Genomic DNA, 228257 nt, shown 5'->3' with positions numbered 1-228257 from the left:
AGGTTGATACGGGCGGTCGCCTGCCCGATGCTGCGGAGCTGCTTACGGGACAGGGGCAGGCGGTCGAGGTCGAGCACCACGGCTCACCCCCCGGCGTCGCCCCCGTCGTCGTGGGCCTGGTCGTCGTTGGCGGCCTGTGTCAGGGCCTCGCCGAGGGTGCCGAGCATCGAACGCACCTGCTCGGCGTTCTCTCCGCCCTCGACTGGGGCGAGGCGTAGCGAGGTGCCGACGGCGGTCTGTACTGAGGCGACAATCGCCCGTTGGTCGCCGAACCGCGGTTGCGGTAGGTGGGCCTCGTGCCACTCGCCCTCGCGGCCGGCGAACTCGCCGTGCACGGTGGGCGCCCAAAGCTGGGTGCGTAGGCGCTCGGCATCGCCCTGTAGGTCGAGGGCGAGGGTGGCGCGGCGTGCGGCGAGGTCGGCTGTGCGGGCGCGGGTGGCGGCCTCGACCTGCGGGGCGCGGTCGAACGACAGGGGCGGCTCGAACTGTCTGACGATCTTCGACACGGTCGAGGGGCTGCGCTTGATGGCGCGGGCGATCTCGTTGCGGCTCTGGCCCTGGGCGTGGAGGCTGCGCACTTGCTCGCGGTCGCGGTCGTCGACGAGGCGAGTCATGTCTCACCTCGATCACAGACTTGCTCTCGGGGACCCGGCGGTAGACCCGGGGGCCCAACATGGCGGGGTGGAAGTTGCAGAACTGGTCTTGAAGTACGTAGAGGCGCTTGCGTGGCCTGCCGTGACGGTCACCCTGGTGTGGCGATTGCGCAACCACATTCAAGCGGCCTTTACTCGCATGACTCGGCTGGAAACCCCGGCTGGGGCAATCGAGTTCGCTGTGGAAGCTCGTGAGATGCGGCAGGAAGCGGAGGAGCTAACCGAGGTGGTGGCTGAGCCGAGCGAGGAATCGGGCCAAGCTGGGGGTGATGGACAGACGCTGGGAGCTTTCCAGGCGGCGTGGGACGCGGCGGCTGTCTCGCCTCTTGGTGCGATCATGACGTCTTGGCTTGTTCTGGAGCAGGTGTGCCTCGAAACTCTTCGGCAGAAGGACGCTATGCCGGAACCCAGGTTTAGGAATAGAGACGGTAAGGCTCCGAACCCTTTGCCGCACCAACTTATCGCCCCCTTGGAAAGGCTCGGCCTCAGGCCACCCACGGTGGCACTCTTCAGCGAGGTGCGACGCTTGCGGAATGAGGCAGCGCATGGGGGGCCAGTAACCGCGCAAGCGGCGCGCGACTTCGTTGAAACGTGCCGGTTTGTCGCACGTGAGGTCTACCAACTGCGCTAGGTGGCACCGATCCACAGATACTCGGTGCTGATGCAGGCAAGCCGGGCGTGCAGAACGCCCCGCCGCGGGGGGTGCGGCGGGGCGTTCGGGATGGGCGTCTGTTTCTGGGCACGCCGAAGACGGGCCCAACTCTAGGTCACGAAACGATAACGGCGCAAGTCTGTTCGGGCGCCCTCACGCGCGGGTGGGGCGCGCGGTGTCCGGTCGCGGCGGCTGGCCTGTCGGACGGCCGAGCAGGGTCCTGGCGTACTGCGGGCGCAGGTGGGGTCCGGGCGGCGGACCGGGCAACATGCGGTCCGTCGGTCGTGGCGCGGGGGCGGCGGACGCGTCATACGCCTCGGTCGCGGCCGTGGGAGCCGGGCGCCTGCCGAGTTGGTAGGCGAGCAGGTTCGGCGCCGTGCCGGGCGGGCACACACCGTTCGCCCACGCGGTGCGGTATATGTCAGCGAGCTGTCCTACGGCCTGTCGGACGACGTCAGAGAAGTTGTCGCCCGCGCTCATCACGACGGCGAGGTCGGCCGCGAGAGTCTCGTCGATGCGTACCGAGGGCCGGGTGCCGGCCTTGGGCGGGGCTTGCTTCTTGGGCTGGTTAGGGTGGGCGTTAGCCACGGGGGTTGCTCCCGTCGGTGAGTCGGGCCCGTAAGGCGGTGAGGTCGCCGGACCGGGCCCGCGTTGCTGTGTGAACTATTCGGTAGCTGACTGCTCCCGCAATCGGCGGTAGACGTAAGACTCGGTGACGTCGAGCATCGCGGCGATGCGCTCGACGCTCCACCCGCTCTCGTGGGCCTCAGCCATAAGTGCGGGCAAGGCTTCTTCGGTCTGTTTCCACTGGCCTCGTACGTAACCTGCCGTCTGCATGCGGCGGTCGAGAGACTCAGCGTCCTTGCGCACGACCTCGCGTACGGTCTTGATCTTTTCGGCCAGGTCGAGCAGCTGCTCGATGTAGACCTCGGTGGCCTTCTCCTCGATCTGTTCGGGCCTGAATGGCTCGCGGCTCATGTCTTGCGACTCCTGTCGAGGCGGGCCGCGCGAATAGCGTGTCCTGTGGTGAGAGAGAGCAGGGTGTCGCCCTCGGCTGCGGCCTGTTTGCGGGCGTGCCCGGCGAGCTCAACCCACTTCTGTGCGGCGGTGCGCTCGGCGCGGGTGGCGTCGTCTGCCGTGAGCAGGCTCTCGGCGTACTCGCTGATCACGTTGAGGACGTCGATGGACTGGGGCTTGATGATCAAGGTGCGGCCTCGGCCGCGGCGCCCGGCGTCGAGGGCCTCGCGGGTGGCCTTGCTGGTGGGGTCGTGGTCGTCGGAGCCGGTGGCGAGGTTGGTGTGTGCGAGGTGGTCGGCGAGGGCGCCGGGAATCGTGACTTCACCGGAGCGCCGGGCGGCGGGGGCGGTCGGGGCGGTCTGCTCGACCTCGGCGGGCTCCCCTTCCTCGACGGGCTGTGCGGGAGTGGCCTCGTACCGCAGGCCGTAGGGGTTGGTGCTGCGGGGTGCCTTGACGGCCTTGGCGTAGTCGGCCTGGGCGCTGTACCCAATGTGTACGAGGCCCTTGCCAAGGTCGATCCACGTGAACCACTGGATCGGCTTGCCGCCCTTCTCGGCGGTGACCGTTCCGCCAGTTTCGGGGTGCTTGGTGGTGTAGGTGGTCTTGGTGCTGGCCATGGGGGTTGCTCCCGTGGTGGTTGGTGCCGGGTGAGGTCCGGCGGCCGAGTGAGGTTCGGCGTGGACTCACTGTACAGAGTTCACAACTGAGTACACAAGAACTGTTCGCCCTCGAACTCCGCCTGAAAGCAGCTACCTTGGAGAAGTCTCCTCAGGCCTCCACGGGGAGTGGCCCGCACGACAAGACGTGCGTGCTCCTGAAAAGGAGGAGGAGATATGGCCGACAAGCCGTCGTCCATGAGGGCAAAGGTGGCGCGCGAACTTGCTACGCGCATTGCGGCTGGCCTGGGTATCCGTGCCCTGTGGGCTGTGATCGTGGAACTGTTCGGCCGCGACCTTTGAGCCACTGGCGGCGAAGCCACGCAACGACTTCGCCGCCACGTCGGCCTACGGGCTTGCCCCCTCGCGTTCTGCGAGCAGTGCTGACCACAGACCGACCAGGTCGGCGCCCCGCCACGCTCGGCGGTCCCGCTCGTCGAGAGGGGCAGGGGCTGAACAGGTCGCCCCAGTGCGGCATATGACAACCGGCTCGCCGCCAGCCTGAGTGTGGCCCTGAAGCTGCCCGGCGCACCATGGGCACGGCTGTTCAAGCTCGGTAGTGCGCCCGTCGCGTCCGAGGGCGCACTCGACCGTACGACGGGTACGCCGAGCAACCGCGGCGACGCGGTCGAGCAGGCGGGCGGGCATCGGCTCGAACAGGCCCTCGCCGACGGTCTCGCCGAGGGCGCGTCCCTCGATCCACACGGCTGCCCAGTGGAGTCCGTACGTGCGCGATCCGGGCGAGGTGGCGGCCTGGTAGTGCCACCGGGCCGGGTCGTCACGGTCGGCGGAGGCACGCCGGATCGGCCGCTGTACCTGCTCGGCGACCTGGTCGGCGAGGTCGAATAGGTCCCGCTCGACGTCGAGGGCGGCGTCGAGGGCGTCGAGGTTCAGCGGGGCGGGGTGTTCTCGGATGGTGAGCGGGAGGCGGCCGAGGACGGGCTCGCCGGGCTGCTCGTCGTCGTCGGCCTGGTCGTCGGTGGCGAGCTGTTCGAGGAATCCGCGGGCCTCGCGCGGTGGCCACTCGGCGGCCGGCGGGTGGGCGATGGCGGCGAGCAGGTCGCCCCACTGCTCGCGTACGGCGAGCAGATCGTCGGCGGCGCGCTGACTGGGGGCGGTGGTCATCAGCGCTGCTCCTGGTGCTCGTCGGCGAGGGCCTGCTCGATGCGGTCGGCGTAGATGGCGGCGGTTCCCTGCGGTGATCCGGCGCGCATGCGGGCGGCGAGGGCGCGCACGCGGTCGACGGCTTGGGCGAGGGGCAACTCGGCGGCCATGGCGACACGGTCGGCGTAGCGGTCGCGGCGGGCGGCCACCCATGCGATCCGGTACCGGCCAGCCTGGCGTTCGGCTTCGCGGGCGTGCTCCTTCCATCCCTCGGTGCGGCGGCGCTCGGTGGCGAGGGCGATGTCGTGCCCGCGGTGCTGCTCGGCGAGGCGGGCGTCGGTCGAGTCGGCGCGGTCGAGGATGCGGGCGTGTATGTGGGCGAGGGTGGGTGAGAGGCCGTCGTGTTCGGCGACGGCGGCGAGGACGTGGCCGAGCGTTTCGGCGTTGCGGACGCGGGCGAGGACGGCGCGCACCTGGTCAAGGTCTATGCCCGCCACGCGGTAGAGGCGGCGTACCTCGGCGACGGCGGCCTCGACGGGGGCGAGCTGCTTCTCGGCGGCCTCGGCGCGCTGCTCTGCCTCGACGATCGCGGCGTCGGCGGCCTCGCGGTGGCGTTCGAGGGTCTGCGTCGTGCCTGCCATGGCGCGGCGGCTCTCGTCGGCGAGTCGCTGCTCCTCGCGTACGTGCTCGCTGAGTAGGGCGGCCTCGGCCGGGCACAGAACCCCTCGTCGGGCGCGGGAGAGCAGGACGTCGACGACGGCCCGCCGGTCGGTGCGGTCGCGGTAGTGGCCCTTGGGGGCGCGCTGCTGAGGGCGGGTGCTCATGCGGGTTGCTGCTCCTGGGCGTCGTCGAGGGTGGGGTGTTCGGGCGGGGCGGGGCGCGGCTGCCGGGCGAGGGCGTACAGGTCGCCCCCGTGGGCCCGGACGTCGGGCGGCTGGTGCTTGCGTCGGCACTTGGGCCCGTATCCGTCGGGCGAGGGTGCGCGGAGTGGGCGGCGGCACGCCCGACACGTCCGGGCGGGGGTCACTGGTCGCCCTGGTGGACGCGGCCGGGCTCGCCGGACAGTCCCCATGCGATCAGCCGTACGGCGGTGGCGAGCAGGACGACGGCAACGGCGAGGTTCGCGGCGGTGGCGGTGGCCGGGGTCACGGCTCGACCTGCTCGTTTGCTGCGCCCTCGGCGAGGGCCTGCTCGTCGGCGAGGCGGTCGGCGTACGCGCGGATGGCGCGGCGGGCGTTGCTGAATCCGGTGAGCAGGCCACGGGTTCCGCGGTTGAGTCCCCATCGGCTCTGCGTGTTGGTGTGCTCGCGCTCGACCAGGGCGGCGAGGTGATGGGCGTGGGCAATGAGCAGGATGCGGGCGGCGGCGAGGGCCTGCTCGGGGGTCGGTTCGGCGGCGTCGAGCAGGATGTCGCGGAGCGTGGCGAGGCCGGGGTCGCGGTCGGCGCTGTTGAACGCGAGTGCGTCGCGTATGTCCTCGGCCGTGAGTTCGTCGCGGTGGAAGACGCGGGCGGCGGCGGTCATGGTGGGGCGCTCCTGTCGTGCGGTGGTCACTGCTGTGCCTGGGCGTGTGCGGTGGTGCGGGCGCGGTGCACGTCGTGGCGGCGCTGGCGGGTGCCGCTGTGCGAGGTGCACAGGACGTTGGGCTGCGCTCCGCATGCGGGGCACTCGACGCGGAGCGCAGGGAGGTGCAGTGCGGGGGCGTCGTCGACGACCGGGGCGGCGGGCGGGTGAGGCGTCATGGCGGGGTGGCTCCGGGTGTCAGTGGTGGGCGGTATCGCGTGCGGGCCCGCGCGTGGGCGGGCCCGCGTCCGGTCGCGGCGAGTGGTCTAGAACGGGGGCTCGTCGCCGTATCCCTGGCGGGGCTGCTGTGTCGCCCACGGGTCGCCCTGGGGGGCTCCGTAGCCCTGTTGGGGGGCCTGTTGGCCGTATCCCTGGGCGCGTGGCTGCTGGCCGTTCTGGGCGCTGTTCTTGGCGACTTGGGCGGTTGCGTTCTTGAGCGCGGGCCCGACGTCGTCGGCCTGTACTTCGTACGAGGACTTACGTTCGCCGTCCTTCTCGTACTGGCGCTGTCCGAGTCGGCCCACGACGATCACGCGGTCGCCGCGCTTGATGGACTCGGCGACGTTCTCGGCCTGTTGGCGCCACACGCTGACGGACAGAAAGAGGGTGTCGGCGTCTTTCCACTCGTTCGTGACGCGGTCGAGCGTGCGGGGCGTGGAGGCGATACGGAAGTTCGCCACGGCGGCGCCGCCGGGGGTGAATCGCAACTCGGGGTCAGCAACGACGTTGCCGACGACGGTGATCGGGGTTTCTCCAGCCATTAGGCGGCGGTCCTCTCGGGGGTGGTGCGGGTGGGAAGGGTGGCGACGGGGGCGAGTTGGGGCTCGCGGATGCGGCGGGCGCGGTCGCGGTTGCACGCGCGGCACTTGCGCATGCCGTTGGGGTGCGATGGGGGGTAGCTCACGCGGACGTTGTCCGGGTCGGTGAGGTCGTGGTCGTTCGTGCACCGGGTGCGGCGGGCGTTGATCGCTGAGGGGCCGCTCGACCGCAGGACGTTGGTGCGGTGGTCGACGGCGTCGAGGTGGTCGTCGGCGACGCATCGGCGGACGGTGCACAGGTGGTCGAGTTCGAGGCCGGCGGGTATGGGCCCGCGGCTCTGCTCGTACGACCAGCGGTGGGCGGGGACGACGCGGCCCTCGACCCAGAAGCGGCCGTATCCGTCGCGGTCGAGGCTGCCCTCGGGCCACAAGAGGCACGGGGTGTCGAGGTTGGCGGGCACGGGTCCCGGGGTCGTCTTGGCGGCGAAGCGCTCGGCCGGGGTGGTGCGAGCCATCGGGACGTACCTCCGGGGGATGTGCGGCGGTCTGCGGGATGTGGGGGTGTGCTGCCGAGGTGGAAAGTATTTCTACCGAGATAGAAAGCTAGCAGGTAGGGGGGCGCCACGTCGCGGGGGATGCGCCCCCCTGTTCTGCGGTCTATGCGGCCTTGCGGTGGGCCTGGTCGAGCCGGGTGATGGTCCACCCCTGGTCGCGTAGCTCGGCCACGATGCGGGCGGCGGCGGCCTCGGCCTGGTCGTGCTCGCGCTGCGCGTCCTCGACGGCGGCCCGGACAACGGCAAGAGCGGCCGGGGTCATCGCTGCGCCCCGGTGATGTGCCGGGCGCGCTGCCGGTTCTCGGGCCGGACGATCGCGGGCGCACTCATCAGGGCGCGTGCGTCGCGGGTGGCCTCTGCGGCGAGGCGGCGCCGCCGGGCTGCTCCCTCGGCGGCCTGGCACACGGCGTCGAGGCGGGCCTGTTCGCGGGCCTGCTCGGCGGCGGCCCACCAGGCCAGCCACGAACGGTGACGGTCGTCCACCTCGGGCCGGTAGTAGGGCGGGGTCGGCGGGTGCCCGGCGGCGGCGAGCTGCTGCTCGGCCTTGCGCTCGGCGAGCAGGGCGGCCCCGTCGACCTCGCGCACCGTGTCCCACCGGTCCCACCCCGCGTGCTCCTGGTAGATCACGTAGGCGCCCTTGTCGACCAGGCCGCGGAAAGCCTTCTGGGCGTGCTTGCGGTCCGACGTGCGGACGATGACCGGGGCGTCGGGGCGGTGGTCCCAACTGGCCTCGATGCGCCACGCCTTGACGTTCTTCGTCCGGTCGCCGGTCGCGGCCTTGCGGCGGTGGGTGCGCGCTCGCTTGGGGGTGGGGCTCATGCTGCGGTCTCCTGCTCCTGACGGTGGGCGTGGTGGGCGTGTGCGTCCTCGACGCGGCATGGGTGCGGCGCCTTCTTGGCGCGGTGGCCGACGGCGTTGGTCGTGGGGTTGATGCGGCGGGCGCGGCACGGTTTGCCCGCGGGCGCCTGGCAGTACGTGCACGCGACGTCGAGGGCGTCGGGCAGACCAGCGGCGGCCAGACGCTCGCGCTGGGCACGGTGCGGCCGGTGGGCGGCGAGGGTCTGGGCGACGGTGGGCGGCAGGTAGGTGCCCAACTCGGCGAGGCGGCGCTGAACTTGCACGGCCGCCGGTCCCGCGGTGATGACGCGGTGCGTCACAGGCGCCTGCTGCCCGGAAGCGACGGCGGAGCGCTCGGCACGCAGGGCGGCGACAAAGGCATCGCCGGTCTCGTCGTCGGGGCTGATCTCGGGATGTGCGGTGGGCTCGAACGTGCCGACGTGGCGGCGCATCGTGTCGGCCTTGTGGGCGTGCCACGGGCGGGACACGTCCGAGGGCTGAATGCGGTAGGGGCTGCGGGCGATGTGGTCGCGGGCGACGCGGGCGGCGTCCCATCCGGGGATGGTGGCGGGGACGTCGGACAGCAGGTCGCACCACTGGGCGAGGCGGTCGGCGGCGGCGGCCTGGTCGTCGAGGGCGAGGCGGGGGTCGAGCTTGACGACGTAGGCGAGCAGGGCGGCGACTTCACGGGGGGTCACTGCTGGGCCTCCATGGCGGCGAGGGCGGCGGCGAGGTGGTCGGCGGACTGGGCGACGCGTCCGCGGGGCTGGGCGCGGTCGAGGGGGATCACGTTCGAGGCGGGCGCGGCCGGGGCGGCGGCGGGGACGGTGCCGGGCGCCGGGGCGGGCGGCAGGGACTGCCACGTCCGCAGGAAGTACCGGGCATGCGACACGCCTCGCCGGTTGCGGGCGGCGGCCTGCACGGCGGCGGTGGCGAGCATGTCCAGGCCCGACCGCTTCATCAGGGCGTCGACGATGAACCACTCGGCAGAGGCGAGGTTCCAGGCGACCAAGACCCCGGCGGCGGTGATCTGGTCGACCAGGGGTCGGGCGAACTCCGGGATCACTGCGACGTCGCGCCCGCGCTCCCTCACTCCTTCACTCATTCCTTCTATGGGTGAGTGATGGGGGCCGGAATCCGGTCCCCAAAGGGGCCGAGATTCGGCCCGGTAAGGGGATTCCGGAGTCTCAGCGGGGGGACCGGACTTCGGCCCGGTAAGGGGGCCGAGATTCGGCCCGGTAGCGGATAGGGGGCCGGATTCCGGCCCGGGTGCCTTCTGGGCTTTGGGGCCGGATTTCGGCCCGGTAGAGCGGGCGGTGCGCACGTAACTGGCGGCTCCGGGGAGCTTGTAGAGGGTCGCGCGGCTGCCCTTGGCGGGCTCGTCCTCGGTCAGTTCGCCACTGGCGAGGGCGGCGTCGACGGCGGCCCGCGCGGTCGAGCGGGAGGCGGCCAGACGGCGCATGAACTCGGCCGTGCCCATACGCGCGGTGGCCTCGGGGCCGGTCGTGGCGTCGGCGACGGCGAGCAGGACCAGGCGGGCGTTCCCGCGCGCCTTCGCGCGGGTCCACACCCAATCCATGGCGTCGAGGGTCACGGGGTGTTGCTCCTGTCATGCTGGGGGCGCCCGGGGCGAGGGTGCGTGGACTCCTCGCCCCGGGGCCGATCACGGGGTCGTGCGGTGGTAGGCGCGGGCGGGCTGGTGCTCGTCGCATCGCCAGCCGCACGGGTAGAGCCGGGCGGGCTGGGCGTGGCACCGGGTGCGGCCGTGCTCGCACGACGGCGGTGGCTTGTCCTCGTCCCGCGGTGCGCTCACTGCTCGCCCTCGGCGGCGGCCGGCGGACTGGGCGCGAGCGCGGGCAGATGGTCGGCGAGGGTGCCCGTGCGCCACGCGGCGGTGACCAACTCGCGGCCCGCGGCCGGTTGCGCCTTGCTGCCTCGGGTGTAGGTGAGGCGGTGCGAGGCGGCCCGCGAGGGGCGTATCTCGACTCCGGGCACGTCGTGTACCACTCCGGACGCTTCGTCGAGGTACCGGGCGGCACCGGCCGCGGTCGCCTCGGACAGGACCCGCCCGGAGAATCCGGGGCGCACGCTGGTGACGACCTGTGCGGGGATGAACTCGACGACGTGCTCGGTGGGGAAGTGGTCGCGCACCCACCCGCGGAACGCGTCGGCGTCGGTGACCGTCGCCTCGCGCTCGCCACCCTGTCGGGAGACAGAACCGACCTTGGTTCCGTCGGGCAAGGTGGCGTCGATCTTCGTGGTGCCGCTGGCCTTGTACTGCCGTTCGAGCAGGTCGTCGGCTTCGCTCTTGGCGCCCGTGTAGGCGTCTTTGACGTGGTCGAGCAGGGCGCCGAGGACGGCCTGTCGTGTGACGGCATCGCGTACGGCGGTCGGTTCCGGCACGGCGGGGCCCGCGACGGCGGGCGCCTGGTCCGCAGGGTCGAGCGGGTCCTCGCTACGGGCGGCGCGTTCCTCGGCCTCCATCCGGGCGAGCCCTATGCGCTCGGTGATCGTGTCGAGGTGGTGCTGATCGACCTCGGTCAGCGGCTGCTCAGTCGTGGTCACTTCACGCCCCCGGCGTTCTCGATCATGGCGCGGAACTGGTCGAGCTGGGCGGCGGCGGCCTGCTCGATCGGCAGTCCGTAGGCGCGCTCGAAATCGGCGTCGAGGGTGGGCAGGTTGGCGCGCGAGGCGGCGAGCCTGAGCACGTTCTCGGCGTCCGCGGCGGCTGCCTCCGGGCTCTTGGGCGAGTTCGGCGGCGGAGTCTGCTGCTGCCCCTGCTCGGCGGTCTTGCGAGCGGCGACGGCGTCGAGCTTGGCGAGGTAGTCGGCGGGCGCGCGGTCGGCGACGGCGGCGGCTCGGATCTTGGCGAACTGATCGCGGGTCGTGGCACGCTCGGCATGCGCGAGGTAATCGCTCCGCGGGCCCGTCTGTTCCTGGCCCTGTGCGGCCGACTGCTCCCACGGTCCGGGCTCGGCGCGGTTACCGCGGCGCGGCTGCTGGCGCTGCTGCCCGCGCTGCTGGCGCCCCTGCTGCCGCTGCTGGCGCTGCTGTTGCTCGGCGCGCTGCTCGGGGGTGGGCTCCGGGTGGTGGCGATCACCGTCGTCGATGCTGCGGCTGTCCACAGGCAGCATGAACAGAGCGAAAAGGAAGTACTTCAGGGCGGCGGACTGGGCCTTGTTCATCGACTTGTCCGCGTAGTCGAACGCCTCGCCCGGGACGTCCGCGACCAGGCAGTCACCCGCGGGCCCGTAGACGCGGTACCGCATCGTGATCAGCGTCCGGGTCATCTTCCCGTCACGCGACTGCGTGTGGCTGGCGATCGTCGGCAGGATGAAGACGCCGTGCGCCCGCATCGGACCAGCCATGGCCGACATGACGTCGTCGATGCCGCGGAAGTTGTAGTTCTGCTGCTCGTTGCGCTGGTTCTTCCCGACGGGCATCGCGTCGCACATCACTGCGTTGATGGCGGCGAACACGCGGGGCGAGTCAGCCGGGGCACCCTCGGGGGCCGGGACGTACACGACGTCGGCGGCGGGAACGGCGGCGAGCGTGGGCGTGGTGGTCCGCTGCTCGGGGCGGGCGGTGGGAAGCGTGGTCACGGTCACGGGCGTGCGTTCCTGTTCTGTGCGGTGCGGTGGCGGATGTGGGCGGCGGCCCGGGTGATGCGTCCGGCGAGGGTGATCGCGTCGTCGGGGTCGAGCAGGGGGTCGAGGGCGACGGCGGCCGGGCAGTCGTCGACCAGGGCCTCGCGGGTGGCGTCGGCCTGGGCGGCGCGCATGGCGCGGCCGTAGTCGGTGGCGTCCTCGCTGCACAGCGCAAAGTCGAGGGCGAGGACGCTCGCGGCGTGCGCGGCGAGCAGGCGGCCGACGATCTCGGGGTCCTGGGCGTAGGCGAGGGCGAGTTCGTCGAGCAGCGGGTCGACGTGCTCGGCGAGGGGGAAGCGGATGGCGCGGCCGTCGGCGCTGAGCTGGGGGCGGATCACTGGTGCAGCTCCTCGGGCATGGTCGGCTCGTCGACGGTGAGGGCGCCCGTGATGGCGTCGTAGATGTGCGGGCGTCTCCAGTCGGCGGCGGGGAATGCCCGGCGCAGCAAGTTGCGGGCGGCGCGATGCGCGGCGCGGTCGGCGTGGAGGGGGAGGCCGAGGGCGTCGTCGAGGGTGACGGCCGTTGCGAGGCGCTGGTCGCCGTCGAGGTGCCGCGATACGGGGACGGTCCGCACGCGGGCGGTACCGGGCGCGATGGCGTCCAACTGCCGGGCGAGCAGGGCAACGGGGTGGGCGAGGTCGGCGCGGGCCTGGCGGGCGCCCTGCATGGCCTCTGCGGCACGGAGGCGGCGGGTAATCTCCGGGGTGTTCACGATCGGTACCTCTCGGGGTTCGGTCGGGAGGGCCGTCCGGGGGCAACCGGGCGGCCCTTCGTCTGTTCAGGCGGCGGTGCGGCGGGGGACCTGCTCGGCGGCGCGGCGCTGTTCGCGTTCGAGGCGGCGGAGTACGAGTTCGACCTCGGGGGCCAGGCGGCCCGCGGCGCGGTCGCGGTCGCGGCGGTGACGAGCGGCGTCCAGAACCCGGCGCGCGTTGGCGAGGGCCTGCTCGCGGGGGATGACGGCGGCGCTCATGCGGCGGCCCCGGCGTCGGCACGGGTGTAGAGGTGCGAGGCGGAGATACCGACGGTGTCGGCGACGCGGTCGGCGTGGTCGCCGCGGGGGGCGCCTACGCCGTTCCAAATGCGCCACGCGGTGGGCACGGAGAGACCGGTCTCGCGGGCGAGCTGGGACGGGTTCCTGATGCCCCGCATGTGGGCGGCGGTGTGCAAGAGGGCGCGGTCGTACAACGGAAGGCACCGTTCCTTTCTGTCTCGGTAGTTACCTGCCGAGACAGAAAGTAGCAGCTTTCTTTCAAGTTCGAAACTTAGAGGTCAAGTCACTGATCATGAAGGCGCGTTGACGCGGGGTGATCGAACTGGCATATTCGCTCATGTGTACGAACCAGAAGGGGACGGTTCGCCACTAAGTCGTACGCTGAGGGGGGCGTCATGAGGCAAAGTGCCGTGTCCAAAACGTGGCGTGTCCATTCAGAGACACACGCGCTACATTTCAACCATGAAAAACAGCAAGCGCCGTACAACCTCCGCGCCCGCTCATGCGTCACCCAATCCCGCCGACTTCGGCACATGGCTGACGGGACGCCTCGAAGCACTGGACTACAACCTGTCCGGCCCTCGCAGCGGAGGACGCACAGCATTCGCTGACGACTCGGGGCTCAGTCCATCCACGGTCACCCGCCTACTCAGGGGCGAGATGCCAACCGATACCCGACTCCTGCGGACCCTCGCCGAGGCCATCCGCGTGCCCTACCCCGAGGTCCTCGTACGCGCCGGCGTCCTGACCCCCGACGAACTCGCTTCAGTACAGCGGCCCGTGACCGAGCACCAGATCACGCCCGAGCAAGCCGCCGACGAACTCGGCATCACAGACCCCGCGGAACGCAAGGTGTTCGTCAACATGACGCGCACCCTCAGCCGCACCACGCCCAACGAAGGCGAGCAACAACTCGCCGACTGAACGATCAGCACGGAGGACACCCGCACATGCCCCGACTCGCACGCGCCCTTTACGTCCCGTCGGTTGCCTTATCTGCTCTCGGCACCGTTACCGCGACGCTCGGAGTCCTCCACGATCAGCCCGACGTGTTCCGCCTCGGCATGATCGCCCTGGTCGCTGCTATTCCTGCCCTTTGTTACTGCCTTACGCACCGCGCCACCCGCGTGAGCGACTACCAGCTCACTGAAACGCACAGCGCCGGATACCGGCTCGCGCTGCAACACGTATCCCTGGGACTTCTCGGCTCACCGGCGGCGCCGCCGGACGGAGGCGAGGGCGTCGAGGAGGAAGAGGCGCAAGGAATCGTCACCATCCCTCGCGGCGACCTCCCCGACAACGTGCGGCCGATCCGGTCGCACGACGACGAAGAGGACACGAGGAAACGGAAGGCACAGTGATAGCGCAACTCAGCCTTCCGACCCAGAGTTTGCATAGTCCGCGCAACCTTTGGGTCGGGTACATACGGGTCTCTACCTGGAAAGAGGAGAAGATCTCTCCCGAACTCCAGCGAACAGCCATCCTCGACTGGGCACGTCGCAACGATGCCGAAATCAGCGAGTGGGTAGAAGACCTCGACATGACCGGCCGCAACTTCAAACGCAAGATCATGGGCGCCATCAAGCGCGTCGAACAGGGCGAGGCCCGCGGCATAGCCGTCTGGAAGTACTCACGGTTCGGCCGTAGCCGCGACGGTGTCGCCCTCAATCTCAAGCGTCTCGAAGACGCGAACGGCCAGCTCGAATCCGCCACGGAAGCGGCAGACGCCCGGACCGCCACCGGAAGGCTCCAGAGAGGAATCCTCTTCGAGTTCGCTGCCTACGAATCAGACGTACGCGGTGAACAGTGGAAGGAAACCCACGATCACCGCCGCTACAAACTCCAGTTACCAGCCACAGGGCGCCCGCGGTTCGGCTATGTCTGGCACCCTCGCCGCATCCCTGACGGCCGTGGCGGCTGGACCGTCCAAGACGAGCGCTACACAGCCGACGAGATCACCGGCCCAGTCATGGCCGACAGATACCGGCAGTACACCGGCGGGGACCCCTTCTATGGCCTGGTCGCCGAACTCAACGCGGCCGGACACCGCACAGTCCGCGGCGGCCTGTGGTCGGAACAGAGCCTCATCCGGTACATGGACTCCGGATTCAGCGCCGCCCTTCTCCGAGTCCACAACCCGGAATGCCACTGCCCACAGGAAACCCGCGGCAACTGCCAAGACGCTCTGTTCGTCCCCGGAGCGCAAGAGAACCTGATCGACGACGAGCTGTGGCAGCTATACCGCGAGCGACGCCAGGTGGTACGCGACACCGCGCCACGTGCCCGGCGCGCGACCTACCCACTCACAGGCCTCCCACGTTGCGGCGGATGCAGAGGCACCACGCCCGCCAATTCGGCCGTGCGCAAGGTCGACGGAGAAGACTGCAACATCCCCGGCTATTCCTACTCGTGTGGCCGGCGGGGCGTCACCGCCACCCACGGATGCGAGGGCGTTTGGATCAAGCGCGAAGATGCAGAAGCCGAGGTGCTCAAGTGGCTCACCAAAGAGGCCGCCCCCGGCATCGATGCCGCACCGTCCACACCAGGGCCACCACCCAAGCAAGACCCCCGCATCAACGCAGCCCGCGACCGAGCCCGCCTACAAGAGGAGCTGGACCGGTACGGAACCGCGCTGGTGAACCTCCGAACACAGCGCGCCATGGACCCCGACGAATTCGAGCCCGGCGAGTACGAGCAGGCTCGCGACCGTATCCGCAAGCAGCAGGCCGCCACGAAATCCGCGCTTGAACGAGTCGCAGCAGTCGAGAGCACACCTCATCGCGCCGATTACCAGGTACTCATCATCGGCACCGTCGAGGAGTGGCCGACGCTTGACGTGAGGGAGAAAAACGGACTGCTCAAGCAGCTCGCACGCCGTGTCGTGTTCATCCGTGGCGCCAAGGGCGTCACAGTGCAGGTGCACCCGGTGTGGGAGCCTGACCCCTGGCCCAAGGGTGAAGAGGCCACGAAAGGCACGAAGGGGTTAGGCGAGGGTTTTGTACACAGTGACCAGCGTGAATGTGAACGGCCTGCGCGCCGCCGCCAAGAAGGGCTTCGTGGAGTGGCTCGCCGAGACCGAGGCCGACGTGCTCTGCCTGCAAGAGGTGCGGGCCGAGGCGCAGCAGCTGCCGGTCGAGGTGCGGGAGCCCGAGGGGTGGCATGTCACACATGCGCCGGCCGCCGCCAAGGGGCGCGCGGGCGTCTCCCTCTATACGCGCCGTGAGCCGGAGCGGGTGCAGATCGGGTTCGGGTCGCAGGAGTTCGACGGCAGTGGGCGGTACATCGAGGCCGATCTGCCCGGGGTCACGGTCGCCAGTCTGTATCTGCCCTCCGGTGAGGTCGGTACGGAGCGGCAGGACGAGAAGATCCGCTTCATGGGGGAGTTCCTCGCGTATCTGCGCGACCTCAAGGTGCGGGCCGCCGCCGAGGGGCGTCATGTCCTGGTGTGCGGTGACTGGAACATCGCGCACCATGAGGCCGACCTGAAGAACTGGAAGGGCAACAAGAAGAACTCGGGCTTCCTGCCCGAGGAGCGTGCCTGGCTGAGTGAGGTCTTCGAGGCCGATGGCTACGTCGATGTGGTGCGGGCGTTGCATCCCGATGTGGAGGGGCCCTACTCCTGGTGGTCCTACCGGGGGCGCGCCTTCGACAACGACACCGGCTGGCGGATCGACTACCACGTGGCGACGCCGGGGCTCGCGGAGCGCGCGGTCAAGGGTTTTGTGGAGCGGGCCGCCAGTCATGGCGAGCGGTGGTCGGACCATGCACCCGTCACGGTGGTCTACGACATGTGAGACCGCGTGGCGGCATGGCTTGTTGCGGGTGCTTACCTGACAATGGGTCAATTGTCCGCCGTGTGGGGAGACTTCATGTCCGGGAAGCCTGTGCCGTCTCGTCGGGGTGTGCTGCTGGGGGCTCTGGGGACTCTCGGGGCCGGGATCGGGGCGGGGCTGCCGATCGCCGCCGCGTCGCCGGCAGCTGCAGCCTCACCAGCCGCTGCCGCCGCCTCGCCCGCTGTCGGCGCCTCGCCCGGCGGCGCCCCAAGCGAAGTGCCCGCGAAAACTCCGCCCGTGCTCCTCACCGAGCAGGCGTCCCAGCGGATCCTCGTGCTCGATCCGCGGCGCAGACACTGGGACCCGGAGTCCCGGCCCTCCGTGGTGCGGTGGCAGTTCTCGCCGCTGGGGGACCGGCGGTACAAGGATCTGCGGCCCGGTGACAGCTGGGTGTATCCGAGCGAGTCGAAGGTGCGGCGGCACAAGGGGCGTACGTACGTCCTGACCACCGCGTCCTTCGGGTTCGCCGCCGTCGTCGACTACCCCTCGGGCAAGCGCTACTGGGGTGCGGCGATCGGCCCCGGCGACGACCACTTCAATCCGCACAGCGCGGAGATCCTGCCGGACGGCAACGTCGCGGTGGCGTGCAGCACGGGTGCGCAGGTCAGGCTGTACGCGGCGTCGCGGGGGCCGCGCGCATCGCGGTTCGCCGACGCCGAGCTCAAGGGCGCGCACGGGCTGCACTGGGACGGTGCGCGCGAGGTGCTGTGGGCCATCGGCGACGACGAGCTGGTCACGTATGCCGTGGGCGGCACGCGCGCCCGGCCCACGCTGAAGCGCCGGTTCTCGGTCGGCCTGCCTGTGGGTACGCCGGGCAAGACTCCCGGAGGCCACGATCTCTTCCCCGTGGCCGGGCGTCCTGGGCGGCTGTGGGTGACGACGAACGCGTCCGTCTTCCAGTACGACATCGGTGGCGAGGTCTTCGTGCAGGACTTCGCCGGGGCCGAGGCGATCGCCCGTAAGTCGGTCAAGGCCGTCGGTGACGATCCGCGCACGGGGCAGGTCGTGAGCACCGTCCCGGAGAGCGGGCTCGAGGAGACCTGGTGGACGACGAAGGTCAGCGTGCACCGGCCGCGGGGCGAGTATGAGCTGGTCAACGGCGGTATTTACAAGGCGCGTTGGTTCCTGCCGCGGTAGCTGGGCGCCCCGGGCGGGCTGAGACTCAGTCTTCTTCCGGCTTCTCCGAAGCCATGCGGCGGTCAAGCGCCATCGACAGTTCCGCCTCCACCACGCTCTTGGCCAGCGGGCGCAGGCGCGCGATGTTCACGTCGCCCGCCTCGGCGGGCGTATGCGCGCGGATGATCGTGACGAACAACTCGGCCAAAGCGTCGGCGTGTTCGCGTACCCGCTGGCCCGCCTCAAGGACCGCGGCCAGCGGGATGCCCTCGCGGACCAGGGCCGATGAGACGTCCAGGAGGCGGCGGCTGACGTGGACGATCTCTTCGCCGTCGGTGCCGAGGTAGCCGAGGTCCAGGGCGGCGGCGAGGTTCTCCGGGGTGACCTCGCCCGCGAAGCGGTCGGCGAGTTCCTCGGGGGTGAGGCGGACCGGGGTCTCCTCGGTGGGTTCGCCGATGCCCAGGAGTTCGCCCACGTCGCGGCCGTTCTCGAAGGCCTCGGCGAGTTCCGCGATGCCGCTCAGCGTGTGGCCGCGGTCCAGGAGCGCGGCGATGGTGCGCAGCCTGGCCAGGTGATGGTCGTCGTACCAGGCGATTCGGCCCTCGCGGCGGGGCGGCGGGATCAGGCCGCGCTCACGGTAGAAGCGCACGGTGCGCACCGTGATGCCGGCCGCCTTGGCCAGCTCCTCCATGCGGTACTCGCGTGTCTCTGCCACGGAAGCAGCCTATGCGGTGCCGGATCGTGCGGGTGTTCTACCGACAGTGTTCTACCGGCGGTAACTCGAAGCGCCCGACCCCTACCCATCAGTACGCAGCTGTTCTACTCTCCCAATTGCGCCAGTAGTCACTGGCAGAGTCGTGGAGCAGTTCGGGAGGCGGCGGCATGGCCGAGGACGAGCGCCGGCAGGAGCGCGAGCAGGGTCGCGAGGAAAGTCGCGAACAGACGCACGGACAGACGCGCGAACACGTACGGGTGGCAGTGATCGGTTCCGGCTTCGGCGGGCTCGGTGCCGCCGTCCGGCTGCGCCGGGAAGGCATCACCGACTTCGTCGTCCTGGAGCGGGCGGGCGCGGTCGGCGGCACCTGGCGGGACAACAGCTACCCGGGCTGCGCGTGCGACGTGCCCTCACACCTGTACTCGTTCTCCTTCGCGCCCAACCCGGACTGGCCGCGCACCTTCTCGGGCCAGGAGAAGATCCATGAGTACCTGGAGCGGGTCGCCGACACCTTCCGACTCCGGCCGCACATCCGCCTCAACACCGAGGTGAAGCTGATGAGCTGGGACGCGGACCAGCTGCGGTGGGAGATCGAGACCAGCGAGGGCGCCCTCACCGCCGATGTCGTCGTCTCCGCCACCGGGCCGCTCTCCGACCCCAAGCTCCCGGACATCCCCGGCCTCGACACCTTCGAGGGCAAGGTCTTCCACTCCGCGCGCTGGGACCACGACTACGACCTGCGCGGCAAGCGCGTCGCGATGATCGGCACCGGCGCCTCCGCCATCCAGATCGTGCCCGCCATCCAGCGCGAGGTCGGCAAGCTGACGCTCTTCCAGCGCACCCCGCCCTGGGTGATGCCGCGCATGGACCGCGCCATCAGCAAGGCCGAGCGCTGGCTGCACCGCCAGCTGCCGTTCACGACGCAGGCCAGGCGCGGAATCCTGTGGGGCATCCGGGAGTTGCAGGTCCAGGCGTTCACCAAGCGGCCCAACGAGCTCGGCGCGGTCGAGCAGCTCGCCAAGCGGAACATCGCCCGCGCCATCAAGGACCCGGAACTGCGGGCCAAGCTGACGCCCTCGTACCGCATCGGCTGCAAGCGGATCCTGCTCTCCAACACGTACTACCCGGCGCTCGCCCAGCCCAATGTCGACGTCGTCGCCAGCGGGCTCAGCGAGGTGCGGGGCAACACCGTGGTCGCCGCCGACGGCACCGAGACCGAGGTCGACGCGATCATCTTCGGTACGGGATTCCATGTGACGGACATGCCGATCGCCGACCGCGTGGTGGGCGCCGACGGTGGGACGCTGATGGAGTCCTGGAAGGACGGGATGAAGTCGCTGCGCGGCGCGACCGCCGCGGGCTTCCCCAACTTCATGACGGTCATCGGCCCCAACACCGGCCTCGGCAACTCCTCGATGATCCTGATGATCGAGTCCCAGCTGAACTACCTCGCCGACTACATGCGGCAGTTGACCCTGCTTGCTCCCCCTGAGCGCGGCGACCGCGCCGCGCTCGCCGTGCGGACGAACGCCGTGCACGCCTGGAACGACAAGGTGCAGGAGCGCATGAAGCGCACCGTGTGGAACACCGGCGGCTGCAACAGCTGGTACCTCGACGAGAACGGCGTGAACACGACGATCTGGCCGGGCACGACGAGCGAGTTCCGGAGTGCCACGCGGCGGGTGGATCTCGCCGAGTACGAGGTGGTGCGGCCACCGAAGCCGGACGCGGCGCCGGAATCCCGTACGGCCGCGAAGAAGAGCAAGCCGCGTACGACGAAGAAGGCCGAGGCACAGGCATGAGCAGGCTGACGCATGTGACGAGCGGGCCGTTCGCGCCGCCTCTCGCGGCGCGGGAGATGACCGTCGAGTCGGCGGACGGCGCGACCCTCCACGTCGAGCTGCACGGGCCCGAGGGCGCGCCCGCGGTGGTGCTCGCGCACGGCTGGACCTGCTCGACCGCCTTCTGGGCGGCGCAGATACGTGACCTGTCCCTCGACCACCGGGTGATCGTGTACGACCAGCGGGGGCACGGCCGCAGCGCCGCGCCCGCCGGCGTCGAGGGCTACAGCACCACCGCCCTCGCCGACGACCTGGAGGCGGTGCTCGCGGCGACTCTCGCGCCGGGGGAGCGGGCCGTGCTGGCCGGGCACTCCATGGGCGGCATGACGATCATGGCCGCGAGTACGCGTCCGGGGTTCCGGGAGCACGCGGCCGCCGCCCTGCTGTGCAGCACGGGCAGCGACCGGCTCGTCGCCGAGTCGACCGTGGTGCCGATGCGGGCCGGGCGGCTGCGGACGCGGATTACACGGTCGGTGCTCGGGGCGAAGGCGCCCCTCGGTCCTGTGACGCCGATGGCCCGCCGGGTCCTCAAGTACGCCACGATGGGCGCGGGTGCGCCGCCGGAGCGGGTCGAGGTGTGCGCGCGGATCGTGCACGGATGCCCGCGGGTGGTGCGCTACCGCTGGTCGCACGTCCTGGACGAGGTCGCGCTCGACGCGGGCGTACTGGAGTTGAACGTGCCGACCGCGGTCGTCGCGGGCACGTCCGACCGGATGACGCCCATCGCGCACGCGCGGCGCCTGGCGGGGATGCTGCCGGACTCGCTCGGTCTGACCGAGCTGCCCGGGGTCGGCCACATGACGCCGGTCGAGGCACCGGAGACGGTCACCGAGGGGATCAGGAACCTCGTGAAGAAGTACGTACGGGCGGACGGGCAGCAGGTTCAGGGGCTTGAAGCGTCTGAGGGGCTCGAGGGGAGCAGCGCATGAGCAAGGTCAGCCTTGAGGGTCAGGTCGCGGTCGTCACCGGGGCGGCGCGGGGCGTGGGGGAGCTGCTCGCGCGCAAGCTGTCGGCGCGGGGCGCCAAGATCGCGCTCGTCGGCCTGGAGCCGGACGAGTTGAAGCAGGTCGCGGGGCGGCTGCACACCGAGGCGGAGGCCTGGCACGCGGACGTCACGGATCATGTCGCGATGGCCCGGGTCGCGAGGGAGGTCAAGGAGCGCTTCGGGAAGGTCGACATCGTCGTCGCCAACGCGGGCGTCGCCAACGGGGGGCCGTTCGTCGAGTCCGACCCCGAGGCGTGGCGGCGGGTGATCGAGGTCAACCTCATCGGCAGCGCGGTGACGGGCCGGGCGTTCCTGCCCGTGCTCATGGAGAGCCGGGGGTATCTGCTGCAGATCGCCTCGCTGGCGGCGATCACGCCGGCGCCGATGATGACGGCGTACTGCGCCTCGAAGTCGGGCGTCGAGGCGTACGCGCACTGTCTGCGGGCCGAGGTCGGCTACAAGGGCGTGAAGGTGGGCGTCGGTTACCTGTCCTGGACGGACACGGACATGGTGCGGGGCGCGGACCAGGACGACGTCATGCGGGAGCTCCGCCAGCGGCTGCCGTGGCCGTCGAACAAGACGTACCCGCTGGGCCCGGCGGTGGACCGAATCGTCGCCGGGATCGAGCGCCGGTCGAGCCACGTCTACGCGCAGTGGTGGCTGCGGGGGATGCAGGGCATCCGGGGCTACCTGCCGGGGATCATCGGCTCGGTCGGCCAGCGCGAGATGCGGCGCTTCGAGCCGCGGCTCGGGACGGTGTCCACGGGGCTTGTGGGGGCGGGGGGCTCCGCCGACGAACAGGCCCGTACCGGGCGGTAGTTCTTACCTGAGTTCCCACGTGCGCGAGTGAGGCCCGCCCGGCGTCCCGGGCGGGCCTCTCCTCTGCTCAAGTCGAGCGCGGTGTCACGTCAGGCGTCATAGTCCTGGTCGAACCTGTCCCGCTCGTCCTGCGTCATGCGCTGGGTCTCGTCCTGGGACTGCGAGCGTCGCTCGCTCGCCTCGTCACGGCTCTGCGAAGAACGCTCGCTCGCCTCGTCCTTGGCGTTGCCCCGGGCCTTCTTGGCCTGGTTGGAAAGGTTCTCGGCCTTGTCCTGGAACTGGTCCTTGATACCCATGCGGGTTCACTCCTAGAGGGTGAGGTTGGAAGGGCCTCGACCAGATTTACACGGTCGGACATTCCGCGCATTTCGATCATGGGGAGGCCTCACGAGCGCGGCGGAAGCTTCGGCCGCCGCCGGTCCGGCACGTCCTCGTGGAGGGGAGGTGTCGCCGCGGGCGTGCGCTCCAGGAGGTCGAGCGCCACCCTTACCGCGTCGTCGAGTTGGGCGTGCCGCCCCTCCGCCCAGTCAAGGGGCGTACGCAGGATTTCGAGGTCCGGCGTCACGCCGTGGTTCTCCACGGACCAGCCGTACTCGTCGAACCAGCCCGCGTTCATCGGCACCGTGATGACTGTCCCGTCACCGAGCACGTGCCGCCCGGTCATCCCCACCACGCCGCCCCACGTGCGCTGGCCCACCACGGGCCCAAGGCCCAGGAGTTTGAAGACCGCCGTGATCATGTCGCCGTCCGACGAGGTCGCCTCGTCGGCAAGCGCCACCACAGGGCCCCGGGGCGCGTTCGACGCGTACGACACCGGCTCGGCGTTCCGCGTCAGGTCCCACCCCAGGATCTTCCGCGTCAGCTTCTCCACCACCAACTCGCTGATGTGGCCGCCCGCGTTGCCGCGTACGTCCACCAGCAGCGCCGGACGCGAGACCTCGAGCCGCAGGTCGCGGTTGAACTGCGCCCATCCCGAGCCTCCCATGTCGGGGATGTGCAGGTAGCCGCACTTGCCGTCGCTCAACTCCCGTACGACCTCACGGCGTTTGGCCACCCAGTCCTGGTAGCGCAACGGCCGCTCGTTGACGAGCGGGACGATCGCCACCCGCCGCGGCCCGCCCTCGCCCTCCGCGGGCTGGAACGTCAGCTCCACCGTCGTGCCGCCCGCCGCCGCGAGCAGGGGGTAGGGGCCCGTCACCACGTCCACCGGGCGGCCGTCGATGTGGGTGAGGATCGCGCCCTCGCGGATGCCCGCGCCCGCAAGGGGAGAGCGCGCCTTGGAGTCGGACGAGTCGCCGGGCAGGATCCGCTTGACCGTCCAATGGCCGTCCCTGCACACGAGGTTGGCGCCAAGGAGGCCCATGGCCCGCTGATAGTGCGGCGGCCCCTCGTTGCGGCGAGCGGCGGTGACGTACGCGTGAGAGGTGCCGAGCTCGCCGAGGACCTCGCGGAGCAGGTCCGCGAACTCGTCGGGGGACGCGACCCGCTCCACCAGCGGCCGGTACTGGTCGAGGACCGCGGACCAGTCGATGCCGCACATGTCCGGGTCCCAGAAGTAGGCGCGGATGAGGCGGCCCGCCTCGTCGTAGGACTGGCGCCACTCGGCCGCCGGGTCGGCCTCGTGCAGGATGCGGCGCAGGTCGATCCAGACGGTCGTGTCGATGTCGCCGGTCTCCGTGGAGGGGACCGCGCTCAGCTCGCCGTCGTCGACCACCACGAGCCGCGTGCCGTCGCCGCTGAGCGCGAACCAGTCGAGGTGGTCGACCAGGGCTGCCTTCTTGCCCTTGCTGATGTTGAAGTACTCCAGGGTGGGGCGGCCCGAGGTGTCCGCCGGGTTGGCGAACGTCTCGCCGAGCGCGCCCGAGATCGGCCAGCGCAGCCAGACGAGGCCGCCGCCGCTGACGGGGCGCAGGGCCGAGTACTTCGAAGCCGAGACCGGGAACGGCGTGACTCTGCTCTCCAGGCCCTCCACCTCCACGGTGACGGAGCCGGCCGGCGAGAGGCCGTCGGCCGGGTCGAGCCCGCCCGCGGCGGGGCGGCCGTCGGGCAGGAGGGCGAAGGGGGACGGGGTCGCCGAGGAGAGGGGGACCAGGTAGGGGCGGCAGCCGAGCGGGAAGGAGAGGTCGCCGGTGTGCACGTCGTAGACGGGGTCGAAGCCACGCCAGGAGAGGAAGGCGAGGTAGCGGCCGTCGCTGGTGAAGACCGGGTTCTCGTCCTCGAAGCGGCCGTTGGTGACGTCCACGATGATGCGGGAGCCCGGCCCCTCGATCCGGGCCATCTTGATGTGGCGCAGGGACCGCCCGATGCCGGGGTGGGACCAGGTCAGCCACGCTCCGTCCGGCGAGAACGCCAGGTCCTGCACCGGGCCGTTGACGGAGCGGATCAGCTCCGTCACCTCGCCGTCGGACTCCTCGGTGGCGTCGAGCAGGAGGAGGCGCCCGTCGTTCGAGGAGATCGCGAGCCGCTCGCCGCCCGGGTCGGAGAGCAGTTCGAGTACCCGCCCCAGCTTTCCCTGCGCGAGGCGCCGCGGTGCGCGCTCGCCGCTGGCGCGCGGCAGATAGGCGATCTCGACGGCGTCCTCGCCCTCGGCGTCGGTGATGTACGCGACCTGCCCGCCCTTGCCGAGCATCTCCGGGAGCCGCACGCGCACACCCGGGGTGTCCGTGATGGTGCGGGCGGGTCCGTCGCGGTGGGTGAGCCAGTACAGGCTGCCGCGTACGACGACGGCGCTGGCCCGGCCCGTCGTGTCCACGGAGATCGAGTCGAGGTGCTGCGATGCCGGCACCTGGTAGATCCGCCGCCCGGCGCGCGGCCCGCCGAGCCGTACGTCGAGCCTGCGCGGCACGGAGTCGGCGGACAGGTCGTCCACCAGCCAGATGTCGCCCGCGCACTGGTAGACGACGCGGGTGCCGTCGCTGGACGCGTGCCGGGCGTAGAACGCGTCGTGATCGGTGTGCCGCCGCAGGTCGGAGCCGTTGGGCAGGCAGGAGTAGAGATTGCCGACGCCTTCGTGGTCGGAGAGGAAGGCGATGCGGCCGGCCACGAACATCGGGGCGTCCAGATGCCCGTCGAGGTCGGGCAGGATCTGCTCGCCGTGCATCCACAGGCGGCCCATCGCCCCGCCCCGGTAGCGCTTCCAGGCGGCGGGTTCGTGCGGCGGCTTTCCGGTGAGCAGCAGCGTCTTGCGGTCACCGTCGACGCCCGTCACCGCGATGTCGTACACAGGACCCCAGGGCAGTTTGCCGCCGGGCGAGCCGTCCGTGGGCACGCTGTAGGCCCAGCAGAAGTAGGAGAAGGGCTGGCCGTGCGAGGAGACGGCGAGGATGTCGCCGTCGGGGGACCAGCCGCAGACCCGGGTGTCCGTGCTGCCCCAGTAGGTCAGGCGCCGGGAGGGGCCGCCGTCGACCGGGGCCAGATGGATCTCCGGGTCGAGGCTGCGCCATGTCGTGTACGCGATGTACCGGCCGTCCGGCGAGAAGCGCGGGTGGCTCACCTTGGTCCGGTCGACGGTCACCCGCCAGGCCCGGCCCGCGGGGGCGCCGTCCGGGCTCAGCGGGGCCACCCAGAGATCGTCCTCGGCCGCGAAACAGAGGCGGTCGCCGCTGAGGTGCGGAAATCGCAGGTAGGCGTGGTCAGCGTGGTCAGCAGGGGCTTCATCGCGCGCGTCGGTCACTTCACCATGCTTTTCCGGTGCGGGGGGCCCGGCAACTCGTACGAAGCGAGTGACCCAGCACACGTACGAAACGGTTTCGTTTCGTTAAGTCGCCGGGTACAGTCATGACGTACGCAACAGTCGTACGACGAGTGACGCCGACGAGGGGTGGAGGGATCATGGCTGAGGCGGCAACGGCGCGGCGCAGCCGGATCACACCCGAGCGCCAGGCCGATCTGTACGCGGCCGTGCTCGATCTGCTCCGCGAGGTCGGCTACGAAGCGCTCACGATGGACGCCATCGCGGCCCGCACGAGGTCCAGCAAGGCCACCCTCTACCGCCAGTGGGGGAGCAAGCCGGAGCTGATCGCCAGGGCGCTGCGGCACAACAAGCCGGTGTCCATCGAGGATATCGACACGGGGTCCCTGCGCGGTGACCTGTACGAGTCGGTGGAGCGCTCGGACGACTGCCAGATGGAGCGGGACGCCGCGCTGATGCGGGGTCTGTTCCACGCCATCCACAGCAACCCCGAACTCCACCACGCGCTGCGGCAGTTGCTCATCGAGCCGGAGATCACCGGCTTGAACGCACTGCTGCGCAGGGCTGTGGAGCGCGGCGAAGTGGACGCGGACAACCCCGCGCTCGGCTTCGTCGTCCACATGATGATCGGCGGCTTCGTCGCCCGTGACCTGATCGAGGACCGCACGGTCGACCGTGAGTTCCTTCGTTCCTACATCGACGCCGTGATCCTCCCCGCTCTCGGCGTCTGACCCGAACTCCCCACCAAAGACCTCCCCTTCCACCTGACGCGAACCGCTCACGTCGTCGGGCTGATCCCCCCTGCCCTGTAGACACCACGACCTGACCGGGAGTACGCCCTCGTGGCCACTTTCCTCTACAAACTCGGCCGACTCGCCTTCAGGCGACGGCACTTCGTCGCCCTGATATGGGTGGCCCTCCTCACGCTCGCCGGAGTGGGCGCCGCCTCCGCGCCCACCGCCGCCTCCAGCTCCTTCTCCATTCCGGGGACGGAGGCCCAGAAGGCCTTCGACCTGCTCGAAGAGCGCGTGCCCGAGGCCAGCGCCGACGGTGCGAGCGCCCGGGTCGTCTTCAAGGCGCCGGACGGCGAGAAGGTCACGGACCCGGCCGCCAAGGCGGAGATCCAAAAGACCGTCTCGGCCCTCAAGTCCGGTTCGGACGAGGTCGCTTCGGCCGCCGATCCCTTCCAGGCCAAGACGGTCAGCAAGGACGGCTCCACGGCGTACTCCTCGGTCTCCTACAAGGTCAGCTCGATGGAGCTGACCGAGGAGAGCCGTGACGCCCTGGAGAAGACGACCGACGACGCGCGGGAGTCCGGCCTCACGGTCGAGGTCGGCGGCGACGCGCTGCAGGCCATGCCCGAGACCGGGGCCACCGAGGTCATCGGTATCGCCATCGCGGCCGTCGTCCTCATCATCACCTTCGGCTCGCTGATCGCGGCGGGACTTCCGCTGCTCACCGCGCTGATCGGCGTGGGCATCGGTGTCTCCTCGATCACCGCGCTCGCCAGCGCGCTCGACCTGGGGACCACGACCTCCACGCTCGCCATGATGATCGGCCTCGCGGTCGGCATCGACTACGCGCTCTTCATCGTCTCCCGCTACCGCGGCGAACTCGCCGACGGACGGGACCGCGAGGACGCGGCGGGCCGTGCCGTGGGGACCGCAGGGTCGGCCGTGGTCTTCGCCGGGCTCACCGTGGTCATCGCGCTGGTCGGCCTCGCCGTGGTGAACATCCCGATGCTCACCAAGATGGGCTTCGCGGCGGCGGGCACGGTGGTCATCGCCGTACTCATCGCGCTCACGCTGATACCGGCGCTGCTCGGTTACGCGGGCAAGAAGGTCAAGCCGATGGGCGAGAAGAGCAAGCTGCTCGGGGGCGGGAAGAAGAAGGCGGCCGGCGCGGAGGCCGGTGCCGAGCAGGCGAAGCCGAAGGACAACCTCGGCACCCGCTGGGCCCGCTTCGTCGTCCGCCGTCCGCTCACCGTCCTGCTGATCGGTGTCATCGGCCTCGGCGCCGCGGCGCTGCCTGTCTCCTCCCTCGAACTGGGTCTGCCGGACGACGGCTCGCAGCCGACGTCCACGACCCAGCGCAAGGCGTACGACCTGGTCTCCGACGGGTTCGGCCCCGGCTTCAACGGCCCGCTGATGACGGTCGCCGATCTCAAGGACTCCGACGACCCGAAGGCCGCGGCCGGTGAGATCAGGACGACGATCTCCAAGCTCGACGACGTCCTCACGGTCGCCCCGCCGATGATCAACAAGGCGGGCGACACGGCGATCATCAGCGTCGTCCCGTCATCGAAGCCCAGCGGCATCGAGACCGAGAACCTCGTGCACTCGATCCGCGACGCGGGTGGCGAGATCAAGTCCGACACGGGCGCGAGCGTCATGGTCACCGGCGCGACGGCCATGAACATCGACGTATCCGAGAAGCTGAACGACGCCCTGGTGCCCTACCTGGCACTCGTCGTCGGCCTCGCCTTCCTCCTCCTGATCGTCGTCTTCCGCTCGATCCTGGTCCCGCTCAAGGCGGCACTCGGCTTCCTGCTCTCGGTCCTCGCGGCCCTGGGCGCGGTCGTCGCGGTCTTCCAGTGGGGCTGGCTCGGCTCGCTCTTCGGCGTGGAGCAGACGGGCCCGATCATGTCGATGATGCCGATCTTCATGGTGGGCGTCGTCTTCGGCCTCGCGATGGACTACGAGGTGTTCCTCGTGACGCGCATGCGAGAGGCGTACGTCCACGGGGAGCGGCCAGGCCAGGCGATCGTGACCGGCTTCCGGCACGGGGCCCGCGTGGTCTCGGCAGCCGCGGTGATCATGATGGCGGTCTTCGCGGGATTCATCGGGTCCAGCGAGCAGATGGTCAAGATGATCGGCTTCGGCCTGGCGATCGCGGTCTTCTTCGACGCGTTCATCGTGCGCATGGCCCTTGTTCCCGCGGTGCTCGCGCTGCTTGGCAAGAAGGCCTGGTGGCTGCCGACGTGGCTGGATCGCGCGCTGCCGAACGTGGATGTCGAGGGGGAGGGGCTGCGGGACGCCGAGAAGGCGGCCTCGCGGGACCAGGACGGCGACCGGGAGTTCGCGCGCACCTGAGTGCACCTGAGCGTCGCAAGGCCTGGGAGGCCCGGGAGTCCTGGCGGTAACGGGACCCCGGGCCTCCTGGGTTTCAGTGGGTGACCGGGGTGGCGGCCGCGTAGGTCCGGCGCAGGAAGCGGATCAGCGCCGATGAGTCGAACTGGACGACCGTCACCCCGTCCCGCGTGTGGAACTCCATGACGATCTGGACCCGGCCGCACGGCCAGACGCGTATGTCACCGCTGGTGGCGGGGGCGCGCAGGCCCTGCTCGAGGAGGTCCCTCGCGAAGGACCACTCGTTCGGTATCGCGCCGGGCAGGGCGACCGTGACGGTGCGGGGGTCGGCTTCCGGGTCGTACCGCAGGGCCACCGGAATCGTGCGGTGTCCCTCCGCCGAATCCGTGACGAGATGGGCCTGTGCGTACTGCTCGACGGAGGACATCGTTGTACCTCTCACATCCGCTGCGCTTTATCTCGTAATGCCTACCAATGTCCCATATTTTCCGGGATCAGGGGCCCTCGTGTGAGCCGATGGAGGCCGTGCGGGGGCGCACATTTCTGGGTAGGCCACGCTCTTGCAAACCGTTCGCAACAAGGCACTATCATTGAACGGTTCACGAGCGATCCGCTCTGTCTTTTTCCTGCTGTCCTTTTTCCTGTCCTGCCCAGGAGCGCGCGCATGCATGTCCCCGACGGATTCATCAACGCACCCGTCTCCGCCGTCACAGGGGTCATCGCCGCCGGAGCGGTCGCGGTCAGCCTCCGCGGCGCCCGGCGTGAGCTGGACGAACGGACGGCGCCGCTCGCGGGGCTCGTGGCCGCGTTCATCTTCGCCGTGCAGATGCTGAACTTCCCGGTCGCGGCCGGTACCAGCGGACATCTCCTCGGCGGCGCGCTCGCCGCGATACTCGTCGGCCCCTATACGGGCGTCCTCTGCGTCTCCGTCGTACTCCTCATGCAGGGCGTTCTCTTCGCCGACGGCGGTCTGACCGCCCTCGGCGTGAACATCACGGACATGGCGATCGTCACGACCGTCGTGGCCTATCTCACCTTCCGCGGCCTGGTGAAGGTGCTGCCGCGCACCCGCCGCTCGATCACCGCGTCGTCCTTCGTCGCCGCGTTGATCTCCGTGCCGGCCGCCGCGGTCGCGTTCACCTTCATCTACGCCATCGGCGGCACGACCGACGTCTCCATCGGCAAGGTCGCCACGGCGATGATCGGCGTGCACGTCCTCATCGGCATCGGCGAGGCCGCCATCACCGCGCTCACGGTCGGCGCCGTCATCGCCGTACGCCCCGACCTCGTGTACGGCGCCCGCGGCCTGACCCAGAAGCTCAAGCTCCGTGTCGGCGGCGAGCTGGTCGACGCTCCTGCCGCCGAGGCCCCCGTCGCCGTAGCCGCGGGCTCGCATCGCAAGGTGTGGATCGTCGGCCTGGTCGCCTCCCTCGTGCTCGCGGGCTTCGTCAGCTTCTACGCCTCCGCGAACCCCGACGGCCTGGAGAAGGTCGCGCACGACAAGGGCATCGACAAGAAGGCCGAGGAGCACGCCTCCTCCGATTCCCCCCTCGCCGACTACGGCGTCAAGGACATCACCGACTCCCGGCTCTCCGGCGGCCTCGCCGGCGTGATCGGCGTCGGCGTCACCGTCGTCGCGGGCTCGGCGGTCTTCTGGGCGCTGCGCCGCCGCCGTACGACGGACGTGGACCCCGCGTCCACGGCCTCCGCCTCCGCCTCTGCCTCCGAGAACGCCTGACATGGGTGCGGGCCACGCCCACCGGCTCTACCGGCACGGCCACTCACCCGTGCACGCCCTGCCCCCGCACACCAAGCTCGCGGCGGTCTTCGCCTTCGTGGTCGTCGTGGTCTCCACGCCGCGCGAGGCGATGTGGGCGTTCGGCGTGTACGCGGTGCTGCTCGGCGCCGTGGCCTACGCGGCCCGCGTCCCCGTCCCCTTCCTCCTGAAGCGGCTGCTCATCGAGGTGCCGTTCGTGGCGTTCGCGGTGCTCATGCCGTTCGTGGCGGAGGGCGAGCGGGTCGGCGTACTCGGCATGTCCCTGAGCGTGAACGGGCTCTGGGGCGCCTGGAACGTCCTCGCCAAGGGGACGCTGGGCGTCGCCGCGTCCGTGCTCCTCGCCTCGACGACCGAACTGCGCGAGCTGCTCCTCGGCCTCCAGCGGCTGAAGCTGCCGCCGCTGCTCGTCCAGATCGCCTCGTTCATGATCCGCTACGGCGATGTGATCACGGACGAGATGCGCCGCATGAAGATCGCCCGGGAGTCGCGCGGCTTCGAGGCGCGGGGCGTCAGCCAATGGGGCGTCCTCGCGAAGTCCGCGGGCGCGCTCTTCATCCGCTCCTACGAGAGGGGGGAGCGGGTGCACCTGGCCATGGTCAGCCGGGGGTACGCCGGTTCGATACCGGTCATCGACGAGGTGACGGCCTCGCGCACGCAGTGGACGTACGCATTGGCCCTCCCGTCCGCCGCTCTCGTCGTATGCCTGCTGGGATGGACCCTGTGACGTCTGTTGAGATGGACCCCGTGACTATGAGTACTGCCCCTGCCGCTTCTCTCGACGTCTCCGGCCTCGCCTTCGCCTACCCCGACGGGCACCAGGCGCTCTTCGGCGTCGACATGACCATCGGCCGCGGCGAGCGGGTCGCGCTGCTCGGCCCGAACGGCGCGGGCAAGACCACCCTCGTCCTGCACCTGAACGGCATCCTGACGGGCGGCGCGGGCACGGTCACCGTCGCCGGTCTGCCGGTCGGCAAGAAGCACATGGCGGAGATCAGGCGCCGGGTCGGCATCGTCTTCCAGGACCCGGACGACCAGCTGTTCATGCCGACGGTCCGGGAGGACGTGGCGTTCGGCCCCGCGGCGGCGGGCATGCGCGGCCCCGAGCTGGAGGCGAGGGTGGCGAAGGCCCTCTCCCAGGTCGGCATGGCGGAGTTCGCGGACCGCCCCCCGCACCACCTCTCCTTCGGGCAGCGCAGGCGCGTCGCGGTGGCGACGGTCCTGGCGATGGAGCCGGAGATCCTGGTCCTGGACGAGCCGTCCTCGAACCTGGACCCTGCCTCGCGCCGTGAACTGGCCGACATCCTGCGGTCGTTGGACGTGACGGTCCTGATGGTCACGCACGACCTTCCGTACGCCCTCGAACTCTGCCCCCGGGCCCTGATTCTGAGCGAGGGTGTCATCGCGGCGGACGGCCCGACGGGCGAGCTGCTGGGGGACGAGGACCTGATGGGCGCACACCGCCTTGAGCTGCCGTTCGGCTTCGATCCGAAGACGGTGAAGGTTCACGGGTAGGGAATCCATGGCCGCGGGTGGCTGTTGGGCTTGTCATGGACGTTGATGTGCGCGGGACAGTGGCCGCGGGGTTCGAACCGGTCCGGGAGGCCTTCCTCCGCAACTTCCGCGAACTTGGTGAGCGGGGCGCGGCGGTCACCGTCTACCGCGACGGGCGGCCGGTCGTGGACCTGTGGGGCGGTACGGAGTCGTTCGACGGGGGCGGGGCCTGGGAGCGGGAGACCGCGCAGATCATCCGCTCGGCCACGAAGGGCGTGGCCGCCGCTGTCCTGCTCCTCCTCCATCAGCGCGGCGAGCTGGACCTGGACGCGCCCGTCGGCTCGTACTGGCCGGAGTTCAAGGCGCAGGGCAAGGAGGGGGCGCGGGTCCGCGACGTGCTCGCGCACCGGGCGGGGGTGCCCGCGCTCGACCGTCCGCTGACGCCTGCCGAGGCGGCGGACCCCGATTTCGCCGCCGCCGCGGTCGCCGCACAGGCTCCCGCGTGGGAGCCCGGCACGGACCACGGCTACCACGCGCAGACGTACAGCTGGCTCACCGGGGAGCTGGTGCGGCGGGTCACGGGGGTGTCCCTCGGGGAGTGGGTCGCGCGGGAGGTGGCAAGGCCGCTCGGCCTCGACCTGTGGATCGGGCTCCCCGGGGCCGAGGCGGGCCGGGTCGGGCGGATCGGCCCCATCGCGACGCCTGAGACCCCCGGGGGCCTCAGGACCCGCCCCCGCCGGAACGTGGCCGAGGCCTACGCGAACCCCGATTCCCTCACCCAGCGGGCCTTCGGCGCGATCACCCCGGCACCGGACGAGAACGACCCCGCGTACCGGGCAGCGGTCCTCCCCGCGTCGAACGGCATCGCGACGGCCTCGTCACTGGCACGGTTCTACGCCTCGCTGATGGGCGAGGTCGAGGGCGGGGCACGGCTGTTCACTCCCTCGACGGTGGCGCTGGCGCGGGGCGAGGTTTCGGCGGGCCCCGACCGCGTCCTGGTCGTCAACACCCGCTTCGGCCTCGGCTACATGCTGCACGGCGGGGCCTCGCCGCTCCTGGGCCCCGGCTCGTTCGGCCACCCCGGGCGCGGCGGAGCGCTGGGCTTCGCGGATCCGGAATCGGGGGTGGGCTTTGGGTACGTGACCAACGGGATGACGAAGGGCGTCACGGCGGACCCGCGGGCGCAGGCATTGGTACGTGCGGTGCGCTCCACGCTATGAGGCCCGCCCCGGCCCCGGACGGCCTGCGAGGCTGAGCCAATTGCAAGAAAGTTCCGCCGACTTGCGGTGACCGTGGCGTTGCGGTGGAACTTTTCTGCAACTCACCCCGGGCACTCACCCCAGCCACCTCTCACCCCGCGTGCAGCATCAACCCGATGCCCGCCACCATCAGCCCCGCGGCCACCAGCCTCGGCGCCCCGAACCGCTCCTTGAAGAACACCGCCCCGATCCCCGCCCCCACGATGATCGACGACTCCCGGAGTGCCGAGATCGGGGCGAGGTCCGCCTTCGTCTGGGCCCACAGGACCAGGCCGTACGCCGATACCGACAGCGCCGCGCCCAGCAGGCCCACCGTCGCGAACGGGCGGAGCCTCCCCACCAGTTCGCCCCGCCAGCGGTAGGCCGCGTACACCGGGATGGCGCATCCCTCCAGGATCATCAGCCACGCGATGTACCCAAGCGAGGAGCCGGAGGCCCGGACGCCCAATCCGTCCACCACCGTGTACGCCGCGATCGAGACGCCCGTCGCCAGCGCCGCGCCGATCGCCGCCCAGTCGGGGCGCCGGCCCGAACCGCGGATGCCCCACAGGGCCAGGCCCGTCAGGCCCGCGCAGGAGACCGCGACCCCGGCCGCCTGCCAGCCGTCGGGGACCTCGCCCGCGAAGATCGCCGCGAGGACGGTGACGACCAGCGGGGCCGTGCCGCGCGCGATCGGGTAGGCCTGGCCGAAGTCGCCCAACTTGAACGACTTCATGAGCAGGGCGTAGTAGCCGATGTGGATCACTGCGGAGAGGATCAGGTACGGCCATGCGGCCGCCGCCGGGATCGCCGCGAACGGGGCTATGAGTACGCCGATCAGCAGGCCGCCGCCGGAGATGAGCGTGAAGCCGACCAGCTTGTCCGTGATGTGGTGGGCTATCGCGTTCCAGCACGCGTGCGTGACGGCGGCCAGCAGGACCGCCGCCGCGACCAGCGGCGTCACTTGGCGCGCTCGCGCACGTCCACCAGGGTGCCGCCCGCGTGGGCGATCAGCGTCTTGGGTGCCATCGGGAAGACCGCGTACGGAGTGCCCGCCGCAGCCCACACCACGTCGTGGTCGAGGAGGGAGCGGTCCGCCAGGACGCGGGTCTTCGTCGCGTGACCGAAGGGCGGTACGCCGCCGATCGCGTAACCGGTGGTCTCCCGGACGACGTCCGCCTTGGCGCGCGTCACCTTCGCCGCGCACAGCTCCCACCGTACGAGTTCAAGGTCCACCCGCGAGGCGCCGTCCATCAGGACCAGGACCGGGACGCCGTCCGCCGCGAAGATCAGGGACTTGCAGATCTGGCTCAGCTCGCAGCCGATGGCCGCGGCGGCCTCCTGGGCGGTGCGCGTCGCCTCCGGGAAGCGGCGGACCTCGCTCACCAGTTCAGCGAGGCCCAGCTCGTTCAGGGCCGCCGCGAAACGGGGGTGGGCGGGGGACGCGGGGGATTCCGTAGCGCTCATGCCCGGCACGCTAGCGGTCCGTGTACGGGGCACGCGAGCAGGTATCCGTGGAGCGGACGGCGGTCGCCCAAGAGACCCGCTACTGCCCCGCCAAGAACATCGCCCGCACCAGCGGTCCCGCCGAGTCGCCGCCGTGTCCGCCCTGCTGCACCACGGCCCCGGCGGCCAGATCGCCGCGGTACGCCGTGAACCAGCCGTTGGGCTTCTTCTGGCCGTCGACCTCCGCGGAGCCCGTCTTCGCGCCCATGTCGGAGCCGAGCCCCGACATCGGCTCGACCGCCGTACCGGCCACCGCCGTGTAGTGCATCAGGTCCCGCAGCGCCGACGCCGTACCGCCCGACATCTTGCGGGAAGCCGTCGCGAGCGTGCGCTTGTCGACGTCCGGTGAGACCAGGTACGGCTGCTTGAAGGTGCCCGACTTCACCGTGGCCGACACCGACGCCATGTTCAGCGGGCTCATCCGCACCCCGCCCTGTCCGATCAGCGAGGCGGCCATCTGCGCGTCGCTCTGCACCGGGATCGCGCCGTCGAAGGACGGGACACCGATCGACCAGTTGTCGCGGCCCAGGCCGAAGACCTCCTGCGCCTGCTTGGTCAGGGAGTCGTTCTGCAGCTTCTTGGCCTGGCTGATGAAGGCCGTGTTGCAGGAGCGGGCGAAGCTCGCCCGGAACGTGCCGTCCTTGATCTGGAACTTGTCGTCGTTCTGGAACTTCCAGCCGCCGTACGTCACGTACTTCGGGCACGGGTGCTTCTTGTCGACGCCCGCGAGCTTCTTCTCAAGGAGCAGGGATGAAGTGATGACCTTCATCGTCGAGCCGGGGGCCAGCGAGCCCTGGAACGCCGTGTTGAAGCCGCCCGGCTTCGAGTTGGCCGCCGCAAGGATCTCGCCCGTGCTGGGCTTCACCAGGACCACCGCCGCCTGCTCGCGCTTGGCCGTCTCCTTCTCCGCCGTCGCCTGGAGCGAGGCGTCGAAGGTGGTCTTCAGGGTGCCGGGGGTTCCGGGGGAGAGAGTGAGCAGCGTCTTGTCGGGCGTCGCCTTGGCGTCGTCCTTCGTCGACGGCGACTTCTCGGCCGCCTTCGCGCTGTTCTTGCGGACGACGCGCAGCTCCACGCCCGCCTTGCCGCCCGCCTTGTCGCCGAACTTCTCCCGCAGGCTGTCGAGGACCGTGCCGAGCGAGGGGTACTTCGCCGCGGTCAGCTCTCCGCCGTCCCGGTCCACCGCCTTGATCGGCGGGTCCCCGGCCTCGCCGGTGACCAGGCGGTCGCCGTCCTTCAGCTCGGGGTGGACGACCGAGGGCTGCCAGCCGACGAGCGTCTTGCCGTCGTGCTTTCTTCGTACGACGGTCAGCTCGGACTCGTACGCGTACGGCTTGGTCGTTCCCTCGTACGAGACCGTCGACGTGACCGAGAACGGCACCTTCGCGCCCGTCCGCCTGCCCGGCGTCAGCTTCACCTTGGTGAGGTGGGAGTCCTTCGCGTACGCGGTCAGCGCGGTCTTCGCCGTCGCCCGGTCGTCCGTGAGCGCCGCCGCTCCCGCCGCGTCGCCCTTCTCCCACGCCGCGAGGAAGTCCCGCGTCGTGGCGCGGACCTCGGCGGCCGTCGGCGGGCCCGCCGCCACCGGCTTCTCGTCGACCGTCGGGCCATCGCCGTCGCCGGAGGAACCGCCGATCAGGCTGTACGCGGCGATGCCCACGCCGCACACGACCACGGCGGCGGCGCCACCGAGCACGCCGGGGTGCACCTTGGTGCTCTTCGCACCCGTGCCGCCCTTCGCGCCCGTGGTGCCCGTACCGCCCGTGATGTTCTTGATGCCCTTGCGCTCGCTGGCGCGTCCTCGCTTGCCCACTGACCCTCCGCAGTTCCCCGGAGCCCCCGAGCTCCGCACCGGAAGGCCCCACACTAGGGGGCTTTCATGAAGCCCCCGACCACACGTCTCAATTGCCTGCGGCAAGCACCGCCGACACGATAGGGCCGGCCGTGTCGCCTCCGTGGCCGCCCTCCTGGGCCACCGCGGCGGCCGCCACGTCACCTCGGTAGCCGGTGAACCAGCTGTTGGGCTTCGCCTGGCCGTCGACCTCCGCCGAGCCGGTCTTCGCGCCGATGCTCCCTTGAAGGGAGGACATGGCCGGGGCTCCGGTGCCGCTGACCGCGGTGCGGTTCATCATCTGGCGCAGCTGCTGCACGGTGGACGCGGGCAGGCTCTCGCTCGCCCGGGCCAGTTCACGGTCGTCAAGGCCCGGGGCGACGATGACCGGCTGCCGGAAGGATCCCGTCATCGCGGTCGCCGTCACCGACGCCATGTTGAGCGGGTTCATCTGCACCTGGCCCTGGCCGATCGCGTTCAGCGCGCGGTCGCTGCCGGCGGACGCGGGGACCGAACCGTCGTACGTCCGGATGCCCGCCTTCCAGTCGAGACCGATGCCGAAGCGGTTCTGCGCCTCCTCGGTGAGGGACTCGTCCGTGACGCCGTCCTCGTCGATCAGCTTCACGAACGCCGTGTTGCAGGAGCGCGCGAAGCTGTCCGCCAGGGTGGCATTCTCGTTCGGGGCCAGGCCCGGCAGGTTCACCACGGGCACGCTCTGCCAGACCGCCCGGTCCGGACAGGGCGCTGGACCGCTCGCCTTGGTCACGCCCTTGTCGATGAGCATCGCCGCCGAGACGATCTTCATCGTCGAACCGGGGGCCAGCTTGCCCTCGAAGGCCGCGTTGAACTCGTCGTTCCGGTGATTGGCGACCGCGAGGACCTCGCCGGAGCTGGGCCGCACGGCGACCACGGACGACTGGGCGTACTTCGACACCGCCGTCTCCGCGGCCTTCTGCGCGGGAGCGCTGAGCGTCGTCTTCAGCTGCCCCGGCTTGCCCTTGGTCAGGGTGAGGAGGGTCTTCGTGCCGTCGCCCTCGTTCTCGGGCTGGACGTAGAGCTCGACGCCTGGGGTGCCGCCCGCCTTGTCGCCGTACCGCGTGCGCAGCTGTTCGATGACCGGGCCGAGCGAGGGATAGTGCTTCTTGTCCAGGACCCGGCCCGCGCGGTCGACCGCCTCGATGGGAGGCGCCGCGCCCTCGCCGGTCTGGAGGGTGTCGCCCTTCTTCAGGGCGGGATGGACGACCGACGCCTCCCAGTCGACCAGCGCCCGGCCCGAGGTGACACCGCGGACGACGGTGAGCTCGGAGTCGTACGCGAAGGGCTTGCTCTTTCCCTTGTACGAGACCGTGGCCTCGACGGAGAACGGGACGCGGGCGCCCGCCGCCTTGCCCGGCGTGAGCCTCACCTTCGTCAGGTGGGCGTCGGAGCGGTAACCGGCCAGCAGGATCGAGGCCTCTTCCGCGTTGTTCGTGTACTCGGCGGCCTGATCGGCGTCGCCCTTGGCCCACGCCGTGAGGAACTTGTCCGCGGCCTCGCCGACCTCGCCCGCCGTCGGCGGACCCGTCTTCACCGCCGGCGCCGAGCCGGACGGACCGCCGACCCCGGTCACCCCGTTCACCAGGTTGTACGCCCCGTACCCCGCGCCCCCCAGCACGACGGCGAAGACCCCGCCGACCAGAGTGACCTTTACCCCTCTGTGCATCTCGCGTTCCCCTCCCCAGGAGCCCTCCTGAATGCATTCAAGAGGGTCGCTCGCCCGAACTTTAAGCCGAGGAGGGGACGTACGAGGGTGCTGTTATCCGAAGGTGTCCAAGGTGCGCGCTACACGTGGGTGGCACGGATATGTGGCTATACCCATGTATCCAGGATCATTCTGGCCCGCCAGGAATCAATGGGAATCGCCTGCCCCGTATAGATCGGCCAGAACCAGATGAAGTTCCAAAGGATCAGCAGCACAAGGACGCCCGACGCCGCCGCGCCCACCACCCGACGCCGCTCACTCGACCCCGGCGGGCCGAGAATCGCGCCGATCATCATCGCCACGGCCAGGCACAGGAACGGCACGAAGACGACGGCGTAGAAGAAGAAGATCGTCCGCTCCTGGTACATGAACCACGGCAGATAACCCGCCGCGATCCCGCACACGATCGCCCCCGCCCGCCAGTCCCTGCGGAAGACCCACCGCCACAGCACGTAGAGCAGCGCGAAGCCGCCCGCCCACCACAGCATCGGCGTGCCGAGCGCGAGCACTTCGCGGGCGCACTTCTCCGCCGTGCCCGCGGGGCAGCCGTCCTTGCCGGGCAGCGGTGACTCGTAGAAGTAGGAGACGGGGCGGCCGTCGACGATCCAGCTCCACGGGTTCGACTGGTAGGTGTGCGGCGAGGAGAGCCCCACATGGAAGTCGTAGACCGCGTGTTCGTAGTGCCAGAGGCTGCGCAGCCAGTCCGGCAGGAGCGTCCAGCTGCCGCCCTTGCCGTCCGTCGCCGCCCAGTTGCGGTAGTAGCCGCCCGTGCCGTCGGTCGGGGAGAGGATCCAGCCGAGCCACGACAGGACGTACGTGCCGATCGCGACCGGCACCGTCGACACGAACGCCGGGAACACGTCCCGCTTCAAAACCGCGCGGTAGGGGCGCGCCGCACCGGCGACGCGGCGGCTGCCGACGTCCCACAAGACGGTCATCAGGCAGAAGAAGACCATGATGTACAGGCCGTTCCATTTGGTCCCGAACGCGAGCCCCAGGCAGAGCCCGGCCGCCCACCGCCACGGCCGCCACCCGATCCGCAGTGTCTCGGCGACGTACGCGTCAGGGCGGACCAGGCCGTCCTCGTCCTTCGGCAACCCGGCCGCGAGTCTCGCCCGCGCCTTGTCCCGGTCGATGAGGAGGCAGCCGAACGCGGCAAGCACGAAGAACATGAGCACCTGGTCGAGCAGCGCGGTGCGGCTCATCACGAAGTGCAGCCCGTCCACCGCGAGCAGCCCGCCCGCCAGACAGCCAAGGAACGTCGAGCGGAAGAGGCGCCGCCCGATCCGGCACAGCATCAGGACCGACAGGGTGCCGAGCACCGCCGTCATGAAGCGCCAGCCGAAGGGGTCGAAGCCGAACAGCCACTCGCCGACGCCGATGACATACTTGCCGACCGGCGGATGCACGACATACGCGGCGTCGGTGGGGATCGTGATGCCCGACCCCTGCTCAAGGACGCTCTCGTTGACCTTGTCCGGCCAGTTGACCTCGAAGCCGCGGTGGATCAGCGCCCAGGCGTCCTTGGCGTAGTACGTCTCGTCGAATATCACGGCCTTCGGGCTGCCGAGATTCCAGAACCGGGTGATGCCCGCGACGAGCGTGATCAGCAGCGGACCGATCCAGCCGGACCACTTGACCAGCAGATCGCCGTACCACTGGGGCAGCCCGATGGATGTCCACAGCCGGGGGCTCGGTTCGTTGTACGCCGGCACGAGCCGGGCCCGGACATCAGCTCTGGGCCGCGCCACATGGCCGAAGCGGCGCAGCCTGTGCTGCCACGACGGCTGCTGCTCCTCGGCTGCCTGGCCCTTGCGGGTATCCGGGGAAGACGCGGTACTGGTCACCGCGCCATCGTAGGGAACCCGACTGTGTGAGTCCCGTCCCCGGGCCCTACCTGGCCCCTGCGAGGATGGAACCGTGACAGGAAGCGCAGATTCCCCCGGAAACCCGCCCCCCAAGAACCCGTCCCCCGGAACCCTCGTCCTCGCGGGCACGCCCATCGGCGACGTCGCGGACGCCCCGCCGCGGCTCGCCACCGAACTGGAGTCGGCCGATGTCGTGGCCGCCGAGGACACGCGGCGCCTTCGCAGGCTCACCCAGGCGCTCGGTGTGCAGGTCGGCGGGCGGGTCGTCTCGTACTTCGAGGGCAACGAGACCGCGCGGACGCCCGAGCTCGTTCAGGCGCTGACCGGCGGCGCGCGGGTGCTCCTGGTGACGGACGCCGGGATGCCGTCGGTCTCCGACCCCGGCTACCGCCTCGTCGCCGCCGCCGTGGAGAAGGACATCCGGGTCACGGCCGTGCCGGGCCCTTCCGCCGTGCTCACCGCGCTCGCGCTGTCCGGCCTTCCGGTGGACCGTTTCTGCTTCGAGGGCTTCCTGCCGCGCAAGGCGGGCGAGCGCCTGTCGCGGCTGCGCGAGGTCGCGGAGGACCGCCGCACCCTCGTCTACTTCGAGGCCCCGCACCGCATCGACGACACCCTCGTCGCGATGGCAGAGGCGTTCGGCGACGAGCGCAGGGCCGCGGTCTGCCGCGAGCTGACCAAGACGTACGAAGAGGTCAAGCGAGGCTCGCTGAAGGAACTCGCCGAGTGGGCGGCCGATGGCGTACGCGGGGAAATCACCGTCGTCGTCGAGGGCGCACCGGAGAAAAGCCCTGGTGAACTGGGCCCTGACGAGCTGGTGCGCAGGGTGCGGGTGCGCGAGGAGGCGGGGGAGCGACGCAAGGAGGCGATCGCCGCCGTCGCGGCCGATGCCGGGCTACCCAAACGCGATGTATTCGATGCCGTCGTGGCGGCAAAGAATGCGGCTCGGAGCGCCCCATCGGACGGCAAAGGACTATCGTAAAAAGCAAAGTGCGGGCCGCGCACCAGGCCTGAAGGCTATGGAAAGGCCAAATCGGCTTCAACTGTCGACAGGTCTGATGCGCTCGCTCCGGGAAAGGCGTCCACTGGTCAAAGGGGACGCACCCGTCCCCACGCTTCCGGCCGGGAGGGAATCCCCGGCCCGGCAGCGCTTGTCCAGCGGACAAGAGGAGCTGGCATGAGTGAGATCGCCGACACGGGTCACCACACCACGGCGTCCACCGCGATAAACGCGACGAACACCGTTCATGAGTCTTACGCCTTCGCCTGTATGCGGTGCGGGCACGGCTGGGAGCAGTCGTACGAGATAGAGCACCACGTGGACGGCAAGGGCAAGGAATTCGTGACGTACGTGGCGGACGGCCAACACGTGCCGTCGCCCCTGACCCGGCCGACGTGTCTGAACTGCGGCGGACATGTCGTGCGGATCATGCGGGCAGGGCAGGTGTCGTCGGTGCTCGACCTGATGCACAGCCAGCACGCGCCGCGAGCCGTGACGGCGGACGCACCGGACTCCGGGGCCACGGCGGCGAAACCTCGTGAGCCCAAGCACCACCACTGGAACCTGTCGGCGCTGCTGCACCCCTTCCACCACCACAAGGCGGGATGACGCCCCGCTCGTAAGAAGCGGGATGACGCCCCCGTCGTGAGAATCGGTGGGTTCGTAGGATCGGGGGCATGCCTTCGACATCCAAAGACGCCGACGCCAAGAACGCCGCACCGCCGCCGCCCGAACCCCTTCGGGTACCGGTCGCCGACTCCCACACCCACCTCGACATGCAGTCGGGGACGGTGGACGAGGGGCTCGCCAAGGCCGCGGCGGTGGGCGTGACGACGGTCGTCCAGGTGGGCTGCGACGTGGCGGGTTCACGCTGGGCCGCGCGGACGGCCGCCGAGCACGAGAGCGTGCACGCCACCGTGGCCCTGCATCCCAACGAGGCGCCCCGCATCGTGCACGGCGACCCCGACGGCTGGTCCCGGCAGGGGGCGCGCGAGGCGGGTGGTGACGGCGCGCTGGACGCCGCGCTCGCCGAGATCGACGGGCTCGCCGCGTTGCCGCACGTCAAGGGCGTGGGCGAGACGGGCCTCGACTACTTCCGCACCGGGCCCGAGGGCAAGGCCGCCCAGGAGCGGTCCTTCCGCGCGCACATCGAGATCGCCAAACGGCACGGCAAGGCGCTGGTCATCCACGATCGCGAGGCCCACGAAGATGTGCTGCGCATCCTGAAGGAGGAGGGCGCCCCGGAGCGCACCGTCTTCCACTGCTACTCGGGCGACGCCGCGATGGCCCAAGTCTGCGCGGAACACGGCTACTTCATGTCCTTCGCGGGCAACGTCACGTTCAAGAACGCACAGCATCTGCGGGACGCGCTGGCCGTCGCCCCGCTCGAACTGGTCCTCGTGGAGACGGACGCGCCCTTCCTCACGCCCGCTCCGTACCGCGGACGGCCTAACGCGCCGTATCTCATTCCGGTCACATTGCGGGCGATGGCCGAGGTGCGGGGCATCGGTGAGGACGCCATGGCCGAGGCGATCGCGGTCAATACGGCGCGCGCGTTTGATTACTGACCGATAACGCTCATACCCCCGCGATCCGGTGCGGTTCGGCGTGGTTCAGGGCGGCACCGCGACACTGCGTAGTCGTGCTGCTTTGGAGAGTGACGGTTGCTCCGCTAGGTTCTGGTCCGCCTCGCCCGATCCGGACCGGAACGAGAACGCTGGAGCGTCGTCGTGAGTCATGCGCCGCAGTACGAGACGTCTTATGGGGGCGGCACGATCCATGAGCCCGAGGTCGGGCTTGATGCCGAGTTCGGGCTTGAGCCCGGTGCCGGTGAGTGTTTCCCCCGGCAGTCCACCGGGCCCGACCCGACGGTGGTCGTACGCCCCGACGGAGGGCGGGCCGAGGCGCGGCGGGCCGCCCGGCGGAAGAAGACGAAGGGGTCGTCCGAACGGCCCGACTCGCTGCGTCGGCTGCTGCCGCAAGCGCTGGTCGTCGCCTTCCTCGCCGGCGGCACCTCCGCCTTCGTCGCCGACGACAAGGTCGTCCAGCTGAGCGTCGACGGCGAGACGCGCACCCTGCACACCTTCGCGGACGACGTGGGCGAGCTGCTCGCCGACGAAGGCGTGGACTTCGGCGCCCACGACATCGTGGCGCCGACCGCGGGCACGGCCCTGGCCAGCGGCGACGAGATCGCCGTCCGCTACGGGCGGCCCGTCAAGCTCACCCTCGACGGGCAGCGGCGCGAGGTGTGGACGACCGCGCGCACGGTGGACGGCGCGCTGCGGCAGCTCGGGGTGCGGGCCGAGGGCGCCTATCTGTCGGCCTCCCGGAGCAGGCGGATCGAGCGGGGCGGTCTTGACCTCGACGTACGGACCGAGCGCACCGTGACGATCATGGCGGACGGGCGTGAGCGGACCATCCGTACGAACGCCGCGACCGTGGGCGAGGCGGTCGAGGAGGCCGGGATCAGCCTGCACGGCCAGGACACGACCTCGGTCCCGCCCGACAGCTTCCCGCGCGACGGCCAGACCGTCACCGTCATGCGGATCTCCGGGCGCAAGGAGGTGCGGGACGAGCCGATCCCGTTCGACGTGCGGCGGACGCAGGACCCGACGCTGTTCGCCGGCACGGAGGTGGTCGAGCGGCCGGGGCACCAGGGCACTTTGCGGGTGACGTACGCGCTGCGCACGGTCAACGGCGTCAAGCAGAGGCCGCGGCGCCTGCGGTCGGAGGTGGTGCGGGCGCCGCAGGCGCGGATCGTGAAGGTGGGGACGAAGCAGACGCCGAATTCGGTGTCCGGGGCGGACGGGCTGAACTGGGGTTCGCTGGCGCACTGCGAGTCGGGCGGCCGACCGAGCGCGGTGGACGCGTCCGGGACGTACGGGGGCCTCTACCAGTTCGATACGCGGACGTGGCAGGCGTTGGGCGGATCGGGACGCCCGCAGGACGCGCCGCCGGAGGAGCAGACGTTCCGCGCCAAGAAGCTTTACGTACAGCGGGGGGCGAGTCCTTGGCCGCATTGCGGGGGGCGGTTGTAGTTGCCGACGCTCGGCGCGTGGGGGTGCGGTGTCGCTCCGTCGTGGGGGCGGGGGTGCTGCGGCACCGGAGCGCCGCGAACCGCGTCCCGGGCGGAAATACCGACACGCTGCCGGGCAATCGGGCGGGTGGGCGGGAAAGCTCGTTCGTCCAGAGGGAGACGCGGGGTAATCGGGTGGGTGGGCGGGAGAGCTTGTTCGTCCAGGGGTGACCGCGGGGTGCAGGCAGGTCCGGGCGGTGCGGGCGCGGGGTGAGGAGGCACAGGGGAGAGGCAGGGCCCCGTAACCTAGGAGAGTGAGCACCACTGAGCCCAACGCACTCCTCGGCGCCGCCGACATCCGAGAGCTGGCCGCTGCCCTGGGCGTACGCCCGACCAAGCAGCGCGGTCAGAACTTCGTCATCGACGCCAACACCGTCCGCCGCATCGTCCGCACCGCGCAGGTCGGTCCACAGGACGTCGTGGTCGAGGTGGGCCCGGGGCTCGGCTCGCTGACCCTGGCGCTGCTGGAGACCGCGGACCACGTGACCGCGGTCGAGATCGACGATGTGCTCGCGGGCGCCCTGCCCGCCACCATCGAGGCCCGGCTCCCCGCGAGGACCGGCTCCTTCGACCTGGTGCACAGTGACGCCATGCTCGTGCGGGAACTGCCGGGCCCCGCCCCGACCGCGCTCGTCGCCAACCTCCCGTACAACGTCGCCGTACCCGTCCTGCTGCACATGCTCGACACCTTCCCGACCATCGAGCGCACCCTCGTGATGGTGCAGGCCGAGGTCGCCGACCGCCTCGCCGCCGCGCCCGGCTCGAAGGTGTACGGCGTGCCGTCCGTGAAGGCCAACTGGTACGCCGACGTCAAGCGCGCGGGATCCATCGGGCGCAACGTCTTCTGGCCCGCGCCGAACGTCGACTCGGGCCTCGTCGCGCTCGTGCGGCGGGCCGAGCCGGTGAAGACCACCGCGTCGAAGCGGGAGGTCTTCGCCGTGGTCGACGCGGCCTTCGCCCAGCGGCGCAAGACCCTGCGGGCCGCGCTCGCCGGATGGGCGGGCTCCGCCGCCGCCGCGGAGGCGGCGCTCGTCGCCGCCGGGGTCTCGCCGCAGGCGCGCGGCGAGGCGCTGACCGTGGAGGAGTTCGCGCGGATCGCCGAGAACAAGGGAGCGGGCGCGTGAGCGCGAGTGTCACCGTGCGGGTGCCCGCGAAGGTCAACGTCCAGCTCGCTGTCGGCGCCGCGCGCCCGGACGGCTTCCATGACCTCGCCAACGTGTTCCTCGCCGTAGGGCTCTACGACGAGGTCACGGTGGAGCCCGCCGAGCAGCTGCGGGTGACCTGCTCCGGGCCCGATGCCGCCCAAGTGCCCCTGGATCGTACGAACTTGGCGGCGCGGGCGGCGGAGCTCCTTGCCGAGCGGCATGGACGTACGGCCGATGTGCACATCCACATCGCCAAGGACATTCCCGTCGCGGGCGGCATGGCCGGCGGCAGCGCGGACGGCGCCGGTGCGCTCGTGGCGTGCGACGCGTTGTGGGGGACCGGGGCCTCGCGCGATGAACTCCTCGACATCTGCGCCGAGTTGGGCAGCGATGTGCCGTTCAGTCTGGTGGGCGGGGCGGCGCTCGGCACGGGACGCGGCGAGAAGTTGGAGCCGCTGAAGGTCGGCGGGGAGTTCCACTGGGTGTTCGCCGTCGCCGACGGAGGGCTTTCCACGCCTGCGGTGTACCGCGAGTTCGACCGCCTCACCCCGGCCGCCCCCGCCCCCGAGGCGTCCCCCGCGCTGCTCGACGCCCTGCGTGAGGGTGACGCCCAGGCCCTCGCGGCGGCCGTCACGAACGACCTTCAGCCCGCCGCTCTTTCGCTGTTCCCCTCGCTCGCCGACACCCTCGCCGCGGGTACCGAGGCGGGTGCCCTGGCCGCGCTGGTCTCGGGGTCCGGGCCGACGACGGCGTTCCTGGCGGCGGACGCCGCGTCCGCGAGGCGGGTTGCCGAGGCGCTGTCGGCCTCCGGGACCTGCCGTGCGGCGCGGGTGGCGGACTCGCCCGCTCAGGGCGCGACCGTGCTCTAGGGGTGCGTTCCGGTACTACTCAGACGCGGATCTGAGTACGTGCGCGCTGACGCGGGGCGTGCGGCGCGCGCGACCGTGTCCGCATGGGATCAAGCGTTCGCGAACTGGCCGAGAAGACGCCCGCCGGGCGTGACCGGTACATCGACCTGCTGCGGGTCGCCTCGCTCGGCACGGTCGTCATCGGGCACTGGCTGATGGCGGCGGTGACGGTCGGGGACGACGGCCGGACCGAGGTCGGCAACCTCCTCGCCGTCGTACCCGCCCTCCAACCGCTCACCTGGCTGCTGCAGATCATGCCGGTGTTCTTCTTCGTCGGCGGCTTCTCGCACGCACTGTCCTACCGCTCGCTGAGCCGCAAGGCCCCCGAGGGCGGCGGCTCTGTCTACTCGGCGTTCCTGCGGGCGCGGCTCCAGCGGCTGCTGCGGCCGACCATGGTGTTCATAGGAGTGTGGGGCGTCGCCGCCCTGCTGCTCCAACTCGTCGGCGAGGGCGGCGCGTTGCTGGACGTGACGCTGCGGCTTGTCGCCCAGCCGCTGTGGTTCATCGGCATCTACCTGGCGATGGTCGCGTTCACGCCGCCGCTCCTGAAGCTCCATGAGTGGTACGGGTGGGGCGCGTTCGGCGGTCTGGTGCTGGCCGCGGGCGCGGTGGACGCGGCGCGCTTCGCCTTCGGCGTGCCGTACGTGGAGTTCCTCAACTTCGCCTTCGTGTGGCTCGCGGTGCATCAGCTCGGCTTCCTGCGGGCGGACGGCAGGCTGCGGGCGCGGGTGCCCGCGGCCATGGCGGTGGCGGGACTCGCGGGGGCCGCGGCGCTGGTGGCCTTCGGCCCGTATCCCCTCTCGATGGTGGGCATGCCCGGAGAGCGCGTCTCGAACATGGCACCGCCGACCTTCGCGCTGCTCTGCCACGGGATATGGCTGGTGGGGGCGGTGGAACTGCTGCGGGGGCCCGCGCTGCGGTGGCTCGCGCGGCCTCGGGTGTGGCGGGGCGTGGTGGCCGCCAACGGGGTCTCGATGACGGCGTTCCTGTGGCACCTGACGGCGATGCTCGGGGTGTACGGGGTGCTGATCGCCGCGGACGTGCCGTTGCCGGAACCCGCGTCGGGGGCGTGGTGGGTGCAGGTTCCCCTGCGGATGGCGGCGGCGACGGTGGTCACCGGTGTGCTGGTCGCGGCATTCCGCCGCTTCGAGAAGCCGGGCGTGGCAAGGGAGTTGACGAGAGCGCCAAGCACAGTCGCGGGCCCGGCAGCCGCCGTGGGCGTCACGCTCTGCCTCTTCGGCGTACTCGGCCTCTCGATGGTTGGCTTCGGGGGCCTGCTCGAAGGGCGTACGGCGATGCTGATCGCGGTACGGGTGACGGCGCCGGTGGCGGTGGGGATGGCGCTGATCGGGTGGCTGCTTGTGGAGCGGGCGCCTACAGCTCGTCGATGGCGGTGAGGTCGATGTCGATGCTGTAGGGAACGGTGATCTTGACGCGGTCGTGATGGATACCGGTCAGGGCGTACGTTCCGGTGACATGGCCGAGCTCATAGACCTGGACCACTGGGTGGTTCTCCTCGCCCGTCATCTCGACGAGCCAGAAGTGGGGGATTCCCGCCGCGGCGTACTTTCCGGGCTTGCTCTTGCGGTCGCGGGCCTCGGATTCGGGGGAGATGACCTCCACGGCGAGCAAGACGTCAGCGGCCTCGTAGCGCGTCTGGAATCGGCTGGTGACAGCCTCGGAGCGAACGACACAGACGTCGGGTTCTGGGCCGTTTCGCTTGTCGAGTACTACGGTCATTTCGCGTCTGACCTTCAGCTCTCGCGGCGAGGTACGGCGCAGCCCGTTGACCAAGAGGTCGATGGCGATGGTGTGGAAATCCCGCTGCGGACTCCCGAAGACCAGGCTCCCGTCGATCAGCTCTGTGTGCGGCGGGAGATCAGGCAGCGTGAACAGGTCGTCCACGGTGTAGCCGTCCGGCGGTGGCACAGGCCAGCGGCACCCATCGTGCAGGGACTCGGCGGTCATGGTTCCTCCCATGGACGGGATTCTTCGGCCTGTCCCATAACCGTAGCCGCCGTTTCCGCAGAACGTCATCACAAAGGGTGATCAGCCGGGTACCCCGGAGCAGGCGAAGGCCGCCCCAGCCAGGCGACTACCCTGGAGAGTCGATCGATCCCCTTCCCTGGAGCGTTAATGGCCGTCAACCTGGTCAATGTCGAGGCAGTCAGCAAGGTGTACGGCACACGTGCCCTGCTCGACGGTGTCTCCCTCGGCGTGTCCGAGGGGGACCGGATCGGCGTCGTGGGGCGCAACGGAGACGGCAAGACGACCCTCATCCGGATGCTCGCCAAGCTGGAGGAAGCCGACACCGGACGGGTCACGCACAACGGCGGGCTGCAGCTCGGTGTGCTGACCCAGCACGACTCCCTCGACCCCGAGGCCACCGTCAGGCACGAGGTCATCGGTGACCTCGCCGACCACGAGTGGGCCGGCAGCGCCAAGATCCGTGACGTCCTGACCGGCCTCTTCGGCGGACTCGACATGCCGGGGTTCCCGCAGGGACTCGACACCGTCATCGCGCCGCTCTCCGGCGGCGAGCGGCGCCGTATCGCGCTGGCGAAGCTGCTCATCGGCGAGCCCGACCTGATCGTGCTCGACGAGCCGACCAACCACCTGGACGTCGAGGGCATCGCCTGGCTCGCCGAACACCTGCGGACCCGCCGCTCGGCGCTCGTCTGCGTCACGCACGACCGCTGGTTCCTGGACCAGGTGTGCACGCGCATGTGGGACGTACAGAGTGGGTCCGTTTTCGAGTACGAGGGTGGGTACTCCGATTACGTCTTCGCCCGCGCCGAGCGCGAGCGCATCGCGTCCACCGAGGAGACCAAGCGCAAGAACCTGATGCGCAAGGAGCTCGCCTGGCTGCGGCGCGGCGCCCCCGCCCGCACCAGCAAGCCGCGCTACCGCATCGAGGCCGCCAACGAACTCATCGCCGACGTGCCGCCGCCCCGCGACAGCAGCGAGCTGATGAAGTTCGCGACGACCCGGCTCGGCAAGACCGTCTTCGACCTTGAGGACGTATCCGTACAGGCCGGCCCCAAGCTGCTCCTGAAGCATCTGACGTGGCAGCTCGGCCCGGGCGACCGCATCGGTCTGGTCGGCGTCAACGGCGCGGGCAAGACCTCGCTCCTGCGGGCGATGGCCGAGGCGCAGCGCTCCGACGGCGACGTACAGCCCGAGGCGGGGCGCGTCGTGGTCGGCAAGACCGTGAAGCTGGCCTATCTGTCGCAGGAAGTGGCCGAACTCTCCCCGACGCTGCGGGTGTTGCAGGCCGTGCAGCAGGTGCGCGAGCGCGTCGACCTCGGCAAGGGCCGGGAGATGACCGCAGGGCAGCTCTGCGAGACGTTCGGGTTCAACAAGGAGAAGCAGTGGACGCCCGTAGGCGATCTGTCCGGTGGCGAGCGGCGGCGCCTCCAGCTGCTGCGGCTCCTGATGGACGAGCCGAACGTCCTCTTCCTCGATGAGCCGACGAACGACCTGGACATCGAGACGCTGACGCAGCTTGAGGATGTTCTCGACAGCTGGCCCGGGTCGATGGTCGTGATCTCCCACGACCGGTTCTTCCTTGAGCGCACCACCGACAAGGTGTTCGCGCTGCTCGGCGACGCCACGATGCGGATGCTGCCGCGCGGCATCGACGAGTATCTGGAGCGGCGCAAGCGGATGGCGGCGGCCGGTGTCCCCGCGGCCCCCCTCGCCGACGCGTCCGCCACGGCCTCCGCCGCACCCGCAGCCGCGCAGAAGGCGGTCTCGTCCGCCGACGCGCGCGCCGCGAAGAAGGAACTCCAGAAGATCGAGCGGCAGCTGGACAAGATGTCCACGAAGGAAACCTGGCTGCACGCCCAAATCGCCGATAACGCCACCGACTTCGGAAAGGTGGCGAAACTGGACGCCGAGTTGCGTGAACTCGTGAGTGAGCGCGACGAGTTGGAGATGCGCTGGCTGGAGCTCGCGGAGAGCGCGTAGAGGTCTAGTAACGGACGCATCACGGGCCGGTCCTCCCTTGGGAACAGGGGACGGACCGGTCAGGTGTGCTAGGGGGTCAGGGTGATAGAAAGGTCGGCCTGAGCACCACTTGGCGTGCCGAAAAATCAGTGAAGGGGGAAGCGCTGATGACTCAGCCGCCCAACCAGCCGCCGCCCGGCGGTTTCGGAGCTCCGCAGGATCCGCAGCAGGGAGCCGCTCCGCAGCCACCGGGCCAGCCACCGCAGCCACCGGCCCAGCCGCCGCAGGCGCCCGGCCAGCCGCCGCAGGTCCCGCCGACCGGCGCCCCGCAGGCCCCGCCGACCGCGCCCCAGCCCGGCTACGGCTACCCGCAGACTCCGCCCGCGCCCCAGCCTGGCTACGGATACCCGCAGCAGCCCGGACCGTACAACCAGCCCGGACCTTACGGCCAGCCCACGCAGCCGGGTCAGGCAGGCCCCTACGGCCAGCCCACGCAGCCCGGTCAGCCGGGTCCTTACGGCCAGCCCACGCAGCCGGGCCCTTACGGCCAGCAGCCCCAGTACGGGTACCCGCAGCAGCAGTTCCCGCCCCCCGGTGTGCCGGGCACCCATCCGCCCGGCGTCGGCGGTGGCGGCGGCAAGAACCCCTTCAAGGGCAAGCCCGGTCTGATCGTCGCCGCCGTGGCGGCCGCGGCGCTCGTCATCGGCGGTGTCGCCTGGGCGGTCGTCGGCGGCGATGACGACGGCAAGAAGAAGCCGGTCGCGGAGAAGAGCGACGACCCCAAGGCCAGCGGCTCCGCCCCGGTCAACCCGGGTGACGGCGACGGCGACAGCGAGGGCGAGAAGGAAGACCTCAACGCGGGCCGGCAGCCCGGCGAGTCGAAGGTGCTCTGGTACAAGGAGGCGCCCAAGGTGCCCGGTTCCGGCGCCGACGCCAAGGGCATGTGGGTCAAGGACGGCATCGCGGCCAAGGCGGCGTACAAGGAGATCACGGCCTACAAGGTCGCAACGGGCGACCGCGCCTGGCCGACGATCACGTTCCCGCAGAAGATCTGTGGCACGACCCCGCAGATGACGGACGACAGCAAGATCGTCGTCGCGTACAAGGACGGGCTCAAGGACGACGCCAAGTGCAACCAGATCCAGATCGTCGACCTGAAGACGGGCAAAAAGGGCTGGGTCAAGCCGGTGAAGGAGGAGGGACTGTTCGACATGTCCCTCAGCACCGACCTCTCCATCACCGGTGACACGGTGATGGTCGGCCGCTCCCAGTCCGGTACGGCGCTGCGGATCAGCGACGGCAAGCAGCTCTTCGTCGCCGACAAGAAGGAAGAGGGCACCTGCTTCCCCAGCGGCTTCGCGGGCGGCAAGAAGATGCTCGTCGCCTTCTCGTGCGGCGCGAGTTCGCCCACCGAGCACGACGAGCTGCAGCAGGTCGACCCCAAGACGGGCAAGGCCGCGTGGACGAAGAAGTTCCCCAAGGGCTGGAAGATCGGCCGGATCTACTCCGAGAGCCCGACGATCGTGTACCTCAACAACGAGGACAAGAAGCAGTGGAACATCACCACGCTGAAGCCCAACAGCAGCGAGACCCGCTCTGAGGTCGGCGTGGACGAGAAGTTCGCGCCGGAGTGCGACGGCTCGGCGTTCCTCGGCGGCAGCCTGCAAGGCTGCCTGGGCGCGACGACCGACGACAAGAACCTCTACCTGCCGACCGACGCGACCTCAGGCGCCAACGAGATCGTGGCGATCAGCCTTGCCGACGGCAAGGAGGCCTGGCGCACGAAGTCGCCGCTTGATGAGTCCATGCTGCCGATGAAGGTCGAGGGCGGCGAGCTGATCGCCTACGTCAACCCGTCGTACGACTCCGGCGGCCAGGTCGTCTCGATCCCGCTGTCGGGCGGACACAAGCCGAAGAAGCTCCTGCAGAACCCGGCAGGGACCTCGGAGATCGAGAGCGGCTTCTTCTCCAAGGCGGTCGACTATGTGGACGGTCGCTTCTACCTCTCCACCACGCGGCTCTCGGGCAGCGCGAAGGGCCAGGAGAAGCTGATGCTGGCCTACGGCAAGTGATGCCGGCTCACGGCGCATGATGCCGGCTAACGGCGCATGATGCCGGATTACGGCAAGCGCCCTTCTCCGCCGCCCCGTTCACCTCTCGTCCCCAAGGAATCGACGTCATGACGCAGCCGCCCCAGCCGCCCAACGAGCCCCCGCAGGGCGGGTTCGGCGCCCCCCAGGACCCCCCGCCGAATGGTTTCGGCGCTCCCCAGGACCCCCCGCCGGGAGGCTTCGGCAAGGCTCCCGAGCCGAACCCCTCCTACGGCTACCCGCAGGCCCCCGGCACTCCGCCGCCCGCGCCCGGCACTCCGCCGCCCGCCCAGCCGCCGACGCCCCCCGCGGGCCAGCCCAACTACGGCTACCCGCAGGCGCCGCAGGCCCCCGGCACCCCGCCCCCCGGCCAGCCGCAGGGCTACGGCTACCCGGGGCAGCCGACGCAGCCGTACAACCAGCCGACGCAGCCGTACGGCCAGCAGGCTCCGTACGGGGCCTACCAGCAGCCCGGCACGATGCCGATGGCGCCGCAGTCCGGTGCCCCCGGCGGCTCGGGCGGCTCGAAGATCAGCGGCCAGATGAAGATCATCATCGGCGCGGTCGTCGCGATCGCCCTGATCGTCGGCGGCGGTGTCTTCTACGCCTCGACGCAGAAGGACGACGACCCCAATGTGAGCTCCGCGGGCGCTTCGGGCGGCAACGAAGGCAAGGGCGGCGAGGACAAGAAGGGCGGCGACGAGCAGGGCCCGAGCGGCCCCGGCCAGGAGAAGGTACCGGCCAACACCGCCGCCACGGTCTCCATGCAGCTCCCGCAGCCCGAGGTGCCCGAGAAGGAAGTCTGGAGCACCAAGGGATCCTGGCTTACCGACGATGTATATGCCAAGGCGGGGGTAAACAAAATTGTCGGCTATGACCCTGCTACTGGCGACGAGCTGTGGACGCTGCCGCTCGCGGGCCAGACTTGTGCCGGCTCCCGCGAGGTCACCAGGGACGGCATCGTCGCGGTTGCGTATGAAGAGGGTAAGAGGACGAAGAAGGATAAATATCAGACCTGTTCCCAGATCTCCGCGATTGACCTGAAAGACGGAAGGAAGCTCTGGACGGAGACTATCGACGAGGGCAGCTCGGCCGCCCGTGTCGAAGAGGTCACCATCAGCGGTAGCACCGTCGCGGCCGGCTCTAGCGCGGGCGGCGCGGCCTTCGAGATCATGTCGGGCGATCACCTCTGGGAGCCCACCGCGGGCGACGAGTGCCAGGACGAGGGCTACGCGGGCGGCGAGCAGCTCGTCGCCGTGCGCAAGTGCGGTGACTACGACGAACCAAAGCTCAAGATCGAGTTGCTCGACCCAAAGTCGGGCAAAGCTCAATGGACCTTCCCCCTCGCAGGCGGTATCAAGTACGCCAACGTGATCTCCACCAAGCCCGTCGTCTTTGGCCAGCAGACAGGGGCGGACGCAACGAACGTGACGGATGTCTTTTCGCTCGATGGCAAGGGTGAGTTGCGCGCCAAGGTTTCCCTTGGGAAAGACAAGTACGACCACGATTGTGAGTTCGATGTGGTCGACGCCTGCAGTTCCATTGCTGTCGGTAATGACAAGCTGTACATCCCGACCCGCCAGCACGACGGCGGCGGCTATAGCCAGACTAACGAGATCATTGCCTTCTCCTTGGCCACCGGAAAGACGACCGGTGACCGCGCCGACGCAGGCGAGGACGGCGAGATGTTCCCCATCCGCATGGACGGCGGCAACATCTTGGCGTACAAGGACGGCGGCTACAACAAGGGCGCCCAGGTCGTCTCCATCAACGGCAAGACGATGAAGGAGACCAAGCTCCTGGAGACTCCCGCGGCCGAGTCCGTTGGCAGCGCGATCAGTAGCATGGTCCCGAAATCGAATGAACTGCTGTACTCCGACGGCAAGTTGTTTCTCGGTAAGAAGTTGGTGAGTAAGCCGTACTCGGAGGACGAAAAAGAGTACCTAGCTATGGGCTTCGCAGCTTCCTAGGGTCGTGACTTTTAGTACTCTGCCCACCCCTGTAAGGGTGGGCAGACTACTAGTGGGGGGCGTGCAGGCGATTAGGCGATCACTACGTGGCCGCCGTAGACCCAACCGTAAGGGTAATTGGTAGTACGCTTGACGTGGTACCACTTGTTTCCATGGCTGTTCTTGCACCACTTGTCATACGCCGCGTAGACATGCATGCGCACGTGACCGACAATAGTTCCGCCCTCAGAGTATGTGCTTCTCACCGGTGCGGATCGCTTGGTGTAAACTCTTCCGTTCCCTGTTTCGCAAACGATTGCGCCCCTTGCGGAAGCGGAAGTTCCCTCTACTGCAGAAGCCGGCCCTGTGCCAAGCGTGACTAGCCCAGCTCCTAGGGCTAGTGCTGCCAGTGCTCCTACTGCACGGTTTCGCATCCGTCTCCTCGTTTCCTCGGTGCTCATGGGTAGATGGATACCGAACACAGTACTGAGAGTGTCAACTCGCTCTACACGGCCCACGCATGGCGGTGACGTGGACTCAACCCGGAGCGGTTATGACAGCTGGGCACCCGGAACGGAGTTCTTCACGTCGCGCCCTCCTTGAGTGGCGCATCGGAGATCGCATCGCACGGCTACGCAAGCAGCGAGGTCTGGTGTAGCAGGGGGCCTTGCGATGTGTACGAACGTTTCGAAGACCCTGTGTTTCAAGGCGGAGTGAGGGCAGCTGCCGGCGTTGCTGGCACTTTCGCTGCGTGCGTTTGTGCGTTCAATGCGTCGACGTCCAACTTGCTTGGCCAGCCGTACACCGACGAGCTACGCCGCGATGACTTAAGGGCGTGCAGATCTTTAACTCGTGGCTTTGCGCTCGGTGGTTCGTTGGTCTGGCATGAGCGCGCCGGAGGGAAAACGGGCCGGGCTGGCAGCCAAGTTCAGGGCGATTCTGCCGCACCTCGACGAGCGGCAGCGTCGCCTGTAAATAGGGGCGGAAGCCGAGTCTCTCGGTCACGGTGGGATTAGGGCGGTCGTCCGTGCAGCCCGTGTCCGTGAAGGCGCGGTGCCTATGGCAAGCGGGAACTCGACTCCGTAGTCCCCCGTTGGGACGCATCCGGCGGTCCGGCGGCGGCCGCAAACGCGTCGTCTACCTAAACCCTGCCATTCGGGAGGCACTCCTCACGCTCGTAGGGCCCGACGTCCGCGGAGGTCCCACGTCACCGCTGCGCTGGATCACCAAATCCATCCGCAAGCTCGCCGAGCAGCTAACCCACCAAGGCCACAAGATCTCTGCGGACACGGTGGGCGACCTCCTGCGCGAGGAGGGATTCAGCCTGCAGAGCAATGCCAAGACCCTGGAAGGCAAGCAACACCCCGACAGAGACGCACAGTTCCACTACCTCAACGGGCAAGCCCGCAACCATCAGGACAGCGGGGCTCCGGTGATCAGTGTGGACACGGAGAAGAAGGAACTGGTCGGTCCCTTCAAGAACAACGGCCGGGAATGGGAGCCGAGAGGCAATCCGGTGCGGGCCGACACCCACGACTTCCCCGACCGAGAGCTGGGCAGAGCGGTGCCCTACGGCATCTACGATGTCGTCGCAAACACCGGCTGGGCCAACGTAGGCACCGATCACGACACCGCCGCGTTCGCCGTCGAATCCATCCGCCGCTGGTGGAACGGCGCCAGGCGGGCCGCCTATCCAACCGCGTCCGACTGCTGATCACCGCCGATGCGGGCGGCTCCAACGGCTACCGCACCCGCACCTGGAAGACCGAACTCGCACGGTTCGCCGCCGAGGCCGGCTTGGCGATCACCGTCTGCCACCTGCCTCCCGGAACATCGAAGTGGAACCGGATCGAGCACCGGTTGTTCTCCCACACCACCATGAACTGGCATGGAAGGCCCCTGACCATCCACGAAGTCATCATCGAGAGCATCGCCTCGACCACCACCAAGGCCGGCCTGACCGTGCACGCCGAACTCGACACCAACCCATACCCCACCGGCATTAAGGTCAGCGACGACGAGATCGACGCCCTGCCGAACACCAGGCACCGCTTCCACGGCGACTGGAACTACGGCCTCCACCCCCAGCATCCACCGGACGTGACAGCAACCACAGCACGTCAGACGAGACGCCAGCGAACACTCCGCATCGCCTCACGCTACATTCACTGCAGGATCGGGATGACCCGCCAACACTTCAGCGAGCTCATCGAAGCGCTGACTCCCGCACTGCAGGTTCAACGCGTGCGGATGCTCCGCACACGCCGCGGTCACGAGCGCCTTGTTGCCCCAGGGACAGGCGCCAAAGCCAAGCTCACCCCAGCTGACCGGAGCCTGGCCACCGTGCTCCACCCGCGCAAACTCGCCACCATAGGCCTCCTCGGCCAACTCTTCGGCGTCACCGCCATGACTATCTGCCGCGCGAAACAGGAGGTCCGCCCACTCCTGGAAGCATGCGGCCACCACATCAACGCCTCAACCGCCCGCCTCCGTACGCCAGCCGATGTCGCGACGTTCCTCACTTCCGACCCCACCCAAACCAAGGTCAAAACAGACGAGTTAAAGATCTGCACGCCCTAAATGCCTTGACCCAACCAGTCCGTGAAGGCATGGAGAGCTGAGGTACCCCTCTTGACTGGGAGACAGCCACTGGTCCGATCGCCCTCATCGGGGCAGATGCGCAGCGTGCGATGGTGCAGCGATGTGAGGCTGAGTACGAGGACATGATCAGCGACCTGCCTGGACTCGACGATGGGCGCGTCCACGCAGCTCACACCAGCTCGGGTGAGGAGCACCTCCAGGCGTACGCGTGCCTAGCGGGCGCATTCCGCTGTGTGTTCACGGGGCATGGGAGTTCGGGTTCCTCGACCTGGCCACCTGACGGCACCGCGCACCGATGAGTCAGGCCTGGACGCCACGTACGCCTTCCAGCATGCGCAGGCCACACTGGCTTCAGGGCGCTACGACATTGGCATGCGTGCCGTTGTTCTAGCTCTGCGAAACCCGGACTGGCAGGATACCGGTCACCGTCCGCTATCGAGGCGATGCGCGGCATGGTGCACCTGCGGGCTCGGTCCGCACACTATGTGCCTGGTGCCCTGGACGGGGCCAGGAGGTAGACCGTACTACCTCAGCACGGACAGTGATGGTGGATACCTGTCCAACGTCGCCGACCAGGTTGGGGATGTCCAGCTCTGTGCGGCCTCCGAACTTCTGCCCCACGCGGAGGGCCTGCTGGCAGGTACCTTCCGCACAGTCGCTGGACTGCGCTTCCTGCCCGCTCGTTTGCCCGGATCCCCCTGCGATATGTGACATGTTGCCGAAAGCATTGGGGCCCGTCTCCCCGCGTCGGATAACGCGGGCGGCTGAGCACGCTGATGGGGGAGGACAGAGCGGGGCCGTCCTGTCTCCGCGCATGCGCCATTCCGCACGCACGCACTCCCTTTCACGCGAATATGGCCGTGATTTCGGCATTCCGGGCCGCTTATCACCGGTAGGGGGCGCGCAACGTCGAACAAGCGTGTAGCTTCCGGGGGATGAGTGGGTGTGGGGCCGGGGGGCCCTCGATCCGTGGGGGATCAGTGGGGAAATGTGGGGGGATGCTCTATGGGTGTGCGGCTCATGGTGGTCGACGACCACCGACTGCTCGCCGAGGCACTCGCCTCGGCCTTGAAACTGCGCGGGCACCGGGTGCTCGCCGCGGCCGCGCCCGCGGCCGGGGCGGCGGAGCTGGTCATCAGCCGCGCCCCTGAGGTCTGCCTGCTCGGCACGGCGACGCCGGCGGAGGCCGGGATGTTCGATCCGGTCGTCAGGATCAAGCGGGAGCGCCCGCAGATCGCCGTGGTCGTGCTCGGCCCGGTGCCCAACCCGCGCGGCATCGCCGCGGCCTTCGCCGCGGGGGCCTCCGGCTACGTACGGCATGACGAGCGCATCGAGGGTGTGGAGCGCGCCATCATGAAGGCGAGAGCGGGCGAGGCGGCCATCGCCCCGCAGTTGCTCCAGGGCGCCTTCAGCGAACTGCTCAATCCGGCCGCGCAGCCCGACGACGAGGGCCAGCGGCTCCTGCAGATGCTCACGCCGCGCGAGGTCGAGGTGCTGGTGCGGGTGGCGGACGGCGAGGACACCCGGCTTATCGCCGCCGGGATGGGGATCGCGCCGAGTACGGCGCGTACGCATGTGCAGCGCGTCCTGATGAAACTGGGCGTCACCTCCCGCCTGGAGGCGGCGGCGCTGGCGGCGCGCACGGGGTTACTCGACCGCGCGGGCCCGCTCCCCGGCCCGACGTCCGCTCCGGAGGGGGACGAATAGCCCCGGCTTACGGGAGCGCCACGGTGTCGGCCGGGTGGCCCTTGAGGGTGCGTATCAGGCAGGCCAACTGGGTTGCTGGGAGCGCCAGTTCGATGGCAGGGGTGTCGCTTTCGCGGAGGCGGATGTGGTTGCCCGCGGAGGCGACTTCCACACAGGTGTTGCCCTCGCCGCCCCCGGAGAACGACGACTTCTGCCAGTGCAAGGGCCGGATCATGCTCCGTTCACAGCTCCTTCGAGAGGCGGTGAATGAAGTCCCGTGACGCGGTGGGGTCCAGGGACGCACTCTCCACCTTACGGAACAGTGTTCGAAAGTGGGTTGGGCGTACTACCTGGCGTATCTGTACGCGAAGTACGGGATCGAGCCGGTGCTGATCGTCCTGACCCAGAGCCGGTCCACGGCCCGCTGGGCTGCGCAGCCGATCCGGCTCGGCCTGAAGCAATGGCCGTCGCTCATGGTCCGGCCCCTCGTCCTCGGGCCGGACAACGTCCCGAGGATCATCGACGAGAACCAGGCCATGGAGGACCATCGAGAGCGACAGCGCGGGGATGCTCGCGCAGTTCGTGGACACGGGCCTGGTCAATCCCCAGGCGAAGGAGATCTGGAGGGACCTGATGACGCAGGTGAGCTACTTCTTCCGCCACCCCGTTGCCGAGAAAGTGCGGGAGGAGGGGCGTGAGGAGGGGCGGGAAGAAGGCCGAGAGGAAGGCCGCGCGCAAGCTCAGGCCTTGATGACTCTCCGCATCCTCGAATGGCGTGGCCTGACCGTCCCCGACTCCGTGCGTGACCGCGTCCTCGCCCGCACCGATGCCGACCAGCTCACCGCCTGGGCCGAGCGCGCCGTCCACGCGACCACGGCCACGGATCTGTTCCGTGACGACAGCAGCAGGGAAGCCCCGTAACCCGGAAGGGCCGGAGGCCATCGCCCGTAGGTGATGGACTCCGGCCCCTCTTCGGCTGGTTGCCGGTGGCTACTCGGACTCCTCCGGCGTAGGCGTAGGCGGAGCCGTAGGTCGCAGCCACAGCCAGCCGAGGAAGAAGAGACCCAGGGCGAGCATGGCGAGGCCCGTCCACAGGTTGATGTTGATGTCCTCGGCCTTCTTCATGTCGGCGTCGGACGGTGAGATTCCGGCGATCGTCACGATGACGCCGTAGACGACGAACAGGCCACCGATGATGCGCCGGATGTCGAAGAGGCGGGCCGCCGTGGCGGACTTGCGCTCCAGTTCGGAGACTTCGTTCTGCAGTTCAGACATGATTTTCCAGACCTCCGATCCGGGTCAGAGCGAGTACGGCAGGTAGCAGAGCGCGGCGAGCACGATCGCGCCCCAGCCGAGCAGCGCGGGCTTGCGGTACCAGGCGTCGTCGCCCTCGGCGGGCGGTTCCTCGATGCCCGGCGCGGTCGTCCCGTACACCAGGCCGGCCAGTTCGGCCTCCGGCTTGGGCGCGGTGAAGAGCGTGACCACGACCATCACCACGGCGCCCGCGACGAAGCCGACGATCGCCGAGACGAAGTTGGCGCCCTGGTCGGTCGGGATGTCGATGACGCCCTGCTTGTAGATCCAGAAGTAGTTGACCATCGCGGCGGTCGTGCCCGCGAGCAGGCCCCACACGCCGGACTTCATCGAGGCGCGCTTCCAGAACATGCCGATGATGAAGACCACGAACATCGGGACGTTGAAGAAGGAGAAGAGGGTCTGGAGGTAACCCATGATGTTCGAGAACGACGAGGCAATGAAGGCCGTCCCGATGGAGGCCAGGACGCCTATCGCGGTGATGAGGCGGCCGAACCTCAGGTAGTAGCCATCGGGCTTGTCCGTCTTCACGTACTTGGCCCAGATGTCGTACGTGAACACGGTGTTGAAGGACGACACGTTCGCCGCCATGCCCGCCATGAAGGCCGCGAGCAGACCGGTCACCGCGATGCCGAGCACACCGTTGGGCAGCAACTCCTGCATCAGATACGGGATCGCGTCGTTGTACGTCAGATCCGACCCCGCGGTGCCGATCTTCGGGACGAGTACGGCGGCGACCAGACCCGGGATCATCACCAGGAAGACGATGAAGATCTTCGGGAAGGCGGCGATCAGCGGCGTGCGCTGGGCGGCGCTCAGGTTCTTCGCGGACAGGGCGCGCTGCACCTCGGCGAAGTTGGTCGTCCAGTAGCCGAAGGAGAGGACGAAGCCGAGGCCGAGGATGATCGTCAGCCAGTTCGCGCCCAGCGGGTTGGCGTCACCGATGCCGGTGCCGCCCCATGCCGTCATGAAGTTCTCGCCGTGCGACTTCTCGATCGAGCCGGACAGACCGTCCCAGCCGCCGACCTTCTTCAGGCCGATGACGCAGATCGGGATCAGCGCGGCCAGGATCACGAAGAACTGGAGCACCTCGTTGTAGATCGCCGAGGAGAGCCCGCCGATCGTGATGTACGCCAGGACGAAGAACCCGGCGACGACGATCGCCACCCACTGCGGCCAGCCCAGCAGTGCCTTGACGACGATCGACAGGGCGTAGAGGTTCACGCCCGCGATGAGGATGGCGGCGAAGGCGAAGAGCGCCGAGCTGAGCAGGTGCGCCGACTTGTCGAAGCGCTGGAGCAGGAACTCGGGGACCGAGCGGACCTTGCTGCGGTAGTAGAACGGCATCATCACGAGGCCGAGGAAGACCATCGCGGGGATGGCCCCGATCCAGTACCAGTGGACGACCGCGACGCCGTACTGGGCGCCGGTCGCGGCCATGCCCAGGATCTCGGTGGCGCCGAGGTTGGCGGCCACGAACGCGAGGCCGGTGACCCAGGCGGGCAGTGAGCGGCCCGAGAGGAAGAAGTCGAGGCTGGTCTTCACGGAGCGCCGTGCGGCGAAGCCGATGCCGAGGACCACGGCGAAGTAGATCGCGAGGATCGCGTAGTCCAGGCCGTTGGTGGGCAGCCGAAGTCCCTCGGCCAGGGTCTGTGTGGGGGACTGCATGGGGAACTCGCTTCGTTGCGCGAACTGAATCAGACCGGAACCTACGCCTCCCCATTCAAGAACTGAAGACTTCTGTTGGTGTTCTTTGTTGGATTGTGATCGGACGCATAGCTGTCGGTCGGGTCACGGCTCGGGTCGCTGGTCGCGCGCAGGTCGTACTCAGGCATTGACGATGCTGTTGGCTTGTGATTTGTTATGTTCGGTTATGTTGGGTGGGTGTTGGTGAGGAGCCCCGGACGTGAAGAAGACCTCGACCCGTCTCGCAGACGGTCGTGAGCTCATCTACTACGACTCGCGCGACGACGCGGTGCGCGACGCCATCGACCGGAGGCCCCTTGACCCCATCTCCACCACATCGGAGATCCGCCGGGACCCCCTCCTGGGCGACGCGGTGGCCATCGCCTCGCACCGGCAGGGCCGCACCTACCACCCGCCGGCCGACGAGTGCCCGCTCTGCCCCTCCGATGGCGAGAGGCTGAGCGAGGTCCCCGACTCCTCGTACGACGTGGCGGTCTTCGAGAACCGCTTCCCGTCCCTGGCCGGGGATGCGGGACGCTGCGAGGTCGTCTGCTTCACCTCCGACCACGACTCGTCCTTCGCCGACCTCACGCCCCAGCAGGCGGGCCTGGTCCTCGACGCCTGGACGGACCGCACCGCCGAGCTGTCCCACCTGCCCTCCGTGGAGCAGGTGTTCTGCTTCGAGAACCGCGGCGCCGAGATCGGCGTGACCCTGGGTCACCCGCACGGGCAGATCTACGCCTACCCCTTCGTCACCCCGCGTACGTCCCTGATGCTGGCCTCGCTCGCCGCCCACAAGGAGGCGACGGGCCACAACCTCTTCGACGACATCGTGGCCGACGAGCTCGCGGGCGAGCGGGTGGTCCTGGACGCCGAGCACTGGGTGGCGTTCGTCCCCTACGCCGCGCACTGGCCCTACGAGGTGCACCTCTACCCCAAGCGCCGCGTCCCCGACCTGCTCGGACTCGACGAAGCCGCACGCACAGAGTTCCCCCAGGTCTATCTGGAACTCTTGAAGCGCTTCGACCGGATCTTCGGCGAGGGGGAGACACAAGGGGAGGCGCTCACTCCGTACATCTCGGCGTGGCACCAGGCACCTTTCGGCACGCTGGATGGACATGACGGCGTCAATCGGGACGACTTCGCACTCCACCTCGAGCTTTTCACCATTCGCCGCACTTCGGGCAAGCTGAAGTTTCTCGCGGGTTCCGAATCCGGCATGAGCGTGTTCATCAACGACGTGCCGCCGGAAGCCGCGGCCCAGCGACTGCGAGAGGTAGCGAGTTCATGAGCGGTAAGTACCTGGTCACCGGTGGCGCGGGCTATGTGGGAAGCGTGGTGGCCCAGCATCTGATCGAGGCCGGGCACGAGGTGACCGTCCTCGACAACCTCTCCACCGGCTTCCGCGAGGGCGTCCCGGCCGGCGCGAAGTTCATCGAGGGCGACATCCGCGATGCCGCCAAGTGGCTGGACTCCTCCTACGACGCCGTGTTGCACTTCGCCGCCTTCTCGCAGGTCGGCGAGTCCGTCGTCAAGCCCGAGAAGTACTGGGACAACAACGTCGGCGGCACGATGGCGCTGCTCGCCGCCATGCGCGACGCGGAGGTCCGCAGGCTCGTCTTCTCCTCCACCGCCGCGACCTACGGCGAACCCGTCAGCTCCCCCATCACGGAGAGCGACCCGACCGCCCCGACATCCCCGTACGGCGCCTCCAAGCTCGCCGTCGACCACATGATCACCGGCGAGGCGGCGGCCCACGGCCTGGCCGCGGTCTCCCTGCGCTACTTCAACGTGGCGGGGGCGTACGGCGAGCATGGAGAGCGGCACGACCCCGAGTCGCACCTGATCCCGCTGGTCCTCCAGGTGGCCCAGGGCAAGCGCGAGGCGATCTCCGTGTTCGGCGACGACTACCCGACCCCGGACGGAACCTGCGTCCGCGACTACATCCACGTCGCGGACCTCGCGCAGGCGCACCTCCTGGCGGTCGAGGCGGCCACGCCCGGCGAGCACCTCATCTGCAACCTCGGCAACGGCAACGGCTTCTCCGTACGCGAAGTCATCGAAACCGTCCGCCAGGTCACCGGCCACCCGATCCCCGAGGTCATGGCCCCGCGCCGCGGCGGCGACCCGGCGGTCCTCGTCGCCTCCGCCGCCACCGCGCGGGAACGGCTCGGCTGGAATCCGTCCCGCGCGGACCTCGCGGGCATCGTCGGCGACGCGTGGGCCTTCGCCCAGCGCTGATCTCAGGGACAAGGGGCAACTGATGGACGTAGCACGGCAGTTCACGGAGCTGTACGGATACGAGCCGGACGGGGTCTGGTCGGCGCCCGGCCGGGTCAACCTCATCGGCGAGTACACGGACTTCAACGAGGGCTTCGTGATGCCGCTCGCACTGCCGCACACCGCGGTGGCGGCGGTGGCGCGCCGCACCGACGGCGTCCTGCGGCTGCACTCCGCGGACATCGACGCACCGGTCGCCGAGCTGCGCGTCGACGAGCTGACCCCCTTGTCGAAATACGGGCAGGGCGGCTGGGCCGCCTACCCGGCGGGCGTGGTGTGGGCGCTGCGGGACGCGGGACACGCGGTGTCCGGCGGCGCCGATGTCCACCTCGCCTCGACGGTGCCCACGGGTGCGGGCCTCTCCTCGTCCGCCGCCCTTGAGGTCGTCATGGCGCTCGCCCTGAACGACCTGTACGAACTCGGTCTGACGAAGCCAGAGTTGGCCGTGCTGGCCCAGCGCGCCGAGAACGCCTTCGTCGGCGTCCCCTGCGGCGTAATGGACCAGATGGCGTCGGCGTGCGCCACCGAAGGCCACGCCCTGCACCTGGACTGCCGCGACCTGTCGCTGCGCCAGGTGCCCTTCGACCTCGCCGCGCAGGGACTGCGGCTCCTGGTGGTCGACACGCGGGTCAAGCACGAGCTGGGCGACGGGGCGTACGCCGAGCGGCGGGCCGGCTGCGAGGAGGGAGCGCGGATACTCGGCGTCTCCCACCTCCGGGATGTCGCGTACGCCGAACTCCCGGACGCGCTGCGGAAGTTGACGGACGAGAAGGTCCACCGCTACGTCCGCCACGTCGTCTCCGACGACCACCGCGTGGAGCAGGTCATCGGTCTCCTCGACGCGGGCGACGCACGCGCCATCGGCCCCGTCCTGACCGAGGGCCACGCCTCGCTCCGGGACGACCTGCGCATCTCCTGCGAGGAGCTGGACCTGGTCGTCTCCACCGCGAACGCCTCCGGGGCGCTCGGCTCCCGGATGACGGGCGGCGGCTTCGGCGGCTCCGCGATCGTCCTGGTGGAGGAGGCGGATGCGGAGACGGTCACCAAGGCGGTGCGGGAGGCGTTCACGGCGGCGGGCTTCACGGCACCGCGGGTGTTCGCGGCGGTGCCTTCGGCGGGGGCGCGGCGCTTGGCGTGAGGGCGCCCGGATGGCTCGTGGGGGTGCCTGCTCGTGGGGGTGCCTGCTTGTGGGGCGCCGGTCAGGCCAGCCGCTTCGTCAGGGTGAACTCCTTGGCGCCTTCCGGGTAGTCCGGGATGACGGACACCACCTCGTATCCCTGCCCGCGGTAGAACCCGGGTGCCTGGAAGTCCCATGTCTCCACACGGGAGTTGAGGCAGTCCCGCTCCACCCGTGCGATGCGCTCCGCCTCGGCGAGCAGCCGGCTGCCCAGGCCCGCGCCCCGGGCGGCCCCGTCGACCCAGAGGTGGTCCACGTGGAGCCAGCGTCCCCAGGTGTGCCCGGCAAGTCCCCCCACGAGCTGTCCGCCACCCGACATCACCCAGACTGCCAGCGGTATTTCACGGTCCTGCGGGGTGCCGCGCAGTGTGCGGATCACGGGTGAGGCCGCTTCATTCGACTCCTGGAGCCGGGTCAGCAACAGAGCGAAGCGTTCTTTGTCGACTCCTGTCTCAATATGAAACATACGACTCACCATAAACGCGCTGGCCAACCAGTTCTGTAAATCACCTTCCGCTCCTGCCGTGCGGCCCTACTCTGAGTGGCAGTGCCGGTGGGGGCCGGCACCGATCAGGGGGCGAGACAGTCGGGTACGACGCCCGGCGTGGGGGTGGCGGTCACAGCACGGCGGCGGCCGGGCGGCTGCGTCGACCCCCGTTCCGGGCGCCGTACCCGCACCGTTCGCCTTCCGGCGATGGGGTATCCCCTGCTCTCCGACGAGAGCCTGGGGGAGGGGGTTTCAGTGGTTCGCATCCGAGTCCTGGTCGTTGACGACCACCGCATCTTCGCCGAGTCGCTCGCCGCGGCACTCGCGGCGGAGCCCGACGTGGACGTGTCCGCCGCGGGCAGCGGTCCCGCCGCGCTGCGCTGCCTCGAGCGGGGCATAGCCGAGGGCCGCAGGTACGACGTGCTGCTGGTCGACGCCGACCTGGGCGCGACCGCCAGCGTGCCGGGCGTCAGGCCCGCGCCTTCCGTGCAGGAGGGCAACGCGGACGGCCTGGTGGACGGCATCTCCCTGGTGGCCGGGGTCCGTTCGGGCCAGCCGATGGTCCGCACGGTCGTGCTCGCCGAGCGGGACGACCCGCGCAGGGCCGCACTCGCGCTGCAGGCCGGTGCGTCGGGGTGGGTCGCCAAGGACTGCTCCTTGTCCCGGCTCCTCACGGTCATACGAGGCGTGCTGCGGGAAGAGACACACCTGCCGCCCGCCCTGCTCACCGGCGTCCTGCGCGAGCTGACCGCGGCCCGTAAGCACCGCACGGAGTCCGAGCGCCTGGTGGAGTCCCTGACCCCGCGCGAGCGCGAGGTGCTGCGCTGCATGGTGGCGGGGCTGGGCAGGAAGGCCGTGGCCGAGCGTCTCTTCCTCTCCCCGCACACCGTGCGTACGCACATGCAGAACGTGCTGGGGAAACTCGGCGTCCACTCCACGCTCGCGGCCGTCGCACTGGCCCGCAGGGCGGGGGTCGGCCCGGTCGACCTAGCCGGGGATGTTGTCGAACGGGGCGGTCAACTGGCGTAGCAGCCCGGCCAGTTCCCCCCGCTGGCCGCGCGAGAGTTCGGCGAGGATGGCCCGCTCCTGCTTGAGGAGCCCGGCCAGGGCCTGGTCCGCGCGGTCCTGCCCCTCCTCGGTCAGCCGCACGAGCACGCCGCGCCGGTCGCTCGGGTCCGGGAGCCGCTCGACGAGGCCCTTCTTCGCGAGGCGGTCGATGCGGTTGGTCATCGTGCCGGAGGTGACGAGGGTCTGGGTGAGCAGCTGGCCGGGGGAGAGCTGATAGGGCGCTCCCGCGCGCCGCAGGGACGTCAGTACGTCGAACTCCCACGGCTCCAGATTGTGCTCGGAGAAGGCGAGCCTGCGGGCCCGGTCCAGGTGCCGCGCGAGCCTGCTGACACGGCTGAGCACCTCGAGCGGTTCCACGTCGAGGTCCGGGCGCTCACGGCGCCACGCTGCCACCAGCCGATCGACCTCGTCCTCCATGACGATCAGTGTAGGGGGTCTGTCGACATGAAGTCTCTTGACGTCAAGATACCTCGGAGTTCAGGATGGCGACACCGGACGTTTCGAGGAGGCCCTTCATGCCCGCAGCCGACACCACCACCTGGGACCCGCGGCAGTACCTGCGCCATTCAGGCCACCGCGCCCGCCCCTTCGTCGACCTGCTGGCCCGCGTCCCCGAGCTGCCCGCCACCGACGACCGCCCGCCGCGCATCGCTGACCTGGGCTGCGGCCCCGGCAACGTCACGCGCCTCCTCGCCGAACGCTGGCCCACCGCGCACATCACGGGCTTCGACAACTCCCCGGACATGCTGGAGCGGGCCTCGGGGCTTGCGGGCCCCACGGCGGGAGGCGGCAGCCTGGAGTTCGCCTCCGCGGACGCGGGGAGCTGGGCGCCGCCTGCGGGAACGTACGACCTGATCCTGTCCAACGCGACCCTGCAGTGGGTGCCGGGCCACCCGGACTCCTTCCCCGCCTGGACAGCGGCGCTGACCCCCGGCGGCACCTTCGCCTTCCAGGTCCCCGGCAACTTCGACGCCCCCAGCCACGTCCTGATGCGGGAGCTGAGCGAGTCCGAGCGGTGGCGGGACCGGCTCGCCGGGCGGCTCCGCCACGCGGACGCGGTGCTCTCCCCGACGGCGTACCTGGAGCGGCTGGCGTCGCTCGGCTGCGAGGTGGACGCCTGGGAGACGACGTATCTGCACCTCCTGGAGGGGCAGGACCCGGTCCTGGACTGGGTGAAGGGAACGGGCCTGCGCCCGGTGCTGACCGCCCTGGCGGGCGAGCCCACCGAAGTGAGGGAGGCGTTCCTGTCCGAGTACCGGGACCTGCTGCGCAAGGCGTACCCGCGGACTGCCCACGGCACGGTCTTCCCCTTCCGCAGGGTGTTCGCGGTGGCCCGGAAGCCGGCCTGATGCTGGTGGCCGTCGACCACGTCCAGCTGGCGGCTCCGCCGGGGAGCGAGGCGCTGCTGCGGGCCTACTACGTCGACGTACTCGGCATGACGGAGATCCCCAAGCCGCCGGTGCTGGCGGCGCGGGGCGGGTGCTGGTTCCGGGCGGGGGCGGTCTCGCTGCACCTGGGCATCGAGACCGCCTTCCGCCCAGCCCGCAAGGCGCACCCTGGGCTGCGGGTGCGGGACATTTCCGTGTACGCCGAACGGCTGGCCTCGCGGGGCGCGTCCGTGGTCTGGGACGACGCGCTTCCGGGGCACCGCCGCTTCTACTCCGACGACCCGGTGGGCAACCGACTGGAGTTCCTGGAGCCGGAACCACTGGCCTGAGCTCGCACTTTCGAGTGATCGCTGCATATTCGCTCTCACCGGGATGCCGCGCGCCCTAGCGTCCCGGTGTCGCTTGTGCCGCAGTGGTGCCCGCGCCCACACTGATGGAGGAGGTGCTGCACGATGACCGCTCTCGCACATGAGGTGACCCCCGTGGTGAACAACCCGGTACCCGACTTGGACGAGGTCCTGTGGCAGGCGTGGAAGGCCATGGATCTCCCCGACGGCTACCGCGCCGAGATCATCGAGGGAGCCATCGAGGTGTCGCCCACCGGTCGCCGTCGTCATGCCGTGCTCATCAGCCGACTCCGCCGGGCGTTGGACGCCCACCTGGTCGGCGGTGACTACGTCGCGCATCAGGACGCCAACGTGATCCATCACCGCAAGGTCTGGATTCCGGACATCTTCGTGGCCCCCGAAGACCTCGACGAGATCCCCGACGAGGAAGACCTCGGCGTGGACGCCGCCGGAGTATCCATGGTCATCGAGGTCGTCTCTCCGGGCCGCCGCAGTAAGCGGCGCGAGTACGCCCGCGCGGGCATCCCCGTCTACGTGATCGTCGACGACTTCGACGAGGAAGGCGTCGTTCTCGTGCTGACCGCGCCCAACCCCAAGAAGGCGACGTACGAGGACGAGCACCGCGTCACATACGGCACCGAAGTCGTCGTCCCGAGCGGTCCCGCCAAGGGTTTCGCCATCGGCGAGGCCATCACCCGGAGCTGAGCGGCGTCAGCTCTTCCTGTGGCCTATCAGCCGCGGCTTCGGCTCAAGGCCGTCCAGGCCGTGCCACGCCAGGTTCACCAAATGCGCCGCCACCTCCGCCTTCTTCGGCTTGCGGACGTCCAGCCACCACTGGCCCGTCAGCGCCACCATGCCGACCAGCGCCTGGGCGTACAGCGGGGCCAGCTTCTGGTCGAAGCCCCGGGTCTTGAACTCCTGGCCCAGGATGTCCTCCACCTGCGTCGCGATGTCGGAGATCAGGGAAGCGAACGTGCCCGTGGACTGCGCCACCGGGGAGTCGCGGACCAGGATGCGGAAGCCGTCCGTGTACGTCTCGATGTAGTCGAGGAGAGCGAACGCCGCCTGTTCGAGGAGCTCGCGCGGATGCCCCGCCGTCAGCGCACCGGTGACCCCGTCGAGGAGCGCCCGCATCTCGCGGTCCACCACCACCGCGTACAGACCCTCCTTGCCGCCGAAGTGCTCGTACACGACCGGCTTGGAGACACCCGCCTTCGCGGCGATCTCCTCCACCGACGTGCCCTCGAACCCCTTCGCGGCGAAGAGCGTACGGCCGATGTCCAGCAACTGCTCCCGGCGCTCGGCACCCGTCATCCTCGTACGGCGCGTACGCCGGGGCTGCTTCTCTTTGCTGGAGGGGCTGGAAGGGCTGGAATTTCCGGAGTCGGTCGCCACGTCGTCAATCATGCCGGGCCGACGGTCTTCTGCTTCCGCCGGGCGTCGATACGCGACTCCGAGGGCCAGCGCACATCCGTCGCCCAGCCCAGCTGCTCGCACCAGCGGATGATCCGCGCCGACGAGTCGACCTGGCCCCTGAGCACCCCGTGCCGCGCCGACGTCGGGTCCGCGTGGTGGAGGTTGTGCCAGGACTCACCGCAGGACAGGACCGCCAGCCACCACACGTTGCCCGAGCGGTCACGTGACTTGAAGGGACGTTTGCCCACCGCGTGACAGATCGAGTTGATCGACCACGTCACGTGGTGCAGCAGCGCCACCCGGACCAGCGAACCCCAGAAGAACGCCGTGAAAGCGCCCCACCACGACATCGTCACCAGACCGCCCACCAGCGGCGGAATCGCAAGCGACACCACCGTCCAGAGCAGGAACTGGCGCGAGACGAGACGGATCGCTGGGTCCTTGATCAGGTCCGGCGCGTACTTCTCCTGCGACGTCTGCTCCTCATCGAACATCCAGGCGATGTGCGCCCACCACAGGCCCTTCATCAGGGCCGGGACCGTCTCGCCGAAGCGCCAAGGGGAGTGCGGGTCGCCCTCCGCGTCGGAGAACTTGTGGTGCTTGCGATGATCCGCGACCCAGCGGACCAGCGGGCCCTCCACCGCCATCGACCCCGCCACGGCCAGCGCGATCCGCAGCGGACGCTTCGCCTTGAAGGAACCATGCGTGAAATAGCGGTGGAAACCGATCGTGATGCCGTGGCAGCCCAGGTAGTACATGAACACCAGGAGACCGAGGTCCAGCCAGCTCACCCCCCAGCCCCAGGCCAGCGGCACCGCCCCGGCCAGGGCCAGGAACGGCACGGTGATGAACAGGAGCAGCGTGATCTGCTCGAGCGACCGCTTCTGCTCACCACCCAGCGTCGCGGACGGCGCGGAGGACGCCGAGGAGGAGTCACTCGACTGCCCCGGAGCGTCGTCGATCACATCGGTGTCGGAGTACGCATCGGAAGGTGTGGTCATGGGCACGTCCCCTGTGGGGTCGAGGGTTGAGGGTCACGACGCGGCTGCGGCGGGCGCACGGCCACGGGCTTCCGCGTTTTCTACGGTCCCGTAACCTACGGCGTCGTAAGTATGTCAGCGCGGAACCGCGCGGCAAGAGGCCGCGAGTACGTGCCGCGCGGTGACACTTATCCTTGGAAACGGTCGGACAGCGCGGTCCGCTCTCTCTAGTTCCCTCAGATCGGCGTTCCTATCCGGCTGAGGCCCCTCCCAGACCTGACGTGCTTCAACACTGCAAGGAGCCGCACCTGTGAGCAGTGCCGACGACCAGACCACCACAGCCAGCACCGAGCTGCGCGCGGACATCCGCCGCCTCGGCGACCTGCTGGGCGAGACCCTCGTACGTCAGGAGGGCTCGGAGCTCCTCGAACTGGTCGAGAAGGTCCGCCGCCTGACCCGCGAGGACGGCGAGGCCGCCGCCCGCCTGCTCGGTGGCACCGAACTGGAGACGGCGGCCAAGCTGGTCCGCGCCTTCTCCACGTACTTCCACCTGGCGAACGTGACCGAGCAGGTCCACCGCGGACGCGAGCTGCGCGCCCGCCGGGCCGCCGAGGGCGGGCTCCTCGCCCGTACCGCCGACCGGCTGAAGGACGCCGACCCCGCTCACCTGCGCCAGACCGTGCAGCACCTCAACGTGCGCCCCGTCTTCACCGCACACCCCACCGAGGCCGCCCGCCGCTCCGTCCTCAACAAGCTGCGCCGCGTCGCCGAGCTCCTGGAGACCCCGGTCATCGAGGCCGACCGGCGCCGCCACGACACCCGCCTGGCCGAGAACATCGACCTGGTGTGGCAGACCGACGAGCTGCGCGTCGTGCGCCCCGAGCCCGCCGACGAGGCACGCAACGCCATCTACTACCTGGACGAGCTGCACGCCGGCGCCGTCGGGGACGTACTGGAAGACCTGACGGCCGAGCTGGAGCGCGTCGGCGTCGAGCTGCCCGAAGGCACCCGCCCGCTCACCTTCGGCACCTGGATCGGCGGCGACCGCGACGGCAACCCGAACGTCACACCCGACGTCACCTGGGACGTCCTGATCCTCCAGCACGAGCACGGCATCAACGACGCCCTCGCCCTGGTCGACGAGCTCCGCGGCTTCCTCTCCAACTCCATCCGCTACACCGGAGCCACCGAGGAGCTCAAGACCTCCCTCCAAAAGGACCTGGAGCGGCTGCCCGAGATCAGCCCCCGCTACAAGCGGCTCAACTCAGAAGAGCCCTACCGCCTCAAGGCCACCTGCATCCGGCAGAAGCTGGAGAACACCAAGGAGCGCCTGGCCCGCGGCACCGCCCACGAGGAGGGCCGCGACTACTACGGCACCGGCGAACTGCTGGCCGACCTCACCCTCGTCCAGACCTCGCTGCGCGAGCACAAGGGCGCCCTCTTCGCCGACGGCCGCATGAACCGCACGATCCGTACGCTCGCCGCGTTCGGCCTGCAGCTCGCCACCATGGACGTACGCGAACACGCCGACGCCCACCACCACGCGCTCGGCCAGCTCTTCGACCGCCTGGGCGAGGAGTCCTGGCGGTACGCGGACATGCCGCGCGAATACCGGCAGAAGCTGCTCGCCAAGGAGCTGCGTTCGCGCAGGCCGCTCGGCCCGTCCCCGGCCCCGGTGGACGCCGCGGGCGAGAAGACCCTCGGGGTCTTCCTCACCATCAAGAAGGCCCTCCAGGTCTTCGGGCCCGAGGTCATCGAGTCCTACATCATTTCCATGTGCCAGGGCGCCGACGACGTCTTCGCCGCGGCCGTCCTGGCCCGCGAGGCCGGGCTCATCGACCTGCACGCGGGCTGGGCCAAGATCGGCATCGTGCCGCTCCTGGAGACGACGGACGAGCTGCGCGCCGCCGACGTCATCCTCGACGAGATGCTGGCCGACCCCTCGTACCGCAGGCTGGTCGCGCTTCGGGGCGACGTCCAGGAAGTCATGCTCGGCTACTCGGACTCCTCCAAGTTCGGCGGCATCACCACCTCGCAGTGGGAGATCCACCGCGCCCAGCGCAGGCTGCGCGACGTCGCCCACCGCTACGGCGTACGGCTGCGCCTCTTCCACGGCCGCGGCGGCACCGTCGGGCGTGGCGGCGGCCCCTCGCACGACGCGATCCTCGCGCAGCCCTGGGGCACGCTCGAAGGCGAGATCAAGGTGACCGAGCAGGGCGAGGTCATCTCCGACAAGTACCTGGTGCCTTCGCTGGCCCGCGAGAACCTCGAACTGACGGTCGCCGCGACCCTCCAGGCCTCCGCCCTGCACACCGCTCCCCGCCAGTCCGACGAGGCGCTCGCCCGCTGGGACGCGGCGATGGACGTCGTCTCGGACGCCGCGCACTCCGCCTACCGGCGGCTTGTGGAGGACCCGGACCTGCCGACGTACTTCCTCGCCTCGACGCCGGTGGACCAGCTCGCCGACCTGCACCTGGGCTCGCGGCCCTCCCGCCGCCCCGGCTCGGGCGTCTCGCTCGACGGCCTGCGCGCCATCCCGTGGGTCTTCGGCTGGACGCAGTCACGGCAGATCGTGCCGGGCTGGTTCGGCGTCGGCTCGGGCCTGAAGGCGCTGCGGGAGGCCGGTCTGGACACCGTGCTCGGCGAGATGCAGGAGCACTGGCACTTCTTCCGGAACTTCCTCTCGAACGTCGAGATGACGCTCGCGAAGACGGACCTGCGCATCGCCCGCCACTACGTGGACACACTCGTCCCCGACGAGCTGAAGCACGTCTTCGACGTCATCGAGGCGGAGCACGCGCTGACGGTGCAGGAAGTCCTGCGGATCACCGGCGGCGAGGAACTCCTCGACTCCCACCCGGAGCTCCAGCAGACTTTCGCCATCCGCGACGCTTACCTGGACCCGATCTCCTACCTCCAGGTGGCGCTTCTGAAGCGCCAGCGGGACGCGGCGGCGGCAGGCGAGGAGCCGGACCCCTTGCTGGGCCGCGCCCTCCTCCTCACCGTCAACGGGGTGGCGGCGGGGCTGCGGAACACCGGCTGATTTTTCCTGGCGTGGGCGCCTCGGATCCAGGGCTCTGCTGCTCTGGCTTCGGGGCGCCCTTCTTGTGCCCTGGGGCGGGGCGGGGCCCAGGTTGTACCGCCCGCTTCGCGGCGGTTTTTTTCCCACCCACCCACCCGTTCACCCGGCATCGGATCGGTGCCGGACCTGCTTTACCGCCCGCTTCGCGGCGGATCTTCTCCCGCCCACCCACCCGATCACTCCGCATCGGATCGGTGCCGTACCTGCTGTGTCGCCCGCCCACCCACCCGCCCGATCACGCGGCATCGGGCTTCTCGCTTGCACTGTGATGCGGGGTGAACGGGTGGGTGGGAGGGGACGATCCGCCGCGAAGCGGCGGGCTGGAGGCGAAGACGAGGGCGCGGACGTCGTGATCGCCCAACCCCTCCGCGCCAGAGAACCCCGCCAAGCCGAGCGGCTCGGCAACGCTAGAACGCCAGCGTCGCGAACGACGCCGTCAGCAAGGCCGTGCCCGCGAGCGCCATGGCCCACGCCACCCGCGGCAGGCGCAGGCCCCCCGCGACCACCACCGCCGCGAGCAGCAACGCGCCGCCCAGCGGGAGCCACGCGTGGAGGAACCCGGGGCCGCCCGTGCGGACGACCTCGTTGGTGCCGGGTTTTACCGCCACGGGGATGTTGACCCCCTTCTTCTCCGCGATCGAGCGGTCGATCACCACCCGGTCGCGCGGCTCGAACCCGGCGGTCGAAGGGACGTACGAACCGACGCATTCGTCGGAGGAGCACCGCGTCACCCGCATCGTGCCCCGCTCACGGTCACCGCCGAGCATCACGTGCTGAGCCGTCCCCCAGGACGCCCAGACGCCCGCGACCAGCAGCAGCGCCGCGAGCCCGCCCATCGCCGTCCGGCGTACGAGTAGCAGCGCGTTCATGGCGGCGATCCTTGGCCATAGCCATGCGCTCAGTCAACAGTTCGCGGCCGGAGACTACGCGGAAACCACGCCACGACCACCGCCCTCAGGAGTTGTACGAACTCTGCGCCCGCTCCAAGCCCTCGATCACCAAGGCCTCCGCCGCGTCCGCCGCCCGGTCCACGAAGTAGCCCAGCTCCTTGCGCTCCGCCGACGCGAAATCCTTCAGCACGAAATCCGCCACCTGCATACGACCCGGCGGACGCCCGATCCCGAACCGCACCCGGTGATAGTCCGCGCCCATCGCCTTCGTCATCGACTTCAGACCGTTGTGCCCGTTGTCGCCGCCGCCCAGCTTCAGCCGCAACGTCCCGTAGTCGATGTCCAGCTCGTCATGGACCGCGACGATGTTCGCCGTCGGCACCTTGTAGAAATCGCGCAGCGCCGTCACCGGACCACCCGACACGTTCATGTACGACATCGGCTTCGCCAGGACGACCCTGCGGCTGCCCGGACCCGCCGGACCGATCCGGCCCTCAAGGACCTGCGCCTGCGCACGCCCGCTCCGCTTGAACGAGCCGCCGATCCGCTCAGCCAGGAGGTCGGCCACCATGAAACCCACGTTGTGCCGGTTCATCGCGTACCCGGGACCTGGATTGCCCAGACCCACGATCAGCCACGGCGCGCTGGGATCCGTGGGGTCCGTCGTCATCTGCATGTCTCCTTCATAGCCCAACCGCCGCCCCACGCACGGAGCGTGGAGCGGCGGTTGGCAGAGTCGAGCTCAGTTCGTGGCGGAGGCTCAGGCCTCGGCGGCCGCGTCGCCCTCACCCTCGGCGGCCTCGGAGGCCTCCTCGGCCTGCGCGGCCAGAACCTGGAGGACCACGACGTCGTCCTCGACGTTCAGGGTGGTGCCGGCGGGCAGCGGGATGTCCTTGGCGAGGATGGTCGCACCGGCCTCAAGACCGGCGATGGAGACGGTCACCGACTCCGGGATGTGCGTGGCCTCGGCCTCGACGGGCAGCGCGTTCAGCACGTGCTCGAGCAGGTTGCCACCCGGGGCGAGCTCGCCCTCGGTGTGCACGTAGATGTCGACCGTGACCTTCTCGCCCTGACGCACGAGGAGCAGGTCGACGTGCTCGAGGAAGCCCTTGATGGCGTCACGCTGGACGGCCTTCGGGATCGCCAGGTGCTTCTTGCCTTCGATGTCCAGGGCAAGCAGGACGTTGGACGTACGGAGCGCGAGGTGCAGCTCGTGGCCCGGAAGCGTGACGTGGATGGGGTCGCCACCGTGACCGTAGACAACGGCGGGAACCTTGGAATCGCGGCGGATACGGCGGGCAGCGCCCTTGCCGAACTCGGTGCGGGTCTCGGCGGCGAGCTTGACCTCGGACATGTGCACTCCTCGTACGTCAGATCTGTCGGATGGGGTCGGTTACCCGGCCATACGACTACTGGCCTGCTACGAAGAGCGCGTCGATAACGGACCGCCGTACTGCAATGAGTACGGCCTCCCTCGCCGAGCAACTCGGTGAGTCTACCCGGCGGGGAGGCCGCCCCAAAAATCGATCTTCAGCAAGCCCCTGTGGGCTAAGCCGCTGCGGGCTACGCCTGCTCGTCGAAGAGGCTCGTCACCGAACCGTCCTCGAAGACCTCACGCACCGCGTTCGCGATGGTCGGCGCGATCGAAAGGACCGTGATCTTGTCGAGCTCCAGGTCACCCGGGTCGGGCAGCGTGTCCGTGAACACGAACTCGCTCACCTTGGAGTTCTTCAGACGGTCGGCCGCAGGACCCGAAAGCACACCGTGCGTCGCCGTCACGATGACGTCCTCCGCGCCGTGCGCGAACAGGGCGTCGGCGGCGGCGCAGATCGTGCCACCCGTGTCGATCATGTCGTCGACCAGGACACAGACGCGGCCCTCGACATCACCGACGACCTCGTGGACGGTGACCTGATTGGCGACGTCCTTGTCACGGCGCTTGTGCACGATCGCGAGCGGCGCGCCCAGACGGTCGCACCAGCGGTCGGCGACGCGCACGCGGCCGGCGTCGGGGGAGACCACGGTCAGCTTCGAGCGGTCGACCTTCGCGCCCACGTAGTCCGCGAGGACCGGCAGCGCGAAGAGATGATCGACCGGGCCGTCGAAGAAGCCCTGGATCTGGTCCGTGTGCAGATCCACCGTGAGGATGCGGTGGGCGCCCGCCGTCTTCATCAGGTCCGCCACCAGACGGGCCGAGATCGGCTCACGGCCGCGGTGCTTCTTGTCCTGGCGTGCATAGCCGTAGAACGGCACGATCACGGTGATGGAGCGGGCCGACGCACGCTTCAGCGCGTCGATCATGATCAACTGCTCCATGATCCACTTGTTGATCGGAGCCGTGTGGCTCTGGATCAAGAAGCAGTCCGCGCCACGAGCCGACTCCTGATACCGCACATAGATCTCGCCATTGGCGAAATCAAAAGCCTTCGTCGGCACGATGCCGACACCCAGCCTGTGTGCGACCTCCTCGGCCAACTCGGGGTGGGCGCGGCCGGAGAAGAGCATCAACTTCTTCTCGCCGGTCGTCTTGATCCCGGTCACAGCACTTGTCTCCTTGACGAGTTCTTCCCGCTGCCGCTCCCACGCGTCCCGTGCGCGAGTCGGCCGAAATAATGTGCGCCTATCACGGTACGCCGTGTCCGACGCACCCGTTTCCGGTCAGCTTCCGCTTGCCGAATTCCTGGACTCCCCGGACGCCGCCTCCGCGGCACGCGCAGCCGCGCTCCCCGGACGCTTCCGCGCCACCCAACCCTCGATATTCCGCTGCTGCCCACGGGCCACAGCCAGCGAACCCGCCGGAACGTCCTTCGTGATGACCGAACCCGCCGCCGTGTAAGCACCGTCCCCGACAGTGACAGGAGCCACAAACATATTGTCCGAGCCCGTCTTGCAGTGAGACCCCACCGTCGTGTGGTGCTTCGCCTCACCGTCGTAATTCACAAAGACACTCGCCGCGCCGATGTTGGTGAAATCACCGATCGTCGCGTCACCCACGTACGAAAGATGCGGCACCTTCGAACCCTCACCGATCTTCGCGTTCTTCATCTCCACATACGTACCCGCCTTGGCCCGCACACCGAGCCGGGTCCCCGGCCGCAGATACGCGAACGGACCCACACTCGCCTGCTCCCCCACCTCGGAGTCATTGGCGACCGTGTTGTCCACCCGCGCGCCCGCGCCCACCCGGACATTCTTCAGACGGGTGTTGGGCCCCACCTCGGCACCCTCACCGAGATGCGTGGTGCCGTGCAGCTGCGTGCCCGGGTGCACCAGCGCGTCCTGCTCGTACGTCACCGTCGCGTCGATCCACGTCGACGCGGGGTCCACGACCGTGACACCGGCCAGCATGGCCTCCGTGAGCAGCCGGTCGTTCAAGGTGCGCCGGGCCTCGGCCAGTTGGACGCGGTTGTTGATCCCCGCGATCTCCTCATGATCGACCGCCACGGCAGCGCCCACGCGATGCCCCGCCTCACGCAGGATCCCCAGGACGTCGGTCAGATACTCCTCACCCTGACTGTTGTCCGTACGCACCTTGCCGAGCGCCTTCGCGAGCAGCTGCCCGTCGAACGCGAACACCCCGGAGTTGATCTCACGGATCGCGCGCTGGATCTCGGTGGCGTCCTTGTGCTCGACGATGCCGGTCACCGCACCGCTCTCACCGTCCCGCACGATGCGGCCGTAACCGGTCGCGTCCGGAACCTCGGCGGTGAGCACCGTCACGGCATTGCCGTCACCGGTGTGCGTCGCGGCCAGCTTCCGCAGCGTCGCACCGGTGAGCAGCGGGGTGTCACCACAGACGACGATGACCGTCCCGTCCACCGAACCACCGAGCTCGTCCAGAGCGATACGGACGGCGTGCCCCGTGCCCTTCTGCTCACTCTGGTACGCCGTGCGCACGTCGGGGGCGATGGTCCCCAGGTGCTCCACAACCTTCTCGCGCGCGAACCCGACGACGGTGACGAGCCGCTCCGGGCTCAACGCGTACGCGGCTTCGAGTACATGCCCGATGAGGGAACGCCCGCAGATCTCATGCAGGACCTTGGGAGTGGCCGACTTCATACGGGTGCCCTCACCCGCTGCGAGGACGACGACGGCTGCCGGGCTGTTGGCGCTCACGGGGGTGCCCTTCGGCTTCGGATGTGCGGGGTGTGGACATCCGCAGGATACCGGGGCGTTGTGGGGCGGAAATGAGGGCGGGTCCTGACCTTGCGGTCAGGACCCGAACAGAGGGCTTGTGGGCCGTGGCTCCCCCGCAAGGATTCGAACCTTGTCCTACTAGTACCAAAAACTAGTGTGCTGCCAGTTACACCACGGGGGACAGCGCCTCAGACCTTACCCGAGCCGAGTCGCGGCGTCAGTCGCGATCCCCTTCCACCAACCCTCAATCCGGCAGTACAAATCGGCTCCCTGCCGAACTCTGATCACGAGGCAACCTCGGTAGTCGTCGCCAGTGTTCTTCCGGACGGTCTTCGGGTTGTGCCTCTTCAGGGTCGTCCGCTGGAAGGTGGAGGCGTCGACCTGCACGATGTCGGCCCAGTACTGCTCCGCGGCGGCCACGTCGGCTGACTCGTGGATCATGACCCGGTAATTCAGGCGCTCCGCTGCGATCCCGAGCAGGTCGAGCCAGGCAAGGTAGACATGGATCACATCCGGGTCGCTGTTGATGAAGATGACGCTCTCGCGGCGGGCGTACGGCTTGCTCTTCTGCCCCTCCGCCCAATAGAGGCCGACCCCCATGACGAACAGCTCGCGATCGCTGAGTTCGCCGATCTCCTTGTTGGCCGCTTGCTTCGTGGCCTTGCGCCTATCGTCCTGCTCGGAGCGGAGCTTCGTGAGCCCCTCCCGCATGAGTGCGCGCTGCTCTTCCGGCGTGTAGCGAGGCTCAGGCTTCGGCAGATCCCGCACCCACAGCGAGATCGAACTCTTCGAGCACCCCAGTTCGACCTGGATCTGGTCGTAGGTGAGGCCCTGGAGTCGCAGCTCCCGCGCCCGCTCGCGGAGGTCGTCCTTCGCCTTCGGTCGCTTCGTCCACTCTGGCGCCGGCTCGCCCTGCACCAGCCGGCTCAGCATGTCGTTGTTGAAGACCTTCAGCTGGTCCCGGATCTGCCGCAGGCTCAGTCCCTCGCGCCGCAAAGCGATCGCTCGCCCCCGCAGCCCCTCGAAGTCGGCGTACTTGCCCGTGATTTCTGTCATGCGGCAACACTCGTCCGGAATGCGGACGTCCGGCCGGGAAGCGGGAGCGGTTCAACAGTTCGAGGGAATCCGGGCGGTTTCGCTTTCTGTCGAACAGCGCGTGCGTTCGATCACCGAGCCGGAAACTCGCCGGAAAAGGAAGGCTTGTCGCCCGTAGGCTGGCAGGTATGACCACGACGGGGGAGAACCACAGCGCGGCCGTGACCGGGCCGTGGTGGTGGGAACGGCGGCGCAGTGCCGTGCTGGATGTGGGGCTCGCGCTGGCTTCGGCGGTGGAGTGCGGGGCTGAGGGGATCACGTTCTCGGGGGATACCGGGGTGCCCGCGGCGGTGGGTGTGGGGTTCGGTGTGCTCGCCGGGTTCTCGCTGTTGTTGCGGCGGCGCTGGCCGATCGCCGTGGTGCTGGTCTCCATCGCGATCACCCCTGCCCAGATGGGGGTTTTCCTGACCGTGGTGGGGCTGTACACGCTGGCGGCCTCGGAGCTCCCGCGGCGGATCATCGGGTCGTTGGCCGGTATGTCGCTGCTGGGGACGCTCATCGTCACGCTGGTGCGGACGCGGCAGGACATGGCGAGCGGGGATCTGGGGTTCGCGGAGGGGTTCATACCGTTCATCGCGATCACCACGTCCATCGGGCTGACCGCGCCGCCGATTCTGCTCGGGCTGTATGTCGGGGCGCGGCGGCGGCTCATGGAGAGCCTGCGGGAGCGTGCCGACAGCCTGGAGCGTGAGCTGCAGCTGCTTGCCGAGCGGGCCGAGGAGCGTGCGGAGTGGGCGCGTAATGAGGAGCGGACCCGGATCGCGCGGGAGATGCATGACGTGGTCGCGCATCGGGTGAGTCTGATGGTCGTGCATGCGGCCGCGTTGCAGGCCGTGGCGAGGAAAGATCCTGAGAAGGCCGTCAAGAACGCTGCTCTGGTCGGTGACATGGGGCGGCAGGCGCTGACGGAGCTGCGCGAGATGCTCGGGGTGTTGCGTACGGGGGAGAGCAGGCCCGCGGCGGGTGGCCGGCATGGGTCGGCGTCGGATGTGGTGCCGTTGGCCGCTGTGGGGTTCGCGGCGGCTGCCGCCGCCTCGCGTGTCGCGGTGGATGAGGACGGGCCGTGTCTGGAGGAGCTCGAGGAGCTGGTGGGGCAGTCGCGTGCGGCGGGGATGGCCGTGGAGCTGTCGGTGGAGGGTGAGTCGCGTGCGTATGCGGCGGACGTCGAGCAGACCGCGTACCGCGTGGTTCAGGAGGCGTTGACCAACGTGCACAAGCATGCGGCGGGTGCGAAGACGTATGTGCGGCTCGCGCACCGGGGTGCGGAGATCGCGGTGCAGGTGGAGAACGAGCCGCCGTCGGAGGCGGGTCCGGGTGACGCGCGGTTGCCGAGTGGTGGGAACGGGCTCGTGGGGATGAAGGAGCGGGTCAAGGTTCTTGGCGGTGTGTTCGTGTCGGGGCCGACGGACGCGGGTGGCTTCCGGGTGTCGGCTGTGCTGCCCGCGCCTGTGGTCGCCGAGGCCGAGGCCGAGGCTGGGGCTGAGATCGAGGCCGGGGTCGAGGTGGAGATGGACGCCGAGGTCGAGGCCTGAGCGAGTCGACGCCTGCCTGAGCAGAAGAAAGGCTTCAGCTTGCCGTGAGCCGTTCCGGCCGGGTGCCCGAGACCAGGGTGGCGAGCGCTTCGTCGATGTCGGACCCGAGGTACCAGTCGCCGCTGTGGTCGAGGCTGTAGACGCGGCCGTCGGCGTCGATGGCCAGGAGGGACTGGGTCTCGGTCTCCTCGCCTATGGGACAGACCTCGGTGTCGAGGGCGCGGCCGAGGTCGCCGAGGGTGCGGGCGAGGTGGAGTCCGTACATGGGGTCGAGGTGCACGGTGGCGGGCGCTATGTGGCGGCCGGGGCCCTGTGGGGTGATGTGGAGGCCGCCGAATTCCGCCCAGGCCTCGACGGCGGCGGGGAAGACGGCGTGCCGGTGGCCGGCGGGTGAGGTGTGGCTGCGCAGGACGTCGGCCCAGATCTCGGCCTGCTTTATGTCCCAGCGTCCGGGGCGCCAGCCCGCCGCGCGCAGGGCGGCGTCGACGGGTACGGGGAAGCGGGGGGACGCGGCGCTCTGGGCGGGGTGTTCGGTGCGGTGCTGCTCGGGGAGCTGCTGTTCGGTGAGTTGCTCGGGGTGCTGTTCCGTGTACATAGGTGCCCTCGTTGCGGTTCGCGGTTCGTGGTTCGCGGTTCGGTGGGGGGTCAGGCTTCCGTTGTGGTCGGGTCCACGACGCGTACGTTGAAGTGCGCTGTGAGGGCGGTGCAGGAGCGGCAGGGGCGGGCGAAGCTGCCGTGCAGGGGGTCGCCGTCCTCGCGGATGCGGCGGGTGGTGAGTTTGGCGTGCTTGAGGGCCTTGCGGGCCTCGCCGTTGGTCATCGGTTTGCGTGCGGCCCGTTTGGAGCGGGTCGAGTCGGCGGCCGTGAGGTGGCGCGAGATGAGGATGGCTTCGGCGCAGCGTCCGGTGAAGCGTTCGCGCTGGCTGCTGGTGAGGGTGTCGAGGAAGTCCTGTACGAGGTGGTGCAGGGCCGGGGGTTCTTCCCCGCGGCCCGCGGTACAGGTGAGGGTCGCGCCGCGGACGGAGAGCGCGGCGGCGACGGTGGGCAGGATGCCGTCGCGGCGCTGGCGCAGGGTGGGTGCGTGTGCGGTGGTGCTGCTCCAGCCGACGCGTGGGTCTCCGGTGTCCGCGGGGCTCTCGGCGGTCGCCGAGGGTGCGGTGGTGGCCGCCGTGTGACCGGCCCCGCCGGTCTGTGCCGTGTGCATGGTGGTGCTTCCCTCCCCGCAACTCGCGGTGGTGACCGCGTGTGCCACGCCCCCGCGTTGCGGGGACAGCCTGCCAAATGGGGCGGGTGGTGCGGAAGCTGGGGCACCGCGACACGCCTGGCTTTCGTCGCACGGTGACGGTCCGGTGGCTGCTGGTCATGGAACCGGAGGCCCGGTGACCGGTGTCGTCCTTGCGCATAGGCTGTCGACATCCGCAGTGCGCGGAACGCAGGACAAAATACGCAGTAACCACGCACAGCACCCACGTGCAGCGTTTACGCACAGCATTCACGTGCAGCGTGCACGTGCAGCACCACGCACAGCATCACGTACAGCGATCCGCAGAACCCAACAGTGCCGCAGGGGGCAACCGCCATGACGACAGGTCGGCTGGGGCAGCAAGCCGCGCCGCCGAACGCGGCCTACGCCGGGCAGGTCGTGCACTTCCCGGATCCGGTCCGGGCCACGCGCCATCCCAGAGGGGTGCGTGTGGATGAGCACGGCTATCCGGACTTCTCGGCGTACGCGCGTGCCGCCGCCGAAATCGCGGAGCCCCCCGAGGGCTTCGGGGTCGACGAGTTGCGTCTGACGGATTACGTCTCGGCGAACGCGGCGATGGCCGCGGCGGACCATGACCTGTGGGACACGATCCCGCCGGTGGCGACGCCGCACGGCTGGACGTGGCATCACGTGCCGGGCGGTCGGCGTCTTGAGCTGGTTCCGGTGGAGGTGAAGGCGCTCCTGCGGCACCACGGCGGGCTCGCCACGACTCCCGTGGACCAGAACAAGAGGGGTACGCGCCCGCTCCAGGAGACCCGCCCCGCGCATCTCGCGCTGCCGAAGTCGGCGGTCGCGGTGAGCGAGCAGGAGATCCTCGGCGCGGAGGAGGACCTGGGCTACCGGCTGCCGGGTGCCTACCGTTCGTTCCTGAAGGCCGCGGGCGGCTGTGCGCCGGTCGGTACGGCGCTGGACGCGGAGCTCGGACTCCTGATCGACCAGCCGTTCTTCACGGTGCGCGACGAGGCCGCGGTCAACGACCTGGTGTACGTCAACAAGTGTCTGCGCGACCACCTCACAAAGGATTACCTGGCAGTCGGTTTTGTGCAGGGTGGGCTGCTGGCCGTGAAGGTCAAGGGTGACCGGATCGGTTCGGTGTGGTTCTGCGCGTACGACGACGCACGGGACGTCTCGGAGACGGACGCGTGGTCGGCCGCCGAGCGGGTGGAGCGGCTGTTGCTGCCGTGCGGTGACGATTTCGACGCGTTCTTGTCCCGTCTTGCGGGTAATCCGCCGGAGTTGGAGACCGTGGCGAACCTGATGGTGGACGGCGGCTTCGCGCGCGCCGTCCCGGTGGGGGAGTGACTTGTCGATGGTGACCTTCGCGCAGGCGCAGGAGCGCGCCGAGGAGTGGATCAACGGCGATGTGCCCGGCTACCAGCATCGTGAGGTGCGGGTGCGGGAGTTCGAGCTGGGTTTTGTGGTGTGGGCGGAGGACCGGGAGTCCGGTCCGGTGTCCGACGGCGGCCGTCAGCGGCTCGTCATCGCGCGGGACAGCGGCGAGGCGACGCTCTGGCCCGGGCTGCCGGTGGGTGAGGTGATTCGCCGGTACGAAGAGGAGTACGGCATCCCGGATGCGGCGCCGCAGGACGCGACTCCGGCTCCTCCGGAGCGGGTTGACCTGAATCAGACGTCGTTCCTGTTGAGCCCTCCGGAGTGGCTCCAGGAGGCGGCGGACAAGCTGGGTATTCCGGATCGGCGGGCGGAGGCGGGGTCCGTGACCTCCTCCGGGTCGTCTGCTGGGTCTTCTGCTGTGTCGGACGCGTCCAATGGGGGCGCTGGATACGGCAGTTCGAAGCCCGCCGCGCCTGCTGCCCCTGTCGCTTCGGCGGCTCCGGAAGCGCCCGGTGGCGGTACGCCGTGGCCCGCGGCCGGGGCGTCGAGTGCGCCTGCCGATGCCACTCCGTGGGCCGGTACGGACACCAACGCGGATTCCGGTGACGACCGTTCGGTGCCCGCGCCCGCCACGGTGTTCGCGCCGCCGCTGGTCGGCGGTGACGATGACGACGCCCCGCGGCCCGGGGTGGCGCCGGAGGCCAAGACCGCGCTGATGCACGGGGGCAGCGGCCTTCCGTCGACCACGGTGGCGCCCGCGCTCGACGGCCCGAACCTGCCGCCCCCGCCGGGCGCGGGTGCTCCCGGTGCTCCCGGGGTTCCCGACCCGTCCGCGTACGGCTATCCGCAGGGCCCTGGCTCGCAGACCCCGCCGCCTCCGACCGCTCCGGGTCCGAACCTGCCCCCGCCGCCCGCAGGCGCCGCGGTGAACATGCCGCCTCCGCCGGGTGTGGGTGCTCCCGGGGTTCCCGATGCGTCCGCGTACGGCTACCCGCAGGGCCCCGCTCCGGCCGCCGCCGCCCAGCATTCCGTGCCGCCCGGCGCGGGTGACATCGCCGATGCCGCGACCAGCAAGGCGCAGGCACCGCCGCGTGGTGCCCGTGGAGGCGGCTCGACCACTCCGCCGCCGCCCAGCGCGCCGGGGGCTCCGGGCGCGCGCCCGGGGGGTACGCCGCCGCCGTCAGGACCCGGTGCTCCGGGCACCCCGGCGGGCGGTTACGTCCCGACGCAGCTCGTGTCGGCGCTGGGCCCCGAGGGACCTCAGCCGCCCGCGGCTCCGGGCACCCCGCAGCCGCCCGCCGCTCCCGGTACGCCGCCCCCCGGCGGCGGTGTCCACCACGCGGCGACGATGCTGGCCGACCCGAGCCTGGGCGGCCCCGGCGGCATCAAGCCGCCGGGTGCTCCGCAGCCTCCCGGCCCGCCCGGTGCTCCTGGTGCCCCGCAGCCTCCCGGGCCCCCCGGCGCTCCGGGCACGCCTCCCGGCGGCGTTCACCACGCGGCGACGATGCTGGCCGACCCGAGCCTGGGTGGCCCCGGCGGCATCAAGCCGCCGGGTGCTCCGCAGCCTCCCGGCCCGCCCGGTGCTCCGGGTGCCCCGCAGCCTCCCGGGCCCCCCGGAGCTCCCGGCGCACCTCAGCCCCCTGGCGCACCCGGAGCCCCTGGTGCTCCCGGTGCTCCCGGCGGCAATGTCCACCACGCCGCGACGATGCTGGCCGGACCCGCGGTCGGCGGCCCCGGCGCGCCCCTCCCGCCGCAGGCTCCGGGCGCCCCGGGCATGCCGCCTCCCGCACCCGGCCACCCCGCCCCGGGCCAGCCCTACGGCTACCCGCAGCCGCCCACCGGTCAGCCGACCGTCGGCCCCGGCTACCAGGCCGTACTCCGCTACCGCGCGCAGGACGGCTCCGAGCAGCAGCTCATCCGCCGCTCGGCGCCCGGTACGCCGCACCCGGAGTGGCAGATCCTGCACGAGTTGCGCGGCATGAACGTGCCGCCGCAGCAGGTGCTCGAACTCCACACCGAGCTGGAGTCGTGCGAGCTGCCGGGCGCGTACTGCGCCCGCATGATCCGGGAGACGTGGCCGCAGGCGCGGATCACGTCGATCGCCCCGTACGGCAGGGACCACGCCTCACGCCAGGGCGGCATGCAGCAGCTCATCGCGCACCAGGGCGAGTTGCACCAGGTCGCGGACGGCCCGGCGCGCCCCGCGCCGGTGCGCGCGCCGCTGCCGCAGGTGCAGCCCGCGCCGCCGATCCCGCCGGAGGGTGTCGCGCAGGAGCTGATGGCGGCCTTCGGGCCAGGCATCTTCCGCTTCGACCAGCGTGCGGTCTCCCGGCAGGGCGTGCCGGACCTGGTGGCGCACACCCTCGTGGTGGCGGGCCTGCCGGTCGACTTCGGCCCGTTCTTCTGGGCGCAGGCCCAGCCCGGCCGTCCGGTGCCGACCCTCGCCGAGACGGCACAGGAGCGCGGGGTGCAGCCGGCCTCGGACGCGGGTTCGTACCTCGTCATGGGCAGCGACTTCGGCCGCGCGATCTGCGTCCAGTACGGCACGGCGAACATCGTCGCCGTGCCGGTGGAGGCCGGTCCGGGCGGTGCTCCGGTGCCGCCGCAGTTCGTGAACACCGGTCTGCCAGAGTTCGCGCGCTGCCTGGCACTCCTCGGCCGTATGTGGCGGCTGCGCTTCGGGCTCAACCAGGAGCAGGCGGGCCGCTGGACCGTCGACTTCCAGGGCCAGCTGGCCGCCCTCGACCCGGCGGCGCTCGCGTCGCCGGAGAGCTGGTGGTCGGTGCTGCTCGAGCAGATGTGGGACGGCCTGCTGTAGTCCGGTCAGTTCCGCCGCGGTGACGAACGAGGCGCCTGATCCGTCGTACGGATCGGGCGCCTCTGCTCTGTGGCTGCTTTGTGTCTGCTTTATGGCCCCGATTCCGACTTCTGCCACCAATTGACGCATCCTTGACCGGGTGGGACGGGCGGAGTGTCGCGTTATGAGCGCTTCCGCTTGATCCATCAGGATGTGCGCCAGTCGCGTTATACGCGCGTGGTGCCTCGGAGAGGGGATTCAAGGATGAGCAGCGGTGCAACGGCGTCGCCCCACGGCTTCGTCACCGTGCGCGGACGCGGCTACCGTCCCGAGCAGGTGGAGACGTACGCCCTCGGTCTGTCCCAGGACCGCGACGGCGCGTGGGAGCGCGCCGCCCGGCTCACCGTCCTCGCCAAGGAGATGGAGGCGGAGGCGGAGCGGCTGCGGGACGTGGTGGCGCGGCTCGCCCCGCAGACGTACGAGACGCTGAGCGAGCGCGCGCGGAACGTCCTCGCCCTGAGCGAGGCGGAGGCCGCGGCCGTGCGGGACGCGGCCGACGCTGAAGCGCGGCAGCTGACGGCGGAGGCGGAGTCGGAGGCGGCGAAGGTACGTGAGGCGGCTCGCGCGTACGCCGACGAACTCCTGGCCGAGGCCGAGGAGCGGACCCGGCAGCGGCTCCTGGCCAGCCGCGCCACCGCGGACGAGTCGCGGATCGCGGCCCGCCGTGACGTGAAGGAGTGGCGGGGCGAGGCGCTGGCCGCGCTCCGGGAGACGAAGCGGCGCGGCGCCGCCCTCCTGGAGGAGCAGGAGAAGGAGCACGCCGAGCGCTGGGAGGCCGCCGAGCGGGAGATCGCCGAGCGGCAGGCGGCGGAGGAGGCACGCGAGGCCGAGCTGGTCGCCGCCGCGGAGGCCCGCCTCTCCGAGGCCAAGCGGGCCTTCGCGGAGGCGGAGGAGTCGGCCCGCCACGGCCAGGAGGACGCGGAGGCGCGGGCGGCGGAGCTGGTCGCGGAGGCGGGCGTACGGGAGGAACGGGTGGCCCGCGAGACGGAACGGCTGCTGCGGGAGCACGGCGAGGAGTGGGACGAGGTGCGGGCACACATGGAACACGTACGCAGCAGCCTCGCGGCACTGACGGGGCGGGCCCCGGCGGAGGGCGGTCCGTAGGCCGCCGCTTCGCGGCGGATCTTTTCCCGCCCACTCACCCGATTACCCCGCAGCCGCCCCGTGCCCCACTACCGTCGCGTCACCCCCGCCTGATCCCCGCCAAAATCCACCCCTCCACCGCCTCGTACCGCTTGCGCTGCTCCTCGGACTCCCGGGGGCCCGATGACACCGTGCCCAGCCAGCCGAGGAGGAAGCCGAGGGGGATGGAGGCCAGGCCTGTCGTGGTGAAGGGGAACCAGTTGAAGTCGTGCTCGGGGAACGCCGAAGTGGGGGCGCCCGACACGAGGTTGGTGCCTGTCATGAGGATGACGGAGCCGAGCGTGCCGCCGATGAGGGTCCACAGGAGGCCCCTGCGGGTGTAGCGGCGCCAGAAGAGGCTGTAGACGAGCGCCGGGGCGAGGGCGGAGGCGCCCAGGCAGAACGAGAGCGTCACCAGGGGCTGGAGGTTGCGGTGCTGGACCATGACCGCGAGGACGATCGCCACGCCGCCGACCGCGAGGGCCGATGCGCGGGCCAGTGTCAGCTCCCTGCGTGGCGTGAGGCCTCTGCGGACATGGGCGAAGACGTCGTGCGCCAGGGAGTTGGCGCAGGCGAGGATCATTCCGGCGACCGAGGCGAGCAGTGTCAGGAAGATCGCCGTGGTGACCGTCGTGAAGATGAGGGTCTGGGCGGTCGAGGCGTTCGCGCCGAAGACCGCCTTGGAGCCGAGGAGGTAGGCCGTGTTGCCCTGCGGGTCCGCCCGCGCGATGGCGGCTCGGCCGATCATGGCCGTCGCGCCGAAGCCCACTATCGTGATCACGAGGGCGAAGAGTGCCACCAAGGAAACCGCCCATGACATCGAGCGGCGTATCTCGGGCGCGCTGCGCGCCGTGTACATGCGCATCGTCACGTGGGGGAGGCAGGCGCCGCCCAGGACCACCGTGAGCTCTGAACTGATCATGTCCAGGCGGGGGTTGGGGCTGCCCGCGAACTGCAGTCCTGACTGGAGGAAGGCGGGCCCCGCGCCGCTGCCGTGCCGGGCGGCGGCGAGGAGCGCGCCCAGGTCCCAGTCGAAGCGGCGCAGGATCAGGGCGGCGATGACCAGGCCGGAGCCGAGCAGCATCACGATCTTCAGGATCTGGATGAGGGCGGTGCCTTTCATGCCGCCGATCGCCGCGTAGCTGATCATGAGTACGCCGAGTGCGACGACGCATCCCGTCTTCACGCCCTCGCTGGAGAACCCGAGGATGAAGGAGAGCAGATCGCCCGCGCCGGCGAGTTGCACCAGCATCAGGGGGAGGAGCGCGGCCAGTGTCGCCGCGCACGCCGTGATGCGTACGGCGCGGCCGGGCATCCGGCGTGCCAGTACGTCACCCATGGTGAACTGCCCCGCGTTGCGCAGGGGTTCGGCGAGCAGGAACATCAGGAGCATCAGGGACAGGGCCGTGCTCAGGGCCAGGACGACTCCGTCGTATCCGACGAGCGCGATGATTCCGCCGGTGCCGAGCACGGTCGCCGCGGAGATGTAGTCGCCCGCGATGGCAAGGCCGTTGCGCATCGGCGAGAGCGCGCCGTAGCCGGTGTAGAACTCGCCGAGGTCGTCGCGGTCGGGGCCTGTCATCACGCACAGGAGCAGCGTGAGGGTGACGACGGCGGTGAACGCCACCAGGGACATGGCCTGCGCGGAGTCGGCGGCCAGGGTGACGCCCGGGCTCATCGGTTGGCCTCCAGCTCCGCCAGTTTGCGCAGCCGTTCGGCCATCGGGTCGAGCCTGCGGCGGGCCGTGACCTCGTACAGCGCTATGGCGAGCAGGGTGACGGGCACCTGGCACAGGCCGAGCAGCAGTCCGGTGGAGAGGCCGCCGGTGACCGTGCCGGTCATCAGGGACGGGGCGAAGGCGGAGAGGATCAGGAAGAGCGTGAAGTAGCCGAGCGCGGTGAGGGTGGCGACGCGGCGCTGCCAGCGGTAGGCGCTGCGCAGATAGCGCAGGTCTCTGTGGCGGCCGAGTGCGGGGTGGCGGGGGAGTCTGATGGGGGGTGGGGGAGGCGGCGGAGCGGGGGGCTGCCAGGGGTAGGTGGGGTAGGAGGGGGAGGAGTCGTGCGGGGGGAGGTGGGGGCGGTAGGCGTGGCGGGGGTGATGGGGTTGATGGGGTTGATGGGAGGGGTCGGGGTGTTGGGGCTGGTGAGGGTAGGACATCCCGGTTCTCCTTGCGCGGCGTCGGTCCGGTGCGGGACCGCAGGGAGCGAGAGGTGAGAATCGAGCACGTTACTTGTAAGTAGTAGAGCCGCGAAGGGTTTTGCACATACTGGTTGGTCGGTCGATTGGCCGGTCTATTCGGTTGGTCTGTTCATGGGGCGCTCCCGCGGGGCCAGTTCGGAGTTCTCCCTGCTCCCGGGGGCTGCCGCCTCCCCGTTCTCCGGGTTCTGCGCCCCGATTACCGGAAACCTCCGGGGTGCCAGGAACACCAGCACGAGGAGCGCGATCACCGCCGCGCAGCCCGCCCCCACGTACACGGTGTCGACCGCTGAGTCGACCGCGCGCCGCAGCCGTTCCGGGTCGGTGACCGCGGCCGGGTTCTCCAGGGCGTGGGACACCGAGTCCAAAGAGCCCGCGCCGCCGAGCCGTGAGGTGAGGACTCCGTTGGCGATCGCGCCGAAGAGGGCCGCGCCCAGGGTCTGGCCTATCTGGCGGCAGAAGAGGATGGACGCGGTGGCCGTGCCGCGCTCGGACCAGCCGACGGTGGACTGCACCCCGACGATCAGCGGCAGTTGGAAGAGGCCGAGTGCCGCACCCAGGAGCAGCATGATCAGGGCCGGCTGCCACGCCTGCCCCGGGTAGGGCAGGAGGGGGAACGCGAAGAGGAAGAGGGCGGCGCCGCCGATGCCGATGAGCGCGGTGTCGCGGAAGCCGAGCCTGCGGTAGACGTGCTGGCTCAGGGCGGCGGACACCGGCCAGCTCAGCGTCATCACGGAGAGCACGAACCCGGCGGCGATCGGCGCCAGGCCAAGGACGGACTGGGCGTACGTCGGCAGGAACACGGTGGGCGCGACCATCAGGAGGCCGAGCGCGCCCAGGGCGAGGTTGACCGCCGCGATGGTGCGTCTGCGCCAGACCCAGCCGGGGATGATCGGCTCCGCCGCGCGGCGTTCGATGACCACGACGGCCGCCGCGAGCAGCAGTCCGCCGGTGAAGAGCGCCAGGGACGGCGCGGACAGCCAGGCCCAGGCGACGCCGCCCTGGACGAGCGCGGTGAGCAGGACGCCACCGCAGGCGAAGACGGCGAGCGCGCCCGCCCAGTCGACGCGCCCGCGGGTGGCCGCCTCGCGCTGCGGCTCGTGCAGGTGGCGCACGATCAGCCAGAGCGCCACCGCCCCGATGGGCAGGTTGATGAGGAAGATCCAGCGCCAGTCGGCGTAGGCGGCGATGAGGCCGCCGAGTGCGGGGCCCGCGATCGACGAGGCGGCCCACACGGTGGACAACTTCGCCTGGATCTTCGGGCGTTCCTTGAGGGGGTAGAGGTCGGCGGCGAGTGTCTGCACCGTCCCCTGGAGCGCGCCGCCGCCCAGGCCCTGCACGACGCGGAAGGCGATCAGCGCCCCCATGCTCCATGCCATGGCGCACAGGGCGGAGCCGATCAGGAAGAGGATGCTGCCCGCGATGAGGACGGGCTTGCGGCCGAAGGTGTCGGAGAGCTTGCCGTAGATGGGCAGGGTGACGGTGACGGCGAGCAGATAGCCGGAGAACAGCCAGGAGAAGACGGAGAAGCCGCCGAGGTCGCCGACGATCTGCGGGATGGCCGTCGAGACGATCGTGGCGTCAAGGGCGGCGAGCGCCATGGCGAGCATGAGCGCGGCGACGACGGGACCGCGCGGTCGTGGGTCGTGCGTGGCCGAAGGTGTGCCGCCCACCGGAGATTCCTTCCCCCTGCATCTAATTGCTTCCGGCCACCTTCTCACCCGGGAGGGCCGCGGGGGCAGGGGTGGAGAGCATCCCGGCAGGTGGGGCGGTGTCCGGTAGGTACGAGGGTGGAGCGACCCCGAGAAGGGCTCCACCGGCGGGTGGAGATCCCCTAGGGGAACCTCCGTACTACGGACCGGGGAGGGTTCGTACCGCTGGAGGAGGAGAAGGCCCCGGCGCCTTCTTAGATTGGCTTTATGCCGACGGGGCGGGACGGGGGTGGCCCCGTCGGTCAGACCGAACCACACCTTCGGGGGTGGGGTTTTCCCCAGTAAAAGACTGCGCTGGGCACCAGGGCGCGAGGCCCGCCGGACGACCAGACTCTTTATGCGTACCGAACACGCCTGACTCACCGCGTAACCGCCTGACCCACCGCGTAACCGACTTAGGAGACTTACCGTGACATCGGCTGTAACCATTCCCAGGCACGGGGGCACTGGAGGGCGTACGGCCGTGGTGGCACGGGCGCGCCAGGTCGTGAAGGCGTACGGATCAGGGGAGACCCGGGTCGTCGCGCTCGACGAGATCGATGTGGACATCGCCCGCGGGCAGTTCACCGCGATCATGGGCCCCTCCGGCTCCGGCAAGTCGACCCTGATGCACTGCCTCGCGGGCCTCGACACCGTCTCGTCCGGGCAGATCTACCTCGACGAGACCGAGATCACCGGCCTGAAGGACAAGAAGCTCACGCAGCTTCGCCGGGACCGGATCGGCTTCATCTTCCAGGCGTTCAACCTCCTGCCGACGCTCAACGCCCTCGAGAACATCACGCTCCCGATGGACATCGCGGGCCGCAAGCCCGACCGCGGCTGGCTGGACCAGGTCGTGGAGACCGTAGGCCTCGCGGGCCGCCTCAAGCACCGGCCGACCGAGCTCTCCGGCGGCCAGCAGCAGCGCGTCGCCGTGGCCCGCGCGCTCGCAGCGCGACCCGAGATCATCTTCGGTGACGAGCCGACCGGCAACCTCGACTCCCGTGCGGGAGCTGAGGTGTTGGGCTTCCTGCGCAAGTCGGTGACCGAGCTCGGCCAGACCATCGTGATGGTCACGCACGACCCGGTGGCCGCCTCGTACGCGGACCGGGTCCTCTATCTCGCGGACGGCCGGATCGTCGACGAGATGTACTCGCCGACCGCCGAGTCCGTCCTCGACCGCATGAAGGACTTCGACGCTCGGGGGCGTACGTCATGACCGTCCTCAAGACCTCGATGCGCAACTTCTTCGCGCACAAGGGCCGCATGGCGCTCTCCGCCGTGGCCGTGGTTCTGTCGGTGGCGTTCGTCTGCGGCACGCTCGTCTTCTCCGACACGATGAACACGACGTTCGACAAGCTCTTCGCCGCGACGTCCGCCGACGTCACCGTCACCAACAAGAACGCCGCGGACACGGGCGAGACGCCCGACAGCGGCAGGCCCGAGTCGATGCCCGCATCGGTCGTCGAGCGGACGAAGAAGGCGCAGGGCGTGAAGTCCGCGGAGGGCGCGGTCAGCAGCACCGCCGTCACCGTCGTCAACTCGAAGAAGGAGAACGTCGGTCCCACCGGCGGCGGCCCGACCATCGCTGGCAACTGGACGCACAACGACCTGCGTTCGATGGACATCACCTCCGGGCACGCCCCGCGCGGTCCCACCGACGTGATGGTCGACTCCGACACCGCCGACAAGCACGACCTCAAGATCGGTGACGAGCTGCGCACCATCGCCGTCGCCGGCGACCACACCGCGAAGATCTCCGGGATAGCCACCTTCAAGGTGACCAACCCCGGTGCCGCGATCGTCTACTTCGACACCGCGACCGCACAGCGTGAACTCATCGGCTCCACGGACAAGTTCACGCAGGTCAACGTGAGCGCCGAGACGGGCGTCAGCGACACGCAGCTCAAGCGGAACGTCACCGAGACCATGGGCGCCGAGGCGTCCGCGTACAAGGTCAAGACGCAGCAGGAGACTTCGGACGACGGCCGCGAGAGCGTCAGCGGATTCCTCGACGTCATGAAGTACGCGATGCTCGGCTTCGCCGGAATCGCCTTCCTCGTCGGCATCTTCCTCATCATCAACACCTTCTCGATGCTGGTCGCCCAGCGCACTCGCGAGATCGGCCTGATGCGCGCCATCGGATCGAGCCGCAAGCAGGTCAACCGGTCCGTGCTCGTCGAGGCGCTGCTGCTCGGCGTCTTCGGCTCCATCCTCGGGGTCGGAGCGGGCGTCGGACTCGCCGTCGGCCTGATGCAGCTCATGTCCGGCATGGGCATGGAACTGTCCACCCAGGACCTCACGGTGAAGTGGACGACGCCCGTGGTGGGCATGGTCCTCGGCATCGTCGTCACCGTCCTGGCCGCCTATCTCCCGGCACGGCGCGCCGCCAAGGTCTCCCCGATGGCAGCCCTGCGTGACGCCGGGACCCCGGCCGACGGCAAGGCGAGCGCACTGCGCGCCCTGATCGGCCTGGTCCTCACCGGCGCCGGCGTCTTCGGCCTCTACACCGCATCGCAGGCGGACAAGGCGAGCGAGGGCTCGCTGTTCCTCGGCGGCGGTGTGGTCCTGACCCTCATCGGCTTCGTCGTCATCGGCCCGGTCCTGGCGAACGGCGTGGTCCGCGTCATCAGCGTCCTGCTCCTGCGGATGTTCGGCCCCGTGGGACGGATGGCCGAGCGCAACGCCCTGCGCAACCCGCGCCGCACCGGCGCCACCGGCGCGGCCCTGATGATCGGCCTCGCCCTGGTCGCGTGCCTCTCCGTGGTCGGCTCCTCGATGGTCGCCTCGGCCACGGACGAGCTCGACAAGTCGGTCGGCGCGGACTTCATCATCCAGTCCGACAACGGCCAGGCGATCACTCCGAAGGCCGCGAAGTCCCTGGAGAAGGCGGAGCACGTCGCCCACATCACCCAGTACAAGGACGTCAAGGCGGACCTGACGGCCGCGAACGGCAAGGTCGCCAAGGGTGTGGGCCTGAGCGCCGCCGACCCGACGTACGCACAGGACCTGCGCGCCGAGACGGTCGCGGGGAAGCTCGCCGACGCCTACAAGCCGGACTCCATGTCGGTCGGCGAGGACTTCGCCAAGGATCACGGCATCGGCGTCGGCGACAAGGTGAAGGTGGCCTTCGACAAGGGAAGGACGGGCGAGCTGACGGTCCGGGCCCTCACGTCGAGCGACACCTCGATCGACTCGGGCGCGATGTACGTGAACATCTCGACCGCGGCGAAGTACGTGCCCGCCGACCGGATGCCGCCGAACGAGATCATGTTCGCGAAGGCGGACAAGGGCCAGCAGGACGCGGCGTACAAGTCGCTCAAGGCGGCCATGTCCGACTACCCGCAGTACAAGGTCATGGACCAGACCGACTTCAAGCAGACCCTGAAGGATCAGGTCGGCCAGATGCTGAACATGGTCTACGGCCTGCTCGGCCTCGCGATCATCGTCGCCATCCTGGGCGTCGTGAACACCCTGGCCCTCTCGGTGGTCGAGCGCACCCGAGAGATCGGCCTGATGCGGGCGATCGGCCTCTCGCGCCGCCAGCTGCGCCGCATGATCCGCATGGAGTCGGTGGTCATCGCCCTCTTCGGCGCACTGCTCGGCCTGGGCCTCGGCATGGGCTGGGGCGCCACGGCCCAGAAGCTGCTGGCCCTGGAGGGCCTGAAGGTCCTGGAGATCCCCTGGGCGACGATCATCACGGTCTTCGTGGGGTCGGCGTTCGTGGGGCTGTTCGCGGCGCTGGTACCGGCTTTCCGGGCGGGGCGCATGAATGTGCTGAACGCGATCGCTACCGAATAGCTCCCGCTACGGGGGTGCGGAATAGCTCCCGCTACGGGGGTGCGGGGGAATCGGCCCCCGGCGGGCTTCGCGCCTGCCGGGGGCCGATTGGCGTGTGCGGGTCCGGCGGTCGTGCAGCCGCCGCGCCGTTCCTGGGGCTCCGCCCCAGACCCCGGTCCTCAAACGCCGGACGGGCTGGATGGTGGTGGCGGACCGGCTGGGTGGTGGTGGCGGACGGGCCGGATGGAGGTGCTGGACGGGCTGGATGGTGGTGTCAGACCGGCTGGGTGGTGGTGGCGGACGGGCCGGATGGAGGTGGCGGACCGGCTGGATCGTGGTGTCAGACCGGCTGGGTGGTGGTGGCGGACCGGCTGGATACGCGCCTTCCGCGCAGCGGCTGTCAGTGCGTAGTCGTACGCTGGAGACCCCCGGCCCGTATGACGTTGCCGGGCGGTTCGCGTTGCCCACCGCGTGCCCCTGAACCTGGACGGAAAGCGAAAGCCCAACATGAGCCTGCACGGTCTGCTCGACGCTGTCGTCAAGGATTCCGCCCTCGCCGAGGCGGTCAAAGCCGCTACCGACGGCAACCGCTCGCACGTGGACCTCGTCGGCCCGCCCGCCGCACGCCCCTTCGCCGTCGCCGCCCTGGCCCGCGAGACCGGCCGTACCGTCCTCGCCGTCACCGCCACCGGCCGCGAGGCCGAGGATCTGGCCGCCGCCCTGCGCACGATCCTCCCGCCGGACGGCATCGCCGAGTACCCCTCGTGGGAGACGCTCCCGCACGAGCGCCTCTCGCCCCGCTCCGACACAGTCGGCCGCCGCCTCGCCATCCTGCGCCGCCTCGCGCACCCCAGGCCCGACGACCCCGAGACCGGCCCCGTCTCCGTCATCGTCGCCCCCGTGCGCTCGGTCCTCCAGCCCCAGGTCAAGGGCCTGGGCGACCTGGAGCCCGTCGCCCTGCGCAGCGGCGAGAGCGCGGACCTGAACGACACCGTCGAGGCCCTCGCGGCAGCCGCGTACTCCCGGGTGGAGCTCGTCGAGAAGCGCGGCGAGTTCGCCGTGCGCGGCGGCATCCTGGACGTCTTCCCACCGACCGAGGAACACCCCCTCCGCGTCGAGTTCTGGGGCGACGACATCGAGGAGATCCGCTACTTCAAGGTCGCCGACCAGCGCTCCCTGGAAATCGCCGACCACGGCCTGTGGGCGCCGCCCTGCCGCGAGCTGCTCCTCACGGACGAGGTGCGCAGGAGAGCTGCCGCTCTCGCCGAGGAGCACCCGGAGCTCGGCGAACTCCTCGGCAAGATCGCCGAGGGCATCGCCGTCGAAGGCATGGAGTCCCTCGCGCCGGTCCTGGTCGACGACATGGAGCTGCTGCTCGATGTCCTGCCGGAGCAGAGCATGGCCGTGGTGTGCGACCCCGAGCGCGTGCGCACCCGGGCCGCCGACCTGGTGGCCACCTCGCAGGAGTTCCTCCAGGCCAGCTGGGCCGCCACCGCCGGTGGCGGAGAGGCGCCCATCGACGTGGGCGCCGCGTCCCTGTGGGGCATCGCGGACGTCCGGGACCACGCGAGCGACCTCGGCATGATGTGGTGGTCCGTCTCGCCCTTCGCCGCCGACGAAGAACACCTCGACGACGACACCCTCAAGCTCGGCATGCACGCCACTGAGACCTACCGCGGCGACACCGCGAAGGCACTGGCCGACACCAAGGGCTGGCTGGCCGACGGCTGGCGCACCGTCTACGTGACGGAGGGCCACGGCCCCGCTGCCCGCACCGTCGAGGTACTCGGCGGCGAGGGCATCGCGGCCCGCCTCGACGGGGACCTCGCCGAGCTGACGCCGTCGCTGGTGCACGTGTCCTGCGGCTCCATCGACTTCGGCTTCATCGACCCCGCGCTCAAACTCGCCGTACTCACCGAGACCGACCTCTCCGGCCAGAAGGCGGCCGGCAAGGACGGCCAGCGGATGCCCGCGCGCCGCCGCAAGACGATCGACCCGCTGACCCTGGAGGCCGGCGACTACATCGTCCACGAGCAGCACGGCGTCGGCCGCTACATCGAGATGGTGCAGCGCACCGTCCAGGGCGCCACCCGCGAGTATCTGGTCGTCGAGTACGCCCCCGCCAAGCGCGGCCAGCCGGGCGACCGTCTCTACATCCCCACCGACCAGCTGGAACAGATCACCAAGTACGTCGGCGGCGAGGCCCCCACCCTCCACCGTCTGGGCGGCGCCGACTGGACGAAGACGAAGGCGCGCGCCAAGAAGGCGGTCAAGGAGATCGCCGCCGACCTCATCAAGCTGTACAGCGCCCGCATGGCGGCCCCCGGCCACGCCTTCGCCCCCGACACCCCCTGGCAGCGCGAGCTGGAGGACGCCTTCCCGTACGTGGAGACGCCCGACCAGCTCACCACCATCGCCGAGGTGAAGGACGACATGGAGAAGACGGTCCCGATGGACCGCCTGATCTGCGGTGACGTGGGCTACGGCAAGACGGAGATCGCGGTCCGCGCCGCGTTCAAGGCGGTGCAGGACGGCAAGCAGGTCGCGGTCCTGGTCCCGACGACACTCCTCGTGCAGCAGCACTTCGGCACGTTCGGCGAGCGCTACTCCCAATTCCCCGTCAAGGTAAAGGCGTTGTCCCGCTTCCAGACGGAGACCGAGTCCAAGGCGACCCTTGAGGGCCTGCGCGACGGCTCAGTGGACATCGTCATCGGCACGCACCGCCTCTTCTCCTCCGAGACCAAGTTCAAGGACCTGGGCCTGGTCATCGTCGACGAGGAGCAGCGCTTCGGCGTCGAGCACAAGGAGCAGCTGAAGAAGCTGCGCGCCAATGTGGATGTGCTGACGATGTCGGCCACCCCCATCCCTCGTACGCTCGAAATGGCCGTCACCGGCATCCGCGAGATGTCCACGATCACCACCCCGCCCGAGGAGCGCCACCCGGTCCTGACCTTCGTCGGGCCGTACGAGGAGAAGCAGATCGGCGCGGCCATCCGCCGTGAACTGCTCCGCGAGGGCCAGGTCTTCTACATCCACAACCGCGTCGAGTCGATCGACCGCGCGGCGGCCCGCCTGCGGGACATCGTCCCCGAGGCCCGGATCGCCACGGCGCACGGCCAGATGTCCGAACAGGCCCTGGAACAAGTGGTGGTGGACTTCTGGGAGAAGAAGTTCGACGTGCTCGTCTCCACGACGATCGTCGAGTCCGGCATCGACATCTCCAACGCCAACACCCTCATCGTCGAGCGTGGCGACAACTTCGGCCTCTCCCAGCTCCACCAGCTGCGTGGCCGAGTGGGCCGTGGGCGCGACCGCGGATACGCCTACTTCCTCTACCCGCCCGAGAAGCCCCTGACGGAGACCGCCCACGAGCGGCTCGCCACGATCGCCCAGCACACCGAGATGGGCGCGGGCATGTACGTGGCCATGAAGGACCTGGAGATCCGCGGCGCGGGCAACCTCCTGGGCGGCGAACAGTCCGGGCACATCGCGGGCGTCGGCTTCGACCTCTACGTACGCATGGTCGGCGAGGCCGTGGCCGACTACCGGGCGCAGATGGACGGCAGCGTGGAGGAGGAGCCGCCGCTGGAGGTCAAGGTCGAACTGCCGGTCGACGCGCACGTCCCGCACGACTACGCACCCGGCGAGCGGCTGCGCCTCGCGGCCTACCGCTCGATCGCCTCCGCGAGCAGCGAGCAGGACGTCAAGGCGGTACGGGAGGAACTCACCGACCGCTACGGCAAGTTGCCCGAGCCGGTGGAGAACCTGCTCCTGGTGGCGGGCCTGCGCATGCTGGCCCGCGCGTGCGAGGTCGGCGAGATCGTGCTGCAGGGCAACAACATCCGGTTCGCCCCGGTGGAGCTGAGGGAGTCGCAGGAGCTGCGCCTGAAGCGGCTCTATCCGGGGACGGTCATCAAGGCCAACGCCCACCAGCTCCTGGTGCCACGCCCGAAGACGGCGAAGGTCGGCGGGAAGCCGCTGGTCGGGCGTGAACTCCTCGGCTGGGTCGGGGAGTTCCTGACCACGATCGTGGGGTCGTAGCCCGTTCGCGCGCGGCCTGTGCCGCCTAGGCGTCCGCGTCGGGCGTGCAGGCGGCGGCGATCGACACGCCGTCCTCGTAGAGGTGGTGCCGGGTGATGCGGCCGTCCTCGACGGTGAGGCGCAGCGCGAAGGGCCCTTCGAAGCTCTTGCCTGTGGCGCGTACGGTCCCGGCGACGCGTCCGGTCAGTACGGCGTCGTGACCGTCGACGAGGAAGGCGTCCAGGGTCGCGCCGGCGTCCTCGGGGACGGTGTGCGCGGCCAGCTCCGCCGCCTGGGCGGCGCATTCGGCCGCCGTGGAGCGGGGACGGATCCAGGGGACGACGGGGTTCTCGGCGAGCAGCCAGTCCACCTTGTCCGCGAAGAGGGTGGTGAGGCGGTCGGTGTCGCCTGCCAGGCGGGCGGTGAGGAAGTTCTGGACGACGGCGCGGGTGGCATCGGCGGGGCTCGTGGAGTTCATGCCCCTGATGCTGCCGCGGGCGGCGAGGAGCGTCGATTACGCCGGACGTAATGGACGGAGGCCATGGACGCCTCCACTCGCTACGGTGTGGGTCAGGGCGTGTGGGCCAGGGACCAGGGAAGGGGAAGTGCCGTGGGGATGGGGGCTGTCGTGGGGCTCGGCTGTTTTCCGGTGAAGTCGATGCTGGGGGAGCGGTGCGAGCGGCTCGTCTTCGATGAGCGGGGCGTGGCCGGTGACCGGCTGTGGGCTTTGCGGTACGAGGACGGGGTGTACGCGGATGTCGTGGCGCCCGGCACGCTCGCCATCGGATCGAAGGTGACCGTTCAGTGAACCGCCAAGCCCCCCGGGGTCCGTCCCTCGCGCTGCTCGCGCTGCTCGTCGTCGCGGGCACCGTCACCGGCTGCACACCCCAGGAGAAGGACGGCGGCTCCTCCGGTCACGGACCCGACGCCAACGCCAAGGCGGGCCCCGCGCTCGCCGCCGTCGACTCCCTCACCGTCAAGGGCCGCGCCCCCAAGACCGGTTACGACCGCGGCCGGTTCGGCAGCCCCTGGGCGGACACGGACTCCAACGGCTGCGGCACCCGCGACGACATCCTCAAGCGCGACCTGGAGGACGTGAAGTACCGCGACGGCGACTGCGAAGTGGCCTCAGGGAAGCTCGCGCCCGACCCGTACACCGGCAAGGACGTCACCTTCACCCGTGGCCGCAGCCAGGTCGACATAGACCATCTCGTCGCCCTCTCGGACGCCTGGCAGAAGGGCGCGGGCAAGTGGCAGCCGAGCAAGCGCATCGCCTTCGCCAACGACCCGCTCAACCTCCTCGCCGTCGACGCGGGCCCCAACCGCGGCAAGGGGGACGGCGACACGGCCACCTGGCTGCCGCCGGACAAGGGCTACCGGTGCGCGTACGTGGCGCGGCAGGTGGCGGTGAAGAAGAAGTACGAGGTGTGGGTGACGGGCGCCGAACGGGACGCCATGAAGCGGGTCCTTTCGGGCTGCCCCGAGGAGAAGCTGCCGACGGGCGGCAGCGCGACGGCCGCGCCTGGACGGTTCCACGCGCGCTGACGTCGGTACGGCCGGCAGCTGACATCGGTACGGTCGGTATTCGTATACGTGCGCGAAAAATGGCTTACCAGGGCGGCTCGTGCCCGCTAGCGTCCCCGGCATGGACGACCTGAAGATCACGACCCTGGCCGAGCGGCCCGAACTCGCGGACCCGCTCTGGGGCATGGACGACACCTGGCCGGAGTTCATCGGGCACGACCCCATCGCCTGGTCGCTGATCGGGCGCATCGTCACGGATCTCCCCGAGTACGTCCTGGTCGCCACGGACGAGCGGGGCGAGGTCGTGGCACGTGCGTACAGCGTGCCGTTCGCGCTCCACGCCGACGGGCGCGGGGACCTCCCTGACTGCGGCTGGGACCAGGTCATGCTGTGGGCGTTCGCGGACCTGCGGCACGGCAGGAAGCCCGACACGGTGAGCGCGATCGAGATCACCGTCGCCAAGGAGTTCCTCGGCCGGGGCCTGTCCGGGCGGATGCTCGCGGCGATGCGCGAGAACGCACGCGCGCGTGGCTTCACGGAGGTCGTCGCGCCGGTGCGCCCGAACGCCAAGCACCTCGAACCGTCCGCGCTGATCGACACGTACGCACAGCGCGAGCGGGACGACGGGCTGCCCGCCGACCCGTGGCTGCGCGTGCACGTCCGGGCGGGCGGCACCATCGCGAAGGTGGCTCACGCGTCGATGACGGTGGCCGGTTCGACCGCGCAGTGGCGGGCGTGGACCGGGCTGCCGTTCGACTCGGCGGGCCCGGTCGAGGTGCCGGGCGCGCTCGTGCCGGTGCACTGCGATCTTGAGCGCGGGTACGCGGTGTACGTGGAGCCGAACGTGTGGGTGCGGCACGTGCTGTGACCGCACCCCCACGACCGTCCCGGGGCGTCAGCCCGCGAGCTTGTCGATGTCCACGACGTCGCCGGTGGGAGGCGTGGCGTCGACCGGCTTCTCGTAATCGGTGAACGTCAGGCTCTCCGGCTTCTTCGCCGTCTCGTTCACCACCTTCAGGAGGTACGGCTTGCCCTTTGTCGCGACGTAGAGGGTGTACCGGTCGGCGCCGTCGCGCTCGGTGAGCATGAGGGCCGGGGTGCCGTCGACCGTGGTCGTCTTCCCTTTACGAGCAGGGGAGTTGACGTCCTTGAAGTCGGTGAGCAGGACGTCCAGGTCGCAGAACCCGGCGATGTCCTTGGCGTCCGCGCCGGTCGCCTTCGTCTTCGCCCAGCGGTCCGCGAGCATGTCCACGGCCGCCTGGGTGTCGGCGGCGGGCTCGCCCTTGCTCTGGGCGCGCAGGAACTCCTCGTCGTACTTCATGTAGACGGTGCTCGCGCTCGCGATCAGCTCGACCGAGCCCTCGCCGTTCATCCCCATGGTGCCCGCGCACCGCCCCTTGGTGTCGAGGGCCATGTCCAGCTTGATGTTGCCGGTCTCGTCCGGGACCTCGCCCTTCACGGTGAGGGACGAGGCGCCGGTCGTCGCCTTGACGGCCTTGTCGACGATGTCGGGCCCGGAGAGGCCGGGGAACGGGCCCGCCTCCTTCTTGGGCTGGACGGCGGGCTTGTCCTTGGCGGTGGTCGCCCCGCCGGATTCGGTGCCGCAGGCCGTCAGGCCGAGCGTCGCTGCGGCGGCCAGGCACACAGCGGCAAGAGTGGTACGTCGCATGAAGATCCCCCCACGGGAACTCGGAAGTGCTGTGCACATCTCAGCAGAGGCCTGTGAACCGAGTCAACACGAGAAGCTGTGAACCTTGGGTTAATGCTTGTGAAGTGATCGGTGCGGTGGGAGTGGGTATGCTCGGTGCCACAGCGCGCTTGGGCGGGGCGGCGGGACCGAGGGGAGCCAGTCAGTGGGGGAGCGGGAGAACGCGACAGAGGTGACCGCCGCCGGGATCGCCCGGCTCGCGGGCGTCGGCCGGGCCGCCGTCAGCAACTGGCGCCGCCGCCACCCCGACTTCCCGAGGCCCGTCGGCGGCACCGAGACCAGCCCCTCCTTCGCGCTCCCGGAAGTCGAGGAGTGGCTGCGCACCCAGGGCAAGCTGGGCGAAGTCCCCCTCAGGGAACGCGTCTGGCAGCAGCTCGCGGGCCACCCCGCAGGCCCCGTCACCGCCCTCCTCCACGCCGGGTGCGCCCTCCTCCTCGTGCGCGACCGCCACCCGCGGTGGCTCGAGGTGAGCGCGGTGTCGGACGAACGGATGGCACAGCTGCTCCCGGCGGTCCTGGAGGACGTGCTCACCCCGCGGTTCGCTTCCCCCGCGGCTGCGGCTTCCCCTGAGGCTGCGGCTGCCGCGCCGGGCTCCGGCACCCCGCGGCAGGCCGTCCGCATCCCGGACGCGGGCCAACTCCGGCCCTCCGTACCCCTGTTGCGTGGCGTGGCCGAGCTCGCCGCCGAGCTGGGGGCCCGGCAGACGTACGAGTTCCTCTTCGGGCGGCACATCGACGCCAACTCCCGGCAGTACACGCTCACCCCGGCGGGACCCGCCGAGCTGATGGCCGCCCTCGCCGGGCCCGCCGCGACCGTGCTCGACCCGGCCTGCGGTACCGGAGCCCTGCTGCGTGCCGTCGCGACACGGCCGGACCAGGTCCTCTGCGGGCAGGACAGCGCCCCCGAACTCGCCGCCCTCACCGCGCTGCGCCTCGCCCTGCACTCCGACGCCACCGTGCGCGCCGCCGCCGCCGACACCCTGCGTGCGGACGCCTTCGGCGAGGCGCGGGCCGACGCCGTGCTCTGCCACCCGCCGTTCAACGAACGCAACTGGGGGCACGACGAACTCGCCTACGACCCCCGCTGGGAGTACGGCTTCCCGGCCCGTACGGAGTCCGAACTAGCCTGGGTCCAGCACGCGTTGGCCCGGCTTCGGGAGGGCGGTACCGCCGTCCTGCTGATGCCGCCGGCCGCCGCGTCCCGCCGCTCGGGCCGCCGGGTGCGCGCCGACCTGCTTCGCCGTGGCGCCCTGCGGGCCGTGATCGCGCTGCCGGCCGGAGCGGCGCCCCCGTACAACATCCCGCTGCACGTATGGGTGCTGAAGAGGCCGGTGCCGGGCGCGCAGGTCCCGCCCGAGCTGCTCCTCGTCGAGACGGCGGGGCTCGCCGCGGCCGACGGCAGGGACCGGCAGGCCTGGCGGGCGGTGCAGGACGCCGTGGTGGACGTCTGGCGGCGCTTCGAGAAGCACGGCGCGGTCGACGAACAACCCGGGCTCGCCCGATGCGTACCGGTGCTCGAACTCCTCGATGACGAGGTCGACCTGGCGCCAGCCCGCCGCCTCCCGCCCCCGGCCGCGGACGGCGGGACCGAGGCGCTGACCGCCGTACGCGAACGGCTGGGCGAGGCCGTGCGCCGGACCGCCGACCTCATGCCACCGCCCGCGAAGGCCGCCGAGGCAGCTTCCGAAGACACTCGCAGGCCACTCACCACCGTGGGCGAACTCGCCCGTTCAGGAGCCCTGTTGCTGCGTACGGGGACAGGCTCCGGAGTGCCCGGCATTCCCGTACTCACCGAACACGACCTGCTCGCCGGAACCGCGCCCACCGGCTCCGCGGACGCCTCGGATGCCCCCGGCGGCCCCACCGACTCCGTGCTGACCGAACCCGGCGACGTCGTCATCCCGATGACCGGTGGCGGCACCGCCGCCCGCGTCGTCGACGAGACCACGGCGGGCGCCGTCCTCGGCCGGGGGCTCACCCTCCTGCGCCCCGACCCGGCCGCCCTCGACCCCTGGTTCCTCGCCGGGTTCCTGCGCGGCACCGCCAACAACCGCCAGGCGAGCAGCTACGCCTCCACCGCGGCCCGGCTCGACGTCCGCCGCCTGCGGCTTCCGCGCCTGCCGCTCGAAGGACAGCGCCGCTACGGAGAGCGGTTCCGCGCACTCGCCGCCTTCGAGGACTCCCTGCGCCTCGCGGGCCGACTGGGCGAGCAGTTGGTGCGGGGCCTGCACGACGGACTGACGGACGGCACGCTTCCGCCGGAATGAGACGACCGGGTTCCGGGCGGGGGGACGGACCGGGTGCGATCGGGACGTGACCAGTACGGCAACGGTTCGGTACAACCCGGGACCGCTTCTCCTTGTCGGCCTATACGCTCGAATCTGCATCCGTTCGTATGTCGACCGTATGTCGACTCGTATTTCGGCTTCCGGCCGCGCGTTCCCTCCATGGGTACGTACGGCCGCACCAGGCACCAGGAGCAGCCATGCACGGCCACGGCTACGCGCCGCAGCACCCACCGCCGCCCTCCGGCGGCACTCATGTGACGCTGCGCGTGATGTTCGTGGTCCTCGCCGTCGTGACCTGCGGGCTGCTCGCGTGGGCGCCGATGCTGCGCCTCGCGATCGTGACGCGCAAGTCCTACGACTGGGGCCTGTTCGGGCTCGCTGCGGCGCTCGACGTGACGGCTCTCGTGCTGATAGGCGTCGACCCGGGCGAGGACGAGTTCCAGGGTCCTGGCAGCGCGGGCATGGTGGTCCTGCTGACCACACTGCTGGCCGCGATCGCCTACTACCTCTTCGCGGACATACGTCATTTCAGCCGGTACCGGCAGCCGCAGTACCTGGGCTACTCACCGCTGCAGGCGCAGGGCGCCTACGGCTATCCGCAGCAGCCGGCCCCCACCCCCGTCCACCAGCAGCCCACGCAGACGCACCAGCCGCCGGTCCAGCAGACGCCGCCCCCGCCCACGCGCCCCGCACCGGCCCGCATCCACCAAGTACAGGCCGAGCTCGACGAGCTCAGTGACTACCTGCGCAAGCAGGAAGGCGGCAACTGACCGTGTCACTGGGGACGGGCGGCCGTGTGGTCGCCGGGCGCTACGAACTCTCCACGCTCATCGGCCAGGGCGGCATGGGCCAGGTCTGGACGGCGTACGACCAACGCCTCGACCGCCGCGTCGCGGTCAAACTCCTGCGCCCCGACCGGGTCGCGGGCGCCGAGGCCGAGGAGCTGCGCCGCCGCTTCGTGCGCGAGTGCCGCGTCACCGCACAGGTCGACCACCCGGGCCTCGTCACCGTCCATGACGCGGGCACGGAGGGCGAGGACCTCTACCTCGTCATGCAGTACGTCGACGGGGCGGACCTCGGCGACCACCTCGCCGAACACGACCCCTACCCGTGGCAGTGGGCCGTCGCGATCGCCGCCCAGCTGTGCGCGGTGCTCTCCGCGGTGCACGCCGTGCCGATCGTGCACCGCGACCTCAAGCCGCGCAACGTCATGGTCAAGCAGGACGGCACCATCAGCATCCTCGACCTGGGCATCGCCTCCGTCATGGACACCGACACCACCCGCCTCACCCACACCGGCTCACCCATCGGCAGCCCCGCGTACATGGCTCCCGAGCAGGCGATGGGCGGCGCGGTCGGCCCGTACACCGATCTGTACGCACTGGGCGTCCTGCTGCACGAACTCCTCAGCGGAGACGTGCCGTTCAGCGGTTCCACCGCGCTCGGCGTCCTGCACCGCCACCTCTACGAACCGCCGCTCCCGGTCCGCCGCCTGCGCGCCGAGGTCCCCGAAACCCTGGAGGCCCTGGTCCTGCGCCTCCTCGCCAAGGACCCCCAGCACCGGTACGGCAGCGCCCAGGAGGTCTACGAGGACCTCGTCCCGCTGCTGCCCGCCCGTGGCATCCCCACCGGCGGCCCGCTGGACCCCACCCGCCCCTTCCTGCGCCCGCACGCCCCATGGCCCGACCGCGCGGCGACCCCCGCGTCGGCCCCCGCCATCCAGCCGGACCGCCCCGACCACCGTCAGACTCCCGGCAGCCAGACCGACGTGGTGCACGCGGTCGACGAGGTCAAGCGGCTGCTCGGCGAGGGTCGTATCACGCAGGCGGTCGACATCCTCGGCTCGATCCTGCCCGCCGCCGCGGCCAAGCACGGCGAGCACTCCCCGGTGGTGCGCTCCCTGCGCAAGCAGTACGCGGCGACCCTGATGGACGACGGGCAGTACCGCCGCGCGCTGCCCGAGCTGCGCCGCCTCGCCGACGAGCGCGCCGCCGAGTCCGGCCAGGCCGACCCGCACTCCCTCCAGTTCCGCTACGAGGCCGCGCAGTGCCTGGAGCAACTCGGCGAACCGGCGGCGGCGCTCGCGGAGTACCGCGCCCTCCTCCCGTACTACGAGAACCGCTACGCCTCCGACGACCGCCAGCGCCCCCTCGAAATCCGCCGCCGCATCGGCCACTTGCTCCTCGCCCTCGGCGACCGCGCCGCGGCCCACGACACGCTGGGGCGCCTGCTTCTGGACGCCGAACGGATGCATGGGGTGGGGCATCCGTTCCCCGCGGAGATCCGGCGTACGTTGCAGTGGCTGGGACAAGTGCGCGGTTGAAGGCGGGAACGCACCCCAACTTGCCTCGAATCGTTGGTCGAATGGGTGGCCGAGAGACCGGCCACTCCCTAACATCGATCACCGCAAGACTTTGTGCACCGCCGCACAATCTCTCGACCGGGAGGCTCACTTGCACCGCCGCCGTCGCACCGCGCTCGTCCTCTCCACCGCGGCCATCGCCGCGGCCCCCCTCCTGACCGCCTGCGGCAACGAGGCGCATCCGGGCGCCGCGGCCGTCGTGGGCAACGACCGGATCACGGTCGCGCAGCTGGAGGGCCGGGTGAACGAGGTGCGCGACGCGCAGCGCGCCGCCATCCCGGACGGGCAGCAGTATGAGCAGGCCATCGCCAAGACCGGCGGCCTCACCCGCAGCACGCTGCACACGATGGTCCTGGACAAGGTGCTGCACAAGGCGGCGGCCGACGCGGGCGTCGACGTGTCACGCCGGGAGATCCAGACCATGCGGGCGGGCCTCGAACAGCAGGCCGGCAGCAAGAAGGCCCTCGAACAGGGCTGGCTCCAGCAGTACAGCGTCGCGCCCTCCCGCCTCGAGGACAGCTTCCGTACGGAGATCGAGGCGCAGAAGCTCGCGAAGAGCCTGGGCGCGGACATGAACGCGCCGGAAGGCCAGGCGGTGTTCTGGAAGGCGCTCTCCGCGGCCTCCAAGAAGCTGGACGTGGACCTGAACCCGCGCTACGGCAGGTGGGACGTGGAGAAGAGCAAGCGCGCGGACACCAAGACGCCGTGGGTGCGCGAGGTCTCCGGGGATGGCGCCGCGGCCCCCGAGCAGGCGTAAGGACGTAGGGGAGGGGGCTGTCAGTGCCGTGGGTTACGTTCGACGGGTGAACGAAACCACGCCCCCGGCCGACGCCCCCGGCCGCGTCATCCTCCTCACCACCAGCCACCGCGTGGCCCCCGGCCTGCTGTCCTGGCCCGCCTGGCAGGCCCAGCACGGGGCGGACGAGGTCCTGTGCGCCGACGCCGCGCACCCGCAGCTGCCGTATCTGCGCGAGGCGGGCGTCCGCGTGGAGCAGGCTTCGCCCACCGCCCAGGAACTGGTGGAGGCGTGCGCGGGCGACCGCACGGTCCTGATCATCGCCACGGCGGAGGGCGACCGCCCCCTGACGGACGGCCTTGCGAGGCTCGCGGGCTCGGGCCGCGTGTCGATGCCGGACCTGGAACTGCTCCCGGCGTCGTACGACCTGCCGGGCGCGCGGCTCCTGGACCTGGTCCAGGTCATGGACCGGATCCGGGCCGAGTGCCCCTGGTCGTCCCGGCAGACGCACAAGGGCCTGGCGAAGTACGGCCTTGAGGAGGCGTACGAACTGGTCGAGGCGATCGAGGAGGGCGACAGGGAGGAACTCAGGGAGGAACTGGGCGACGTCCTCCTCCAAGTGGTCTTCCACGCCCGCATCGCCGAGGACGCCACCGGCGATGAGGAGCCGTTCTCCATCGACGACGTGGCGGGCACGATCGTCGAGAAGCTGATCCACCGCCACCCGCACGTCTTCGGCGAGGACTCCGCCGAGACCCCGGAGGACGTGAAGGACCACTGGCTCCGCAAAAAGGCGGAGGAAAAGCAGCGCTCATCACTGACAGAGGGAATCCCCCTGGCCCAGCCGTCCCTGTCCCTGGCGACGAAACTGGCGTCGCGGGTGCGGACGGCGGGACTTGAGGTGCAGTTGCCGCCGGGCGAAGGCGTGGGCTACGAGCTCCTTGCGCTGGCGCTGCGGTCGGAGACGGAGGGCGTGGACCCGGAGGCGGCGTTGCGGGGGGCGGCGCGGGCTTACCGGGATGCGGTGCTGGCCGCGGAGGGGTTTTAGCCCGTCCGGCGTTTGAGGACGAACTCGGCGGAGCCGGTGATGGGGTGCGCAGGGCTTCGGTGCGGCTTGACGCCGGCCCGGGGGCAGGGTTTCAGCCCGTCCGGCGTTTGAGGACGAACTCGGCGGAGCCGGTGATGACGGTGCGCAAGGCCCGGCGCAGCCAGGCGCCGGATACCGTCGACCCCATGCAAGACCAGCCGCCCACTCCCGCAGCCTGCCCCGCAGGGGCGGCCACCCCGTCCGAGGCCCAGGGGCCAGAGCTCTTCACGTGGGAGTTCGCCACCGACCCCTACCCCGCCTACGCATGGCTCCGCGAGCACGCCCCCGTGCACAAGACGCGGCTGCCCAGTGGTGTGGAGGCCTGGCTGGTGACCCGGTACGGCGATGCCAAGCAGGCGCTCGCCGACCCGCGGCTCAGCAAGAACCCCGCGCACCATGGCGAGCCCGCGCACGCCAAGAGCAAGACCGGCATCCCGGGTGAGCGCAGCGCCAACCTCATGACGCATCTGCTCAACATCGACCCGCCGGACCACACCCGCCTCCGCCGTCTCGTCTCCAAGGCATTCACGCCCCGCCGCGTCGCCGAGTTCGCGCCCCGCGTCCAGGAGCTGACCGACCAGCTCATCGACCAGTTCGTGGAGAAGGGGGAAGCCGACCTCATCCACGACTTCGCCTTCCCGCTCCCCATCTACGCGATCTGCGACCTCCTCGGAGTGCCGCGCGAGGACCAGGACGACTTCCGCGACTGGGCGGGGATGATGATCCGGCACGGCGGCGGACCCCGGGGCGGGGTCGCCAGGTCCGTGAAGAAGATGCGGGGCTACCTCGCCGAACTCATCCACCGCAAGCGCCTCGAACCCGGCGACGACCTCATCTCCGGGCTCATCCGCACCTCCGACCACGGCGAGCACCTCACGGAGAACGAGGCCGCCGCGATGGCCTTCATCCTTCTGTTCGCCGGGTTCGAGACCACGGTCAACTTGATCGGCAACGGCACCTACGCCCTCCTCACCCACCCCGAGCAGCGCGAGCAACTCCAGGACTCCCTCAGGGACGGCGACACCGGCCTCCTGGAGACCGGGCTCGAAGAGCTCCTCCGCTTCGACGGGCCCGTCGAGCTCGCCACGTGGCGGTACGCGACCGAGGCGCTGCGTATCGGGGACCAGGACATCGAGCGCGGCGACCCCGTCCTCGTCGTTCTCGCCGCCGCCGATCGTGACCCGGAACGTTTCCGGTATCCGGACACGCTCGACCTCACCCGCCGCGACAACCAACACCTCGGCTACGGCCATGGCATTCATTACTGTCTCGGCGCACCGCTCGCCCGGCTCGAAGGACAGGCCGCCCTCGCGACCCTCCTGCGCCGCCTTCCTGACCTGCGACTCGCGGTGGAACCTGGTGATTTGAGATGGCGCGGCGGGCTCATCATGCGGGGACTGCGCACGCTGCCCGTGGAGTTCGCACCCGCACAGAAGAGCAAATAGAGGGGAATGGAAACCCCGTCCAGCTGACGCGCCGTCAAGACTGTGACTTTCACGTGATCTCCGCTGCATCGACTTGTGACAAGCGTTCGACTGCCGCTACGTTCACCGACGACTCGGCATCCCGTGCCGCAGTCGTCGCTCCAGTCACGCGAAAGGCAACCGCATGCTCTCCGGCAATGGTCGTCACCGACGCCCCCGCCAGGCCCCGGCCCTGATCGTCGCGGCAGGAGTCGCAGGATCGGCCATCGCCATCCCGCTGCTCGGCGCCACCAGCGCGAGCGCGGCGGACACCGTCACGTGGGACAAGCTCGCGGAGTGCGAGAGCGGTGGCTCATGGAGCGCGGACGCGGGCAACGGCTACTACGGCGGGCTCCAGCTCTCGCAGCAGACCTGGGAGGACTTCGGCGGCCTCGACTACGCGCCGAGCGCCGACCAGGCCAGCCGTTCGCAGCAGATCTCCGTCGCCGAGAAGGTCCTCGACGACCAGGGGCCCGACGCCTGGCCGAGCTGCGCGCCGATAGCCGGTCTCACCGACGACGGCGCCGCTGCCGACGTCGACCCGGGCGCCCCGGTCACCATCCTGCCCTCGGACGAGGCGGACGAGCCCGCGGCGGGCGAGTCGGGTGACGACCCGTCGGACAGCGCCACGCCGTCGGAGAAGTCCTCGGAGAAGCCCTCGGACGAGACCTCGAAGAAGCCGTCCAAGGAGCCTTCCGAGAAGCCCGCCGACGACGGCGAATCCCGAGACAAGAATCACGACGATGCGGACAAGTCGGATGGTTCCGACGGTTCCGGCGACTCCACTGGTTCCGATGACTCCGGCAAATCCGGGCAGGACGACGCCACTTCGCCCGCCCCCGGCGCCTCCACCGACGAAGGTGAGGGCGAGGGCGCAGGCCGTCACCGCGGCGGCAGCGCCGGCGACGAGGAGGCCGGCAGTGGCGACCGCGACGGCTCCGGGCGGCACGCCTCCCGTGGCGAGGAGCGTCAGCAGGACGGCTCCGACGGGACGTACACGGTCCGCTCCGGAGACAACCTCTCGGTCATCGCGGACGACCTCGACGTGAAGGGCGGATGGACCGAGCTGTACGCCGAGAACGAGAAGTCCGTCGGTTCCGATCCTGACCTCATCCTGCCCGGTCAGAGCCTCGATTTGGGCGAAAAGTAGCGGTAGTTGACGAACCGTCGGGCAGTCGCTTTGCGCCTGATGTCTGGTTTGGTGCAAGTGAGAGATGGGTCTCAGAAGCCCTGATCGTCTTTGAAATTAGGCGGATCGCATGCCTAACGTCGTGACCGCTCGCCACAGCGGGCCCCGCCGGTCGGTACGCCGAGTCCTGCCAACGGCCGTTCGGGAAATGTCGTCGCGTAAGCGCCGTAGGCAGGAGCGGGGGAACCAAGGTTTCCGCCGGGCCCGGCCGTTGAGCATCGCGAGAGCGAGGCCAGCAGACAGGAACGGCTAGGGGTTAAGTCGCACTCGAGAAGTGCGGCCGGGCAACTTCACTGGCCCGAACCCGACAGCTCACCTCGCAGGCGTCGGTGAGGGGATCTCTCATGCTGTTTTCCAGCAAGGGCAAGCACCGCCGCCCGTCCAAGGCCACCCGCGTCGCCACGCTCGCCGGCGTCACCGGTGTCGCCGTCGCCGCCCCGCTGATGGCGGCCGGTTCGGCCTCCGCCGCGACCGGCGCCGAGTGGGACGCCGTCGCCCAGTGCGAGGCCGGCGGCAACTGGTCCATCAACACCGGCAACGGCTACACGGGCGGCCTGCAGTTCTCGTCGTCCACGTGGGCCGCGTACGGCGGCACGAAGTACGCGCCCTCCGCCGACAAGGCCTCCAAGGCCCAGCAGATCGAGATCGGCGAGAAGGTCCTCGCGGGCCAGGGCAAGGGTGCCTGGCCGAGCTGCGGCACCGGCCTCTCGGGCGCCTCGTACCAGGGTGGCGGAGCGCAGGAGAGCGCCCCGCAGCAGACCCAGGAGCAGCCGAAGAGCCAGCCCAGCGCCCAGACCGAGCAGCCGCAGCAGGCCGCTCCGAAGGCCGCTCCCAAGGCTGAGGCCGCCCCGAAGGCCGAGTCCGAGAAGACCGTCGAGACCCCGACCGGCAAGACGGTCAAGAAGGGCGACGGCGAGTACAAGGTCAAGAAGGGTGACACCCTCTCCAAGATCGCCGAGGCGAAGGACGTCAAGGGCGGCTGGCACAAGGTGTACAAGCTCAACGGCGACATCATCGAGAACGCCGACATGATCTTCCCGGGCCAGCAGCTCCACCTGAGCTAGTCGCTGGCGGGGGCGCCCTGCTGTCGCGATCATCTGCGGGTGCGTCGTGGTTGCTCGCGCAGTTCCCCGCGCCCCTTCGGGCGCCACCTCCACCCCGCCCCGGTGCGCGTATCCCCCGTACGCGCCGGGGCGGGGCTCTTTGTTCCGTTCGGAAACTTTTTGCTCTCGGTTTGTCCACAGGGCGGTCGCTCGGCTGGCTCTTGCCCGGGAGCCGGTTAGGCTCGTGTCCGCGAGGCCAACGCCCCGCGTACCCGCGTCACATCCCAGAAGGAGATGCTCGTGCCGTCCATCGACGTCGTCGTAGCCCGGGAAATCCTGGACTCCCGAGGCAACCCCACGGTCGAGGTCGAGGTCGGCCTCGACGACGGCAGCACGGGTCGTGCCGCCGTTCCGTCCGGTGCGTCCACCGGTGCTTTCGAGGCCATCGAACTCCGTGACGGTGACCCCAACCGTTACATGGGCAAGGGCGTGGAGAAGGCCGTCCTCGCCGTCATCGAGCAGATCGGCCCGGAGCTCGTCGGGTACGACGCGACCGAGCAGCGCCTGATCGACCAGGCGATGTTCGACCTCGACGCCACCGACAACAAGGGCTCGCTCGGCGCCAACGCCATCCTCGGCGTCTCGCTCGCCGTCGCGCACGCCGCGTCGGAGGCCTCGGACCTGCCGCTCTTCCGCTACCTCGGCGGCCCGAACGCGCACCTGCTGCCCGTTCCGATGATGAACATCCTGAACGGCGGGTCGCACGCCGACTCGAACGTCGACATCCAGGAGTTCATGATCGCGCCGATCGGCGCCGAGTCGTTCTCCGAGGCCCTGCGCTGGGGCACCGAGGTCTACCACACGCTCAAGAAGGTCCTGAAGGACAAGGGCCTCTCCACGGGCCTGGGCGACGAGGGCGGCTTCGCCCCGAACCTGGAGTCCAACCGCGCCGCGCTCGACCTCATCCTCGAGGCCATCAAGCAGGCCGGTTACGTCCCCGGTGAGCAGATCGGTCTCGCGCTCGACGTCGCCGCGTCCGAGTTCTACAAGGACGGCTCGTACGAGTTCGAGGGCAAGTCCCGCTCGGCCGCCGAGATGACCGAGTACTACGAGGAGCTCGTCTCCTCGTACCCCCTCGTCTCCATCGAGGACCCGCTGTTCGAGGACGACTGGGCCGGCTGGAACGCCATCACCGAGAAGCTCGGCGACAAGGTCCAGCTCGTGGGCGACGACCTGTTCGTCACCAACCCCGAGCGCCTGGCTCGCGGCATCGAGGAGAAGTCCGCGAACGCCCTGCTCGTCAAGGTCAACCAGATCGGTTCGCTGACCGAGACCCTGGACGCCGTCGAGATGGCCCAGCGCAGCGGCTTCAAGTGCATGATGTCCCACCGCTCCGGTGAGACCGAGGACGTCACGATCGCCGACCTCGCCGTCGCCACCAACTGCGGCCAGATCAAGACCGGCGCCCCGGCCCGCTCCGAGCGCGTCGCCAAGTACAACCAGCTGCTCCGCATCGAGGAGATCCTCGACGACGCGGCGGTCTACGCCGGGCGTTCGGCGTTCCCCCGCTTCAAGGGCTGAGCCCAGCTCCCCTGAGTAGTTACCTACGTCCCCGTACTCGGTCCCGTACCGTGTGCGGGGACGTACGTACGTATCGGGGAGGCGGCATAGATGGCCGTGAAGGACCGCGACCGGTTCTCCACCGCGACCAGGCTGCGGCTGCTCGGCGAGCAGACCGCGGAGCGTGTGTACCGCTCCCAGACCAAACGCCAGGCCCGGCGCTCCCGGCTGACCGGCCGGGCCGCGCTCCTCGCGCTCGTGCTCTGCTCGCTGGTCGTCGCGCTCGCCTATCCGATAAGGCAGTACGTCTCCCAGCGCGCCGAGATCGCGGACCAGCGCAAGGAGCAGGCCGAGCGCCGCGAGAACGTCGAGAAGCTGCGGGACGAGAAGGCCCGCTGGCGGGACGACGCGTACGCGGAGCAGCGCATCCGGGACCGGCTGCACTACGTGTTGCCGGGCGAGACCGGGTACACGGTGGTCGACCCGGAGGCGGCGAAGAAGCAGCGCACCGACCAGGGGGCGGCCGACAGGCCCTGGTACGCGAATGTCTGGGACGGCGTGGACAAGGCCGACCGCCCGGACGACGACAACTGACGCAGTACCTCTGTTCTTCAGCACATCAGCACCAGCACGACCTCTCGTAGAGAACCGATCGAAAGACAGGCATGCACACGCCCCCGCCGACCACCCCGCGCACCGAGCCCACCGACGCCGACGTCGAGGCCTTCAAGCAGCAGCTCGGCCGTCCGCCGCGCGGCCTGCGGGCCATCGCGCACCGCTGCCCCTGCGGGCAGCCGGACGTCGTCGAGACGGCGCCGCGCCTTCCGGACGGGACGCCGTTCCCGACGACGTACTACCTGACGTGTCCCCGCGCCGCCTCGGCGATCGGCACGCTGGAAGCCAACGGCGTCATGAAGGAGATGTCGGAGCGGCTGAAGACGGACCCCGAGCTTGCCGCCGCGTACCGCGCCGCGCACGAGGACTACATCGCGCGCCGTGACGCCATCGAGGTCCTTGAGGGCTTCCCGAGCGCGGGCGGCATGCCCGACCGCGTGAAGTGCCTGCACGTCCTGGTCGGCCACTCGCTGGCCGCGGGCCCCGGTGTGAACCCGCTGGGCGACGAGGCCATCGCGATGCTCCCGGAGTGGTGGCGCAAGGGTGCCTGCGTGACGCTCGCCGAGGAGAAGACGCTCGCCGGGGAGAAGGCTGAAGCCGGGGAGAACACGGACGCCGCGGAGGGCGCCAAGTGACGCGCGTCGCTGCCATCGACTGCGGCACGAACTCCATCCGCCTCCTGGTGGCGGACGCCGACCCGGCCACCGGTGAACTCATCGACCTGGACCGCCGGATGACGATCGTCCGCCTTGGTCAGGGCGTCGACAAGACGGGGCGCCTGGCCCCGGAGGCCCTGGAGCGGACCTTCGCGGCCTGCCGCGAGTACGCCGGGATCATCAAGGAGCACGGCGCCGAACGCGTCCGCTTCGTGGCCACCTCCGCGTCCCGCGACGCGGAGAACCGCGACGACTTCGTACGAGGGATCCTGGACATCCTCGGCGTGGAGCCCGAGGTCATCAGTGGTGACCAGGAGGCCGAGTTCTCCTTCACCGGGGCGACCAAGGAGCTCGCGGGCAGCGACCACCTCGCCAAGCCCTACCTCGTCGTGGACATCGGCGGCGGCTCCACGGAGTTCGTCGTCGGCGATGACCGGGTCCGTGCCGCCCGCTCCGTCGACATCGGCTGCGTACGCCTGACCGAGCGGCACATCCGCACGGACCCGCCGGCCCCGGCCGAACTCGACGCCGTGCGCACCGACATCCAGGCCGCCCTCGACCTCGCGGAGCGGACGGTGCCGCTGAGCGAGGCGCGCACTCTGGTGGGGCTCGCGGGCTCGGTCACCACGGTGGCCGCGATCGCGCTCGGCCTCGACGCCTACGACTCGGAGGCGATCCACCACTCCCGGGTCTCCTACGAGCAGGTCAGCGAGATCGCCGTACGCCTGACGCGTGCCACGCACGACGAGCGGGCCGCGATCCCGGTGATGCATCCGGGGCGCGTGGACGTGATCGCGGCCGGCGCCCTCGTCCTCCTGTCGATCATGGATCGCATCGGGGCGAGGGAGGTCGTCGTCAGCGAGCACGACATCCTCGACGGCATCGCCTTCAAGGTGGCGGAAGACGTCCATCGGGGCGGCGCGGGGCACTGAGCGTTCAGCCGGAGCGTGCGGAAGCCGCGGCGCGCAGGGACTCGACCTCCTCCTGCAGCTCGCGCAGCCGCTGATGGGTCTCGTAGAGGTAGCGCACCTTGGTGCGCAGGTGGCTGGGGTCGACGGGCTTGAAGACGATGTCGGCGACGCCCAGGAGATAGGCGGCGGCGTAGAGCTCGCGGTTCACGCCGAAGCCCGTGAGCAGCATGATCGGGATGGACTGTGTCTGTTCCAGGCGCCGCATGTAACGGACTACGTCGAGGCCGCTGGTGCCCGGCATGCGCAGGTCGAGCAGGACCAGTCCGATGTGATTGCGCAGAATTTCCTTGAGTGCGTCATCACCGTTGGTCACACAGGTCATCCCGTAGCCGAGAGGGGCCAATGCGGCTTCCAGCGCGAACAGGGTGTCCCTGTGGTCATCAACGACGAGGACCTTCAAGTCACTTGGCATGTCTTGAGCCCCCCTTCGACTGTCCAGGGTAGGCCCATGCACGCTCATGGAAGCCCTCTTGGCAGGCACCAAATGCCGGGGGTGCCCCAGTCGCTTCATGGTCGCCTCTTGGTCGCTTTCTGAGCGCGTCATGTACCGTCTGAGCGGCTGTCGAGGGGGTCGGAAGGCCCCGCGGCGACGCCCTGTCGGGAAACTTCGTGAAGTTCTTCACAAGGAATTCGGCTCGGTTGGACGATGTTCAGGGGTTCTGGACCCATGAATGTGCCTTCCGAGGGGCTAGTGACCCGTGACAGTGAAGGTTCGCCAGTGTGTCGGGAGGGTGAACCGGCCGAGTGGTCCACTGCCCCCGCGAGGCCAGAGCGGCAGCTCACAAGGGGTGCACAACGACTTGGGTTGCCTCGTGGTTCCCCTGGGGCGCTATGGCCTGCGTCACGTGGGCGGCGAAGTGTAGCAGAGGGTGCACCCATGCTTGTGAAGGGGCGCACGAGCGACCCCTGCCAGGCAGGTGGATACTCGATGGCATGAGCACCACGGAGCGTCCCAGGATCCTCGTAGTAGGCGGTGGGTACGTAGGCCTGTACGCAGCTCGGCGCATTCTCAAGAAGATGCGCTACGGAGAGGCGACCGTCACGGTCGTCGACCCCCGGTCGTACATGACCTACCAGCCCTTCCTCCCCGAAGCCGCCGCCGGCAGCATTTCGCCTCGGCACGTCGTCGTCCCGCTGCGACGCGTGCTGCCCAAGGCGGAAGTTCTGACCGGCCGGGTCACCACCATCGACCAGGACCGCAAGGTCGCCACGATCGCCCCCCTCGTGGGCGAGGCGTACGAGCTGCCTTTCGACTACCTGGTCATCGCGATGGGCGCGGTCTCCCGCACCTTCCCGATCCCCGGCCTCGCCGAGCAGGGCATCGGCATGAAGGGCATCGAGGAGGCCATCGGCCTGCGTAACCACGTCCTCGAGCAGCTGGACAAGGCTGACTCCACGACGGACGAGGAAGTCCGCCGCAAGGCGCTGACCTTCGTCTTCGTCGGCGGTGGCTTCGCGGGTGCGGAGACCATCGGTGAGGTCGAGGACATGGCCCGCGACGCGGCCAAGTACTACAACAACGTGCAGCGCGAGGACATGCGCTTCGTGCTCGTCGACGTGGCGGACAAGATCCTCCCCGAGGTCGGCCCGAAGCTCGGCCAGTACGGCAAGGAGCACCTCGAGGGCCGCGGCGTCGAGGTCTACCTCAAGACCGGCATGGACTCCTGCGTTGACGGTCACGTGGTCCTGAACAACGGCCTTGAGGTCGACTCCAGCACCATCGTGTGGACCGCCGGTGTGAAGCCGAACCCGGCGCTCGCCCGCTTCGGTCTGCCGCTCGGCCCGCGCGGCCACGTGGACGCCCAGCCGACCCTCCAGGTCACCGGGACGGACTACATCTGGACCGCGGGCGACAACGCCCAGGTTCCGGACCTCGTCGGCCGCAAGGCCGGCAACGAGAACGCCTGGTGCCCGCCGAACGCCCAGCACGCGCTGCGTCAGGCGAAGGTCCTCGGCGACAACGTGATCTCCGGTATGCGGGGCTTCCCGCAGAAGGAGTACAGCCACGCCAACAAGGGTGCGGTCGCCGGTCTCGGCCTGCACAAGGGCGTCGCGATGATCGTCATGGGCAAGGTGAAGATCAAGCTCAAGGGCCGTCTGGCCTGGTACATGCACCGCGCGTACCACGGCATGGCGATGCCGACGTTCAACCGCAAGATCCGTGTCTTCGCCGACTGGACCCTGGCGGTCTTCCTCAAGCGTGAGGTCGTCTCGCTGGGCGCCATGGAGACGCCGCGCGAGGAGTTCTACGAGGCCGCGAAGCCCGCGCCGAAGCCCGCCGCGGCCAAGGCCGAGACTCCGGCGGTCAAGGACGCGAAGGACGAGCAGAAGGCCAAGGCCTCCTGACCTCCGGTCACTGATCCACCCCGAAGGGGCCGTCCGCCATCCGTGGTGCGGGCGGCCCCTTCGGGCTTTTCGCACCCTTTATGCATGGTGGTTACATGTATTTTGCCGATCCGTGACGCGGCAACGGGACTGCGCAAGCGCCGTGTTGGTGTTTACGTGGTGTTGAGCTGTCCGGGATCCCCGTCACGGAGGTGTGCACCATGCCAGACGCCGCACTGCGGCTGAAGAGCCTTGCCGAACAACTTCTGGGAGCCCCGCTCCCCGTGCGTTTGCGTGCCTGGGACGGTTCGGAAGCAGGCCCGCCGGACGGCCCCACCCTCGTCGTGCGCAGCCGCCGCGCCCTGCGCCGACTGATGTGGAAGCCGGGCGAGCTGGGCCTCGCGCGCGCCTGGGTGGCAGGGGACCTGGACGTCGAGGGCGATCTGTACGCCGTGCTCGACCGGCTCGCCGAGTTCATCTGGGAGCGCGACGACGACGCCAAGAGCCTCAGGGAATCCCTGCGCGAACCGGAGTTCCGCGCCGCGGCCCGCTCGCTGGTCGCCCTCTCCGCGCCGTTCCTGCCGCCGGCCCCGCCGCCGGAGGAGATGCGCAGGAGGGGCCGTCTCCATCTGCACACCAAGGGCAGCGACCGGCAGGCCATCAGCCACCACTACGACGTGGGCAACGACTTCTACGAGCTGGTGCTCGGCCCGTCAATGGTCTACTCCTGCGCCTATTGGGAGTCCGAGGCCTCCACCCTTGAGGACGCCCAGCGCGACAAGCTCGAACTGATCTCCCGCAAGCTCGCCCTCAAGCCTGGCATGCGCCTGCTCGACGTCGGTTGCGGCTGGGGCTCCATGGCGATCCACGCGGCCCGCGAGCACGGCGTCACCGTCGTCGGCGTCACGCTCTCCCAGGAGCAGGCCGCGTACGCCAGGAAGCGCATCGCGGAGGAGGGGCTGACCGACCGGATCGAGATTCGCGTCCAGGACTACCGCGACGTGCGCGACGGTCCGTACGACGCGATCTCCTCCATCGGCATGGCCGAACATGTCGGCTCCGAGCAGTACTTGGAGTACGCCCGCGACCTGCACGCCCTCCTGAAGCCGGGTGGACGGCTCCTCAACCACCAGATCGCGCGCAGGCCCCAGGCCGACGAGTCCTCGTACGAGGTGGACGAGTTCATCGACGCCTATGTCTTCCCCGACGGCGAGCTCGCGCCCGTGGGCACCACGGTGGGGCTCCTGGAGCGCGCCGGGTTCGAGGTGCGCGACGTGGAGGCCATCCGCGAGCACTACGCCCTCACGCTGCGCCGCTGGGTCGCCAACCTGGAGGCCCGCTGGCAGGAGGGCCAGCGGCTCACCTCGCCCGGGCGCGCCCGCATCTGGCGCCTCTACATGGCCGCGTCCGCCCTCTCCTTCGAGCGCAACCGCATCGGCGTCAACCAGGTCCTGGCGGTGAAGACCCCGGAGGCCGGCACCTCCGGGCTGCCGCTGCGGGCCCGCGAGTGGACGTAGGAGGCAGCGGTACGTGAGCGGGGCCCCGGACGGTGATAGTCCTGGGCCCCGCTTCATCCGCGTACCGAGGGTGCTACTCGCTCTTGATCGCCATCAGCGGGTTCAGCTTCGCCGCGCTGCGGGCCGGCCACACCGCCGCGAGGACGCCGACCAGGGCGGCGATCGCGAGGAAGATCGCGATTCGGCCGACCGGGATCTCCATCGTGTACGTCTTCAGGGAGCCGACGATGCTGTTGCCCGCGGCCCAGCCCATGAAGATGCCGAGACCGATGCCGAGCACCGCGCCGAACAGGGAGATGATGACCGCCTCCAGGCGCACCATCTGCTTGACCTTCGCGCGGTCGAGGCCGATGGCCCGCAACATGCCGATCTCGTGCTTCCGCTCGAAGACCGACATGGCCAGGGTGTTGATGACGCCAAGCACCGCGATCAGGATGGCCATCGCCAGGAGGCCGTAGAGCATGTTCAGCATCATGTTGATCGCGCCACCGATCTCGTTGCTGAGCCCGTCCTTGTCCTGGATCTTGATGGCGGGGTTGTCGCCCAGGGCCTTGACGATGGAGTCCTCGGACCGGTCGGAGACGCCGTCCTTCATCTTCACCAGGACCTGCTGGTCGGTGATCTTGGACATGTGCGGGCCGACCACGGCGAGCGGCGTGTAGAGACCGTTGATCATCTCGTTCTGCTGGTAGACACCGGCGATCTTCAGCTCGACCGTCTTGTCGTCGTCGAACTTCACCGGGACGCTGTCGCCCGCCTTCAGGCCCTTCTTGTCCGCGGTCTCCTTGTCCAGGAGCGTGGAGTTCCCGCTCAGACCGGCGAGGGAGCCGCTGGTGAAGTCCAGGCTCACCAGCTTGTCGAAGGCCTTCTCGTCGACGCCGTAGACCGAGGAGTACGAGCCGTTCACCTCGCCGTAGGTCTCACGCAGCGGGCTGCTCGCCTCGACGCCGGGGACCTTGTCCAGCTTCTCGCGGACCTCGGGGGTGAGCGGCTGGTAGTTCGCCATGGAGACGGTGTAGTCGGCCTTCATGGAATCCGCGGCCATCTTGTTGATGGCCGTGCTCATGGAGGTCGCGACCACCGTCATCGCCGTGATGAGGGTCAGGCCGATCATCAGGGCCGCGGCGGTGGACGCCGTACGGCGCGGGTTGCGCACCGAGTTGAGCCGGGACAGCTTGCCCGTGACGCCGAACGGCTTCAGGAGCGGGGCGGATGCGGCGATGAACGGGCGCGACAGGAGCGGCGTGAGGACGATGACGCCGACGAGGATCGTCGCGGCGCCGCCCGCCATCACGTAGTTGTCGTCCATGAGGAGCATGACCACGCCGAGGGCCACGATGATCGAGCCGATGGTGTTGCGGACGACGAGACCGCGCGTGGTCGGCGTCGCGTGGACGCTGTTCATCGCGGCGACCGGCGGAATCCGCGAGGCGCGGCGGCCCGGCAGCCAGGCGGCCAGCATGGTCACGGCCACGCCGATGATCAGCGCCACGACGATCGTGGTCGGCGCGATGATGATCGGCCCGTCGGGCAGCGAGGCGCCCGCGGAGTTCATCAGGGTCTCCAGGCCCATGGCCACGCCGATGCCGAGCGCGAATCCGGTGACGGCGGCGACCAGGCCGACGATGAACGCCTCGATGAGCACGGAGCGCGTCACCTGACGGCGCGAGGCGCCGATGGCGCGCATCAGGGCCAGCTCCTTGGTGCGCTGGGCGACCAGCATGGTGAAGGTGTTGGCGATGATGAAGATGCCGACGAACAGCGCGATACCGGCGAAGATGAGCAGCACCTGGCTCATCGACTTGGTGTCCTGCTCGATCATCGCGTCCTGGTCGTCGGAGAGCTGGGCGCCGGTGACGGCGTCCGTCTCCTTCGGCAGGATCTTCTCGACCGAGCTCTTCAGGGCCGTGTCGGAGGTGCCGGCGGCGGCCTTCACGTCGATCTCGTCGTACTCGCTCTTGCCGAGGACCTTCAGCGCGGTGTCGTTGTCGAACACCACCAGGCTGCCGCCCGCGAGGACACTGCCGTCGTCGGTGTCGAAGACGCCACTGACCTTCGCGGTCTTCACCGGACCGTCGGTGGAGTAGCGGACCGTGTCGCCGACCTTGTAGCCGGTGCGCTCGGCGGTCCTGGAGTCCAGGGCGAGGTCACCGGCGGTCTTGGGCACCGCGCCCTCGGTGAAGTCGTAGCGGGGGTCCTTGCCGCCCTTGCCGGGGTAGTAGTTCGCACCCGTGGTGCCCCAGTCGCCGCCGACGAGCTTGCCGTCCTTGTCGGCGAGCGCGGTGAAGCCGGAGACGGACCCGATCGCCGAGTCGGCGCCGGGCAGACCCTGCGTCTTCTTGAGGAAGGCATCGGTCAGACGCGGCGGCTTCTTGGCCTCACCACCGTCCTCGCCACCGTAAGAGGCGGAGCCGTCGCCCTGGATGGCGACGGAGACGTGGTCGAAGCTCTTCGCCGACTTGTTCTTGTAGGCGTTGCCGAAGGTGTCGGTGAAGACGAGGGTGCCGGAGACGAAGGCGACGCCGAGCATGACGGCGAGCACGGTCATGAGCAGCCTGGCCTTGTGCGCGAGCACGTTGCGCAGGGCGGTACGGAACATGGTCCTGTCCTGGAGAGAGGGGGGCGGGCCCCGAAGGGGCGCGGGACTGTGACATGTGCGGCTCCGCCGCGTGGGCGCGATCAGCCACGACGGACCCGCGGGCAGAAGACCCGCGGGAGTCGCACGGCGCTTAGCTCGTACGACCCTTGGCATCAAAGTGCTTCATCCGGTCAAGGACGCCATCGGCGGTAGGCGCATGCATCTCGTCGACGACCCGCCCGTCGGCGAGGAAGATCACGCGGTCCGCGTAGGAGGCGGCCACCGGGTCGTGGGTAACCATGACGACGGTCTGGCCCAGTTCGCGTACGGAGTTGCGCAGGAAGCCGAGGACCTCGGCGCCCGAGCGGGAGTCCAGGTTTCCGGTCGGCTCGTCGCCGAAGATGATGTCCGGCTGCGAGGCCAGCGCGCGGGCCACGGCGACCCGCTGCTGCTGCCCGCCGGAGAGCTCGGTGGGCCGGTGGGAGAGCCGGTCGGCCAGGCCGACCATGGAGATGACCTGCTCCAGCCACGCCTTGTCAGGCTTGCGGCCCGCGATGTCCATCGGCAGCGTGATGTTCTCCAGGGCCGTCAGCGTCGGCAGCAGGTTGAAGGCCTGGAAGATGAAGCCGATCTTGTCCCGGCGGAGCTTGGTGAGCTGCTTGTCCTTGAGGGAGGACAGCTCGGTCTCGCCGATCCGCACGGAGCCGCCGCTGAAGCTGTCGAGCCCCGCGACGCAGTGCATCAGGGTCGACTTGCCGGAGCCCGACGGGCCCATGATCGCGGTGAACTCGCCCTGCCGGAAGTCGACGGAGACATGGTCCAGGGCGACCACCTGGGTCTCGCCCTGTCCGTACACCTTGGAGAGATCCGTGGCGCGTGCGGCCACCGCGGTGGTGCGGGCGGCGAAGGGGGTGGTGGTCACGGGGAGGTGCTCCTGTCGGGACGACGAGTGGGGACGTACTCCATCGTGCTGGCAGATCCGCGCCGTGTAGTCAGCCGCTGTTCTGGTTCCGGGGGCCCTCTCCAGTCGGACCCCGGGCGCCGGTGTCATACCTGGGGATGACGTCCGTCCCTGAGAGCGGGAGGTCCGTAAGGGGCGGGGGCGGCGGCTAAATTCCGTCATTCCGTACCGGAGCCCCCAGAACGGCGGAAGGGCCTGCGGCATGTACCGATGGGCCGTACCGGTGGCTGATGCACCCTCAGACGTCAATAAAATAAGACAACATCGGGCTGATGTTCCGCTGTTCGGGGGACGCCTCCCGATAGGGTCGAAACACTTGATGCGGAGCCCACGGCCTGCCCGGATGGTGGAATGCAGACACGGCGAGCTTAAACCTCGCTGCCCCTAGCGGGCGTGCCGGTTCAAGTCCGGCTCCGGGCACCTCCATAGCCCTCTTCCAGTTCGAACGCACCCGCCTTCAGGGCATGCGTACGGAGTTGAAGCGGGCCGCGGTGTGCAGATCGGTTTCGATCGCCGCCGCGCTCTCGCGCAGGAGCGGCAGCAGCGCCTCCACCGTCTCGCCCAGGGGGGCCGTGCCCGCGTGCTGGGCCACGTTCAGGGCGGCGACCACCCGGCCCCCGGCGTCCTTGAGCGGTACGGCGACCGAGCGCAGACCCTCCTCCAGCTCCTCGTCCGCGGTGGCGTACCCGTCGGCGGCGGCGCGGTCCAGGACGCGGGCGAGTTCGGCGGGGTCCGTGACGGTGCTGCGGGTGAGGGGTTTGGGCGGGGTCGCCTTCAGCAGGCGCGTCCGGTCCCGCTTCGGGAGCCCGGCGAGCAGGACCCGGCCCATGGCGGTCGGATACGCGGGGAAGCGCGTGCCGAGGGTGATGTAGACGCTCATGACACGGACCGTCGCCGCCCGCGCCACGTACAGGATCTCCGCGCCGTCGAGCACCGTCACCGACGCCGACTGGTGGACGCGGTCGGTGAGTTGACGCAGGTGCGGCTCGGCGATGTCGGCGAAGCCGAGGCGGGAGAGCCGGGCGTAGCCGAGTTCCAGGATGCGGGGGAGCGGGCGGTAGAGGCGGCCGTCGTGCGCCGCGTACCCCTCCACTTCCAGGGTGTGCAGACAGCGGCGCGCGGTCGCCCGGGGCAGTCCGGTGGCCCCGGCGATCGCGGTGAGCGGGAGCCCTTCGCCGCGGGCCCGGCCGAGCGCGCGCAGGACGGTGAGGCCGCGGGCGAGCGACTGGAGGAAATCGGGGCCCAGTTCGGCCTTGGCGTCGGAGGTGTCTGTTGTCTGACCCGACGTCAACTCGCCCTCTGTGTACGGCGATGTGGCGGGCGGCAGTGACTCCAGGTGCGCCGCCTCCTCCCGTAGTCGCGGAAGGACGAGCTGCGCCAGGCCGTCCGCCGTGTGCCTGCTGGTGTGGCTGACCGCGGAGAGGGCGTAGCGGACGCGGCCCGCCCTGTCCCGTACCGGCACCGCCGTGGCGATCAGGCCCGGCTCGATCAGCTGGTCGTCAAGGGCCCACCCCGCCGCGCGGGAGCGCTCCACCCGGCCGAAGAGGTCCGGCGGCACCGACGCGGGGCCCGGCGGCAGCGCGGGGAAGGCCTCGCCCCCCGGGTCGGCGGCCACGCGGGCGCGCCACGCCTCCCATCCCGCCTCGTCCCACTCGGCGGCGAACAGCGCCCCGGGCGCGCACCGTTCGGCGGGGAGCAGATCGCCGATGCGGAACGCCACGGACATCGCGCGGCGCCGCGCCGCCTGCGTGACGAAGCGGACGCCGTCGCCGTCCGGCACCGCGAGGGACACCGACTCGTCCAGCTCGTCCGCGAGCCGGGCGGTACGCGCCGCGACCTCGCCGCTGAGCCCGCTCGCCGCGAGGTAGGCGTTGCCGAGCTCCATCAGGCGGGGCGTGAGGTGGAGCTCCTGGCCGTGTTCGCGTACGTAGCCCAGGCGGGCCAGGGTCGCCACGACCCGGTCCACCGTCGAGCGGGCCAGGCCGGTCGCGCGGGCGAGGTCGCCCGCCCTCGCCTGGTCGGCGACCGCGAGGGCGCGAAGGACCGCGAGGCCGCGCTCCAGGGGGCGTACGGACTCTTCGGGCATGGCGCCGCTCCTCGCAGAAGTGGAAATGGTTGCCCCGCAACCGTTGACAGCCGCTGGGTCCGGTCGGAGACTCCCGTCAGCACATTATGAACGAAAGTTCACCAGGCGAACAAGTGGCGAACAAGTGGAAGGGGCGGCCGGTGCGCACCACCGTCGGAATCATCGGAGCCGGACCGGCGGGGCTGCTCCTCGCCCGCCTGCTGCACAACGCCGGCATCGATTCCGTCGTCCTGGAGACCCGGGACCGCGCCTACGTCGAGCAGCGCCAGCGCGCCGGAATCCTGGAGCAGGGCACCGTCGACGTACTGCGCGAGGCGGGCGCAGCCGTACGCATGGACCGCGAGGGCATCGGGCACGACGGCATCGAGCTGCGCTTCGACCGACGCAGGCACCGCGTCGACTTCCCCGCGCTGACCGGCGGCAGGTCCGTGATGGTCTACGCGCAGACCGAGGTCTGCAAGGACCTCATAGCCCTCCAGCTCGCCGCGGGCGGCCCGCTGCTCTTCGAGGCCGAGGCGCTCGCGGTGGAGGGCGCCGAGACGGACCGGCCGAGCGTCCGCTTCCGCCACCAGGGCCGCGAGGACGTCCTCGAATGCGACTACGTGGTGGGCTGCGACGGCTCCTGGGGCGTGGCCCGCAAGGCCGTGCCCGCCGAGCTCTCCCAGGTCTTCGAGCGCACGTACCCCTTCGGCTGGCTCGGCATCCTCGCCGACGTACCGCCCTCGCACGACGAGCTGGTCTACGCCCGCCACGACCGCGGCTTCGCCCTCCTGTCCATGCGCTCGCCCACCGTCACGCGCGCCTACCTCCAGGTCCCGGCAGGCACAGACGCCGCCGACTGGAGCGACGAGGAGATCTGGGACGAACTCGACCGCCGCCTGGAGACGGACGACCCGGCCTGGACGCTCAAGCGCGGACCCATCACCTCCAAGTCCGTCACCCCCATGCGCAGCCACGTCCACGAACCCATGCGGCACGGACGCGTCTTCCTCGCCGGGGACGCCGCCCACATCGTCCCGCCCACCGGCGCCAAGGGCCTCAACCTCGCCGTCGGCGACGTCGTCACCTTCGCCCGCGCGCTCACCGAACTCCGCGAGACCGGCTCCGACGCGCGGCTCGACGCGTACTCGGAGACCTGCCTGCGCCGCGTCTGGCAGGCCGAGCGCTTCTCGTACGCCATGACCACGATGCTGCACCGCGCCCCCGAAGCCATCCCCTTCGACGACCGCATGCAGCTCGCCCAGCTGGACCGCATCACCACCGCGCGCTCGGCCGAGACCGACCTCGCCGAGAGCTACACCGGACTCCCCTTCAGCTGAGCCCCACCCCCGTCCCCACCAGGTCCGCCGTCCCCAACAGGTCCCACAAAGAAGTGAGAACCCCGTGACCGCTCCCCAAGGCGTCGCGCCCCAGCGCACCTTCAGATCCGTCGCCCCCGTCATAGCCCTGTGCTGGCTCGTCGTCTTCTTCGACGGCATGGACGTCAACATCTACGGCGCCGTGATGCCGCACCTCATCGACGACAAGGGCTTCGGCTTCACCCCGTCGACCGCCGGCACCATCGGCTCCTGGACCACCTTCGGCATGCTCATCGGCGCCCTCGGCTGCGGCACCCTCACCGACTGGATCGGCCGCAAGCCGATGGTGACGGGCAGCGTCGCCCTGTTCTCGCTGGGCTCCGCGGTGTGCGCGCTCGCGCCGAGCGCCGCCGTGTTCGGCGGCGGACGGTTCCTCGCCGGGCTCGGGCTCGGCGGTCTGATGCCGATCAGCCTCGCGATCGTCGCCGAGTTCGCGCCGCCGCGCAGGGCCGCGCTCGCCACCGGCCTGATGATGACCTCGTACCACGCGGGCGGCATGGCGGCCACGGGCCTCGGGCTCGGCCTCGGGCCCGACCACGGCTGGCGCGTCGTCTTCTGGGCCGGCGTGATCCCCGCGGTCATCGCCATCCCCCTCGTACTGAAGTGGCTGCCCGAATCGCCCGGCGTCCTGCTCAGCAAGGGCCGCAACAGCGAGGCCGAGGCCGTCGCCGCCCGGTATCTGCTGCCGTCCCCGACGCTCGCCGAAGCCCCCGAGGCGGGCGCCAAGGGACGCTTCGCCGCCGTCGCCTCGCTCTTCACCCCGGGTCAGCGGCTCGCGACCCCGCTCCTGTGGCTCGCCTCCTTCGCCGGACTGCTCCTCGTCTACGGGGTCTCCACCTGGCTCCCCGAGCTGATGCGGGCCTCCGGCTACTCCCTCTCCTCCTCCGTCACCTTCCTCATGGTGATCAACGCGGGCGGCATCGTCGGCATGCTCGTGGCCGGGCGGGCCGCCGACAAGTTCGGCGCCGTGCGGATCTCCGCGATCTGGTTCCTGCTCACCGCCTGCGGAGCCTTCCTGCTCAAGGCCGAGCTGCCGCTCGGTGTCGCGTACGTCATAGTCTTCGTCACCGGCATCTGGCTCTTCTCGGCGCAGGTGATGGTCTACGCCTCCGCCCCTTCGGTCTACACGCCCGCCCAGCGCGCCACGGGACTCGGCTGGATCACGGGCGTCGGGCGCACCGGCGCGGTCGTCGGGCCCTGGCTGGGCGGCGCCGTCGTCTCCGGCGGCAACGCATCGCTCGGCTTCACGACGTTCGCCGTGGCCGCCGTGCTCGGGGCCGTCGCCATCTCCCTGGTGCCACTCGTCCGGCGCAGCCGCCGTACGCGGGCGACAGAGGGTGGCCCGGCGGGAACAGAGAGCCCCGGGTCGGTCGTTCTTGGTCACAAGGAGGGAAAGATCCTCCCCAAGCACTAGGGTCTTCCTTTTGCCTACGCATTACTCTTGACCCAAAGCCACGCTCGGTGGCCATGGAGGAGTGAAATGAGGAGCAGCAACCCGGTCTTCTCGCGACGGGGGTTCAGCCGCGACAACGGCTACGCGGGCTTCGGCACGCAGCCGCAGGCCGGGGGACCCGCGGGCGGGACACAGACCCAGCAGGGCAATCCGTACGCGGCCGCGGGCCAGCAGGCCCCCGCCAACCCGTACGCGACGAACCCCTACGCCCAGCAGGACCTGCAGCACGGCGCCCCGCAGGCGCCCGTAACCACCGCAGGCCGCATGACGATGGACGACGTCGTCCTGCGTACGGCCACCACGCTCGGCACGCTGCTTGTGACCGCCGCGCTCGCCTGGGCGCTGCTGCCGGTGGACGACGCCAACATCGGCAAGTCGTACGGCATCGCGATCGGCGCGGGCCTCATCGCGATGGTGCTCGGCCTCGTCCAGGCCTTCAAGCGCAAGGCATCGCCCCCGCTGATCCTGGCGTACGCGGCGCTGGAGGGTGTCTTCCTCGGCGTCGTCTCCAGCGTCGTCGACAACCGCATCGCGGACGGCGCGGCCATGCAGGCCGTGATCGGCACGATGGCGGTCTTCGCCGGTGTCCTCATCGCCTACAAGGCGGGCTGGATCCGCGTCAACCGTCGCTTCTACGGCTTCGTGATGGCCGCGGCGATGGGCTTCCTGCTGCTGACCGCCGTGAACCTGCTGTTCATGGTCTTCGGCGGCGGTGACGGTCTCGGCTTCCGCAGCGGCGGCCTCGGCATCGTCTTCGGCATCGTCGGCATCCTGCTCGGCGCGTGCTTCCTGGCCCTGGACTTCAAGCAGGTCGAGGACGGCATCGCGTACGGCGCGCCGAAGGAAGAGGCCTGGCTCGCGGCGTTCGGTCTGACGATGACGCTCGTCTGGATCTACATGGAATTCCTGCGCCTGATCGCCATCCTTCAGGGCAACGACTGACGCGGCTGACGCGCCTGTTCAGATCGCCGAAGGGCCCCGCGGAACGCATGTTCCGCGGGGCCCTTCGCCGTGCCCGGTCGTGACTGACAGGTGTGTCGAGGGGGATGGGGGAGTCAGAGCAGCTTGCGCGCGGCCCGCCGCAAGTCGTACTCGTGAATGATTGCCTTGGCGTGTCCGTACGCGAGGTTGTGTTCCGCGCGGAGCCAGCTGACCTTCTCTTCGAAGCGGAAGAGGGAAGGACCTTCGTCTACGGCACGCAGCCAGTCGGACACTTCACGACCGGTGCACTGGGGGATACGGGCGAGCAGATTGCGGTGGGTCTCCTCGGAGAAGACTTGGGACATCGGCGCCTCCGGACGCGTCGCGATGTGTTCCGTCCTTCACGACACCGTGCCTGAGCGCCGGGACGTTGGCAACAGTCCCGTCCGGGCGCATAAGGTCGCCGAGTGCTTGATACGACGCCTTTGACGGCCGCAGTGGACCAATTCGCCGACCGGTTGCGGGCCGCCCCGCAGAGTCGCCTGCAGCGGGGGGCGGCCACCGAAGCGCTCGCTCTGGCCAGGGAATTGGCGGCGTGGGCACAGCGGATCGAGGAGCCGAAGGAGGAGCCGCGTGAGATGCCGGACGCCGGGATGTTCGCGGCGGCCGACCAAATCACTGTCGCGGGGCGGGATTTGGCCCTCGTCCTTGAGGACGCCGGTCAGCTGGCGGAGGCGCTGACGCTGGTGGAGAAGGCGCAGAAGCGCGCCGGGGTGTGACTCCCGGCGGGCGCCCCGCTCAGACCGAGGCGATGACGCGGTCCGCCAGGATGTACACGTTCTCGGTGCCGCACTCGAAGGTCAGGGCGTAGGCACCGGAGACTCCGGAGCCGCCGAGCAGGACCGGGGCGTGGCCGTCGCGCAGGGCGCCGGCGAGCTGCTCCGCGGTCTCGCGGTGGCCCGGCGTCATGCAGAGCGTCGTGCCGTCGGCGAAGACGTAGACGTCAAGCGTGCCCAGCGGGCCGGGACGGACGTCGGCGAGCGCCGTGCGGGCGTCGGCCAGTTCCTCAAGACAGGCGACAGTGCGCTCGTGGTCGCCGTTGACGGGGGACTGCACCGGGACGAAATCCGGGTGCGAGGGGTGGCGGCGGCGGGCGGCGGCCAGCTCCGGGGAGTCTCCCGCGAACTCGTCGACCGGATCGCCGTAGGGCTCGATGACCGGCTCGAGGCTGTCCGCCTCCAGGCCGGAGAGGTCCGCCTGGCGGGGCAGGAACAGCTCGTCGGCCATGTCGGAGAGGCCAGGGAGGCCGCTCAGCAGCGACGGCGCGTCCGAGGCGTCACGGGCTTCCTGGGCGGCCCAGAAGGCCCGCGCCTCGGCCAGCTCGCGCTCCCGTTCCTCGGCGAGGGCCTCGGCGACAGCCGTGCGTATCTCGTCGGTGTCCGGTGTGGTGCGGGCGGCGGGCACGGTGGGGTGCGCGATCGCCGAGCGGCTCTGGGCCAGCTCGGCGCGCAGAGCCGTGATTTCGGTGAGCTGCTTCCGCAGCCCCCGCACGGAGTGCAGGGCGGCGGCACCCACGGCCGTGGCGGCGGCCGTGGAGAGCAGCATGGCAAGAGGCATGGCACTCACTGACGTACTCCCGGTTTCAAGTCGACCCCCGACTTCCTACATCAGCTTGAAGCCTGCACGATCCACCTGTCAGTGCATTACGTCACGAATTGGACAGGTCTTTCGGCCCGGTGTTTACCCCCAGATGTGCGCTGACCTGGGTATATGCATCTCCCCCAGGAGATAGGTCACATCCTGGGGGAGATTGAGTCACGAATCAATGGAGGCGTGAGGCACCGTGAGGCTTCAGCAGGGGCGGAAGGGTCAGCTGAGGCGCTCGATGACCATGGCCATGCCCTGGCCGCCGCCGACGCACATGGTCTCAAGACCGAACTGCTTGTCGTGGAACTGGAGGCTGTTGATGAGCGTGCCGGTGATGCGGGCGCCCGTCATGCCGAAGGGGTGGCCCACGGCGATGGCGCCGCCGTTGACGTTCAGCTTGTCGAGCGGGATGTTCAGGTCGCGGTACGAGGGGATCACCTGGGCGGCGAAGGCCTCGTTGATCTCGAAGAGGTCGATGTCGTCCACGGTCAGGCCGGCCCGCTTCAGGGCCTGCTTGCTGGCCTCGACCGGGCCAAGGCCCATGATCTCGGGGGAGAGGCCGGTCACGCCGGTGGAGACGATGCGGGCGAGCGGGGTCAGGCCCAGCTCGCGGGCCTTGGTGTCGCTCATGATCACGAGGGCGGCGGCGCCGTCGTTGAGCGGGCAGCAGTTGGCGGCGGTGACGCGGCCGTCGGGGCGGAAGACGGGCTTGAGGCCCTGGACGCCTTCGAGGGTGACGCCGGCGCGGGGCCCGTCGTCCTTGCTGACGACGGTCCCGTCAGGGGTGGTGACGGGGGTGATCTCCCGCTCCCAGAACCCGTTCTTCAGGGCTTCCTCGGCGAGGTTCTGGGACCTGACGCCGAACTCGTCCATGTCCTGACGGGTGACGCCCTTGGCGCGGGCCAGGTTCTCGGCGGTCTGCCCCATCGCGATGTACGCGTCCGGGATCAGGCCGTCCTCACGCGGGTCGTGCCAGTCCGAGCCCTCGGTCCTGGATACGGCCTCGGTGCGGGCCTCGGCGTCGGCGAAGAGGGGGTTGTGGGTGTCGGGGAGCCCGTCGCTCGACCCCTTGACGCTGCGGGAGACCATCTCCACACCGGCGGAGATGAAGACGTCCCCTTCGCCGGCCTTGATGGCGTGCAGTGCCATACGGGAGGTCTGCAGGGAGGAGGAACAGTACCGGGTGATGGTGCAGCCCGGCAGGTGGTCCATTCCCATCTGTACGGCGACGATGCGACCGAGGTTGTGCCCCTGCTCCCCGCCCGGCAGACCACAGCCGAGCATCAGGTCGTCGATGAGCTTCGGGTCGAGCTCGGGGACCTTGGCGAGGGCGGCCTCGATGATGGTGGCGGTCAGGTCGTCCGGACGCAGATCCTTCAGCGAGCCCTTGAAGGCGCGGCCGATCGGGGTGCGGGCGGCAGAAACGATCACGGCTTCGGGCATCGCTGAGCTCCTACTGGCGGGGGCGCCCCGGGGTGGGGCTGCGTGGCTGGCGGGACTCCTTGGGAAGTTACCTGTACGTACCGCGGTCAGTCACCGGGCGGGGGATGTGATGCGGGACGCATTTGTCTAAGCGCTTGCTCAGGCCCCTGGGCCTTGGACGGTGTTCTCCCCCGGCGGGGGGTGCGGCTGCCCTCCGGGCGGGGGTCGCTGGGCGGCGCCGCACCCTTGTCCTGCCGGACCCGCCGCTTCTCTCCCCCGCGTGCGTCGTCCCCGTCCGCCGGTGGGCGCCCTGTCCCGCCGCTTCGCGGCGGATGTCTCCCGCCCACCCACCCGTTTGCCCGGCGTTCAGCCCGCGCCGTAGGGGCCTGCCGGTGAATTCCGGCCTGGAGGTGCGTCGCTGCTACGTGGGGGGGGGCGTGCCGGTCTCGCCTGCTGGCGGAGCCCTGCCCTGTCCCGCCGCTTCGCGGCGGATCACTCCCGCCCACCCACCCGATCACCCCGGGGTAATCGGGTGGGTGGGCGGGAAACATCCGCCGCGAAGCGGCGGGCCAGTACGCACCCGCAGCAGAGCACCGGCAGGGCCGCACCCCGCCCCCGGTAGGGGAGCCTCCGCCCGGCAGGGACACCCCCCCCGCCCAAGCCCAACGCAGAGCTACCGCGGTAGCGGTGAAGGATCCGGAGTGTGGATGCGGCGTCGGCGGCGGCGTTTGAGGAGGGCCCAGGGGCCTCGGGGGCCCGTGGGCATGGCTGCCGCCACCTCCGTGCCGCCCTCCGAAGCGGCCTGCGCAGCCGCCCGTGCCACCGGCAGGAAACCCTCCCGGCGCGAGACGTCGGGCCGCTCCTCCTCCGGCCACAGGCCAAGCGCCGCGCACAGCGTCGGAAGCACCGCCATCGCCGCGGTGGCGTACCCCTCCGCGGAGGGGTGGTAGTTGTCGGGACCGAACAGCTCCCGCGGGTTCGCCAGGAACTCGGGGCCCAGCAGGTCCCCGAGCGACACCGTCCGCCCGCCCTGCTCGACCACACCGATCGTCTGCGCCGCGGCCAGTTGGCGTGAGACCCGCCGCGCCATCCACCGCAAGGGCTGGTAGACGTTCTCCACCGTCCCCAGGTCGGGGCACGTCCCGACCACCACCTCGGCCCCGGCCGTCCGCAGCCGCCGCACCGCCGCCGACAGATGGCGCACGGAGCGCGTCGCGGGCATCCGGTGGGTCACATCGTTCGCGCCGATCATCACGACGCAGACATCGGGCTCCCAGGACGGATCGGAGAGGATCAGCGCCACCTGGCGGTCCAGGTCGTCCGACATCGCGCCCGGCAGCGCCACGTTCCGCATGTCCACCGGCCGCTCGGACACCGCGGCGAGGCCCGAAGCGAGGAGCGCGGCAGGAGTCTGCCGGGCCCGGTGCACCCCCTGGCCCGCCGCGGTCGAGTCCCCGAGCATCGCGAACCGCAGGGGATCCGCGCCGTCCGACCGGTCCGCGTACCCCCATCCGTACCGCCCGTCCGCCCGCGGCGGCGCCGCGTGCTCGCCGCCGTTCCCGACGGACCGCTTCGCCAACTGCACCTCGGCGAGGACCACTCCCACGGCCGCCGCCCCGAGCAGCCCGATGCCTCCGCCGCCGTACGCCGCGCCCGCAGCGATCCGCCGTGCCACCCTCGCCCTCGACATGCCCCGCAGCCACCTCCTCGTCGCCATACCGGCCTACATCAACTCATTGCCCCGTAAGGACGGTCGGCCAATCGCGAGCGGAGGTGAACGACTGACTGGCAGTGACTTTTCCGGGTCTGCCCCGTTGAGTACATGAGTCCGATGATCGGACAGCCGGTCGTTTTGGTTCGGGCAGGGGGTGCGGGATGGGGCGGAAGGTGCCGTTGGCCGACGGGGAGACGGAACTGATGGCATGCGCCCCCGTAACTGTGTTCCGCGGTCTGGACATGACCACCGGCGAGGTGTTGGACGCGGGGCGACTGGCAGAGAGGGTCGGCTGGCTCACGGCCTTGGTCGAAGCCATGTGCGCAGGTGTCACCGGCGCTCATTGGGAGCGGCCGGCGTTGGCGCAGCTCGCCTCAGGCCGTGCCCCGTCGGGCAAGAGGTTGCCGTCGAACGCGTGGACGGCGTTGCGCGCTTTGGGGTGGACGGCGAGCGCCCCGGAGGGCGTGTACGTACCCGACCGGGTGCGCAGGATCGCGGAGGAGCAGGCGGGAAGGGTGCTGCGCGCGGCCTGCTGGCGCGCTCGCGTCACTGATGCGGTGCTGGCCACTTGGCCTGGCGGCCCCCCGGGCCCCTCTTCGACCTTCCGGCTCGCTTCGGGCGGAGGATGCCCCATTCAGCGCACCGAAGAAGAGTGGGCCGCACTGCGGGCAGCATGCCCGGACGGGGGAGGCGTGCCCGCCTCGGTGTTGCGCTCGCGCAGCCGGCAGATTGTCGCCTTCCACACCACGCACGGTCGCCTTCCGGCGGACATCTGCGAGCTGGAGGCGGCCCCGGGCGGCGGGCACCAAGCGGTGCTCGCGGCTGTCGACAGACAGTTGACCGTGCTGGCCCGCTGCGTGGACGACCCGGCCCGTTTCGCGACGCTGACCGTACGCCTGCCAGTACGGCCCGATCCCCGGGCCCGCGCCGACTGGCACGCCGTCACCCTCCGCTTCCGGCTCCCTCCCACGGTCGCGGCGACCGCCGCCCTGCACATGCCCACCCTGCGCGTGCGCTCAGGGCGACTGCGTTTGGACCTTGCCCATACTTCGGTCGTCCCACAGACCCGGCGCGCTGGTCATGTGAGGGCTGTTGCCTTTGACTATGGCCTCACCACTCTCCTCGCCGGCGGGACACTGACCCTGGTTGGCGACATGCAGCCAACCCCTGTCACCGACGGGCGCCCGGCTTTCTTCCGCCCCAACGGGGTCCTGGCCAAGGCCGACCGGTTACGCATCGAGGCCGAACAGCTGTGGGCCAAGGCCGCCCATCTGCGCGCTCTTGTGGACGGCCGCATCGAACGGGGACAGCGTGCGGATATGCGTACGGAGGCGAAGCTGGCCACCCTGTTGGCCGAGCTCACAGCGGTCAGCAGGAGGCGCACGCGACTCAATGGGCAACTTGCTCGAGCCGCAGCCCATTTCATGGTCGACCACGCGTTGGCCGCTCAAGCATCTGTGATCTACCTGGAGGACCTGCGGGACATGGAGGCGGGTGGCAAGGGCCGGACGACACCAAGCCGCCCGACACGGCATCGCCGTGGTCATCGTCCCTGCCCGGGGCACATCGAAGTACTGCCCAAGGTGTCTGACCCCGCTCCGCCATCGAGCTGCCCCCGACCGCACCACCCCTGGCTGGAAATGGGCACAGTGCCCCAACCTCGCCTGCGGCTACGGCGCGGACCGGGATGTAGCTGCCTGGCAGAGAATCGGCGCCCGAGGCCTGACCCACCAGCACGCCACCGTCCTCGATCGGGTGAGCGGCATGTACGTCATCCGTCGTACGGTCAAGGAATTGGACCAGCCGGTCCAGCACACCCACGGGCCCACCTCGTCGTTCGATCCGCGGCAGAGCGCCGTCGCGGCCCAGGACCGGACGAAGGCAGGCACGACGAGAAGCCGCCCTGCGCCCAGGAAGCGACGCAGGGTCCCCGTCCCCCCCCACACCCGCTACGGCGGACGAGGGTGGAAAGCGTCCGGCGGGGCGGCTTCCCCAGTCACCGAGCCGCCATACCCAGTGGCGTACAAGGCGGCAGGCACCGCACACGATGAGCACCTCCACCCGGCGAACACACCGGCCGGGAGGGGCCAGACTCGGCGCAGGATTCCACCTGCACGCCTACGCCACCGCGAGCACGCGGGGGCGACGGGCGCGACCGGGATCTCTTTTCTTCCGATTTTTCCGAGGCAGGCGACGAAAACCAGCCTCACCGGGGAAAACCTCAGCCCATCTGAGACGCTGACGACACCCATTCGTCGCACTACATCGCAGCCCGGAGACAACGGTGCAATTCCACGACTCGATGATCAGCCTCGTCGGCAACACCCCGCTGGTGAGGCTCAACAACGTGACCACGGGCATTCAGGCGACCGTCCTGGCCAAGGTCGAGTACTTCAACCCCGGCGGTTCCGTGAAGGACCGCATCGCGCTGCGCATGATCGAGGCGGCCGAGCAGAGCGGGGAGCTCAAGCCCGGCGGCACGATCGTGGAGCCGACGTCCGGCAACACCGGCGTCGGACTCGCCATCGTGGCCCAGCAGAAGGGCTACAAGTGCATCTTCGTCTGCCCGGACAAGGTGTCCCTTGACAAGATCAACGTGCTGCGGGCGTACGGCGCCGATGTGGTCGTCTGCCCCACGGCCGTCGATCCCGAGCACCCGGACTCGTACTACAACGTCTCCGACCGTCTCGTGCGCGAGACCCCCGGCGCCTGGAAGCCCGACCAGTACAGCAACCCGAACAACCCCCTCTCCCACTACCACTCCACCGGCCCCGAGCTGTGGGAGCAGACGGAGGGGAAGATCACCCACTTCGTGGCGGGCATCGGCACCGGCGGCACCATCTCCGGGACGGGCGGGTATCTGAAGGAGATCTCCGAGGGACGCGTGACCGTCGTCGGCGCGGACCCGGAGGGCTCCGTCTACTCCGGTGGCTCCGGGCGGCCCTACCTCGTCGAGGGCGTCGGTGAGGACTTCTGGCCGACGGCGTACGACAGGACCGTGACCGACGAGATCATCGCGGTGTCCGACAAGGACTCCTTCCAGATGACGCGGCGCCTGGCCAAGGAGGAGGGGCTGCTCGTCGGCGGATCGTGCGGCATGGCCGTCGTGGCGGCGCTGCGCGTGGCCGAGCGGCTCGGCCCGGACGACGTCGTGGTCGTACTCCTGCCCGACTCCGGTCGCGGCTACATGAGCAAGATCTTCAGCGACGAGTGGATGAACGACTACGGCTTCCTCGAGCAGGCCGGCGACCAGCCTCGCGTCGGCGACGTACTGAGCCGCAAGGAGGGTGGCCAACTGCCCTCGCTCGTTCACATGCACCCGGAGGAGACGGTCGGCGAGGCCATCGACGTACTGCGTGAGTACGGCGTCTCGCAGATGCCCATCGTCAAGCCGGGCGCGGGCCACCCGGACGTGATGGCGGCCGAGGTCATCGGCTCCGTCGTCGAACGCGAGCTCCTGGACGCCCTGTTCACGCAGCGCGCCTCGCTCGGCGACCCGCTGGAGAAGCACATGTCGGACCCGCTGCCGCAGGTCGGCTCGGGCGAGCCCGTCGCCGACCTGATGTCGGTGCTCGGCCGGGCCGACGCGGCGATCGTCCTGGTCGAGGGCAAGCCCACGGGTGTGGTGAGCCGTCAGGACCTGCTCGCGTTCCTGGCCGTGCAGCAGGGGCAGTAGCCGCCCCTGGGAGTGCCGTTGGCTGAACTTCGCGGAAGTGGTACGAGCGCGACACGTCCGCGCAGCACCCGCTTAACACGCCTCCGGCACATTGGTGGTTGTCGGCGTACAGGAATTCCGGAGCGGCTCCCGGACCTCTGAACGCCCGGACGCGGGCCCGGTCCTGACCCGGCCCGCGTCCCTCGCGGGGACCGCCGTCGTCCCGCCCCCTGGGAAACCGGGGGTGCGGCGGTCCCCGCGCATGAACTCCGCATGGGGCGCGGGGGTCAGTCGTCCCACTCCGATTTCCGCCCGCGGTCCCTCCCGCGTCCGAAGTGCATGCCCCGCATCGAATGCACGGCGTTCACGCCGACGATGCCCGCCCAGGTGACGAAGAGGCCGGGCAGGTCGGCGTTGACCACGCCGATGGCGGAGAGGGGGACCGCGAGGATCAGCGAGACGATTCCGAAGCCGAAGCGCTCGCCCCAGGAGTCCACCGCGCCGCCCGGCGCGCGGGAGTCGCGGGCGACGACCATCTGCTGCTCGGCCATGTGCCGGCGCATTCGCCGGTCGATGGTGCCGTCCAGGCGCTGCTCGACCTTTCCGAGGAACGAGTCGACCAGCGCGGACTCATACTCTTCGCCTAGCTCTCTGCGTGCGTGCAGAGTGGCGTCGAGTTCTTTTTTGAGTTCGGCGTCACGGGCTTCCATAGTCTTTTACGGTACGCAGCCGCCGCGGGGCTGACAGTGGGGCTAACCCCCCTTTCTCAGCGGGGAACAGCCACCGTGTGCTCCGGCTCCGCCGGTATGTGCGACGTGTCGCGGCGGGCGAGCAGCCAGTACAGGACCGCCGGGACGACGAGGCCCACGATCCAGGAGATGTCCGCGCCGCCCATCGGGTCCACGAGGGGGCCGGTGTAGAAGTGCGTGACGAGGAAGGGGAGCTGGGCGAGGAGGCCCACCCCGTAGACCGTCAGGGCGTCCCAGCGCCAGGCGCCGTACCGGCCGTGGGGGTCGGAGAGCGCGGGGATGTCGTAGCGCTCGCGTGAGATCAGGTAGTAGTCGACCAGGTTGATCGCCGACCACGGGGTGAAGAACGTCAGCAGGAACAGCAGGAAGTCCTTGAACGACGTCAGGAAGCTGTCCTTGCCCAGGAGGGCGACCACCGTGCCCGCCACCATGATGAGCGCGATGTACGCCGCCCTGCCGCGGGGCGAGAGCGTCTTCTGGCCGCGGAATCCGCTGATGCTGGTCACCATCGACATGAAGCCGCCGTAGGTGTTGAGCACGTTGATGGTCAGCTTGCCGAGCGCGATCACGAAGTAGAGGACGGAGGCGATCAGGCCCGTGCCGCCGAGCCCGACCACGTATCCGACCTGGTTGGCGAGGAACGCGTCGCCCGCCGTGGCCGCCACGAGCACCCCGAACGTCATCGACCACTGCGAGCCGAGCGCGGAGCCGGACAGCGTCCACCAGAAGGTGGCCCGCCCCGATGTCGTACGCGGCAGATAGCGCGAGTAGTCCGCGACGTAAGGACCGAAGGCGAGCTGCCAGGACGCCGAGAGCGACACCGCGAGCAGGAACATCGGCAGGTCGAAGTGGGCGTCGTTCAGGAGCGCCGAGAGGCCCACGCGGTCCAGGAGGCGGATGCCCAGGTAGATGAAGGCCAGGGCGCAGATCACGCTCGCGACCCGGCCGAGGACGTGGATCACGCGGTAGCCGACGGCCGCCACCACCGCGGTGACGACGGCGAAGACGATGATGCCGGTGGTGTCGTTCGTGTGCGTCAGCCGGGCCGTGGCCTGGCCCGCGAGGACGCTGCCGCTGGCGAAGAAGCCGACGTACATGAGGATGACGAGCAGGAGCGGTACGACGGCGCCGCGCACCCCGAACTGGGCGCGGGACTGGATCATCTGGGGCAGGCCCAGCTTCGGTCCCTGCGCGGAGTGCAGTGCCATCACCGCGCCGCCGAGCAGATTGCCCAGCAGGAGGCCGGTCACCGACCACACCACGTCGCCGCCGAAGACGACGGCGAGCGCGCCGGTGACGACCGCGGTGATCTGCAGGTTGGCGCCGAGCCAGAGGGTGAACTGGCTGAACGCGGTGCCGTGCCGTTCGTCGTCGGGGACGACGTCGATGGAGCGCCGCTCCACGAGAGCGTCTGCCATGATCCGGTGAACTCCCTGCTGCTGCCTGCCGGTTGGGTTACTTCTTGGTGATTCCGTGCCGCGCCGCCCAGTCGTTCGCGACGTCCTCCGGGTCCTTCTTGTCCTTGTCCACCAGGCGGTTGAGCTCGGTGAGGTCCTTGGTGGACAGCGCGTTGCCGAGGCGGGCGAGCGCCGCCCGCACCGTCGAGTCGGCCTTGCGGTCGGCGATGAGCGGGACGACGTGCTGGCCGGGGATCAGGTTCTTGGGGTCGGTGAGCACGACCCACTTCTCGGCGACGATGTCGGTGTCGGTGGTGAAGAGGTTCGCGACGTCCACGTCACCCTTCTTCAGGGCGCCCTTCACCAACGGCCCTGAGGAGTCGAGGGACTTGAACTCTTTGAACTCGACGCCGTACACGTCCTTGAGGCCCACCGAGCCCACCGTGCGCTTCTTGACCTCGGGCGCCGCGCCGATGACGAGCTTGCCGTTGTGCTTCGCCAGGTCGGCGAGGGACTTGAGGCCGTACTTGTCGGCGCTCTCCTGGGTGACGACGAAGGCGTCGGAGTCCTCGGCCTTGCCGTAGGGCAGGATCTGCAGGCCGCGCGGCAGGGCCATGGCGAGGGCGTTCTGCATCTCGCCCTCCTCCGTCGCCTTCGCCTTGGTGTCGAGGTAGTGAAGGAGGGCGCCCTGGTACTCGGGCAGGAGGTCGATGTCGCCGCCCTTGAGCGCGGGGATGAGGATCTCGCGGGTGCCGAGGTTGGGGCGGACCGTGGTCTTCACGCCGGCCGCTTCGAGTGCGGCGGCGTACAGATACCCGAGTACCTGGTTCTCGGTGAAGTTGGCGGTGCCGATGGTGACGCCGTCCTTGCTGGAGCCACCGCCTCCGCCGCCGGAACCTCCCCCGTCGAGGGAGGTGATGCCGCCGCTGCACGCGGCGAGCGCGGGGACGGAGGCGGCGGCGAAGAGTCCGCCGAGGAGTGTCCTGCGGTTCATGGGGGCCATCTGGGTTTGCTCCTAGGCCGACTTGGCGGGGCGGTGACGGAAGAGGGCGCGCTGCAGTGCGGAGAGCGCGAGATCGAGTACGACGGCGACGAGCGCCACGAGCACGGCGCCGCCGAGCACCTGCACGAGGTCGCGCTGGGCGAGCCCGTCGAAGACGTACCGGCCGAGCCCGCCGAAGGAGACGTACGCGGCGATGGTGGCCGTGGCGACGACCTGGATGAGCGCGAGCCGAAGGCCGGTCATGATCAGCGGGAGCGCGAGGGGCAGTTCGACCTGGAAGAGGACTTGGTGCCAGCGCATGCCCTGGCCGCGCGCCGCGTCCCGCACCTCGGGGTCGACGGCGGTCATCCCGGCGTACGTGTTGGTGACGATGGAGGGGATGGCGAGCGCGACCAGGGCGATGTAGACGGGCCACATGGACAGGCCGCTGGCCAGGAAGACAAGCACGACCAGGCCGACCGTGGGCAGCGCGCGGCCGAAGCTGGAGAGGTTGATGGCGAGGAAGGCGCCGCGCCCGGTGTGCCCGATGAGCAGGCCGACCGGAAGCGCGATGGCCGCGGCGATGAGAGTGGCGAGCAGTGAGTACTGGAGGTGCTCGGCGAGGCGGTGCCCGATGCCGTCGGGCCCGGCCCACTGGTCACCGCTGACCAGCCAGGCGCCGAGGTCCTTGAAGAGTTCGTACATGTCACGCGCTCCTCTTGCGGCGGGTCCAGGGCGTCAGGACGTACTGGAGGGTGACGAGCAGGGCGTCCGCGACGAGCGCGAGGAGCAGGGTCAGGACGACGCCGGCGATGACGGGGGTGGGGAAGTTGCGCTGGAAGCCGTCCGTGAAGAGCTGTCCGAGTCCGCCGTCGCCGATGTACGTCGCCACGGATACGAGGGAGATCGCCATGACCGTCGCGATCCGTACGCCCGCCATGATCACCGGCAGGGCGAGCGGGAGTTCGACGGTGAGCAGGGTGCGCAGCGGCCGGGTGCCCATGGCCTTCGCGGCTTCCTTGGTCTTGGCGGGGACGGAGTCAAGGCCCTCGACGGTGTTCCGCAGGAGCACGACGAGGGTGTAGATCGTCAGGCCGATGACGGTGGTGGTGCGGGTGAGCCCGCTGACCGGCAGGAGCAGCACGAAGACGGCGATGGACGGGATGGTGAACAGGATGTTCGACAGGCCGAGGAGGAGCCCGCGCAGGGGGCGCACACGGTGGGCGACGACGGCCAGGGGGAGCGAGATGAGCAGGCCGAGGAGTACGGCGGTGAGGGCGGCCTGGAGGTGGGAGAGGGTGAGGGTGGTGAGGTCGTCGGTGTGGTCGGCTATCCACGACCAGTCGACGGTCACGCTGTGCGCTTTGCAGTAGCGGGGTCAGGGGTGGCTTCCGTGGGTTTTGCGTCGGGACCGCCGTCCTGGGTTGCTCGCGCCCCCGCGGCGGAGCCGCACATGTCAGAGCCCCGCGCCCCTGACGGGGCGCTGCTCGCCGGGTCGTGGATGTCGTCCCGCGCCGAGTCGCCCCTGGAAGGGGCGCGGGGAACTGCGCGCTCAGCCCCCACCGGCCCGCGGCCCGACCGGTGTGCCGCGCCCGCCACGCCGTGGATGTCGTCCCGCGAGCTGACCCCCGTCAGGACGCCCGCCGCGTCGACGCGGGCGACCAGGCCCGCGGGGGAGCCGATGGACTCGTTGAGGGCGGAGAGCAGCGAGTCCGTGTCCCGCAGGGGGCGTACGGGGACGTCCGCCGCGTCGCCGTCCTTGTGCCGCCAGGCCACCGGTGCCCCGGCAGCGTCCAGCCGCAGCGTCCACGCGCCGCCCTCCGGGGCGGGGGCCTGCGGGACCTCGGCCAGTGTCGTCAGGGAGAGCAGCTTCAGGCCGCGCTCCGCGCCCAGGAAGTCCGCGACGAAGTCGTCCGCGGGGCGGGCCAGGAGCTCGGCGGGGCTCGCGCACTGGACGAGGTGGCCGCCGGTGCGGAAGACGGCTATCCGGTCACCGAGCCGTACGGCCTCGTCGATGTCGTGCGTGACGAAGACAATGGTCTTGTTCAACTCCCGCTGAAGGCGCAGGAGTTCGTCCTGGAGCTGGGTGCGCACCACGGGGTCGACCGCGCCGAACGGCTCGTCCATCAGGAGCACCGGCGGGTCCGCGGCGAGCGCGCGGGCCACACCCACGCGCTGCTGCTGGCCGCCGGAGAGCTGGTGCGGGTAGCGCTTCCCGGCGTCGGCGGTGAGGCCGACCGTCTCCAGGAGCTCCGCCGCCCGCGCCCGCGCCTTCTTGCGGCCCCAGCCGAGCAGCAGCGGCACCGTCGCGATGTTGTCCAGGACCGTGCGGTGCGGGAAGAGCCCGGACTGCTGGATCACGTACCCGATGGAGCGGCGCAGCTCGGCCGCGTCCTGCTCCAGGACGTCCTTGCCGTTGACCCTGATCGTCCCGGAGGTCGGGTCGACCATCCGGTTGATCATGCGGAGCGTCGTCGTCTTGCCGCAACCGGAAGATCCGACGAGGACGGTCACGCCCCCTTCCGGCATCTCAAGGCTGAGGTCGTGGACCGCGGTTGTGCCGTTCGGGAAGCGCTTGTGGACCGTATCGAATTGGATCATGAGGAGTCCCTTGCCCGGCTGTATATCGTCATGCAGAGTTCTCGGTGACTGAATAGATTGTCAATAGTTAGTCCGCGCCCAGGCGTAAATCACTGGTTACAAGTGGTCGCAGGGCAAGACAGAGCGACCGGTTGAGGAGGAATTGCGAGTGATGTCGTCTCATATCGCGGACAAGGCGTCTGACAGGGCGACCGGCGACAGCAGCTCGGTCGTCGTCCTGGACGGCCGCGGACTGATGGTCGCAGATGTCGTACGTATGGCCGAATCCACCGCAAAGCCTGTTCCGGGAACGGACGGGATGAAGCGCGTGGAGAGCTCGTGGAACGCCGCCCGGGAGATCGCCTCCTGGGGCCGCGTCTACGGCCGCTCCACCGGAGTCGGCGCCAACCGGAATGAGTCCGTGCCGACCGAGGCAGCCGCCGACCACGGCCTGCGGCTGCTGCGCAGCCACGCCGGCGCGATCGGCGATGAGCTGCCCGCACGGCAGGTCCGCGCGATGCTCGCGGTCCGCGCCAACCAACTCCTCGCCGGCGGCGCGGGCCTGCGCCCGACCGTCGTCACGGCGCTCTGCGAGGCCCTGGAGACGGGCGCGTACCCGAAGGTCAACGAATTCGGCTCGGTCGGCACCGGCGACATCGCCGCGCTCGCGCAGATGGGCCTCGCGCTGGCGGGCGAGCACCCCTGGCAGGGGGCGGGCGCGGCCCCCGACCCGCAGCCCCTGGACAACAACGACGCCCTCGCCCTGATCAGCAGCAACGCCCTCACGCTCGGCCAGTCCGCGCTCGCCCTGCACGAATTGCGCGGCCTGATCGCGGCCACGCAGGTGGTGGCGGCGCTGTCCCTGATGGCGGTCGACGGTTCGTACGAGGCGTACGCGCTGCCCGTGCACGAGGCGCGGCGCCACGCGGGTTCGTACGCGGTCGCCGAACGGATGCGGCTGATCCTCGGCGCGCCCGACCGCCCCACGCCGCCCCTCGGCCGGATCCAGGACCCGTACGGCTTCCGCTGTGTGCCGCAGATCCACGGGCCCGCGACCGACGCGGCGGACGCCCTGGAGGACGTCCTGACGGTCGAGATCAACGCGGCGGCCGAGAACCCGCTGATCTCGGCGGAGGACATGGCGGCCTACCACCACGGCGGCTTCTATCTCGCCCAACTCGCCCTGTCCCTGGACCACTTCAGGCTTGCGGTCACGCAGGCGGCACGCCTGTCGACCTCACGCCTCTCGACCCTGAACGAACCGGGCTTCACGCGCCTGCGGCCCTTCCTCGCGGACGGCGAACCGGCGTCGTCGGGCGTGATGATCCTCGAATACGCGGCCGGGGCGGCCCTCGGTGACCTGCGCGCCTTCTCCGCGCCCGCGTCCCTGGGGCACGCGGTGCTCTCCCGTGGCGTCGAGGAGCAGGCCAGCTTCGCCTCGCTCGCGGCCCGTCAGACACTGCGGGCGTGCGAGGCGTACCGCCTGGTCGTGGGCTGTGAACTGGTCGCCGCGATACGGGCGTTGAGACAGCGCGACATGCGGCTCGACCCGGAGCTGCCCGTCGGCAGGGCCTTCGAGCTGGCGGACGCGGTGCTCGACGCGGAGCTGGCCGACCGGCCGTTGACGGATGATGTGACGGCGGCGGCCGGACTGCTCGACCGGTTCACGGAGCTGTGGTCCGGCCTCGGCGCCGGAAGCGGAACGGGCCTTGAAAGCCAGGCTGTTGTGAGGGGAACGCTATGAGTGACAGTCCAGCGGCGCGGCTGCAGGTGCTCTTCGAGGGCCACCGGCTGACGCCCACCCAGCGGCGCATCGCGCACTGCATGGTGCGGCGGGCGGCGGACGTCCCCTTCCTCTCCAGCGTCGAACTGGCGGAGCTCGCCGGGGTGAGCCAGCCCTCCGTGACACGTTTCGCGGTGGCGCTCGGCTTCGACGGATACCCGGCGCTGCGGCGGCACCTGCGGGAGCTGGCTCCCGCCGATGCGGGGGGCGAGGCCTCCCTCAACGAGTACCAGCAGGCGGTCGAGGCGGAGATCGAGAATCTGCGGCACCTGGCGGAGGTCCTCGCGGACCCGGCCCCGGTGGAGCGCGCCGGACGGCTCCTCGCCTCCTCCCGCCCGCTGCCGGTACTCGGCCTGCGGGCCGCCGCGTCCCAGGCGTACGGCTTCTCGTACTTCGCCGCGAAGGTCCACCCCGACGTACGCCTCCTCGACGAGGGCGGCACGATGCTGGCCGACCGGATCGACGCGGCGGTACGGGCCGGGGCCTCGGCGCTTTTGTGCTTCGCGCTGCCGCGGCATCCGCGCGAGGTGGTGGACGCGCTGGCCTACGCGCAGGCGGCGGGCCTCTCCGTGGTCACGGTGGCCGACTCGGCGTTCGCCCCCGTGGCAGCCCACTCCGACCTCCTCCTCCCGGCAGCGGTCGGCACAGGCCTCGCCTTCGACACGGCCTGCGCACCGATGCTGCTCGGGCGTGTGTTGCTTGAGGCCATGTGTGACGGTCTTCCGGACGCGCAGGCGCGGCTTGAGGAGTTCGACGCGGGGGCGGCGGCGCGGGGGTTGTTCGTGGAGTAGGACCCGGCCGGGGTCGCGTTACGTGCCGGGCACCGAGAAGCGGAAGAGCTTGCCCGACCAGGTGGCGTACAGGTCGTCGCCGAGAGCCTGCGCCGACCAGCGTCCGGAGCCGCCCGTGGCGCGGTGGTGCCAGACCTGCTCGCCGGTGTCGGCGTGGAAGGCGTACAGGCCCTTCGTGCCCGCGGCGAGGAAGAGTCCGCGCAGCACGCCCAGGAGGTCGAGTTCGGCCAGGCCCGCCCCAGCCGTCCAGCGCTTCGCGCCGGTCCCGGCGTCGACCCCGTGCAGGACCTTCTTGTCCAGGTAGCAGACGGTCCCACCGGCACGTGCGTAGCCGCGGTTGCCGCGGGCGGCGGTCCGCACCGTCCACAGGGTCTTGCCCGACGCGGGGTCGAAGGCGGCGAGCAGGCCGCGGGTCGAGCCGTTGAAGCCGGTGCTCGGATAGCAGAACAGGGTGCCGTCGAGCAGGCTCAGGGACCCCTCGTAGCCGAGGATCTCACTGTTCGTCGGGGGCAGTTGAGTGGGCTCGCTCCAGCGTGTCCGGCCGCTTTCGGGGTCGAGGGCGTGCAGTTTCATGCGGGCGTCGATGCCGTAGAGCACCTTGCTCGCCTTGCCCTTCTCCGGCGGATACAGGGTGACGAGGTCCTTCGTCCACACGCGCTCGCCCGTCTTCCGGTCGAGTGCGGAGTAGCCCTTGAGCATCGCGGCCGGATTGGTTTTGGATACGTCGCCCCAGGTGAGGAGTGCGCCCGCCGGGGTGGCGCCGATGGTCACGCTGACGTCCTCCTTGTCACGGGAGGTCCACCGCACGTCACCGCTCGACGCCTCCAGGGCCCGGAAGTGCCCGCCGCTCCTGACCATGACCAACTCGCTGTCGGAGAAGTCAAGTTCGGGCGCGTCGTCCCCGGCCGGGGCATCCCACTCCTTCTTGCCGGACCGGCCGTCGAACGCGTACACCTTGCCGTCGGTACGCACCGTGTAGACGCGCTTGTCGTCGGCGAGGGCGTCGGTGTTCTGGCCGCCGAGGTCCTTCCACAGGAGCTTGCCGGTGCTCCGGTCGAAGCAGGCGCCGGAGGCCTTCTCGGTGCACAGCAGCGTGGACCGGGTCACCGTGCGCAGGAACATGCCGGGCTGCGGAAGCTCCTTGGTCCAGGCGAGTTCGGGGACGGCTGCCGTGCCCCCGCCGTCCTCGCCGCGCGAGCGCAGGAACCAGGCGGTGCCGCCCGCCGCCGTCACGGCGAGTGCGGCACTGCCGGTCAGCAGGCGGCGGCGGCTGAGCAGCGGGCCGCGCAGCGCGCCGGCCAGCGTGCGCTGGTCCTCGGTCACCCGGAGCTCGACCGCGCCGAGCCAGCCCGCGGTGGTCTCCGGACGCAGCCAGGTCTGCAGCTGCTCGACGGTCGGGCGGCGGGCGGGGTCCTTGTCGAGGCAGGCGGTGACGATGCCGAGCAGGCCGTGGGGGACGCCGGTCAGCTGCGGCTCCTCGTAGGCGGCCCGGTAGAGCAGGGCGTGCACTGCGCCGGTGCCGAAGGGCGGCACGCCGGTGGCGGCGAAGGCGAGCACGGCACCGAAGGCGAACACGTCGCTCGCGGGCGTCAGTTCGCCCCCTCTCGACTGCTCGGGCGACATGAAGCCGGGCGACCCCGCGACCTGCCCCTCGGCGGTGAGCACGGTCCCGTCGACGGCCCGGCTGATGCCGAAGTCGATGACCCGGGGGCCGTCGAGGGTGAGCAGGATGTTGGACGGCTTGAGGTCGCGGTGGATGAGCCCGGCGCGGTGGATCGCGGCCAGCGCCTCGGCCAGGCCGCCGCCGAGCACGCGCAGGGTGGACTCGGGCATGGGTCCGTGGGCGGTCAGGGCGTCGGCGAGGGACGGGCCGGGGATGTACGCGGTGGCCAGCCACGGCTGCGGCCCCTCGGGGTCGGCGTCGACGACCGGCGCGGTGAAGGCGCCGGACACCGCGCGGGCGGCGTCGACCTCGGCCTTGAAGCGGCGGCGGAAGTCGGGGTCGGCGGCCAGTTCGGGGCGCACGACCTTGACGGCCACCGCACGCCCGCTGCGCGACGCGGCGAGGTGGACGCGGCCCATGCCGCCCGCGCCGAGCTCCCGGATCACCCGGTAGGGGCCGATGTACGGGGCGGGGGCGGGGGCGGCGGCCGAGGAGGCGTGCGGGGGCGGCGTGGGTGCGGGCCCGGGCCCGGGCGGATGCGGTGCGGACGGCGGCACGGGCGGGGTGGGCGGCGGCACGGGCGGGGTGGGCGGCATCGTCACGGCGTATCGCTCCGGAAGGCGTGGAGGGTGGTCTCGGATGCGGCGAAGAGGGTGCTGCCGGAGATCCGCAGCAGCCAGTCGGTCTTGCCTCCGGCGCTACTCCCGGCCTTACCGCCGGAGGGCTGGTGCGCCCAGAGCGGTTTTCCGTCGGAGGTGCGCAGGACGATGAAGCCCGGCAGGTCGCCGGTGGCCCAGGTGGCGATGGCCAGCACGGAAGAGGAGACGGCGGGCCCCTCGTCCTGCGCGCCGCCGGTGGTCGTCAGATGCACCGGGCTCGCCGTGTGCCACACCTGCTTCCCGCCGCTCATGTCCAGGGCGAACACGGTGCCCGCGCCGTCGTAGAGGTAGGCCCGCTCGCCGCGGACCCTGGCCGTGCCGATGTTGGTCGTCTCGTTGACGGCCGTCCACAGCTTCTTGCCGTCGGTGACGCGGTAGGCCCGCACCTTGGTGCTGGTGACGAGCAGGGTCTCGCCGTCGGAGGACAGGCGGGGGTAGGCGCCGGGTTCGATGACGCCCGGGACCTTCCACCGTTCGGCGCCCGAGCGCAGGGCGAGGCCGTGGAGCGTGCCGTTGTCCTGGACGAAGCAGCGGCTTCCTTCGGCGTACGCCTGGAAATCGCTGCCTCCGACCTTGCGCGACCACAGCACCTCGCCCGAGCCGAGATCGACCGCGAGCACCCCGTACCCCTTGTCGCCGCTCGTGCCGAGGACCGCGACCGAACCGGCGACGGACAGGATGCTCTCGACGAAGTCGGCGAACCCGTCGGCGGCACCCCGCTCGGTGACCGCATACGTGAACTTCTGCTTCCCGGCGGCGTCGACACCCAGCAGATGGCCGTGATCACCGTTCCAGGCCGAGGCGAACAGCGTCGGCCCGCACACACCCAGCCACTTCGGGCCCCCCGAGACGCCGGAGGGCAGCCGCAGCGACCCCGCCCAGCGTTCCTTCCCGGAGGCGGTGTCGTAGGCGGTGGCGCGTCTCTGCTCCCAGTGCACCAACACGTCGCCGAGGAGCTGGAGTCGCGCGCTCGCCAGCTTCTTCAGGGGGACCGACCACCGCGGCTCCGGCCCGGCCGGGACCTTGGCCGCCGGCCGGCCGGTGGTCCCCGCACCGCCGCCGCGGGCCGGGGCCTTGCGGGGCTCCGACCGCCACCCGGCCAGCGCCGCGGCCCCGCCGCCCGCCACGACGGTGGTGCCGGCCGCGGCGATCCACAGGAACCTGCGGCGGCCCGGCCCGTTGGCGGCGGTGGCGGCGAACGGGTCGACGGGCGGCGAGAGGGACGCCATGGGCACGGGCGGCGCGGAGACCAGGAGGGCGGCATGCGCCTGCCGTCGCGCGAGGTCCTCCCGCAGGCCCGGCGTGAGCAGCGCGGCGGGGTCGGTGTCCCCCAGCGCGGCCAGTACCTCGGCGGCGGGCGGCCTGCGGGCGGGGTCCTTGTCCAGGCAGGCACTGACCAGGGGCCACAACTCCGGTGGTGTGCCGTCGAGTCGGGGAGCGTGGTGGACGGCCCGGTAGAGGATCTCGGCCGTCCCTCCCGTACCGAAGGGCCCGCGCCCGGTGGCCGCGAAGACCAGGACGCAGCCCAGGGAGAAGATGTCGGCCGGCGGCCCCGCCTCGCGGCTCGACACGATCTGCTCGGGCGCCATGAACCCGGGCGTCCCCATCACGGCGTCGGTCCGGGTCACCTGGGTGGCGTCCACCGCGCTGCTGATGCCGAAGTCGATGACGCGGGGCCCGTCCTCGGTGATGAGTACGTTGCCGGGCTTGAGGTCGCGGTGGACGATGCCGGCGTCATGGATGGCCGGCAGCGCCTCCGCGAGACCGGCGCCCAGGGCCCGCAGGCCGGCCTCGGGCAGCACGCCGAAGCCGCGTACGACGTCGTGCAGGGACGGCGCGGGGACGTAGGCCGTGGCCAGCCAGGGCTGCGGGGCGTCCGCGTCCGCGTCGAGAACCGGCGGGGTGAAGAAGCCGCTCACGCGGCGGGCGGACTCGGCCTCGCGCCGGAAGCGCCCGCGGAAGTTCGGCGCCTCGGCGTACTCGGGCCGGATCACCTTCAGGGCGACCAGCCGCGACCCCGGCGACCTGGCGAGGAACACCCGTCCCATGCCGCCCTCGCCGAGGAGCTGGAAGACCTCGTAGGGGCCGATACGGGCGGGGCTCTGCTGCCGGTGGGCGTGGCCCGGCGGCTGCGGCACGGTGGGGGGCGTGGGCTGTGCGGCCGTGGGGTCGCTGTCCCCGTAGGGGTGGGTGTGCATGTCGTCGCCGCGGTGGTCAGCTCAGCGAGCCGAGCACGTCTCGGGCGGCGGTGACGGCGTCGGCCTCGGTCTGCTTCGGCGTCCTGTCGGAGCTCGTCGTGCTGTAGACGAACTGGGTGCGGACCGTGGCGTTGCCCTCACGGACGAGCACCTTCACCCAGACCAGCGAGTCGTCGACGGCGTGGACGACGAAGGCCTCCTTGCCGAGCCCGCTGACCGGCCGGGAGTCCGTCACCTTGTACGTGGGCCCCATGTCCTTCATGGCGACCTTCTTGTCTATGTCGTACAGGCTCTTGGCCGTCGGGCCGACCGTGAGCTTCACATCCAGGCTCTGGTAATCGCTGCCGGAGTCGGGCGCTTTCCACGTCGGCGACCTGGTGATCATCGTCGCCAGGTCCGCGTCGTCCATCAGGCCGGGCTCGCACGTGCTGCCGGGCGCGATCTTCTCGATGGTGGGAGCCTTGATCAGCTCGCATCCCTTGGGCACCTTGGTGTACGCCTTGCCCCCCGAGGCCGCCTCGTCCGACGGTGCCTTCGGTTTGGTGACGCCTCCGGGCACGCCGGGCGGCTTGCCCGACGCGGTGTCCTTGTCGTCGTCCCCCGACGTGGCGACGACCACCCCGATGATCACGGCCACGGCGAGCGCCGCGGCGCCCCCGATCAGCCAGGCGCGCGAACGGCCGCTGCCAGGGCCCGAGTTGCCGGTACCGCCCGCGCCGCCGGGCGGTACCTGCTGCGACCAGGCCGAGGGCGCGCCCGGCGCCTGCGGCGGGACGGGCGGCGGGGCCTGGCCGGGCATCGGGGGCGGCGCCTGGCCGGGGCCCTGGTGCGCCTCGCCGAAGCCCTGCCGGGGATCCACCTGCGGGTTCTCACTCACGGAGCAGCTCGCTTTCCTACGGTTCACACCCTCGGGACCGCACCGGACCCTCTCGCGAGACACTGCAATGCCGATGAAATTCTGCTGAAGCAGAGGGATTCGGCCGCCACGGGGAAAACGGGGAACTGTGCGGAGCGCAGGAAACACGGGGGAGTTCGCAGTGGGCGCGAGCAGAGCAGGCACGAGCAGAGCGGGCACGAGCAGAGCGGGTACGGAGAAGGCGCCGGGCGCGGCAGATGCGGGCACGTCAGGCCCGGCGGGCCCCTCCGGCCCCTCCGGCCCCTCCGATTCGGAGGCCGTGACGGGCCGACTGCGCCTCGCCCTGCTCGGTCCGGTCGTCGCCCGCCGTGGCGAGGTGCCGTTCGACCTCGGTCCCGTACGGCGGCAGGCGGTCCTCGCCGCACTGGTCCTGCGGGCGGAGAAGCTCGTCACCCACCAGCAACTACTCGACGACGTATGGGGACTTGAGCCACCTGGAACGGGCCGCCGCGTCCTGCCCAGTTACGTCTACCCCCTGCGCAAGGCGCTGGACGTGCCCGGCACCGGCCCCACCGCATCCGTGATCCGGGGTGAGCGCGGCGGCTACCGCTTCGTGCCCGGCGAAGCCGACCTGGACCTGCGTGAGTTGACCGGCCGGGGTGCCGCGGTGCGTGGCGCGAGGACCGTGGGTGACCTGTCCGCCGCCCTCGACGGCTGTACGCGGGCCCTGGACCTGTTCCGCGGGGAGCCGCTGGCAGGCCTGCCGGGACCGCTCGCCGACGCCGAGCGGCAGCGTCTCGCCCGGCAGCGGCGCACCCTGCACCAGGAGCGGGTGGAGTGCCTGGTGCTCCTTGGCCGGTACGCGGAGGCCCTGGACGAGCTGCTGGCCGCGCCCATGGCCCAGCCGCACGACGAACCACTCGCCGCCCTGCGGATGCGCGCGCTGTACGGCAGTGGGCGGCAGGCCGAGGCGCTCGCCGCCTACCACGAGACCCGGGACCGGCTCCGGGAGGAACTGGGCGTGGAGCCCGGCGAGGAGCTGCGCCGGGTGCACCAGGGCGTGCTGCGCCGCGACGGTCACCTGTTGCTCGGCACGGCCCCACCGCCCCGCACCGCGAACACGGCACGCAGCGCGAGCACACCCACCCCCGCAAAGCCGCCCGAGGGCGCCCCCTCCCCGCCCCCGGCACGCCCTCGCCGCAACGAACTCCCCGGCGACACCGCCTGGCTCGTCGGCCGGGAGCGGGAACTCGCCCTGCTCACCGAGCCGGTGCCCGCCGGCCCCGGATCCGTCTCCGTGGCCGCCGTCGACGGCACGGCGGGCGTCGGCAAGACCGCACTGCTTGTCCGCGCCGCCTGGACGCTGCAGGACCAGTACCCGGACGGCTGTCTCTTCGTGGACCTGCACACGCACGGCGCCCCGCACGAGAGCCTGCGCCCGCAACGCGCCCTGCACCAGCTGCTCCGTGCCGTCAACGGCGCCGACGACGAACTCCCGGACGAGCTCGACGAACTGGTCACCGCATGGCGTGCGGCCACCAGCTCCTTGCGGCTGCTGCTTGTCGTGGACGACGCCCGGGGCGCGGAACAGGTGCGCCCCCTGCTGCCCGCGGGCCCGGGCAGCCTGGTCCTCGTGGCCGGCCGCCAGCGCCTGTCCGGCCTCGACGCCGACCGGCGGCTGACCGTGGAGCCGCTGGAGACCGGCGACGCGGTCGCCCTGCTCACGCGTCTCCTCGGGGAGGCGCGCGCAGGACAGGAACCGGAGGCCGCGCAGGAACTCGCCCGCCGCTGCGGCGGCCTCCCGCTTGCGCTGCGGATCGCCGGGGCCCGGCTGCAGAACCGGCCGTCCTGGACGGTGGCCCACCTGGTCGGCCGGATGTCGGGCGATGAACACCGGCTGGGCGAGCTCCGGGCGGAGGACCGCAGCGTGGAGGCCGCCTTCCGGATGTCCTACGACCTGCTCGCCCCGGAACTGCGGCGCGGCTTCCGTGCGCTGGGCCAGTCCCCGACCGCCGAGTTCGACGGGCTGACCCCCGCCGTCATGCTGGGCCGCCCGCTCCGGGACGCCGAGGACCTCCTGGAGCGGCTGGTCGACGCGAGCCTGTTGCAGCAGCCACGGCCCGGCCGCTACCGGCTGCACGATCTCGTACGCGACCACACGCGCCGCCTCTCCGCCGCCGTGCCCGATGAGGCCGCGGCGGACCGCGCCGCGGTGCTGCACCTCTACACGGCCGCCGGGCGCATCGCCAGCGACTGGGGCCCCGAGGGGTATCCGACCGGCCCCGACGTCTCCGACTCGCCCTTCCCGGACTGGCGGGAGGCCGACGCGTGGCTGGAGGTCGCGGGCGGCCAGCTGCTCGACGTGGTGGCCTTCGCGGCGGCCACCGGGCAGCCCGACCACGCCTGCTGGATCGCCGAGTCGCTGGTCGACCCGCTGGTCCGCCAGGGCCGCTTCCACGAGTGCCGCTCCGCCCTGGAGCTCGCGCTGCCCGGCGCCGACCTGGCAGGGGACCGGCGGATGCCCTCCTCCCTGCGCAACTGCCTGGCCATCGCGGACATCTACCAGGGGCGCTTCCAGCAGGCGTACGCCTGGTGCGCCGACGCGCTGAGCATCGCCCGCCCCCGGGGCGACCTGCGCGAGCAGGCCCGGGCGATCGCCGTCATGGGCGCCGCGGAGCGTGCGCTGGGCCGCCTTCCGGAGGCGGCCGCCCACCTGAGCGAGGTCATGGGGCTCGCGTCCCGGCTCGACGACGACTGGCTTGCCGGGATGTCGAGCTGTCAGCTCGGCGCCCTGCACGACCAGGAGGGGCGGCACGAGAAGGCGCTCACGTACTACGCCACCTCGCTCGCCTTCGCCGAGAAGATCGGCCGCCCCAGGATGATCAGCAAGACCCTGTGCTTCACCGCCGAGGCCCACCTGGCACTCGGCCGGCACACCGAGGTCAAGGACCTGGCGCGGCGCGCGGCGGAGCTGGCCCGGGAGGTCGGCGACCTGCAGTTGCGCGCGACGAGCCTGTCCCTGCTCGGGGCCGCGGAACACGGCCGCGGTGACCTGCCCCTGGCCATCACCCTCCAGCGGGAGGCCCTGGCCACGCTCACCGAGCACACCAGCAGGCCCCTTGAGATGGAGGTCCGCCGCAGGCTCGGACGCACCTACGCGACGGCGGGTGACCCGGCCGAGGCCGAGCGGCAGTTCCGCATCGCCCGGTCCCTGGCCGGCTCGGCGTAGCGGCTACTCCTCGCCCCGGGTCCGCAGCACCACCTTGTTGACCACCCAAAGGCCGATGCCGATCGCGATCAGTACACCCGCCCGGATGTAGACCTCGGCGGGGCGGTCCGCCAGCGGGCTCGCGAGGATCAGGGCGGTGATCGCTCCGAGCACCGGAAGAGCCGTCGGCGTACGGAAGTGCCGGTGTTCGACCGGGTCGCGGCGCAGGACGAGGACCGCCACGTTGACCACCGCGAACACGCACAGCAGCAGGAACGCCGTGGTGTCGCCGAGGCCCTCGATCTCGCCCGTCGACACCAGGCCGATGGCCAGCAGCGAGACGAAGACGATGCCGACGACCGGCGTGCGGCGGCGGGGGAGGACCTTGCCCATCGCGCGCGGCAGGATGCGCTCGTTCGCCATGCCGTAGCAGAGGCGCGAGGCCATCATGATGTTGATGAGGGCCGAGTTGGTCACCGCGAACAGGGCGATCAGCGCGAAGAGTTTGTGCGGGAAGTCGATGCCGCCCGCCTTCACGACCTCCAGGAGCGGCCCGCTGGAGCCCTCAAGCACCTTGTAGTCGACGAGCAGGGACGACACCAGTGCCACCAGGACGTAGATCGCGCCCGTCACCGCGACGCCGATGAAGATCGCCCTCGGGAACGTACGCACCGGATCCTTCGTCTCCTCGGCCATGTTCACCGAGTCCTCGAAGCCGACGAAGGCGAAGAAACCGAGCGCGGTCGCGCCGAGCACGCCCGTCATCAGGGCGTAGGCCGTGCCGTCGCCCGCCTCGAAGTCCGTGAGGCGGGAGGGTTCGCCGTCCCCGCTCAGGACGGCGTACGCGCCGATCGCGAGGATGATGACCAGGCCCGTCAGCTCGACGAGCGTGAGGACCACGTTCGCTTTGACGGACTCCGCGACGCCCCGCAGGTTCAGCGCCGCGAGCGCCAGGATGAAGGTGATCGCGACGAGGGTCGGCGGCAGCGCGTCGCCCGTCAGTTCGCCGAGGTAGTCGCCGCTGAAGGCGCGGGCCGCGGCGCTCGCGGACGAAAGCCCTGAGCACATCACCATGAACGCGATGATGAAGGTGAGGAAGGGCGTCTTGAAGGCCTTCTGGGTGTAGAGCGCCGCTCCCGCCGCCTTCGGGTACTTACCGACCAGTTCGACGTACGAGGCCGCCGTCAGGATCGCCACGACGAAGCCGATCGCGAACGGCACCCACAGCGCGCCGCCGACCTTCCCCGCGACCTTGCCGGTGGTGGCGTAGATGCCGGTGCCGAGGATGTCGCCGATCACGAAGAGGACAAGGAGTTTGGGGCCGATCGCGCGGTGCAGCGCCGGTTCTTCGGCGGACGGTGGCGCGGTGGCGGGCGTGCCGGATGTCGTCACAGGATCATCTCCCCCGGGGGTGTGCCTGGAGGGGACGTCTGCCCCGGAAGGGACGCGGGGATGCGGGAGTTGAGGAACCTCAGAGGTGGCGCCGCGCGAGCCTCGGAGCTCCCGCCGTGCGAGCCTCAGAGGTCCCGCAGCGCGTCCCGCCGCCCGCCTCCCGACTCGGCGACGATCTCCTCAAGCGTCTGCGGCTCCCGCACGGTGGCGAAGGTGACCTCGTCGCCCGGGCCCGCCGCGAAACCGTAAACGCCGGGCCTGGCAAGGCTGTTGTACGAGTAGTGGTGCGCGAAGTAGTACGCCCCCGTGTCGAGCGCCGCCGCGTAGTCGCCCTGTTCCAGGAGCGGCAGCGGACGGTTCTCGGCGAGCAGGTCGCCCGCGAAGCAGGCGGGCCCCGCGATGTCCTGGCCCACGGGCGGGCCGCTCTTGGTGCGCCCCTTGGCGTCGTACGCGGCGATCCGCAGCGGCCAGGACGCGGGCGCGTACACCGTGCGCGGCGCCACCTGCACGCCCGCGTGCGTCACCGCGATGGGCCGGGTGCCCGCCGACTTGGCGTACTCGACGCGGGCGAGGATCGTGCCGTGCTTGGCGAGCAGCGAGCGGCCGAACTCGGTGACCAGGCCGTAGCGCCCGTCGAGCAGCCCTGGCACGCGGGACTTGAGGCGGCGCGCGTACTGCGCGTGGGTCGGACTCTCCTCGTCGGAACCGAAGTTGACGGGCAGTCCGCCGCCGATGTCGAGGGTGTCGATCTGCTGCCGGCCGGCCCGTCCGTTGATCTCCTCGGCCAGTTCGTACGTCGCCGCGACGCCCCGCACCATCAGTTCGAGCGGCATGCCCTGCGAACCGGAGTGGGCGTGCAGCCGGGTCATCCAGGGTCGGTCCAGGTACGCCTGGACGACCCACTCGCGGGCGCCGTCGTCGAGCAGTGCGACGCCGAACTTGGAGGTCGCCGTCGCGGTGGACAGGGCGCCGATGGAGCCGCCGCCGATCTGCGGGTTCACGCGCAGGCCGATCGGGGAGCGGGTGGGCGCCGACTGGGTCATCGAGTCCAGGCGGGCCAGCTCTTGCGGATTGTCCGCGTTTACGGCGATTCCGAGCGCGAGGGCTTCGCGCAGCTCGGCGGGGGTCTTCGCGGGCGAGTCCAGGACGGTGTGCGTGGGCGGTACGCCCGCCGCGCGGGCCAGGGCCAGCTCGCCGGGGCTCGCCACCTCCGCGCCGATGCCCGCGTCGCGAAGCAGCCGCAGGACCGGGACCAGGGGTGAGGCCTTCACCGCGAAGGCGTGCAGTACGGGGGTGTCGGGCGGCGTGACGGCTTCGAAGGCGGCGCGCAGGGCGGCGGCGGACGTGCGGATGCCGGTGACGTCGAGGAGTCCGGCGATGGGGGCTGCGGGGCCGACAAGGCCTTGCTCCACGGCGGCGCGGACGGCCTGGTCACGGAGGGTGGCGGCGTTGGTGGCCGGAACTGTCGCCTGGGCTGTCACCGGAACCGTCGCCGGATCTGTCGCTTCCGATACGTGTGCGGTCCCCGAGCCCTGATCGTTCATGCGTTCCAGACAATCACCCGCCGCGCGGTCTCGCTGCCGTACCCATGTATTGACTAGTTCTATTCAACATCGCAGGATGTGAATAACAAGGTCACAGCTGAGCATCACGAGCAGACCATCAGCAGACCATCAGCAGAGCTTCACGCGAGGAGGCATCGCCATGTCAGGACCCCGCCCCGTACGGGCACCGCGCGGCACGGAACTGAGCGCCCTGGGATGGCAGCAGGAAGCCGCCCTCCGCATGCTCCAGAACAACCTGGACCCGGAGGTCGCCGAGCACCCCGACAAGCTCGTCGTCTACGGAGGCACAGGCAAGGCCGCCCGCGACTGGAGTTCGTTCGACGCGATGGTCCGTACGCTCCGGACCCTCAAGCAGGACGAGACGATGCTCGTCCAGTCGGGCCGCCCCGTCGGCGTCATGCAGACCCACGAGTGGGCCCCGCGCGTCCTCATCGCCAACTCCAACCTGGTCGGCGACTGGGCGAACTGGGAGGAGTTCCGGCGTCTTGAGGCCCTCGGCCTCACCATGTACGGCCAGATGACGGCGGGCTCCTGGATCTACATCGGCACGCAGGGCATCCTCCAGGGCACGTACGAGACGTTCGCCGCCGTCGCCGCCAAGAAGTTCAACGGCACCCTGGCCGGGACGATCACGCTCACCGCGGGCCTCGGCGGCATGGGCGGCGCGCAGCCCCTCGCGGTCACCATGAACGACGGCGTCGCGATCTGCATCGACGTCGACCCGCGCGCCATCGAGCGCCGCATCGAGCACAAGTACCTGGACGTGAAGGCCGACTCCCTGGAGCACGCGCTCCAGCTGGCGGTGGAGGCGCGCGACGCCCGTCGCCCCCTCTCCATCGGCCTGCTCGGCAACGCGGCGGACCTGCTTCCGAGGATGCTGGCCGAGTCCGCGCCGATCGACATCGTCACGGACCAGACGAGCGCCCACGACCCGCTGGCGTACCTCCCGGTGGGTGTCGCCTTCGAGGACATGGCGGACGCCGCGGCCAAGGACCCGGCGGGCTTCACCACCCGCGCCCGTGAGTCCATGGCGCGGCACGTCGAGGCGATGGTCGGCTTCATGGACGCGGGCGCCGAGGTCTTCGACTACGGCAACTCCATCCGCGGCGAGGCCCAACTGGCTGGCTATGACCGCGCGTTCGCGTTCCCGGGCTTCGTCCCCGCCTACATCCGCCCTCTCTTCTGCGAGGGCAAGGGCCCCTTCCGCTGGGCGGCGCTCTCGGGCGAGGCGTCGGACATCCACAAGACGGACAAGGCGCTCCTCGACCTCTTCCCGGAGAACGAATCCCTGCACCGCTGGATCAAGATGGCGGGGGAGCGCGTCCACTTCCAGGGCCTCCCGGCGCGCATCTGCTGGCTCGGCCAGGGCGAGCGCGACAAGGCGGGCGACATGTTCAACGACATGGTCGGCAACGGCACCCTCGCCGCCCCGCTCGCGATCGGCCGCGACCACCTCGACTGCGGTTCCGTCGCCTCCCCCTACCGCGAGACGGAGGCGATGCTCGACGGCTCCGACGCGATCGCCGACTGGCCGCTCCTGAACGCCATGGTCAACGTCGCGTCGGGCGCCTCCTGGGTCTCCATCCACCACGGCGGCGGCGTCGGCATGGGCCGCTCCATCCACGCCGGTCAGGTCTCGGTCGCCGACGGCACCAAGCTGGCGGGCGAGAAGATCCGCCGCGTCCTCACCAACGACCCGGGCATGGGCGTCATCCGGCACGTGGACGCGGGTTACGACATCGCGGAGTCGGTGGCGGACGAGAAGGGCGTACGGATCCCGATGCGCGAGGGTGACGACGGCAGCGAGGGTGACCAGGCGTGAGCGACACGTTCCATGCCATGTGGCGCTCGCTGCGGCCCATCGGCCGCAGCGACGCCTCCGGCGGCTACCGCCGCTACGCCTGGACCGGCGCCGACACCGAGTGCCGCCTCTGGTTCCAGGCGCAGGCGGAGGCCCGCGGCCTCGACTACGAGGTCGACCGCAACGGCAACCAGTGGGCCTGGCTCGGCGACCCCGCCCGCGGCGACGCGGTCGTCACCGGCTCGCACCTGGACTCCGTCCCGGACGGCGGCGCCTTCGACGGCCCGCTCGGCGTCGTCTCCTCCTTCGCGGCGCTCGACGAACTCCGCGCCAGGAAGGTCGCGTTCACGCGCCCCCTGGCCATCACCAACTTCGGCGACGAGGAGGGCGCACGCTTCGGCCTGGCCTGCGTGGGCTCGCGCCTGACCGCGGGGCAGCTGACGCGCGAGAAGGCGTACGAGCTGAAGGACGCGTCCGGGGTCACCCTCCCCCAGGCGATGGAGGCGGCGGGTCACGACCCTTCGACCATCGGCCCGGACCCCGAACGCCTGGCCCGCATCGGCGCGTTCGTAGAGCTGCACGTGGAGCAGGGCCGCGCGCTCGACCTGACCGGCGACCCGGTCGGGATCGCGTCCGCCATCTGGCCGCACGGCCGCTGGCGCTTCGACTTCAGGGGCGAGGCCAACCACGCGGGCACCACCCGTCTGGTGGACCGCCGCGATCCGATGCTGTCGTACGCGGAGACGGTCCTCGCGGCCCGCAGGGAGGCGGAACTCGCGGGCGCGGTGGCGACGTTCGGAAAGATCGCGGTCGAGCCGAACGGGGTGAACGCGATCCCCTCCCTTGTGCGCGGCTGGCTGGATTCCCGGGCGGCCGACCAGTCCACCCTCGACACGGTCGTCACGGGCATCGAGAAGGCGGCACGCGAGTACGCGGACCGGCACGGCATCGACCTGGACGTGGTCCGGGAGTCGTTCACCCCGGTGGTCGAGTTCGAGGACGCCCTGCGGGACGAGCTGGGCAGGATCCTCGGCGGCAGCACGGGCCGGGAGTTGCCCGTCCTGGGAACGGGCGCGGGACACGACGCGGGTATTTTGTCCGGCTCGATCCCCACCGCCATGCTGTTCGTACGGAACCCCACGGGTGTCTCGCACTCCCCGGCCGAGTACGCCGCCGAGGACGACTGCCTGGCCGGGGTGACCGCACTGGCCGACGTACTGGAAGGGCTGGCGTGCAGGTGACGACGGACACGTATTGGCTGGAGCAGGCCTGGCTCGACCCGACGGTGGAGCCGGGCGTGGCGGTAGAGGTGACGGGCGACCGGATCACGGCCGTACGCAAGGGAGTCGAGACACCGCCGCAGGGCGCGACGGTACTGCGCGGCCTGACGATCCCAGGCATGGCGAACGCCCACAGCCACGCCTTCCACCGGGCCCTGCGGGGCACGGTCCAGGTGGGCTCGGGCACGTTCTGGACGTGGCGCGAGGTCATGTACTCCGTGGCGGACCGCCTGACACCGGATACGTACCACGCGCTGGCCAGGGCGGTGTACGCGGAGATGGCCCTGGCGGGCGTCACGACGGTGGGCGAATTCCACTACGTGCACCATGCGCCGGGCGGGGTGGCTTATGCGGACCCCAACGCGATGGGCGAGGCGCTGATCCAGGCGGCGGCGGACGCGGGCATCCGCATCACGCTTCTGGACACGGCGTACGTGGCGTCGGGGCTGTTGAGTGAGACGCGCGGGGAGGCGCCCAACCGCCACCAGCTGCGCTTCTCCGACGGCACGACGGAGGCGTGGGCGGAACGGGCGTCGGCCCTGAAGGACCGTGCCCACGCGCGGATCGGTGCGGCGATCCACTCCGTACGGGCGGTCCCGGCAAGGCAGTTGGGAGTGGTGGCGGACTGGGCAACGTCCCGCGAAAGCCCCCTCCACATCCACCTCTCCGAGCAGAAGGCGGAGAACGAGGCATGCCTGTCGGTCCACGGCCGGACTCCGACCCGTCTCCTGGCGGACCACGGGGTGCTCGGCCCCCGTACGACGGGCGTGCACAACACGCACCTCACGGACGAGGACATCGCCCTGCTCGGCCGCTCCACGACGGGTACGTGCATGTGCCCCACGACGGAACGCGACCTGGCGGACGGCATCGGCCCGGCGACCCGCCTCCAGGGCGCGGGCAGCCCCCTGTCCCTGGGCAGCGACAGCCACGCGGTGATCGACATCCTCGAAGAGGCGCGGGCCATGGAACTGAACGAGCGCCTGCGCTCGCACACGCGGGGCCACTGGACGGCGGCGGCACTGCTGCGGGCGGCTACCGCCGATGGCCATGCGGCGCTGGGCTGGGCGGACGCGGGCGTGCTTGAGGTGGGCGCGCTGGCCGACTTGGCGACGATCGCCCTGGACTCGGTCCGCACGGCGGGCCCCGTCCCCCGCCTGGCCGCCGAGGCGGCGGTGTTCGCGGCGACGGCGGCGGACGTCCGCCATACGGTGGTGGGGGGCCGCCATGTCGTACGGGACGGAGTCCACGCCTTGGTTCCTGACGTGGCGTCGGCTCTGACGGAGGCGGTGGCGGCGCTGAGAGAGTGATTCATTCCCTGTAGCGCTGAGCCGCCGCTTCGCGGCGGATCTTTCCCGCCCGCCCACCCGATTGCCCCGCGGTCGTCTTTTCAGCCCGTCCGGCGTTTGAGGACGAACTCGGCGGAGCCGGTGATGACGGTACGCAAGGCCCCCGCGCCAGCGGGTTTTCGGGAAGGGGCGGGGTTGGGGAAAGGAAAACCGCTCGAACCCCAGCCACCATGGAGGCCCCCATGCCCACCACCCTCATCACCAACATCGCCAGCCTCGTCACGAACGACCCCTCCCAGGGAGACGGCAGCCCCCTCGGCCTCATCGAGAACGCAGCCGTCGTCATCGAGGACGACCACATCGCCTGGGTGGGCCCCACCGCCAAGGCCCCCCAGGCGGACGAGACCCACGACGCCCAAGGCCAGGCGGCCATCCCCGGCTTCGTAGACTCCCACTCCCACCTCCTCTTCGCGGGCGACCGCACCCAGGAGTTCAACGCCCGGATGTCAGGCCGCGCGTACTCCGCGGGAGGCATCCGCACCACGGTCGCGGCAACCCGCGCCGCCACGGACGCCGAACTCGAAGCGAACCTCACGCACTACCTCGCCGAGGCCCTCCGCCAGGGCACGACGACCTTCGAGACGAAGTCGGGCTACGGCCTCAACACGGAGGACGAGTCCCGAGCCCTCCGCATCGCGGCGGCTCACACCGACGAAGTCACGTACCTCGGCGCCCACATCGTCTCCCCGGACTACGCCGAGGACCCGGCAGCGTACGTAGACCTCGTCACCGGCGAGATGCTGGACGCCTGCGCGCCCCACGCCCGCTGGATCGACGTGTTCTGCGAGAAGGGCGCCTTCGACGGTGACCAGGCCCGCGCGATCCTGACGGCGGGCAAGGCGAAGGGCCTGCACCCCCGTATCCACGCCAACCAGCTCTCCTACGGCCCCGGCGTGCAACTGGCCGTAGAACTGGACGCGGCATCGGCGGACCACTGCACGCACCTCACGGACGCGGACGTAGACGCCCTGGCTCAGGGCAACACGGTCGCCACCCTTCTCCCCGGCGCCGAGTTCTCCACCCGAGCCGAGTGGCCCGACGCCCGCCGCCTCCTGGACGCGGGCGCGACGGTGGCCCTCTCCACGGACTGCAACCCGGGCTCGTCCTTCACGTCCTCCGTCCCCTTCTGCATCGCCCTCGCGGTACGGGACATGGGCATGACCCCGGACGAGGCGATCTGGTCGGCGACGGCGGGCGGCGCGGCGGCCCTGCGGCGCACGGACGTCGGTTACGTACGCGAGGGAGCCCGCGCCGACCTGGCACTCCTGGCCGCCCCCAGCCACGTCCACCTGGCGTACCGCCCGGGAGTCCCGCTGGTCAGCGCGGTGTGGCAGCGGGGCGTCCGCGTGCGCTGACGTTCCTGGCGGAGGGCGGTGCAGAAAAGTTCCGGCGTGAGCCACGGATCGTGGCTCACGCCGGAACTTTCTTGCAACACGCCTCGCCGTGGACCCTCTCAGAGGGCCAGTTCGCCCTTCGCGACGGCGGTGACGAAGGGGGCCCACGCGTTCGCGGGGATCACCAGGGCGGGCCTGTCCGCGACCTTGGAGTCGCGTACGGGGACGACACCGGGGAGGCCGTCGGCTACCTCAAGGCATTCGCCGCCGGTTCCGTTGCTGTGGCTGCTCTTGCGCCAGACGGCGGTGCTCAAGTCAATCTCCTGGCTTGCCATTTCGATAATCCTCAGCCGCATTATGGATCATGGCCAGGGACGCCTCAGGCGGCAGTGCGACGGCCCTGAGCAGATCGTACGACTGTCGGTACTGCTTCACGAGCGCCGGATAGTCGATGAGTTGGCCGCTGTGCAGGCTCTCGGTGTAGACGAGAGAAGGCGCGTCCGAGAAGGTCATGGTCCGGGTCATGCCCATCATGAACGGATGGGCGGCCGCCGTTTCCGGGATGATCTGCGCAATGGACCTGGTGGTCTCGAGTACCTCCGCGATGTGTTCCAGTAGCTCGGCCATCTGCTGCGGTGCGAGGACCCGTCGACGGATCACCGATTCGTCCAGGATCACCCAGAACTCCGGTGGCTTCGCCTGCTTGAAGAGCTCGGCCCGCTCCATCCTGGCGTTCACTTTCTCCTCGACTTCGCTGGTCGAGGCGCGGGGCATCGCCGCCCGCACGATCGCCCGTGCGTACGCCGACGTCTGCAGCAACCCAGGGACAATCATCGGAGCCCAGTCCTCGATGGACTCCGCGTAACGCTCCATCTCCGCGACATCCGCGAAGTACTCCGCATGCCCGCCCTGCCTGGCCTTGCGCGCATCTTCACAGCGGCGTTGGAAAAAGCCGTCCGTCTGAAGTTTCTCGTCCACGTGCTGGGCCAGATCACGCGGCATGCGCCGCTCGCCACGCTCGATCTGGCTGAGGAAGGAAATCCCCCGGAAGCTGCCCTCAGCCAGCTGTTCGAGGGTGAGGCCCGCGGCCTCTCTTTTGAAGCGCATCTCGGCGCCGTAGAAAGCCGGGACATTCGCCGACGCGTCGGGATCTTTACGAGGGGGCACAACTCACCACCGCCATTTACCAGTTGCCCTGCGCAACCCAAACCCCTGTCACGCTACGCCACCCCACGCCACTGTGTGACTGAACCGTCACAGAGCGCACGGAAAGGCGTACCCCCGCTCATGAGAGACCCCGCCCCCGACTTCGAACTCGCCCTGCTCGCCGTCCCCAAAGCGGTCCCCGAGCTCCGACACGCCCTGAGCTCGCACCCCTACGGCCCCCACCCCGACGTACAGCTCTGCGTCAGCGAACTGCTCAGCAACGTGATCCGGCACCTCGGCGAGGGAACCCCCGTGACGGTGAGAGTCACCGGCGGCGCAGGGCGGATTCGCGTGGCTGTCACCGACCCCGACCCGCGTGCCTGGCCCCTGCTCCGCCTGGCCGGCGGCGATGACGAGACGGGGCGCGGTCTGGCTCTGCTCGACGCGGTCTCGCTGAGGTGGGGCGTGGAGCAGGGCCCGGACAGCAAGACCGTCTGGTGTGAGCTGAGGGAGGGCTAGGTGCGGCGCCGTCCGTCGGCAGTGTCGTCCCCGATGCGATCCTGACCCCATGAAGACCATCGGCCTCATCGGCGGCATGAGCTGGGAGTCCAGCGCCGAGTACTACCGGCTCCTCAACGAGCTCGTCCGGGAGCGGCTCGGCGGGCTGCATTCCGCCCGTTGCGTGTTGTACTCCGTCGACTTCGCCGAGATCGAGCGGCTTCAAGTCGCGGGGGAGTGGGAGCGGGCCGGGGAGGTGCTCGCCGGGGCGGCCAAGGGAGTTGAGGCCGCCGGCGCCGATCTCGTGCTGATCTGCACCAACACCATGCACAAGGTCGCCGACCAGGTCCAGAGTGCCCTCTCCGTGCCGCTTCTGCACCTCGCGGATGCCACCGCCGACGCCGTACTGCGGGTCGGCGTACGGCGCGTGGGGCTGCTCGGTACCGCCTTCACCATGGAGCAGGACTTCTACCGGGAGCGGCTCGCCGCGCGTGGGCTCGATGTGATCGTGCCGGACGCCGAAGGGCGCGCGTTCGTGCACCGGGTGATCTATGAGGAGTTGTGCCTCGGTGTGGTGAGTGAGGCGTCCCGGGCCGGGTACCAGAGGGTTATCGGCGATCTCGTACGGAAGGGGGCGGAGGGTGTGATTCTGGGGTGCACCGAGATTGAGCTGCTCATCGGGCAGGAGCACAGCCCGGTGCCCGTCTTCCCGACGACGAGGCTGCACGCCGAGGCGGCGGTGGCGGCGGCCCTGCGGGACGGATGAGCAGATGACAAACGCAACCCACCCGCCTACCCCAAGCTGCGGGGCAACCGGGCGGGTGGGCGGGAATGAACCGGCGGGAAAGAAAACCGTGAGAAACGCCGAGCGGCGCGCAACCTCACTCGTCGACAGTCAATCCCTTGCGAAGCTTGACGAGAGTGCGCGACAGCAGCCGCGACACGTGCATCTGCGAGATGCCCAGCTCATCGCCTATCTCCGACTGCGTCATGTTGGCGACGAAGCGGAGCGAGAGGATCTTGCGGTCGCGCGGCGGGAGTTCGGCGATCAGCGGCTTGAGCGACTCGACGTACTCGATGCCTTCGAGTCCGTGGTCCTCGTAGCCGATCCGGTCCGCGAGCGCGCCCTCGGAGTCGTCTTCCTCGGGCTGGGCGTCGAGGGAGCTCGCCGTGTAGGCGTTGGACGCCGCCATGCCCTCGACGACCTCGTCGTTGGAGATGCCCAGGCGCTCGGCGAGCTCGCCCACCGTGGGGGCGCGATCGAATTGCTGGGCGAGTTCGTCGCCCGCCTTGGCGAGGTCGAGCCGGAGTTCCTGGAGGCGGCGCGGGACGCGCACCGACCAACTCGTGTCGCGGAAGAAGCGCTTGATCTCGCCGACGATCGTCGGCATCGCGAAGGTGGGGAACTCGACGCCACGGCTGAGCTCGAAGCGGTCGATCGCCTTGATCAGGCCGATGGTGCCGACCTGGATGATGTCCTCCATCGGCTCGCTGCGGGAGCGGAACCGGGAGGCGGCGAACTTGACCAGGGCGAGGTTGAGTTCGACAAGGGTGTTGCGGACGTACGCGTACTCGTGCGTCCCTTCCTCGAGTGATTCGAGGCGTTCGAAGAGGGTCTTGGAAAGAGCCCTCGCATCCAGCGGACCCACCTCGGCGAACGGCGGGATCTCGGGCAGGTCGTCGAGCCCTTCCAGGGCTTCCGACTCCGGTACGGCCGCCAGGCCCGGAACTTCTTCCGTCATGGCTTCTGTGCGGGGACCCGGGATCTCGGTCTCGATACGGCTAGGTGAGAGTGTCGACGTCGCTCGGTCAGTGCGCGATTCGTCGAGCTGGGGTGACATGGTGTCCTCCATCGTTCTCGGCATATGGCTGCCGATGCCAATACGTGCACTGCGGTGTGCGGCGCCTCCAAAGCCGTCCGGGTTGATTACTGTCTCTACCCCTACCCGGTTCTATAGCCAGGTCGCAAGTGCGTTCTGGTGTGAAATGTCCGAATTCTGGGGGATGTTCGGGTACCCGAGGTCGTGGAGAAGGCGTAATGTTCAAGGGCGTCATCAGCAGCCACGACGGTCGGGAGTGAGTGACGGAATGGACCGCGGGACAGTCGGTAGCGCGCATAGGGGCCGACTTCTGGTCGAAGTGCGAGGCGAGGGCTCGAGTGCCGTCGTGACTCCGGCGGGTGAGTTGGATCACCACACCGCCGATGTGTTGCGTGAGCCACTCGAGGGCTGCATCGACGACGGCTTCTCGCGTCTGGTCGTCGACTGCTCGCGACTGGAGTTCATGGACTCCACCGGACTCAACGTCCTGCTCGGTGCACGGCTCAAGGCCGAGGCCGCGGGGGGCGGGGTCCATCTGGCCGGAATGCTGCCGGTGGTCGCACGTGTTTTCGAGATCACTGGCGCGGACGCCGTCTTCACCGTCCATGAAACGCTCGAAGAGGCGTTGGCCGACTGACCGCCCGCCCGGCCATGCCGCTGACCAGGTCCGCTGACGGAGCGTATTCGGGGGTTACGTGTCAGTTGTCGCTATGTGATCACGGGGTTACCAGCGTCACACGGGTCGCGTCGAATAAGTGGGTGTTCTCACCGTTCGGCCGGGCAGGAGACACCGTGGATCCGTCCCTGGGTCCGCCGTCAGAAGTCCGAAACCCAATCGTTGCCAAATCAACAGCAGGAACAGCCGAGCAGTCCGCGGCCCGGAACCGTCCCGCCGCTCGTCCGTTCCTTGTCCAGAGTCCTCTTGTCGGTGAGGTGAAGCGCTGATGAGCACCACCCGGCCTTACTCGCCGGGCGACCGTGGCCCGGAGTCCGAGGCCGCAGTCGCGGACGCTCCCGCAGACCAGGCCGCCGTGGCGGCCGGGGCGGGGCGTCAGGGGCGCCAGGTCCGCAGGCTGAGCCTGAACGGCGCGAGCGGCATCGTCCCGCTCTCCCGGGACTTCGCCCGCCAGGCGCTGCAGGCGTGGGGCTGGCTGCCCGCCGCGGGCGCCGATCAGCGCGCCGCCGCGGAGGACGTCCTCCTTGTCGTGTCCGAGCTGGTGACCAACGCGTGCCTGCACGCCGAGGGCCCCGACGAGCTCTGGCTCTCCTCCGACAGCAAAGTGCTGCGGATAGAGGTGTCCGACCGCGGCGCGGGCCAGCCCGCGCCCCGCACCCCGCACCGCGCGGGGCGGCCCGGCGGGCACGGCATGTTCATCGTCCAGCGGCTCTGCCTCGACTGGGGCGTCGTCCGGACCCCGGGGGTCTCGGGCAAGACGGTGTGGGCGGAGCTGAGCGCGCCGGTGTAAGGGCCGCGCGCAGTACCGCGTCCAGGGCCGCGTGCAGGGCCCGCCCCCGGGTCGACGCGCGGCGTCCGCCCGGGACCGGCATGAGGCCGGTTCAGTTCCCCCTTGGGTTACCCACGGTTCGTACGCGCGCCGGATCACTGAGATCCGGCGCGTTCTTTGTCTTCCCTCGACAAGGCCCCGGGCGTACCTTGAGCGCCCAATCTGATGTGCCGTCAGTAAATCCGCACCGCGGCACGCCACGACCGGCATGAGGGGAACTCGAGGTGTCGTACCAAAAACATAGGGCCGCGCTCGCGCTTGCCACGGCCTTGGCCGGCGGCTCGGTGGTGCTGATGGCCGCCCCCGCCGCGCAGGCCGAGGTCCAGGACGTCAACTACCAGTGCAAGACGCCCATCGGGAACAAGAGCGCCGTATCGCCGATCGACATAAAGAGCGTCAAGAGCGGCAGCGGCTACAAGCTCACCATGTCCTTCCAGAAGGGCGTCTCCTCCAGCCCCGTGGAGCTGGGCAAGGGTGCGATGAAGCCGAGCGCGCTGATCAAACTCGGCGGCGCGGAGAGCGGCACCGTACCGGTGTCCGGGGCGCCCAACGACAAGGCGATCCCCGCCAACACCCCCATCAAGATAAGTGACTTGACGGGGACGTACACGCCCAAGAAGAGCGGCAAGGTCACCTTCACCGCGGGTGTCCTGACCATCAAGGCACTCGGTACGACGACGACGTGCACCCCGTCCAACAGTCCCAAGCCCTCGCTCTCGCTCGACGTGAAGGGCTCGGGCGGCGGAGGAACCACGGGCGGCGGCTCCGACAGCTCGGGCGGAACGAGCGACGACGGTTCGGGCGGCTCCGCGAGCGCCCCCTCCGGCGGCGACGAACTCCCGCAGACCGGCCCCGCGGACTCCGCGATCGCGCTCGGCACCCTCGGCGGCACGGTGCTGCTCGCGGGCGCGGCCGGTGCGCTCTGGCTGACCCGCAGGAACCAGGCGGCACGCTCGCGCTAGCGGCTGTGCGCGGCGTCGGTGGGGACGCGGTGACCGCGCGCGCCCCTGACCGACCCCGCGAACGCCGCGTACGAAGCGCACGAAGCGTACGAAGATCCAGGAGCCGCCGATGCCGTCGCTGCTGTCCGTTGCCCGCGCTCTCATCGTGGCCGTGGCCTTACTGGCGACCGGCGCGGCACCGGCGACTTCGGCGTACGCCGACTCCGGGGCGTGGTCCGTCGCACCCTCCGCGGGAGGAGGGGCACGGCCCGCGAAGGACGGGCGGCCCTACTTCTACGTGGAGGGCGCGCCCGGTTCCGTCCTTCAGGACACGGTGACCGTCACCAATCCGGGGTCGAAGCCGCGCACGGTGGAGCTGAGCGGCGCGGACGCGGACAACACCAAGGGCGGCGCGTTCTCCCTGGAGCGAGGAAAACCGACCGACACCGGCTCCTGGATCAGGTTCGCGCAGCACAAGGTGAAGGTGCCGCCGCGCACCCGCGCCGAGGTGCCGTTCAGCGTGAGCGTGCCCGAGAGCGCGGTGCCGGGCGACCACCCCGGCGCCGTCGTCGCGCGTGCGGGCGGGCGTGAAGCCGGGGTCCGCGTGCATCTGCGGGTGAGCGGTCCGACGCTGTCCGCGCTGACGGTCGAGCACGTGAAGGCCGAGGGCAAGCGCATCTCGTACGACGTCGTCAACCGCGGCAACACCATCCTGACCCCCAGGCTGAAGGTCCACGCGGAGGGCGTCTTCGGACCGCTCCTCGACCGCGTCCCCCGCACGCTTCCGGTGGAGCTCCTCCCCGGCCGCAGGGTCACCCTGACCGAACCCTGGAGAGACGCCCCCGCGCTGGACTCCGTCGAGGTCAGCCTCACGGTGACGGCTTCGGGCGGGGCCAGGGACGAGGCGAAGGCGTCGGCGCGCTTCGTGCCGTGGGGAGCGGTGGCGGGGGGCGCGGCCGGGCTGCTCGGCCTGGTCGCGGCGGGCGTCTGGTTCGTGCGCAGACGCGGCGCGGCGGTTGCGGAGCTGCCACCGGACGAACCTGAACAGGGCGGTACGGAACGGGAGTTGGCGACGGCGGGAAGGGGTGAGCAGCTGTGAACGGCTACCTGTTGGGGAAGGGCGGGCCCAAGACCCCGCCGCCGGATGCCGGTGGCCGGGGCGGCAGGGTGTACGTCGCCGTGGCCGCCGCCCTCGCGGCACTGGCCTTCCTGCTGCTCCCGGCGGCGGGGGCCACCGCCGCCGAGAAACCGACCGTCACCCTCTCCAAGACCCAGGCGGGAAAGGGCGGCGACATCACCGTCACCGGCAAAGGCTGGCGCCCGGACGCCCTCCTGATGATGCTCGTCTGCGGCCAGGCCACCCCGGGCAGGGGCGTGCCGGGCGGCACGAACTCCTGCGCCAACGACACCGGCCGCGCCGTCACCACGGACGGCAAGGGCGCCTTCAGCAAGAAACTCCCGGTGGCCGAACCGCCCAAGCCCTGCCCCTGCGTGGTCCACGTGGCGACGGTGACCGGCGAGAAGGCCCTGGCGGACGCCGCCTTCAAGGTCGCGGGCCACCCCGTGGAACCGCTGCCGAAACAGCAGGGCGGCGGCAGGCTCTCCGTCCTCACCGACACCGGCCTTGACGGTTCGAGCGGGGTCCTGACCTGGTTCGGCGCACCGCCCTCCCGCAAGTTCGTCTTCACCGTGGGCAACGTCGGCTCGGCGCCCGTCAAGAACCCCGTCTTCCAAGTGGGCACCTCCCACGGCGTGTTCGCACCGCAGTGGGAGGAGCAGCAGTGGCGCGGCACCATCGCGCCCGGCAAGAAGGCCCAGATCAAGCTCCCGGTGGAACTCTCCGCCGGAGCGCACGGCGACTACCTGGTCTCCCTGAAGTTCGGCGGCAAGGTCCTCGCCGAGCAGCCCTGGGGCGTCGGCCGCCCCTGGGGTGTCACCGTCTTCTGGATCCTGCTCTGCGTCGTCGTACCGGCGGCCGTCTTCCGCATCGGCATGGCGCTGGTGGACAAGCTGCGCCCGGGCCGCCGCCGCGGATCGCGCCCCGCGGGACGCCACCGCACCGGCAGGATCTCCGAACTCACCGACCGGCTCCCGAAGTTGCGGCTGCCCCAGGGGGCGGTCGCCGCGGACAGGGCGGCCCGTACGCCGCCCACATCGCGTACGAAGCCGCCCGGCGCGTCCGGCAGTAAGGACACCGCCGCGAACACGGGCACCCTCCCGTGGTTCACCCCCGATACAGACCCCGGCGCCGGGACCGCACCGACCGCACCCGCCGGACAGCTCTCCGCACCGTCAGAGAACAGCCCGACGACGAAGGGAAACACGTGATCAGCACACGACGGAGAGCGGGCGCGGCCTCGGTCTCGCTGCTGCTCGGCGGGGCGGGCATCCTGCTGGGCGCGGGCCCCGCGCAGGCGGCCGAGACGGCGTACAAGACGGAGTGCATACCGCCGTCCATCTCGGGCCTACCGCCCGTGCAGGGCACCACGAAGGTGGAGATCACCGCGCCGGCCACCGCGAAGGTGGGCGACGAGGTCGATGTCGTATGGAAGACGACGCAGGCCGCGTCCAAGAACCCGGACGTCCTCGACCTGGACAAGGACACGGTGAAACCGACCGGCACCATCAAGCTGGGCGGCGGCCAGAGCGGTGCCCTCGCGGTGGCGGGCGAGCGGGTCAACCCGCCGATCAAGAAGAACAGCCCCATGGTCCTGTCCGACATGAAGGGCAAGCTGAAGCTCACCAAGGCGGGCGACGTCACGCTCACCCCGGACGCGTACAACATCAACGTCAGCAAGCCGGTGTCGACGGACACCAAGTGCACGCCGAAGGAGCAGGTGAAGGCGGGCGCGACCATCAAGGTGACGGAGGGCGGCGGCAGTTCGGGCGGTTCTACGTCGGGCGGTTCTACGTCGGGCGGGTCGACGTCCGGTGGTTCCACGTCCGGTGGCTCGACTTCGGGTGGTTCGACCGGCGGCGACGACGGCGGCAAGACCGACTTCCCCGGCAAGGAGGTCCAGACCCCCTACAAGTGCAAGACGCCCATCGGTGACAAGGACGCCACGTCCCCCGTCCAGATCGACGCCAAGAAGGACGGCGGGAACTACGCCCTCACGGTGCAGTTCAAGAAGTCCGTCATGGACAGCCCCGCCGACATCCCCGCGGACTCCGTGAAGCCGTCGATGGCGGTCAAGCTGGGCGGCGCGGACAAGGGCACGGTGGCGGTGGAGGGCCCCACCAACAAGGAGCCCATCAAGTCGGGCGACCCGATGACCATCCCTGACCTCACCGGCACGTACAAGCCGGGCGCCGACGGCAAGTCGACGCTCTCGCCGGGCGTGCTCACGGTCAAGGCCCTTGGTACGACGACGACTTGCACCCCGGCCAAGGCCGAGGTGTCCCTGGAGATCGATACGGCCGCGCAGCCTGGCGGCGCGGCCGGCGGTTCAGGGTCGGCCGGTGGCTCCGGCTCGGCAGGCGGGTCCACCACCGGCGGCGGTCTTGCCGAGACCGGTGCCGAGCATGACGGCACCCTGCGCGCGCTCGGCCTCGTCGCCGGAACAGTGATTCTGCTGGGCGGCGCGGTCTTCACGTTCCTCCCCGGGCGGAGGCGCGGCCTGCGCTGAAGCGCCCCGTAAGGGGCGCGGGGAACTGCGCGACCAGCCGTCGACGGCCCGCAGTGGCCCACGGCGAGGAGCCCGCAGACGCGTCTGCCTACGGCGGTCCGACGGCGGGTGCGGGTCGCCTTGGGTTGCTCGCGCAGTTCCCCGCGCCCCTAAAGGGAAGGGGCGTCGCCCCTTAGGTGTGCTTCCTGAGCCACCTCAGGACGGCCTGCGCGACCGCAGGGTCTCTCAGGAGTACGCCTCCGTGGGCGGAGCCCGGCTCGATGCGTACGGTGACATCCCGAAGGCCCGCCACCCTCTGCGCGTGCGCGAGGTCTGTGGAGTGGGCGACCGGGACGAAGTCCGCCGCCGAGTGCGTGAGGTAGAGGGGCGCGTCGTCCTTGCCGGAGGCGTGCGACTTGGCCACCAGGTCGACCCACTTCTTCCAGCACCGCCCGGAGGCCCGGTCCGGCACGCACCCCGCGAGCAGCTCCGACGTACGCCGCAGCTTGCGCTGTGCGGGAGAGGCGGCGCGCATCCCGCCGTCCGTCCAGGCGCGGTAGGGCGATGCGACGGGGGAGAGGGCCACAACGCCGCGCACCCGCTTGCGCCCGGCGCCGTAGGTCGCGGCGCTGACGGCGAGATGCCCGCCCGCGGAGGACCCGAGCACCAGGGGGGTGCCGCCGCCGCGCCGCTTCACCCACCGCAGGGCCGCGAGCACGTCGTCGCGCTGCGCGGGCCAGGCGGCGTCGGACGCGAGGCGGTAGTCGGTGTCGTAGACGGTGAACCCGCGCGCCGCGAACCACCGGGCCCGCGCGCTCCAGTCGGTGTCCCGCACCCAGGAGCCGCCGTGCAGGATCATCAGGGCGGGGCGGCTCCCGGACGACCCGCCGCCGTACACGGTGATGTTCTGCCGCGCGTGCCCCCCGTACGAGAAGGTCCGGACGGGCAACGACTCGGGTGCCGCCTCGACCGCGGCACTGGACGACAGCAACGCCACACACAGGGCGAGGACCGGCAACGTACGACGCATGGCCAGATGCTCCACCGCCCGGCCCCGCGACCGGCACAGAAACGTTCCGCGTCACCGCCACGGGTGAGCGAACGATCCCCTGTTCGCGCGAGTGGACGTACGCGAGGGCCGCCGCACCCTGGGGTGCGACGGCCCTCGCAGTCGTCCGGCGGCCCTGTCAGGGCGCGGCGGACGTCAGTTCACGGAACCCATCAGTTCCTTGACCTTCTTGCGGTTCATCCAGATGCCGATGCCCGCGATGACCGCGATGATCGCCTCGACGGCGACCGCACCCGAATTGTTCAGGTCGATGCCGAGCTGCGGAGACGTCAGCAGACCGGTCACGGAGTCGCCCGCGGTGACCGCGAGGAACCAGACACCCATCATCTGCGCGCTGTACTTCGCCGGCGCCATCTTCGTGGTCACCGAGAGGCCGACCGGGGAGAGGCAGAGCTCGCCGACGGTCTGGATGAAGTAGATCGCCACCAGCCACATCGGGCTGACCTTGCCGCCGTTGTTGGCGGTGTCGATCAGCGGGATCAGGAAGACGGCGAAGGAGATGCCGATCAGCGTGAGGCTGGAGGCGAACTTGACGGCCGTGCTCGGCTCCTTGCCCCGCTTGTTCAGCCACAGCCACGCCGAGGCGACCACGGGGGCGAGCGCCATGATGAAGATCGGGTTCAGCGACTGGTACCAGGAGGTCGGGAAGTGGAACCCGAGCAGGTTGTTCGTCGTCGAGCCCTCGCCGAAGATCGACAGGGTCGAGCCGTTCTGGTCGTAGATCATCCAGAAGACGGCGGCGACGATGAAGAACCAGACGTAGCCCGAGAGCTTGGACTGCTCCAGGTTCGTCAGCTCCTTGTCGCGCTTCATGCGGACCAGGACGGCGATCGGGATGACCAGTCCTGCGATGGTGAGCGGCATCAGCGCCCAGTCGGCGAAGTTGCCGGTCACGGCGAGGAACGTGTAGAGCGCCGCCGCGACGATCATCCAGATCAGGCCGGTGCGCAGGGCGGACGACCGCTGCTGGGCCGTCGCCGGCTTCGATACGACACTGCTCTCGCCGCTCAGGTGACGCGAGCCGAGCATGAACTGGGCGAGGCCGAGCGCCATGCCGACCGCGGCGAGCGCGAAGCCGAAGTGCCAGTTCACGTTCTCGCCGACGGTGCCGATGGTCAGCGGGGCGAGGAAGGCACCGAGGTTGATGCCGATGTAGAAGAGCGTGAAGCCACCGTCACGGCGCGGGTCCTCCGGGCCGTCGTAGAGGTGGCCGACCATCGTGGAGATGTTGGCCTTCAGGAGGCCGGAGCCGAGCGCCACGAGCGCGAGGCCCGCGAAGAACGTCACCGAGCTCGGCAGCGCGAGCGTGATGTGACCGAGGATGACCACGCCGGCGCCGATGGCGACCGTCTTGCGCGGTCCCCAGAAGCGGTCGGCCATCCAGCCGCCGGGCATGGCGAGGAGATAGACCATCGACATGTAGACGGAGTAGATCGCCGTCGCCGTCGTGGCACTCATGTTCATGCCGCCGGGGGCGATCAGATACAGCGGGAGCAGTGCCTTCATGCCGTAGAAGCTGTACCGCTCCCACATTTCGGTCATGAAGAGTGTGGCCAGTCCGCGGGGGTGGCCGAAGAAGGTCTTCTCGGAGCCAGGGGTACTGGCGGAGTCCTTCGTCAGGCTGGACGCCATGGGTCGATCCTCGTGTTCGGGACGCGGCGCAGGAGCGTAGGCGCGCCCGGTGGGGGGCGGTCGGCACCGGGGTCATGCCGTCCTCACCTCCACGCCCGGGGGGTGTTCGCGCTTCGTTTCGGGGAAAGCGCAGGACGGTGACTCCGAGATCCACACCCTGGGCGCATTCTTCACGCGCAGGGCCCGACCACAGGTCATTCCTTCAAGGCCGGCAGAAGCCGGCCTGCACATAAAAGAGACCTAAGGCCGCACAGCGGGCCAAAGGTCCTTGGGTAGTGCATCAGGCGTTGGGTCACCATACGCCACGACAGTGCGGCATATGGAAGGACTTGAGAGATGGATCACAGGTACGGCTGGAACCAACAGCCCACATTTGAAGGTGATCCACAGGATCGCACCCCATAGCCGCAGGCGTCGACGATCACTGGGCGATCGCCCCACGACGCTCGTCCGTCGCGGACTACCATCACCCCATGACCCGTGTACTGCTCGCCGAGGACGATGCGTCCATCTCGGAGCCGCTGGCCCGTGCCCTGCGCAGGGAGGGTTATGAGGTCGAGGTCCGTGAGGACGGCCCGACCGCCCTCGACGCCGGACTGCAGGGCAGCGTCGACCTTGTCGTACTCGACCTGGGGCTGCCCGGCATGGACGGCCTGGAGGTGGCCCGCCGCCTCCGCGCGGAGGGGCACACGGCGCCGATCCTCATCCTGACCGCCCGCGCCGACGAGGTGGACACCGTCGTCGGCCTTGACGCGGGCGCCGACGACTACGTGACCAAACCCTTCCGCCTCGCCGAACTGCTCGCCCGGGTCCGGGCCCTGCTCCGGCGCGGGGCCGCCGAGCCGCAGCAGCCGCCGGCCACGCACGGGGTGCGGATCGACGTCGAGTCGCACCGGGCCTGGATGGGCGAGGAGGAGCTCCAGCTCACCGCGAAGGAGTTCGACCTGCTCCGGGTCCTGGTCCGGGACGCGGGCCGGGTGGTCACCCGTGACCAGCTGATGCGCGAGGTCTGGGACACCACGTGGTGGTCCTCCACCAAGACCCTGGACATGCACATTTCCTGGCTGCGCAAGAAGCTGGGCGACGACGCGGCCAACCCTCGGTACATCGCCACGGTGCGGGGCGTCGGCTTCCGCTTCGAGAAGAGCTAGGGGCAGCGCCCCGTAAGGGGCGCGGGGAACTGCGCGAGCAACCCAAGAACACCCGCACCCGCCGTGGAACCGCTGCGGGCAGACGCGTCCGCGGGTCCGTCGTGGTCGGCCGCGCAGTTCCCCGCGCCCCTGACGGGGCCCATGCCGATATCCGATCCGGGACACTGGGTGCATGCGCCGCAGACTGATCAGCAGCACCCTCGCCGTAGTCCTCGTAGTGATCGCGGTCTTCGGGGTGAGCCTCGTCATCGTCGAGACGAGGACCATCAGCAGCGGCGCCCAGGACCGAGTGACGAGCGAGGCGCTCCGCCTGGCCAGCATCGTCGACAGCAGGCTCATCAGCGACGAGCGGATCAACGCCGAGATCCTGCGGGACATCGCCGCGGTCGACGCCGAACGCTACGCCCTCATCGAGATCCCCGGCCGCCCCTCCGTCGAGATCGGCAAGCGCCCCACGGGCGACGTCATCCGCGACACCGCCGACGGCGAGGAGGGCGAGAAGGTCACCGTCGAGGAGCCGCGCACCGCGGTCACCCAGGAGGTCGGCCGCACCCTGCTGATCATCGGCGCGGTGGCCCTGCTGGCGATCGTCGCCGCCGTACTGCTCGCCGTGCGCCAGGCCAACCGCCTGGCCTCCCCGCTCACCGACCTCGCGGAGACCGCGGAACGCCTCGGCTCGGGCGACCCGAGGCCCCGCCACAAGCGGTACGGGGTTCCCGAGCTCGACCGGGTCGCGGACGTCCTGGACGGCAGCGCGGAGCGCATCGCCCGCATGCTGACCGCCGAGCGGCGCCTGGCCGCCGACGCCTCGCACCAGCTGCGTACGCCGCTGACGGCGTTGTCCATGCGCCTGGAGGAGATCACCGTCACCGACGACCTCGACACGGTGAAGGAGGAGGCCACGATCGCGCTCGCGCAGGTCGAGCGCCTCACCGACGTGGTGCAGCGGCTGCTCACCAACTCACGCGACCCGCGCACCGGCTCCGCCGTCTCCTTCGACCTGGACGAGGTCATCAAGCAGCAGCTCGAGGAGTGGCGCCCGGCCTACCGCAGCGCGGGCCGCGCCATCGTCAGCTCGGGCAAGCGCCATCTGCGGGCCGTGGGCACCCCCGGCGCGGTCGCGCAGGTCCTCGCCGCGCTCATCGAGAACTCGCTCATGCACGGCGGCGGCACCGTGGCCCTGCGCACCCGCGTCACGGGAAACCAGACGGTCGTCGAGGTCACGGACGGCGGCCCCGGTGTCCCGGCCGACCTCGGCGCGCGGATCTTCGAGCGCACCATCAGCGGCCGCAACTCCACGGGGATCGGCCTCGCTGTCGCCCGCGATCTGGCGGAGGCGGACGGCGGCCGCCTGGAGATGCTCCAGACGAAGCCGCCGGTGTTCGGCCTGTTCCTGTCGCGTACGCCGCCGCAGAAGCGGGCCCAGGAGCCCGAGGAGACGGTGCGCTAGGCCCAGCTGGGTACCTAGCGCGTGCCGCGCCCCGCGGGGCGCTTCTCGTCGGCCGCCACGGCCTTGGAGCCGTCCTCCAGGAACGATTCCGCATGGGCGACGGCCTCCTGCGCGGGGAGCGTCTTGAAGACCCAGCTGCGGTAGGACCAGAAGCGGAAGCAGGTGGCGATGCCGATGCCCACGAACTTGAAGATGTTGCGCTGGAGCGGGCTGTCCCAGTCGAAGCCGTAGATCGCCGCGTACAGAACGCCGTTCTCGATCACCAGGCCGACCGCGCTGAACATCAGGAACAGCGTGAGCTCCTTCGTACGGGAACTCTTGTCACGGTCCCTGTACGTGAAGTAACGGAAACCCACGTAGTTGAAGGCGATGGCGACGACCGTCGCGATCACGTTCGCGCGCACGGCCTGCAGCTCAGTGGTGTGCCACAGCAGATTGGACACGCCGAAGTTCACCAGCGTGCCCAGCGCCCCCACGGCCCCGAACTTGGCGACTTCGCGCGCGAGCTGGTCCAGTCGCACCCGTAGTGCGCCACGTTCCTTCATGGTGGTCGCCCCAACCCCCGTCGTCGATTCGTTCCGGTCTCGTCGTCACGTCGACGTATTTGGTGATTCGGTCGCGTCAACCCAGCCATGCTAACCAGCGACCCCGGCCCCTCGCGCGGGGACGCCTCCACACTGTGGCGGCTCTGTGACGGGAGAGGCCGTGCGGGGCGCGGAAACCGGCCGTTCCCGAGTGGCTGATACGGGCCGATACCCTGGGGGTGTGACGTTCCCGGTAGTCGGCATGGTCGGCGGCGGTCAGCTCGCCCGCATGACCCACGAGGCGGGTATTCCCCTCGGCCTGAAATTCAAGCTCCTCAGTGACACCCCTCAGGACTCCGCGGCGCAGGTCGTCAGCGATGTCGTCATCGGCGACTATCGCGACCTCGACACGCTGCGCGAGTTCGCGAGGGGCTGCGACGTGATCACTTTTGATCACGAACACGTACCCACCGAGCATCTACGGGCCCTGGAGGCGGACGGCATCCCCGTGCGCCCGGGGCCCGACGCGCTGGTGCACGCCCAGGACAAGGGCGTGATGCGCACGAAGCTCATGGAGATCGGCGTGCCGTGTCCGCGCCACCGGATCGTGGAGGACGTGGCCGATGTGGCCGCCTTCGCGGCCGAGGGCACCGGCTTCCCCGTGATCCTCAAGACGGTGCGTGGCGGCTATGACGGAAAGGGGGTGTGGTTCGTACGTTCCCTCGACGACGCCGAAGATCCCTTCCGGGCCGGTGTCCCCGTACTCGCCGAAGAGAAGGTCGACTTCGTGCGCGAGCTCGCGGCGAACGTCGTCCGCTCCCCGCACGGCCAGGCCGTGGCCTACCCCGTCGTCGAATCGCAGCAGGTCGACGGCGTCTGCGACACGGTGATCGCACCGGCGCCCGGCCTCTCCCCGGACCTCGCGGGAGAGGCGAGCGAGCTCGCGCTCCGTATCGCCAAGGAACTCGGGGTCGTCGGCCACCTGGCCGTCGAGCTCTTCGAGACGAGCGACGGCCGCATCCTGGTCAACGAACTGGCGATGCGCCCGCACAACTCCGGCCACTGGTCGCAGGACGGGGCGATCACCTCCCAGTTCGCCAACCACGTCCGCGCGGTGCTCGACCTGCCGCTGGGCGACCCGCGCCCGCGCGCGAAGTGGACGGTCATGGTCAATGTCCTGGGCGGCGACTACCCGGACATGTACCAGGCGTATCTGCACTGCATGGCGCGCGACCCGAAGCTGAAGATCCACATGTATGGCAAGGACGTGAAGCCGGGACGCAAGGTCGGCCACGTCAACACCTACGGCGACGACCTGGACGAGGTGCTCGAGCGCGCCCGTCACGCAGCCGGCTATCTCAGAGGAACGATCGTCGAATGACCGCACCTGTAGTGGCCCCCGTAGTCGGCATCGTCATGGGCTCCGACTCCGACTGGCCGGTCATGGAGGCCGCGGCCAAGGCTCTCGACGAGTTCGAGATTCCCTACGAGGTCGACGTCGTCTCCGCGCACCGCATGCCCCGCGAGATGATCGCGTACGGCGAGGAAGCCGCGGACCGCGGCCTCAAGGCGATCATCGCGGGTGCGGGCGGCGCGGCACATCTGCCGGGCATGCTGGCCTCGGTGACGCCGCTCCCGGTGATCGGAGTCCCCGTACCGCTCAAGTACCTCGACGGCATGGACTCGCTCCTGTCCATCGTGCAGATGCCCGCGGGCGTGCCGGTGGCGACGGTCTCGGTGGGCGGCGCGCGCAACGCGGGTCTGCTCGCGGCCCGCATCCTCGCCGCGCACGACCCCGAACTCCTCGGCCGTATGCGGGAGTTCCAGCAGGAGCTCAACGAGCAGGCCACGGAGAAGGGCAAGCGGCTGCGCACCAAGGTCGAAGGCGCGGGCTCCGGCTTCGGCTTCGGCTCGGGAAAGTGAGCGGCGTGACCTCACCCGACAGCGCGGCGCTGGACGAAGCCCGCGCCCTCCTCGCCGAGTTCCCGGTGGCCGACGGCCACAACGACCTGCCCTGGGCACTGCGCGAGAAGGCGGGTTACGACATCGACCGCCTCGACATCGCATCCGACCAGACGGGCAACCTGCACACGGACATCGCACGCCTGCGGGCGGGCGGCGTCGGCGCGCAGTTCTGGTCGGTCTACGTCCGTACGGACATGACGGGCGACGCGGCGGTCAGCGCCACGCTCGAACAGATCGACTGCGTCGACCAGTTGCTCGCGCGCTACCCCTCCGATCTGCGGCGCGCGCTGACGGCCGCGGACATGGAGACGGTGCGGGGCGAGGGGCGCATCGCGTCCCTGATGGGCGCCGAGGGCGGCCACTCCATCAACAACTCCCTTGCCACGCTGCGGGCGTTGCACACGCTCGGGGTCCGCTACATGACCCTGACGCACAACGACAACATCGCCTGGGCGGACTCGGCGACGGACGAGCCGGGCGTCGGCGGCCTCTCCGCGTTCGGCCACGAGGTGGTCCGGGAGATGAACCGGATCGGCATGCTGGTGGACCTCTCGCACGTGGCCGCGACCACGATGCGGGCGGCGCTCGACACCTCGGTCGCCCCGGTGATCTTCTCCCACTCGTCGGCGCGGGCGGTGTGCGATCACCCGCGCAACATCCCGGACGACGTACTGGAGCGGCTGTCCGCGAACGGCGGCGTCGCGATGGCCACCTTCGTCCCCAAGTTCGTGCTCCAGGCGGCGGTCGACTGGACGGCGGCGGCCGACGAGAACATGCGGGCGCACGGCTTCCACCACCTGGACACGACGCCGGACGCGATGAAGGTCCACGCGGCCTTCGAGGCGACGACCCCGCGCCCTGTCGCCACGGCCGCGACGGTCGCCGACCACCTCGACCACATGCGCGAGGTGGCCGGCATCGACCACATCGGCATCGGCGGCGACTACGACGGCACGGCGTTCACCCCGGACGGCCTCGACGACGTCGCGGGCTACCCGAACCTGATCGCGGAGCTGCTCACCCGCGGCTGGTCCCGCCAGGACCTCGCGAAGCTGACGTGGCGGAACGCGGTGCGGGTCCTCGGCGCGGCGGAGGACGTGTCGCGGGAGGTGCGGTCGCTTCGGGGGCCGTCGAACGCGACGCTTCAGCAGCTGGACGGCTGACGGCCGGATGAGAGAAGGGGCGTTGGCAGCCGACCGGCTGCCAACGCCCCTTCTTTCAGCCCACTTTTTTCAGCCCACGAGCTCTCGCGCGAACCGCAGCGAGTGGGCGAAGACGTCCTCCACCTCGTCCTCGGGCAGGCCGTACCAGCCGTGGTCGGCGCCCGGCACCGTACGCAGCTCGACCCGCGCCCCGGCCTCCCGCAGCCCCGCGGCGAGCGCCTCGCTGTGCGTGGTCGCGACCATCGTGTCCTGCTCGCCGTGGATGAGGAGGAAGGGCGGGGCTCCGCCGTGTACCTGCGCCACGGGGCTTGCCGCGCGGGCCAGTTCGGGCACGGCCGCGGGGGCGGCGCCCAGGAGCAGGGCCTCCGGGGTCGCGGGGCTCCGCGGGTCGAACGCGCCGCGGGCCTCGGTCAGGTCGCTCGGGCCGTACCAGATCACGGCGCCGGCGGCTTCGGTGCCGACGGCTTCGGTGCCGAGCGCGAGGAGGGAGGCCAGATGTCCGCCCGCCGACTCGCCCCACACCACGGTCCGCGCGGTGTCGACGCCGAGCTCCGCCGCACGCAGCGTCAGCCAGCCGAGCGCGGTACGCAGGTCGTCGAGCGGGGCGGGGAAGATGGCCTCGCCGCTGAGCCGGTAGTCGACGCAGGCCACGGCGAAGCCCGCCGCGGCGATGCGCGCGAAGGGGCCAGGGGACCAGTCGCGGGTCCGCATCCCCATGTCGTCCCGGCGCCCGCGCCGCCAGGCACCGCCATGCGCGAAGAGCACCAGGGGGACGGGCCCTTGGGCGCGGTCCGCCGCCGAGGGAAGCCACAGGTCGAGCTCCAGCGGCCGGCCGCCGTCGACCAGGCCGTAGGGCACCCCGCGCAGCACCCGCACGTCCGGTGCGGTGGGCGCGGCGGGCGGCAGGGGCGCGATGTCGGGGTGGGGCGCGCCGATGGCCTGGAGGAGGCCGGGCGGGATCGCGCTCACCGGGTGCGCCACTCGTGGTCGGGCAGGAAGCGCACGTCGTACTCCTTGGGGACGGTGGCGAACTTCTCGGGGCTCGGCACGAGAGGTTCGCGCGGCAGGCCGAGTCCCTCGGCAGGTGCGCCGAGGTTCTCGAAGAACCGCTCGAAGGTACCTCCGGGCCCGGCGGCGACGCCGACGACCTGGCTGTGATGGCGCTCCATGCGGTACGCGTGCGGACAGTTCTTCGGTACGAAGCCGAAGTCGCCGGGGGTGAGGAGCTTCTCCTGCTGTTCGCCCTCGGTGTCCTCCACGAAGAGGCGGACGGCGCCCGCGGTGACGTAGAAGATCTCGTAGGTGTCGGCGTGCACGTGGGCCGGGATCAGATCGCCCCGGGGGCCCTCCACGGTGAAGAAGTTGAAGGCGTTCTCGGTCTGCTCGCCGCCCGCGTAGACCGTGACCAGGTCGCCGAAGAGATGGGCGCGGTCTCCGTGGCCCTTCTCGATGACGTAGGGCTTGCCCGGCTCGGGCGGGATGTGCGAGGCGCGCCGGTGACGTGTGGCGTACTCGATCGTCATGGCTCTCCAGGGGCTGGCTTCGTACGAGGAACGGAAACAGGAACGTCAGGTAGCCTGACATAGCGAGCCCGCGACGGGCAAGCGTCAGCCCCGAACCCATAGGCTCACCGCATGCACGCAACCGGCCGTAACCTCCCCCAGCTCCTCGGCGACGCCCGGCGCTGGTTCGAGGACGCGCTCCTCGCGACCCTGGAGGCGGCGGGGGAGGTGCATGTGTCCCCGACCCAGGCCGGCCTCTTCGCGGTCCTGGATGAGCGGGGCACCACGGTGTCCGAGCTGGCGCGCCGCATGGGCGTCACCCGGCAGACCGCCCACCAGGCGGTGCACGGCCTGGTCGACGCCGGTCTCCTTGAGCAGGTCCCGGATCCCTCTTCGGGTCGTCAGCGGCTGATCCGGCGTACGGCGGAGGGTGAGCGCACGCACCGCGAAGCGGGTCGCGTCCTGCACCGCCTGGAGGAGGAACTCGCCGCCCGGATCGGCCACGAGGCGGCGGTGGCGCTGCGGGCTGCGCTTGAAGTCCCGTGGGGGAGCCCGCCGGTCCTGGGTGCGCAGGACGCCTGAATCGCGAAATCGCCCTCCCCCCCTGAGTGGGGGAAGGGCGACTGGAACGTCAACGCGCCGCAGGCTACGGCAGGTTGCGGGCCATCACGATCCGCTGGACCTGGTTCGTGCCCTCGTAAATCTGCGTGATCTTCGCGTCCCGCATCATGCGCTCCACGGGGTAGTCACGGGTGTAGCCGTAGCCGCCGAGCAGCTGGACGGCGTCCGTCGTGACCTCCATCGCGACGTCCGAGGCGAAGCACTTCGCCGCCGCGCCCTGGAAGGTGAGGTCGGCGTCGCCGCGCTCCGACTTGGCCGCCGCGGCGTACGTCAGCTGACGGGCCGCCTCGACCTTCATCGCCATGTCCGCGAGCATGAACTGCACACCCTGGAAGTCGGCGATCGGCTTCCCGAACTGCTTGCGCTCCTTGACGTAGCCCTTGGCGTAGTCGAGCGCGCCCTGCGCGATGCCGAGCGCCTGGGCCGCGATCGTGATGCGGGTGTGGTCCAGGGTCTTCATCGCCGTGGCGAAGCCCGTGCCCTCCTCGCCGATCATGCGGTCGGCGGGGATGCGAACGTTGTCGAGGTAGACCTCGCGGGTCGGCGAGCCCTTGATGCCGAGCTTGCGCTCCGGGGCGCCGAAGGAGACGCCGGGGTCGGACTTCTCGACGACGAAGGCCGAGATGCCGCGCGAGCGCTTCTCCGGGTCCGTCACGGCCATCACCGTGTAGTACTCGGAGACGCCCGCGTTGGTGATCCAGCGCTTCACGCCGTTGAGGACCCAGGAGTCCCCGTCACGGACGGCCCGCGTCTTCATGCCCGCCGCGTCCGAACCGGCGTCCGGCTCGGAGAGGCAGTACGAGAACATGCCCTCGCCCTTGGCGAGCGGCGTCATGTACTTCTTCTTCAGCTCCTCGGACCCGGAGAGGATCACGGGGAGCGAGCCCAGCTTGTTCACGGCCGGGATCAGCGAGGACGAGGCGCACACGCGCGCCACCTCCTCGATCACGATGACCGTCGCGAGCGCGTCGGCGCCCGTGCCGCCATAGCTCTCCGGTACGTGCACCGCGTGCAGGTCGGAGGAGACGAGGGCGTCGAGCGCCTCCTGCGGGAAGCGGGCCTCCTCGTCAACGGCCGCGGCGAACGGCGCGATCTTCGCCTCGGAGAGGGAACGGATCGCGTCGCGGAGCATGTCGTGCTCCTCGGACGGGCGGTACAGGTCGAAATCAGCCGATCCGGCCAAGGTCTCTCACGCTCCAAGGTGCTAATTACCGTTAAGTAACCCAAATTTTAGAGGGCGGCTCACGCGAGGGATACGTGAGCTTGCCGACAGCGGGCAGCCGGCGGGTGGCAACGGCGGGAACGTGCCCTGTCAGAGGCCCGACTATGCTCGGGCACCGCACTGACGGCCGTAGACCCCTGGAGCACCGCATGGCCCTCAAGATCACTGTGATCGGCACCGGCTACCTCGGTGCCACCCACGCCGCGGCCATGGCCGAGCTCGGTTTCGAGGTGCTCGGCCTCGACGTCGTGCCCGAGAAGATCGAGATGCTGCAGCGGGGCGAGGTCCCGATGTACGAGCCCGGCCTTGAGGAACTGCTGCGCAAGCATGTCGCCGGGATCGAGGGTTCGAGCGGGCGGCTCCGCTTCACCATGGACTTCGCCGAGGTCGCCGCCTTCGGCGACGTCCACTTCGTCTGCGTGAACACGCCGCAGAAGCACGGCGAGTACGCCTGCGACATGAGCTACGTCGACAGCGCCTTCGCGCAGCTCGCCCCGCATCTGACGCGGCCCGCGCTCGTCGTGGGCAAGTCGACCGTGCCGGTCGGCTCCGCGGAGCGGCTCGCGCGTGAGCTGGCCGCCGCCGCGCCGGTGGGCGAGGAGGCGGAGCTGGCCTGGAACCCGGAGTTCCTGCGGGAGGGCCTCGCGGTCAAGGACACGCTGCACCCGGACCGCATCGTCGTAGGCGTACGCAGCGCGCACGCCGAGAAGCTGCTTCGCGAGGTGTACGCGGGTCCTGTGGGCGAGGGCTCGCCCTTCGTCGTGACGGACTTCCCGACCTCCGAGCTCGTGAAGACCGCCGCCAACTCCTTCCTCGCCACGAAGATCTCCTTCATCAACGCGATGGCGGAGGTGTGCGAGGCCGCGGGCGGGGACGTCGTGAAGCTGGCGGAGGCGCTCGGGTACGACGACCGGATCGGGAAGAAGTTCCTGCGGGCCGGGATCGGCTTCGGGGGCGGCTGTCTCCCCAAGGACATCAGGGCGTTCATGGCGCGGGCCGGGGAGCTGGGGGCCGACCAGGCGCTGACGTTCCTGCGGGAGATCGACTCCATCAACATGCGGCGGCGCGGGCAGATGGTGGAGATGGCGCGCGAGGCGCTCGGCGGCGGGTCCTTCCTGGGCAAGCGGGTCGCGGTCCTCGGCGCCACGTTCAAGCCGGACTCGGACGACGTCAGGGACTCGCCCGCGCTGAACGTCGCCGGACAGATCCACCTCCAGGGCGGCCAGGTCACGGTGTACGACCCCAAGGGGATGGCGAACGCGGGCCGCCTCTTCCCGACGCTGGCGTACGCGGAGTCCGCTGTGGAGGCGGTGCGGGGCGCGGATGCCGTGCTGCACCTGACCGAATGGCGGGAGTTCCGCGAGCTGGACCCGGCGGCGCTGGGCGAGGTGGCTTCGGAGCGGTTGATCCTGGACGGCCGCAACGCGTTGGACCCCGCGGTGTGGCGTGCGGCGGGGTGGACTTACCGGGCCATGGGGCGACCTTCGGCCTGAGGCGCTCGATCCCGGGCAACCGGGCGGGTGGGAGAGGCGTGTTCGGGGGCCCGGTCCGGCAGGCGGCACGCCTGCCGGACCGGCCTCGTCAGCCCGCCATCCGCCGGCGCTGCTCCCGCTCCCGCGTCGCCTGCGCCGCGAAGGCCGCGCCACGCAGCACCCGCTGCACATTGCCCCACGTCAGATCCGCGAGGTCGGCGTCCGTCCAGCCGCGGTCGATGAGCGCGGCGATGAGATGCGGGTAGCCCGAGGGGTCGGACAGGCCCTCGGGGTGGGCGGCCGAAGTGTCGTACATGCCCGAGAGGCCCACGCACTGCGGGCCCGCGAGGCGGCGTACATGTTCGAGGTGGTCCGCCACCTCCTGTATCGAGGAACCCGTCTGCTCGGCGGCCAGCGGCACCAGGCACAGGCCCTTGGCGGCCCCGACCGCGACGAGCAGGTCGTCCGGGAGATTCTCCGGGGTGTCCCGCAGCGCGCGGGCCCCGGAGCGGGTGAACAGCACCGGCGCCTTGGAGACGGCGAGCACCCGGCGCACCGTGGCCTCGTGCGCCCCGGTGAGTTCGGCGAGCACCCCGAGCCGGTTCAGCTCACGCACCACCTCCTCGCCGAACTGGCTCAGCCCCAGCGGGCTCGCCCAGGACGTACCGGAGAGCGTGAGGGAGCAGACGCCGAGCGCGTGCAGGGCGCGCAGGACGGCGAGCGATTCGCCGATCGCCTCGCCGCGCGCCGGGCCGATCAAGGTGGCGATCCGGCCGCAGTGCCGGGCGTCGGCCGTCTGCGAAGCGGAGCAGGCGAGACGGAGCCCCTCGTCGTGGCCGTCGACGACGCTCTTGACGAGGTCGATCTGGTCGATCGTCGCGCTCAGGGCGCGGTCCGCGGCGAGACCTTCCGGCACGTGCACGGACCAGAACTGCGCCCCCACACCGCCCGCCCGCAGCCGCGGCACATCGGCGTCCACGGCGCTGTCGCCGAGTTCGAGGTCGTACCAGGGAAGTTCACGCAGCGCCCACGGCATCCCGCTGTAGCCGTCGGCGACGGGATGTTCGGCGAGCAGCGCGTGGGCGCGGCTGAGCGCGTCCGGCAGCTGCTGCTCCGGTTCGATCAGCAGCTCTTCGAGCGCTGCCCCGGGTCCGGGCGCTGTGTCATGCACGGGCTCGGGTATGGGTGGCGGCTCGGGTACGGAGGGGTGGTCCAGGTCCCCGGCTTCGGCGGGGGCGGTGAGTTCGACCTGCAGGTCTGCCATGGCAGTGCTCCGGGGGGTCGGGGTGGCAGTCCTGAACACCGTGACACGCGAGAGCCCCGGCTTCGCGGCAGGCGAAGCGTTCGGGGTACGGGGTGGGGCGCGGGTACGTGAGAGGGCCCCGCCGATCGATCGGCGGGGCCCTCCCACGTACGCGTGACCAGGCTCAGCCGCCCGAGACGGTCACCTTCTCGTCGTTGTTCAGCTGCGACACCATCTGCTTGACCTTGGCCTTGTCCCACAGCAGGTTGCTGCCGACGGTGCCCGCGAGCGGCATGTTCATGGACTTGCCGTCGCCGCCCGTGACGCCCTTCATCGCCCAGAACATGGACGCCACGTCGAACAGGCCCATGTCCTTGTCGACGACCAGCGTGTCCAGGCCCGCGCCCATCGTGGGGTAGAGCTTGAAGGGGTTCAGGACCGTACCCGGCGTCGCCACCTGGCTGGCCAGGGCCGCGAGGAACTTCTGCTGGTTCTTCGTGCGGTCGAGGTCGCTGCCGGGCAGGGCGTAGCGCGTACGGACGAAGGCCAGGGCCTGCTTGCCGTCGAGGGTCTGCTTGCCCGCCTCGAAGTCGGCGCCGGACTTCTCGTCCTTGAAGCCCTTGGGGATGTTCATCTCGACGCCGCCGACCGCGTCCACGATCTTGGCGAAGCCGCCGAAGCCGATCTCGGCGTAGTGGTCGATCTTCAGGCCGGTGTTGAACTCGACGGTGCGGACGAGCAGCTCGGGTCCGTCCTCCGCGTACGCCGCGTTGAGCTTGGTCTGGCGGCCGGTGTTCGGGTAGAGCTTGCCGGACTCGGCGCCCTTGAAGGAGGGGATCGTCACGTTCGAGTCGCGGGGCAGCGAGATCATCGTGTTCCCGCCGTCGTCCGCGACGTGCAGGATCATCATCGAGTCGGTGCGCTTGCCCGCGGCGGAGCCCGTGTGGAGGTTCTTCTTGTCCTCGGCGGTCATGCCCTCGCGGCTGTCGGAGCCCACGATCAGGTAGTTCGTGCCCGCGCCGCCCTCGGGGCGCTCGATGACCTTGGAGAGGTCGACCTCGCGCTTGAGCTTGGAGTCGGCCCAGAAGTACGTGCCGACGGAGACCGCGAGCAGCACCACGACCAGGGTGATCGAGCCGATCTTGAGGCGGCGGCGCCAGTTCGGGGCGGGGCGGGGCGCGCGGGTGCCGTAGCCGTCACCGTCGCCGCCGTTGCCCTGGCCCTGGCCGTTCCCGTTCGGGGCGCCGTAGACCTGGCCGGTGTTGTAGCCGCTGTCGTAGCCGTCCTGGCGGGGGCTTCGGGGCTCGAACATGTCGTCGCGCGCGTCGCCGTACGGCTGGCCGTGGCCGTCGTTGTAGTCGGGGTAGTCGGGCTGCTGCGGGACACCTCCCCGCGCCCGGCCCGGCTGTCCCGGTTGCCCGCCGCGCTGGACATGCCGCATCGCGCGGGCGCCCTCGGGCTGCGCACTCCCGCTGCCACGGCCGTATCCCCGGCCGTTGCCCTGCTCGTCAGGCCAATCGCTCATGTGGCCCAGTGTGCCGTCTTGAGCTGTGCGCCTCACAGGGCCGAAGAGAAATCGGGGCAGGGCTGTTGCAGAGCTGATGCAAAGCGGGCGGGGGAGGACCTGTCGTACGGCGGACATAGGGTGGAGCCCATGACAGACCTGGCCCCCAGCGCGGAATCGGAGATTCCGGGCAAGCCGACCTCGGCGTCCCGTACGACTCTCAGCCACATCATGACCCACAACGACACCAACCTCCTCGGAACGGTGCACGGCGGTGTGATCATGAAATTGGTGGACGACGCGGCGGGGGCCGTCGCCGGACGGCACTCGGGCGGGCCCGCGGTCACCGCGTCCATGGACGAGATGGTCTTCCTGGAGCCGGTCCGGGTCGGCGACCTCGTCCATGTGAAGGCTCAGGTGAACTGGACGGGCCGCAGCTCCATGGAGGTCGGCGTCCGGGTCCTGGCCGAGCGCTGGAACGAGTCGACGCCCGCCCAGCAGGTCGGCTCGGCCTACCTCGTCTTCGCCGCCGTCGACGCGGACGGCAAGCCGCGCGGCGTCCCGCCCGTGCTCCCGGAGACCGAGCGCGACCGGCGCCGGTATCAGGAGGCCCAGATCCGGCGTACGCACCGTCTGGCGCGCCGCAGGGCCATCAAGGAGCTGCGGCAGGCACGCGCCGCGGAAGGCCTCGACGACTAGACCCCGCCCGGCGGATCACGGCCGACCGGGGCCCGGCTACTGGCACACCACCTGGTCCCCGGTCAGCGCACCGAACTCGCCCTGGTAGGCATCCTCCGCCCGCACCTGCCTGACCTGCTTGAAGTCCTGGCCCGCGAGCACCTTCAGGACCGCGCCCTGCCCCCGCACCGCCCGCAGCTGGCAGCCCGGAAGCGCCGCCGCGAGGGACCTCGCCGAACGGTCCCAGCGGGGGTCGTACGTGACGATCGTGCGCGGCAGCGGCCTGCCCACCACGTTGCCCGGGGTCCGCGTCGTCCTGAAGCCGGTGGACTGCAGTGCGTAGTCGACCCGCCTGCCCAGGCCCGGCCTGCCCGTGCCGTTGTCGACCTGCACCCGGATCTGCTCCGGGGACACGTCGACGACGAAGGCCCGCTTGTGGCGCACGGCCAGGGGGCGGTCGTCGCGCAGCGCCTGGAAGAGCTTCTGTGACCTCTGCGGATCCCACCTCAGCGTCGAGCCGATGCCCGGCACGTTCACGCCCCGGCTCAGCAGCGGCACCGTGGTGAACTCCGACGACGACGGCGAGAAGCCGCGCATCCCGCGCCCCAGGGCGAGCATCTCGTTCGTACCGAAGCCCTTGTCGGCCCGGACCGAACCGAGCAGCGTCCTGCTCACGTCGCGGAACTTGAGCGGGTTGAGCAGCACCCCGCTGCTGGTCGCCTTCGAGATCAGCGCCGCGAGGAACCGCTGCTGGCGCTGCATCCGCCCCAGGTCCGACGAGCCGTCAACATGCCGTGTGCGGACGTACTGCAAGGCCTGCCCGCCGTTCAGCTTGTGCGTGCCGACCAGCATGTTGAGCCCGGTGTAGGAGTCCTGCAGCGGGCGGGTCGTGCAGATCTCGACGCCGCCGAGCACGTCCACGGTCTTCATGAAGCTGGTGAAGTCGACCTCCAGATAGTGGTCGATCTTGACCTTCGTCATGTTCTCGACGGTCCGCACGGTGAGGTTGGGACCGCCCTCGGCGTACGCCGCGTTCAGCTTGACCGGATGCGGCCTGTGCCTGTCGCCGGAGTTGCGGTCGATGTGCTCGGGCATCATGGCGAAGCTGTCCCGCGGCAGGCTCACGACGCTGGCGCGGTCCCGGTTCTCCGAGATGTGCACGATCATGACCGTGTCCGTGCAGTGGCAGGGGGCGCCGCCGAGGCGGTACTTCTGCTTCTCCGCCGGGGTGATCTTGTCCCGGCCGTCCGTGCCGACGAGCAGCACGTTCATGCCGTTGCCCCCCTTCGGCCGGTTCTTCATGTCCTTGAAGGCGTCCACCCGGTTGATCTCGGTGTCGAGACTGCTGACGACGCCGTGCCCGATGCCGGCCGCCGTGAGCACCGTCACGGAGAACGCGGTCGCCGCCCGCATGGCCCAGCGTGGCCGCTTGCGCTGTCTGACCGGCCGTCCCGTGACCTCCGCGCTCTGCGCGGGCTGCGCCGCGCGCGGTGGGCGGGGGCCGCGCTGAGGCGGGGTGGGGGAGCGGCGGGGCGGTGTGGGCACGTGGGGGGCACCTCCGCGAATTCGGGCCTGACCGGGACGGGTGGGGGGACCCGTGACGGGCCGGGGAATGCGAGAACCGTAGGCCCATACGATCTGCGGCCCGGGGTAGCGACCCGGGCGGCGCGCGCCGGTGTCCCCCATTCGCGGTAACGTGACGCCGATGAACGCGACGCCCGACGTGCAGCTTCCTGCCGTATCCGTGATCATGCCGGTGCTCAACGAGGAACGGCATCTGCGTGCTGCCGTGACCGCGATTCTCGAGCAGGACTACGACGGTGAGATGGAGGTCGTCGTCGCACTCGGCCCCTCCACCGACCGCACGGACGAGATCGCCGCCGAGCTGGTCGCCGAGACCGCGGGCAACCGCGCGAGGGTGCAGACGGTCCCCAACCCCACCGGACGCACACCGGCGGCCCTGAACGCCGCCATCAAGGCCTCCAGCCACCCGATAGTGGTGCGCGTGGACGGCCACGGCATCCTGTCGCCCGGCTACATCACTACCGCCGTACGCCTCCTTGAGGAGACCGGCGCGCAGAACGTCGGCGGCATCATGCACGCCGAGGGCGAGAACGACTGGGAGCACGCGGTCGCCGCCGCCATGACGTCGAAGATCGGCGTGGGCAACGCCGCCTTCCACACCGGCGGCGAGGCCCAGCAGGCGGAGACCGTCTACCTGGGGGTCTTCCGGCGCGAGGCCCTTGAGCAGCAGGGCGGGTACAACGAGGAGTTCATCCGCGCCCAGGACTGGGAGCTGAACTTCCGCATCCGTGAGGCCGGCGGGCTCATCTGGTTCTCGCCCGAGCTGAAGGTGCGGTACCGCCCCCGGCCCAGCGTGAAGGCGCTCGCCAAGCAGTACAAGGACTACGGCCGCTGGCGGCACGTCGTCGCCCGCTACCACGAGGGCTCGATCAACCTGCGCTATCTCGCGCCGCCGGTCGCGGTCTGCGCGATAGCGGCCGGCGTCGTCGTGGGCGCCCTGGTGACGCCCTGGGGCTTTGTGATCCCCGCCGGGTATGTCGCGGCGATCGTGGCGGGCTCGCTGCCCGCGGGCAAGGGGCTTCCGCTCAAGGCGCGCCTCCAGATCCCGGTGGCGCTCGCGACCATGCACATGTCGTGGGGCTGGGGCTTCCTCACCAGCCCGCGCGCGCTCGCCAGGAAGGTCATCGCCTCCCGGCGCCCGGCCGTGCTCAGCGAGGCCTGAGGACAGGTCCCGGCCCACCAGCGGTGGGCCGGGACCTGACCCGGTTCTCACTTCCAGGTGAACGCCGGGTCCACGTGCATGCACGCCTTCTTGTCCGAGCCGTTGAGCGCCTCGGCCGAGTCCGGCGTCTTGTCGTCCTGCTTCGACTTGGGGGGTGTGTTCCCCTCCCGCCAGTCGGCACCGACGACCAGGGTGACCCCCGAGACATCCGTCGACTTCTTCACCGAACTCAGCTTCATCCCGAGGGACTTGGCGACCCGCTGGGCATCGCCCTCCAGCTCGGCGCTCGGGAACTTGATGACCGTCTTCTCCTGGGCGAGCGCCGTCGTCGTGTCGGCGACCGTCTTGGTGAAGCCCTTCCCGGCGAGAATCTGCGTGACCGCGCTCGCGCGCCCGCTGACCGGCGGTTCGACGTTCGTGCGGGTGCCGTTCTGCACCCGCACGGCGATCTCGTCGTCCGCCGCCGCCGGATCGTCCGAGAGCTTCTCCTTGGCGGGCTTCTTCTTGCCCTTGCCGTCCAGCGAGATGTCGTCGCGTACGAGACGGAAGAGCTGCTCGGCGTCGCCCGGCTTGGGAATGACGCGGGCGCCCACGTACTCGTACGGCATGGTCGTCATCGTGGTCCGGTCCGGCGAGACCTTCTTGAGCTCGTTGCTGAGGTCGTAGAGCTTCTTCACGCTGCCGAGGCCGTCGTCGACCTTGAGCGCGCTGGTGGCCGTCTCGGCGAGCTTGCGCAGCTTGTTGGGGCTGCTCAGATTGGCGTTGTTCCGCAGCTCGCGCACCAGGGAGTTCATGTACATGTGCTGGGCCTTGGCGCGGCTGATGTCGGTGCCGCCGTCGAAGCCGTAGCGGGTGCGCAGCCACTGGAGGGCCTGCTTGCCCTTGATGTCCGTGGTGCCCTTCTCCAGCTTCAGACCGGAGCCGTGGCCCTGGCTGTCGCGCGAGTGGATGTTGGCGTCCACGCAGACCGGTACGCCGCCGATGGCGTCGGCCATGGAGACCACACCCGAGAAGTCCACCTCCATGAAGTGGTCGACGTGGATGTTGGTGAGCTTCTCCCAGGTGGCGACCGTGCAGCCGGGGCCGCCGCGGCCGAGCGTCTGGTTCGTCATCGTCCGCTGCGTCGACGCCGCGTAGACCTTGCCGTCGTCCGGGTCGGTGCACTTGGGGATATCGAGCAGGGTGTCGCGCGGCATGCTGACGACCGACATGTTCGTGCGGTCGGCCGACAGGTGCAGCAGCATCTGGACGTCGGCGAGCGGTGTGCCCCCGAAGGTCTCCTTGGCGCCGCCGAGCTTCTGGTTCTCCTTGGAGTCCCGCGCGTCCGAACCGATCAGAAGGATGTTCAGCGGGGTCTGGCCCGCCGCGTTCGGCGTGGGCTCGGGGGCCCGGTGCTCGCCGAGGTTCAGATCGTCGGTCTCCAGGTTGTTGTTCAGATGGCGGTACCAGAGGTATCCGGCGCCGGCCGTGCCGAGTATCAGTACCGAAAGGATCGTCGCCGACCAGCGCAGTACGCGACGTCTCCGGCGCGGAGGCCGACCGCCGGTGGCGCCGCCCCCACGGCGCTGCCTGCGGTGCCCGCTGCCACCCGAGGGCGCCCCACCCTCGGGCGGCCCCTCTTCCAAGCCGAGATCACTTGCGTGCGGGACGCGTGGTCGCGCCCCCTCCCCACGCACGCTGCTCTTCCCCATCCCCAGCCCCTCCCCTGCCATGAATTACGGCCATCCTGCGCCTTGTGAGACGCAGAATGGCCGCTTCAGGTCACTTGGCGCACACAGTCTTGTCGGCTTCGACCTTCTGGATGCCCTCCGGCGCCTTCGACGGAGCGCTGATCGGAACCCCCGCGCCCTTGAAGTCGCCGCCCAGCGTCAGCTTGATGGCGGGCAGACCCTGCGAGTTCTTCTCGCTCTTGCCCGGCTTCATCGCGGACCCGGGAAGGCCCATGATGTCGGCGAGCCGCCGGGCCTGGTCGGCCTGGTCGGGGGCGTACTCCAGCGTCGTCTTCTTGAGATCGGACGGCGCGTTGCCGAGCTGGCTGGCCTTGGACATGCCCTCAGTGTTCTGCAGCCACGTGAGAGTTGTCTGAGCGGCGCCGGTCTTGCCACTGCCGTTGTAGATGTCGACCCGTACCTCGGAGGCGGCGGACTTGCTGCCCTTGAGCCGGGCGGCCACCGCTGCCTTCTCCTTCTTCTGCTTCTTCTTCACCGCGGTCAGCGACTCGTCGGCGCGCATCATGGAGAACAGTTGCTCGGCCTTGGTCTCGTTCGGGACGACCGTCGTGTGGACCTTCTCCGCCGGGTTGTCGACCACGGGCACGGTCGCGAAGCTCAGGTTCTTCATGTCGAGCTTGCCGAGCTCCATGCCGAGGTCCCGGAGCTTCATGATGTTCGCGATCTTCGAGTCGACGGTGAGCGCCTCGGTGCCCGCCTCGGCGAGATCTATCATCTTCTTCGGGTTGGTCAGCGTGTCGTTCGACTTGAGCTTGCGCATCAGCGAGCTGAGGAACTGCTGTTGCAGCTCGATACGGCTCAAGTCGCCGCCGGTGCCCACGGAGTGCCGCGTACGGACGAACGCCAGCGCGTTCTCGCCCTCGATGGTGTGCTTGCCCTTGGGCAGCTTCAGATGCGAGTCCGGGTCGTCGATGTCCTTGGCGAGGCAGACGTCGACGCCGCCGACCGCGCTGGAGAGCGTCTTCACCGCGTTGAAGTCGGCCACCATGAAGTGGTCCATCTTGATGCCGGTGATCTTGGTGACCGTACGCATGGTGCAGCTGGGAGTGCGGTCGCTCTGACCGAGGCTCTCGTTGAAGCGCACGTTCTGCGAGCCGGGGATGGTCTTCTCGCTGCCGTCCTCCTGCTTCGTCGGGCAGTCCGGAATGTCCGTGATCATGTCGCGCGGGATGCTCAACGCGGTCGCGTTCGTACGGTCCTTGGAGACGTGCAGCAGGATCGTCGTGTCGGCGTGGCCGACGCTCCCCTTGTCGCCGTACTTCTCGTTGCCCGCGCCGCTGCGCTTGTCCGTGCCCATCACCAGGATGTTGATGGCGCGGTCCTTGCTGAAGCCGCCCGTGCCCGCGCCGTCGTCGTCGACCGAGGTGATGTTGTCGTTGAGGTGCTGGTAGTAGAGGTACCCGCTGACACCCGCCGCGACCAGGACGAAGGCGAGCGAGCCGCCCGTCCACATCAGGGCCTTCTTGCCCTTGGACTTCCGCGGCTTCTGCTTGCGCCGACCGCTCGCCGCCTCCGGCTGCGGACTACGGCGCCTGCGCTGAGGCGGCACCTCGCGCTGTCGCTCGTCACGGCGCTCGTCGCGTCGGCCATCGCGGCCGCGCGTTCCCTGGCGTGGCGAGGACCGCGTCGATCTGCGAGGTCCAGGCACTGCCGACTGCCCTCCGGAAGGGCTCAGTCGCAGTTCGTAATCGCCGGTGTCCGGGTTGAGCACCCACTGGTCTGCGGGGTCGATGTTCTCCGCCCGCCCACGGCCTTGCGCGTCCACGGTTGTCTGCGTCCTCCGTCGGGGCCACGCGGCGCCTTTCCCCCCTCAAGAAAGGCGCTCGGTCAATCGTCAAGCGGTGCGCGGCCCTGAAGGGCCCTGCGCACCGGATCGCTCACACTATCCGGCCAGTTCAGCGCCGAACGACGCCGGTGACAAATTCCACTCCCCTACAACTGGGCAATCCGCCCTATTTCTTTGTGCGGGGGGACTTCCGCTTGAGGATCGCTTTACTCGCAGGTCGTTCCGGCAGCCGTGTTGCCGCGGAATGTGGGTGCGGGACTCGGAGTTTGCGAAGGGTCGTCCGGCTTCTCGTCGCTCCCGTACTCATCGGAGTCGTCGTACTCATCGGAGCCGTCGGAGTCCTGGTGGTCCTCCGCGTCCGAGGAGTCTCCGGAGCCGTCATGGCCGCCTTGAGGCCGCTTGTCCCGCACGGCGGCGTCGGGCTCCTCGCGTGTCACTTGGAGGGGTGTGTCCGTACGAAGGCGGCTGAAGAGTTCCTCCGCCGCGGGCTCGACGAGTTCGTCGCGATTGGCGTCGTAGACATAGGACCGCCGGGGCGCCGTGAGGAACTGCACCTGTTCTGTGGGGATGTTGCGCATGCCGCGCACCAGTTCGTACAAACCACGCAAACTCGCCAGCGCCGGGTCCGTGGTCAGTGAAGAAGTGGCCGCGTCGAGAACCGGATAGAGCTTCCCTGGATTGAGCAGGACGTCATTGCTCTGCACCTTGTTGACGAGCGCCGCGAGGAACTGCTGCTGACGGTCCATCCGGTCGGTGTCACTGCCGTCGCCGATGCTCTTGCGGGCGCGCACGTAGCCGAGCGCCTGTTCGCCGTTGAGGGTCTGCTTGCCCGCGGCGATCTTCAGATGGGCGTCGGCGTCGTTGATGGGCGCCTTCAGGCAGACCTGTACGCCGTCGACCGCCTCGACCATGTCCTTGAACCCGGCGAAGTCCACGACCATGTGGTGGTCGACGCGGATCTTCGTCATCTTCTCGACCGTACGAATCGTGCAGGCCGTCCCGCCGAACTCGTACGCGAAGTTGAACTGGGCGAACTGGGCCCGGGTCCGGGAACCGTCGGGCCTGCGGCAGCTGGGGAGGTCCACCATCACGTCACGCGGGATCGACACCGCGGTCGCGCTCTGCCGGTCGGCCGCGAGGTGCAGCAGGATCGTGGTGTCCGAGCGCTGGGTGCCCCGGTCGCGGCCGTACTTCTTGTTGCCGGGTCCCGCCCGGGTGTCGGAGCCGATGAGCAGGATGTTCTGCGCGCCGTGCACGAGCGCCGTCGGGCGCTCCTTGTCGTAGCGCGCCAGCTCGGCCGCGGCGTCGGTGTCCTTGGTGATGTTTCTGTCGAGCTTGTTGTAGAGCGCCCATCCGATGCCGGCGGTGCCGAGCACGACCGTGGCGACGCCGATCGCCGTCCAGCGCAGCCACCGCCGCCTGCGCCGCGCGACGCCCGCACCCGTGGGAGTCGATCCCGCCCCGGGTGCGTACGTGGCCTTCGGCTCAGGCGTGGCGCCCTCCTGGTCCGGATGCTCCGGTCCGGAGGGCGTGCCTGCGGTGTCGGTCACGTGTGCGTCCACCCCTCGTAGCGACGTCGGTGCATGGTGCGCTCTTATGACCATGGACCGGCGCGGCGCCGGGGGCCCGTGGGCCAGGGGCTCACGTGGGCCGAACGGGGGAGGGATTACCCGGCGGTGGCGGTGACCCGCTCGTCCTCGACGCGCTTGGCGAGGCCGCCATCGGCGAGCCGGTCGAGGTGGCGGCAGAGCACCACGGAGCCGCCCGCCGCCAGCGGGGCGTAGAGGCCGGAGCTCAGGCCTTCCCAGGTGTCGTACGAAAGCCCCGACAGCAGCCGGGAGCCGGGCGCGAGCCCCAGCTTCCCGGCGTCGGCGCGGGCCCGCTCCACCAGCTCCGCGCCCGTCAGCTCGTCGGCGCCGTCGATGGCGAGGGCGGGCTCTTGCGGGTCCACGGGTGCGTACGGAGCGAAGCGGTCGCCCTGGGCCGGCACCTCGACCGCGTAGTCGATGAAGCCTGGCGGGGCCTGCGGGAAGCGCCCGCCGAGCGGCCGGAGCGCGAGCGCGACGCGCTCCCCGGAGCAGGCCCGCGCGGCGTCGAGCGAGTCGGGCCCGCTGACCACGAGGTCGGCGGCGGCCGGGTCGCCGCCCACGTCCGCGACGACGCCCACGGACGAACAGGCGAGCAGCCAGACCGCCGTCTGCCAGTGCGCGGGAAGCAGCAGCGCGAGCCGGTCGCCGGGCTCGGCGGCGAGATCGCCCTGGAGCAGATTGGCGGTCTTGGCCACCCAATTGGCGAAGGTGGCCACGGACAATTCGACGCGCTCGCCCGTGGCGTCGTCGTAGAAGGTGATCAGCGGGCGGCCCGGGTCCGCGGCGAGCGCGGATCGCAGCAGGTCGGCAGGGGTGCGGTCGGTGGCGTTCACGGGCGCAAGGGTACGCGGGCGCCCCGAACGGCCCGGGCGTGGCGGGGGAGTGCGGGCCACCGGTTCGGCGGACGGGAGTCGACGGACCGTCAAATCCCCAATGGACATAATTGTCCAAGTATGACAACTATCAGTCGTATGCGTGGATTTCTAGCTTCCTCGATCGGCGTCACGTGTGCGGCAGCCCTGGCGCTTCCCCTCACCCTGCCGTCGTCCGGCGCACGCGCCGCGACCCCGGCCGCTGAGTCACCCGCCGGGCCAGCCGCGGAATCGGTCCCGGGCAGCACTCAGTCACTCCCGCTCGCCCCACTCGGCGCCGTCCGTTCCCACGGCGGCACGTCCGGCGAGCAGGGCCTGCTCCGGCGCGAGGTGCGGCCCTTCTCCCTGGTGGGCGTCGTCTGGAACAACCCGGACGACGAACTGCACGGCAGCGTCCTGGTGCGCACCCGCGCCAGCGGCACCGGATCCTGGTCCGGCTGGCAGCCCGTGGAGACCCACAACCACGAGCACGCCGCCGACCCGGACGCCCCGGAGCGCACATCGGGCAGGGCCCGCGGCTCCACGGCGCCGCTCTGGGTCGGCGACTCGGACGGCGTGGAGATCCGGGTACGGGGGGAGGAGACGCAGACCCGGGCCGGCGGAGCCCGGCCCCCAGCGCGGGAGGTCCTCCCGGACGGCCTGCGTCTGGAACTCGTCGACCCCGGAGCCGAACCGCCCCCGCAGGGCAAACCGGCCGACGTCCCCCGCACCCCCGCCCTGACCGCCGAGGCCGCCGCCTCCTCCGAGGCCAACGCCGACCTGGCCCCGCTCGGCGCCGCCGTCATTCCGGCGCTCTCCAAGAAGGAGACGGAGTCCGAACTGATCGCCTCCCAGGGGGGTCCGAAGGACGCCGCGGGGAAGGCCAGGCCCTATGTGGGGCCCCGGCCGCGCATCATCACGCGCAAGGGCTGGGGCGCCAACGAGAAGCTCCGGGAGAAGCGCTTCGCGTACACGAGGACGGTGAAGGCGGCCTTCGTGCACCACAGCGCGTCCGGCAACAACTACCGCTGCTCGCAGGCGAGCTCAGTCCTGCGCAGTATCTACCGCTACCACGTCAAGAGCAGTGGCTGGCGTGACTTCGGCTACAACTTCGCGGTCGACAAGTGCGGAAACATCTACGAAGGACGTGCCGGAGGTGTGGCCAAGCCCGTCCTCGGGGCCCACACTCTCGGTTTCAACAGCAACAGCATGGGCATCGCCGTCCTCGGCAGCTTCGGCTACTCCAAGCCACCCGCGGTCGCCGTGAAGGCCATCGCCCGGCTGACCGCGTGGAAGCTCGGCCTGTACGGCGCGAACCCTCGGGGTAAGACGTATCTGAAGTCCGGCGGTGGCAATTTGTACAAGAAGGGCAGGAACGTCCGGCTCCATGTGATCTCCGGGCACCGTGACGGTTTCGCCACGGAATGTCCAGGCATCCGCCTCTACAAGAAACTGGGCAAGGCCCGGTCCACCGCGGCCCGCCTCCAGGGCCGTTGAGGTCATGGCTCACCACACAACCGCATAGCGCACCACACGACCGCAAAGCGCACTGCACGATCTGCAAAGCCATCTGCATACACTGGCCGGCCGCGACTCAAGTTCGGCCGGCCCCAGCAGGAAGCAGAGACGACAGGTGACAGAAGCGATCCTCCTGGTCGGCGGCAAGGGCACCCGGCTCCGTCCGCTCACGGTGCACACCCCCAAGCCGATGGTTCCGGCGGCGGGCGTCCCGTTCCTCACCCACCAGCTGGCCAGGGCCCGCGCGGCGGGCGTGGAGCACATCGTCCTGGCGACCTCCTACCTGGCCGAGGTCTTCGAGCCGTACTTCGGGGACGGCTCGGCGCTGGGTCTCCACATCGAGTACGTCACCGAGACCGAGCCCCTCGGCACGGGCGGCGCGATCCGCAACGTGGCATCGCGCCTCCGCTCAGGGCCCGAAGACCCGGTCCTGATCTTCAACGGCGACATCCTCACGGGCCTGGACATCCGCGCCCTGGTCACGACGCACGAGGAGTCGGGCGCCGACGTCTCCCTGCACCTCACGAAGGTCGAGGACCCCCGCGCGTACGGCCTCGTGCCGACCGACGGCACGGGCAGGGTGCAGGCCTTCCTGGAGAAGCCGCAGACGCCCGAGGAGATCGTCACCGACCAGATCAACGCGGGCGCGTACGTGTTCCGCCGCTCGGTCATCGACACGATCCCGGCGGGCCGCCCGGTCTCGGTCGAACGCGAGACGTTCCCCGACCTGCTGGCCTCCGGGGCCCACCTCCAGGGCATGGTCGACTCGACGTACTGGCTGGACCTGGGCACGCCCCAGGCCTTCGTACGCGGCTCCGCGGACCTGGTGCTCGGCCGCGCCCCGTCCCCGGCGATCCCCGGCCGCTGCGGCGACAGCCTGGTCCTGGCCACCGCCACGGTCGCCCCGGACGCGAAGCTCACCGGCGGCACGGTGATCGGCGACCACGCGGTGATCGGCGAAGGCGCGCGGGTGGACGGCAGCGCGATCCTGTCCGGCGCGATCGTCGAACCGAACGCCGTGATCACCGACTCACTGATCGGCGCGGACGCGAAGGTGGGCGCACGCACGGTCCTGGCGGGAGCGGTGATCGGCGACGGCGCGGAGATCGGCGCGGACAACGAACTGCGCGAGGGCGTACGGGTGTGGTGCGGGGCGAGGCTGCCGGCGGGGTCGGTCAGGTTCTCGTCGGACCAGTGAGATCCAGCCCGTCCGGCGTTTGAGGACGAACTCGGCGAAGCCGGTGATGCGGTAAGCAAGGCCCCTGCGCCGGAGCGGGTTTTTGGGAAGGGGTGGGGTAGGGGACAAAAAAGCCCCTACCCTCATACAGATGTCCTCCCGCTTCGCCCCCCACCCCACCCGCACCGCCCCGGTGCGCGGCGGCGAAACGGCGATCCCCCAGGGCATACCAGGCATACCCCGTCAGGCCACAGGCCAGACCCGCACCTGGACCCCGCCCCACCCCCTGAACCTGGCCCTGACGCTGGGCCCCCTGCGCAGGGGCCCCGCGGACCCCACGTTCCGCATCACCCCCGACGGCTCGGCCTGGCGGGCGACCCGCACCCCGCAGGGCCCCGGCACGCTCAGGGTGGCGGTCCGTTCCGGCACGGTGGAGGCGGAGGCCTGGGGCGAGGGCGCCGCCTGGCTCCTGGACCAGCTCCCGCAGCTGCTCGGCGAGGCGGACGACCCCACGGCCTTCACGCCCCGTCACCGCCTCCTGGCGACGACCGAGCACCGGCGGCCCGGCCTGCGCCTGACCCGTACGGGCCTGGTCCTGGAGTCCCTGATCCCGTCGATCCTGGAGCAGAAGGTCACGACGGACGAGGCGTACCGCGCCTGGCGTCTGCTGGTCCGCAAGTTCGGCGAACCGGCCCCGGGCCCGACCCCCGAACAGCTCCGGATGCACGTCATGCCGGACCCGAGGACCTGGACCCTGATCCCCTCCTGGGAGTGGCACAAGGCGGGCGTGGACAACAAACGCGCGTCGACGATCCTGCGGGCGACGCGCGTGGCCGCACGCCTGGAGGAGGCGGCGGCCATGGCCCCGCTCCAGGCCCAGGCCCGCCTGGAACTGATCCCGGGCATCGGCCCCTGGACGTCGGCGGAGACGGTGCAGCGCAGCAATGGCGCACCGGACGCGGTGACGGTGGGCGACCTCCATCTCCCGGGCATCGTCGGCTTCGCGCTGGCGGGCGACCGTACGGCGGACGACGAGGAGATGCTGCGGCTCCTGATCCCCTACGAGGGCCAGCGCCACCGGGCGGCCCGCCTGATCCTCCTGAGCGGCCACACCCCGCCCCGCAGGGAACCACGCATGCGAAAGACGAACATCGCGGCTTGGTAGGGCCCACTGCACGACAGAGCCCCGTAAGGGGCGCGGGGAACTGCGCGACAAGCCCCCACCGGCCCGCAGCTGAAAACAACAGGCGGCCCGGAGCACTACCGCACCTCGACGAAGTCCCCCGCATCCCGCGCCGCCCGAGCGCCCGCCGCAACCGCCGCATGCCCCACGGCGACCGCCCCCATCGGATCCCACGACTCCGGCAGCCCAAGCACACCCCGTACGACATCCCGGCAGAACATCGTGGACGAAACCCACGCCGAGCCAAGACGCTCCCCGGCCAGCGCGACGAGGAAGTTCTGCACCCCGGCCCCGGTCGCGACGACGAACATCTCGCGCTCGGCCGCGTCCCGCCGCTCATCCCCGTACGTATGAGAGCCGTCCATGACGAGGCAGGGCACCACCAGGTAAGGGGCCTTGCGCAGGACGTCCCCGCGCCGCACCCGCTTCGCGACGGACTCGGCGGATTTGCCGTCCCGCTCCAGGTCGGCGACCCACGCGTCCCGCATCGCGTCGAGCAGTCCTGTCCGCGATTCCGCGGACTCAAGGAGGACGAACCGCCACGGCGTCGTGTGATGCGGCGCGGGGGCCGTCACCGCCGCCGCCACGGCCCGCCGCACGGCCCCGGGGTCCACCGGCTCGTCCGTGAACTCCCGCACGGTCCGCCGCTGCGTCACCGCTTCCCGCACGGCCTCGGACGTACCGAGCCGGAACATGTCGTCGCGGGAGCTCCGCACCATGACCCGCGCCCCCTCGTCGGTCTCCCCGCTCTCCCCGACGATGTGCGCAAGCCCGCGGACCACCGCGACCGGCAGCCCCCCGGCCTTCCCCTTGACCAGGTCGCCCGCGGCGGCCAGCTCGTCCGCGGTGGCGACGACCGTCGCGCTCAGCGGATTTCCGTACGCGTCGAACCCGCCCCGAAGATCGTCGAGCACCCGCACGCCCGCCGCCCCGATGGCGACATCGGTGAGCCCATTGCGCCAGGGGCGCCCGAAGGTGTCCGTGACGACGACGCCCACGTCCACGCCCAGCGCGTCCCGCAGGCCCTCCCGCACCGCGCGGGCGGAGGCGTCGGAGTCCTCGGGCAGCAGAAGCACCGTCCCGGGCGGCGTGTTGGAGGCGTCGACCCCGGCGGCGGCCATGACAAGACCCTGCCGGTTCTCGACGATGCGCAGGGTCCCGCGCCGGGCCACGACCCGCACGGTCTCCGCGTCGATGGCGGCCTCGCGGTCGCTCGCCTCGACGACGCGGCCCTCGGCCTTGCTGACGATCTTGGAGGTGATCAGCAGGACGTCCCCGTCGGCGAGCCCCGGCTCCGCGGCGGCGATCAGCTTGGCGAGGTCGTCACCCTGCCGGACCTCGGGCAGTCCGGGCACGGCCCAGACACGGAACGACGGCGACGTCATGACCCCGGCCTCGGCCTCGGCCTCGGAGGAGTTCACGCCCGCACCTCCTCCGCGAGGACGAGCGCCGCGCGGGCCATCTCGGCGGTCGCGTCCACGTCGCTCATCATCAGCGGGATCGCCCGGCACCGGATCCCCGCCGACTCGACCCGCTCCACCACACCGGCGTCGACCGTGTCGACGAGCCATCCGTCGAGCAGGCCGCTCCCGTAGTGCTCGGCCACCGCGGCGGCCGTCGTCTCCACGCCCACGGCCGCGAGCACCTTGTCGGCCATGCCCCGCACGGGCGCGTCCCCGACGATGGGGGAGAGCCCGACGACGGGCACGCCCGCGTCGGCGATGGCCTCACGGATCCCCGGCACGGCGAGGATCGTCCCGACGCTCACCACGGGGTTGGACGGCGGGAAGATCACCACGTCCGCGTCGGCGATGGCCTCAAGGACGCCGGGGGCGGGCTTGGCCTGGTCCGCGCCGACCGGCACGATGGCCTGCGCGTCCACGGAGGCCCGCAGCCGCACCCAGTACTCCTGGAAGTGCACGGCCTTCTGCTCCCCGTCGATCGTGACGGCGACATGCGTCTCGACACGGTCGTCCGACATCGGGATGAGCCGCACGCCGGGCTGCCACCGCTCGCACAGCGCTTCGGTCACCGCGCTGAGCGGGAAGCCCGCGGCGAGCATCTGGGTCCGCACGATGTGCGTGGCGAAGTCCCGGTCGCCGAGCCCGAACCACTCCGGGCCGACGCCGTACGCCGCGAGCTCCCCCTTGACCTTGAACGTCTCGTCCGTACGACCCCAGCCCTGCTCTTCGTTGATGCCGCCGCCGAGGGTGTACATCACCGTGTCGAGGTCGGGGCAGACCTTCAGGCCGAACAGGTGGATGTCGTCACCGGTGTTGCCGATGACCGTGATGTCCGCGTCAGGCGCGGCTTTCTTGAGCCCGCGGAGGAAACGGGCGCCGCCGATACCGCCGGCCAGGACCACAATGCGCATGGCACCAAGCATGTCAGGCAGGTACGACAGTGCGTCAGGCGGTTACGACATCTCCGGCCGCGTCCGCGGTCGCCTGAGCGGTCGCCGGCTCGCCGCACCGGGCCGCGTGCATCGGCATGTCGGTCAGGCCGGGGTAGTAGATGTGCAGGCTGACGGCCGGTTCCAGGGAGTCGTTGACGACCTCGTGGACATAGCCGGGGGCGAACACGCGCTGGGCCGCGGCGCCGAGCGCGCGCTGCCCGCGCTCCGTACGCTCCGTCAGTTCACCCTCCAGGACCGTGAGTACGCCGGAGGAGAGGCCGTGGTCGTGCAGTCCGCTGCCCTGTCCCGGCACCCAGGAGAGCAGCCACACCTCATATCCCGGCCCGGTGCGCAGGCGGTGGTACCAGCGGCTCGTCGCGTCGTACTCGACGAGGTGGGCCCATTGGGCGCGGTCGGCCGCGATGGTGCGGGCAAGGCCGACGAACTCGGCCACGGTGGCCGGGTGCTCGCGGGCGGGCTGCAGGAGGTGGGTGACTTCGAGGATGTCGCCGGCGATCTGGAGGTCGCTGTCGCTGTTCATGGTGCGGTGGTTCCTCAACGTGAGTGCTGGGGTGTCGCGAGGGAGGGGTGAAGCGAGTGGCTCGGGCGGTGAAGCGCCGGAGCGGGCTCAACAGCTGGAAGCGGGATGGCTCAACAGCTGGAACAGGAACAGAGACAGCGCGCGTGGGCAGCACCGAGGAGCCCGCTGGTGCGGGTCGTCGAGAGTGCCAATTTTGCGAGCATGCCCACTAGGACAGCGGCTCACACCTTCCCTGTCAACTCTATGTCCGTTATGTGGACTATGTTTCACCACATCCGGTTGCTCTCCCAGGCGAAAGGTTTGTGCACCGGACACAGGGGACACATGGCGCATCAACCGGCGCGCAAACCCCGGCGTGAGCCCGTGACTCGAATGTGATCCCTTTCGCTTCGATGGACCGGCCGCAACGGGACCGATCTCCGTGACGTCCTTCCCTGGGGAAGGTGGTGGTCGCGGGGCGGTTCGGGATGGGCCACCGGTGAGTGTCAGCGTTTAGGCCGATTTGAACACTTTCCGCATTACCTTGGTTCCGCAGGGTGAATAAGGGGCCCAATAGCAGATCTCGGCTTGACTGGCCCGGATCGGCACACTTGTAATTTCACTCGTGTCGTTCAGCCGAAATCGGTAACGGCAAGCACCACGGGGACGCACAGACAGACGAGGGGCGCACATGACCGAGCTGGTTCAGGAACTGCTGGTCGAGGACGCGGACGAGGAACTCGGCTGGCAGGAGCGCGCCTTGTGCGCCCAGACCGACCCCGAGTCCTTCTTCCCCGAGAAGGGCGGCTCGACGCGAGAGGCCAAGAAGGTCTGCCTCGCCTGTGAGGTCCGCTCGGAATGCCTTGAGTACGCACTGGCGAACGACGAGCGGTTCGGAATCTGGGGCGGCCTTTCGGAGCGCGAACGCCGCCGCTTGAAGAAGGCGGCGGTCTGAACACGCGCCGGTTACGCCCGACCAAACGGACACACCCCTACGTAAGGAACAGCCCGTCGCCCGTGGGATATCCACAGGCGGCGGGCTGTTGTGATGCCAGCCGTTAGTGTGGGGCCCCGTCCGAGACGCCCCGGCGCCCCCATGAAGCGCAGGCGTCCACCGCAGTCCATCGAACCGGGGCCCGTACCTCGATGTCCGTGCACAGCCATTCGGCAGCCGCTCACCACGACGCTGCCGCCGCAGGGTTCGACCCGACCCGCCCGCCCGAGTTTCCGCGGCACGTCGTCACCGCCGTGATCGTCTCCCACGACGGCGCCCGCTGGCTGCCCGACGTCCTGGCCGGCCTGCTCGGCCAGGAACGCCCGGTGCAGAACGCCGTGGCCGCGGACACCGGCAGCGCGGACGACTCCGCCCGCCTGGTCACCGAGGCACTCGGCCCCGATCGCGTCCTGCACCTGGCCCGCCGCTCCGGCTTCGGCACCGCCGTCGACGAGGCGAACCGCGGCGCCGGTGTGCTGACCCCCGAAGAGCTGCCCTATCTGAAGCGCCCCAGCGGCTGGGACCCGGTCAGCCGGACCTGGCGCGACGACGCCTACGACCTCCCGGACCTGCCGCACGGCGAGCCCGAGCAGTGGCTGTGGCTGCTGCACGACGACAGCGCGCCCGAGCCGGGCGCCCTGTCCGAACTGCTGCGCGTCGTGGAGAACGAACGCGAGATCGGCAAGGACGTCGCGATCGTCGGCCCCAAGCTGCGCGGCTGGTACGACCGCCGCCAGCTCCTGGAAGTCGGCGTATCCATCGCCAACAGCGGCCGCCGCTGGACCGGCATCGACCGGCGCGAACAGGACCAGGGCCAGCACGACCACGTACGGCCCGTCCTCTCCGTCTCCACCGCCGGCATGCTGATCCGGCGTGACGTCTTCGACGAACTCGGCGGGTTCGACCGTCGCCTCCCGCTCATGCGGGACGACGTCGACCTGTGCTGGCGCGCCCAGAACGCCGGGCACCGCGTCCTCATCGCCCCCGACGCCGTCGTGCGGCACGCCGAGGCCTCCTCGCGCGAGCGCCGCACCGTCGACTGCGTCGGCCGTACGTCGACTTCGCCGCACCGCGTGGACAAGGCGGGCGCCGCCTACACGCTGCTCGTCAACGCCCGCACCGCCGTGCTGCCCTGGGTGCTCGTCCGGCTCGTCTTCGGCACCCTGCTGCGCACCGTCGCGTATCTGGTCGGCAAGGTCCCCGGACAGGCCGTCGACGAGGTCGCCGGTCTCCTGGGGACGCTGCTGCGGCCCGGACGGATCGTCAGCGCCCGTAAGCAGCGCGGCAAGTCGGCGCTCGAACCGGCCGAGATGCGGCCGCTCTTCCCGCCGCCCGGCGCCACCGTGCGGGCCACCTTCGAACAGGTCGCCGGCAGTGTCGTCGGCCGCTCCGACCCCGAGGCCGTCACCGGCGCAGGCCGACACGGAGCCGTCGAATCCGGCCCCGGAGGAGACGACGCCGACTTCCTCCAGGTCGAACAGTTCGCACGGCTCAAGCGCGTCGCCCGCAAGCCGGGACCGATGCTCTTCGTAGTGCTGCTCTTCGTCTCGCTCATCGCCTGCCGCCAACTCCTGGGCAGCGGAGCGCTCGCGGGCGGCGCGCTGCTTCCCGCACCCGCCGACTCCTCCGGCCTCTGGGCGCGCTACCTCGACGCCTGGCACCCCGTGGGGACCGGCGGCACACAGTCCGCGCCGCCCTACCTCGCGCTCGTCGCGGGGCTCTCCACCCTCTTCTTCGGGTCCACCGGACTCGCGGTCACGGTGCTCCTCGTCGGGTCGGTGCCGCTGGCCGGATTCGCCGCCTACTTCGCCTCACGGCCGCTGGTCGAGTCCCGGCTGCTGCGCGCCTGGGCCTCGGTCGCCTACGCCTTCCTGCCGGCCGCCACGGGCGCGCTCGCGGGAGGACGCATCGGCACCGCCGTCCTCGCCATCCTGCTGCCGCTCATCGCCCGCGCGGGCATCGTGGCGAGCGGACTGACCGCCTCCGGGGGCAACCGCGGGAGCTGGCGCGCCACCTGGGCGTACGCGCTGCTCCTGACGCTCACCACCGCCTTCACGCCGATCGTGTGGCCCATCGCCCTGGTGCTCGGCCTCGCGCTCCTCGTGGTGCGCCGCGGCGACATCACCGCGTACGGCCTGCGCTTCCTCGCCGGGCTCGGCACCCCGCTCCTCATGCTCGCGCCGTGGTCGCTCTCGCTGCTGCCCTTCGGCTTCTTCCGCGAGGCAGGCCTGGAGTTCGCCGCGGGCTCCGCGACCGGCCTCGACCTGCTCGGGGGCAGCCCCGGCGGCCCCGGGACCGTGGACGGGCTGCTGCTCATCGGCATCGTCCTCGCCGCCCTCGCCGCGCTCCTTCGTACCGAGCGGCAGCTCGCGGTCCGTACGGCCTGGGTCGTCGCGCTGGTCTCGCTGATCTTCGCGGCGCTCTCCAACGGCTCCGCCTGGGCAGGACCCGCCACCCTCGGCTACGGCATCGCGCTCCTCGCCGCCGCCGCGCTCGGCGCCGACGGGGCACGCACGCGTGTCGCCGAACAGAGCTTCGGCTGGCGCCAGCCGGTCGCCGTCCTCATCGCGTTCGCGGCGGCAGCCGGGCCGCTGCTCGTCGCCGCCGGGTGGATGATCCGCGGCGCCGACGGCCCCCTTGAGCGGCGCGACCCGGTCCAGGTGCCCGCGTTCGTCGCCGAGGAGAGCGGCACGCAGGACCAGGCCCGCACGCTCGTCCTGGACAGCGAGTCGGCCGCCCAGGTCTCGTACACACTGGTGCGCGGCTCGGGCGCCCGGCTCGGAGACGCCGAGCTCGCCGAAGCGGGCGGCTCGAACCGGAAGCTCGACAGAATCGTCGCCCGGCTCCTCGCGGGCTCCGGCGCCGACCAGGCCGACCAGCTCGGCGGCTTCGCGGTGCGCTACGTCCTCGTACGCGACGGCGCGCCCCGCCAGATGAGCCGCACCCTGGACTCCACGCCCGGCCTCACCCGGCTCAGCCAGGAGGACGGCAGCGCCCTGTGGCGCGTGGACCGGCAGGTCGCGCGCGCCGCGATCGTGCCCGCGTCCGGCAGCGCGGATCCGCTGCCGGTGGCCGCGGGCCCCGTCGAGCTGCACACGACCGTCCCGGCGGGCGACGAGGGCCGCACCCTGCGGCTCGCCGACGCCGCCGACGAGGGCTGGACGGCGACCCTGGACGGCCGCCCGCTGACCGCGACCACGCTGGACGGCTGGGCGCAGGGCTTCGAACTGCCCGCGTCGGGCGGTCGCCTGGACGTCACCTACGAAGCACCCGTGAGCCACACCGGCTGGCTGTGGGCGCAGGGTGCGCTCGCCGTGGTCCTCGTGGTCCTCGCCCTGCCCGGACGGCGCCGTCACGTGGACGACGACCTCCCCGAGGAGGCCGTCATCCCGGCCCAGCCCGTCGAGGGTGAGGGGCGCAGGGCGCGCAGGCTGCGGGCCGCGCAGGCCGAGCAGGAGGCAGCCGCGCAGGCAGGCGCACCGGCAGGCGTGCCGGGCGCCGGGCAGGATGACGCCGGGGCGCCACCCCCTCCTCCGGAGGAGGAGGCCTACGCGGCGGTTCCCCAGCAGCAGTCGCAGTCGTACGACGAGTGGGAGGCCCCGGGACACGCGGGCGCCGACTACGGCACATACCAAGGCGAGCAGCAGTACCAGGACGCCCAGTACCCCGCGGGCTCCTACGAGCAGCCCGCCTACCAGGACCCCTACCAGGGCGGCCAGTACGACCCGTACGCCTACGGAGGGGCGCAGGGCGGCGAGCAGTACGGCCAGTCGTTCGACGCCACCTACGGGCAGCAGCCGCCGATGCCGCCCCAGCCCCCGCAGCCCCCGCACGGCACCGACAGTGAGCGCCCCGACGGGAGCCAGCAGTGAACCGCACCACCCAGTCCCTGATCGCCGTGGCGGCCGCCCTCGCCGCCGTCACCGGATTCGCCGCGGCCAACGTGCCGGGCGGCAGCGGAGACGACGGCGCGAAGTCGGCCACGCGCCTGCCCGTCGAGCGCACCAGCCTGCTCTGCCCGGTGCCCAGTTCGTCCGACCTCGCCGAGACCTCGTACACGGCTTTCACGCCCAAGAACCCCGGAGACACGGCGGGTTCGGGCAAGGCGGAACTGGCGCCCGCGACCAGGGCGTTGACGGACGCCCCGAAGGGCGGCGGCCACGACAAGGAGAAGGCCGTCAAGCCCTTCCTGACTCCGAAGACACCGGGCAAGCCCGTCGTCGGCGAGGAATCAGGAGGCGAGTCGCCCGCGCTCCTGGGCACCGCCGACGGCGGTCTCGCCCCCGGCTGGACCGTCCAGCAGACCACCACGTACGCGGCGGGCAGCGGTCGCGGCGTCCAGGGCGCCAACTGCACGGCGCCGGACACGGACTTCTGGTTCCCCGGCGCGAGCACCGCCAAGGACCGCAGCGACTACGTCCACCTGACCAACCCGGACGACTCGGCGGCCGTCGTCGACATCGAGCTGTACGGCCCGGACGGCGCCCTCAAGACCGAGGTGGGCGAGTCGATCCAGGTCCAGCCGCACGGCAGCGTCCCGGTGCTGCTCTCCACGCTCTTCCCCAAGGAGCAGACCAACGTCACGATGCACGTCACCGCGCGCAGCGGCCGGGTCGCGGCGGCCGTGCAGTCGTCGGACGACAGACTCGGCGGCGACTGGCTGCCCGCGTCCGCCGACCCCGCGAGCCGCGTGGTCCTGCCCGGCATCCCCAAGGACGCCACTTCGGTACGTCTGGTCGCCTTCGCGCCGGGCGCCGACGACGCTGACCTGAAGGTGCAACTGGCCTCGCCCACCGGCCTGATCAGCCCGGCAGGACACGCGAGCCTGCACGTGAAGTCCGGCATGACGAACGCCATCGACCTCGGCGACGTCACCAAGGGCGAGGCGGGTTCCCTCGTCCTGACGCCGACCGAGGACGCGGCACCGGTGGTGGCCGCCCTGCGCGTCACCCGGGGCAAGGGCGCCGACAAGGAGACGGCGTTCATCCCCGGCACGAACCCGGTCGGCGCGCGGGCGACGGTGGCCGACAACCGCGCCAAGGGCTCCACGCTGTCGCTCGTCGCACCCGGCAGGAGCGGCAAGGTGAAGGTCACGGCGTCCGGGGGCTCCGAAGGCGGCTCGTCGACGACGAAGACGTACACGGTCAAGGGCGGCACGACCCTGGGGATCAAGCCCCCCGTCCCGAGCGGCCTGAAGGGCAGCTACGCGCTCACCGTGGAACCGGTGTCGGGGGATCCGGTCTACGCCTCGCGGATGCTGGAGATCCCGGAGGACGGTGTCCCCGGGTTCACGATCCAGAACCTGCCGGACGACAGGGGGACGGTGTCGGTGCCGGAGGCGGAACAGGATCTGAAGGTGCTGCAGAAGTAGGCGGGGGCGGCGCGGGGGCGGTCAGTCTTCTCCGTACCGCGGGTCGACGGACTCCGGTGAGAGCCCCAGCAGCTCGGCGACCTGCTCGACCACCACTTCGTGGACGAGCGCGGCCCGCTCGTCCCGCCCCTTGGTCCGGATCTCCACGGGCCGCCGGTAGATGACGATGCGGGCGGGCTTGGCGCCGTCGGCCTCGATCGTTCCCCCCAGGGGCACGACGTCGTCGCTCCAGTCGTCCTCACCGGCGCCCCCGCCCCGGCCGAGCGCGGGAACCTCGAGCACCAGGAACTCGATCTCACTCAGCTGCGGCCACCGCCGCTCAAGGCGCTCCACGGAGTCCTGCACCAGGTCGGTGAAGACCTCGGCGCGGCTGGCGGACAGCGGCACCTGGGGCGGCGCCACGGGGCCGCGCATGCCCCGGCCATGGCGGTCGCGGCGGCGGGGCCTCGGCTCTGCGGTGCGGGGCTGTACGGGGTCGTCCATCACTGACGAAGCGTAGTCCTCGAGATCGCCCTTTCCGCACAGCTTCGGCCTGGGTTCGGCCCGGCTTCCACACGGCTTCCCCGCGGCGTCCACCCGGCTTCCGTACCGCGCGCGACATGTCGCGCGATGACCATTCCGGCCAGGCTCGGGCCCGATTCCGTATCTCTCCTGGACCGTCGATCTCGCGGTGAATGACGGGATTTGAGCCAAGTGGTGACCGGATTCAACACCACTGGCCACCCTGGTCCCTTGCGTCACCGCAGGTCAGCGAGGCGTCACATGAGCGGCTCGTGTCGGGGATCACACCACGACACGGTGGGGTGACCTCCCGGAGAGTCGTCGCGGCCCGCTCAAGAGTGCGGTACCGTCCAACATCGTGAGCCCTGTACGTCGCTGTTCGCGCACCGCTTGCGGCCGTCCCGCCGTCGCGACGCTGACGTACGTCTACGCCGACTCGACCGCGGTCCTCGGCCCCCTCGCCACCTACGCCGAACCCCACTGCTACGACCTGTGCGCCGAGCACTCCGAGCGCCTCACCGCGCCCCGTGGCTGGGAGGTCGTCCGCCTCGCCGACGCCTCCGGTCCTGCGCGCCCCAGCGGCGATGACCTCGAAGCGCTCGCCAACGCGGTGCGTGAGGCGGCGCGCCCGCAGGAGCGCGCCGCGGGAGCCGGCGGTTCCGGCCCGCGCGCCGCTGACCCGATGCAGGTCGCGCGCCGCGGCCATCTGCGGGTGCTGCGCTCACCGGATTCCTGAGCGCCTCTCTCGCCTCTCTCCGTAGACGCCTGTCGTTTATCGCTGAACAACTTCTCCCGCGCTACCCATTGACCTGCCCATGCTGTCGACACGAGCATTCCCCCAGTTGTGAGAGATCACCTTCCGCATCACGGAAACCGGGGAGCCGCCCGTGTACGTGCAGCAGCTGGAGCCCGTGGCCGACTCGCTCGGCCTGTCCGCCCTCATCGCGACCCTTCCCCTCCTCACCGTCCTGGTCCTGCTCGGCGTCGTCCGCATGAAGGCGCACCACGCGGGCCTCATCGGCCTCGGCGTCGCGGCCCTGGTCGCCTGGGCTGCCTACGGGATGCCGCTCGGCCAGACCGCGTCGAGCGCCGCGCAAGGCGCCCTCTTCGGGCTCTTCCCCATCCTGTGGATCGTCGTCAACGCCCTGTGGGTGTACCGGATGACGGTCCGCACCCGGCACTTCGACATCCTGCGGCGCTCCTTCGGGCGGCTCTCGGACGATCCCCGCATCCAGGCCCTCGTCGTGGCCTTCTGCTTCGGGGCGCTCCTCGAGGCACTCGCCGGCTTCGGGGCGCCCGTCGCGATCTGCGCCGTGATGCTGGTGGCGCTCGGCTTCGACCCGGTGAAGGCCGCCGTCGTCGCCCTCGTGGCCAACACCGCGCCCGTGGCCTTCGGCGCCATGGGCACGCCCGTGGTGACGCTGGCTCAGGTCACCGGGCTTCCGCTGGACACCGTCGCCACGGTCGTCGGCCGCCAGACGCCCCTGCTCGCCCTGGTCGTACCGCTGCTCCTGGTCTTCCTGGTGGACGGGCGGCGCGGCCTGCGCGAGACCTGGGTGCCCGCTCTGGTCTGTGGATTCGCCTTCGCCGCCGCGCAGTTCGCCGCGTCCAACTACGTCTCCGCCCAGCTGGCCGACATCGGGGCGGCACTGGCGGGCGCGGGCGCTCTGGTGGCGGTGCCCGCCGCGCGCAGGCCGGCGACGGAGCACGTACGCGTGGCCGTCCTCACCGGCGTACGCAGCGAAGACCTGGACCACGACGACCCGCGCCCCGAGGTCCTGCGCGCCTACGCCCCGTACGCACTCATCATCGCCATTTTCTCCATCGCCCAAATCCCGCCCGTGAAGGACCTGTTGGCGAAGGCGACGCAGACCTTCGACTGGCCCTTCCTGAACGTCGGCAATCCCGACGGCGACCCGGTCGGCGGCAACCTCTTCTCGCTGCCCCTCGTGGGGACGGGCGGAACTCTCGTACTGCTGGCCGGTGTGGGCACGGCGGCCGTGATCGGGGTGCACGCGCGCGTGGCGGTGCGGGAATGGGCGGCGACCGTGTACGAACTGCGGTTCGCGATCCTCACCGTGACCTCCGTGCTGGCTCTCGCGTACGTGATGAACCTGTCCGGACAGGCCGCCACCATCGGCCACTTCGTGGCTGCGGCCGGCGCGGGGCTCGCCTTCCTCTCGCCGGTGCTCGGCTGGTTCGGCGTCGCGGTCTCCGGCTCCGACACCTCGGCCAACGCGCTCTTCGGGGCGCTCCAGGTGACGGCGGCCCAGCAGTCCGGACTCTCGCCCGAACTGCTCGCCGCCGCCAACAGTTCGGGCGGCGTACTCGGCAAGATGATCTCCCCGCAGAACCTGACGATCGCGTGCGCCGCGGTCGGACTCGCGGGCAAGGAAGGCGATCTGCTGCGCAAGGTACTGCCGTGGAGCATCGGCCTGTTGCTGGTGATGTGTCTGATCGTGGTGGGGCAGAGCACGGTGGTGCTGGGCTGGATGCTGCCGTGAGGACGGACCCCTTGCGGGGCCGGGGCGGGACCGGTGCGGGGCCGGCCCGCGGAGGGTGACACTGGCTTGAGGCGCTCACAGCTGGTTGTCAGTTGTTGCGGGTAGTTTGGGGTGACCGACGAGTCTTTCCGACTTCGCTGAACTCGCAGAACCTGCAGAGAGGGTTGGCCGTGACTGCTGATCTGTCCCAGATCGTGAAGGCGTACGACGTGCGCGGGGTGGTCCCGGACCAGTGGGACGAGTCGCTGGCCGAGTTGTTCGGGGCGGCCTTCGCGCGGGTGACGGAGGCCGACGCGATCGTCACGGGGCACGACATGCGGCCGTCGTCGCCGGGCCTCTCGCGTGCCTTCGCCCGCGGGGCCGCGGCCCTCGGCGTCGATGTCACGGAGATCGGCCTCTGCTCCACGGACCAGCTCTACTACGCGTCGGGCGCCCTGAATCTGCCGGGCGCGATGTTCACGGCCTCGCACAACCCCGCGCAGTACAACGGCATCAAGATGTGCCGCGCGGGCGCGGCCCCGGTCGGCCAGGACACCGGCCTCGCCGAGATCCGCTCCCTGGTCGAGGGCTGGACGCAGACCGGCGCCCCCGAGAGCGCCGCCACGCCGGGCACCCTCTCGCAGCGCGACACCCTCACGGACTACGCGGCGCACCTGCGTGGCCTGGTGGACCTGATGTCCATCCGCCCGCTCAAGGTCGTCGTCGACGCGGGCAACGGCATGGGCGGGCACACCGTCCCGACGGTCTTCGACGGCCTGCCGCTGACGCTCGTACCGATGTACTTCGAGCTGGACGGCACCTTCCCGAACCACGAGGCCAACCCCCTCGACCCGAAGAACATCGTGGACCTGCAGCAGCGGGTGCGCGACGAGGGCGCCGACCTCGGCATCGCCTTCGACGGTGACGCGGACCGCTGCTTCGTCGTCGACGAGAACGGCGACCCGGTCTCCCCGTCGGCGATCACCGCCCTGGTCGCCTCTCGCGAGCTGGCGCGCAACGGCGGCAAGGGCACCGTCATCCACAACCTCATCACCTCGTGGTCGGTCCCGGAGGTCGTGCGGGAGAACGGCGGCACGCCGGTCCGCACCCGCGTGGGCCACTCCTTCATCAAGGCGGAGATGGCCAAGTCGGGCGCCATCTTCGGCGGCGAGCACTCGGCGCACTACTACTTCCGCGACTTCTGGAACGCGGACACGGGCATGCTGGCCGCGCTCCACGTCCTCGCGGCGCTCGGCGGCCAGGACGGCACGCTGTCGGCCCTCGTCGCCCAGTACGACCGCTATGCGGGCTCCGGCGAGATCAACTCCACGGTCGACGACCAGACGGCCCGCCTCGCCGCCATCAAGGCGAAGTACGCCGACCAGGAGGGCGTCACCCTCGACGAACTGGACGGCCTCACGGTGACCGCCGAGGACTGGTGGTTCAACGTCCGGGCCTCCAACACGGAGCCGCTGCTGCGCCTGAACGTAGAGGCACGGGACGAGCCCACGATGACCAGGACCCGCGACGAGGCCCTGGCCATCATCAGGGCCTGACCAAAGGGGGCAACGCCACCCCCGGCGTTGCCCCGCCCGCCCACCCCCGCCCCCGTCGATCGCCTACGGGGGCCCGGGGCGCGGCCCCGCCCGTCACCCGCCCAAGGCCCCGGGGCCAGAGGTAGGCTGACCAGGCCACATCCCGCACCCGCCCCCCGAAGGGACCCACCCCATGCCGCTCGAAGCCGGCCTCCTGGAGATCCTCGCCTGCCCGGCCTGCCACGCCCCCCTCAAGGAAGCGGACGCGGAGCTGGTCTGCACGGCGGACGGCAAGGACTGCGGCCTCGCCTACCCCGTCCGCGACGGCATCCCCGTACTCCTCGTCGACGAGGCCCGCCGCCCCGCGTAAAACCCCGCGTAAAGCCCCCCGCAGGGCCCCGCGCAACGACAAGAAGAGGCGGCCCGCGGCCCGCGCGCCGTCCGGCGAATCGGAGGCCCGATCCCATGCTCGACGAATCGCTGCTTGACGCCCCGGAGGCCCTCGCCGTGGCCGACCGCCGAGGTCTCCTCCGCGGCGCGGCCGAGGCAGGCGCCCGCGTCCGCACCGCCGTACGGCACGCCACCGAGGCCGGGCTCACGCAGCTCAAGCCGGACGGCCGCCCCCGCGCCATCCTGATCGCGGGCCCCGGCACCGCCTCCACCTGCGTGGCCGACCTGCTCGGCACTCTCGCGGGCGCGGGCTGCCCCGTGATCCGCCTGGCCCCCACCGGCGTGGCCCCCGCGGCAGGCGCCCTGCGTTGGGCGCTCCCCGGCTGGGCCGGCTCCGTGGACCTGCTGCTCATCGCCACACCGGACGGCACGGAACCGGGCCTGGAACTCCTCGCCGAACAGGCGTATCGCCGTGGCTGCACCGTCGTCGCCGTGGCCCCCGCCCGCTCCCCGCTGGCCGAGAGCGTCGAGGGTTCGCACGGCCTCACGGTCGCGATGGCCACCTCTCCGTACGGCGAGTACGAAACCCCGCACGACGGAGAGCGAGCGTCCGAGACGTACGAAGCACGCCGCGTGGACGACGAGGCGGCCGCCTCCGCCCCCGCCACGCTCTGGGCCCTGCTCACCCCCCTCCTGATCCTCCTGGACCGCACGGGCCTTGTCACCGCGCCGCCCGAGACCCTGGAGAAGATCGCCGACCGCCTCGACCACGTCGCGGAACGCTGCGGTCCGGTCATCGCCACGTACAGCAACCCCGCCAAGACACTCGCCGCCGAACTCGCCGAAGCGCTGCCGGTGATCTGGACCGAGGGCCAGTTCGCGGGCCCCGCCGGCCGCCGCTTCGCCGCCACGCTCGCCGAACTCGCCGGACACCCTGCGGTCGCGGGCGAACTGCCCGAAGCGCTGCCCGCCCACGGCGCCCTGCTCGCCGGCAACCTCGCCCCGAGCGCCGACGGCGACGACTTCTTCCGCGACCGCGTCGAGGAACCCCAGACGCTGCGCGCCCGCGTCGTCCTGCTCCGCGACCGCCCGGCGGACGAAGGCGGCCTCAGCGCGGCGCCCGCGGCCCGCGAGCTCGCCCACGGCCACGACATCGCGATCAGCGAGCTCGAACCGGAGGAGGGCGGCGATCTCGAGAGCCTCGCGGAGCTGATCGCCATCACGGATTTCGCCGCCGTTTACCTGGCGCTCGCCCCGAGGGACGGATCATGACCGCAGCCCGGTCATGAACCGAGACCCCGCACCACGTACGTATACGTAAGGGAGAACCCCTCCGTGGACCGCCTCACCAACACCATCCGCCCCTACGCCTGGGGTTCCACCACCGCCATCGCGGAGCTCCTCGGCGTCGAGCCGACCGGTGAACCGCAGGCAGAGATGTGGATGGGGGCCCACCCGGGCGCACCCTCGCGGACCGGGCGAGGTCCGCTGGACGAGGTGATCGCCGAGGACCCGCCGCACGAGCTCGGAAAGGCCGCGGTCACCAAGTTCGGCCCGCGCCTGCCCTTCCTCCTCAAGATCCTCGCCGCGGGCGCCCCGCTCTCCCTCCAGGTGCACCCCAATCTGGAGGAGGCGCGGGAGGGGTACGAGGACGAGGAGCGCCGCGGCGTCCCGATCGACGCCCCGCACCGCAACTACAAGGACGCCAACCACAAGCCCGAACTGATCTGCGCCCTCACGCCGTTCGACGGCCTGTGCGGATTCCGCGCCCCCGTCGAGACCGCGGAGCTGCTGGCCGGTCTGGGCGTCGACTCCCTGAAGCCGTACGTCGACCTGCTGCACGCCAAGCCCGAAGAGGCCGCGCTGCGCGAGGTCCTGACGGCCGTTCTGACCGCCGACCCCGAGGCGATGGCCGCGACCGTCGCCGAGGTCACCGAGGCCGCCGAACGCCTGGGCGGCGACTACGCCCCGTACGCGGGCATCGCCCGGCACTACCCGGGTGATCCGGGCGTCATCGCGGCGATGCTCCTCAACTACGTCCAACTGCGGCCCGGCGAGGCCCTGTTCCTCGGCGCGGGCGTCCCGCACGCCTACCTCGACGGCCTCGGTGTCGAAATCATGGCGAACTCGGACAACGTGCTGCGCTGCGGCCTGACCCCCAAGCACGTCGACGTACCCGAACTCCTGCGCGTCGTCCGCTTCGAGGCGAGCGACCCCGGAGTCCTGCGCCCAGAGGCAGCGTCCGGCAGCGAAGAGGTCGCCGAGGAGGTCGCCGAAGAGGTCTACGACACCCCGATCGACGAGTTCCGCCTCTCCCGCCTCGTCCTGCCCGAGGGCGCCGCGCCGCACGACCTCACGGCCGCCACCCCGCAGATCCTGCTCTGCGTCGCGGGCTCGGTCGCTGTGGGCGGCGCGGGGGAACTGACGCCCGGTGAATCCGTGTTCGTCCCCGCGGACGAAAGGGCCGAAGTGTCGGGAGTCGGCACGGTCTTCCGGGCCACAGTGGTGGCCTGAGTCACCACCAGTGCCCCGTGCTGCAACAATGGCCCATCGCAAAGGCCGGGCAAAGCGGCAGTGGACCATGAACGTACGCAGGCGAAGGGACAACGGGCACACATGAGCGCGTCAGGCGGAACAAAGGCGATTGTCGCGGCACTCGCCGCGAACCTCGCGATCGCGGTGGCGAAGTTCGTCGCGTTCATCTTCAGTGGCTCGTCGTCGATGCTCGCGGAGAGCGTGCACTCGCTCGCGGACTCGGGCAACCAGGGCCTGCTGCTCGTCGGCGGCAAGAAGGCGCAGCGCGAGGCGACACCGCAACACCCCTTCGGGTATGGCCGCGAGCGCTACATCTACGCCTTCCTGGTCTCCATCGTGCTCTTCTCGGTCGGCGGCATGTTCGCGATCTACGAGGGCTACGAGAAGATCAAGCACCCGCACGAGATCGAGCACTGGTACTGGCCGGTCGGCGTCCTGGTGTTCGCGATCATCGCCGAGAGCTTCTCCTTCCGTACGGCCATCAAGGAGTCCAACCACACGCGCGGCAGCCTCACGTGGACGCAGTTCGTCCGCCGCGCGAAGGCCCCCGAGCTGCCGGTCGTGCTCCTTGAGGACCTGGGCGCGCTGGTCGGTCTGGTGCTGGCCCTGATCGGCGTCGGCCTGGCGCTCGGCACGGGCGACGGCGTCTGGGACGGCATCGGCACCCTCTGCATCGGCATCCTGCTCATCCTGATCGCGATCATCCTCGCCGCGGAGACCAAGTCCCTGCTCCTGGGCGAGGCCGCGGGCACGGACGAGGTCGAGAAGATCGAGAAGGCCCTGGTCGACGGCGAAACGGTCACCCGCGTCATCCACATGCGCACGCTGCACCTGGGCCCCGAGGAGCTCCTCGTCGCCGCCAAGATCGCCGTGCAACACGACGACACGGCCACCGAGGTGGCCTCCGCGATCAACGCCGCCGAAGGGCGCATCCGCGCGGCGGTCCCGATCGCCCGCGTCATCTACCTGGAGCCGGACATCTACAGCGAGAGCGCGGCAGCCGAGGGCACCAACCCGGCGAAGGCACCGGGCAGTCACTGACTTTCCCCCGCTCTCGCACTACCGCTCTCGTACGTCGATGGGGCCCCGCACCGTTCAGGTGCGGGGCCCCATCGACGTACAGCAACTACCGGTCAGCGGACCTCGCGCAGCACGTCGAGGATCGCCGCCTCGTCGGGCGCCGACCCAAGACGCTCACGGAAGCCCGTGTCCATCAGCTTCCGTGAGAGCAGCGCGAGAATCCGCAGATGCTCGTCGCCCGCGGCCGCCTCCGGCACGGAGATCATGAAGATGAGCTTGGCCCTCGTACCGTCGATGGCACCCCACTCGATGCCCTGGGCCGACCGCGCGAACCCGACCACCGGCGCGGTCACCGCATCGGTCTTGGCATGCGGGATGGCGATCTCCTCGCCGAGCCCGGTGGTGCCCTGTTCCTCGCGACGCAGCGCCGTCCGCACGAGCTCCTCCACGTCGGCGACCTTGCCGGTGGCGGCAAGGAGGTTCGCCATCTCACGGATCGCGGAGTCCTTGTCGGCGGAGTCCAACTGGACCTTCACGGTCCGCTCGGTGAGATACCCGGAGAGGACTTCGTCGGCCTCGGGCGCCGCTGCCGCCGGGGCGGGCGCCTTCCGCAGCGCCTCGGCCCCACCCGTGGTGGTGGTCCCGGCTCCCACACCGGCAAGCACCGGCTCGGGCCCGCCCGGCACATCGACGAGCGGCGTCCCGCGCCGCTTGCGCTCGCTGATGTCGACCAGGGTGACGGTCGTCAGCGCCGTGACCACGGTGCCGATGGCGACGGCGAGGAAGAACATCGGTACGCCGCCGACGGCGCCAAGCACGGCCACGATCGGACCGCCGTGCGGTACCGCGTCCTCGACGCTCGCCATGCCCGCGACGGCACCGGCGACGGCGCCACCGAGCATGTTGGCCGGGATGACCTGCGCGGGCCGCGCGGCCGCGAAGGGGATCGCACCCTCCGAGATCCCGAACAAGCCCATGAACAGAGCCGCCATACCGGTCTCCCGCTCCTGCTCGGAGTAGAGCCGGCGCCGGATCAGCGTGGCGAGACCCTGGCCGAGCGGCATGACCGGGATCGCCGCGGCGCACATGCCCATGACGGTCTGGTTGCCGGTCGCGATGAGCCCCGTACCGAACAGGAACGCCGTCTTGTTGACCGGGCCGCCCATGTCGAAGGCGATCATGAGTCCGAGAATCGCGCCGAGCAGGATCGCGCTGGTCCCGGTCATGCCGCTGAGCCAGTCGGTCAGGTGCTCGAAGATCCACGAGATCGGTTTGCCGATGACGTAGATGAAGAAGAGGCCGAGTGCCGTGGTCGCGACGATGGGGATCACGATGATCGGCATGATCGGCCGGGCGAACTTGGGGACCTTGACCTTCTTGATCCACAGCACCAGATATCCGGCGAGGAAACCGGTCACGATGGCCCCGATGAAGCCCGCGCCCGCCTTGGAGTCGTACAGCTCACCGGTGTTGGCGATCCAGCCGCCGATCATGCCCGGCACGAGCGCGGGCCGGTCGCCGATGGCGTACGCGATATAGCCGGAGAGGATCGGCACCATCAGCGTGAAGCCGATGACGCCGATGGCGTTGACGTGGGCCCAGAAGGTGCCCTCCGGGATGACATAGCCCTTGGCGGTGGCATCGCCGCCGAGCGCGAGCGAGATCGCGATCAGCAGCCCGCCGACCACGACGAACGGAATCATGTACGAGACGCCGTTCATCAGCGCCTTGTACGCGAGGCTCCGCTCCTTGCCGCCTCCGCCCCCGCCCCCGCTCTTGCCACCGCTGGAGCCCGGCTCGGCGGAACCGCTGCCTCCGCCACCGCCTCCGCCGTACACCGGCGCGCCCTGCACCTGCTCGATGAGGCGCTCGGGGTGGCTGATGCCCTCGGACACTCCGACGGACAGGATCCGCTTGCCGGTGAAGCGGCTGCGGTCGACGTCCTTGTCGGCGGCGATGATGACGCCGTCAGCATCCCTGACATCGTTGTCAGTCAAGACGTTCTCGGCACCGATCGAGCCTTGCGTCTCCACCTTCATGTCGATGCCGAGGCTCTCCGCGGCCTGCGAGAGCTTCTCCGCCGCCATATACGTATGAGCGATACCGGTCGGACAGGCGGTCACCGCGAGCAGCTTGAGCTTCCGCTGCTCGCCGGTGTCCCCGCCTATGGGGGGATCGGCCGGATGGGTCACGTGGATCTCCTAACGCCTTCGTCACACAAGATCGCGCAAATGTTCCCGATCTCAAGGCATCCTGCAACACGTAAGCGCAGGTTCAAAAGCGCAAAGGTCCCAAATGTGCAGGTCTGTTGCCCTGTACGTATCGGCCCCGCCCTTCCCGCCGCCCCGGGAGGCGGGCTGGGGCTGACTGGGCCGATCGGTGTAGCTTTGTGACCGAGCCAGACGTCGCTGCTGATGGCGGTCGGGCGGTGCCTGCACGGACCGGCCGAGGGAGAGAGGGCCTCCGACGGACTGCGCTGCTGCGCGCCGGTGCATCTCCTGTGCCGTCGTCGCAGGTCAGCCATGTCCACCCACCCTCGATCAACCCCCACGAGGAGCAGCTCACCAATGTCGACTCTCACCAACGGCCAGGACTTCAAGGTCGCCGATCTCTCCCTGGCCGAGTTCGGCCGCAAGGAGATCACCCTCGCCGAGCACGAGATGCCCGGCCTGATGTCGATCCGCAAGGAATTCGCCGCCACTCAGCCGCTGGCCGGCGCCCGCATCATGGGCTCGCTGCACATGACCGTGCAGACCGCCGTCCTCATCGAGACCCTGGTCGCCCTGGGCGCCGAGGTCCGCTGGGTCTCCTGCAACATCTTCTCGACCCAGGACCACGCGGCCGCGGCCATCGCCGTCGGCCCGAACGGCACCCCGGACAACCCCCAGGGCATCCCGGTCTTCGCCTGGAAGGGCGAGACCCTTGAGGAGTACTGGTGGTGCACGGAGCAGGCCCTGACCTGGCCGAACACCCCCACCGGCGGCCCGAACATGATCCTGGACGACGGCGGCGACGCCACCATGCTCGTCCACAAGGGCGTCGAGTACGAGAAGGCCGGCAAGGTCCCGTCCGAGGACACCGCCGAGTCGGACGAGCACCGCGTCGTCCTCCAGGTCCTCAACCGCACCATCACCGAGGGCTCGCAGAAGTGGACCCAGCTCGCCTCGGAGATCCGCGGCGTGACGGAGGAGACCACGACGGGTGTCCACCGTCTGTACGAGATGCACCGCGACGGCACGCTGCTGTTCCCGGCGATCAACGTCAATGACGCCGTCACCAAGTCGAAGTTCGACAACAAGTACGGCTGCCGCCACTCCCTGATCGACGGCATCAACCGCGCCACGGACGTCCTGATCGGCGGCAAGACCGCCCTCGTCTGCGGTTACGGCGATGTCGGCAAGGGCTGTGCCGAGTCCCTCCGCGGCCAGGGCGCCCGGGTGATCGTCACCGAGGTCGACCCGATCTGTGCCCTCCAGGCGGCGATGGACGGCTTCCAGGTCACGACGCTGGACGAGGTCGTCGACAAGGTCGACATCTTCGTCACCACGACCGGCAACAAGGACATCATCATGGCCTCGGACATGGCCAAGATGAAGCACCAGGCGATCGTCGGCAACATCGGCCACTTCGACAACGAGATCGACATGGCGGGTCTGGCGAACATCCCGGGCATCGTCAAGGACGAGGTCAAGCCGCAGGTCCACACGTGGACGTTCCCCGACGGCAAGGTCCTCATCGTCCTCTCCGAGGGCCGCCTGCTGAACCTGGGCAACGCGACCGGCCACCCGTCCTTCGTGATGTCCAACTCCTTCGCGGACCAGACCCTGGCCCAGATCGAGCTGTTCACCAAGCAGGAGGAGTACCCGACCGACGTCTACGTGCTCCCCAAGCACCTGGACGAGAAGGTCGCCCGTCTCCACCTGGACGCGCTCGGCGTGAAGCTCACGACGCTGCGCCCCGAGCAGGCCTCGTACATCGGCGTCGAGGTAGAGGGCCCGTACAAGCCGGACCACTACCGCTACTGACCGAGCCGCCCGGGGCCCCACCCCGGCAGCCCGACCTCACCAGCAGGCCTCTGCCCCCTCACCGGGGCGGGGGCCTGCTCCCGTCGGGGACGGGGCCCGTAACCTGGCAGGCCCGGCATCAGCCTCGCGCTTCCGCCGCTGCCACGATGGTGACGACAGCCAACAGGGTTACGAAGCCCAGCCCAGTCAACCCAGTCAGCCCCCGATGAGGACCGAGCCCCGATGCCCCGCGGCCACTATTCGCTCCACGATCCGCACGACCACACCTCCCTCGGTGAAGAACACTTCCACTGCGCCCCCGGCCCCTCCGGCTGGCGCTACGTCTCCCAGCGGAACGCCGCCTCGGGCGTGCCCGCCGGATCCGTCGACCTCGCCCTCGACGAACTCGGCCGCCCCATCCGCCTCGAACTGCACGCGGGGGACTGGCAGATCCGGGCCGCCGCGATCGACGGCGTCACCTGGGTGCGCACCGACCCCACCGGCACCCACGCCACCGAAGACAACGCCCCCGCCCAGGCCTTCACCGGCACATCCCCCGCTTTCCTCATCGCCACCGCACGACTCCTGCGCCTCACCCCCGCTTCCCCCACGACCCGCGTCCGCCTCGTCGCCTTCACCGACCCGGTCCTGGCGCCCCGCACCCTCGACCAGTCCTGGGCCCTGCTGAAAAGCGAAGCACACGCCACTGACAACGGCCCCCTGACCGTGGACGAATACCAGGTCACAGCCCTGGACACCGGCGAGCAGCACGCCATCCACATCGCGGGCGACGTCGTCCTCGCGGCCCCCGGCATCGAGCTGGAGAACCTCGAATCCCCACCCTCGACGTTCGCCTGACCTCACCCCGGACCCAGCCTTACGCGGGTGGCACGAACCCGGTGCCGGGAGGCGGGGCCTCCGCACCTTCCTGATCCCCCGGCCGTTCAGGAACCGCGTGCTGTGCCGCCGGGTGAGCGGCGGAGGCAGGAACAGTCCAAGCCGCCCCCGGCCCCACGTACTCCGGCGGCGGCGTCACATACCCCGGACCGGTCGGCTGCTGCCCGCCCCCACCGAACGCCCGCCGAGCGTCACGGACCTGCCGCTCCTGCACGACAGCGGCCAGGTACGCGGCCGGCGGAACCCCCTCCGGCGCCGGCGCCCCCGTCCGCGCCACGAGATCCCCGGCAAGCCGCTCCGCCATGGCCCACCCCACCTGCGGATCCAACTGCCCCATCCGCGTCAGGTACTGCCGGATCGCCAGCCACAACCCGTCGGGCACCCCGGACAGATCGAGCCCCGAGAACCGCCCCGCGAGCCAGGGCGGCGGCGGAGGCACGAACGCCGCGCGCGCGGCAGGCACCCGCTCCCGTACGACGAGCGTCCCCGCGAACACATCACCGAGCCGCCGCCCACGAGCCGACACCAGCGAGGCGATGCACGCGACGACGCCGAACGTCCCCAGAATCTCGATGACCCCCACCGCGCCCCTCACCAAAGCGTGCCGGAAACGGATCGGCCCCCCGTCGTCCCGCACCACCCGCAGCCCGCACGCCAGCTTCCCTAGCGACCGCCCATGGCTGAGCGTCTCCACCGCGATCGGCCCACCGACCAGGACCAGCACAAAGCTGGCGACAGCGACCGCCGCGGCCGCGGCATCGTCCAGGGAGGACGTAGAGGCCACGATCGCCACGGTCACGACCAGGAAGACCGCCCAGGCCACCACCAAGTCGATCAGTACGGCGAGCGCCCGGCTCGGCAGCTTCGCCGGCCTCAGCTCAAGCGCCACCGCCTCGCCCGTCACAAGCTCACTCACGCCAGCCGCCCTTCCCTGCCCTGCCCTCGGAGCAGCCAGTCTGCCAAGCTGAGGCAGCATCGCGCCGCAGTACGAGGAGCAGCCACCTGATGGACCTCGACGTCTTCGTGTCCGCCCACCGAGCCGAGTGGGACCGACTCGACGCCCTGCTGCGCCGCCGACGCCGCCTCAACGGAGCCGAGGCGGACGAACTCGTCGCCCTCTACCAACGCACCGCCACCCACCTCTCCCTCATCCAGTCCAGCGCCCCGGACCCGCAACTCACCGGCCGTCTGACAAACCTGGTGGCACGCGCGCGTAGTGCGGTGACAGGAACCCGCCGAGCCTCCTGGCGTGACGTCACCCGCTTCCTGGCCCACGGTTTCCCCGCGGCGATCTACCGCTCCCGCCACTGGTGGGTCCCCACCGCCCTCCTCTCGACGGCCCTCGCGGTCATCATCGGCTGGTGGGTCGCCACACACCCGGAGGTTCAGTCCTCCATCGCGGCCCCCTCGGAACTACGCGACCTCACCCGCCCCGGTGGGGAGTACGAGACGTACTACTCAAGCCACCCGGCGGCCTCGTTCGCCGCCCAGGTCTGGACGAACAACGCCCAGGCCGCGGCGATGTGCCTGGTCCTGGGCGCCTTCCTCTGCTTCCCCGTCATCTGGATCCTCTTCCAGAACATGCTGAACCTGGGCGTAGGGATAGGCCTGATGTCCTCCGCCGGCCGCCTCGACACCTTCCTGGGCCTGGTCCTCCCTCACGGTCTCCTGGAACTGACCGCGGTCTTCGTAGCCGCCGGCACAGGCCTGCGCCTCGGCTGGACCCTCATCGACCCCGGCCCGCGCTCGCGCCGCACAGCACTCGCCGAGGAGGGCCGAGCCGCCCTGGGCATGGCAGTAGGCCTGGCCCTGGTCCTGTTCATCTCGGGCGCCATCGAAGGCTTCGTCACCCCCTCCGGCCTGCCGACCTCGGCCCGCATCGGCATAGGCATCGCGGCTGAACTGGCATTCCTCGTGTACGTCTATGTCGTGGGCGGCAGAGCCTCAAGAGCCGGTGCCACAGGAGACGTTGACCCCGCCGAACGCAGCGCCACGGTTCCCACCGCGGCGTGATGTGCGTACGACCCTGCTGACCTGCTAGTCTCCTCGACGCCCCAAGAAAACCGTTGACACGGCAGGACGGGGGAGGTAGATTCGAACAGTTGCCTAGAACTGGACAAGTCCAGTGGCGGCAGTTAACATCTGCCTGCTTCTTGAATTTCATTAGCCAAGAAGCCACTCCCGATAAATCGGAAACCGCAGCCGGTAAGACCGGCCGAAAACTTCTGATAAAGTCGGGCTCGCCGGAAAGGGAAACGCGAAAGCCGAAAGGCAGGGACGGGAACCGGAAAGGCGCCGAGGAAATCGGACACGAAAGAGTCTGATAGAGTCGGAAACGCAAGAACAGCAAGACAAAAGAAACACCGAAGGGAAGCGCCCGGAGGAAAGCC

197 protein-coding genes, 2 tRNA genes, 5 pseudogenes and 1 riboswitch (1 of these 205 running past the window's edge) are annotated in these 228257 nt (G+C 70.3%); of the genes and pseudogenes, 107 read left to right on the top strand and 97 right to left on the bottom strand.

The window, feature by feature from the left end; genetic code table 11:
- The 5 genes from ACGFX9_RS24845 to ACGFX9_RS24825 form a co-directional block, all read right to left on the bottom strand.
- Nucleotides 1–77: the start of a PBSX family phage terminase large subunit gene (locus ACGFX9_RS24845; protein ID WP_393476583.1), read on the bottom strand. Its footprint begins 1180 nt before the window's first position; 77 of the gene's 1257 nt are visible here — the first part of the coding sequence; it begins with the start codon at nucleotides 75–77; its stop codon lies beyond the left edge, outside the window.
- A gap of 6 nt (nucleotides 78–83) precedes the next feature.
- Nucleotides 84–614 (bottom strand): helix-turn-helix domain-containing protein, encoded by a 531-nt coding sequence (locus tag ACGFX9_RS24840; protein ID WP_393475944.1) that lies wholly within the window; start codon nucleotides 612–614, stop codon nucleotides 84–86.
- An 844-nt stretch (nucleotides 615–1458) separates the two neighbouring features.
- A complete protein-coding gene (locus tag ACGFX9_RS24835; protein ID WP_393475941.1) occupies nucleotides 1459–1893 on the bottom strand; it encodes a hypothetical protein in 435 nt (144 codons plus the stop codon).
- Nucleotides 1894–1968: 75 nt separating this feature from the next.
- Nucleotides 1969–2283, bottom strand: coding sequence for a helix-turn-helix domain-containing protein (locus ACGFX9_RS24830; RefSeq protein WP_393475938.1), 315 nt, complete (start codon nucleotides 2281–2283; stop codon nucleotides 1969–1971).
- Nucleotides 2280–2939, bottom strand: a complete 660-nt coding sequence (locus tag ACGFX9_RS24825) for a hypothetical protein (RefSeq protein ID WP_393475935.1) — start codon at nucleotides 2937–2939, stop codon at nucleotides 2280–2282. Before ACGFX9_RS24825 ends, ACGFX9_RS24830 begins: the two co-directional genes overlap by 4 nt.
- A gap of 216 nt (nucleotides 2940–3155) precedes the next feature.
- Here ACGFX9_RS24825 and ACGFX9_RS24820 point away from each other — a divergent pair, with 216 nt between their 5' ends.
- Entirely contained in the window at nucleotides 3156–3281 is a 126-nt protein-coding gene (locus ACGFX9_RS24820) for a hypothetical protein (RefSeq protein WP_393475932.1), read from the top strand.
- A gap of 45 nt (nucleotides 3282–3326) precedes the next feature.
- Here the strand turns inward: ACGFX9_RS24820 and ACGFX9_RS24815 are convergent, their stop codons facing one another.
- From ACGFX9_RS24815 to ACGFX9_RS24730, 18 genes are all read right to left on the bottom strand, one after another.
- Nucleotides 3327–4103 (bottom strand): hypothetical protein, encoded by a 777-nt coding sequence (locus ACGFX9_RS24815; protein WP_393475929.1) that lies wholly within the window; start codon nucleotides 4101–4103, stop codon nucleotides 3327–3329.
- On the bottom strand, nucleotides 4103–4906 hold the full coding sequence (locus tag ACGFX9_RS24810; protein WP_393475927.1) for a hypothetical protein: 804 nt from the start codon (nucleotides 4904–4906) through the stop codon (nucleotides 4103–4105). The genes ACGFX9_RS24815 and ACGFX9_RS24810 overlap by 1 nt, the downstream gene beginning before the upstream one ends.
- Nucleotides 4907–5105: 199 nt before the next feature.
- Nucleotides 5106–5231, bottom strand: coding sequence for a hypothetical protein (locus ACGFX9_RS24805; RefSeq protein WP_393475925.1), 126 nt, complete (start codon nucleotides 5229–5231; stop codon nucleotides 5106–5108).
- Complete coding sequence (locus ACGFX9_RS24800; protein WP_393475922.1) at nucleotides 5228–5605, bottom strand: hypothetical protein; 378 nt, start codon at nucleotides 5603–5605, stop codon at nucleotides 5228–5230. The genes ACGFX9_RS24805 and ACGFX9_RS24800 overlap by 4 nt, the downstream gene beginning before the upstream one ends.
- A 26-nt stretch (nucleotides 5606–5631) precedes the next feature.
- Complete coding sequence (locus ACGFX9_RS24795) at nucleotides 5632–5823, bottom strand: hypothetical protein (protein ID WP_393475919.1); 192 nt, start codon at nucleotides 5821–5823, stop codon at nucleotides 5632–5634.
- Between the two features lie 87 nt (nucleotides 5824–5910).
- Entirely contained in the window at nucleotides 5911–6405 is a 495-nt protein-coding gene (locus ACGFX9_RS24790) for a single-stranded DNA-binding protein (protein ID WP_393475916.1), read from the bottom strand.
- Nucleotides 6405–6917 (bottom strand): HNH endonuclease signature motif containing protein, encoded by a 513-nt coding sequence (locus ACGFX9_RS24785; RefSeq protein ID WP_393475913.1) that lies wholly within the window; start codon nucleotides 6915–6917, stop codon nucleotides 6405–6407. Before ACGFX9_RS24785 ends, ACGFX9_RS24790 begins: the two co-directional genes overlap by 1 nt.
- Nucleotides 6918–7059: 142 nt before the next feature.
- Nucleotides 7060–7218, bottom strand: a complete 159-nt coding sequence (locus ACGFX9_RS24780; RefSeq protein WP_393475910.1) for a hypothetical protein — start codon at nucleotides 7216–7218, stop codon at nucleotides 7060–7062.
- Nucleotides 7215–7775 carry a hypothetical protein gene (locus ACGFX9_RS24775; protein ID WP_393475907.1) on the bottom strand — a complete coding sequence of 187 codons (561 nt, stop codon included), beginning with the start codon at nucleotides 7773–7775 and terminating at the stop codon, nucleotides 7215–7217. The genes ACGFX9_RS24780 and ACGFX9_RS24775 overlap by 4 nt, the downstream gene beginning before the upstream one ends.
- Nucleotides 7772–8491, bottom strand: a complete 720-nt coding sequence (locus ACGFX9_RS24770; protein WP_393475904.1) for a cell surface glycoprotein — start codon at nucleotides 8489–8491, stop codon at nucleotides 7772–7774. The genes ACGFX9_RS24775 and ACGFX9_RS24770 overlap by 4 nt, the downstream gene beginning before the upstream one ends.
- Nucleotides 8488–9387, bottom strand: coding sequence for a hypothetical protein (locus tag ACGFX9_RS24765; protein ID WP_393475901.1), 900 nt, complete (start codon nucleotides 9385–9387; stop codon nucleotides 8488–8490). Before ACGFX9_RS24765 ends, ACGFX9_RS24770 begins: the two co-directional genes overlap by 4 nt.
- A 69-nt stretch (nucleotides 9388–9456) precedes the next feature.
- A complete protein-coding gene (locus ACGFX9_RS24760; protein ID WP_393475898.1) occupies nucleotides 9457–9606 on the bottom strand; it encodes a hypothetical protein in 150 nt (49 codons plus the stop codon).
- Nucleotides 9603–10358, bottom strand: coding sequence for a hypothetical protein (locus tag ACGFX9_RS24755; RefSeq protein ID WP_393475895.1), 756 nt, complete (start codon nucleotides 10356–10358; stop codon nucleotides 9603–9605). Before ACGFX9_RS24755 ends, ACGFX9_RS24760 begins: the two co-directional genes overlap by 4 nt.
- A complete protein-coding gene (locus ACGFX9_RS24750) occupies nucleotides 10355–11401 on the bottom strand; it encodes an ERF family protein (RefSeq protein WP_393475892.1) in 1047 nt (348 codons plus the stop codon). Before ACGFX9_RS24750 ends, ACGFX9_RS24755 begins: the two co-directional genes overlap by 4 nt.
- On the bottom strand, nucleotides 11398–11778 hold the full coding sequence (locus ACGFX9_RS24745) for a hypothetical protein (protein ID WP_393475889.1): 381 nt from the start codon (nucleotides 11776–11778) through the stop codon (nucleotides 11398–11400). Before ACGFX9_RS24745 ends, ACGFX9_RS24750 begins: the two co-directional genes overlap by 4 nt.
- Nucleotides 11775–12152, bottom strand: a complete 378-nt coding sequence (locus ACGFX9_RS24740) for a hypothetical protein (RefSeq protein WP_393475886.1) — start codon at nucleotides 12150–12152, stop codon at nucleotides 11775–11777. The genes ACGFX9_RS24745 and ACGFX9_RS24740 overlap by 4 nt, the downstream gene beginning before the upstream one ends.
- A 66-nt stretch (nucleotides 12153–12218) precedes the next feature.
- Nucleotides 12219–12410: a hypothetical protein gene (locus ACGFX9_RS24735; protein WP_393475883.1), complete on the bottom strand. Its 192-nt coding sequence runs from the start codon at nucleotides 12408–12410 to the stop codon at nucleotides 12219–12221.
- On the bottom strand, nucleotides 12407–12625 hold the full coding sequence (locus tag ACGFX9_RS24730; protein WP_393475879.1) for a helix-turn-helix domain-containing protein: 219 nt from the start codon (nucleotides 12623–12625) through the stop codon (nucleotides 12407–12409). The genes ACGFX9_RS24735 and ACGFX9_RS24730 overlap by 4 nt, the downstream gene beginning before the upstream one ends.
- A gap of 268 nt (nucleotides 12626–12893) precedes the next feature.
- Here ACGFX9_RS24730 and ACGFX9_RS24725 point away from each other — a divergent pair, with 268 nt between their 5' ends.
- The 5 genes and pseudogenes from ACGFX9_RS24725 (at nucleotide 12894) to ACGFX9_RS24705 (ending at nucleotide 17401) form a co-directional block, all read left to right on the top strand.
- The gene (locus tag ACGFX9_RS24725) at nucleotides 12894–13355 is read left to right on the top strand and encodes a helix-turn-helix domain-containing protein (protein WP_393475876.1); all 462 of its coding nucleotides are present in this window, start codon (nucleotides 12894–12896) and stop codon (nucleotides 13353–13355) included.
- A gap of 26 nt (nucleotides 13356–13381) precedes the next feature.
- Nucleotides 13382–13792, top strand: a complete 411-nt coding sequence (locus ACGFX9_RS24720; RefSeq protein WP_393475873.1) for a hypothetical protein — start codon at nucleotides 13382–13384, stop codon at nucleotides 13790–13792.
- Nucleotides 13789–14253: pseudogene (locus ACGFX9_RS24715) on the top strand (recombinase family protein); the annotation flags it as partial. The gene ACGFX9_RS24720 and the pseudogene ACGFX9_RS24715, both read left to right, overlap by 4 nt.
- Nucleotides 14254–15427: 1174 nt before the next feature.
- The gene (locus ACGFX9_RS24710) at nucleotides 15428–16225 is read left to right on the top strand and encodes an exodeoxyribonuclease III (protein ID WP_393475870.1); all 798 of its coding nucleotides are present in this window, start codon (nucleotides 15428–15430) and stop codon (nucleotides 16223–16225) included.
- 276 nt (nucleotides 16226–16501) lie between these two features.
- A complete protein-coding gene (locus ACGFX9_RS24705; RefSeq protein WP_393475867.1) occupies nucleotides 16502–17401 on the top strand; it encodes a DUF6528 family protein in 900 nt (299 codons plus the stop codon).
- A gap of 25 nt (nucleotides 17402–17426) precedes the next feature.
- Here the strand turns inward: ACGFX9_RS24705 and ACGFX9_RS24700 are convergent, their stop codons facing one another.
- Complete coding sequence (locus ACGFX9_RS24700; protein ID WP_393476580.1) at nucleotides 17427–18071, bottom strand: MerR family transcriptional regulator; 645 nt, start codon at nucleotides 18069–18071, stop codon at nucleotides 17427–17429.
- Nucleotides 18072–18262: 191 nt separating this feature from the next.
- On the opposite strand from ACGFX9_RS24700, the gene ACGFX9_RS24695 reads away from it, so the two are divergent.
- The 3 genes from ACGFX9_RS24695 to ACGFX9_RS24685 are packed head-to-tail and all read left to right on the top strand — an operon-like array spanning nucleotide 18263 to nucleotide 21740.
- On the top strand, nucleotides 18263–19897 hold the full coding sequence (locus ACGFX9_RS24695) for a flavin-containing monooxygenase (RefSeq protein ID WP_393475864.1): 1635 nt from the start codon (nucleotides 18263–18265) through the stop codon (nucleotides 19895–19897).
- On the top strand, nucleotides 19894–20865 hold the full coding sequence (locus ACGFX9_RS24690; RefSeq protein WP_393475861.1) for an alpha/beta fold hydrolase: 972 nt from the start codon (nucleotides 19894–19896) through the stop codon (nucleotides 20863–20865). Before ACGFX9_RS24695 ends, ACGFX9_RS24690 begins: the two co-directional genes overlap by 4 nt.
- Nucleotides 20862–21740 carry an SDR family oxidoreductase gene (locus ACGFX9_RS24685; RefSeq protein ID WP_393475859.1) on the top strand — a complete coding sequence of 293 codons (879 nt, stop codon included), beginning with the start codon at nucleotides 20862–20864 and terminating at the stop codon, nucleotides 21738–21740. Before ACGFX9_RS24690 ends, ACGFX9_RS24685 begins: the two co-directional genes overlap by 4 nt.
- An 89-nt stretch (nucleotides 21741–21829) precedes the next feature.
- Here ACGFX9_RS24685 and ACGFX9_RS24680 read toward each other — a convergent pair whose 3' ends face one another.
- Together ACGFX9_RS24680 and ACGFX9_RS24675 are read right to left on the bottom strand one after the other, a co-directional pair.
- Nucleotides 21830–22036 carry a hypothetical protein gene (locus tag ACGFX9_RS24680; RefSeq protein WP_393475856.1) on the bottom strand — a complete coding sequence of 69 codons (207 nt, stop codon included), beginning with the start codon at nucleotides 22034–22036 and terminating at the stop codon, nucleotides 21830–21832.
- A gap of 89 nt (nucleotides 22037–22125) precedes the next feature.
- The gene (locus tag ACGFX9_RS24675) at nucleotides 22126–25413 is read right to left on the bottom strand and encodes a S41 family peptidase (RefSeq protein ID WP_393475853.1); all 3288 of its coding nucleotides are present in this window, start codon (nucleotides 25411–25413) and stop codon (nucleotides 22126–22128) included.
- Nucleotides 25414–25571: 158 nt separating this feature from the next.
- Between ACGFX9_RS24675 and ACGFX9_RS24670 the strand changes: the two genes are divergently transcribed.
- Together ACGFX9_RS24670 and ACGFX9_RS24665 are read left to right on the top strand one after the other, a co-directional pair.
- Complete coding sequence (locus ACGFX9_RS24670; RefSeq protein WP_393475850.1) at nucleotides 25572–26162, top strand: TetR/AcrR family transcriptional regulator; 591 nt, start codon at nucleotides 25572–25574, stop codon at nucleotides 26160–26162.
- 111 nt (nucleotides 26163–26273) lie between these two features.
- Entirely contained in the window at nucleotides 26274–28523 is a 2250-nt protein-coding gene (locus ACGFX9_RS24665; protein ID WP_393475847.1) for an MMPL family transporter, read from the top strand.
- A 73-nt stretch (nucleotides 28524–28596) separates the two neighbouring features.
- On the opposite strand, the gene ACGFX9_RS24660 is transcribed toward ACGFX9_RS24665, so the two are convergent.
- On the bottom strand, nucleotides 28597–28947 hold the full coding sequence (locus ACGFX9_RS24660; RefSeq protein ID WP_393475844.1) for an SsgA family sporulation/cell division regulator: 351 nt from the start codon (nucleotides 28945–28947) through the stop codon (nucleotides 28597–28599).
- 237 nt (nucleotides 28948–29184) lie between these two features.
- Between ACGFX9_RS24660 and ACGFX9_RS24655 the strand changes: the two genes are divergently transcribed.
- The 4 genes from ACGFX9_RS24655 to ACGFX9_RS24640 are packed head-to-tail and all read left to right on the top strand — an operon-like array spanning nucleotide 29185 to nucleotide 33008.
- A complete protein-coding gene (locus ACGFX9_RS24655; protein ID WP_393475841.1) occupies nucleotides 29185–30258 on the top strand; it encodes an energy-coupling factor ABC transporter permease in 1074 nt (357 codons plus the stop codon).
- Between the two features lies 1 nt (nucleotide 30259).
- Complete coding sequence (gene cbiQ, locus ACGFX9_RS24650; protein ID WP_393475838.1) at nucleotides 30260–31021, top strand: cobalt ECF transporter T component CbiQ; 762 nt, start codon at nucleotides 30260–30262, stop codon at nucleotides 31019–31021.
- A gap of 11 nt (nucleotides 31022–31032) precedes the next feature.
- The gene (locus tag ACGFX9_RS24645; RefSeq protein ID WP_393475835.1) at nucleotides 31033–31809 is read left to right on the top strand and encodes an energy-coupling factor ABC transporter ATP-binding protein; all 777 of its coding nucleotides are present in this window, start codon (nucleotides 31033–31035) and stop codon (nucleotides 31807–31809) included.
- 35 nt (nucleotides 31810–31844) lie between these two features.
- The gene (locus tag ACGFX9_RS24640) at nucleotides 31845–33008 is read left to right on the top strand and encodes a serine hydrolase domain-containing protein (RefSeq protein WP_393475832.1); all 1164 of its coding nucleotides are present in this window, start codon (nucleotides 31845–31847) and stop codon (nucleotides 33006–33008) included.
- A gap of 130 nt (nucleotides 33009–33138) precedes the next feature.
- On the opposite strand, the gene ACGFX9_RS24635 is transcribed toward ACGFX9_RS24640, so the two are convergent.
- The 5 genes from ACGFX9_RS24635 to ACGFX9_RS24615 all read right to left on the bottom strand — a co-directional run bounded on the left by ACGFX9_RS24635 (nucleotide 33139) and on the right by ACGFX9_RS24615 (nucleotide 39945).
- Complete coding sequence (locus ACGFX9_RS24635) at nucleotides 33139–33990, bottom strand: EamA family transporter (protein WP_393475829.1); 852 nt, start codon at nucleotides 33988–33990, stop codon at nucleotides 33139–33141.
- A complete protein-coding gene (locus ACGFX9_RS24630; protein ID WP_393475827.1) occupies nucleotides 33987–34493 on the bottom strand; it encodes a YbaK/EbsC family protein in 507 nt (168 codons plus the stop codon). Before ACGFX9_RS24630 ends, ACGFX9_RS24635 begins: the two co-directional genes overlap by 4 nt.
- 79 nt (nucleotides 34494–34572) lie before the next feature.
- Nucleotides 34573–36222: a penicillin-binding transpeptidase domain-containing protein gene (locus tag ACGFX9_RS24625; RefSeq protein ID WP_393476577.1), complete on the bottom strand. Its 1650-nt coding sequence runs from the start codon at nucleotides 36220–36222 to the stop codon at nucleotides 34573–34575.
- 205 nt (nucleotides 36223–36427) lie between these two features.
- Entirely contained in the window at nucleotides 36428–38059 is a 1632-nt protein-coding gene (locus ACGFX9_RS24620) for a penicillin-binding transpeptidase domain-containing protein (RefSeq protein WP_393475824.1), read from the bottom strand.
- Between the two features lie 146 nt (nucleotides 38060–38205).
- Entirely contained in the window at nucleotides 38206–39945 is a 1740-nt protein-coding gene (locus tag ACGFX9_RS24615; RefSeq protein WP_393475821.1) for a dolichyl-phosphate-mannose--protein mannosyltransferase, read from the bottom strand.
- 73 nt (nucleotides 39946–40018) lie between these two features.
- On the opposite strand from ACGFX9_RS24615, the gene rsmI reads away from it, so the two are divergent.
- The 7 genes from rsmI to ACGFX9_RS24580 all read left to right on the top strand — a co-directional run bounded on the left by rsmI (nucleotide 40019) and on the right by ACGFX9_RS24580 (nucleotide 47489).
- Entirely contained in the window at nucleotides 40019–40945 is a 927-nt protein-coding gene (rsmI, locus tag ACGFX9_RS24610; RefSeq protein ID WP_393475818.1) for a 16S rRNA (cytidine(1402)-2'-O)-methyltransferase, read from the top strand.
- A 195-nt stretch (nucleotides 40946–41140) separates the two neighbouring features.
- Entirely contained in the window at nucleotides 41141–41572 is a 432-nt protein-coding gene (locus tag ACGFX9_RS24605) for a hypothetical protein (RefSeq protein ID WP_393475816.1), read from the top strand.
- Between the two features lie 68 nt (nucleotides 41573–41640).
- Entirely contained in the window at nucleotides 41641–42531 is an 891-nt protein-coding gene (locus tag ACGFX9_RS24600) for a TatD family hydrolase (RefSeq protein WP_393475813.1), read from the top strand.
- A gap of 162 nt (nucleotides 42532–42693) precedes the next feature.
- On the top strand, nucleotides 42694–44001 hold the full coding sequence (locus tag ACGFX9_RS24595) for a ubiquitin-like domain-containing protein (protein ID WP_393475810.1): 1308 nt from the start codon (nucleotides 42694–42696) through the stop codon (nucleotides 43999–44001).
- Nucleotides 44002–44293: 292 nt separating this feature from the next.
- A complete protein-coding gene (gene rsmA / locus ACGFX9_RS24590) occupies nucleotides 44294–45163 on the top strand; it encodes a 16S rRNA (adenine(1518)-N(6)/adenine(1519)-N(6))-dimethyltransferase RsmA (RefSeq protein ID WP_393475807.1) in 870 nt (289 codons plus the stop codon).
- The gene (locus ACGFX9_RS24585) at nucleotides 45160–46053 is read left to right on the top strand and encodes a 4-(cytidine 5'-diphospho)-2-C-methyl-D-erythritol kinase (RefSeq protein WP_393475804.1); all 894 of its coding nucleotides are present in this window, start codon (nucleotides 45160–45162) and stop codon (nucleotides 46051–46053) included. Before rsmA ends, ACGFX9_RS24585 begins: the two co-directional genes overlap by 4 nt.
- 83 nt (nucleotides 46054–46136) lie before the next feature.
- Nucleotides 46137–47489 (top strand): acyltransferase, encoded by a 1353-nt coding sequence (locus ACGFX9_RS24580; RefSeq protein WP_393475802.1) that lies wholly within the window; start codon nucleotides 46137–46139, stop codon nucleotides 47487–47489.
- Here the strand turns inward: ACGFX9_RS24580 and ACGFX9_RS24575 are convergent.
- Complete coding sequence (locus tag ACGFX9_RS24575) at nucleotides 47467–48072, bottom strand: Uma2 family endonuclease (protein WP_393475799.1); 606 nt, start codon at nucleotides 48070–48072, stop codon at nucleotides 47467–47469. The two genes, ACGFX9_RS24580 and ACGFX9_RS24575, sit on opposite strands and share 23 nt — an antisense overlap.
- Nucleotides 48073–48228: 156 nt before the next feature.
- Between ACGFX9_RS24575 and ACGFX9_RS24570 the strand changes: the two genes are divergently transcribed.
- The 5 genes and pseudogenes from ACGFX9_RS24570 (at nucleotide 48229) to ACGFX9_RS24550 (ending at nucleotide 58387) form a co-directional block, all read left to right on the top strand.
- Nucleotides 48229–50061, top strand: a complete 1833-nt coding sequence (locus tag ACGFX9_RS24570; protein WP_393475796.1) for an ABC-F family ATP-binding cassette domain-containing protein — start codon at nucleotides 48229–48231, stop codon at nucleotides 50059–50061.
- A 146-nt stretch (nucleotides 50062–50207) separates the two neighbouring features.
- Nucleotides 50208–52112, top strand: coding sequence for a PQQ-binding-like beta-propeller repeat protein (locus tag ACGFX9_RS24565; protein WP_393475793.1), 1905 nt, complete (start codon nucleotides 50208–50210; stop codon nucleotides 52110–52112).
- 107 nt (nucleotides 52113–52219) lie between these two features.
- Nucleotides 52220–54100 carry a PQQ-binding-like beta-propeller repeat protein gene (locus ACGFX9_RS24560; protein WP_393475790.1) on the top strand — a complete coding sequence of 627 codons (1881 nt, stop codon included), beginning with the start codon at nucleotides 52220–52222 and terminating at the stop codon, nucleotides 54098–54100.
- A gap of 954 nt (nucleotides 54101–55054) precedes the next feature.
- A pseudogene (locus tag ACGFX9_RS24555) lies at nucleotides 55055–56659 on the top strand (ISAzo13 family transposase).
- A gap of 1026 nt (nucleotides 56660–57685) precedes the next feature.
- Nucleotides 57686–58387 carry a LuxR C-terminal-related transcriptional regulator gene (locus ACGFX9_RS24550; RefSeq protein WP_393475787.1) on the top strand — a complete coding sequence of 234 codons (702 nt, stop codon included), beginning with the start codon at nucleotides 57686–57688 and terminating at the stop codon, nucleotides 58385–58387.
- 7 nt (nucleotides 58388–58394) lie between these two features.
- Here ACGFX9_RS24550 and ACGFX9_RS24545 read toward each other — a convergent pair whose 3' ends face one another.
- Both ACGFX9_RS24545 and ACGFX9_RS24540 read right to left on the bottom strand, forming a co-directional pair.
- Nucleotides 58395–58601 (bottom strand): DUF397 domain-containing protein, encoded by a 207-nt coding sequence (locus ACGFX9_RS24545; protein ID WP_393475784.1) that lies wholly within the window; start codon nucleotides 58599–58601, stop codon nucleotides 58395–58397.
- A gap of 7 nt (nucleotides 58602–58608) precedes the next feature.
- Nucleotides 58609–58698: pseudogene (locus ACGFX9_RS24540) on the bottom strand (transcriptional regulator); the annotation flags it as partial.
- 6 nt (nucleotides 58699–58704) lie between these two features.
- Here ACGFX9_RS24540 and ACGFX9_RS24535 point away from each other — a divergent pair.
- A pseudogene (locus ACGFX9_RS24535) lies at nucleotides 58705–59287 on the top strand (hypothetical protein); the annotation flags it as partial.
- A gap of 69 nt (nucleotides 59288–59356) precedes the next feature.
- Here the strand turns inward: ACGFX9_RS24535 and ACGFX9_RS24530 are convergent.
- The gene (locus tag ACGFX9_RS24530; RefSeq protein ID WP_393475781.1) at nucleotides 59357–59641 is read right to left on the bottom strand and encodes a hypothetical protein; all 285 of its coding nucleotides are present in this window, start codon (nucleotides 59639–59641) and stop codon (nucleotides 59357–59359) included.
- A 24-nt stretch (nucleotides 59642–59665) separates the two neighbouring features.
- Nucleotides 59666–61348, bottom strand: coding sequence for a sodium:solute symporter family protein (locus tag ACGFX9_RS24525; RefSeq protein WP_393475778.1), 1683 nt, complete (start codon nucleotides 61346–61348; stop codon nucleotides 59666–59668).
- A gap of 238 nt (nucleotides 61349–61586) precedes the next feature.
- Here ACGFX9_RS24525 and galT point away from each other — a divergent pair, with 238 nt between their 5' ends.
- From galT to galK, 3 genes are read left to right on the top strand one after another with little or no spacing between them, the layout of a single operon-like run.
- Nucleotides 61587–62657 (top strand): galactose-1-phosphate uridylyltransferase, encoded by a 1071-nt coding sequence (galT, locus tag ACGFX9_RS24520; RefSeq protein WP_393475775.1) that lies wholly within the window; start codon nucleotides 61587–61589, stop codon nucleotides 62655–62657.
- Nucleotides 62654–63607: a UDP-glucose 4-epimerase GalE gene (gene galE, locus ACGFX9_RS24515; RefSeq protein WP_393475772.1), complete on the top strand. Its 954-nt coding sequence runs from the start codon at nucleotides 62654–62656 to the stop codon at nucleotides 63605–63607. The genes galT and galE overlap by 4 nt, the downstream gene beginning before the upstream one ends.
- Nucleotides 63608–63629: 22 nt before the next feature.
- Nucleotides 63630–64784 carry a galactokinase gene (galK, locus tag ACGFX9_RS24510; protein ID WP_393475769.1) on the top strand — a complete coding sequence of 385 codons (1155 nt, stop codon included), beginning with the start codon at nucleotides 63630–63632 and terminating at the stop codon, nucleotides 64782–64784.
- A 61-nt stretch (nucleotides 64785–64845) separates the two neighbouring features.
- Here the strand turns inward: galK and ACGFX9_RS24505 are convergent, their stop codons facing one another.
- The gene (locus ACGFX9_RS24505; protein WP_393476574.1) at nucleotides 64846–65301 is read right to left on the bottom strand and encodes a GNAT family N-acetyltransferase; all 456 of its coding nucleotides are present in this window, start codon (nucleotides 65299–65301) and stop codon (nucleotides 64846–64848) included.
- Between the two features lie 264 nt (nucleotides 65302–65565).
- Between ACGFX9_RS24505 and ACGFX9_RS24500 the strand changes: the two genes are divergently transcribed.
- Complete coding sequence (locus ACGFX9_RS24500; protein WP_393475767.1) at nucleotides 65566–66339, top strand: LuxR C-terminal-related transcriptional regulator; 774 nt, start codon at nucleotides 65566–65568, stop codon at nucleotides 66337–66339.
- On the opposite strand, the gene ACGFX9_RS24495 is transcribed toward ACGFX9_RS24500, so the two are convergent.
- Nucleotides 66298–66795, bottom strand: a complete 498-nt coding sequence (locus ACGFX9_RS24495; RefSeq protein WP_160505514.1) for a MarR family winged helix-turn-helix transcriptional regulator — start codon at nucleotides 66793–66795, stop codon at nucleotides 66298–66300. The two genes, ACGFX9_RS24500 and ACGFX9_RS24495, sit on opposite strands and share 42 nt — an antisense overlap.
- 98 nt (nucleotides 66796–66893) lie before the next feature.
- On the opposite strand from ACGFX9_RS24495, the gene ACGFX9_RS24490 reads away from it, so the two are divergent.
- The 3 genes from ACGFX9_RS24490 to ACGFX9_RS24480 all read left to right on the top strand — a co-directional run bounded on the left by ACGFX9_RS24490 (nucleotide 66894) and on the right by ACGFX9_RS24480 (nucleotide 68818).
- The gene (locus tag ACGFX9_RS24490) at nucleotides 66894–67727 is read left to right on the top strand and encodes a trans-aconitate 2-methyltransferase (protein WP_393475764.1); all 834 of its coding nucleotides are present in this window, start codon (nucleotides 66894–66896) and stop codon (nucleotides 67725–67727) included.
- Nucleotides 67727–68095 (top strand): glyoxalase, encoded by a 369-nt coding sequence (locus tag ACGFX9_RS24485; protein WP_393475761.1) that lies wholly within the window; start codon nucleotides 67727–67729, stop codon nucleotides 68093–68095. The genes ACGFX9_RS24490 and ACGFX9_RS24485 overlap by 1 nt, the downstream gene beginning before the upstream one ends.
- Nucleotides 68096–68218: 123 nt before the next feature.
- On the top strand, nucleotides 68219–68818 hold the full coding sequence (locus ACGFX9_RS24480; protein WP_393475758.1) for a Uma2 family endonuclease: 600 nt from the start codon (nucleotides 68219–68221) through the stop codon (nucleotides 68816–68818).
- Nucleotides 68819–68824: 6 nt separating this feature from the next.
- Here ACGFX9_RS24480 and ACGFX9_RS24475 read toward each other — a convergent pair whose 3' ends face one another.
- Both ACGFX9_RS24475 and ACGFX9_RS24470 read right to left on the bottom strand, forming a co-directional pair.
- A complete protein-coding gene (locus ACGFX9_RS24475; RefSeq protein WP_393475755.1) occupies nucleotides 68825–69520 on the bottom strand; it encodes a TetR/AcrR family transcriptional regulator in 696 nt (231 codons plus the stop codon).
- On the bottom strand, nucleotides 69517–70530 hold the full coding sequence (locus ACGFX9_RS24470) for an acyl-CoA desaturase (protein ID WP_393475752.1): 1014 nt from the start codon (nucleotides 70528–70530) through the stop codon (nucleotides 69517–69519). The genes ACGFX9_RS24475 and ACGFX9_RS24470 overlap by 4 nt, the downstream gene beginning before the upstream one ends.
- Nucleotides 70531–70819: 289 nt before the next feature.
- Here ACGFX9_RS24470 and ppc point away from each other — a divergent pair, with 289 nt between their 5' ends.
- Nucleotides 70820–73552: a phosphoenolpyruvate carboxylase gene (gene ppc / locus ACGFX9_RS24465; protein WP_393475749.1), complete on the top strand. Its 2733-nt coding sequence runs from the start codon at nucleotides 70820–70822 to the stop codon at nucleotides 73550–73552.
- A gap of 446 nt (nucleotides 73553–73998) precedes the next feature.
- On the opposite strand, the gene ACGFX9_RS24460 is transcribed toward ppc, so the two are convergent.
- The 7 genes from ACGFX9_RS24460 to ACGFX9_RS24430 all read right to left on the bottom strand — a co-directional run bounded on the left by ACGFX9_RS24460 (nucleotide 73999) and on the right by ACGFX9_RS24430 (nucleotide 79674).
- On the bottom strand, nucleotides 73999–74460 hold the full coding sequence (locus ACGFX9_RS24460; RefSeq protein ID WP_393475746.1) for a hypothetical protein: 462 nt from the start codon (nucleotides 74458–74460) through the stop codon (nucleotides 73999–74001).
- An 85-nt stretch (nucleotides 74461–74545) separates the two neighbouring features.
- Nucleotides 74546–75151, bottom strand: coding sequence for an aminoacyl-tRNA hydrolase (gene pth, locus ACGFX9_RS24455; protein WP_393475743.1), 606 nt, complete (start codon nucleotides 75149–75151; stop codon nucleotides 74546–74548).
- A gap of 90 nt (nucleotides 75152–75241) precedes the next feature.
- The gene (locus ACGFX9_RS24450) at nucleotides 75242–75835 is read right to left on the bottom strand and encodes a 50S ribosomal protein L25/general stress protein Ctc (RefSeq protein ID WP_393475740.1); all 594 of its coding nucleotides are present in this window, start codon (nucleotides 75833–75835) and stop codon (nucleotides 75242–75244) included.
- 209 nt (nucleotides 75836–76044) lie between these two features.
- Nucleotides 76045–77022, bottom strand: coding sequence for a ribose-phosphate diphosphokinase (locus ACGFX9_RS24445; protein WP_393475737.1), 978 nt, complete (start codon nucleotides 77020–77022; stop codon nucleotides 76045–76047).
- 117 nt (nucleotides 77023–77139) lie between these two features.
- The gene (glmU, locus tag ACGFX9_RS24440; RefSeq protein WP_393475735.1) at nucleotides 77140–78597 is read right to left on the bottom strand and encodes a bifunctional UDP-N-acetylglucosamine diphosphorylase/glucosamine-1-phosphate N-acetyltransferase GlmU; all 1458 of its coding nucleotides are present in this window, start codon (nucleotides 78595–78597) and stop codon (nucleotides 77140–77142) included.
- A gap of 126 nt (nucleotides 78598–78723) precedes the next feature.
- A tRNA-Gln gene (locus ACGFX9_RS24435) sits at nucleotides 78724–78799 on the bottom strand.
- A gap of 14 nt (nucleotides 78800–78813) precedes the next feature.
- On the bottom strand, nucleotides 78814–79674 hold the full coding sequence (locus tag ACGFX9_RS24430) for a hypothetical protein (protein WP_393475732.1): 861 nt from the start codon (nucleotides 79672–79674) through the stop codon (nucleotides 78814–78816).
- 167 nt (nucleotides 79675–79841) lie between these two features.
- Here ACGFX9_RS24430 and ACGFX9_RS24425 point away from each other — a divergent pair, with 167 nt between their 5' ends.
- Entirely contained in the window at nucleotides 79842–81245 is a 1404-nt protein-coding gene (locus ACGFX9_RS24425; protein WP_393475729.1) for a sensor histidine kinase, read from the top strand.
- A 34-nt stretch (nucleotides 81246–81279) separates the two neighbouring features.
- Here the strand turns inward: ACGFX9_RS24425 and ACGFX9_RS24420 are convergent, their stop codons facing one another.
- Nucleotides 81280–81840, bottom strand: a complete 561-nt coding sequence (locus tag ACGFX9_RS24420) for an SUKH-3 domain-containing protein (protein ID WP_393475726.1) — start codon at nucleotides 81838–81840, stop codon at nucleotides 81280–81282.
- Between the two features lie 50 nt (nucleotides 81841–81890).
- Nucleotides 81891–82448, bottom strand: a complete 558-nt coding sequence (locus tag ACGFX9_RS24415) for a YwqJ-related putative deaminase (protein WP_393475723.1) — start codon at nucleotides 82446–82448, stop codon at nucleotides 81891–81893.
- A 375-nt stretch (nucleotides 82449–82823) separates the two neighbouring features.
- Here ACGFX9_RS24415 and ACGFX9_RS24410 point away from each other — a divergent pair, with 375 nt between their 5' ends.
- The 3 genes from ACGFX9_RS24410 (at nucleotide 82824) to ACGFX9_RS24400 (ending at nucleotide 87801) form a co-directional block, all read left to right on the top strand.
- Nucleotides 82824–83810 (top strand): SMI1/KNR4 family protein, encoded by a 987-nt coding sequence (locus ACGFX9_RS24410; protein WP_393475720.1) that lies wholly within the window; start codon nucleotides 82824–82826, stop codon nucleotides 83808–83810.
- A gap of 7 nt (nucleotides 83811–83817) precedes the next feature.
- Complete coding sequence (locus tag ACGFX9_RS24405) at nucleotides 83818–86658, top strand: SUKH-4 family immunity protein (protein WP_393475717.1); 2841 nt, start codon at nucleotides 83818–83820, stop codon at nucleotides 86656–86658.
- A 243-nt stretch (nucleotides 86659–86901) separates the two neighbouring features.
- Nucleotides 86902–87801: a cellulose-binding protein gene (locus ACGFX9_RS24400; protein ID WP_393475714.1), complete on the top strand. Its 900-nt coding sequence runs from the start codon at nucleotides 86902–86904 to the stop codon at nucleotides 87799–87801.
- A 79-nt stretch (nucleotides 87802–87880) separates the two neighbouring features.
- Here the strand turns inward: ACGFX9_RS24400 and ACGFX9_RS24395 are convergent, their stop codons facing one another.
- The 3 genes from ACGFX9_RS24395 to ACGFX9_RS24385 form a co-directional block, all read right to left on the bottom strand.
- Nucleotides 87881–89497, bottom strand: coding sequence for a cation acetate symporter (locus tag ACGFX9_RS24395; RefSeq protein ID WP_393475711.1), 1617 nt, complete (start codon nucleotides 89495–89497; stop codon nucleotides 87881–87883).
- The gene (locus tag ACGFX9_RS24390) at nucleotides 89494–89976 is read right to left on the bottom strand and encodes a DUF485 domain-containing protein (protein WP_393475708.1); all 483 of its coding nucleotides are present in this window, start codon (nucleotides 89974–89976) and stop codon (nucleotides 89494–89496) included. Before ACGFX9_RS24390 ends, ACGFX9_RS24395 begins: the two co-directional genes overlap by 4 nt.
- A 134-nt stretch (nucleotides 89977–90110) precedes the next feature.
- Nucleotides 90111–91625, bottom strand: a complete 1515-nt coding sequence (locus ACGFX9_RS24385) for an MFS transporter (RefSeq protein ID WP_393476571.1) — start codon at nucleotides 91623–91625, stop codon at nucleotides 90111–90113.
- Nucleotides 91626–92136: 511 nt separating this feature from the next.
- Between ACGFX9_RS24385 and ACGFX9_RS24380 the strand changes: the two genes are divergently transcribed.
- The 3 genes from ACGFX9_RS24380 to mfd all read left to right on the top strand — a co-directional run bounded on the left by ACGFX9_RS24380 (nucleotide 92137) and on the right by mfd (nucleotide 99527).
- Complete coding sequence (locus tag ACGFX9_RS24380) at nucleotides 92137–92925, top strand: ABC transporter ATP-binding protein (RefSeq protein WP_393475705.1); 789 nt, start codon at nucleotides 92137–92139, stop codon at nucleotides 92923–92925.
- A complete protein-coding gene (locus tag ACGFX9_RS24375; RefSeq protein WP_393475702.1) occupies nucleotides 92922–95507 on the top strand; it encodes an ABC transporter permease in 2586 nt (861 codons plus the stop codon). The genes ACGFX9_RS24380 and ACGFX9_RS24375 overlap by 4 nt, the downstream gene beginning before the upstream one ends.
- Nucleotides 95508–95993: 486 nt before the next feature.
- Nucleotides 95994–99527, top strand: coding sequence for a transcription-repair coupling factor (mfd, locus tag ACGFX9_RS24370; RefSeq protein ID WP_393475699.1), 3534 nt, complete (start codon nucleotides 95994–95996; stop codon nucleotides 99525–99527).
- A gap of 25 nt (nucleotides 99528–99552) precedes the next feature.
- Here the strand turns inward: mfd and ACGFX9_RS24365 are convergent, their stop codons facing one another.
- The gene (locus ACGFX9_RS24365) at nucleotides 99553–99984 is read right to left on the bottom strand and encodes a nuclear transport factor 2 family protein (protein WP_393475696.1); all 432 of its coding nucleotides are present in this window, start codon (nucleotides 99982–99984) and stop codon (nucleotides 99553–99555) included.
- 63 nt (nucleotides 99985–100047) lie between these two features.
- Here ACGFX9_RS24365 and ACGFX9_RS24360 point away from each other — a divergent pair, with 63 nt between their 5' ends.
- The 3 genes from ACGFX9_RS24360 to ACGFX9_RS24350 all read left to right on the top strand — a co-directional run bounded on the left by ACGFX9_RS24360 (nucleotide 100048) and on the right by ACGFX9_RS24350 (nucleotide 101898).
- Nucleotides 100048–100314, top strand: a complete 267-nt coding sequence (locus ACGFX9_RS24360; RefSeq protein ID WP_393475693.1) for an MOSC N-terminal beta barrel domain-containing protein — start codon at nucleotides 100048–100050, stop codon at nucleotides 100312–100314.
- Entirely contained in the window at nucleotides 100311–101051 is a 741-nt protein-coding gene (locus tag ACGFX9_RS24355; protein ID WP_393475690.1) for an HNH endonuclease family protein, read from the top strand. Before ACGFX9_RS24360 ends, ACGFX9_RS24355 begins: the two co-directional genes overlap by 4 nt.
- Before the next feature lie 100 nt (nucleotides 101052–101151).
- Nucleotides 101152–101898: an N-acetyltransferase gene (locus ACGFX9_RS24350; RefSeq protein WP_393475687.1), complete on the top strand. Its 747-nt coding sequence runs from the start codon at nucleotides 101152–101154 to the stop codon at nucleotides 101896–101898.
- 27 nt (nucleotides 101899–101925) lie between these two features.
- On the opposite strand, the gene ACGFX9_RS24345 is transcribed toward ACGFX9_RS24350, so the two are convergent.
- On the bottom strand, nucleotides 101926–102699 hold the full coding sequence (locus ACGFX9_RS24345) for a hypothetical protein (RefSeq protein WP_393475684.1): 774 nt from the start codon (nucleotides 102697–102699) through the stop codon (nucleotides 101926–101928).
- 184 nt (nucleotides 102700–102883) lie between these two features.
- Here ACGFX9_RS24345 and ACGFX9_RS24340 point away from each other — a divergent pair, with 184 nt between their 5' ends.
- The 12 genes from ACGFX9_RS24340 (at nucleotide 102884) to ACGFX9_RS24285 (ending at nucleotide 116668) form a co-directional block, all read left to right on the top strand.
- A complete protein-coding gene (locus ACGFX9_RS24340) occupies nucleotides 102884–105004 on the top strand; it encodes an N-6 DNA methylase (protein ID WP_393475681.1) in 2121 nt (706 codons plus the stop codon).
- Nucleotides 105005–105222: 218 nt separating this feature from the next.
- Complete coding sequence (locus ACGFX9_RS24335) at nucleotides 105223–105795, top strand: hypothetical protein (protein WP_393475678.1); 573 nt, start codon at nucleotides 105223–105225, stop codon at nucleotides 105793–105795.
- Between the two features lie 2 nt (nucleotides 105796–105797).
- Entirely contained in the window at nucleotides 105798–107348 is a 1551-nt protein-coding gene (locus ACGFX9_RS24330) for a protein kinase (RefSeq protein ID WP_393475675.1), read from the top strand.
- Between the two features lie 130 nt (nucleotides 107349–107478).
- Nucleotides 107479–108144, top strand: coding sequence for a SurA N-terminal domain-containing protein (locus ACGFX9_RS24325; protein ID WP_393475672.1), 666 nt, complete (start codon nucleotides 107479–107481; stop codon nucleotides 108142–108144).
- A gap of 46 nt (nucleotides 108145–108190) precedes the next feature.
- Complete coding sequence (locus ACGFX9_RS24320) at nucleotides 108191–109171, top strand: nucleoside triphosphate pyrophosphohydrolase (RefSeq protein ID WP_393475669.1); 981 nt, start codon at nucleotides 108191–108193, stop codon at nucleotides 109169–109171.
- A 185-nt stretch (nucleotides 109172–109356) separates the two neighbouring features.
- Nucleotides 109357–110655 (top strand): cytochrome P450, encoded by a 1299-nt coding sequence (locus tag ACGFX9_RS24315; protein ID WP_393475666.1) that lies wholly within the window; start codon nucleotides 109357–109359, stop codon nucleotides 110653–110655.
- Between the two features lie 163 nt (nucleotides 110656–110818).
- Nucleotides 110819–111823: a transglycosylase family protein gene (locus tag ACGFX9_RS24310; RefSeq protein ID WP_393475663.1), complete on the top strand. Its 1005-nt coding sequence runs from the start codon at nucleotides 110819–110821 to the stop codon at nucleotides 111821–111823.
- Nucleotides 111824–112015: 192 nt separating this feature from the next.
- A riboswitch (cyclic di-AMP (ydaO/yuaA leader) is annotated at nucleotides 112016–112203 on the top strand.
- 3 nt (nucleotides 112204–112206) lie between these two features.
- Complete coding sequence (locus ACGFX9_RS24305) at nucleotides 112207–112926, top strand: transglycosylase family protein (protein WP_393475660.1); 720 nt, start codon at nucleotides 112207–112209, stop codon at nucleotides 112924–112926.
- A gap of 279 nt (nucleotides 112927–113205) precedes the next feature.
- Nucleotides 113206–114486, top strand: a complete 1281-nt coding sequence (gene eno, locus ACGFX9_RS24300; RefSeq protein WP_393475657.1) for a phosphopyruvate hydratase — start codon at nucleotides 113206–113208, stop codon at nucleotides 114484–114486.
- Nucleotides 114487–114576: 90 nt separating this feature from the next.
- Nucleotides 114577–115059 carry a septum formation initiator family protein gene (locus ACGFX9_RS24295; RefSeq protein WP_393475654.1) on the top strand — a complete coding sequence of 161 codons (483 nt, stop codon included), beginning with the start codon at nucleotides 114577–114579 and terminating at the stop codon, nucleotides 115057–115059.
- A gap of 71 nt (nucleotides 115060–115130) precedes the next feature.
- Nucleotides 115131–115715, top strand: a complete 585-nt coding sequence (locus tag ACGFX9_RS24290) for a DUF501 domain-containing protein (RefSeq protein WP_393475651.1) — start codon at nucleotides 115131–115133, stop codon at nucleotides 115713–115715.
- Nucleotides 115712–116668, top strand: coding sequence for an exopolyphosphatase (locus tag ACGFX9_RS24285; protein WP_393475648.1), 957 nt, complete (start codon nucleotides 115712–115714; stop codon nucleotides 116666–116668). The genes ACGFX9_RS24290 and ACGFX9_RS24285 overlap by 4 nt, the downstream gene beginning before the upstream one ends.
- Nucleotides 116669–116672: 4 nt before the next feature.
- Here the strand turns inward: ACGFX9_RS24285 and ACGFX9_RS24280 are convergent, their stop codons facing one another.
- Nucleotides 116673–117119 carry a two-component system response regulator gene (locus tag ACGFX9_RS24280; protein WP_393475646.1) on the bottom strand — a complete coding sequence of 149 codons (447 nt, stop codon included), beginning with the start codon at nucleotides 117117–117119 and terminating at the stop codon, nucleotides 116673–116675.
- A gap of 521 nt (nucleotides 117120–117640) precedes the next feature.
- Here ACGFX9_RS24280 and ACGFX9_RS24275 point away from each other — a divergent pair.
- Entirely contained in the window at nucleotides 117641–119053 is a 1413-nt protein-coding gene (locus ACGFX9_RS24275) for an NAD(P)/FAD-dependent oxidoreductase (RefSeq protein ID WP_393475643.1), read from the top strand.
- Nucleotides 119054–119253: 200 nt separating this feature from the next.
- A complete protein-coding gene (locus tag ACGFX9_RS24270; protein WP_393475640.1) occupies nucleotides 119254–120549 on the top strand; it encodes a class I SAM-dependent methyltransferase in 1296 nt (431 codons plus the stop codon).
- 73 nt (nucleotides 120550–120622) lie between these two features.
- Here ACGFX9_RS24270 and ACGFX9_RS24265 read toward each other — a convergent pair whose 3' ends face one another.
- Nucleotides 120623–123148: an ABC transporter permease gene (locus ACGFX9_RS24265; RefSeq protein WP_393475637.1), complete on the bottom strand. Its 2526-nt coding sequence runs from the start codon at nucleotides 123146–123148 to the stop codon at nucleotides 120623–120625.
- 130 nt (nucleotides 123149–123278) lie between these two features.
- Complete coding sequence (locus tag ACGFX9_RS24260; RefSeq protein ID WP_393475634.1) at nucleotides 123279–124049, bottom strand: ABC transporter ATP-binding protein; 771 nt, start codon at nucleotides 124047–124049, stop codon at nucleotides 123279–123281.
- 376 nt (nucleotides 124050–124425) lie between these two features.
- On the opposite strand from ACGFX9_RS24260, the gene ACGFX9_RS24255 reads away from it, so the two are divergent.
- A tRNA-Leu gene (locus ACGFX9_RS24255) sits at nucleotides 124426–124508 on the top strand.
- Between the two features lie 37 nt (nucleotides 124509–124545).
- Here the strand turns inward: ACGFX9_RS24255 and ACGFX9_RS24250 are convergent.
- Nucleotides 124546–126174 (bottom strand): IclR family transcriptional regulator C-terminal domain-containing protein, encoded by a 1629-nt coding sequence (locus ACGFX9_RS24250; protein ID WP_393475631.1) that lies wholly within the window; start codon nucleotides 126172–126174, stop codon nucleotides 124546–124548.
- Nucleotides 126175–126314: 140 nt separating this feature from the next.
- Here ACGFX9_RS24250 and ACGFX9_RS24245 point away from each other — a divergent pair, with 140 nt between their 5' ends.
- The 3 genes from ACGFX9_RS24245 to ACGFX9_RS24235 all read left to right on the top strand — a co-directional run bounded on the left by ACGFX9_RS24245 (nucleotide 126315) and on the right by ACGFX9_RS24235 (nucleotide 129927).
- Nucleotides 126315–127493, top strand: coding sequence for a 4-hydroxybenzoate 3-monooxygenase (locus ACGFX9_RS24245; RefSeq protein ID WP_393475628.1), 1179 nt, complete (start codon nucleotides 126315–126317; stop codon nucleotides 127491–127493).
- Nucleotides 127494–127557: 64 nt separating this feature from the next.
- Nucleotides 127558–128946, top strand: a complete 1389-nt coding sequence (locus tag ACGFX9_RS24240) for an MFS transporter (protein WP_393475626.1) — start codon at nucleotides 127558–127560, stop codon at nucleotides 128944–128946.
- A 66-nt stretch (nucleotides 128947–129012) separates the two neighbouring features.
- Nucleotides 129013–129927, top strand: coding sequence for a Bax inhibitor-1/YccA family protein (locus tag ACGFX9_RS24235; RefSeq protein ID WP_393475623.1), 915 nt, complete (start codon nucleotides 129013–129015; stop codon nucleotides 129925–129927).
- A gap of 113 nt (nucleotides 129928–130040) precedes the next feature.
- On the opposite strand, the gene ACGFX9_RS24230 is transcribed toward ACGFX9_RS24235, so the two are convergent.
- Nucleotides 130041–130271: a DUF4287 domain-containing protein gene (locus tag ACGFX9_RS24230; RefSeq protein ID WP_355807324.1), complete on the bottom strand. Its 231-nt coding sequence runs from the start codon at nucleotides 130269–130271 to the stop codon at nucleotides 130041–130043.
- A 102-nt stretch (nucleotides 130272–130373) separates the two neighbouring features.
- Between ACGFX9_RS24230 and ACGFX9_RS24225 the strand changes: the two genes are divergently transcribed.
- Nucleotides 130374–130685 carry a hypothetical protein gene (locus tag ACGFX9_RS24225; RefSeq protein WP_393475620.1) on the top strand — a complete coding sequence of 104 codons (312 nt, stop codon included), beginning with the start codon at nucleotides 130374–130376 and terminating at the stop codon, nucleotides 130683–130685.
- Between the two features lie 19 nt (nucleotides 130686–130704).
- On the opposite strand, the gene ACGFX9_RS24220 is transcribed toward ACGFX9_RS24225, so the two are convergent.
- The 4 genes from ACGFX9_RS24220 to ACGFX9_RS24205 form a co-directional block, all read right to left on the bottom strand.
- Complete coding sequence (locus ACGFX9_RS24220) at nucleotides 130705–131523, bottom strand: hypothetical protein (protein WP_393476568.1); 819 nt, start codon at nucleotides 131521–131523, stop codon at nucleotides 130705–130707.
- A 252-nt stretch (nucleotides 131524–131775) separates the two neighbouring features.
- Complete coding sequence (locus ACGFX9_RS24215) at nucleotides 131776–132996, bottom strand: acetyl-CoA C-acetyltransferase (protein WP_393475618.1); 1221 nt, start codon at nucleotides 132994–132996, stop codon at nucleotides 131776–131778.
- 652 nt (nucleotides 132997–133648) lie between these two features.
- The gene (locus ACGFX9_RS24210; protein ID WP_393475615.1) at nucleotides 133649–134665 is read right to left on the bottom strand and encodes an SGNH/GDSL hydrolase family protein; all 1017 of its coding nucleotides are present in this window, start codon (nucleotides 134663–134665) and stop codon (nucleotides 133649–133651) included.
- A gap of 364 nt (nucleotides 134666–135029) precedes the next feature.
- A complete protein-coding gene (locus tag ACGFX9_RS24205) occupies nucleotides 135030–135239 on the bottom strand; it encodes a hypothetical protein (protein ID WP_393475613.1) in 210 nt (69 codons plus the stop codon).
- A gap of 944 nt (nucleotides 135240–136183) precedes the next feature.
- Between ACGFX9_RS24205 and ACGFX9_RS24200 the strand changes: the two are divergent.
- Together ACGFX9_RS24200 and ACGFX9_RS24195 are read left to right on the top strand one after the other, a co-directional pair.
- A pseudogene (locus tag ACGFX9_RS24200) lies at nucleotides 136184–136330 on the top strand (hypothetical protein); the annotation flags it as partial.
- 643 nt (nucleotides 136331–136973) lie between these two features.
- The gene (locus ACGFX9_RS24195; protein ID WP_393475610.1) at nucleotides 136974–138365 is read left to right on the top strand and encodes a cystathionine beta-synthase; all 1392 of its coding nucleotides are present in this window, start codon (nucleotides 136974–136976) and stop codon (nucleotides 138363–138365) included.
- A 266-nt stretch (nucleotides 138366–138631) separates the two neighbouring features.
- On the opposite strand, the gene ACGFX9_RS24190 is transcribed toward ACGFX9_RS24195, so the two are convergent.
- Genes ACGFX9_RS24190 through ACGFX9_RS24165 form a run of 6 tightly spaced genes read right to left on the bottom strand, consistent with a single transcriptional unit; the run spans nucleotide 138632 to nucleotide 144073 of the window.
- Nucleotides 138632–139054, bottom strand: a complete 423-nt coding sequence (locus ACGFX9_RS24190; protein WP_393475607.1) for a hypothetical protein — start codon at nucleotides 139052–139054, stop codon at nucleotides 138632–138634.
- 56 nt (nucleotides 139055–139110) lie between these two features.
- A complete protein-coding gene (locus tag ACGFX9_RS24185) occupies nucleotides 139111–140511 on the bottom strand; it encodes a purine-cytosine permease family protein (protein WP_393475604.1) in 1401 nt (466 codons plus the stop codon).
- A gap of 37 nt (nucleotides 140512–140548) precedes the next feature.
- Nucleotides 140549–141484, bottom strand: a complete 936-nt coding sequence (locus ACGFX9_RS24180; RefSeq protein ID WP_393476565.1) for an ABC transporter substrate-binding protein — start codon at nucleotides 141482–141484, stop codon at nucleotides 140549–140551.
- Between the two features lie 21 nt (nucleotides 141485–141505).
- Nucleotides 141506–142177 (bottom strand): ABC transporter permease, encoded by a 672-nt coding sequence (locus ACGFX9_RS24175; RefSeq protein WP_393475601.1) that lies wholly within the window; start codon nucleotides 142175–142177, stop codon nucleotides 141506–141508.
- 1 nt (nucleotide 142178) lies between these two features.
- Nucleotides 142179–142826, bottom strand: a complete 648-nt coding sequence (locus ACGFX9_RS24170; RefSeq protein WP_393475599.1) for an ABC transporter permease — start codon at nucleotides 142824–142826, stop codon at nucleotides 142179–142181.
- Nucleotides 142823–144073, bottom strand: coding sequence for an ABC transporter ATP-binding protein (locus tag ACGFX9_RS24165; protein ID WP_393475596.1), 1251 nt, complete (start codon nucleotides 144071–144073; stop codon nucleotides 142823–142825). The genes ACGFX9_RS24170 and ACGFX9_RS24165 overlap by 4 nt, the downstream gene beginning before the upstream one ends.
- 151 nt (nucleotides 144074–144224) lie before the next feature.
- Between ACGFX9_RS24165 and ACGFX9_RS24160 the strand changes: the two genes are divergently transcribed.
- The gene (locus ACGFX9_RS24160; protein ID WP_393475593.1) at nucleotides 144225–145796 is read left to right on the top strand and encodes an aromatic amino acid ammonia-lyase; all 1572 of its coding nucleotides are present in this window, start codon (nucleotides 144225–144227) and stop codon (nucleotides 145794–145796) included.
- Entirely contained in the window at nucleotides 145793–146626 is an 834-nt protein-coding gene (locus ACGFX9_RS24155) for a MurR/RpiR family transcriptional regulator (protein WP_393475590.1), read from the top strand. Before ACGFX9_RS24160 ends, ACGFX9_RS24155 begins: the two co-directional genes overlap by 4 nt.
- An 18-nt stretch (nucleotides 146627–146644) precedes the next feature.
- Here ACGFX9_RS24155 and ACGFX9_RS24150 read toward each other — a convergent pair whose 3' ends face one another.
- The 3 genes from ACGFX9_RS24150 to ACGFX9_RS24140 are packed head-to-tail and all read right to left on the bottom strand — an operon-like array spanning nucleotide 146645 to nucleotide 152023.
- Nucleotides 146645–148885, bottom strand: a complete 2241-nt coding sequence (locus tag ACGFX9_RS24150; protein ID WP_393475588.1) for a PQQ-binding-like beta-propeller repeat protein — start codon at nucleotides 148883–148885, stop codon at nucleotides 146645–146647.
- A 2-nt stretch (nucleotides 148886–148887) separates the two neighbouring features.
- Nucleotides 148888–151146 (bottom strand): PQQ-binding-like beta-propeller repeat protein, encoded by a 2259-nt coding sequence (locus ACGFX9_RS24145; RefSeq protein WP_393475585.1) that lies wholly within the window; start codon nucleotides 151144–151146, stop codon nucleotides 148888–148890.
- A gap of 16 nt (nucleotides 151147–151162) precedes the next feature.
- The gene (locus tag ACGFX9_RS24140; RefSeq protein WP_393475582.1) at nucleotides 151163–152023 is read right to left on the bottom strand and encodes a hypothetical protein; all 861 of its coding nucleotides are present in this window, start codon (nucleotides 152021–152023) and stop codon (nucleotides 151163–151165) included.
- A 160-nt stretch (nucleotides 152024–152183) separates the two neighbouring features.
- Between ACGFX9_RS24140 and ACGFX9_RS24135 the strand changes: the two genes are divergently transcribed.
- Nucleotides 152184–155231 carry a BTAD domain-containing putative transcriptional regulator gene (locus ACGFX9_RS24135; RefSeq protein ID WP_393475580.1) on the top strand — a complete coding sequence of 1016 codons (3048 nt, stop codon included), beginning with the start codon at nucleotides 152184–152186 and terminating at the stop codon, nucleotides 155229–155231.
- Between the two features lie 3 nt (nucleotides 155232–155234).
- Here the strand turns inward: ACGFX9_RS24135 and ACGFX9_RS24130 are convergent, their stop codons facing one another.
- The gene (locus tag ACGFX9_RS24130; protein ID WP_393475577.1) at nucleotides 155235–156602 is read right to left on the bottom strand and encodes an APC family permease; all 1368 of its coding nucleotides are present in this window, start codon (nucleotides 156600–156602) and stop codon (nucleotides 155235–155237) included.
- A 125-nt stretch (nucleotides 156603–156727) separates the two neighbouring features.
- Complete coding sequence (locus tag ACGFX9_RS24125) at nucleotides 156728–158146, bottom strand: diaminopimelate decarboxylase (RefSeq protein ID WP_393475570.1); 1419 nt, start codon at nucleotides 158144–158146, stop codon at nucleotides 156728–156730.
- Between the two features lie 160 nt (nucleotides 158147–158306).
- Here ACGFX9_RS24125 and hutU point away from each other — a divergent pair, with 160 nt between their 5' ends.
- From hutU to hutI, 4 genes are all read left to right on the top strand, one after another.
- Nucleotides 158307–159989 (top strand): urocanate hydratase, encoded by a 1683-nt coding sequence (gene hutU / locus ACGFX9_RS24120; RefSeq protein WP_393475568.1) that lies wholly within the window; start codon nucleotides 158307–158309, stop codon nucleotides 159987–159989.
- A gap of 17 nt (nucleotides 159990–160006) precedes the next feature.
- Entirely contained in the window at nucleotides 160007–161209 is a 1203-nt protein-coding gene (locus tag ACGFX9_RS24115; protein ID WP_393476562.1) for an allantoate amidohydrolase, read from the top strand.
- Nucleotides 161206–162558, top strand: a complete 1353-nt coding sequence (locus ACGFX9_RS24110) for a formimidoylglutamate deiminase (RefSeq protein WP_393476559.1) — start codon at nucleotides 161206–161208, stop codon at nucleotides 162556–162558. The genes ACGFX9_RS24115 and ACGFX9_RS24110 overlap by 4 nt, the downstream gene beginning before the upstream one ends.
- Nucleotides 162559–162779: 221 nt before the next feature.
- The gene (gene hutI, locus ACGFX9_RS24105; protein ID WP_393475566.1) at nucleotides 162780–163952 is read left to right on the top strand and encodes an imidazolonepropionase; all 1173 of its coding nucleotides are present in this window, start codon (nucleotides 162780–162782) and stop codon (nucleotides 163950–163952) included.
- A gap of 98 nt (nucleotides 163953–164050) precedes the next feature.
- On the opposite strand, the gene ACGFX9_RS24100 is transcribed toward hutI, so the two are convergent.
- Complete coding sequence (locus tag ACGFX9_RS24100; protein WP_393475563.1) at nucleotides 164051–164266, bottom strand: DUF397 domain-containing protein; 216 nt, start codon at nucleotides 164264–164266, stop codon at nucleotides 164051–164053.
- Nucleotides 164247–165098 carry a helix-turn-helix domain-containing protein gene (locus ACGFX9_RS24095; protein WP_393475560.1) on the bottom strand — a complete coding sequence of 284 codons (852 nt, stop codon included), beginning with the start codon at nucleotides 165096–165098 and terminating at the stop codon, nucleotides 164247–164249. The genes ACGFX9_RS24100 and ACGFX9_RS24095 overlap by 20 nt, the downstream gene beginning before the upstream one ends.
- Before the next feature lie 120 nt (nucleotides 165099–165218).
- Between ACGFX9_RS24095 and ACGFX9_RS24090 the strand changes: the two genes are divergently transcribed.
- Nucleotides 165219–165596: an ATP-binding protein gene (locus ACGFX9_RS24090; RefSeq protein ID WP_393475557.1), complete on the top strand. Its 378-nt coding sequence runs from the start codon at nucleotides 165219–165221 to the stop codon at nucleotides 165594–165596.
- 49 nt (nucleotides 165597–165645) lie between these two features.
- Complete coding sequence (locus tag ACGFX9_RS24085; RefSeq protein WP_393475554.1) at nucleotides 165646–166341, top strand: aspartate/glutamate racemase family protein; 696 nt, start codon at nucleotides 165646–165648, stop codon at nucleotides 166339–166341.
- A 115-nt stretch (nucleotides 166342–166456) separates the two neighbouring features.
- Here ACGFX9_RS24085 and ACGFX9_RS24080 read toward each other — a convergent pair whose 3' ends face one another.
- On the bottom strand, nucleotides 166457–167416 hold the full coding sequence (locus ACGFX9_RS24080; RefSeq protein WP_393475551.1) for an RNA polymerase sigma factor SigF: 960 nt from the start codon (nucleotides 167414–167416) through the stop codon (nucleotides 166457–166459).
- A 247-nt stretch (nucleotides 167417–167663) separates the two neighbouring features.
- Here ACGFX9_RS24080 and ACGFX9_RS24075 point away from each other — a divergent pair, with 247 nt between their 5' ends.
- From ACGFX9_RS24075 to ACGFX9_RS24050, 6 genes are all read left to right on the top strand, one after another.
- Nucleotides 167664–168032, top strand: coding sequence for an STAS domain-containing protein (locus ACGFX9_RS24075; protein WP_393475548.1), 369 nt, complete (start codon nucleotides 167664–167666; stop codon nucleotides 168030–168032).
- Nucleotides 168033–168339: 307 nt separating this feature from the next.
- On the top strand, nucleotides 168340–168861 hold the full coding sequence (locus ACGFX9_RS24070; RefSeq protein ID WP_393475546.1) for an ATP-binding protein: 522 nt from the start codon (nucleotides 168340–168342) through the stop codon (nucleotides 168859–168861).
- Between the two features lie 263 nt (nucleotides 168862–169124).
- A complete protein-coding gene (locus ACGFX9_RS24065) occupies nucleotides 169125–169862 on the top strand; it encodes an LPXTG cell wall anchor domain-containing protein (protein ID WP_393475543.1) in 738 nt (245 codons plus the stop codon).
- 109 nt (nucleotides 169863–169971) lie between these two features.
- Nucleotides 169972–170940 (top strand): hypothetical protein, encoded by a 969-nt coding sequence (locus tag ACGFX9_RS24060; RefSeq protein WP_393475541.1) that lies wholly within the window; start codon nucleotides 169972–169974, stop codon nucleotides 170938–170940.
- 80 nt (nucleotides 170941–171020) lie between these two features.
- Nucleotides 171021–172169 (top strand): hypothetical protein, encoded by a 1149-nt coding sequence (locus ACGFX9_RS24055; RefSeq protein ID WP_393476556.1) that lies wholly within the window; start codon nucleotides 171021–171023, stop codon nucleotides 172167–172169.
- Nucleotides 172169–173467: a hypothetical protein gene (locus ACGFX9_RS24050; protein WP_393476553.1), complete on the top strand. Its 1299-nt coding sequence runs from the start codon at nucleotides 172169–172171 to the stop codon at nucleotides 173465–173467. The genes ACGFX9_RS24055 and ACGFX9_RS24050 overlap by 1 nt, the downstream gene beginning before the upstream one ends.
- 172 nt (nucleotides 173468–173639) lie before the next feature.
- Here the strand turns inward: ACGFX9_RS24050 and ACGFX9_RS24045 are convergent, their stop codons facing one another.
- The gene (locus tag ACGFX9_RS24045) at nucleotides 173640–174476 is read right to left on the bottom strand and encodes an alpha/beta hydrolase (protein WP_393475539.1); all 837 of its coding nucleotides are present in this window, start codon (nucleotides 174474–174476) and stop codon (nucleotides 173640–173642) included.
- A gap of 174 nt (nucleotides 174477–174650) precedes the next feature.
- Nucleotides 174651–176147: a peptide MFS transporter gene (locus ACGFX9_RS24040; protein ID WP_393475536.1), complete on the bottom strand. Its 1497-nt coding sequence runs from the start codon at nucleotides 176145–176147 to the stop codon at nucleotides 174651–174653.
- A 473-nt stretch (nucleotides 176148–176620) separates the two neighbouring features.
- Here ACGFX9_RS24040 and ACGFX9_RS24035 point away from each other — a divergent pair, with 473 nt between their 5' ends.
- Both ACGFX9_RS24035 and ACGFX9_RS24030 read left to right on the top strand, forming a co-directional pair.
- Nucleotides 176621–177298 carry a response regulator transcription factor gene (locus ACGFX9_RS24035; RefSeq protein WP_351163139.1) on the top strand — a complete coding sequence of 226 codons (678 nt, stop codon included), beginning with the start codon at nucleotides 176621–176623 and terminating at the stop codon, nucleotides 177296–177298.
- Nucleotides 177299–177470: 172 nt separating this feature from the next.
- Entirely contained in the window at nucleotides 177471–178748 is a 1278-nt protein-coding gene (locus ACGFX9_RS24030; RefSeq protein ID WP_393475533.1) for an ATP-binding protein, read from the top strand.
- 14 nt (nucleotides 178749–178762) lie between these two features.
- Here the strand turns inward: ACGFX9_RS24030 and ACGFX9_RS24025 are convergent, their stop codons facing one another.
- Nucleotides 178763–179293, bottom strand: a complete 531-nt coding sequence (locus tag ACGFX9_RS24025; RefSeq protein ID WP_393475531.1) for a GtrA family protein — start codon at nucleotides 179291–179293, stop codon at nucleotides 178763–178765.
- Between the two features lie 241 nt (nucleotides 179294–179534).
- Between ACGFX9_RS24025 and ACGFX9_RS24020 the strand changes: the two genes are divergently transcribed.
- The 3 genes from ACGFX9_RS24020 to ACGFX9_RS24010 are packed head-to-tail and all read left to right on the top strand — an operon-like array spanning nucleotide 179535 to nucleotide 182400.
- Complete coding sequence (locus ACGFX9_RS24020; protein WP_393476550.1) at nucleotides 179535–180653, top strand: 5-(carboxyamino)imidazole ribonucleotide synthase; 1119 nt, start codon at nucleotides 179535–179537, stop codon at nucleotides 180651–180653.
- Nucleotides 180650–181195: a 5-(carboxyamino)imidazole ribonucleotide mutase gene (purE, locus tag ACGFX9_RS24015; protein ID WP_393475528.1), complete on the top strand. Its 546-nt coding sequence runs from the start codon at nucleotides 180650–180652 to the stop codon at nucleotides 181193–181195. The genes ACGFX9_RS24020 and purE overlap by 4 nt, the downstream gene beginning before the upstream one ends.
- 5 nt (nucleotides 181196–181200) lie before the next feature.
- Entirely contained in the window at nucleotides 181201–182400 is a 1200-nt protein-coding gene (locus ACGFX9_RS24010) for a dipeptidase (RefSeq protein ID WP_393475526.1), read from the top strand.
- Nucleotides 182401–182469: 69 nt separating this feature from the next.
- Here the strand turns inward: ACGFX9_RS24010 and ACGFX9_RS24005 are convergent, their stop codons facing one another.
- Both ACGFX9_RS24005 and ACGFX9_RS24000 read right to left on the bottom strand, forming a co-directional pair.
- On the bottom strand, nucleotides 182470–183369 hold the full coding sequence (locus ACGFX9_RS24005) for an alpha/beta hydrolase fold domain-containing protein (protein WP_393475523.1): 900 nt from the start codon (nucleotides 183367–183369) through the stop codon (nucleotides 182470–182472).
- Nucleotides 183366–183923, bottom strand: coding sequence for a quercetin 2,3-dioxygenase (locus ACGFX9_RS24000; RefSeq protein WP_393475520.1), 558 nt, complete (start codon nucleotides 183921–183923; stop codon nucleotides 183366–183368). The genes ACGFX9_RS24005 and ACGFX9_RS24000 overlap by 4 nt, the downstream gene beginning before the upstream one ends.
- Before the next feature lie 111 nt (nucleotides 183924–184034).
- Between ACGFX9_RS24000 and ACGFX9_RS23995 the strand changes: the two genes are divergently transcribed.
- Entirely contained in the window at nucleotides 184035–184484 is a 450-nt protein-coding gene (locus ACGFX9_RS23995; RefSeq protein WP_393475517.1) for a MarR family winged helix-turn-helix transcriptional regulator, read from the top strand.
- A gap of 64 nt (nucleotides 184485–184548) precedes the next feature.
- On the opposite strand, the gene ACGFX9_RS23990 is transcribed toward ACGFX9_RS23995, so the two are convergent.
- Complete coding sequence (locus ACGFX9_RS23990; protein ID WP_393475514.1) at nucleotides 184549–185706, bottom strand: acyl-CoA dehydrogenase; 1158 nt, start codon at nucleotides 185704–185706, stop codon at nucleotides 184549–184551.
- Nucleotides 185707–185894: 188 nt separating this feature from the next.
- Here ACGFX9_RS23990 and ACGFX9_RS23985 point away from each other — a divergent pair, with 188 nt between their 5' ends.
- On the top strand, nucleotides 185895–187238 hold the full coding sequence (locus tag ACGFX9_RS23985) for a UDP-glucose dehydrogenase family protein (protein ID WP_393475511.1): 1344 nt from the start codon (nucleotides 185895–185897) through the stop codon (nucleotides 187236–187238).
- Between the two features lie 88 nt (nucleotides 187239–187326).
- Here ACGFX9_RS23985 and ACGFX9_RS23980 read toward each other — a convergent pair whose 3' ends face one another.
- Together ACGFX9_RS23980 and ACGFX9_RS23975 are read right to left on the bottom strand one after the other, a co-directional pair.
- The gene (locus ACGFX9_RS23980) at nucleotides 187327–188481 is read right to left on the bottom strand and encodes a dipeptidase (protein ID WP_393475508.1); all 1155 of its coding nucleotides are present in this window, start codon (nucleotides 188479–188481) and stop codon (nucleotides 187327–187329) included.
- 163 nt (nucleotides 188482–188644) lie between these two features.
- Nucleotides 188645–189985, bottom strand: coding sequence for an LCP family protein (locus tag ACGFX9_RS23975; RefSeq protein ID WP_393475506.1), 1341 nt, complete (start codon nucleotides 189983–189985; stop codon nucleotides 188645–188647).
- A 129-nt stretch (nucleotides 189986–190114) separates the two neighbouring features.
- Between ACGFX9_RS23975 and ACGFX9_RS23970 the strand changes: the two genes are divergently transcribed.
- Nucleotides 190115–190663 (top strand): acyl-CoA thioesterase, encoded by a 549-nt coding sequence (locus ACGFX9_RS23970; RefSeq protein ID WP_393475503.1) that lies wholly within the window; start codon nucleotides 190115–190117, stop codon nucleotides 190661–190663.
- Nucleotides 190664–190699: 36 nt separating this feature from the next.
- Here ACGFX9_RS23970 and ACGFX9_RS23965 read toward each other — a convergent pair whose 3' ends face one another.
- The gene (locus ACGFX9_RS23965) at nucleotides 190700–192328 is read right to left on the bottom strand and encodes an LCP family protein (protein WP_393475500.1); all 1629 of its coding nucleotides are present in this window, start codon (nucleotides 192326–192328) and stop codon (nucleotides 190700–190702) included.
- A gap of 19 nt (nucleotides 192329–192347) precedes the next feature.
- Here ACGFX9_RS23965 and ACGFX9_RS23960 point away from each other — a divergent pair, with 19 nt between their 5' ends.
- Nucleotides 192348–193388, top strand: coding sequence for a glycosyltransferase family 2 protein (locus ACGFX9_RS23960; protein ID WP_393475498.1), 1041 nt, complete (start codon nucleotides 192348–192350; stop codon nucleotides 193386–193388).
- A 47-nt stretch (nucleotides 193389–193435) separates the two neighbouring features.
- Here ACGFX9_RS23960 and ACGFX9_RS23955 read toward each other — a convergent pair whose 3' ends face one another.
- The 4 genes from ACGFX9_RS23955 to ACGFX9_RS23940 form a co-directional block, all read right to left on the bottom strand.
- A complete protein-coding gene (locus ACGFX9_RS23955) occupies nucleotides 193436–195079 on the bottom strand; it encodes an LCP family protein (protein WP_393475495.1) in 1644 nt (547 codons plus the stop codon).
- Nucleotides 195080–195149: 70 nt separating this feature from the next.
- Nucleotides 195150–196883: an LCP family protein gene (locus ACGFX9_RS23950; RefSeq protein ID WP_393475492.1), complete on the bottom strand. Its 1734-nt coding sequence runs from the start codon at nucleotides 196881–196883 to the stop codon at nucleotides 195150–195152.
- 227 nt (nucleotides 196884–197110) lie between these two features.
- On the bottom strand, nucleotides 197111–198454 hold the full coding sequence (locus ACGFX9_RS23945) for an LCP family protein (protein WP_393475489.1): 1344 nt from the start codon (nucleotides 198452–198454) through the stop codon (nucleotides 197111–197113).
- A gap of 116 nt (nucleotides 198455–198570) precedes the next feature.
- Nucleotides 198571–199326, bottom strand: a complete 756-nt coding sequence (locus ACGFX9_RS23940) for a TIGR03089 family protein (protein WP_393475487.1) — start codon at nucleotides 199324–199326, stop codon at nucleotides 198571–198573.
- 138 nt (nucleotides 199327–199464) lie between these two features.
- Between ACGFX9_RS23940 and ACGFX9_RS23935 the strand changes: the two genes are divergently transcribed.
- The 3 genes from ACGFX9_RS23935 to ACGFX9_RS23925 all read left to right on the top strand — a co-directional run bounded on the left by ACGFX9_RS23935 (nucleotide 199465) and on the right by ACGFX9_RS23925 (nucleotide 203204).
- Nucleotides 199465–200841, top strand: a complete 1377-nt coding sequence (locus ACGFX9_RS23935; protein WP_393475485.1) for a peptidoglycan recognition protein — start codon at nucleotides 199465–199467, stop codon at nucleotides 200839–200841.
- A gap of 136 nt (nucleotides 200842–200977) precedes the next feature.
- Nucleotides 200978–202060, top strand: a complete 1083-nt coding sequence (locus ACGFX9_RS23930; protein WP_393475482.1) for a sugar phosphate nucleotidyltransferase — start codon at nucleotides 200978–200980, stop codon at nucleotides 202058–202060.
- 130 nt (nucleotides 202061–202190) lie between these two features.
- Nucleotides 202191–203204: a DNA-3-methyladenine glycosylase family protein gene (locus tag ACGFX9_RS23925; RefSeq protein ID WP_393475479.1), complete on the top strand. Its 1014-nt coding sequence runs from the start codon at nucleotides 202191–202193 to the stop codon at nucleotides 203202–203204.
- Between the two features lie 95 nt (nucleotides 203205–203299).
- Here the strand turns inward: ACGFX9_RS23925 and ACGFX9_RS23920 are convergent, their stop codons facing one another.
- From ACGFX9_RS23920 to ACGFX9_RS23910, 3 genes are read right to left on the bottom strand one after another with little or no spacing between them, the layout of a single operon-like run.
- A complete protein-coding gene (locus ACGFX9_RS23920) occupies nucleotides 203300–204607 on the bottom strand; it encodes a coenzyme F420-0:L-glutamate ligase (protein ID WP_393476548.1) in 1308 nt (435 codons plus the stop codon).
- A 32-nt stretch (nucleotides 204608–204639) separates the two neighbouring features.
- Complete coding sequence (cofD, locus tag ACGFX9_RS23915; protein WP_393475477.1) at nucleotides 204640–205596, bottom strand: 2-phospho-L-lactate transferase; 957 nt, start codon at nucleotides 205594–205596, stop codon at nucleotides 204640–204642.
- 34 nt (nucleotides 205597–205630) lie between these two features.
- Nucleotides 205631–206158, bottom strand: a complete 528-nt coding sequence (locus tag ACGFX9_RS23910; RefSeq protein ID WP_393475474.1) for a cysteine dioxygenase — start codon at nucleotides 206156–206158, stop codon at nucleotides 205631–205633.
- Between the two features lie 670 nt (nucleotides 206159–206828).
- On the opposite strand from ACGFX9_RS23910, the gene ACGFX9_RS23905 reads away from it, so the two are divergent.
- From ACGFX9_RS23905 to ACGFX9_RS23895, 3 genes are all read left to right on the top strand, one after another.
- Complete coding sequence (locus ACGFX9_RS23905) at nucleotides 206829–207092, top strand: WhiB family transcriptional regulator (RefSeq protein WP_016642094.1); 264 nt, start codon at nucleotides 206829–206831, stop codon at nucleotides 207090–207092.
- A gap of 191 nt (nucleotides 207093–207283) precedes the next feature.
- The gene (locus ACGFX9_RS23900) at nucleotides 207284–211003 is read left to right on the top strand and encodes a glycosyltransferase (RefSeq protein ID WP_393475472.1); all 3720 of its coding nucleotides are present in this window, start codon (nucleotides 207284–207286) and stop codon (nucleotides 211001–211003) included.
- Complete coding sequence (locus ACGFX9_RS23895) at nucleotides 211000–212502, top strand: DUF5719 family protein (RefSeq protein WP_393475469.1); 1503 nt, start codon at nucleotides 211000–211002, stop codon at nucleotides 212500–212502. The genes ACGFX9_RS23900 and ACGFX9_RS23895 overlap by 4 nt, the downstream gene beginning before the upstream one ends.
- Before the next feature lie 21 nt (nucleotides 212503–212523).
- Here the strand turns inward: ACGFX9_RS23895 and ACGFX9_RS23890 are convergent, their stop codons facing one another.
- Complete coding sequence (locus ACGFX9_RS23890; RefSeq protein ID WP_393476545.1) at nucleotides 212524–212985, bottom strand: metallopeptidase family protein; 462 nt, start codon at nucleotides 212983–212985, stop codon at nucleotides 212524–212526.
- 376 nt (nucleotides 212986–213361) lie between these two features.
- On the opposite strand from ACGFX9_RS23890, the gene ACGFX9_RS23885 reads away from it, so the two are divergent.
- From ACGFX9_RS23885 to ACGFX9_RS23855, 7 genes are all read left to right on the top strand, one after another.
- Nucleotides 213362–213739 (top strand): DUF3499 domain-containing protein, encoded by a 378-nt coding sequence (locus tag ACGFX9_RS23885; RefSeq protein WP_393475466.1) that lies wholly within the window; start codon nucleotides 213362–213364, stop codon nucleotides 213737–213739.
- 151 nt (nucleotides 213740–213890) lie between these two features.
- Nucleotides 213891–215507 carry an L-lactate permease gene (locus tag ACGFX9_RS23880; protein ID WP_393475464.1) on the top strand — a complete coding sequence of 539 codons (1617 nt, stop codon included), beginning with the start codon at nucleotides 213891–213893 and terminating at the stop codon, nucleotides 215505–215507.
- A 170-nt stretch (nucleotides 215508–215677) separates the two neighbouring features.
- Complete coding sequence (locus tag ACGFX9_RS23875) at nucleotides 215678–217042, top strand: phosphomannomutase/phosphoglucomutase (protein WP_393475461.1); 1365 nt, start codon at nucleotides 215678–215680, stop codon at nucleotides 217040–217042.
- Nucleotides 217043–217214: 172 nt separating this feature from the next.
- A complete protein-coding gene (locus ACGFX9_RS23870; RefSeq protein ID WP_393402841.1) occupies nucleotides 217215–217391 on the top strand; it encodes a Trm112 family protein in 177 nt (58 codons plus the stop codon).
- Nucleotides 217392–217486: 95 nt separating this feature from the next.
- Nucleotides 217487–218683 (top strand): SIS domain-containing protein, encoded by a 1197-nt coding sequence (locus ACGFX9_RS23865; protein WP_393475457.1) that lies wholly within the window; start codon nucleotides 217487–217489, stop codon nucleotides 218681–218683.
- Between the two features lie 63 nt (nucleotides 218684–218746).
- Nucleotides 218747–219925, top strand: coding sequence for a mannose-6-phosphate isomerase, class I (gene manA, locus ACGFX9_RS23860; RefSeq protein ID WP_393475455.1), 1179 nt, complete (start codon nucleotides 218747–218749; stop codon nucleotides 219923–219925).
- A 102-nt stretch (nucleotides 219926–220027) separates the two neighbouring features.
- Complete coding sequence (locus tag ACGFX9_RS23855) at nucleotides 220028–220987, top strand: cation diffusion facilitator family transporter (RefSeq protein WP_393475452.1); 960 nt, start codon at nucleotides 220028–220030, stop codon at nucleotides 220985–220987.
- A 92-nt stretch (nucleotides 220988–221079) separates the two neighbouring features.
- On the opposite strand, the gene ACGFX9_RS23850 is transcribed toward ACGFX9_RS23855, so the two are convergent.
- Nucleotides 221080–223158, bottom strand: coding sequence for a fructose-specific PTS transporter subunit EIIC (locus ACGFX9_RS23850; RefSeq protein ID WP_393475449.1), 2079 nt, complete (start codon nucleotides 223156–223158; stop codon nucleotides 221080–221082).
- A 375-nt stretch (nucleotides 223159–223533) separates the two neighbouring features.
- On the opposite strand from ACGFX9_RS23850, the gene ahcY reads away from it, so the two are divergent.
- Together ahcY and ACGFX9_RS23840 are read left to right on the top strand one after the other, a co-directional pair.
- Entirely contained in the window at nucleotides 223534–224991 is a 1458-nt protein-coding gene (ahcY, locus tag ACGFX9_RS23845; RefSeq protein WP_393475447.1) for an adenosylhomocysteinase, read from the top strand.
- Nucleotides 224992–225213: 222 nt separating this feature from the next.
- Nucleotides 225214–225828, top strand: a complete 615-nt coding sequence (locus ACGFX9_RS23840) for a hypothetical protein (RefSeq protein ID WP_393475444.1) — start codon at nucleotides 225214–225216, stop codon at nucleotides 225826–225828.
- Nucleotides 225829–225847: 19 nt separating this feature from the next.
- Here ACGFX9_RS23840 and ACGFX9_RS23835 read toward each other — a convergent pair whose 3' ends face one another.
- On the bottom strand, nucleotides 225848–226783 hold the full coding sequence (locus ACGFX9_RS23835) for an RDD family protein (protein WP_393475441.1): 936 nt from the start codon (nucleotides 226781–226783) through the stop codon (nucleotides 225848–225850).
- An 89-nt stretch (nucleotides 226784–226872) separates the two neighbouring features.
- Between ACGFX9_RS23835 and ACGFX9_RS23830 the strand changes: the two genes are divergently transcribed.
- A complete protein-coding gene (locus tag ACGFX9_RS23830; RefSeq protein ID WP_393475439.1) occupies nucleotides 226873–227880 on the top strand; it encodes a stage II sporulation protein M in 1008 nt (335 codons plus the stop codon).
- Nucleotides 227881–228257: the final 377 nt, after the last annotated feature.

This window comes from Streptomyces sp. NPDC048436, from assembly GCF_043200355.1.
Lineage (GTDB): Bacteria > Actinomycetota > Actinomycetes > Streptomycetales > Streptomycetaceae > Streptomyces.
This window is presented reverse-complemented; position numbering and strand designations above follow the sequence as displayed.

Bases quoted from the DNA above. Each gene is read 5' to 3' on its own strand.
- ACGFX9_RS23870 (WP_393402841.1), top strand. From the start codon at position 217,215: ATGCCGCTCGAAGCCGGCCTCCTGGAGATCCTCGCCTGCCCGGCCTGC.
- galE (WP_393475772.1), top strand. From the start codon at position 62,654: ATGAGCGGTAAGTACCTGGTCACCGGTGGCGCGGGCTATGTGGGAAGC.
- ACGFX9_RS24305 (WP_393475660.1), top strand. From the start codon at position 112,207: ATGCTGTTTTCCAGCAAGGGCAAGCACCGCCGCCCGTCCAAGGCCACC.
- ACGFX9_RS24470 (WP_393475752.1), bottom strand. From the start codon at position 70,530: ATGACCACACCTTCCGATGCGTACTCCGACACCGATGTGATCGACGAC.
- ACGFX9_RS24315 (WP_393475666.1), top strand. From the start codon at position 109,357: ATGCAAGACCAGCCGCCCACTCCCGCAGCCTGCCCCGCAGGGGCGGCC.
- ACGFX9_RS24415 (WP_393475723.1), bottom strand. From the start codon at position 82,448: ATGCACACGGCACAGACCGGCGGGGCCGGTCACACGGCGGCCACCACC.
- ACGFX9_RS24685 (WP_393475859.1), top strand. From the start codon at position 20,862: ATGAGCAAGGTCAGCCTTGAGGGTCAGGTCGCGGTCGTCACCGGGGCG.
- ACGFX9_RS24690 (WP_393475861.1), top strand. From the start codon at position 19,894: ATGAGCAGGCTGACGCATGTGACGAGCGGGCCGTTCGCGCCGCCTCTC.
- hutI (WP_393475566.1), top strand. From the start codon at position 162,780: ATGCCCACCACCCTCATCACCAACATCGCCAGCCTCGTCACGAACGAC.
- ACGFX9_RS24810 (WP_393475927.1), bottom strand. From the start codon at position 4,906: ATGAGCACCCGCCCTCAGCAGCGCGCCCCCAAGGGCCACTACCGCGAC.
- ACGFX9_RS24450 (WP_393475740.1), bottom strand. From the start codon at position 75,835: ATGTCCGAGGTCAAGCTCGCCGCCGAGACCCGCACCGAGTTCGGCAAG.
- ACGFX9_RS24080 (WP_393475551.1), bottom strand. From the start codon at position 167,416: ATGTCACCCCAGCTCGACGAATCGCGCACTGACCGAGCGACGTCGACA.
- ACGFX9_RS24775 (WP_393475907.1), bottom strand. From the start codon at position 7,775: ATGAGCCCCACCCCCAAGCGAGCGCGCACCCACCGCCGCAAGGCCGCG.
- ACGFX9_RS24420 (WP_393475726.1), bottom strand. From the start codon at position 81,840: ATGTACACGGAACAGCACCCCGAGCAACTCACCGAACAGCAGCTCCCC.
- ACGFX9_RS24780 (WP_393475910.1), bottom strand. From the start codon at position 7,218: ATGACCCCGGCCGCTCTTGCCGTTGTCCGGGCCGCCGTCGAGGACGCG.
- ACGFX9_RS23980 (WP_393475508.1), bottom strand. From the start codon at position 188,481: ATGGCAGACCTGCAGGTCGAACTCACCGCCCCCGCCGAAGCCGGGGAC.
- ACGFX9_RS24290 (WP_393475651.1), top strand. From the start codon at position 115,131: ATGCACACGCCCCCGCCGACCACCCCGCGCACCGAGCCCACCGACGCC.
- ACGFX9_RS24185 (WP_393475604.1), bottom strand. From the start codon at position 140,511: ATGGCAGACGCTCTCGTGGAGCGGCGCTCCATCGACGTCGTCCCCGAC.
- ACGFX9_RS24025 (WP_393475531.1), bottom strand. From the start codon at position 179,293: ATGAAGGAACGTGGCGCACTACGGGTGCGACTGGACCAGCTCGCGCGC.
- ACGFX9_RS24660 (WP_393475844.1), bottom strand. From the start codon at position 28,947: ATGTCCTCCGTCGAGCAGTACGCACAGGCCCATCTCGTCACGGATTCG.
- ACGFX9_RS24040 (WP_393475536.1), bottom strand. From the start codon at position 176,147: ATGGCGTCCAGCCTGACGAAGGACTCCGCCAGTACCCCTGGCTCCGAG.
- ACGFX9_RS23900 (WP_393475472.1), top strand. From the start codon at position 207,284: ATGTCCGTGCACAGCCATTCGGCAGCCGCTCACCACGACGCTGCCGCC.
- ACGFX9_RS24075 (WP_393475548.1), top strand. From the start codon at position 167,664: ATGGACCGCGGGACAGTCGGTAGCGCGCATAGGGGCCGACTTCTGGTC.
- ACGFX9_RS24580 (WP_393475802.1), top strand. From the start codon at position 46,137: ATGGGATCAAGCGTTCGCGAACTGGCCGAGAAGACGCCCGCCGGGCGT.
- ACGFX9_RS24265 (WP_393475637.1), bottom strand. From the start codon at position 123,148: ATGTTCCGTACCGCCCTGCGCAACGTGCTCGCGCACAAGGCCAGGCTG.
- ACGFX9_RS24485 (WP_393475761.1), top strand. From the start codon at position 67,727: ATGCTGGTGGCCGTCGACCACGTCCAGCTGGCGGCTCCGCCGGGGAGC.
- cbiQ (WP_393475838.1), top strand. From the start codon at position 30,260: ATGGGTGCGGGCCACGCCCACCGGCTCTACCGGCACGGCCACTCACCC.
- ACGFX9_RS24680 (WP_393475856.1), bottom strand. From the start codon at position 22,036: ATGGGTATCAAGGACCAGTTCCAGGACAAGGCCGAGAACCTTTCCAAC.
- ACGFX9_RS24570 (WP_393475796.1), top strand. From the start codon at position 48,229: ATGGCCGTCAACCTGGTCAATGTCGAGGCAGTCAGCAAGGTGTACGGC.
- ACGFX9_RS23910 (WP_393475474.1), bottom strand. From the start codon at position 206,158: ATGAACAGCGACAGCGACCTCCAGATCGCCGGCGACATCCTCGAAGTC.
- ACGFX9_RS24345 (WP_393475684.1), bottom strand. From the start codon at position 102,699: ATGCGACGTACCACTCTTGCCGCTGTGTGCCTGGCCGCCGCAGCGACG.
- ACGFX9_RS24280 (WP_393475646.1), bottom strand. From the start codon at position 117,119: ATGCCAAGTGACTTGAAGGTCCTCGTCGTTGATGACCACAGGGACACC.
- ACGFX9_RS24405 (WP_393475717.1), top strand. From the start codon at position 83,818: ATGGTGACCTTCGCGCAGGCGCAGGAGCGCGCCGAGGAGTGGATCAAC.
- ACGFX9_RS24475 (WP_393475755.1), bottom strand. From the start codon at position 69,520: ATGATTGACGACGTGGCGACCGACTCCGGAAATTCCAGCCCTTCCAGC.
- ACGFX9_RS24800 (WP_393475922.1), bottom strand. From the start codon at position 5,605: ATGACCGCCGCCGCCCGCGTCTTCCACCGCGACGAACTCACGGCCGAG.
- ACGFX9_RS24815 (WP_393475929.1), bottom strand. From the start codon at position 4,103: ATGACCACCGCCCCCAGTCAGCGCGCCGCCGACGATCTGCTCGCCGTA.
- cofD (WP_393475477.1), bottom strand. From the start codon at position 205,596: ATGCGCATTGTGGTCCTGGCCGGCGGTATCGGCGGCGCCCGTTTCCTC.
- ACGFX9_RS24820 (WP_393475932.1), top strand. From the start codon at position 3,156: ATGGCCGACAAGCCGTCGTCCATGAGGGCAAAGGTGGCGCGCGAACTT.
- ACGFX9_RS23925 (WP_393475479.1), top strand. From the start codon at position 202,191: ATGTCCTCCCGCTTCGCCCCCCACCCCACCCGCACCGCCCCGGTGCGC.
- ACGFX9_RS24020 (WP_393476550.1), top strand. From the start codon at position 179,535: ATGGTCGGCGGCGGTCAGCTCGCCCGCATGACCCACGAGGCGGGTATT.
- ACGFX9_RS23960 (WP_393475498.1), top strand. From the start codon at position 192,348: ATGAACGCGACGCCCGACGTGCAGCTTCCTGCCGTATCCGTGATCATG.
- ACGFX9_RS24270 (WP_393475640.1), top strand. From the start codon at position 119,254: ATGCCAGACGCCGCACTGCGGCTGAAGAGCCTTGCCGAACAACTTCTG.
- ACGFX9_RS24645 (WP_393475835.1), top strand. From the start codon at position 31,033: ATGGACCCCGTGACTATGAGTACTGCCCCTGCCGCTTCTCTCGACGTC.
- ACGFX9_RS24700 (WP_393476580.1), bottom strand. From the start codon at position 18,071: ATGGAGGAGCTGGCCAAGGCGGCCGGCATCACGGTGCGCACCGTGCGC.
- ACGFX9_RS24000 (WP_393475520.1), bottom strand. From the start codon at position 183,923: ATGACGATCGAGTACGCCACACGTCACCGGCGCGCCTCGCACATCCCG.
- ACGFX9_RS23935 (WP_393475485.1), top strand. From the start codon at position 199,465: ATGCGTGGATTTCTAGCTTCCTCGATCGGCGTCACGTGTGCGGCAGCC.
- ACGFX9_RS24365 (WP_393475696.1), bottom strand. From the start codon at position 99,984: ATGAACTCCACGAGCCCCGCCGATGCCACCCGCGCCGTCGTCCAGAAC.
- ACGFX9_RS24030 (WP_393475533.1), top strand. From the start codon at position 177,471: ATGCGCCGCAGACTGATCAGCAGCACCCTCGCCGTAGTCCTCGTAGTG.
- ACGFX9_RS24495 (WP_160505514.1), bottom strand. From the start codon at position 66,795: ATGGAGGACGAGGTCGATCGGCTGGTGGCAGCGTGGCGCCGTGAGCGC.
- ACGFX9_RS24795 (WP_393475919.1), bottom strand. From the start codon at position 5,823: ATGACGCCTCACCCGCCCGCCGCCCCGGTCGTCGACGACGCCCCCGCA.
- ACGFX9_RS24045 (WP_393475539.1), bottom strand. From the start codon at position 174,476: ATGCGTCGTACGTTGCCGGTCCTCGCCCTGTGTGTGGCGTTGCTGTCG.
- ACGFX9_RS23855 (WP_393475452.1), top strand. From the start codon at position 220,028: ATGAGCGCGTCAGGCGGAACAAAGGCGATTGTCGCGGCACTCGCCGCG.
- ACGFX9_RS24180 (WP_393476565.1), bottom strand. From the start codon at position 141,484: ATGAACCGCAGGACACTCCTCGGCGGACTCTTCGCCGCCGCCTCCGTC.
- ACGFX9_RS24840 (WP_393475944.1), bottom strand. From the start codon at position 614: ATGACTCGCCTCGTCGACGACCGCGACCGCGAGCAAGTGCGCAGCCTC.
- ACGFX9_RS24480 (WP_393475758.1), top strand. From the start codon at position 68,219: ATGACCGCTCTCGCACATGAGGTGACCCCCGTGGTGAACAACCCGGTA.
- ACGFX9_RS24150 (WP_393475588.1), bottom strand. From the start codon at position 148,885: ATGCCGCCCACCCCGCCCGTGCCGCCGCCCACCCCGCCCGTGCCGCCG.
- ACGFX9_RS23985 (WP_393475511.1), top strand. From the start codon at position 185,895: ATGGCCCTCAAGATCACTGTGATCGGCACCGGCTACCTCGGTGCCACC.
- ACGFX9_RS24115 (WP_393476562.1), top strand. From the start codon at position 160,007: ATGTGGCGCTCGCTGCGGCCCATCGGCCGCAGCGACGCCTCCGGCGGC.
- ACGFX9_RS24600 (WP_393475813.1), top strand. From the start codon at position 41,641: ATGCCTTCGACATCCAAAGACGCCGACGCCAAGAACGCCGCACCGCCG.
- ACGFX9_RS24785 (WP_393475913.1), bottom strand. From the start codon at position 6,917: ATGGCTCGCACCACCCCGGCCGAGCGCTTCGCCGCCAAGACGACCCCG.
- ahcY (WP_393475447.1), top strand. From the start codon at position 223,534: ATGTCGACTCTCACCAACGGCCAGGACTTCAAGGTCGCCGATCTCTCC.
- ACGFX9_RS24695 (WP_393475864.1), top strand. From the start codon at position 18,263: ATGGCCGAGGACGAGCGCCGGCAGGAGCGCGAGCAGGGTCGCGAGGAA.
- ACGFX9_RS24235 (WP_393475623.1), top strand. From the start codon at position 129,013: ATGAGGAGCAGCAACCCGGTCTTCTCGCGACGGGGGTTCAGCCGCGAC.
- ACGFX9_RS24505 (WP_393476574.1), bottom strand. From the start codon at position 65,301: ATGGTGAGTCGTATGTTTCATATTGAGACAGGAGTCGACAAAGAACGC.
- ACGFX9_RS24385 (WP_393476571.1), bottom strand. From the start codon at position 91,625: ATGCTCGCCATGGCGCTCGCCGCCCTTGACGCCACGATCGTCTCGACG.
- ACGFX9_RS24430 (WP_393475732.1), bottom strand. From the start codon at position 79,674: ATGACAGAAATCACGGGCAAGTACGCCGACTTCGAGGGGCTGCGGGGG.
- ACGFX9_RS24630 (WP_393475827.1), bottom strand. From the start codon at position 34,493: ATGAGCGCTACGGAATCCCCCGCGTCCCCCGCCCACCCCCGTTTCGCG.
- ACGFX9_RS24460 (WP_393475746.1), bottom strand. From the start codon at position 74,460: ATGAACGCGCTGCTACTCGTACGCCGGACGGCGATGGGCGGGCTCGCG.
- ACGFX9_RS24375 (WP_393475702.1), top strand. From the start codon at position 92,922: ATGACCGTCCTCAAGACCTCGATGCGCAACTTCTTCGCGCACAAGGGC.
- ACGFX9_RS24145 (WP_393475585.1), bottom strand. From the start codon at position 151,146: ATGCACACCCACCCCTACGGGGACAGCGACCCCACGGCCGCACAGCCC.
- ACGFX9_RS24400 (WP_393475714.1), top strand. From the start codon at position 86,902: ATGAGCAGCGGTGCAACGGCGTCGCCCCACGGCTTCGTCACCGTGCGC.
- ACGFX9_RS24560 (WP_393475790.1), top strand. From the start codon at position 52,220: ATGACGCAGCCGCCCCAGCCGCCCAACGAGCCCCCGCAGGGCGGGTTC.
- ACGFX9_RS24210 (WP_393475615.1), bottom strand. From the start codon at position 134,665: ATGTCGAGGGCGAGGGTGGCACGGCGGATCGCTGCGGGCGCGGCGTAC.
- ACGFX9_RS23840 (WP_393475444.1), top strand. From the start codon at position 225,214: ATGCCCCGCGGCCACTATTCGCTCCACGATCCGCACGACCACACCTCC.
- ACGFX9_RS24640 (WP_393475832.1), top strand. From the start codon at position 31,845: ATGGACGTTGATGTGCGCGGGACAGTGGCCGCGGGGTTCGAACCGGTC.
- ACGFX9_RS24165 (WP_393475596.1), bottom strand. From the start codon at position 144,073: ATGATCCAATTCGATACGGTCCACAAGCGCTTCCCGAACGGCACAACC.
- ACGFX9_RS24565 (WP_393475793.1), top strand. From the start codon at position 50,208: ATGACTCAGCCGCCCAACCAGCCGCCGCCCGGCGGTTTCGGAGCTCCG.
- ACGFX9_RS24085 (WP_393475554.1), top strand. From the start codon at position 165,646: ATGAAGACCATCGGCCTCATCGGCGGCATGAGCTGGGAGTCCAGCGCC.
- ACGFX9_RS24790 (WP_393475916.1), bottom strand. From the start codon at position 6,405: ATGGCTGGAGAAACCCCGATCACCGTCGTCGGCAACGTCGTTGCTGAC.
- ACGFX9_RS24215 (WP_393475618.1), bottom strand. From the start codon at position 132,996: ATGCCCGAAGCCGTGATCGTTTCTGCCGCCCGCACCCCGATCGGCCGC.
- mfd (WP_393475699.1), top strand. From the start codon at position 95,994: ATGAGCCTGCACGGTCTGCTCGACGCTGTCGTCAAGGATTCCGCCCTC.
- ACGFX9_RS24490 (WP_393475764.1), top strand. From the start codon at position 66,894: ATGCCCGCAGCCGACACCACCACCTGGGACCCGCGGCAGTACCTGCGC.
- ACGFX9_RS24735 (WP_393475883.1), bottom strand. From the start codon at position 12,410: ATGAGCGCCGCCGTCATCCCCCGCGAGCAGGCCCTCGCCAACGCGCGC.
- pth (WP_393475743.1), bottom strand. From the start codon at position 75,151: ATGACGACGGACCCCACGGATCCCAGCGCGCCGTGGCTGATCGTGGGT.
- ACGFX9_RS24395 (WP_393475711.1), bottom strand. From the start codon at position 89,497: ATGAGCCCGGGCGTCACCCTGGCCGCCGACTCCGCGCAGGCCATGTCC.
- ACGFX9_RS24220 (WP_393476568.1), bottom strand. From the start codon at position 131,523: ATGCCTCTTGCCATGCTGCTCTCCACGGCCGCCGCCACGGCCGTGGGT.
- ACGFX9_RS23865 (WP_393475457.1), top strand. From the start codon at position 217,487: ATGCTCGACGAATCGCTGCTTGACGCCCCGGAGGCCCTCGCCGTGGCC.
- ACGFX9_RS24310 (WP_393475663.1), top strand. From the start codon at position 110,819: ATGCTCTCCGGCAATGGTCGTCACCGACGCCCCCGCCAGGCCCCGGCC.
- ACGFX9_RS24250 (WP_393475631.1), bottom strand. From the start codon at position 126,174: ATGCCCGAAGAGTCCGTACGCCCCCTGGAGCGCGGCCTCGCGGTCCTT.
- ACGFX9_RS24525 (WP_393475778.1), bottom strand. From the start codon at position 61,348: ATGCAGTCCCCCACACAGACCCTGGCCGAGGGACTTCGGCTGCCCACC.
- ACGFX9_RS24720 (WP_393475873.1), top strand. From the start codon at position 13,382: ATGCCCCGACTCGCACGCGCCCTTTACGTCCCGTCGGTTGCCTTATCT.
- ACGFX9_RS24060 (WP_393475541.1), top strand. From the start codon at position 169,972: ATGCCGTCGCTGCTGTCCGTTGCCCGCGCTCTCATCGTGGCCGTGGCC.
- ACGFX9_RS23955 (WP_393475495.1), bottom strand. From the start codon at position 195,079: ATGGGGAAGAGCAGCGTGCGTGGGGAGGGGGCGCGACCACGCGTCCCG.
- ACGFX9_RS24100 (WP_393475563.1), bottom strand. From the start codon at position 164,266: ATGGCAAGCCAGGAGATTGACTTGAGCACCGCCGTCTGGCGCAAGAGC.
- ACGFX9_RS23995 (WP_393475517.1), top strand. From the start codon at position 184,035: ATGCACGCAACCGGCCGTAACCTCCCCCAGCTCCTCGGCGACGCCCGG.
- ACGFX9_RS24190 (WP_393475607.1), bottom strand. From the start codon at position 139,054: ATGGAAGCCCGTGACGCCGAACTCAAAAAAGAACTCGACGCCACTCTG.
- ACGFX9_RS24620 (WP_393475824.1), bottom strand. From the start codon at position 38,059: ATGCACAGAGGGGTAAAGGTCACTCTGGTCGGCGGGGTCTTCGCCGTC.
- ACGFX9_RS24035 (WP_351163139.1), top strand. From the start codon at position 176,621: ATGACCCGTGTACTGCTCGCCGAGGACGATGCGTCCATCTCGGAGCCG.
- ACGFX9_RS24550 (WP_393475787.1), top strand. From the start codon at position 57,686: ATGGGTGTGCGGCTCATGGTGGTCGACGACCACCGACTGCTCGCCGAG.
- ACGFX9_RS24830 (WP_393475938.1), bottom strand. From the start codon at position 2,283: ATGAGCCGCGAGCCATTCAGGCCCGAACAGATCGAGGAGAAGGCCACC.
- ACGFX9_RS24230 (WP_355807324.1), bottom strand. From the start codon at position 130,271: ATGTCCCAAGTCTTCTCCGAGGAGACCCACCGCAATCTGCTCGCCCGT.
- ACGFX9_RS24155 (WP_393475590.1), top strand. From the start codon at position 145,793: ATGAGTGACAGTCCAGCGGCGCGGCTGCAGGTGCTCTTCGAGGGCCAC.
- ACGFX9_RS24295 (WP_393475654.1), top strand. From the start codon at position 114,577: ATGGCCGTGAAGGACCGCGACCGGTTCTCCACCGCGACCAGGCTGCGG.
- ACGFX9_RS24390 (WP_393475708.1), bottom strand. From the start codon at position 89,976: ATGTCCTACCCTCACCAGCCCCAACACCCCGACCCCTCCCATCAACCC.
- ACGFX9_RS24655 (WP_393475841.1), top strand. From the start codon at position 29,185: ATGCATGTCCCCGACGGATTCATCAACGCACCCGTCTCCGCCGTCACA.
- ACGFX9_RS24160 (WP_393475593.1), top strand. From the start codon at position 144,225: ATGTCGTCTCATATCGCGGACAAGGCGTCTGACAGGGCGACCGGCGAC.
- ACGFX9_RS23905 (WP_016642094.1), top strand. From the start codon at position 206,829: ATGACCGAGCTGGTTCAGGAACTGCTGGTCGAGGACGCGGACGAGGAA.
- ACGFX9_RS24360 (WP_393475693.1), top strand. From the start codon at position 100,048: ATGGACGCCTCCACTCGCTACGGTGTGGGTCAGGGCGTGTGGGCCAGG.
- ACGFX9_RS24670 (WP_393475850.1), top strand. From the start codon at position 25,572: ATGGCTGAGGCGGCAACGGCGCGGCGCAGCCGGATCACACCCGAGCGC.
- hutU (WP_393475568.1), top strand. From the start codon at position 158,307: ATGTCAGGACCCCGCCCCGTACGGGCACCGCGCGGCACGGAACTGAGC.
- galK (WP_393475769.1), top strand. From the start codon at position 63,630: ATGGACGTAGCACGGCAGTTCACGGAGCTGTACGGATACGAGCCGGAC.
- ACGFX9_RS24350 (WP_393475687.1), top strand. From the start codon at position 101,152: ATGGACGACCTGAAGATCACGACCCTGGCCGAGCGGCCCGAACTCGCG.
- ACGFX9_RS23970 (WP_393475503.1), top strand. From the start codon at position 190,115: ATGACAGACCTGGCCCCCAGCGCGGAATCGGAGATTCCGGGCAAGCCG.
- ACGFX9_RS24605 (WP_393475816.1), top strand. From the start codon at position 41,141: ATGAGTGAGATCGCCGACACGGGTCACCACACCACGGCGTCCACCGCG.
- ACGFX9_RS23965 (WP_393475500.1), bottom strand. From the start codon at position 192,328: ATGGGGGACACCGGCGCGCGCCGCCCGGGTCGCTACCCCGGGCCGCAG.
- ACGFX9_RS24125 (WP_393475570.1), bottom strand. From the start codon at position 158,146: ATGAACGATCAGGGCTCGGGGACCGCACACGTATCGGAAGCGACAGAT.
- ACGFX9_RS23890 (WP_393476545.1), bottom strand. From the start codon at position 212,985: ATGGACGACCCCGTACAGCCCCGCACCGCAGAGCCGAGGCCCCGCCGC.
- ACGFX9_RS24545 (WP_393475784.1), bottom strand. From the start codon at position 58,601: ATGATCCGGCCCTTGCACTGGCAGAAGTCGTCGTTCTCCGGGGGCGGC.
- ACGFX9_RS24335 (WP_393475678.1), top strand. From the start codon at position 105,223: ATGCACGGCCACGGCTACGCGCCGCAGCACCCACCGCCGCCCTCCGGC.
- ACGFX9_RS24425 (WP_393475729.1), top strand. From the start codon at position 79,842: ATGACCACGACGGGGGAGAACCACAGCGCGGCCGTGACCGGGCCGTGG.
- ACGFX9_RS23830 (WP_393475439.1), top strand. From the start codon at position 226,873: ATGGACCTCGACGTCTTCGTGTCCGCCCACCGAGCCGAGTGGGACCGA.
- ACGFX9_RS24275 (WP_393475643.1), top strand. From the start codon at position 117,641: ATGAGCACCACGGAGCGTCCCAGGATCCTCGTAGTAGGCGGTGGGTAC.
- ACGFX9_RS24575 (WP_393475799.1), bottom strand. From the start codon at position 48,072: ATGGGAGGAACCATGACCGCCGAGTCCCTGCACGATGGGTGCCGCTGG.
- ACGFX9_RS24825 (WP_393475935.1), bottom strand. From the start codon at position 2,939: ATGGCCAGCACCAAGACCACCTACACCACCAAGCACCCCGAAACTGGC.
- ACGFX9_RS23920 (WP_393476548.1), bottom strand. From the start codon at position 204,607: ATGACGTCGCCGTCGTTCCGTGTCTGGGCCGTGCCCGGACTGCCCGAG.
- ACGFX9_RS24090 (WP_393475557.1), top strand. From the start codon at position 165,219: ATGAGAGACCCCGCCCCCGACTTCGAACTCGCCCTGCTCGCCGTCCCC.
- purE (WP_393475528.1), top strand. From the start codon at position 180,650: ATGACCGCACCTGTAGTGGCCCCCGTAGTCGGCATCGTCATGGGCTCC.
- ACGFX9_RS24410 (WP_393475720.1), top strand. From the start codon at position 82,824: ATGACGACAGGTCGGCTGGGGCAGCAAGCCGCGCCGCCGAACGCGGCC.
- ACGFX9_RS24530 (WP_393475781.1), bottom strand. From the start codon at position 59,641: ATGTCTGAACTGCAGAACGAAGTCTCCGAACTGGAGCGCAAGTCCGCC.
- ACGFX9_RS24725 (WP_393475876.1), top strand. From the start codon at position 12,894: ATGAAAAACAGCAAGCGCCGTACAACCTCCGCGCCCGCTCATGCGTCA.
- ACGFX9_RS24070 (WP_393475546.1), top strand. From the start codon at position 168,340: ATGAGCACCACCCGGCCTTACTCGCCGGGCGACCGTGGCCCGGAGTCC.
- ACGFX9_RS24175 (WP_393475601.1), bottom strand. From the start codon at position 142,177: ATGTACGAACTCTTCAAGGACCTCGGCGCCTGGCTGGTCAGCGGTGAC.
- ACGFX9_RS23975 (WP_393475506.1), bottom strand. From the start codon at position 189,985: ATGAGCGATTGGCCTGACGAGCAGGGCAACGGCCGGGGATACGGCCGT.